At 71.9% G+C, this 230,686-nt stretch carries 184 protein-coding genes (1 of these 184 cut by a window edge); 114 read left to right on the top strand and 70 right to left on the bottom strand.

The annotated features are described in order from the left end of the window. The 3 genes from GCL72_RS07855 to GCL72_RS07845 all read left to right on the top strand — a co-directional run. Positions 1 to 442: the final stretch of a rhamnosyltransferase WsaF family glycosyltransferase gene (locus GCL72_RS07855; RefSeq protein ID WP_153144146.1), read on the top strand. It extends 2,594 nt beyond the left edge of the window; only the last 442 of its 3,036 coding nucleotides appear in the window; its start codon lies beyond the left edge, outside the window; the stop codon is at positions 440 to 442. Between the two features lie 63 nt (positions 443 to 505). Beyond that, complete coding sequence (locus tag GCL72_RS07850) at positions 506 to 1,726, top strand: polysaccharide pyruvyl transferase family protein (protein ID WP_153144145.1); 1,221 nt, start codon at positions 506 to 508, stop codon at positions 1,724 to 1,726. 26 nt (positions 1,727 to 1,752) lie between these two features. Next, a complete protein-coding gene (locus GCL72_RS07845; RefSeq protein ID WP_153144144.1) occupies positions 1,753 to 2,760 on the top strand; it encodes a hypothetical protein in 1,008 nt (335 codons plus the stop codon). On the opposite strand, the gene GCL72_RS07840 is transcribed toward GCL72_RS07845, so the two are convergent. Next, entirely contained in the window at positions 2,739 to 4,673 is a 1,935-nt protein-coding gene (locus GCL72_RS07840; protein WP_170289591.1) for a BNR-4 repeat-containing protein, read from the bottom strand. The genes GCL72_RS07845 and GCL72_RS07840 overlap by 22 nt on opposite strands. Positions 4,674 to 4,890: 217 nt before the next feature. Here GCL72_RS07840 and GCL72_RS07835 point away from each other — a divergent pair, with 217 nt between their 5' ends. From GCL72_RS07835 to cysN, 5 genes are all read left to right on the top strand, one after another. Then, a complete protein-coding gene (locus GCL72_RS07835; protein ID WP_246161091.1) occupies positions 4,891 to 6,024 on the top strand; it encodes a CDP-glycerol glycerophosphotransferase family protein in 1,134 nt (377 codons plus the stop codon). An 87-nt stretch (positions 6,025 to 6,111) separates the two neighbouring features. Further along, complete coding sequence (locus GCL72_RS07830; RefSeq protein WP_153144141.1) at positions 6,112 to 7,878, top strand: SLC13 family permease; 1,767 nt, start codon at positions 6,112 to 6,114, stop codon at positions 7,876 to 7,878. Positions 7,879 to 7,944: 66 nt separating this feature from the next. After that, positions 7,945 to 8,793 carry a 3'(2'),5'-bisphosphate nucleotidase CysQ gene (cysQ, locus tag GCL72_RS07825; protein WP_153144140.1) on the top strand — a complete coding sequence of 283 codons (849 nt, stop codon included), beginning with the start codon at positions 7,945 to 7,947 and terminating at the stop codon, positions 8,791 to 8,793. Between the two features lie 10 nt (positions 8,794 to 8,803). Beyond that, the gene (gene cysD / locus GCL72_RS07820; protein WP_153144139.1) at positions 8,804 to 9,739 is read left to right on the top strand and encodes a sulfate adenylyltransferase subunit CysD; all 936 of its coding nucleotides are present in this window, start codon (positions 8,804 to 8,806) and stop codon (positions 9,737 to 9,739) included. Beyond that, entirely contained in the window at positions 9,740 to 11,656 is a 1,917-nt protein-coding gene (gene cysN, locus GCL72_RS07815) for a sulfate adenylyltransferase subunit CysN (RefSeq protein WP_153144138.1), read from the top strand. It abuts the gene before it with no gap. 107 nt (positions 11,657 to 11,763) lie between these two features. Here cysN and GCL72_RS07810 read toward each other — a convergent pair whose 3' ends face one another. Together GCL72_RS07810 and GCL72_RS07805 are read right to left on the bottom strand one after the other, a co-directional pair. Then, positions 11,764 to 12,954, bottom strand: coding sequence for a glycerate kinase (locus GCL72_RS07810; protein WP_153144137.1), 1,191 nt, complete (start codon positions 12,952 to 12,954; stop codon positions 11,764 to 11,766). A gap of 82 nt (positions 12,955 to 13,036) precedes the next feature. Then, complete coding sequence (locus tag GCL72_RS07805) at positions 13,037 to 14,188, bottom strand: mandelate racemase/muconate lactonizing enzyme family protein (RefSeq protein ID WP_153144136.1); 1,152 nt, start codon at positions 14,186 to 14,188, stop codon at positions 13,037 to 13,039. 398 nt (positions 14,189 to 14,586) lie between these two features. On the opposite strand from GCL72_RS07805, the gene GCL72_RS07800 reads away from it, so the two are divergent. From GCL72_RS07800 to GCL72_RS07775, 6 genes are all read left to right on the top strand, one after another. After that, positions 14,587 to 15,516, top strand: coding sequence for a carbohydrate ABC transporter permease (locus GCL72_RS07800; protein WP_153144135.1), 930 nt, complete (start codon positions 14,587 to 14,589; stop codon positions 15,514 to 15,516). A 55-nt stretch (positions 15,517 to 15,571) separates the two neighbouring features. Further along, positions 15,572 to 16,480: a carbohydrate ABC transporter permease gene (locus GCL72_RS07795; RefSeq protein WP_153144134.1), complete on the top strand. Its 909-nt coding sequence runs from the start codon at positions 15,572 to 15,574 to the stop codon at positions 16,478 to 16,480. A 242-nt stretch (positions 16,481 to 16,722) separates the two neighbouring features. Continuing rightward, positions 16,723 to 18,081 (top strand): Gfo/Idh/MocA family protein, encoded by a 1,359-nt coding sequence (locus GCL72_RS07790; protein ID WP_153144133.1) that lies wholly within the window; start codon positions 16,723 to 16,725, stop codon positions 18,079 to 18,081. A 77-nt stretch (positions 18,082 to 18,158) separates the two neighbouring features. Beyond that, positions 18,159 to 19,052, top strand: coding sequence for an NAD-dependent epimerase/dehydratase family protein (locus GCL72_RS07785; RefSeq protein WP_153144132.1), 894 nt, complete (start codon positions 18,159 to 18,161; stop codon positions 19,050 to 19,052). Positions 19,053 to 19,289: 237 nt separating this feature from the next. Further along, positions 19,290 to 21,590, top strand: a complete 2,301-nt coding sequence (locus GCL72_RS07780) for a fibronectin type III domain-containing protein (protein WP_153144131.1) — start codon at positions 19,290 to 19,292, stop codon at positions 21,588 to 21,590. Between the two features lie 237 nt (positions 21,591 to 21,827). Beyond that, the gene (locus GCL72_RS07775) at positions 21,828 to 24,116 is read left to right on the top strand and encodes a rhamnogalacturonan lyase (RefSeq protein WP_153144130.1); all 2,289 of its coding nucleotides are present in this window, start codon (positions 21,828 to 21,830) and stop codon (positions 24,114 to 24,116) included. 110 nt (positions 24,117 to 24,226) lie between these two features. Here the strand turns inward: GCL72_RS07775 and GCL72_RS07770 are convergent, their stop codons facing one another. From GCL72_RS07770 to GCL72_RS07745, 6 genes are all read right to left on the bottom strand, one after another. Then, positions 24,227 to 24,655, bottom strand: a complete 429-nt coding sequence (locus GCL72_RS07770; protein WP_153144129.1) for a universal stress protein — start codon at positions 24,653 to 24,655, stop codon at positions 24,227 to 24,229. A 64-nt stretch (positions 24,656 to 24,719) separates the two neighbouring features. Next, the gene (locus tag GCL72_RS07765; protein WP_246161084.1) at positions 24,720 to 25,889 is read right to left on the bottom strand and encodes a M24 family metallopeptidase; all 1,170 of its coding nucleotides are present in this window, start codon (positions 25,887 to 25,889) and stop codon (positions 24,720 to 24,722) included. Continuing rightward, entirely contained in the window at positions 25,886 to 28,009 is a 2,124-nt protein-coding gene (locus GCL72_RS07760; RefSeq protein ID WP_153144128.1) for a DUF6807 family protein, read from the bottom strand. The genes GCL72_RS07765 and GCL72_RS07760 overlap by 4 nt, the downstream gene beginning before the upstream one ends. A 167-nt stretch (positions 28,010 to 28,176) precedes the next feature. After that, the gene (locus GCL72_RS07755; RefSeq protein ID WP_153144127.1) at positions 28,177 to 29,073 is read right to left on the bottom strand and encodes a sugar phosphate isomerase/epimerase family protein; all 897 of its coding nucleotides are present in this window, start codon (positions 29,071 to 29,073) and stop codon (positions 28,177 to 28,179) included. Next, positions 29,070 to 30,368 (bottom strand): dihydrodipicolinate synthase family protein, encoded by a 1,299-nt coding sequence (locus GCL72_RS07750; RefSeq protein ID WP_153144203.1) that lies wholly within the window; start codon positions 30,366 to 30,368, stop codon positions 29,070 to 29,072. The genes GCL72_RS07755 and GCL72_RS07750 overlap by 4 nt, the downstream gene beginning before the upstream one ends. A 41-nt stretch (positions 30,369 to 30,409) precedes the next feature. Next, positions 30,410 to 31,576 (bottom strand): Gfo/Idh/MocA family protein, encoded by a 1,167-nt coding sequence (locus GCL72_RS07745; protein WP_153144126.1) that lies wholly within the window; start codon positions 31,574 to 31,576, stop codon positions 30,410 to 30,412. 120 nt (positions 31,577 to 31,696) lie between these two features. Between GCL72_RS07745 and GCL72_RS07740 the strand changes: the two genes are divergently transcribed. Together GCL72_RS07740 and GCL72_RS07735 are read left to right on the top strand one after the other, a co-directional pair. After that, positions 31,697 to 32,713: a LacI family DNA-binding transcriptional regulator gene (locus GCL72_RS07740; RefSeq protein ID WP_153144125.1), complete on the top strand. Its 1,017-nt coding sequence runs from the start codon at positions 31,697 to 31,699 to the stop codon at positions 32,711 to 32,713. Positions 32,714 to 33,157: 444 nt separating this feature from the next. After that, positions 33,158 to 34,456 (top strand): ABC transporter substrate-binding protein, encoded by a 1,299-nt coding sequence (locus GCL72_RS07735; protein ID WP_153144124.1) that lies wholly within the window; start codon positions 33,158 to 33,160, stop codon positions 34,454 to 34,456. 53 nt (positions 34,457 to 34,509) lie between these two features. On the opposite strand, the gene GCL72_RS07730 is transcribed toward GCL72_RS07735, so the two are convergent. Beyond that, positions 34,510 to 34,809 (bottom strand): hypothetical protein, encoded by a 300-nt coding sequence (locus GCL72_RS07730; protein WP_153144123.1) that lies wholly within the window; start codon positions 34,807 to 34,809, stop codon positions 34,510 to 34,512. Positions 34,810 to 35,330: 521 nt separating this feature from the next. Between GCL72_RS07730 and GCL72_RS07725 the strand changes: the two genes are divergently transcribed. The 4 genes from GCL72_RS07725 (at position 35,331) to GCL72_RS07710 (ending at position 41,839) form a co-directional block, all read left to right on the top strand. Further along, positions 35,331 to 37,235 (top strand): DUF2264 domain-containing protein, encoded by a 1,905-nt coding sequence (locus GCL72_RS07725; RefSeq protein ID WP_153144122.1) that lies wholly within the window; start codon positions 35,331 to 35,333, stop codon positions 37,233 to 37,235. Further along, complete coding sequence (locus GCL72_RS07720) at positions 37,232 to 38,770, top strand: serine hydrolase domain-containing protein (protein ID WP_153144121.1); 1,539 nt, start codon at positions 37,232 to 37,234, stop codon at positions 38,768 to 38,770. The genes GCL72_RS07725 and GCL72_RS07720 overlap by 4 nt, the downstream gene beginning before the upstream one ends. Positions 38,771 to 39,024: 254 nt before the next feature. After that, positions 39,025 to 40,314 carry an ABC transporter substrate-binding protein gene (locus tag GCL72_RS07715; RefSeq protein WP_153144120.1) on the top strand — a complete coding sequence of 430 codons (1,290 nt, stop codon included), beginning with the start codon at positions 39,025 to 39,027 and terminating at the stop codon, positions 40,312 to 40,314. Between the two features lie 250 nt (positions 40,315 to 40,564). After that, a complete protein-coding gene (locus tag GCL72_RS07710; protein WP_153144119.1) occupies positions 40,565 to 41,839 on the top strand; it encodes an ABC transporter substrate-binding protein in 1,275 nt (424 codons plus the stop codon). Between the two features lie 19 nt (positions 41,840 to 41,858). Here the strand turns inward: GCL72_RS07710 and GCL72_RS07705 are convergent, their stop codons facing one another. Continuing rightward, the gene (locus tag GCL72_RS07705) at positions 41,859 to 42,950 is read right to left on the bottom strand and encodes a LacI family DNA-binding transcriptional regulator (protein ID WP_153144118.1); all 1,092 of its coding nucleotides are present in this window, start codon (positions 42,948 to 42,950) and stop codon (positions 41,859 to 41,861) included. Between the two features lie 289 nt (positions 42,951 to 43,239). Here GCL72_RS07705 and GCL72_RS07700 point away from each other — a divergent pair, with 289 nt between their 5' ends. The 16 genes from GCL72_RS07700 (at position 43,240) to GCL72_RS07625 (ending at position 63,104) form a co-directional block, all read left to right on the top strand. Further along, entirely contained in the window at positions 43,240 to 44,565 is a 1,326-nt protein-coding gene (locus tag GCL72_RS07700) for an ABC transporter substrate-binding protein (protein ID WP_153144117.1), read from the top strand. Next, on the top strand, positions 44,562 to 45,506 hold the full coding sequence (locus GCL72_RS07695) for a carbohydrate ABC transporter permease (protein WP_153144116.1): 945 nt from the start codon (positions 44,562 to 44,564) through the stop codon (positions 45,504 to 45,506). The genes GCL72_RS07700 and GCL72_RS07695 overlap by 4 nt, the downstream gene beginning before the upstream one ends. A gap of 1 nt (position 45,507) precedes the next feature. After that, positions 45,508 to 46,479 carry a carbohydrate ABC transporter permease gene (locus GCL72_RS07690; RefSeq protein WP_153144115.1) on the top strand — a complete coding sequence of 324 codons (972 nt, stop codon included), beginning with the start codon at positions 45,508 to 45,510 and terminating at the stop codon, positions 46,477 to 46,479. A gap of 5 nt (positions 46,480 to 46,484) precedes the next feature. After that, entirely contained in the window at positions 46,485 to 47,504 is a 1,020-nt protein-coding gene (locus GCL72_RS07685; protein ID WP_153144114.1) for a hydroxyacid dehydrogenase, read from the top strand. Then, positions 47,501 to 49,498 carry a DUF2264 domain-containing protein gene (locus GCL72_RS07680; protein WP_153144113.1) on the top strand — a complete coding sequence of 666 codons (1,998 nt, stop codon included), beginning with the start codon at positions 47,501 to 47,503 and terminating at the stop codon, positions 49,496 to 49,498. Before GCL72_RS07685 ends, GCL72_RS07680 begins: the two co-directional genes overlap by 4 nt. Before the next feature lie 13 nt (positions 49,499 to 49,511). Then, on the top strand, positions 49,512 to 50,333 hold the full coding sequence (locus GCL72_RS07675) for a sugar phosphate isomerase/epimerase family protein (protein WP_153144112.1): 822 nt from the start codon (positions 49,512 to 49,514) through the stop codon (positions 50,331 to 50,333). A gap of 83 nt (positions 50,334 to 50,416) precedes the next feature. Continuing rightward, positions 50,417 to 51,199: a DeoR/GlpR family DNA-binding transcription regulator gene (locus GCL72_RS07670; protein WP_153144111.1), complete on the top strand. Its 783-nt coding sequence runs from the start codon at positions 50,417 to 50,419 to the stop codon at positions 51,197 to 51,199. Positions 51,200 to 51,265: 66 nt separating this feature from the next. Further along, positions 51,266 to 52,414 carry a galactose-1-phosphate uridylyltransferase gene (gene galT, locus GCL72_RS07665; protein ID WP_246161083.1) on the top strand — a complete coding sequence of 383 codons (1,149 nt, stop codon included), beginning with the start codon at positions 51,266 to 51,268 and terminating at the stop codon, positions 52,412 to 52,414. Further along, positions 52,411 to 53,649 carry a galactokinase gene (galK, locus tag GCL72_RS07660; protein ID WP_211365000.1) on the top strand — a complete coding sequence of 413 codons (1,239 nt, stop codon included), beginning with the start codon at positions 52,411 to 52,413 and terminating at the stop codon, positions 53,647 to 53,649. Before galT ends, galK begins: the two co-directional genes overlap by 4 nt. A gap of 85 nt (positions 53,650 to 53,734) precedes the next feature. Then, positions 53,735 to 54,952 carry a Gfo/Idh/MocA family protein gene (locus GCL72_RS07655; RefSeq protein ID WP_153144201.1) on the top strand — a complete coding sequence of 406 codons (1,218 nt, stop codon included), beginning with the start codon at positions 53,735 to 53,737 and terminating at the stop codon, positions 54,950 to 54,952. Beyond that, complete coding sequence (locus tag GCL72_RS07650) at positions 54,949 to 55,641, top strand: ThuA domain-containing protein (RefSeq protein ID WP_153144110.1); 693 nt, start codon at positions 54,949 to 54,951, stop codon at positions 55,639 to 55,641. Before GCL72_RS07655 ends, GCL72_RS07650 begins: the two co-directional genes overlap by 4 nt. Continuing rightward, positions 55,626 to 56,735 carry a Gfo/Idh/MocA family protein gene (locus GCL72_RS07645; RefSeq protein ID WP_153144109.1) on the top strand — a complete coding sequence of 370 codons (1,110 nt, stop codon included), beginning with the start codon at positions 55,626 to 55,628 and terminating at the stop codon, positions 56,733 to 56,735. The genes GCL72_RS07650 and GCL72_RS07645 overlap by 16 nt, the downstream gene beginning before the upstream one ends. 284 nt (positions 56,736 to 57,019) lie before the next feature. Further along, the gene (locus GCL72_RS07640; protein ID WP_246161082.1) at positions 57,020 to 58,153 is read left to right on the top strand and encodes an ABC transporter substrate-binding protein; all 1,134 of its coding nucleotides are present in this window, start codon (positions 57,020 to 57,022) and stop codon (positions 58,151 to 58,153) included. A 93-nt stretch (positions 58,154 to 58,246) separates the two neighbouring features. Then, entirely contained in the window at positions 58,247 to 59,131 is an 885-nt protein-coding gene (locus GCL72_RS07635; RefSeq protein WP_153144107.1) for a glycoside hydrolase family 43 protein, read from the top strand. 385 nt (positions 59,132 to 59,516) lie between these two features. Further along, positions 59,517 to 60,815 (top strand): ABC transporter substrate-binding protein, encoded by a 1,299-nt coding sequence (locus GCL72_RS07630; RefSeq protein WP_153144106.1) that lies wholly within the window; start codon positions 59,517 to 59,519, stop codon positions 60,813 to 60,815. A 228-nt stretch (positions 60,816 to 61,043) separates the two neighbouring features. Next, positions 61,044 to 63,104: a beta-galactosidase gene (locus tag GCL72_RS07625; RefSeq protein WP_153144105.1), complete on the top strand. Its 2,061-nt coding sequence runs from the start codon at positions 61,044 to 61,046 to the stop codon at positions 63,102 to 63,104. A 101-nt stretch (positions 63,105 to 63,205) separates the two neighbouring features. Here GCL72_RS07625 and GCL72_RS07620 read toward each other — a convergent pair whose 3' ends face one another. Further along, the gene (locus GCL72_RS07620; protein WP_246161081.1) at positions 63,206 to 64,501 is read right to left on the bottom strand and encodes an LVIVD repeat-containing protein; all 1,296 of its coding nucleotides are present in this window, start codon (positions 64,499 to 64,501) and stop codon (positions 63,206 to 63,208) included. Between the two features lie 370 nt (positions 64,502 to 64,871). Here GCL72_RS07620 and GCL72_RS07615 point away from each other — a divergent pair, with 370 nt between their 5' ends. Then, positions 64,872 to 65,405: a DUF305 domain-containing protein gene (locus tag GCL72_RS07615; protein ID WP_170289589.1), complete on the top strand. Its 534-nt coding sequence runs from the start codon at positions 64,872 to 64,874 to the stop codon at positions 65,403 to 65,405. Between the two features lie 115 nt (positions 65,406 to 65,520). Here the strand turns inward: GCL72_RS07615 and GCL72_RS07610 are convergent, their stop codons facing one another. From GCL72_RS07610 to GCL72_RS07585, 6 genes are all read right to left on the bottom strand, one after another. Beyond that, complete coding sequence (locus GCL72_RS07610; RefSeq protein ID WP_153144102.1) at positions 65,521 to 67,131, bottom strand: aldehyde dehydrogenase (NADP(+)); 1,611 nt, start codon at positions 67,129 to 67,131, stop codon at positions 65,521 to 65,523. Between the two features lie 2 nt (positions 67,132 to 67,133). Then, a complete protein-coding gene (gene kdgD, locus GCL72_RS07605) occupies positions 67,134 to 68,096 on the bottom strand; it encodes a 5-dehydro-4-deoxyglucarate dehydratase (RefSeq protein ID WP_153144101.1) in 963 nt (320 codons plus the stop codon). Positions 68,097 to 68,233: 137 nt separating this feature from the next. Further along, the gene (locus GCL72_RS07600) at positions 68,234 to 69,187 is read right to left on the bottom strand and encodes a LysR substrate-binding domain-containing protein (RefSeq protein ID WP_246161080.1); all 954 of its coding nucleotides are present in this window, start codon (positions 69,185 to 69,187) and stop codon (positions 68,234 to 68,236) included. Between the two features lie 65 nt (positions 69,188 to 69,252). Beyond that, positions 69,253 to 70,059, bottom strand: a complete 807-nt coding sequence (locus tag GCL72_RS07595; RefSeq protein WP_153144100.1) for a FadR/GntR family transcriptional regulator — start codon at positions 70,057 to 70,059, stop codon at positions 69,253 to 69,255. After that, a complete protein-coding gene (locus tag GCL72_RS07590) occupies positions 70,056 to 71,186 on the bottom strand; it encodes an L-talarate/galactarate dehydratase (RefSeq protein ID WP_153144099.1) in 1,131 nt (376 codons plus the stop codon). The genes GCL72_RS07595 and GCL72_RS07590 overlap by 4 nt, the downstream gene beginning before the upstream one ends. 87 nt (positions 71,187 to 71,273) lie before the next feature. Beyond that, a complete protein-coding gene (locus GCL72_RS07585; RefSeq protein ID WP_153144098.1) occupies positions 71,274 to 72,278 on the bottom strand; it encodes a LacI family DNA-binding transcriptional regulator in 1,005 nt (334 codons plus the stop codon). Positions 72,279 to 72,456: 178 nt separating this feature from the next. Here GCL72_RS07585 and GCL72_RS07580 point away from each other — a divergent pair, with 178 nt between their 5' ends. Then, the gene (locus tag GCL72_RS07580) at positions 72,457 to 73,023 is read left to right on the top strand and encodes a type 1 glutamine amidotransferase domain-containing protein (protein ID WP_153144097.1); all 567 of its coding nucleotides are present in this window, start codon (positions 72,457 to 72,459) and stop codon (positions 73,021 to 73,023) included. Positions 73,024 to 73,186: 163 nt separating this feature from the next. Further along, positions 73,187 to 73,528: an L-rhamnose mutarotase gene (locus GCL72_RS07575; RefSeq protein WP_153144096.1), complete on the top strand. Its 342-nt coding sequence runs from the start codon at positions 73,187 to 73,189 to the stop codon at positions 73,526 to 73,528. Between the two features lie 3 nt (positions 73,529 to 73,531). Here the strand turns inward: GCL72_RS07575 and GCL72_RS07570 are convergent, their stop codons facing one another. Together GCL72_RS07570 and GCL72_RS07565 are read right to left on the bottom strand one after the other, a co-directional pair. Next, positions 73,532 to 75,679 (bottom strand): hypothetical protein, encoded by a 2,148-nt coding sequence (locus GCL72_RS07570; RefSeq protein WP_153144095.1) that lies wholly within the window; start codon positions 75,677 to 75,679, stop codon positions 73,532 to 73,534. Between the two features lie 65 nt (positions 75,680 to 75,744). Further along, complete coding sequence (locus GCL72_RS07565) at positions 75,745 to 77,088, bottom strand: ABC transporter substrate-binding protein (RefSeq protein WP_246161079.1); 1,344 nt, start codon at positions 77,086 to 77,088, stop codon at positions 75,745 to 75,747. 386 nt (positions 77,089 to 77,474) lie between these two features. On the opposite strand from GCL72_RS07565, the gene GCL72_RS07560 reads away from it, so the two are divergent. From GCL72_RS07560 to GCL72_RS07550, 3 genes are all read left to right on the top strand, one after another. Next, positions 77,475 to 78,866 carry an MFS transporter gene (locus GCL72_RS07560; RefSeq protein WP_246161078.1) on the top strand — a complete coding sequence of 464 codons (1,392 nt, stop codon included), beginning with the start codon at positions 77,475 to 77,477 and terminating at the stop codon, positions 78,864 to 78,866. A gap of 135 nt (positions 78,867 to 79,001) precedes the next feature. After that, a complete protein-coding gene (gene rhaI / locus GCL72_RS07555; RefSeq protein WP_153144094.1) occupies positions 79,002 to 80,168 on the top strand; it encodes an L-rhamnose isomerase in 1,167 nt (388 codons plus the stop codon). Further along, positions 80,168 to 81,130, top strand: a complete 963-nt coding sequence (locus tag GCL72_RS07550; protein ID WP_153144093.1) for an alpha/beta hydrolase — start codon at positions 80,168 to 80,170, stop codon at positions 81,128 to 81,130. The genes rhaI and GCL72_RS07550 overlap by 1 nt, the downstream gene beginning before the upstream one ends. A gap of 31 nt (positions 81,131 to 81,161) precedes the next feature. Here GCL72_RS07550 and GCL72_RS07545 read toward each other — a convergent pair whose 3' ends face one another. Beyond that, positions 81,162 to 84,188: an alpha-mannosidase gene (locus GCL72_RS07545; protein ID WP_153144092.1), complete on the bottom strand. Its 3,027-nt coding sequence runs from the start codon at positions 84,186 to 84,188 to the stop codon at positions 81,162 to 81,164. A 151-nt stretch (positions 84,189 to 84,339) separates the two neighbouring features. Here GCL72_RS07545 and GCL72_RS07540 point away from each other — a divergent pair, with 151 nt between their 5' ends. The 9 genes from GCL72_RS07540 (at position 84,340) to GCL72_RS07500 (ending at position 95,285) form a co-directional block, all read left to right on the top strand. After that, positions 84,340 to 85,344, top strand: coding sequence for a LacI family DNA-binding transcriptional regulator (locus GCL72_RS07540; RefSeq protein ID WP_153144091.1), 1,005 nt, complete (start codon positions 84,340 to 84,342; stop codon positions 85,342 to 85,344). Positions 85,345 to 85,619: 275 nt separating this feature from the next. Further along, the gene (locus GCL72_RS07535; RefSeq protein WP_153144090.1) at positions 85,620 to 86,981 is read left to right on the top strand and encodes an extracellular solute-binding protein; all 1,362 of its coding nucleotides are present in this window, start codon (positions 85,620 to 85,622) and stop codon (positions 86,979 to 86,981) included. Continuing rightward, positions 86,978 to 87,961 (top strand): carbohydrate ABC transporter permease, encoded by a 984-nt coding sequence (locus GCL72_RS07530; protein ID WP_153144089.1) that lies wholly within the window; start codon positions 86,978 to 86,980, stop codon positions 87,959 to 87,961. Before GCL72_RS07535 ends, GCL72_RS07530 begins: the two co-directional genes overlap by 4 nt. A gap of 170 nt (positions 87,962 to 88,131) precedes the next feature. Further along, a complete protein-coding gene (locus GCL72_RS07525) occupies positions 88,132 to 88,914 on the top strand; it encodes a carbohydrate ABC transporter permease (protein ID WP_246161087.1) in 783 nt (260 codons plus the stop codon). A 105-nt stretch (positions 88,915 to 89,019) separates the two neighbouring features. Further along, on the top strand, positions 89,020 to 89,424 hold the full coding sequence (locus tag GCL72_RS07520; RefSeq protein WP_153144087.1) for a VOC family protein: 405 nt from the start codon (positions 89,020 to 89,022) through the stop codon (positions 89,422 to 89,424). Between the two features lie 75 nt (positions 89,425 to 89,499). After that, positions 89,500 to 90,261 carry a DeoR/GlpR family DNA-binding transcription regulator gene (locus GCL72_RS07515; RefSeq protein WP_153144086.1) on the top strand — a complete coding sequence of 254 codons (762 nt, stop codon included), beginning with the start codon at positions 89,500 to 89,502 and terminating at the stop codon, positions 90,259 to 90,261. Between the two features lie 94 nt (positions 90,262 to 90,355). Next, complete coding sequence (locus GCL72_RS07510) at positions 90,356 to 92,401, top strand: bifunctional aldolase/short-chain dehydrogenase (RefSeq protein ID WP_153144085.1); 2,046 nt, start codon at positions 90,356 to 90,358, stop codon at positions 92,399 to 92,401. Positions 92,402 to 92,416: 15 nt separating this feature from the next. Beyond that, positions 92,417 to 93,922, top strand: a complete 1,506-nt coding sequence (locus GCL72_RS07505; RefSeq protein ID WP_153144084.1) for a rhamnulokinase — start codon at positions 92,417 to 92,419, stop codon at positions 93,920 to 93,922. 100 nt (positions 93,923 to 94,022) lie between these two features. After that, a complete protein-coding gene (locus tag GCL72_RS07500) occupies positions 94,023 to 95,285 on the top strand; it encodes an alpha-hydroxy acid oxidase (protein ID WP_153144083.1) in 1,263 nt (420 codons plus the stop codon). A gap of 155 nt (positions 95,286 to 95,440) precedes the next feature. On the opposite strand, the gene GCL72_RS07495 is transcribed toward GCL72_RS07500, so the two are convergent. Both GCL72_RS07495 and GCL72_RS07490 read right to left on the bottom strand, forming a co-directional pair. Then, the gene (locus GCL72_RS07495) at positions 95,441 to 96,382 is read right to left on the bottom strand and encodes an electron transfer flavoprotein subunit alpha/FixB family protein (RefSeq protein ID WP_153144082.1); all 942 of its coding nucleotides are present in this window, start codon (positions 96,380 to 96,382) and stop codon (positions 95,441 to 95,443) included. Continuing rightward, positions 96,379 to 97,197, bottom strand: a complete 819-nt coding sequence (locus tag GCL72_RS07490; RefSeq protein ID WP_211364999.1) for an electron transfer flavoprotein subunit beta/FixA family protein — start codon at positions 97,195 to 97,197, stop codon at positions 96,379 to 96,381. Before GCL72_RS07490 ends, GCL72_RS07495 begins: the two co-directional genes overlap by 4 nt. 474 nt (positions 97,198 to 97,671) lie before the next feature. Here GCL72_RS07490 and GCL72_RS07485 point away from each other — a divergent pair, with 474 nt between their 5' ends. From GCL72_RS07485 to GCL72_RS07475, 3 genes are all read left to right on the top strand, one after another. Then, on the top strand, positions 97,672 to 98,619 hold the full coding sequence (locus GCL72_RS07485) for an HpcH/HpaI aldolase/citrate lyase family protein (protein WP_153144081.1): 948 nt from the start codon (positions 97,672 to 97,674) through the stop codon (positions 98,617 to 98,619). A gap of 148 nt (positions 98,620 to 98,767) precedes the next feature. Next, positions 98,768 to 99,940, top strand: a complete 1,173-nt coding sequence (locus GCL72_RS07480) for an acyl-CoA dehydrogenase family protein (protein WP_153144080.1) — start codon at positions 98,768 to 98,770, stop codon at positions 99,938 to 99,940. Positions 99,941 to 100,093: 153 nt separating this feature from the next. Continuing rightward, entirely contained in the window at positions 100,094 to 101,953 is a 1,860-nt protein-coding gene (locus tag GCL72_RS07475; protein ID WP_153144079.1) for a hypothetical protein, read from the top strand. 118 nt (positions 101,954 to 102,071) lie between these two features. Here GCL72_RS07475 and GCL72_RS07470 read toward each other — a convergent pair whose 3' ends face one another. From GCL72_RS07470 to GCL72_RS07455, 4 genes are all read right to left on the bottom strand, one after another. Continuing rightward, entirely contained in the window at positions 102,072 to 103,121 is a 1,050-nt protein-coding gene (locus tag GCL72_RS07470; protein ID WP_153144078.1) for a baeRF2 domain-containing protein, read from the bottom strand. Positions 103,122 to 103,260: 139 nt separating this feature from the next. Further along, the gene (locus tag GCL72_RS07465; RefSeq protein ID WP_153144077.1) at positions 103,261 to 104,088 is read right to left on the bottom strand and encodes an aldo/keto reductase; all 828 of its coding nucleotides are present in this window, start codon (positions 104,086 to 104,088) and stop codon (positions 103,261 to 103,263) included. Positions 104,089 to 104,157: 69 nt separating this feature from the next. Next, the gene (locus tag GCL72_RS07460) at positions 104,158 to 105,846 is read right to left on the bottom strand and encodes an ABC-ATPase domain-containing protein (protein WP_153144076.1); all 1,689 of its coding nucleotides are present in this window, start codon (positions 105,844 to 105,846) and stop codon (positions 104,158 to 104,160) included. A 229-nt stretch (positions 105,847 to 106,075) separates the two neighbouring features. Next, positions 106,076 to 106,750 (bottom strand): GntR family transcriptional regulator, encoded by a 675-nt coding sequence (locus tag GCL72_RS07455; protein ID WP_153144075.1) that lies wholly within the window; start codon positions 106,748 to 106,750, stop codon positions 106,076 to 106,078. Between the two features lie 156 nt (positions 106,751 to 106,906). On the opposite strand from GCL72_RS07455, the gene GCL72_RS07450 reads away from it, so the two are divergent. The 3 genes from GCL72_RS07450 (at position 106,907) to madM (ending at position 111,143) form a co-directional block, all read left to right on the top strand. Continuing rightward, the gene (locus GCL72_RS07450) at positions 106,907 to 109,879 is read left to right on the top strand and encodes an AMP-binding protein (RefSeq protein WP_153144074.1); all 2,973 of its coding nucleotides are present in this window, start codon (positions 106,907 to 106,909) and stop codon (positions 109,877 to 109,879) included. Positions 109,880 to 109,951: 72 nt separating this feature from the next. After that, a complete protein-coding gene (madL, locus tag GCL72_RS07445; RefSeq protein ID WP_153144073.1) occupies positions 109,952 to 110,380 on the top strand; it encodes a malonate transporter subunit MadL in 429 nt (142 codons plus the stop codon). 1 nt (position 110,381) lies between these two features. Further along, positions 110,382 to 111,143: a malonate transporter subunit MadM gene (gene madM / locus GCL72_RS07440; RefSeq protein WP_153144072.1), complete on the top strand. Its 762-nt coding sequence runs from the start codon at positions 110,382 to 110,384 to the stop codon at positions 111,141 to 111,143. Positions 111,144 to 111,278: 135 nt separating this feature from the next. Here madM and GCL72_RS07435 read toward each other — a convergent pair whose 3' ends face one another. The 4 genes from GCL72_RS07435 to GCL72_RS07420 all read right to left on the bottom strand — a co-directional run bounded on the left by GCL72_RS07435 (position 111,279) and on the right by GCL72_RS07420 (position 118,847). Beyond that, positions 111,279 to 113,417: an MMPL family transporter gene (locus GCL72_RS07435; RefSeq protein WP_153144071.1), complete on the bottom strand. Its 2,139-nt coding sequence runs from the start codon at positions 113,415 to 113,417 to the stop codon at positions 111,279 to 111,281. Beyond that, a complete protein-coding gene (locus GCL72_RS07430) occupies positions 113,414 to 113,974 on the bottom strand; it encodes a MarR family winged helix-turn-helix transcriptional regulator (RefSeq protein ID WP_153144070.1) in 561 nt (186 codons plus the stop codon). Before GCL72_RS07430 ends, GCL72_RS07435 begins: the two co-directional genes overlap by 4 nt. Positions 113,975 to 114,162: 188 nt before the next feature. Continuing rightward, positions 114,163 to 117,369 (bottom strand): beta-phosphoglucomutase family hydrolase, encoded by a 3,207-nt coding sequence (locus GCL72_RS07425; protein ID WP_153144069.1) that lies wholly within the window; start codon positions 117,367 to 117,369, stop codon positions 114,163 to 114,165. A gap of 290 nt (positions 117,370 to 117,659) precedes the next feature. Further along, positions 117,660 to 118,847 (bottom strand): FAD-dependent oxidoreductase, encoded by a 1,188-nt coding sequence (locus GCL72_RS07420; protein ID WP_153144068.1) that lies wholly within the window; start codon positions 118,845 to 118,847, stop codon positions 117,660 to 117,662. A 216-nt stretch (positions 118,848 to 119,063) separates the two neighbouring features. Here GCL72_RS07420 and GCL72_RS07415 point away from each other — a divergent pair, with 216 nt between their 5' ends. The 5 genes from GCL72_RS07415 (at position 119,064) to GCL72_RS07395 (ending at position 123,807) form a co-directional block, all read left to right on the top strand. Next, complete coding sequence (locus GCL72_RS07415) at positions 119,064 to 120,011, top strand: acyl-CoA thioesterase (RefSeq protein ID WP_153144067.1); 948 nt, start codon at positions 119,064 to 119,066, stop codon at positions 120,009 to 120,011. A gap of 115 nt (positions 120,012 to 120,126) precedes the next feature. Next, on the top strand, positions 120,127 to 121,218 hold the full coding sequence (locus GCL72_RS07410; protein WP_153144066.1) for a CPBP family intramembrane glutamic endopeptidase: 1,092 nt from the start codon (positions 120,127 to 120,129) through the stop codon (positions 121,216 to 121,218). After that, complete coding sequence (locus GCL72_RS07405) at positions 121,215 to 122,642, top strand: MATE family efflux transporter (protein WP_246161077.1); 1,428 nt, start codon at positions 121,215 to 121,217, stop codon at positions 122,640 to 122,642. The genes GCL72_RS07410 and GCL72_RS07405 overlap by 4 nt, the downstream gene beginning before the upstream one ends. 44 nt (positions 122,643 to 122,686) lie before the next feature. Beyond that, positions 122,687 to 123,250: a hypothetical protein gene (locus tag GCL72_RS07400; protein WP_153144065.1), complete on the top strand. Its 564-nt coding sequence runs from the start codon at positions 122,687 to 122,689 to the stop codon at positions 123,248 to 123,250. A 122-nt stretch (positions 123,251 to 123,372) separates the two neighbouring features. Next, entirely contained in the window at positions 123,373 to 123,807 is a 435-nt protein-coding gene (locus tag GCL72_RS07395) for a hypothetical protein (protein ID WP_153144064.1), read from the top strand. 43 nt (positions 123,808 to 123,850) lie between these two features. Here GCL72_RS07395 and GCL72_RS07390 read toward each other — a convergent pair whose 3' ends face one another. Next, positions 123,851 to 125,227, bottom strand: a complete 1,377-nt coding sequence (locus tag GCL72_RS07390) for an NAD-dependent succinate-semialdehyde dehydrogenase (RefSeq protein ID WP_153144063.1) — start codon at positions 125,225 to 125,227, stop codon at positions 123,851 to 123,853. Positions 125,228 to 125,406: 179 nt separating this feature from the next. Between GCL72_RS07390 and GCL72_RS07385 the strand changes: the two genes are divergently transcribed. Together GCL72_RS07385 and GCL72_RS07380 are read left to right on the top strand one after the other, a co-directional pair. Then, complete coding sequence (locus GCL72_RS07385; RefSeq protein WP_153144062.1) at positions 125,407 to 125,652, top strand: hypothetical protein; 246 nt, start codon at positions 125,407 to 125,409, stop codon at positions 125,650 to 125,652. Beyond that, the gene (locus GCL72_RS07380; protein ID WP_153144061.1) at positions 125,652 to 125,888 is read left to right on the top strand and encodes a hypothetical protein; all 237 of its coding nucleotides are present in this window, start codon (positions 125,652 to 125,654) and stop codon (positions 125,886 to 125,888) included. Before GCL72_RS07385 ends, GCL72_RS07380 begins: the two co-directional genes overlap by 1 nt. Positions 125,889 to 126,036: 148 nt before the next feature. Here the strand turns inward: GCL72_RS07380 and GCL72_RS07375 are convergent, their stop codons facing one another. Both GCL72_RS07375 and GCL72_RS07370 read right to left on the bottom strand, forming a co-directional pair. Next, on the bottom strand, positions 126,037 to 126,828 hold the full coding sequence (locus GCL72_RS07375; RefSeq protein WP_170289588.1) for a CGNR zinc finger domain-containing protein: 792 nt from the start codon (positions 126,826 to 126,828) through the stop codon (positions 126,037 to 126,039). Between the two features lie 201 nt (positions 126,829 to 127,029). Beyond that, positions 127,030 to 127,500, bottom strand: a complete 471-nt coding sequence (locus GCL72_RS07370) for an SRPBCC family protein (RefSeq protein WP_153144059.1) — start codon at positions 127,498 to 127,500, stop codon at positions 127,030 to 127,032. Positions 127,501 to 127,660: 160 nt separating this feature from the next. Between GCL72_RS07370 and GCL72_RS07365 the strand changes: the two genes are divergently transcribed. From GCL72_RS07365 to GCL72_RS07355, 3 genes are all read left to right on the top strand, one after another. After that, positions 127,661 to 129,070 carry a hypothetical protein gene (locus GCL72_RS07365; RefSeq protein ID WP_153144058.1) on the top strand — a complete coding sequence of 470 codons (1,410 nt, stop codon included), beginning with the start codon at positions 127,661 to 127,663 and terminating at the stop codon, positions 129,068 to 129,070. Beyond that, positions 129,067 to 129,702: a class I SAM-dependent methyltransferase gene (locus GCL72_RS07360; protein WP_246161076.1), complete on the top strand. Its 636-nt coding sequence runs from the start codon at positions 129,067 to 129,069 to the stop codon at positions 129,700 to 129,702. The genes GCL72_RS07365 and GCL72_RS07360 overlap by 4 nt, the downstream gene beginning before the upstream one ends. A 62-nt stretch (positions 129,703 to 129,764) precedes the next feature. Continuing rightward, a complete protein-coding gene (locus tag GCL72_RS07355; RefSeq protein ID WP_153144057.1) occupies positions 129,765 to 131,357 on the top strand; it encodes a phytoene desaturase family protein in 1,593 nt (530 codons plus the stop codon). 29 nt (positions 131,358 to 131,386) lie between these two features. Here the strand turns inward: GCL72_RS07355 and GCL72_RS07350 are convergent, their stop codons facing one another. Beyond that, positions 131,387 to 132,178 carry a LysE/ArgO family amino acid transporter gene (locus GCL72_RS07350; protein ID WP_153144056.1) on the bottom strand — a complete coding sequence of 264 codons (792 nt, stop codon included), beginning with the start codon at positions 132,176 to 132,178 and terminating at the stop codon, positions 131,387 to 131,389. Positions 132,179 to 132,306: 128 nt separating this feature from the next. On the opposite strand from GCL72_RS07350, the gene GCL72_RS07345 reads away from it, so the two are divergent. Next, positions 132,307 to 133,188, top strand: a complete 882-nt coding sequence (locus tag GCL72_RS07345) for an ArgP/LysG family DNA-binding transcriptional regulator (protein ID WP_153144055.1) — start codon at positions 132,307 to 132,309, stop codon at positions 133,186 to 133,188. 179 nt (positions 133,189 to 133,367) lie between these two features. Here the strand turns inward: GCL72_RS07345 and GCL72_RS07340 are convergent, their stop codons facing one another. Next, on the bottom strand, positions 133,368 to 134,828 hold the full coding sequence (locus tag GCL72_RS07340; RefSeq protein WP_425486770.1) for a DEAD/DEAH box helicase: 1,461 nt from the start codon (positions 134,826 to 134,828) through the stop codon (positions 133,368 to 133,370). A 372-nt stretch (positions 134,829 to 135,200) separates the two neighbouring features. On the opposite strand from GCL72_RS07340, the gene GCL72_RS07335 reads away from it, so the two are divergent. Both GCL72_RS07335 and GCL72_RS07330 read left to right on the top strand, forming a co-directional pair. After that, complete coding sequence (locus GCL72_RS07335) at positions 135,201 to 136,274, top strand: Atu2307/SP_0267 family LLM class monooxygenase (RefSeq protein ID WP_153144053.1); 1,074 nt, start codon at positions 135,201 to 135,203, stop codon at positions 136,272 to 136,274. 317 nt (positions 136,275 to 136,591) lie between these two features. After that, entirely contained in the window at positions 136,592 to 137,725 is a 1,134-nt protein-coding gene (locus GCL72_RS07330) for a hypothetical protein (RefSeq protein ID WP_153144052.1), read from the top strand. 46 nt (positions 137,726 to 137,771) lie between these two features. On the opposite strand, the gene GCL72_RS07325 is transcribed toward GCL72_RS07330, so the two are convergent. After that, positions 137,772 to 138,320 carry a small multi-drug export protein gene (locus tag GCL72_RS07325; protein WP_153144051.1) on the bottom strand — a complete coding sequence of 183 codons (549 nt, stop codon included), beginning with the start codon at positions 138,318 to 138,320 and terminating at the stop codon, positions 137,772 to 137,774. Between the two features lie 61 nt (positions 138,321 to 138,381). Beyond that, positions 138,382 to 139,242: a nitrilase-related carbon-nitrogen hydrolase gene (locus GCL72_RS07320; protein WP_153144050.1), complete on the bottom strand. Its 861-nt coding sequence runs from the start codon at positions 139,240 to 139,242 to the stop codon at positions 138,382 to 138,384. A 232-nt stretch (positions 139,243 to 139,474) separates the two neighbouring features. On the opposite strand from GCL72_RS07320, the gene GCL72_RS07315 reads away from it, so the two are divergent. From GCL72_RS07315 to GCL72_RS07300, 4 genes are read left to right on the top strand one after another with little or no spacing between them, the layout of a single operon-like run. Then, positions 139,475 to 140,836 (top strand): extracellular solute-binding protein, encoded by a 1,362-nt coding sequence (locus GCL72_RS07315; protein WP_153144049.1) that lies wholly within the window; start codon positions 139,475 to 139,477, stop codon positions 140,834 to 140,836. Beyond that, positions 140,833 to 141,801, top strand: a complete 969-nt coding sequence (locus GCL72_RS07310; protein ID WP_153144048.1) for a carbohydrate ABC transporter permease — start codon at positions 140,833 to 140,835, stop codon at positions 141,799 to 141,801. Before GCL72_RS07315 ends, GCL72_RS07310 begins: the two co-directional genes overlap by 4 nt. Next, positions 141,801 to 142,754, top strand: coding sequence for a carbohydrate ABC transporter permease (locus GCL72_RS07305; RefSeq protein WP_153144047.1), 954 nt, complete (start codon positions 141,801 to 141,803; stop codon positions 142,752 to 142,754). Before GCL72_RS07310 ends, GCL72_RS07305 begins: the two co-directional genes overlap by 1 nt. Then, positions 142,751 to 145,876, top strand: coding sequence for a glycoside hydrolase family 2 TIM barrel-domain containing protein (locus GCL72_RS07300; protein ID WP_211364998.1), 3,126 nt, complete (start codon positions 142,751 to 142,753; stop codon positions 145,874 to 145,876). The genes GCL72_RS07305 and GCL72_RS07300 overlap by 4 nt, the downstream gene beginning before the upstream one ends. A gap of 69 nt (positions 145,877 to 145,945) precedes the next feature. Here GCL72_RS07300 and GCL72_RS07295 read toward each other — a convergent pair whose 3' ends face one another. The 4 genes from GCL72_RS07295 to GCL72_RS07280 all read right to left on the bottom strand — a co-directional run bounded on the left by GCL72_RS07295 (position 145,946) and on the right by GCL72_RS07280 (position 151,644). Next, positions 145,946 to 147,337 (bottom strand): alkaline phosphatase, encoded by a 1,392-nt coding sequence (locus GCL72_RS07295; protein WP_153144046.1) that lies wholly within the window; start codon positions 147,335 to 147,337, stop codon positions 145,946 to 145,948. Positions 147,338 to 147,488: 151 nt separating this feature from the next. After that, positions 147,489 to 148,580: a LacI family DNA-binding transcriptional regulator gene (locus GCL72_RS07290; RefSeq protein ID WP_153144045.1), complete on the bottom strand. Its 1,092-nt coding sequence runs from the start codon at positions 148,578 to 148,580 to the stop codon at positions 147,489 to 147,491. A 149-nt stretch (positions 148,581 to 148,729) separates the two neighbouring features. Beyond that, positions 148,730 to 149,908: a DUF418 domain-containing protein gene (locus GCL72_RS07285; protein WP_153144044.1), complete on the bottom strand. Its 1,179-nt coding sequence runs from the start codon at positions 149,906 to 149,908 to the stop codon at positions 148,730 to 148,732. A 5-nt stretch (positions 149,909 to 149,913) separates the two neighbouring features. After that, positions 149,914 to 151,644, bottom strand: coding sequence for a gamma-glutamyltransferase (locus GCL72_RS07280; RefSeq protein WP_170289587.1), 1,731 nt, complete (start codon positions 151,642 to 151,644; stop codon positions 149,914 to 149,916). Positions 151,645 to 151,955: 311 nt separating this feature from the next. Between GCL72_RS07280 and GCL72_RS07275 the strand changes: the two genes are divergently transcribed. Continuing rightward, on the top strand, positions 151,956 to 152,393 hold the full coding sequence (locus GCL72_RS07275) for an MmcQ/YjbR family DNA-binding protein (protein WP_153144042.1): 438 nt from the start codon (positions 151,956 to 151,958) through the stop codon (positions 152,391 to 152,393). A 40-nt stretch (positions 152,394 to 152,433) separates the two neighbouring features. Here GCL72_RS07275 and GCL72_RS07270 read toward each other — a convergent pair whose 3' ends face one another. Continuing rightward, positions 152,434 to 153,453 (bottom strand): NAD-dependent epimerase/dehydratase family protein, encoded by a 1,020-nt coding sequence (locus GCL72_RS07270; protein ID WP_246161075.1) that lies wholly within the window; start codon positions 153,451 to 153,453, stop codon positions 152,434 to 152,436. Positions 153,454 to 153,553: 100 nt separating this feature from the next. Here GCL72_RS07270 and clpB point away from each other — a divergent pair, with 100 nt between their 5' ends. Continuing rightward, the gene (gene clpB, locus GCL72_RS07265; RefSeq protein WP_153144041.1) at positions 153,554 to 156,190 is read left to right on the top strand and encodes an ATP-dependent chaperone ClpB; all 2,637 of its coding nucleotides are present in this window, start codon (positions 153,554 to 153,556) and stop codon (positions 156,188 to 156,190) included. A gap of 55 nt (positions 156,191 to 156,245) precedes the next feature. Here clpB and GCL72_RS07260 read toward each other — a convergent pair whose 3' ends face one another. Then, complete coding sequence (locus tag GCL72_RS07260; RefSeq protein WP_153144040.1) at positions 156,246 to 156,842, bottom strand: MGMT family protein; 597 nt, start codon at positions 156,840 to 156,842, stop codon at positions 156,246 to 156,248. Positions 156,843 to 157,265: 423 nt separating this feature from the next. Here GCL72_RS07260 and GCL72_RS07255 point away from each other — a divergent pair, with 423 nt between their 5' ends. After that, positions 157,266 to 157,460: a DUF3073 domain-containing protein gene (locus GCL72_RS07255; protein ID WP_153144039.1), complete on the top strand. Its 195-nt coding sequence runs from the start codon at positions 157,266 to 157,268 to the stop codon at positions 157,458 to 157,460. A 120-nt stretch (positions 157,461 to 157,580) separates the two neighbouring features. Then, on the top strand, positions 157,581 to 158,525 hold the full coding sequence (locus GCL72_RS07250) for a Sir2 family NAD-dependent protein deacetylase (protein WP_153144038.1): 945 nt from the start codon (positions 157,581 to 157,583) through the stop codon (positions 158,523 to 158,525). Between the two features lie 30 nt (positions 158,526 to 158,555). Here GCL72_RS07250 and GCL72_RS07245 read toward each other — a convergent pair whose 3' ends face one another. Beyond that, positions 158,556 to 159,125 (bottom strand): TetR/AcrR family transcriptional regulator, encoded by a 570-nt coding sequence (locus GCL72_RS07245; protein ID WP_211365004.1) that lies wholly within the window; start codon positions 159,123 to 159,125, stop codon positions 158,556 to 158,558. 133 nt (positions 159,126 to 159,258) lie between these two features. After that, a complete protein-coding gene (locus GCL72_RS07240; protein ID WP_170289586.1) occupies positions 159,259 to 160,794 on the bottom strand; it encodes an MFS transporter in 1,536 nt (511 codons plus the stop codon). 119 nt (positions 160,795 to 160,913) lie between these two features. Between GCL72_RS07240 and GCL72_RS07235 the strand changes: the two genes are divergently transcribed. Beyond that, positions 160,914 to 162,203 (top strand): carboxylate--amine ligase, encoded by a 1,290-nt coding sequence (locus tag GCL72_RS07235; RefSeq protein WP_153144036.1) that lies wholly within the window; start codon positions 160,914 to 160,916, stop codon positions 162,201 to 162,203. Positions 162,204 to 162,323: 120 nt separating this feature from the next. Here the strand turns inward: GCL72_RS07235 and GCL72_RS07230 are convergent, their stop codons facing one another. The 7 genes from GCL72_RS07230 to purD all read right to left on the bottom strand — a co-directional run bounded on the left by GCL72_RS07230 (position 162,324) and on the right by purD (position 172,115). After that, positions 162,324 to 163,466: a lipid II:glycine glycyltransferase FemX gene (locus GCL72_RS07230; protein ID WP_153144035.1), complete on the bottom strand. Its 1,143-nt coding sequence runs from the start codon at positions 163,464 to 163,466 to the stop codon at positions 162,324 to 162,326. Positions 163,467 to 163,575: 109 nt separating this feature from the next. After that, complete coding sequence (locus GCL72_RS07225; RefSeq protein WP_153144034.1) at positions 163,576 to 164,991, bottom strand: sugar porter family MFS transporter; 1,416 nt, start codon at positions 164,989 to 164,991, stop codon at positions 163,576 to 163,578. 176 nt (positions 164,992 to 165,167) lie between these two features. Beyond that, positions 165,168 to 166,364: an ROK family transcriptional regulator gene (locus GCL72_RS07220; protein WP_153144033.1), complete on the bottom strand. Its 1,197-nt coding sequence runs from the start codon at positions 166,362 to 166,364 to the stop codon at positions 165,168 to 165,170. A gap of 97 nt (positions 166,365 to 166,461) precedes the next feature. Continuing rightward, on the bottom strand, positions 166,462 to 167,643 hold the full coding sequence (gene purM / locus GCL72_RS07215; RefSeq protein WP_153144032.1) for a phosphoribosylformylglycinamidine cyclo-ligase: 1,182 nt from the start codon (positions 167,641 to 167,643) through the stop codon (positions 166,462 to 166,464). Continuing rightward, positions 167,640 to 169,223: an amidophosphoribosyltransferase gene (gene purF / locus GCL72_RS07210; RefSeq protein WP_153144031.1), complete on the bottom strand. Its 1,584-nt coding sequence runs from the start codon at positions 169,221 to 169,223 to the stop codon at positions 167,640 to 167,642. The genes purM and purF overlap by 4 nt, the downstream gene beginning before the upstream one ends. Then, positions 169,210 to 169,536, bottom strand: coding sequence for a hypothetical protein (locus GCL72_RS07205; protein ID WP_153144030.1), 327 nt, complete (start codon positions 169,534 to 169,536; stop codon positions 169,210 to 169,212). Before GCL72_RS07205 ends, purF begins: the two co-directional genes overlap by 14 nt. 323 nt (positions 169,537 to 169,859) lie before the next feature. Further along, entirely contained in the window at positions 169,860 to 172,115 is a 2,256-nt protein-coding gene (gene purD, locus GCL72_RS07200) for a phosphoribosylamine--glycine ligase (RefSeq protein ID WP_153144029.1), read from the bottom strand. An 87-nt stretch (positions 172,116 to 172,202) separates the two neighbouring features. Here purD and GCL72_RS07195 point away from each other — a divergent pair, with 87 nt between their 5' ends. Both GCL72_RS07195 and GCL72_RS07190 read left to right on the top strand, forming a co-directional pair. Continuing rightward, positions 172,203 to 173,252 (top strand): asparaginase, encoded by a 1,050-nt coding sequence (locus GCL72_RS07195; RefSeq protein WP_153144028.1) that lies wholly within the window; start codon positions 172,203 to 172,205, stop codon positions 173,250 to 173,252. Between the two features lie 31 nt (positions 173,253 to 173,283). Then, positions 173,284 to 173,652 (top strand): sterol carrier family protein, encoded by a 369-nt coding sequence (locus GCL72_RS07190; protein WP_211364997.1) that lies wholly within the window; start codon positions 173,284 to 173,286, stop codon positions 173,650 to 173,652. Between the two features lie 30 nt (positions 173,653 to 173,682). On the opposite strand, the gene GCL72_RS07185 is transcribed toward GCL72_RS07190, so the two are convergent. The 4 genes from GCL72_RS07185 to GCL72_RS07170 all read right to left on the bottom strand — a co-directional run bounded on the left by GCL72_RS07185 (position 173,683) and on the right by GCL72_RS07170 (position 181,133). Then, entirely contained in the window at positions 173,683 to 175,455 is a 1,773-nt protein-coding gene (locus GCL72_RS07185) for an ABC transporter ATP-binding protein (protein WP_153144193.1), read from the bottom strand. A gap of 223 nt (positions 175,456 to 175,678) precedes the next feature. Then, positions 175,679 to 177,643 carry an ABC transporter ATP-binding protein gene (locus tag GCL72_RS07180; RefSeq protein WP_153144026.1) on the bottom strand — a complete coding sequence of 655 codons (1,965 nt, stop codon included), beginning with the start codon at positions 177,641 to 177,643 and terminating at the stop codon, positions 175,679 to 175,681. A 141-nt stretch (positions 177,644 to 177,784) separates the two neighbouring features. After that, positions 177,785 to 178,717, bottom strand: a complete 933-nt coding sequence (locus GCL72_RS07175; protein WP_153144025.1) for a metallophosphoesterase — start codon at positions 178,715 to 178,717, stop codon at positions 177,785 to 177,787. 82 nt (positions 178,718 to 178,799) lie between these two features. Next, a complete protein-coding gene (locus GCL72_RS07170; RefSeq protein ID WP_246161073.1) occupies positions 178,800 to 181,133 on the bottom strand; it encodes a transglycosylase domain-containing protein in 2,334 nt (777 codons plus the stop codon). Positions 181,134 to 181,206: 73 nt separating this feature from the next. Here GCL72_RS07170 and sp36 point away from each other — a divergent pair, with 73 nt between their 5' ends. Further along, complete coding sequence (gene sp36 / locus GCL72_RS09695; RefSeq protein ID WP_170289585.1) at positions 181,207 to 181,377, top strand: Sp36 family protein; 171 nt, start codon at positions 181,207 to 181,209, stop codon at positions 181,375 to 181,377. A 95-nt stretch (positions 181,378 to 181,472) separates the two neighbouring features. Then, complete coding sequence (locus tag GCL72_RS07165) at positions 181,473 to 181,961, top strand: RidA family protein (RefSeq protein WP_153144023.1); 489 nt, start codon at positions 181,473 to 181,475, stop codon at positions 181,959 to 181,961. An 88-nt stretch (positions 181,962 to 182,049) separates the two neighbouring features. On the opposite strand, the gene GCL72_RS07160 is transcribed toward GCL72_RS07165, so the two are convergent. Beyond that, positions 182,050 to 182,727, bottom strand: coding sequence for a Crp/Fnr family transcriptional regulator (locus GCL72_RS07160; RefSeq protein WP_010524738.1), 678 nt, complete (start codon positions 182,725 to 182,727; stop codon positions 182,050 to 182,052). A 286-nt stretch (positions 182,728 to 183,013) separates the two neighbouring features. Here GCL72_RS07160 and GCL72_RS07155 point away from each other — a divergent pair, with 286 nt between their 5' ends. After that, complete coding sequence (locus tag GCL72_RS07155; protein WP_153144022.1) at positions 183,014 to 184,192, top strand: MarP family serine protease; 1,179 nt, start codon at positions 183,014 to 183,016, stop codon at positions 184,190 to 184,192. 67 nt (positions 184,193 to 184,259) lie between these two features. On the opposite strand, the gene aroQ is transcribed toward GCL72_RS07155, so the two are convergent. Then, the gene (gene aroQ / locus GCL72_RS07150; RefSeq protein ID WP_153144021.1) at positions 184,260 to 184,724 is read right to left on the bottom strand and encodes a type II 3-dehydroquinate dehydratase; all 465 of its coding nucleotides are present in this window, start codon (positions 184,722 to 184,724) and stop codon (positions 184,260 to 184,262) included. 313 nt (positions 184,725 to 185,037) lie between these two features. Between aroQ and GCL72_RS07145 the strand changes: the two genes are divergently transcribed. Beyond that, complete coding sequence (locus GCL72_RS07145) at positions 185,038 to 186,426, top strand: pectate lyase family protein (RefSeq protein ID WP_153144020.1); 1,389 nt, start codon at positions 185,038 to 185,040, stop codon at positions 186,424 to 186,426. Beyond that, the gene (locus tag GCL72_RS07140; protein ID WP_153144019.1) at positions 186,423 to 188,315 is read left to right on the top strand and encodes a pectinesterase family protein; all 1,893 of its coding nucleotides are present in this window, start codon (positions 186,423 to 186,425) and stop codon (positions 188,313 to 188,315) included. Before GCL72_RS07145 ends, GCL72_RS07140 begins: the two co-directional genes overlap by 4 nt. 121 nt (positions 188,316 to 188,436) lie before the next feature. Here GCL72_RS07140 and acs read toward each other — a convergent pair whose 3' ends face one another. Further along, positions 188,437 to 190,440, bottom strand: a complete 2,004-nt coding sequence (gene acs / locus GCL72_RS07135) for an acetate--CoA ligase (RefSeq protein ID WP_153144018.1) — start codon at positions 190,438 to 190,440, stop codon at positions 188,437 to 188,439. Positions 190,441 to 190,811: 371 nt separating this feature from the next. Here acs and nth point away from each other — a divergent pair, with 371 nt between their 5' ends. From nth to GCL72_RS07105, 6 genes are all read left to right on the top strand, one after another. Further along, the gene (gene nth / locus GCL72_RS07130; protein WP_153144017.1) at positions 190,812 to 191,597 is read left to right on the top strand and encodes an endonuclease III; all 786 of its coding nucleotides are present in this window, start codon (positions 190,812 to 190,814) and stop codon (positions 191,595 to 191,597) included. Continuing rightward, entirely contained in the window at positions 191,590 to 192,366 is a 777-nt protein-coding gene (locus GCL72_RS07125) for an NUDIX hydrolase (protein WP_211364996.1), read from the top strand. Before nth ends, GCL72_RS07125 begins: the two co-directional genes overlap by 8 nt. Before the next feature lie 217 nt (positions 192,367 to 192,583). Continuing rightward, positions 192,584 to 193,834 (top strand): CpaE-like family protein, encoded by a 1,251-nt coding sequence (locus GCL72_RS07120; RefSeq protein WP_153144016.1) that lies wholly within the window; start codon positions 192,584 to 192,586, stop codon positions 193,832 to 193,834. After that, a complete protein-coding gene (locus GCL72_RS07115; protein WP_153144015.1) occupies positions 193,827 to 195,092 on the top strand; it encodes a TadA family conjugal transfer-associated ATPase in 1,266 nt (421 codons plus the stop codon). The genes GCL72_RS07120 and GCL72_RS07115 overlap by 8 nt, the downstream gene beginning before the upstream one ends. Beyond that, positions 195,085 to 195,906, top strand: a complete 822-nt coding sequence (locus tag GCL72_RS07110; protein WP_153144014.1) for a type II secretion system F family protein — start codon at positions 195,085 to 195,087, stop codon at positions 195,904 to 195,906. The genes GCL72_RS07115 and GCL72_RS07110 overlap by 8 nt, the downstream gene beginning before the upstream one ends. Continuing rightward, the gene (locus tag GCL72_RS07105; RefSeq protein ID WP_153144013.1) at positions 195,899 to 196,708 is read left to right on the top strand and encodes a type II secretion system F family protein; all 810 of its coding nucleotides are present in this window, start codon (positions 195,899 to 195,901) and stop codon (positions 196,706 to 196,708) included. Before GCL72_RS07110 ends, GCL72_RS07105 begins: the two co-directional genes overlap by 8 nt. Before the next feature lie 30 nt (positions 196,709 to 196,738). On the opposite strand, the gene GCL72_RS07100 is transcribed toward GCL72_RS07105, so the two are convergent. Continuing rightward, complete coding sequence (locus GCL72_RS07100; RefSeq protein WP_170289584.1) at positions 196,739 to 197,440, bottom strand: 2'-5' RNA ligase family protein; 702 nt, start codon at positions 197,438 to 197,440, stop codon at positions 196,739 to 196,741. A 37-nt stretch (positions 197,441 to 197,477) separates the two neighbouring features. Continuing rightward, the gene (locus tag GCL72_RS07095; RefSeq protein WP_211364995.1) at positions 197,478 to 198,320 is read right to left on the bottom strand and encodes an NAD(P)H-dependent oxidoreductase; all 843 of its coding nucleotides are present in this window, start codon (positions 198,318 to 198,320) and stop codon (positions 197,478 to 197,480) included. Between the two features lie 98 nt (positions 198,321 to 198,418). On the opposite strand from GCL72_RS07095, the gene GCL72_RS07090 reads away from it, so the two are divergent. Next, positions 198,419 to 198,766, top strand: coding sequence for a winged helix-turn-helix transcriptional regulator (locus tag GCL72_RS07090; RefSeq protein ID WP_153144011.1), 348 nt, complete (start codon positions 198,419 to 198,421; stop codon positions 198,764 to 198,766). Positions 198,767 to 198,814: 48 nt separating this feature from the next. Here GCL72_RS07090 and GCL72_RS07085 read toward each other — a convergent pair whose 3' ends face one another. Then, positions 198,815 to 199,558, bottom strand: a complete 744-nt coding sequence (locus tag GCL72_RS07085; protein ID WP_153144010.1) for a PIG-L deacetylase family protein — start codon at positions 199,556 to 199,558, stop codon at positions 198,815 to 198,817. Positions 199,559 to 199,616: 58 nt separating this feature from the next. Then, a complete protein-coding gene (locus GCL72_RS07080) occupies positions 199,617 to 200,027 on the bottom strand; it encodes a hypothetical protein (RefSeq protein ID WP_153144009.1) in 411 nt (136 codons plus the stop codon). A gap of 126 nt (positions 200,028 to 200,153) precedes the next feature. On the opposite strand from GCL72_RS07080, the gene GCL72_RS07075 reads away from it, so the two are divergent. Then, a complete protein-coding gene (locus tag GCL72_RS07075; protein ID WP_153144008.1) occupies positions 200,154 to 200,732 on the top strand; it encodes a TetR/AcrR family transcriptional regulator in 579 nt (192 codons plus the stop codon). Positions 200,733 to 200,735: 3 nt separating this feature from the next. Here the strand turns inward: GCL72_RS07075 and GCL72_RS07070 are convergent, their stop codons facing one another. The 3 genes from GCL72_RS07070 to GCL72_RS09790 form a co-directional block, all read right to left on the bottom strand. Then, entirely contained in the window at positions 200,736 to 201,140 is a 405-nt protein-coding gene (locus GCL72_RS07070; RefSeq protein WP_153144007.1) for an Rv3654c family TadE-like protein, read from the bottom strand. Then, a complete protein-coding gene (locus GCL72_RS07065; protein ID WP_153144006.1) occupies positions 201,137 to 201,559 on the bottom strand; it encodes a TadE family type IV pilus minor pilin in 423 nt (140 codons plus the stop codon). Before GCL72_RS07065 ends, GCL72_RS07070 begins: the two co-directional genes overlap by 4 nt. Positions 201,560 to 201,696: 137 nt before the next feature. After that, positions 201,697 to 202,056, bottom strand: a complete 360-nt coding sequence (locus tag GCL72_RS09790; protein ID WP_211364994.1) for a DUF4244 domain-containing protein — start codon at positions 202,054 to 202,056, stop codon at positions 201,697 to 201,699. A gap of 368 nt (positions 202,057 to 202,424) precedes the next feature. On the opposite strand from GCL72_RS09790, the gene GCL72_RS07055 reads away from it, so the two are divergent. The 4 genes from GCL72_RS07055 to GCL72_RS07040 all read left to right on the top strand — a co-directional run bounded on the left by GCL72_RS07055 (position 202,425) and on the right by GCL72_RS07040 (position 206,863). Beyond that, positions 202,425 to 203,561: a zinc-binding dehydrogenase gene (locus tag GCL72_RS07055; protein WP_153144005.1), complete on the top strand. Its 1,137-nt coding sequence runs from the start codon at positions 202,425 to 202,427 to the stop codon at positions 203,559 to 203,561. Positions 203,562 to 204,198: 637 nt separating this feature from the next. Next, complete coding sequence (locus GCL72_RS07050; RefSeq protein WP_153144004.1) at positions 204,199 to 205,242, top strand: methionine ABC transporter ATP-binding protein; 1,044 nt, start codon at positions 204,199 to 204,201, stop codon at positions 205,240 to 205,242. Beyond that, positions 205,239 to 205,925 (top strand): methionine ABC transporter permease, encoded by a 687-nt coding sequence (locus tag GCL72_RS07045; RefSeq protein ID WP_153144003.1) that lies wholly within the window; start codon positions 205,239 to 205,241, stop codon positions 205,923 to 205,925. The genes GCL72_RS07050 and GCL72_RS07045 overlap by 4 nt, the downstream gene beginning before the upstream one ends. A gap of 77 nt (positions 205,926 to 206,002) precedes the next feature. Then, positions 206,003 to 206,863 (top strand): MetQ/NlpA family ABC transporter substrate-binding protein, encoded by an 861-nt coding sequence (locus GCL72_RS07040; protein WP_153144002.1) that lies wholly within the window; start codon positions 206,003 to 206,005, stop codon positions 206,861 to 206,863. A gap of 108 nt (positions 206,864 to 206,971) precedes the next feature. Here GCL72_RS07040 and GCL72_RS07035 read toward each other — a convergent pair whose 3' ends face one another. Both GCL72_RS07035 and GCL72_RS07030 read right to left on the bottom strand, forming a co-directional pair. Then, positions 206,972 to 209,464 (bottom strand): DEAD/DEAH box helicase, encoded by a 2,493-nt coding sequence (locus tag GCL72_RS07035; RefSeq protein ID WP_246161072.1) that lies wholly within the window; start codon positions 209,462 to 209,464, stop codon positions 206,972 to 206,974. A gap of 13 nt (positions 209,465 to 209,477) precedes the next feature. Continuing rightward, positions 209,478 to 210,179 (bottom strand): GNAT family N-acetyltransferase, encoded by a 702-nt coding sequence (locus GCL72_RS07030; RefSeq protein WP_153144001.1) that lies wholly within the window; start codon positions 210,177 to 210,179, stop codon positions 209,478 to 209,480. A gap of 199 nt (positions 210,180 to 210,378) precedes the next feature. On the opposite strand from GCL72_RS07030, the gene trhO reads away from it, so the two are divergent. From trhO to GCL72_RS06975, 11 genes are all read left to right on the top strand, one after another. After that, positions 210,379 to 211,329: an oxygen-dependent tRNA uridine(34) hydroxylase TrhO gene (gene trhO / locus GCL72_RS07025; RefSeq protein WP_153144000.1), complete on the top strand. Its 951-nt coding sequence runs from the start codon at positions 210,379 to 210,381 to the stop codon at positions 211,327 to 211,329. Next, positions 211,326 to 213,071, top strand: a complete 1,746-nt coding sequence (locus tag GCL72_RS07020) for a DUF7059 domain-containing protein (RefSeq protein WP_153143999.1) — start codon at positions 211,326 to 211,328, stop codon at positions 213,069 to 213,071. Before trhO ends, GCL72_RS07020 begins: the two co-directional genes overlap by 4 nt. Before the next feature lie 96 nt (positions 213,072 to 213,167). Continuing rightward, positions 213,168 to 213,881, top strand: coding sequence for a winged helix-turn-helix domain-containing protein (locus GCL72_RS07015; protein WP_170289583.1), 714 nt, complete (start codon positions 213,168 to 213,170; stop codon positions 213,879 to 213,881). A 152-nt stretch (positions 213,882 to 214,033) separates the two neighbouring features. Further along, positions 214,034 to 216,907, top strand: a complete 2,874-nt coding sequence (topA, locus tag GCL72_RS07010) for a type I DNA topoisomerase (protein ID WP_153143997.1) — start codon at positions 214,034 to 214,036, stop codon at positions 216,905 to 216,907. Positions 216,908 to 216,920: 13 nt separating this feature from the next. Then, positions 216,921 to 217,973, top strand: a complete 1,053-nt coding sequence (locus GCL72_RS07005; RefSeq protein WP_153143996.1) for a Ppx/GppA family phosphatase — start codon at positions 216,921 to 216,923, stop codon at positions 217,971 to 217,973. Further along, positions 217,960 to 218,817, top strand: coding sequence for a sugar phosphate isomerase/epimerase family protein (locus GCL72_RS07000; protein WP_246161071.1), 858 nt, complete (start codon positions 217,960 to 217,962; stop codon positions 218,815 to 218,817). The genes GCL72_RS07005 and GCL72_RS07000 overlap by 14 nt, the downstream gene beginning before the upstream one ends. Positions 218,818 to 218,868: 51 nt before the next feature. Continuing rightward, the gene (proC, locus tag GCL72_RS06995) at positions 218,869 to 219,714 is read left to right on the top strand and encodes a pyrroline-5-carboxylate reductase (protein WP_153143995.1); all 846 of its coding nucleotides are present in this window, start codon (positions 218,869 to 218,871) and stop codon (positions 219,712 to 219,714) included. Between the two features lie 79 nt (positions 219,715 to 219,793). Next, entirely contained in the window at positions 219,794 to 221,116 is a 1,323-nt protein-coding gene (locus GCL72_RS06990) for a TrkH family potassium uptake protein (RefSeq protein WP_153143994.1), read from the top strand. Next, on the top strand, positions 221,109 to 221,780 hold the full coding sequence (locus tag GCL72_RS06985; protein WP_425486766.1) for a potassium channel family protein: 672 nt from the start codon (positions 221,109 to 221,111) through the stop codon (positions 221,778 to 221,780). The genes GCL72_RS06990 and GCL72_RS06985 overlap by 8 nt, the downstream gene beginning before the upstream one ends. Positions 221,781 to 221,862: 82 nt before the next feature. Further along, a complete protein-coding gene (locus tag GCL72_RS06980; protein ID WP_153143993.1) occupies positions 221,863 to 223,065 on the top strand; it encodes an acetoin utilization protein AcuC in 1,203 nt (400 codons plus the stop codon). Positions 223,066 to 223,112: 47 nt separating this feature from the next. Beyond that, positions 223,113 to 223,382, top strand: a complete 270-nt coding sequence (locus tag GCL72_RS06975) for a glutaredoxin family protein (RefSeq protein WP_153143992.1) — start codon at positions 223,113 to 223,115, stop codon at positions 223,380 to 223,382. A 103-nt stretch (positions 223,383 to 223,485) separates the two neighbouring features. On the opposite strand, the gene GCL72_RS06970 is transcribed toward GCL72_RS06975, so the two are convergent. Next, entirely contained in the window at positions 223,486 to 224,043 is a 558-nt protein-coding gene (locus GCL72_RS06970) for a hypothetical protein (protein ID WP_153143991.1), read from the bottom strand. Between the two features lie 260 nt (positions 224,044 to 224,303). Here GCL72_RS06970 and GCL72_RS06965 point away from each other — a divergent pair, with 260 nt between their 5' ends. The 5 genes from GCL72_RS06965 to GCL72_RS06945 all read left to right on the top strand — a co-directional run bounded on the left by GCL72_RS06965 (position 224,304) and on the right by GCL72_RS06945 (position 230,390). Beyond that, the gene (locus GCL72_RS06965; RefSeq protein ID WP_153143990.1) at positions 224,304 to 224,825 is read left to right on the top strand and encodes a CarD family transcriptional regulator; all 522 of its coding nucleotides are present in this window, start codon (positions 224,304 to 224,306) and stop codon (positions 224,823 to 224,825) included. 98 nt (positions 224,826 to 224,923) lie between these two features. Further along, positions 224,924 to 226,261 (top strand): 2-C-methyl-D-erythritol 2,4-cyclodiphosphate synthase, encoded by a 1,338-nt coding sequence (gene ispF, locus GCL72_RS06960; protein WP_246161070.1) that lies wholly within the window; start codon positions 224,924 to 224,926, stop codon positions 226,259 to 226,261. Between the two features lie 41 nt (positions 226,262 to 226,302). Beyond that, on the top strand, positions 226,303 to 227,775 hold the full coding sequence (cysS, locus tag GCL72_RS06955) for a cysteine--tRNA ligase (protein ID WP_153143988.1): 1,473 nt from the start codon (positions 226,303 to 226,305) through the stop codon (positions 227,773 to 227,775). Then, positions 227,768 to 228,763 (top strand): 23S rRNA (guanosine(2251)-2'-O)-methyltransferase RlmB, encoded by a 996-nt coding sequence (gene rlmB, locus GCL72_RS06950; protein ID WP_153143987.1) that lies wholly within the window; start codon positions 227,768 to 227,770, stop codon positions 228,761 to 228,763. Before cysS ends, rlmB begins: the two co-directional genes overlap by 8 nt. A gap of 199 nt (positions 228,764 to 228,962) precedes the next feature. After that, the gene (locus tag GCL72_RS06945; protein WP_153143986.1) at positions 228,963 to 230,390 is read left to right on the top strand and encodes a maltokinase N-terminal cap-like domain-containing protein; all 1,428 of its coding nucleotides are present in this window, start codon (positions 228,963 to 228,965) and stop codon (positions 230,388 to 230,390) included. Positions 230,391 to 230,686: the final 296 nt, after the last annotated feature.

Genomic DNA, 230,686 nt, shown 5'->3' with positions numbered 1-230,686 from the left:
CTGCTTCAACAGCGACAACAACGCCGGATATCGCGGGGACCTGCTGCGCGAGCACGGCTTCCCGCCGGTGCCCTTCGCCGAGGACCAGGCGATCGCGCGGAAGTTGCTGACGATGGGCTACTCGCGTGCCTATGCGCCTTCGTCGCAGGTCATCCATTCGCATGACTACACGCAGGATCCGGAGCTGGCCTATAAGCGGGGCACGGAGGAGGCCGCGGCGCTCTACCAGAACTTCGGCCTCCTGCGGTTCCGGAATGCCAAGGAGGTCGTCCATGCGAAGCAGCACGAAGCCGAGCAGGCGACCCATGCGGCGGCCCGGAGCGGCCTGCGCGAGAGCGAGCTGGCGGCCTTCCTCGCCTCCAAGGAGCGGTACATCGACGGCGCCTGGGACGCGTCGAAGCGCTACATGGACGAGGCCTCGGGGCGGCCGAAGCTGGTCTAGGCGGGCCCGCCGATGATCGGCCAGTACAGTCAGACGACCGAGACCAGAGGCTAGGAAGTGACAATGCGTGTTGGATATTTCGTCTACGACGCGACGGGACTGCAGGACTACAACGGGGTGACCGACCGGGTCGGCCTCAGCTATGACGAGCTGATCCAGGTCACCAGCATCAATACCGGCAACCTCGCCTTCAAGTACGGGGCGCGGAAGCTCTTCGCCGACGAGGTCGTGTATCTCACCTATTCGTCGGATCCCGCGTGGGTGCGGGACAACGTCGACGTCATGGTGCTGCCCGAGGCGAATCTGGTGAATCCCCAGATCGACTACGGCCAGCAGGCCCATTTCGTCCGCAAGGTCGACAAGCCGGTCCTGCTCTGCGGAGTGGGCTCCCAGGCGAAGATGGACATGACGCCGTCCGACTTCCCCGAGATCCCCTCGGGCACGGTGACGTTCCTCCAGGAAGTGGCGGCGCGCACGCCCGCTATCCTCGTGCGGGGCGAGTTCACCAAGGAGGTCCTGTCCCGGTACGGGATCGACAACGTCGTGGCGCTCGGCTGCCCCTCGTACCTGATCAACGCCGATCCTGCGCTGTGGACCACCATCATCGAGAAGGGAAGCCGGAACTCGGTCCTGGACCGTCTCGCGATCACTGAGGGGATCTACGGCCAGTCGGCTCGGACGCCGATGCATGACAAGGTCGAGAAGCTCCTCTTCGAGTATGTGCGGTACCGGGGGGCCGACTACGTCGGGCAGATGCAGCCGGCGGTGCTGCAGTGGGGCCTCGGCTTCGACGAGCGGGTCAACCGACAGCAGCTCGCGCATCTGAACTCCTACATCGCCGGCATGGACGTCAAGAAGTTCGAGGAGCTGCTCCGTTCACGCGCGCAGGCCTTCTCCCGCGTCGACGAGTGGATCGCGTACATGGCCAAGTGCAGCGGCGTGGTCGGTTCCCGTATCCACGGGAACATGATGGGAATCCAGGCCTCCGTCCCCGCCATGCCTGTCGTCCACGACCTCCGCGTCAAGGAGCTGACCGAGACCATGGCCATCCCCTCGGCGTCCCTGCACCAGATGAACGAGGTGCGGCGCCTCGAGGATCTCAAGGATGTCTTCCAGACGGTCGTCTTCGACAGCGATCCGGCGGTCCTCGATGCGCGGAGGCGGAGCATCGCTGCGTCGTACCTCGATGTCGTGCGGGAGCTGGGGCTGAACCCGTCGGACCACCTGGCGGGGCTCGCAGCGACCGACGATGCCGAGTCCACCGTGTCCGTCGGCGAGGGATGAGCGCCCAGGTCGAACGAAGGAGAAGCGTGGTCAAACGACTGATCATCCACGGTGGGGCGGGAAAGTGCGGCAGCAGCGCCCTGCAGACCTGGCTGCCTCGTGCCGGGCTGATGCGTTCCGACCAGATCGGCGTCGGGCGTTATGCGGTCCTCCGCCGCAACGGTCTGGTGCTGGGCGAGTCACTGCGGAAACGGGCCGAGGACAGCCTCTCCGGGGCGAAGTCCTCCCCGATCTTCTCTAACCTCGGGACCTTCGGAGACTCGTTCCCCGAGCTGCTGCGGCGGCGTCTCGGGCAGTACTACGAGGACCACGATTTCCTCGTGATCTCGAACGAGTCGTACTTCCACACCAGCGAGGGCGCGCACCTGCTGCTGGGCTGCGTCCCGGACGACGTGCGCGTGGAGTTCGTCGCATGGGTGCGGTCCCCCGTCGATCTGGTCAACTCGGCCTGGTGGCAGTGGGGCGCCTGGTCCTCGTCGACGCTGTCGGACTACACCGGGAAGTTCCTGGACACCCAGATGCGGTGGGGAGAATTCGCCGAGAAGTACGCCGGCCTGGTCGACAGCGTCGACGTCGTCCCGCTGAGCGGAGACATCGTCGGCGACTTCTGCGACATCTACTCCATCCGGCAACGGGCCGAGCAGGTCGAGAGAGCGAACGCGAGCCTGCCCGGGGAGGTCCTGAGGCTGTACCAGCGGCATCCGGATCTGCGGCCGGAGCCCCATCGGCCGCGCTTCGACTTCATCCTCAGCAGGTCGTTGCCGGGCGGGAGGCCGCCCTGGGTGGTGCCCATGGATGAGGTCGAGCGGATCATCGACTTCATGGGCGAGCAGAGACCGCTCCTGGAGAAGCACGTGCGAGCGCCCTACATGGACCGCATCACGTCGGACCGGCGATGGACGGACCCGGAGGCCTTCCGTTCCAAGCCCGTCGAGGACTGGCGGCCGCAGGAGGCGGCGGACAGTGAGCTGGACGATCTCTGCTACCAGCTGGTGAAGGCTCTGGACGAGACCTATCGCGAGCGCGGCCTGTAGCGTCGACGACGGGAACGGGCCGGCCGACGACGTCGGACGGCCAGCGCGAGCAGGAGGAGGATGCCGCCGCCTGCCGCCGTCGGGACCCAGGTATTCCGAGCGCCGTCGACGTCGGCGGCGCCCGAGGCTTCGACTGCGGCCATCGTGCCCGGCACCGAGGCCACGACGGTGGCGCCGTCTCCCGCGCCGTTCCGATTCGTCGCCGTGACGCGCATGGTCAGGTCCTCCGGACCGTCCGCGCGCTCGGGATCGATCCGGGCGGCGGTGCTGTCGACGTGGTCGGCGCGTCGCCAGGTCATGCCGCCGTCCCGCGAGGTCTCGATGCGGTAGCCGGTGATGGGGGAGCCGCCGTCGTCCGTCGGGGCGCGCCAGGTGAGGCGGAGGCCCTGTGACGAGGGCTCCGCCTGCAGCTGCCGCGGCGGAGAGGCGGCGGTCTGCGGTTCCAGCGTGTAGACGCGCAGCGGCAGCGGAGACGGCGTCTGCTGGAACGGCCGGTCCCCGTTGCTGCCCCGGGACTGCCAGAACATGGCGCGCCTCTCGTCGTCGGCCGGCTCGACGACCTCCAGCACCCCATGATCGGCCGGGGGTGTGGTCTCCCGTCGCCGGGTGATCTCCGCGGGGTAGCCGTTCGACGGGATGGCCGTCTCCGCCACCGGCTTCAGCGAGCGGCCGTCCAGGATCAGGGAGCGGGCACGCTTCTCCGGGCCCGAGCACCGGAAGTCTGCCCGGATGCTCCCGTCGGACTGCGACTCGACGTCGCTCAGGTGCAATGGGGTCGAGAGGGTGCCCTCTCCCTCGAGGTCCATGCTGCCCGTCCAGCGCGTGAGCCTCTGCGTCTCCCATCCGTCGGCCGACGGACGGGCGCCGAACAGCTGATGGTCCCCGGCGTCGTCGAGCCGCGGATAGACGACCACCGGACGTCCGGAGGAGTCCTCGGCGACTCGCTCGGCCCCGTTGAGGAGACCGCCGTGCTCCGGAACGTCGTCCACCACCACGCCGGCGGCGTCCCGGCGGAGGGGGAGGTCCAGGGGCTTCCCCGAGGCGGTCTCCCAGTGCTCGAGGTCCGTGCTGCGCGCATAGGACAGGCGCGAGTTCGTCGCCGCGTCCGGGGTCCGGCGCCAGACCCAGGTCATCTCGTAGTAGCCGTCGCTGTTCGGCTCCTCGGTGATCCGGTGATAGGCGCTGTAGTCTTCACCGTCGCGCGATGATCCGCCGTCGAAGAGCGGACCGTCCACGAGGGAGGACCAGCTGCGCCGATCGGGATCGTAGACGCTGAAGAACTGGGTCCCGTCGCCGGCGCCGCCGTTCCGATGATCGAAGATCAGCGTGCCGTCGTCGGCGCGCCGGAAGGCCGGGTAGGTCACCTGATCCTCCCGGTCGGGCGAGACCATGGTCTCCACGCGCTCGAGCGAATCGAGGTCCCCCGGTGAGCTGGTGCGCCAGTAGCGCAGGTCGTCCAGGTGCATGTTCGCCGCGACGTGGAGATCTCCGGCGGAGTCGACCGCCAGGTCGATGCCGTTGTGACTGTCCCAGCCGACGACGGCGGCGGCGCCGGACAGTCGGCGGGTCTCCCACGGATGCCCCGGCGCCGGGCGGTAGCCGACGGTCAGGTGTCGGTCGGCGTCGTAATACCCCACATAGGTCGCCGGCCCGTCGACGACCATGTCCTGCGACACCTGATGGCCGGACCAGATGGAGGGATCCACGACTGAGCGGTCGGCCACCCTCCAGCGTTGTGACGAATCCGTGTCATAGGACGTGGCGTCCGACGAGGGGGTGCACACCAGCGGCTCCTCCCGGGCCTCCTCCGCCGGCGAGGGCGGGGCGGTCGCCCCGGTCTGCGGCAGGACGAGAGCGGGCGTGACCAGGACGGAGAGCAGCCACGGCATCGCCGAGGGGCGGGAGGGGCGCATAGAACCTCTCGGGGGCGGGAGGAGTGCGTGCCCAGTGTAGAGCCGTCCGGGCGGATGCTTCCGCATCGCCCGGACGAGTTCCCGGACTCCGCGCCGCTCACCGTGTCTGCAGGGTGCGTTAGGGTAGCCCCGGTATGTGCCAGCAGTGACGAGCCGACCGACTCATCATCCGACTGATGGGCGAGTGCTGCTCTGGGGGGATGGGACCGTGAACCGCATGATGCCGCACGCGCTGAGTGTGCTGGTATGGGGAGCGCGCGCCGTCTATTCCGGGCTGAAGCTGCTGCCCGTCCAGCGCAAGGTCGTGCTCATGACCCGGGACCTGAATCGGATGGAGGCGGACTTCGCCCTGCTCCGCGAGTCGCTCCGAGCCCGCCACCCGGACCATCGGATCGCCGTCCTGGAGCACAAGAAGTTCGCCTCCGGGTACGTCGTCGCGGCGCTGCGCGAGATGTATCACCTGGCCACCTGTCGGGCGATCCTCGTCGACGGCTACATCGTGCCGGTCAGCGTGCTCCGCCACCGGCGCGGCCTGCCGGTGGGGCAGCTCTGGCATGCGATGGGCGGTTTCAAGAACTTCGCGTACTTGACGGAGGGGACCGCCGACGGGCCGGATCCGAAGGTCGCCGAGGTGATGCGCATGCATGACAACTACACCTTCCTCTGCTCGTCCGGCCGTGTGCCGTCGGAAGTCTTCTCCCGGGCCTTCCGCGCGGCCCCTGAGACCATCCGTCCCTACGGGATGGCCCGTGTCGACTACCTGCTGGACGGCGAGCGGATGGACGCCGCCCGGGAGCGCGTCGTGCGGCGTCATCCGCGGCTGGCCGAGGGCCGCATCGTGCTCTATGCCCCCACATCTCGTCGGCTCGGCGGCATCCCCTATGGACAGCTGGCCGAGGCGTTCCGCGAGCAGGCCGACGGGCAGGACACGCTGGTGCTCCTGCGCCACCCGCATGACCGGTCCCGCGTCCCGGGAGGGGAGCAGACTGTCGACGGAGGGGGCATCGGCGTGCTCGACTGGCTCGCTGCGGCCGACGCGGTCATCACCGACTATTCCTCCATCGTCTACGAGGCCGCGCTGCGAGACATCCCGACGATCTTCTTCGCCTATGACCTCGAGGAGTTCCGCTCCGGCCGGGGCATTCCGCTGGACTATGAGGCCGAGGCGCCGGGGCCGATCGTGGTCACCGCCGAGGACGCCGTGCGGCACGCCGTGACGCCCCGCGAGCTGGACTACCGGTCGTGGCGCCGTCGTCATCTGGACAGCGTCGTCGCCGAGGACGGATCTCTGCCGGCCGAGCTCCCGGGGTGCGCGGACCGGATCGTCGGCGCCCTGCAGCTCGAACGGTGAGCGCCGCCGCGGGTCCGGCCCGGGAACGGCTGTGCCCGCTGGTAGCGTGATGCCGTTCTCACCGTGACCTGGAGGAATCGTCCCCCGATGTCGTTCGAAGCCGTTCTGGCCCTGTTGACGGTGGTCGGAGTCCTCGCCACGCTGGCCCTCACTCGGCTGGCCCCGGACGTGGTCCTCATGACCGCGGTGACGTTCCTCGTGGTCTCCGGCATCCTCTCGCCGCAGGACGCGCTGGCCGGTTTCAGCAACACCGGGGTGCTGACCATCGCGACGCTGTACATCGTCGCCGCCGGCCTCAAGGAGTCCGGCGCGATCCAATGGATGGCCCGTCGGATCCTCGGACATCCCACCGGCACGCGCGCCGCCCAGCTGCGGCTGCTCGGGCCGACGGCGGCGATGAGCGCCTTCATGAACAACACCGCCGTGGTCGCCATGTTCATCCCCGCCGTGCAGGAGTGGGCGGGCCGCCTCCGGATCGCTCCCTCGAAGCTGATGATCCCGCTGAGCTACGCGGGCATCGTCGGCGGCACCTGCACGCTCATCGGCACCAGCACCAACCTGGTGGTCGCCGGGATGCTGGACTCCCAGCAGGGCGTCCAGCTGGCCATGTTCGACATGACCTGGGTCGGCGTGCCGCTGGTCCTGGTGGGGGCGACCTACCTGTTCTTCTTCGCCAGCCGGCTGCTGCCGGACCGGCAGGGGGCGTTCGAGCAGCTGGAGGCCGCCCGCGAGTACGCCGTCGATGCCCTCGTCGAGCCGGGCGGCCCGCTGGTGGGCCGGACGATCACCGCCGCCGGGCTGCGTCACCTCAATCACGGCTATCTCGCCGAGGTCCACCGCGACGGCGAGGTGCTCACCGCGGTCTCGCCGGACACGACGCTGTACGAGGACGATGCTCTGGTCTTCATCGGAGCTCCTGACTGCGCGCATGAGCTCCGTCGGATCCAGGGCCTGGCCCCGGCGGAGGGGGACGTCCATAAACTCGACATCCGGCATTCGCGCCGGCGGATCGTCGAGGCCATCGTCGGCCCGGACTTCCCGGCACTGGGGCGCACGATCCGCGAGTCGCGCTTCCGTTCGCGCTATCAGGCCGTGGTGCTCTCGGTCTCCCGCGGCGGCGAGCGGCTCACCGGCAAGCTCGGCGACATCTCCTTCCAGGTCGGCGACACGCTGCTGATGGAGGCCGGCGACGACTTCGTCGGCCAGTACCGGCACCGCAAGGACTTCCTGCTGGTCAGCGCGTTGAACGATGCGGCCCCGCCGAACTTCCGGAAGGCGCCGCTGGCGCTGAGCATCCTCGCGGCGATGGTCGCCGCCAGCGCCACGGGCCTGGTCTCCATCCTCGAGGCCGCGCTGATGGCGGCCCTGCTGCTGCTGGCCACCCGCTGCGTGCCCATCGGCAAGGCCCGGCGCGCGATCGACCTGACCGTCCTCATCGTCATCGCCGCCGCCTTCGCCCTGGGGGCGGCCATGACGCAGACCGGCGCCGCGCAGCAGATCGCCGAATGGCTGCTGCTCGCGGATGCGGGATCGCCGTGGCTGGCGCTGCTCATCGTCTATGCCCTGACGGTCATCTTCACCGAGATGATCACCAACAACGCCGCGGCCGTGCTCATGTTCCCCATCGCCGTCGCCGTGGCCGAGCAGCTCGACGTCAGCTCCATGCCCTTCGTCATCGCCATCATGTTCGCCGCCTCGGCCAGCTTCATGACGCCGCTGGGATACCAGACGAACCTCATGGTGCTGGGACCCGGCGGGTACCGGTTCACCGACTATGTCCGGATCGGCGCCCCGATGAGCCTGCTCACAGGTATCGTGGTCGTCGGCCTGGTGCCGATGGTCTGGTCGTTCTGACCGCTCGCCACCATCCACGACGATGTCTGGCCGCCCCTGTCCGACCACATTGGAGGATCCGACTGCATGTCGTTCATCGACGACGCGACCCGCCGCCGCCTGATCGCAGGCGTGCACGAGGCCGGGCGTCGCGTCCTGGAGATCTATGAGAAGGACGTCGACGTCGAGTACAAGGACGACGCCTCTCCGCTCACCCAGGCCGACATGGCCGCCCACCGGGCGCTGACCGCGCTGGTGGAGGAGGTGACCCCGGACGTGCCGGTCCTCTCCGAGGAATCGGGCGACGTCCCGTGGGAGGAGCGCCGCGGCTGGTCGCGCTACTGGCTGATCGACCCGCTGGACGGGACCAAGGAGTTCATCAAGAAGAACGGCGAGTTCACGCTCAACGTCGCGCTCGTCGAGGACGGCGAGCCGATCTTCGGCATCGTCCACGCCCCGGTGCTCTCCCAGACCTGGATCGGCCAGGCCGGGACCGGCTCCGTGCGGCTCGACGGCGACGAGGACGCCGCGCCGACCTCCATCGCCGTGCGGCCGCTGCCCGGCCCCGGCGACGGCCCCTGGAAGATCGTGGGGTCGCGCTCGCACGGCTCGGAGGAGTTCGAAGCCTTCGTGGCTCAGCTGCCCGAGCACGAGCGCGTTTCGATGGGGTCCTCGCTGAAGCTCTGCCTGGTGGCCGAGGGCGAGGCGGACCTCTACCCGCGGCTGGCGCCGACCTCGGAGTGGGACACGGCCGCGGCGCAGGCGGTGGTCACCGCCGCCGGCGGCGAGGTGCTCCGCGCGGACACGCTGGAGCCGCTGCGCTGCAACCAGCAGGAGTCGGTGCTCAACCCGAGCTTCATCGTCGCCTCGGCGCGGGACCGGGTCTGGGAGGACGCGCTCGTCAGTACACTGAGCATCGCACCGGAGAACAGCTAAGGTAGGGAAAATGACAGCGACCACCGCAGAGACGCCGGTCACGCCCGAGCGCCGGACGCATCTGAAGCAGCTCGAAGCCGAATCCATCCACATCATCCGTGAGGTGGCGGCGGAGTTCGCCAACCCGGTGATGCTCTACAGCATCGGCAAGGACTCCTCGGTGATGCTGCATCTGGCGAGGAAGGCGTTCTACCCGGGGCCCCCGCCCTTCCCGCTGATGCACATCGACACCACCTGGAAGTTCCGGGAGATGATCGAGTTCCGCGACCGGATGGCCGCCGAAGTGGGGATGGAGCTCATCACCCACACCAACGAGGAGGGGCGCCAGGCCGGCATCAACCCCTTCGACCACGGCTCGGCCAAGTACACCGACATCATGAAGACTCAGGCGCTGAAGCAGGCGCTGTCGCTGCACGGCTTCGACGCCGCCTTCGGCGGCGCGCGTCGCGACGAGGAGGCCTCGCGGGCCAAGGAGCGGGTCTTCTCCTTCCGGGACAAGTACCACCGCTGGGATCCGAAGAGCCAGCGCCCCGAGCTGTGGAACATCTACAACTCCAAGCTCACCAAGGGCGAGTCGATCCGGGCGTTCCCGCTGAGCAACTGGACCGAGCTCGACATCTGGCAGTACATCTACCTCGAGGACATCCCGATCGTGCCGCTGTACTACTCGGCGCCGCGGCCGATCGTGGAGCGCGACGGCATCGACATCATGGTCGACGACGAGCGCATGCCGCTGGAGCCGGGCGAGGAGCCCGAGGAGAAGTGGGTGCGGTTCCGCACGCTGGGCTGCTATCCGCTGACCGGTGCGGTGGAGTCCCACGCGCAGACGCTGCCGGAGATCATCCAGGAGATGCTGCTGACCACCACCTCCGAGCGGTCGGGGCGCGCCATCGACCACGACCAGGCCGGTTCGATGGAGAAGAAGAAGCGAGAGGGTTATTTCTAAATGTCGCACCAGTCCCCACTGATCGCCGAGGACATCGAGGCCTACCTCGCCGAGCATGAGAACAAGGACCTCCTGCGGTTCATCACCTGTGGCAGCGTCGACGACGGCAAGTCCACGCTCATCGGTCGGCTGCTGCACGACTCGCAGATGATCTACGAGGACCAGCTCGCCGCCGTCACCGCCGCGTCGAAGAACTCGGGAACCCAGGGTGACCGGGTCGACCTGGCGTTGCTCGTCGACGGGTTGCAGTCGGAGCGCGAGCAGGGCATCACCATCGATGTCGCCTACCGCTACTTCTCCACCGACAAGCGCAAGTTCATCATCGCCGACACCCCCGGGCACGAGCAGTACACCCGGAACATGGCCACCGGCGCCTCGACCGCCTCGCTGGCGGTCATCCTGGTGGACGCCCGGCACGGCGTGGTCACCCAGACCCGCCGCCACAGCTACATCTGCGATCTGCTGGGCATCGACCACCTGGTCGTCGCGGTGAACAAGATGGACCTGATGGACTACTCCCAGGAGCGCTTCGACCAGATCGTCTCCGACTACCGGGAGTTCGCCACCAACCTGCACGCGCAGGACATCACCTTCGTGCCCATCTCGGCGCTGGAGGGCGACAACGTCGTCAACCCGAGCGAGAACACTCCGTGGTTCGAGGGCACCCCGCTGCTGAAGCACCTCGAGACTGTGGAGGTCGTCCACGACCAGAACCTTGAGGACCTGCGGCTGCCGGTGCAGTACGTCAACCGGCCGAACCTCGACTTCCGCGGCTACACCGGGACGCTGACCTCCGGCATCCTGAAGCCCGGCCAGCAGGTCAAGACCGCGCCGTCGGGCAAGATCTCTACAGTGGACCGGGTGGTCACCTGGGACGGCGACCTCGAGGCCGCATTCCCCGGCGACGCCGTCACGGTCACGCTGACCGACGAGATCGACATCTCCCGCGGCGACTGGCTGGTGGCGGCCGAGGACGACGTCGCGTCGTCGAACACCTTCGCCGCCGACATCGTGTGGATGCACGAGAACACGATGCAGCCGGGGAAGCTCTACGACTTCAAGCTGGCCACCCAGGAGATCTCCGGGACGGTGGAGTCCATCGAGTACCAGGTGGACGTCAACACGCTGGACCACCAGGACGCCGAGGCGATGGAGCTCAACGCCATCGCTCGGTGCCAGGTGGAGCTCACCGGCGAGGTCCCGATGGACATGTATCGCGGCAACCCGGGCACCGGCAGCTTCATCATCATCGACCGGCTGACCAACGTCACCGTCGGCGCCGGCATGATCCGCGAGGTCGTCTCTCAGGACTCGCCGTACGAGTACCGGCAGCACGAGTCCAAGGCCCAGGTGGTCTGGCATCGCACAGCCGTCACGCGGCAGATGCGCGAACAGACCAACGGTCACGGCGGCCGCTGCATCTGGTTCACCGGCCTCTCCGGATCCGGCAAGTCCACGCTGGCCAACGCGCTGGAGGTCGAGCTGCAGCGGCGCGGGTACCGCACGATGATCCTGGACGGCGACAATGTGCGCCAGGGGCTGTGCAAGGACCTGGGCATGGCCGAGGCCGACCGCGAGGAGAACATCCGCCGCGTGGCCGAGGTCGCCCGGCTGTTCGCCGAGGCCGGCGTCATCGTGATGACCGCCTTCGTCTCGCCGTACCGCCGGGACCGCGACGCCGCCCGCGAGCTCTTCGACGACGGCGACTTCGTCGAGGTCTTCGTCGACACCCCGCTGGAGGTCTGCGAACGGCGTGACCCGAAGGGTCTCTATAAGCAGGCCCGCGAGGGGAACCTGCAGAACTTCACCGGGATCAGCGCCCCCTACGAGGCGCCGCGGCGCGCGGACATCACCCTCGACACCAGCGAGCAGAGCCAGGATGCTCTGGTGGAGGAGCTGATCGCTCAGCTCACCTGAGCAGCTCGCTGACGAGGACGACAGGTCGGGCCCTTCCCCGACGGACAGTGCCCGGCTGTCCGCCGGGGAAGGGCCCGATGTGCGGGCGGCGGCGGTGAGCCGGCTGCTCAGTCGCGCGGCCGATGCCCCAGCAGCGCGCAGGCCTGGGCGGCCGTCTGCTCGATGAGCTCCGGAGCCCGCTCCTGCAGCTGCTCCAGGCTCGCCGCCGCCGGGGCGATCGACAGCGCCGCGGTCAGCCCCGCCGCGCGGCACTCGGCGGCGGTGAGCCCCACCGCCCCGGCCACCACGACGACGGCCGCCCCCTCCGGGGCGTGATCGCGCACGGCGGCGACCACCTTGCCTCCCAGCGACTGCGAGTCCAGCGACCCCTCGCCGGTGAGCACGACGTCGGCGCCGGCCAGCGTGCCGGAGAGGTCCAGCGCCTCGGCGACCATCTGCGAGCCCGGCACCACCTCGGCGTCGAGCAGCGCGGCCAGCGAGACCGGGACCCCGCCGGCGGCCCCGAGCCCGGGACGCTCGCGCAGTTCGGCGGCGTCGGCCCCTGCGGTCTCTGCGAGGACCTCGGCCAGCCGCTCCAACCCGGCGTCGAGCGCGACGACGTCGTCGGCGTCCGCGCCCTTCTGCGGGCCGAAGACCGCCGCCGCGCCGCGCTCGCCGACCAGCGGGTTGTCCACGTCGACGGCCAGTCGCCAGCGCACCTGCCGCGCCCGCGGATGAAGCCCAGCCGTCTCGATCCGGGCGATGTCGGCCAGGCCCTGCCCGCCGTCGGCGACTTCGGCGCCGTCGGCGTCGAGGAACTGCACCCCCAGCGCGCGCAGCAGGCCGGTGCCGCCGTCGGTGGTCGCCGAGCCGCCCAGGCAGACCAGGATCTCCTCGGCGCCGGAGTCGAGCAGGTGCTCGGCCAGCATCCCGACCCCGCGGGTGTCGGCGCGCCGCGGCTGCGCGGCGACGTCGGAGACCTGCGGCAGGCCGTTGCCCTGGGCGGCCTCCAGCACCGCGGTGCGACCGTCGGCCGAGCGCCCCGTCAGTCCGGTGGCCGCGCGGCCGAGCGCGTCGACGACGTCCACCTCCTCGGCCTGCTGACCCCAGGCGTCCAGCAGCGCCTCCAGCGTGCCCTCGCCGCCGTCGGCGAAGGGCAGGGTGACGACCTCGGCGCCGGCGAAGACCTGCTCGACTCCGCGGGCCAGGGCGGCGGCAGCCTCGGCGGCGGACGCCGAACCCTTGAAGCTGTCGGGGACGCAGGCGATGCGGAGCCCGCGGCCGTGCGGAGTGCGCGTGGAGTGCGTGACCTCAGTCATGGACAGCACTCTATGCGAGTCGGCGCCGTCGTCGCAGGTCGAGGGAGCGGTCAGCCCGCGCGCCGCCCCTCTGCCGCGATGCTCACGCGATGACGCTCGAGGCCAGCAGATGATCCTGCAGGACCTGCTCGTCGGGGACGAAGCCCAGCCCCGGGGTCTCGTCCAGGGTGATCGACGGGCCCGCGCCGTGCAGGGCGTGCAGCGTCTGCGGCCACTGCAGGAAGGGGACCTCCAGCTGCGCGTCCGGCAGCAGTCCGGCGAGGAGCTGGGCGGTGGCGTTCAGCGCCGGACCGCAGTAGAAGGCGTGGGGGACGACGTCGACGCCGAGCTCGGCGCCGGCGGCGATGACCTCGCGCATCGCCGAGATCCCGCCGATCTTGCCGACCGACGGCTGGGCGACCTCCACGGCTCCGGCGCGCATCTGCTCGATCATCCCGGCCGCTCCGGAGGCGTTCTCGCCGGCGGAGATGCGCCGATGGCGGGCATTGAGCCGGGCCATGGCCGCGGCGTCGTCGGGCGGGAAGATCGGCTCCTCGAGCCAGCGCAGATCGTACGGGGCCAGGGCGCGCAGCGCCGCGTCGGCTCCGGCCTCGTCCCAGCGGCAGTTCACGTCGGTCATCAGCACCGCCTCGGCCCCGGCCTGCTCGCGGGCGGCGCCGATGGCCTGCGGCGTGGACTCGTGCAGCTTGAAGGCCCGGTAGCCGGCCCGCTGGGCGCGGCCGACGTGGTGGGCGACTTCCGCGGGGTCCTCCCCGTAGTGGACCAGCGAGGCATAGCAGCCGACGGCGTCGCCGGCCTGCGGGTTCAGCAGCCGACGCAGCGGGACGCCGGCGCGCTGCGCGGCGAGGTCCCAGAGTGCGGTGTCGACCGCCGAGACCGCATAGTGCACCGGGCCGGTGCGGCCGAAGGCGTGGAACGCGTATTCCGAGTCCGCGCGGACCGCCTCCGGAGCGGCGGGGCGGCCGAGCAGGAACGGGGCGACCAGATGCTCCAGAGCCGCCCAGGAGACCGGGTTGACCCGATGGCCGAAGGCCTCGCCCCAGCCGATCGCCCCGGAGGCGTCGGTGATGCGGACCATCAGCGTCTCCATGCGGGTGAAGGACTGCGACGAGGCGTTGTACTCGTCGACGGTCTCCTCGCCCTGGACGCGGCGTCCGGCGCTGAAGGGCATCGCCGCGCGCAGCAGCTCGACCCGCGTCACGGCGGGGATGGCGTGGTCCGCGACGTGGTGCATCGGTGGGGCTCCTCGCAGTCGGGATCGATGGCCTCGACTCTAGTGCCGCCCTGTGATGCCGTCCACGCCATCTAGAGAATGGAATGATCCACCAACGGCATCGTGGAGTGGTGTTCAAAACGATTCAACGCGCGATCCCCGCGATCACGCGGATGCGCGGCCCTTGCCTCGCCCGCGGGGGTGCGGCAGGCCGCCCGGATCGCCGCGCGCGGGGCGATCCGGGCGTCGGGATGTGCTTGACCTCACACTGCGGTCCAGCTTACCGTCGACTCAGAGACGGTTGGAAAGCGATTGCCAACCGCGGGAATTCGACCCGAGACCACGGAGGAGGGGGCCATGCTGTCCCACCACGACCGCTCGCAGGCGCCTCGGCGCGTCGGGGCCGGGGAGGTGGCGCCATGAGCGTCGTCGCCGAACTCAATCAGCTCAAGAAGACGGGCAAGGGCGGCAAGCGTCGGCATAAGGAGAACAAGGCCGGCCATCTGTTCCTGCTGCCCTGGACGCTGGGCCTCTTCGGGATCACGCTGTTCCCGATGATGGCCTCGCTGTACCTGGCCTTCACCGACTACAACCTGCTCCAGCCGCCGGAGTGGGCCGGGTTGGAGAACATCACCCGGATGATCGGCGACGAGCGGCTGCACAAGTCGATCGAGGTGACCTTCACCTACGTCTTCGTCGGCGTGCCGCTGCAGCTGGCGGTCTCGCTGGCGGTGGCCATGCTGCTCGACCGCGGCATGCGCGGTCTGGCCTTCTACCGCTCGGTCTTCTACCTGCCGTCGATGCTCGGCTCCTCGGTCGCCATCGCGGTGCTGTGGCGCCAGATCTTCGGCCACGGCGGTCTGATCAACCAGATCCTGGGCAACTTCGGCATCGAGGGGCAGGGCTGGGTGTCCAGCCCGGACACCGCGCTGAGCACGCTGATCATCCTGCACGTCTGGACGTTCGGCGCGCCGATGGTCATCTTCCTGGCCGGGCTGCGGCAGATCCCGGAGATGTTCTACGAAGCCGCCAGCATCGACGGCGCCAGCCGATTCAAGCAGTTCTTCACCATCACGATCCCGCTGCTGACCCCGATCATCTTCTTCAACCTGGTCCTGCAGCTCATCGGCGCCTTCCAGAACTTCACGCAGGCCTACGTGGTCTCCAACGGCACCGGCGGCCCGGCGGACTCCACGCTGTTCTTCACGCTGTATCTGTACCAGCAGGGCTTCAAGGGCTTCGACATGGGCTACGCCTCCGCGATGGCCTGGGTCCTGGTGCTGATCATCGCCTCGCTCACCGCCATCAACTTCTGGCTGTCCAAGTATTGGGTGCACTACGATGACTGATTCTCTGCAGACCACTTCGGCCCCCTCCGGCGGCGCTCGGCGCCGCGAGGAGGACATGAGCGCCAACACCGCCGCGCTCGCCCAGTCCACCGGCGCCGGCGAGGACCGCTCGCCGATGAAGTCGACGACGGCCGCCGGCCGTGCGACCCGCTCGATCATCAAGCACGTGCTGCTGGTGGTCGCCTCGCTGGGGATGATCTATCCGCTGCTGTGGATGCTGGTCTCCTCGCTGCGTCCCGACGAGCTGATCTTCCGCGAGTCCGGCCTGCTGCTGACCTCGCTGGAGTTCGGCAACTACGTCGAGGGCTGGAACGCGCTGAGCCACCCGTTCAGCCACTTCCTGTGGAACTCGGCGGTGGTCGTCTTCGGTTCCATCCTGGCGAACCTGATCTCCTGCTCGATGGCGGCCTACGCCTTCGCCCGACTGGACTTCCGGTTCAAGAAGCCGATGTTCGCGCTGATGCTGCTGACCATCATGCTGCCGGTGCACGTGGTGATCATCCCGCAGTACATCCTGTTCTCGAACCTCGGCTGGGTGAACACCTTCCTGCCGCTGATCGTGCCGAAGATCCTGGCCACCGACGCGTTCTTCGTCTTCCTGATGGTGCAGTTCATCCGCGGCATCCCGAAGGACCTGGACGAGGCGGCCCGCATCGACGGTGCCGGCCACATCCGGATCTTCATCCAGGTCATCCTGCCGCTGATGGTCCCGGCGCTGGCGACGACGGCGATCTTCACGTTCATGTGGACGTGGAACGACTTCTTCAGCCAGCTGATCTTCCTGACCTCGCCGGACGTGTACACCGTGCCGCTGGCCCTGCAGTCCTTCCTGGACTCGACCGGCGAGTCCAACTGGGGCGCGATGTTCGCGATGTCGATCGTCTCGATCCTGCCGCTGTTCCTGATCTTCCTGTTCGGCCAGCGGTTCCTCATCAAGGGCATGGCCACCACCGGCATCAAGTGATCCGCATCCGGTGATCCGCGGCCAGCGCGCCCGCAGCACCGACGACGACGGCGTCCCGCACCCGCTCCGGCGGGCGGGGCGCCGTCGTCGCCGTGGAGCGGCGGAGATGCCCTCGGGTCACTGAACGATATGCGCAACGCATCAGAAGAGCTCTTCTCATTCCCCATAGTCACCAGCAGACTGCTGGAGGGGCCCTGCGTCCCGCCCCGTCCCATTCGCACTCCGAAGGAGCTGGCTCACCCGTGAGCACCCAGAACACCCGCACCCGGTACGTCATCGTCGGCATGGGCAGCCGCTGCGCGATGTACGTCGACGCCATCCTCGGCGCCCACGCCGACGTCGCCGAGCTGGTCGCCGTCGCCGACTCGAACCCCGGCCGCGCCGAGCACCACCGGGGACGGATCGCCGCCGAGCACGGCGCCGAGGTCGAGATCTTCGACCCGGGCGAGCTGACCGCCGTCGTGCAGTCGCAGGGCATCGACCGGGTGATCATCACCAGCCCCGACGTCACCCACGCCGACTACATCGTCGAGTCGCTGACTGCCGGGGCCGACGTCGTGGTGGAGAAGCCGCTGACCGTCGACGCAGAGTCCAGCGCCCGGATCGCCCGCACCGTCGAGGAGACCGGCCGGGACGTCACCGTGACCTTCAACTACCGCTACTCGCCGCGGAACACCGCGCTGAAGGCCGCGATCCAGGACGGGGCGATCGGCACGGTGACTTCGATCGACTTCACCTGGGTGCTGGACACCGTCCACGGGGCCGACTACTTCCGCCGCTGGCACCGGGCGAAGGAGAACTCCGGCGGGCTGCTGATCCACAAGGCCTCCCACCACTTCGACCTGGTCAACTGGTGGCTCGACGACTCCCCGCAGAAGGTCTACGCCTCCGGCGGGCTGAAGTTCTACGGTGCGGAGAACGCCGCCGCCCGCGGGATCAGCCCGGCCGAGCGCGGCACCCGCGAGGGCTCGGCATCCGACCCCTTCGCCCTGGACCTGCGCACCGACGAGACGCTGCGGGCGCTCTATCTGGAGAACGAGCACCACGACGGCTACCGCCGCGACCAGGACGTCTTCGGCGAGGGCATCACCATCGAGGACAACCTCGCGCTGCTCGTCGACTACGCGCACGGTCCGGTGCTGAACTACTCGCTCAACGCCCACAGCCCCTGGGAGGGGTACCGGGTGGCGGTCAACGGCACCGAGGGGCGGCTCGAGCTGGAGGTCGTCGAGCGGGCCGCGGTGCTGCCGGCCTCCGGCGGCTCGCCGGTGGACCCCTCGGCGTCCGAGGACGGCCGCTCCTCGGCGGCGCGCGCCAAGGGTGAGCGGCTGGTGCTGCAGCGCCACTGGAACGAGGCCGAGGAGATCGAGATCGTCCAGGGCGAGGGCGCCCACGGCGGCGGCGACCGGCTGCTGCTCGCCGACATCTTCACCGGACCCGGCGAGGATCCGCACCACCGCCCGGCCGGACTGGTCGACGGCATCGAGGCGATCGCCGTCGGCGTCTGCGGCAACGCCTCGCTGGCCGCCGGCGCGCCGGTGCAGGTCGCCGACGTCGAGCTGGGGCTGGGCGCGGCGGCGACGGCGGCCGCCGCGAGCTGACCGCCGCGCCGGCGTCGGCCCCTCGTCGGCTCTCGTCCGTCCATGATCCCCGACCCGCCCACTGCAGGAGGCATCTGTTGGCTGAACGCATCATCATCACCGGAGGCTCCGGACGGCTGGGGCGCAGCGTCGTCGCCGGCTTCGCCGCCACCGAGCACGAGATCATCAGCGTCGACCGCGACCTGCCCGAGCAGCCGGTCGACGGCGTGGACCACCGGGCCGCCGACCTGCTCGACGCCGAGGCGACCGCCGCGCTCTTCGCCGAGATCTCCCCGACGGCGGTGATCTCGCTGGCGGCGATCGCAGTGCCCTTCGCCGCGCCGGAGGACGTGATCCTGACGACCAACGCGGCGATCGCGCAGAACGTCACCGCCGCGGCGGTCGGCTCCGGCGCGACGACAGTGGTCATCGCCTCGAGCCCGTCGATCATGGGCTACGGCTCGCCGGCCGGCTGGGTCCCGCCGCGGCTGCCGCTGGACGAGGAGGTGCCCCCGCAGCCGTGGCACGCCTACGGGCTGAGCAAGCACGTCGCCGAGCAGGTCGCGGCGATGTTCGCCCAGCAGACCGACGCGGTGAAGTTCATGAGCTTCCGCCCGTGCTACGTGATCGCCCCCGAGGAATGGGAGGGGGCGCCCACGCAGCAGGGCCACACCGTCCGCGAGCGGCTGGACGACCCGGCGCTGTCGGCGGTGGCGCTGTTCAACTACGTCGACGCCCGCGACGTCACCGACTTCCTGCTCGCCGCCCTGGAGCACAGCGACGCGGTGGAGAACGGCTCGGTGTTCTTCGTCGGCGCCGCCGATGCGCTGGCTCGCCGGCCGCTGGCCGAGCTGATCCCGGAGCTTTTCCCGGAGCTGGCGCATCTGGCCGGAGGCCTCACCGGCGACGCGACGGCGTTCTCCATCGAGAAGGCCCGTCGCGTGCTCGGCTGGGAGCCGAAGCGCTCCTGGCGCACTGAGCTGTCGCACTGACCGAGGCGGTGCCCGGACGATGGCTCTCGGGCGATGGCTCCCCTCAGGATGGCTCCGTGGGACGCGTGGGAAAGCGTGAGCATTCCCACGCATCCCACGGAGTCATTCTCAGGTGGCGATGCTCAGACGGCATGATCGAGCTGTTGATCGCTACATGTGATCCACCTTACGTTCTCCATGGGTCGTCAGTCGGCGACCCATCCATGATCGTCCATGACATCAGGAGGGGATCAGTCGATGGTGAATCGTTTCAGAACGCCGCTGACCGCTGGGGCCTCGGTGCTCACGGCAGTCGGCCTCATCCTGGGCTCCGCCGGGGGAACGGCCGCCGGCCCGACGCATGCCGGCGACGCCGGAGCTGACGCCGAGACCGTCGCCCAGGCCGAGGGCGTCGTCGCCGCACCGGAGTCGGTGCGGGTCGCCCATGCCGAGCCCGGGAGTCTGGACATCCGGTGGGACGAGGTCTCCGGCGCGCAGGGCTATGTGCTGCTGCGCGCCGACAGCGCCGACGGCGACTATGTCGAGGTCGCGCGCACCGGAGCCCGCGAGGTCTTCGCGACCGACGACGACGTCGATACCACGGCGGTGCACTACTACAGGGTGCGAGCCGTCGGCGCCGAAGGGCTCTCGGAGCCCTCGGCGGCTGCCGTCGGCCGGCTGGCCGGCGACTCGGTGCCGGAGCCGACTTTCCCGGAGGACGGCAGTCTGACCCTGGACCTCGGGCCGGGTCGGGCGGCCGAGGGCGCGGTCGCGCTGCGTCCCGGATCGCCCTACACCGCCCAGAGCCGCGTCGGCTTCGTCGACCTCGAGGAGGTGACTCCTCTCCATCGAGGGCAGGATCCGCTGAGCGGGGATCTGGTCACCGTCGGAGAGACCGAGCTGGTCGCCGACCTCCCCGTCGGCGACTACACCGTCACCGTCGCGGCCGGTGACCCGGAGGCGCCCGCGGATCTGGCGATCACCGCCGAGCAGGTGCAGAAGGTCGAGCCGACCCGGCTCGCCGCCGGCGAGACGCGGGAGCTGGCCTTCGACGCCGCGCTGGTGGACGGCCAGCTGAACCTGGAGTTCTCCGGCGAGGCGGCGACGATCTCGGCGGTGACGATCACCGCCCACGACGAGCGCGAGGCCGCGGAGACGCCGACGGCCTACCTCACCGGCGACTCCACCGTGCAGACCTACGCCGAGGCGTACGCGCCCCAGGCCGGCTGGGGACAGATGTTCGGCCGATTCCTCGACGACGGCGTCGTCGTCGACAACCACGCCATCGGCGGGCGCTCGTCGAAGAACTTCATCAGCCAGGGGCGGCTGGACAGCGTGCTGCGCCAGATCCGCCCCGGGGACACGCTCTACGTGCAGTTCGGGCATAACGACAACACCTACGGCGTCGACGACCGGTACGCCGCTCCGGCCGACTATCGCAACTACCTGCGGACCTATGTGGAGGGCGCCCGGCAGCGCGGGGCCACGCCGATCCTGGTCACCCCCGTCTCGCGACGGGACTTCGATCCCGCCACCGGCGCGTTCAACGTCTCCTTCCCCGAATACGTCGAGCAGGCGACCGCGCTGGCCGAGGAGACCGGCACTCCGCTGGTGGACCTCGCGGCCTCCAGCCGCGCCTATCTGGACCAGATCGGCCCCGAGGGGGCGAAGTCCGTCTTCCTCTGGGTCCCGTCTGGGGTGTACCCGAACCGCCCCGACGGCACGCAGGACGACACCCACTTCCAGGAGTACGGCGCGATCCAGATGGCGCGGCTGGTCGCCGAGGACACGGCGGCCCTGGACGTCCCGCTGGCCGAGCACGTCGTCGACGTCGAGGCCCCGGCCGAGGTGCCCGCGGCCCCGAGCGATCTGCGGGCCGAGGGTGTCACGGCCTCCGGGTTGACGCTGCACTGGGCCTCCGGCGACGCCGCCGACGCCCACCGGGTGCAGGTGAAGCCCTCCTCGGCCGGCGAGGGTGCCTGGTCGCTGGCCACCACCTCCACGGAGCAGCGCGCGGAGGTCTCCGGTCTGGAGCAGGACGCCTCCTACGATCTGCGCGTGGTCGCGGTGAACGCCCGCGGCGCCTCGGAGACTTCGGAGCCGCTGACCGTCGCCACGCGCGCGCCGCGGCACTCCTTCGACTTCCAGCTCTCCGGCGGGTCGACGATGGATGGCTTCGCGCCGGTCGAAGAGACCACGGCCTACACGGTCGAGCGCGGCTACGGCTTCCTGGCCGGCGAACCCGACGGCCGGGACCGCGGCGCGGACTTCGCCCCGGCGCCGTCTGATCTGGCGCGGGACTTCCTGCTGCCGAGTGCGGAGACGCCATTCGCCGTCGACGTCCCCGACGGGACCTACGCGGTCCGGGTGATCTGGGGCGACATGCTCGGCACCGCCCGGCTCGACGTCGCGGTGGAGGGCGAGGACTTCGGCGCAGCCAACGCCGGCCGTGGCGCCACCAGCAGCCGCGTGCTGCGACCGGTCGAGGTCGACGACGGCCAGCTGACGATCGAGGCCGAGGGCTGGCTCAACGGGGTGGAGATCACTCGGCTGGACTGAGTCTCGAGGCCTCCCGGGTGGATGACCTCGGGGCTATGATTCCGGGGCGATGACGCCGTGGAAGGTGCGGGAAAGCGCGAACATTCCCACACGTGCCGCGGAGTCATCCTGAGGTGGCGATGCTCAGACGGCATGCTCAGGCTATTGATCGTTACATGTGATGTGCCTTACGTTCTCCAGGGGTCGTCAGTCGGCGACCCCTCGTATCTGTTCTCGATATTCGGAGAGGAACGATCAATGGTGAATCGTTTCAGATCACCGCTGTCGGCCGGCGTCTCGGCCGCGGCGGCCGGCAGTCTGCTCCTCGGCGCCGCCGGGGGAGCCGCCGCGGCGCCGGAGCCGTCCGGCGGGTCCGACGGCGCATCGTCGCAGGATTCCGCGCTCGCCCGCCAGGCGGAGCGCATCGACCGCGCCCCCGTCGCCGCCGCGACCGGCGACGGCGTGCATGTCGGCTGGCGGCTGCTCGGCGACGATCCGCAGGACCTGGCCTTCCACGTCTACCGCGACGGCGAGCGGATCACCGAGGAGCCGCTCACCGAGGCGACCAGCCTCCAGGACCCCGACGGCGCGGCCGGGGCGACCTACCGGGTGAGCACCGTCGTCGACGGCGTCGAGCGCTGGGCCACCGAGGAGTTCAGTACCTGGGGCGGCCAGACGCGCGACATCCCGCTGCAGAAGCCCGAGGGCGGCACGACGCCGGACGGCGTGGACTACAGCTACACCGCCAACGACACCTCCATCGGCGACGTCGACGGTGACGGCGAGTACGAGTTCATCGTCAAGTGGTATCCCACCAACGCCAAGGACAACGCGCACAGCGGATATACCGGCAGCGTCATGCTCGACGCCTATGAGATGGACGGCACGCAGCTCTGGCGCATCGACCTGGGGAAGAACATCCGTGCCGGAGCGCACTACACGCAGTTCCAGGTCTTCGACTATGACGGCGACGGGCGCTCCGAGGTCATGGCCAAGACGGCCGACGGCACGGTCGACGGCACCGGAGGGGCGATCGGCGACCCCGAGGCCGACCATCGCAACTCCGAGGGACGCGTCCTCGAGGGGCCTGAGTACCTGACCGTCTTCGACGGCGAGACCGGTGCGGCCGTCGACACGGTCGACTATGTGCCTCCGCGCGGCGATCTCGAGAACTGGGGCGATGACTACGGCAACCGCTCCGACCGGTTCCTCGCCGGCACCGCGTATCTGGACGGGCAGTCGCCGAGCGCCGTCTTCGCCCGCGGCTACTACACCCGCGCGGTGATCTGGGCGGTGGACTTCGACGGCGAGGAACTGAGCTCGCGCTGGGTCTTCGACAGTGACGAAGCCGGCGACGAGTATGAAGGCCAGGGCAACCACAGCCTCTCGGTCAACGACGTCGACGGCGACGGGAAGGACGAGATCGTCTACGGCTCGATGACCCTCGACGACGACGGCTCCGCGCTGTACAACACCGGCCTCGGCCACGGCGACGCCCAGCACGTCTCCGACTTCGACCCATCGCGCCCCGGCCAGGAGGTCTTCTCCGCCCACGAGGACATCGGCGCCTCCGGCGGGCGCGGTGCGACGCTGCGCGACGCCGCCACCGGAGAGATCCTCTGGGACATTCCCGGCGAGACCGACACCGGCCGGGCGGCCATGGGCGACATCGACCCGCGCCACCCCGGCGCCGAGGGCTGGGCCGTCGGCGGCGACGCCTCCTGGGACTCACGGACGGGTCAGCTGAAGTCCGCCTCCGGCGAGCTCATCTCCGAGACCATCCCCGCGGCGAACTTCCTCACCTGGTGGGACGGCGATCTGCTGCGCGAGATCACCGACCACGACTACGACGCCGAGTCCGGCACGGGCGTGCCGACCATCTCGACGTGGAACTACGAGGAGGAGACGGAGGAGGAGCTCTACCGGGCCGAAGGCACGCTGAGCAACAACGGCACCAAGGGCAATGTCGCAGTACAGGCCGACCTGCTGGGCGACTGGCGCGAGGAGATCGTCACTCGCACCGAGGACTCGACGGCGCTGCGCATCGCCACCACGGTGATCCCCACTGAGCACCGGCTGCGCACGCCGATGTCCGACTCGCAGTACCGGCTGTCGATCGCCTGGCAGAACACCGCCTACAACCAGCCGCCGCACACTTCCTACTTCCTCGGCGAAGGCATGGAACAGCCGCCGGCGCCGCGGCTGGACTACACCGCCGAGGCGCCGGAGTTCGAGGATGTCCCCGACGCCGCCGACGGCGCGCCGGGGCCGGTGACGGTCGACGTCGAGGACGCCGAAGTCGGCAAGCTGCGGGTGGAGGCGACCATCGCCGAGGGCGAGGTCAACGGCACACGGTTCGCGCTCATCGTCGACGGCGAGGAACGGGCGACGGCGCAGGTCGAGGACCGCACGCCGAGGGATCAGGATGTGAAGCTGGAGGCCGACGACGTCGGCCCCGGTCAGCACGAGGTCCAGGTGGTCGCGAGCAACGACGCCGGCGAGACGGCCTCCGAGGCGGTCACGGTGACAGTGCCCGCCGACGACTGAGCTCCGGCTCCCCGGGCGTTGACTCCGTGGGACAGGTGGGAATGAGTGCGCATTCCCACCTGTCCCACGGAGTCATCCCCGGCGGAAGCACCCCAGCGGGAAGGGGCGCCTCAGGCCGTGTAGGTGTTGGCGATGTGCACGTCGCAGTCGGCGTTGTGCGCCACCGAGGTGGCGATGCTGCCCAGCACGCGGCCCATGCCGCGGATGCGCTGGTTGCCGACGACGATCATCTGCGCGTCGTTCTTCTCCGCGGCGGCCAGCAGCGCCTCGGCGGGCCGGCCGAACTCTGCGCCCGGGGTGACCGTCACGCCGTCGGTGTCCAGCGAGGCGACGACCTTCTCTGCGGTGTGCAGCGCGTTGTCGGCGTCGGAGACGACCCACTTGTCGGAGCCGCTCTGGATGGTCTCGCTGCGGTCCTGGCTGTAGGCCGAGATCACCTTGAGCTCGGCGTCCAGCGCGCGGGCGAGCTCGAGCGCCTGCTCGGCCGCCTTGCGGGCGGTCTCGCTGCCGTCCACGCCGACGATGATCGGTGCTGACATGGGGACTCTCCTTGGTCGAGTGGGACTTGTCACGTTCAGCCTAATCGAGATTCGACGCCGGCGCTCAGCGCCGCAGCGTCGCCGGCCGGTCGCGTCCGGCGACCTCGATGCTCGGCCAGCGCGGGTCGAGGCTGAGGACCTCGACCTCTCCATCCTGACGCATCAGCACGGTGTCCTCGACCTTCGCGCCGAGGCCCCGCCGCGCGTCGAAGGCGGTCGGATTGAAGGCGAAGGCCTGGTCGGGGTGCAGCACATCGCGCACCCCGGGGGAGACCCGCGGGTCGCGGCCCTGATAGCCGGCCGCTCCGCCCTGGTGGTGCTGGGTCCACTCCTCCGCGTCGAAGCCGCGGGCCGGATAGGCCTGCTGGATCGTCTCCAGCACGTCGGCCAGCGCGACGCCGGGGCGCAGGGCGGCGAAGATGTCGGCCTCGACGTCGAGGATCGCCGCATCCAGCGCGTCCTCGCCATCGACCGGTTCGCCGAAGCCAACCCACCGGGTGACGTTGGCGATCAGCCCGCCGCGGCGGGCGCAGACCACCGCCATGGCCCGGCGGCCCAGCGGCCCCGACGTCGGCAGCGGGTGCCGGTGGACGGCCCGCGCGGCGCCCTGGGCCAGCAGCACCACCGGTTCCGCCCCGCGGGCGGTCAGCGCGCCGCCCAGCTCGGCGGCGAGCTGGAACTCGGAGGTCTGCGGCGTCGTCGCCGAGAGCACGTCGGTGAGCACCTCGGCGGACTCGCGGCACAGCGCCCGGTAGCGCTCGACCTCCGGGGCCAGCAGGCTGGCGCGGGCGGCGCGCAGCGGCAGCGCGGCCGAGGCCTCCTCGGCCAGCCGCCAGCCCGCCGCGGCCGGGAACCAGGAGGCGACGGCGTCGACGTCGGCGTGCCAGGCGATCGGATGCAGGGTGATGGTGCCGTCGTCGAGCGCGCCGGCCAGATGCGCCAGCTCCTCCTCGCGGATGCGGGCGGCCTCGTTGGAGAACACCCCGATCTCCACGCCCTCGCGGGTCACCAGCGCCCGCAGGATCGGCGCGCCGGCCAGGCTGATGTGCACCCGGGCGCCGACCAGCAGCCAGGAGAGCGCGCCCTCGGAGGAGAGCACCAGTCCGTCGGCGCCGACGTCGTCGAGCACGCCGACCAGCCGGCGGTGTTTGGCGGCCAGCTCCTCGACCGGACGCATCTGCTGGGTCTGCTGGGCTTGCTGAGACTGCTGCGTCCCAGGGGTCTGCTGCGTCATGCTCGCTCCTCCGCCGGCGCCGCGGCCGGCTCGCTGATCAGCCGCTCGCCGAGGGCGGCGGCCCGGTCACGGTCCAGTCGGCCGTCGACGACGGCGACGCGCACTCGGCGCGCCACCTCGCGGCCGGGTTCGGCGGCCACCGGTGCGTCCCAGGCCAGCGACATCCCGACGCCGGGGTAGCCCGAGCAGCGCACGAACCACGGGTCGGCATCGGTCGAGGCCAGCACCAGCGTGGCCTCGCCGCCGCCGTGCTCCGAGCCGAAGCGGCCGGAGTACATCAGCCAGTCGGTGACGCTGCCGTGCACCGCCTCCTCGCCCTCGGCCTCGGCGGTGCAGATGGTGGCGTCCTCGACGGCGGGCAGCCGCCAGAAGAAGCCGCCGTAGCCGCCGCCGACGCGCCCGTTGGACCCCGGGCTGCCCAGCATCACGGTCCGCTCGACCGCGGAGGTCAGCGCGAAGGAGAGATCCAGCGCCCAGGCGTCGTCGGCCCCGGCGCTGTCGGCGTCGAGGCCGGCGACGGCGACCGCCCGCTCCTCGGCCAGCAGCGCCGTGCCGCGGTGGTCGAGCCACTCCAGCCGCTGATCCAGCCGGGAGCCGCCGCCGAGCGCGGCGACGTCGTGCTCCAGTCGCTGCTCGGCGGCCCGGATGCGCCCGTGGTCCTCGCGCCAGATGTAGCGGCCGGCGTCGCGGGTGTAGGTCCGTCCGCCCCAGAAGTTCGTGCCGTCGACATCCTGCAGCGCCGCCGAGACGCCCAGATGCCAGGTGTGGTCCAGCGGCTGCTGGTCGGTGACGACGACGCCGCCGCGGGTGCGCACCCGGTCGAGGAACGGTCGCGGGGAGTCGGTCGGCGAGACGTCCTCGCCGGTGCGCAGCGTCGCGAGGGTCTGCTCGCCCAGCCGCAGCTCGCCGTCGGTCGCCGGCGAGGCGGCCCAGGGGGCGCCGAGCGAGGAGAACGTCGACGGCGCCTTCGTCGCCCGGGCCAGGTAGTCGGCGACGTGCGGGATGACCGGGTGCCGCTCCGGGCCGGAGTCGACCTGGACCAGGTGCTCCTCGGCGATCGTCGCGGGCTCGTCGGCGGTGCGCACCGCCTCGAGGACCTGCATGAACGCGTCGGCGTCGGCCAGCGGGGAGAGCAGCGCCGCGGCGGCACCCTCGCGGACGTCGAGCAGGTTCTCCAGCAGGTCCGTCCGGCCGTGGACGACAGTGCGCGGCTCCCCGGCGTCGTCGGCATTCTGCGGGGCCTCGCGGTTCGGGGCGATGACCAGCTCGTCCCGGGTGTAGTACAGCACCGCCTGGCCTTCGGTGCCGTGCACGGTCACCCACGGGTCCTGCTCCTGATCCTCCGGCGCGCAGAGCGTCAGCGCGGCGGTGACCGGCAGTCCGGAGGCGGTGCGCAGCCGCACGATGGAGGTGTCGTCGGCCTCGATGCGATGGGCGTGGTGCAGCTCGACGGCGACGTCGTCGACGTCGGCGGCCCGCCGCGCGCCGGCGACGTGCAGTGCAGTGCGCACTGCATGGGCCAGCGGATTGGTGACCACGCCGTCGACGACTTCGACGCCGTCGAGCACCCGTCGGCCGGCCCACGGGGCGCGGTCGTAGTAGGCCTGCCGGCGCAGCCACAGCCCGGTGGCCGAGACCGCGCGCAGCTCCCCGATCCCGCCCGGGGCCTGCGGCGCGGCGAGCAGCTGCTCGATCGCCGCCAGCGCGTGGGAGCCGATGGACTGGAAGCCCACCTGCACCCGGCGGCCGGCGGCCTCGGCATGGGCCAGCAGCTCGCGGTGCTGGGCGAGCGTCGCCGTCGGCGGCTTCTCCAGCAGCACGTCGGCGCCCATGTCCATCGCCTCGCGGGCGAGGTCGAAATGCGTGTTGATCGGGGTGGAGATGATGACGACGTCGGGACGGTGCCCGGCCTTGCGCGCCTCGCCCAGCGTGGCGTGGACCGGGATGTTCCCGCGGACCTCCGGTCCTGGATCGGTCAGGCTGGCCCCGGCGATGAGCTCGGCGCGGCCGCACGCGGCCAGCCGCTCGAGGTTCGCCAGGTGCTGGCGGCCGAAGCCGTCCAGTCCCACCAGCAGCACGGAAGTCGGGCTGCGGGGTGCGTCGTCGACGTCGTCGGTCATCTCTCTCCTCGGAATGCGGATGGGTCGGAATGCGGCTGGATCGAGCGGCCGCTCCTGACGAGATCTGCGGCCCTGCGGCGGGCGTGGGGCGGCAGAACGTCGTCAGGAGCGGCCGCTCGATGCCCGCCGGCGGGCTCTCGACGGTCTCGCGGGGGTCGGCGGACGGCTCAGGGCGCCGGCGCCGGGGCGGCGGCCTGCAGCGCCGGCAGCACCAGCTCGCCGTAGCGGGCCGTCATCGTCTCCAGCGTGGTGGCCGCGTCCTGGGAGTTGATCTCCTCGTTGAAGATCTCCACCTCCACCGGGCCGGTGTAGCCGGCCTCGGCCACCCAGCGGCTGATCGTGGCGAAGTCGACGTGCCCGTCGCCCATCATTCCGCGGGACTTCAGCGCATCGGAGGCGATGGGCAGGTTGAAGTCGCAGACCTGGTAGCTGGCGATGCGCCCCTCGCGGCCGGCGCGGGCGATCTGTTCGCCCAACTGCGGGTCCCACCACACGTGGAAGGTGTCGACGACGACGCCGACGGTCTCGGCCGGGTGCTCGCCGGCGACGTCCAGCGCCTCGCCCAGGGTGGAGAGCACTGCGCGGTCGGCGGCGTACATCGGGTGCAGCGGCTCGAGCACCAGGCGGATGCCGTGCTCGGCGGCGTAGGGGACGAGCTCGGCGATCCCCTCGGACATCCGGGCTCTGGCGTCGACGATGGACGTGTCCGAGCGGTCGCCGGAGCCGCCGAGCAGATGCGCCGCCGAGGGCAGCCCGCCGACGACCATGATCAGCTCGTCCGCGCCGATCGTCGCCGCCTCGCGGATCGCGGCCCGGTTCGACTCCAGCGCCTCGGCCCGCTGGGCGGGCTCGGACGGGGTGAGGAATCCGCCGCGGCAGAGCGTGGTCGCGCTCAGTCCGGCCTCGGCGATGATCCTCGCGGCGGCCTCGGCCCCGCCGGCGTCGGCCAGCAGATGCCGCCACGGGCCTATGTGCTCCAGTCCGGCGGCGGCGACGGCCTCGACGGCCTCGCGCAGCGAGAGCTGCGGGGTGGTGCCGGTGTTCAGCGAGAGCTCGAAGCTCATCGGGCGCCTCCTTCTGTACCGCTGGTGCTGCCGGTGCCCGCGGCGCCGTCGGGGTCGACGCCGCCGACGATCAGCGCCGCGCGCATCCGCTCGGCGGCCAGCTGCGGGTCGGGGAGCAGCCCGGCGGCGTCGGCGAGGACGAAGATCCGGGCCAGATGCGGCAGCGAGCGGCCGGCGTGCAGCCCGCCGACCAGCTGGAAGCCGTTCTGGTGACCGTTGAGCCAGGACAGGAACGCCACCCCGGTCTTGTAGTAGATCGTCGGGTGGGCGAAGATGTGCCGACCCAGCTCCCGGGTGGAGTCCAGGATCGCCCGGCCGCGCTCGGCGTCGCCGGCGTCGTAGGCCTGGATCGCCGTGGAGGCCGCCGGGTAGATCGCCGCGAAGATGCCCAGCAGCGCGTCGGACTGCTGCCAGCCGTCGGCACCCTGCTCCTCGCCGTCGATCAGCTCCGGATAGTTGAAGTCGTCGCCGGTGTAGAGCCGCACACCCTCCGGCAGCCGGGCGCGCAGCCGCTTCTCGTGCTCGGCGTCGAGCAGCGAGACCTTCACGCCGTCGACCTTCGTCGGATGTGAACCGATCAGCTCGAGGAACGTCTCGGTGGCCGCGGCGACGTCGTCGGAGCCCCAGTAGCCGGCCAGTGCCGGGTCGAACATCGGACCCAGCCAGTGCAGGATGACCGGCTGCTCGGCCTCGGCCAGCAGCTCGCCGTAGACGGCGAGGTAGTCCTGCGGACCGGCGGCGACCTTCGCCAGGGCGCGGGAGGCCATCAGGATCGTCTTGGCCCCGGAGCCCTGGACGACCTGCAGCTGCTCGCGGTACGCGGCCCGGACGGCGTCCAGACCGGCGCCGCCGGGCTCGACGTCGGCGGGGTCCAGCTGGTCGGTGCCGGCGCCGCAGGCGATGAGGTCGCGCACCGACTTTCCGGCCAGCGCCGGGTAGGTGCCGGACTCGACGACGCGGGCGGCCTCGGCGGCCGAGCGGCGGATCAGCTCCTGCGTCGCCGCCCAGTCCAGACCCATGCCGCGCTGGGCGGTGTCCATCGCGTCGGCGACGCCCAGGCCGTAGGACCACAGCTCGTGGCGATAGGCCAGCGTGGCCTCCCAGTCCGGCGCCGCCGGAGCGCCGGGGACGTTCTCGGCGTCCATGCGCGGGACCACGTGGGCGGCGGCGTAGACCACCCGCGAGCTCAGCGGCTCGCTCGGGCGGGTGAACTCGCCGACGCGCGGATCGGTCTGGCCGGTCATCGTGTGCTCGACCGTGCCGCCCTCGGGCGTCGGCAGGGTCAGCGTGGGCAGCTGGATGCTGGTGCTGGTGCTGTTCTCGGTGCTCGTGGTGCTCACAGGGTGATCTCCGGGATGTCGACGGTGCGGCGTTCGGCGGCGGACTGCAGGCCCAGCTCGGCCAGCTGCACGCCGCGGGCGGCGGAGAGCAGGCCGAAGCGGTGCTCGCGGCCGGCGACGACGTCGGCCAGGAACTCCTCCCACTGGGCCTTGAAGCCGTTGTCGAAGGTGGCGTTGTCCGGGACCTCCATCCACTGGTCGCGGAAGGACTCGGTCACCGGCAGGTCGGGGTTCCAGACCGGCTTGGGGGTGTGGGCGCGCTGCTGGGCGACGCACTTCTGCAGGCCGGCGACCGCCGAGCCGTGCGTGCCGTCGACCTGGAATTCGACGAGCTCGTCGCGGTGGACGCGCACCGCCCAGGAGGAATTGATCTGACCGACGACGTCGTCGCCGTCCGGGGTCTCCAGGTCGAAGATGCCGTAGGCGGCGTCGTCGGCGTCGGCGTCGTAGCGCTCGCCCTTCTCGTCCCAGCGCTGCGGGATGTGGGTGGCGGTGCGCGAGGTGACCGACTTGACCGTCCCGACGATGCCCTCGAGCACGTAGTTCCAGTGGCAGTACATGTCCGTGGTCATCGAGCCGCCGTCGGCCAGCCGGTAGTTCCACGACGGCCGCTGGGCCTCCTGGTGCTCGCCCTCGAAGACCCAGTAGCCGAACTCGCCGCGCAGCGAGAGGATCCGGCCGAAGAAGCCCTCGTCGACCAGTCGGCGCAGCTTGATCAGGCCCGGCAGGTAGAGCTTGTCGTGGACGACGCCGGCGGTGACTCCCGCGGCCGAGGCCTTCTGTGCGAGGTCGACGGCGCCGTCGAGGGTCTCGGCGGTGGGCTTCTCGGTGAAGAGGTGCTTGCCCGCGGCGATCGCCGCCGACAGCGTCTGGTGGCGCAGCGAGGTCATCGAGGCGTCGAAGACGATGTCCACGCTGGGGTCCTGGATGATGCCGTCGAGGTCGGTGGTGTAGTGCTCGACGTCGTGCTTCGCGGCGAGCTCGCGGATCTTGTCCTCGCGGCGGCCGACCAGGATCGGCTCGACGGTGACCTTGGAGCCGTCCGGCAGTTCGATGCCTCCCTGGTCGCGGATGGGGAGGATCGAGCGCAGCAGGTGCTGGCGATAGCCCATCCGGCCGGTGATGCCGTTCATGGCGATGCGAAGGACGCGGGGTTCAGACATGTGACAGGACTCCTGACAGGTGGATCTCGATGCGGTCGTCGCGGCGATAATGCCGGAATGCGCTTTCCAGGGTAGACTCGCCGGGAAGAGTGTGTCAACAGTCACAGTAGGAGCTGTTCCATGGCAGTCCGCCTGGCCGACGTCGCCAAGGCCGCCGGCGTCTCGCAGTCCACGGCGTCCCGTGTCCTCAACGGATCCTCGCGCCGGCCGAATCCGGCGGTCGCGGAGCGGGTGCGCGCCGCCGCCGACGAGCTCGGCTACTTCCCGAACGCGCAGGCGCAAGCGCTTGCACGCTCCAGCGCGGGGCTCACCGGGCTGATCGTCCATGACATCGCCGATCCGTACTTCTCCTCGATCGCCCGCGGGGCCCAGCGTGGTCTGGCCGGGTCCGGGGTTCAGCTGATGCTGGCCTCCACCGAGCGCGAGGCCGAGGCCGAGGTCGAGGCGGTGCGCACCTTCATGTCCTATCGCACCGACGCGATCATGCTGGCCGGCTCCCGCGGGCTGGCCGACGACGCGGCGCTGCAGAAGGTGCTGGAGACCTATCAGGACAACGGCGGCAAAGTGGCCATGATCGGTCAGCCGCTGAGCAATGCCGGGGGTGTGCGCATCGACAACGACGGGTCCGCGGCGGCGCTGGCCGGCGAGCTGCTCAAGCTTGGACATCGGCGGTTCGTGATCTTCGCCGGCGAGGAACAGCTGACCACCGCCGCCCAGCGCACGGCGGGGTTCATCTCCAAGCTGCGTGCCGCCGGGGTGCAGCCGGAGGCGGTCCACCACGGGGCGTTCAGCCGGGACGGCGGCTACTTCCTGATGAGCGAGCTGATCCGCTCCGGCGCGGTCGGCGGGCCGGACGCGGGGCCGCTGTGCCTGTTCTGCGTCTCTGACGTCATGGCGCTGGGTGCGCTGGCGGCTGTGCGCGAGGCCGGGATGCGTGTGCCCGAGGACATCGCCCTGGCCGGCTTCGACGACATCCCCACGCTGGCCGACCAGAGTCCGACGATCACCACGGTGCGCCTGCCGCTGGAGGAGATCGGGCGGATGACCGCGGTGATGACGCTGCACAACGGCGACGCCGACCGCTGGACCGTCGTCGAGGGCACGCCGGTGCTGCGCGAGAGCACCCGGCGGGACTGAACTGCGGCGGGGGCCGGTGTTCGCCGTCCAGTTGGGCGGGGGGGGGGGGCGATCCGCCCCGTGGTGTTGCGTCTTCCCCCTCCTGTTGGGTGAGGCGCCGGAAGCTGCACGGGGAGCGCGGGGTCGAGCTTTCGGGGAGGGGGTGGCGCCCTCCCGCGCGGGGCATCGAGGGGTCCTGCGATCAGGCCGATGAATGACGGGAGAGGGGGTCATGCGACAGGCGACGGCTATCTCGTCTGGTTCGTCCCTGCGGCGGTGGTCGTGTTGCTGGCGTCGCTGTGGTGGAGCTATGCGCGCGTCGTCCGACGATCCTCGACTGCCGGTGCGGACGGGGTGTGACGCCCTGGGTGCGGCGAGCGGTTTCCGTCCGGCGGTCCGACCCCGTTGACGTGTGATGCGCCTCACATCATGATGAGAGCACGCATCATGACGAGGGGAGCACCTATGGAACCCGTCCGCACGGCCCGCCGGGGCCGCACCAGGATCCTCACCGCCTCCGGACTGGCGACGGCCCTGCTGCTGACCGCCTGCGGCGGGGGCGGCGACGGAGGTGGGGGCGACGGCGAGGGTGTCACCCTCGAGTTCGGCTGGTGGGGCTCGGACACGCGTCACCAGAACACCCAGGACATCATCGACGCCTTCGAGGAGGAGCACCCGGACATCACCGTCGAGGGGCGCTACGGACCCTGGGACGGCTACTGGGACCAGCTCGCCACGCAGACCGCCGGCGGCGACGCCCCGGACATCATGCAGATGGACGAGCTGTACCTGCGCGAGTACGCCGACCGCGGCGCCCTGCTGGATCTGGCCGACGTCGACGTCTCGCAGATGGACGAGTCGGTGGTGCAGAACGGCCAGGCCGACGGTTCCCAGTACGGCATCACCATCGGCATCAATGCCTTCGTGATGCTGGCGAACCCGGACCACTTCACCGAGGCCGGCGTCGAGATGCCCGACGACACCAGCTGGACCTGGCAGGAGTACCAGGATGTCGCCGTCGAGCTGTCGGAGAATCTCGACAGCTCCTGGGGTGCGGGCGGCTTCGACGAGACCGGCGGGTTCCAGACCTGGCTGCGCCAGCACGGCAAGCATCTGAGCACCGAGGAGGGTGAGCTCGGGTACGAGCCCGCCGACGCCGAGGAGTACTTCGCCTACATTCAGGAGCTCCTCGACGCCGGGGCGACGCCGTCGGCGTCGGCGCTGGCCGAGGACCACGGCGTCGGGCCGGACGACTCGCTGACCACCAGCGGCGACGTCGCCATGCGCGCCTGGTGGTCCAATCAGACCGTGGCGCTGAGCGAGGCGGTCGGCACCGAGCTGCGGCTGCTGCGCTTCCCGAGCCCGGAGGGCGGCGAGCACGGGGCCGCGCCCTGGTACAAGTCCTCGATGTTCCTCTCGGCCAGTGCGGACACCGAGCACCCTGAGGAGGCGCAGGAGTTCATCGACTTCTTCGTGAACTCGCAGGAGGCCGCCGAGATCGAGATGACCGAGCGCGGGATCCCGCCGAATACAGAGATCCGCGAGCAGATCACCGAGCAGCTCGAGGGGCCGCAGCAGGCGGTGGCCGAGTACATCGCCGACATCGAGGACGAGCTCGGCCCGCCCGAGCCGGTGCCGGCGAAGGGCGGCTCGACGTTCCAGGAGATCCTCTACCGCTACCAGGACGAGGTGCTCTTCGGGCGGCAGTCTCCGGCCGAGGCGGCCGAGGCGATGTATGCCGAGATGGAGGCCGAGCTGCAGTAGCCAGGTACGACGCGGTGGGCGGTGGCGGCGGAGAGGCCGACGTCGTGCCGGTGTCATCGCCTGGTGCGGCTCCGAGCCTTCCTCCAGCCGTCGAGGATGCTCCAGCCGGAGATCACGACCGTTCCCAGCGCCGCGCCGACGACGACCGTCGTGCGTGCCGAGCTCTCGTCCTCGGCGAGGAGTTCGAAGGCTTCCGTGTTCAGCAGGGAGTCGTCGGCGAGTAGCGCCAGGACGGTGCCGGCGAGGAAGGCGGACAGCAAGGTGTTCGTCGCCGCCAGGGGGCGGGTCCAGCCTCTCGACCGGTGCAGGGCGACGGCGAGGGCCGCCGCGGCGAGGACGGCCGGAGGGAGCAAGAACCACACGGGTCACGGTTCCGGGGAGAGCAGCGGCACCGGAGTCCCGTCGATCTGGACGAAGCCGACGAAGCGATCCCAGGCGACGGCGCCGACTGCGGTCGCCAGGAAGATCAGCGAGGCGATGAGCTCCGAACGCCCGCCGCCGTCGTCGCCGCTGTCGTGCGGTTCTGGCAGGGATCGGGTGGGTATCGGGCGGGCTCGGCCGGTGTTCCCCGTCCAGTTGGGCGGGACCGATCGGTGCTCCTGCTCCGCGCGTCGGGCCGTGACCGTCTGGCCCCGTCGTGTTTCTCCGGCCCCGTCCAGTTGGACGAGGCCGCCTGAACACGACGGGGCGGATCGGCGACCCCGTCCAGCTGGGCGGGGAGAACCGGCGGGCAGCTCCGCCCGGACTCGGAACGATCCCACCGAGGGTCTTCCCTCATCGGCGCCGGTGCGGAAGGCTGACGGAAGGCCCGTCGTCGGTCGCGTCCGCGCGGCGGAGGGGCAGATGCGCATGACATGAAAGGGAGCAGGGGGAGATGACCGCACGAGACGCCGCACATCTGATCGAGCTGCCCGCCGAGGACTTCGCGGCGAGCCCGTACACCGGCTTCACCCGGGACCACTGGGTCGCAGTGGCCGATCATCTGGTCGGATCCGCCTGGCACTGGGCGAGTCCGGGCCGCGCGCATCTGAACCTGCCCGGGCGGGCCTCGCGCAGCGGCCCGCAGTCGGACGGGCTGGAGGGCTTCGCCCGCTCCATGCTGGCGGCGGCCTTCCGCGTGGCCGGCGCCGACGGCGAGGACCCGCACGGCTGGCTGGAGCGCTACGCCGACGGGCTGCGCGCCGGCGGGTCCCGCCCCGACGAGCCCGGAGCCGAACCTTGGCTGCCCATCCGCGACGTGGACGCCGGCGGCCAGCCGATGGTCGAGTCGGCGTGCCTGGCGCTGTCGCTGCGGCTGACCCGCCCCTGGCTCTGGGACCAGCTGGACGAGCAGGTGCAGGACGGCGTCGCCCGCTGGCTCTCCGGCGCCCTGCACGCGCTGCCGGCGGCGAACAACTGGTACCTCTTCCCCTATACCGTGGCCGGCTTCCTGGAGTCGGTCGGCCGCGGCGACGAGCAGACCACCCGCGTCCGCCGGCGGGCGCTGGACCTGCTGGAATCCTGGAACTGCGGGGACGGCTGGTACACCGACGGCGATGGTCGCTCCTTCGACCACTACAACGGGTGGGCGCTGCACTTCTACCCGGTCCTGGACGACCACCTGCGCGGAGCCTCCGGCGTGCACGGCTCGCGGCTCGAGGAGCACCTGCAGGAGGTCCGGCACCTCTTCGGCGCCGACGGCGCCCCGCTGCATCTCGGCCGCTCGCTGACCTACCGCTTCGCCGCCTCCACCGCCGTCGGGCTCGGCGCGCTGACCGGTGACACGCCGATGGATCCGGGAGAGTCGAAGCGGGTGCTGAACTCCTCGCTGCGCTACTTCCTGGACCGCGGCAGCATCGGCGAGGACGGCCTGCTCAGCCTCGGCTGGCACGGTCCGCACGCCGCGACGGTGCAGTCATACTCCGGACCGGCTTCGCCGCTGTGGGCGTCGAAGGCCTTCGTCGCGCTGCTGCTCGGTGAAGACTCGGAGCTGTGGCGCGCGACCGAGACCGAGCGCCCGATCGAGCGCGAGGACCTCGCCTTCGGCATGGAGCCGACCGGCTGGGCGGTGCAGACCACGCGCGACGACGGCGTCGTGCGGGTGCACAACCATGGCAGCGACCATGTGCGGCCGCACCAGGGTGAGGAGCCCGGCGACGAGGACCCGCTCTACGCGCGGCTGGCCTACTCGACCAGCACCGGGCCGACGGCGAGGGGCGAGGTCGCCGACAACCATGTCTCGGTGCAGTTCCGCGGTCAGCGCAGCGTCCGACGGCGCATCCACCCGCTGGGCGCCGGCGGCGGGGGCGGCTGGGCCTGGGCGGGATCCTGGCACCGGCCGATCTTCTCCGCCGGCATGGCGGCCCTGCCGGGGCTGCGGGTGGAGTCGGTCGTCGTCGTCCGCGGCGCCGAGGAGGTCCGCATCGACCGGGTGGTCGACGCGGCGCATCCGGTCAAGGTCCGGCACGCCGGCTGGGCGGTGGACCCGGCCGGCGAGCTGCGCTCCGAGCTGCGCGGACTGCACGGCTGGGAGGACGAGGAGCGGCTGACCTCGCCGGCGGGCACGGCCTTCGCGCCGTGGGTCGCGATCCCGGCAGTGCGCGCCGACGTCGAGGGTTCGGCGGTGCTCGTCTCGCTCGCCCGACTCGCCGGCACCGAGGAGATCGCTTCGCTGACCGGCGTGCGGGAGCTGGTCGTCGACGACGAGCAGGTCTCCTTCCGCTGGGCCGACGAGCAGGCGACGATCACGGTGCGCTTCGATCCCTTCGAGGTGGTCCGCACGGACTCGCCGTCGGCATGAGCTCGCAGATGGGTCAGCACCCCGCGCCGTCGTCGGAGTGGTGGGCCTCCCGGGTCGGCGACCGGCTGCTGCCGCGGCTGGCCGACCGCGGGCTGATCGTCCATTCCCTGCTCGTGGTCCACAGCGGGCGGCTGGTCGAGGAGGCGTACCGGCATCCCTACGGGCCGCAGCGCCGACATCGCCTCTATTCGGCCGGCAAATCGCTGGTCTCGCTGGCGGTCGGGATGCTCGTCGACGACGGCGCAGTCCGCCTCGAGGATCAGGCTCTCGACCACCTCGGCGACGTCGCGCCGGCAGCGGAGATCTCCGCGCATGCGGCGGCGACGACGATCGAGGACCTGCTGACCATGCGCACACCGCATGCGCAGAGTCCGCACACGCTCGTCGCCGACGTCGACTGGGTGCGATCGTTCTTCACGGTGCCGCCCACACGGCCGCCCGGCGCGCTGTTCGCCTACGACACCACCGCCGCAGTGGTGCTGACAGCGATCGTCGAGCGGATCTCCGGGGTTCCGATCGAGACGTTCCTCGCCGAGCGGGTCGGCCGGCCGCTGGGCTTCGTGGGCGAGGTCGCCGCGCTGCGCTCGCCGCTGGGACTGAGCGAGGAGCAGAGGGCCGGATCGCCGCCGTGGCGCGAAGTCGCCGAGAATCCGGCCGGCGTCGGCCACGGCGGCTCAGGGCTGTCCTGCACGCCGCGGGATCTGGCGCGCGTGGCGCTGCTGTGCCTGCGCGACGGCGTCGCGGACGGTGAGCAGGTGGTCTCCGCCGACTACCTGCGCCGGGCCGTCGCCGCCCAGGTGCCGACCGTCGGCGGGAGCTTCGCTCACCCCGAGGCTCAGCACGGCTACGGATACCAGTTCTGGCGGTGTCGCCGCGGCGCCTATGCGGCCTGGGGGATGGGCGGACAGCTGATGCTCTGCGTGCCCGACCTCGACGTCGCCGTCGTCGTCACCGGCGACAGCCAGCACGTCGAGTCGGACGTCCAACTGCTCCACGACGCCTTCTGGGAAGAGCTGCTGGATCCGCTGGCCGCCGAGCTCGCAGACCTCGGGGCGGGAGGGGCCGGCGCCGCGGCACCCGTGGACCGGCTTGTGATCCCGGACCGTCCGCCGCGGCGGCTGGAGCTGGAGCCGGTCCGCGGGGCGGCGCCGTCCGCCGTCGGATGGGACGCGGCGATCCTCGAGCAGGCGGTGGAGGGAAGCGGACTCGACGTCGTCGGGCTGTCGCTGCGCTGCGGCCCGGACTCCGGCGAGCTGACGCTGACCGCCGCCGACGGCGCGGCGCGGCACGTCCCCTTCGGGATCGGGCACCACCTCGAGCATCCGCTGCCCGGGTACGGGTACGAGACGCACAGCTCCGCCGCGTGGCTCGACGGCGAGACGCTGCTGGTGCGCTCGCAGGTCACCGACGAGTGGCTGGCCCAGCTCAGCATCCTGCTCCATCTCGACGGATCACGTGTGGTCTGCCGGATGCGCCGGGCCGCGGAGTTCTTCGCCGACGAGTTCGAGGGCGTGCTGGTCGGTCACCGCCGGTGACGTGGACTTTCGTCGACAGCGCCGGTCTCGTCGATGCCGTGATGCTCACCTGAGCGGATCGATCCATACGCGGGGTGGATCACTGCATGTCAAAGCGGCACCACTGAAGGACTCTCTATGCGTTGACCGGCGTTCCGGCCCGGCCATACAGTCAGTGGAAACCGATTGCTGAGTGACCTGAATCACAGAATTGCACCACTGGAGCGCAGGTTCGGCATCGGCACCGCACCGATCACTCGATGAAGAGGAATCCCATGACGACCTTCTCGCGACTTTCCAAGATCGTGGCCCTGACCTCCGTCTCGGCCGTCGCGCTGACCGCCTGCGGCGGCGATGCCGACGGTGGCGACGGCGGAGGCGACGGCGACGTCAGCCTGCGCTTCACCTGGTGGGGCTCGGACTCTCGTCACGAGACCACCCAGGAGATCATCGACAACTTCAACGAGGAGCACCCGAACATCACCGTCGAGGGTGAGTACGGTGACTGGGCCGGGTACTGGGACCAGCTGGCCACCCAGACCGCGGCGGACGACTCTCCTGACATCATCCAGATGGACATGAAGTATCTGCGCGAGTACGCCGACCGCGGCGCGCTGCTCGACCTCTCCGGCGTCGACACTTCGACCTTCGACGAGTCGATCGTGGAGAACGGCTCCACCGAGGATGGGCTCTTCGGCGTCACCACCGGCATCAACTCGCTGGCGATCGTGGCGAATCCGGAACTCTTCGAGCAGGCCGGCGTCGAGATGCCCGACGACACCACCTGGACCTGGGAGGACTATGCCGAGATCAGCGCAGAGCTCTCCGAGAAGCTGCCCGAGGGCTCGTACGGTTCCTCGCAGCCCAACGAGCCGGGGTCCTTCCAGGTGTGGCTGCGACAGCAGGGCAAGCACCTGACCACCCAGGAAGGCGAGCTCGGATTCGAGGCGGCCGACGCCGCAGAGTACCTGTCCTACTGGCAGGACCGCGTCGACGAGGGCGGCCTGCCGTCGGCCTCGGTGATCTCGGAGAACCAGAGCACCGGCCCAGACCAGGCGCTGATGGGACAGGGCAACTCGGCTCTGGCGCCCTGGTGGACGAACCAGATCAGCGCGCTGACCGGCGCCTCGGGTGTCGACCTGGAGCTGCTGCGCTTCCCGAGCGAGACCGGCAGCGCCGAGGACAACGGCATGTGGTACAAGTCCTCCATGCTGATGTCGGTCGCGTCCGCCACCGACCATCCGGAGGAGGCTCAGGAGTTCGTCGACTACTTCGTGAACTCCGAGGAGGCCGCTCAGCTCAACCTGGTGGACCGCGGTCTGCCGGCGAACGAGGACGTCCGCGAGACTGTGGTTCCCGAGCTCGACGGTGCCGACCAGCGGTCGGCGGAGTTCGTCGAGTCGATCGGCCCTGAGCTCGGCGGATCCGAACCGGTTCCCGCCCCGGGCTTCTCCGCGCTGCAGGACATCATGTTCCGCTACGAGACCGAGGTGTTCTTCGGTCGCCAGGCGCCGGAGGAGGCCGCCGAGCAGATGATCGCGGAGATGGAGTCCGAGATGTCGTGAGACATCTCGGACGGAATCTCCCAAGAGAGCGAGCAGGGGCCCCGGGCGGCGCGGATGCGCCGTCCGGGGCGGCGAGCGAACGGAGTCCGAGATGTCGTGAGGCAGCTCGGACGGAGCCTCCGACGGGAACGCTGTGCCGGGCCGGATCCGGGTTCTTCCCGGATTCGGCCCGCAGTAGGGTGAGTGAACGATCATTCAGCGACGGGGCAAGGCTGATCCCGGCCGGAAGCCACTAACAGGAACAGGATCTATGCCCAGGACAGCACGTACGACCCGCCTCGCGGCGCTGAGCACTGTGGCCGCCCTCGGTCTGACCGCCTGCGGAGCAGGCGCCTCCGATGAGGGCGAGGATGTCACTCTGCGCTTCAGCTGGTGGGGCTCCGACACGCGCCACGAGCTCACCCAGGACGTCATCGAAGCCTTCAACGAAGAGCATCCGAACATCACGGTCGAGGGCGAGTTCGGCAGCTGGGACGGGTACTGGGACCAGCTCGCGACGCAGACGGCGGCGAACGACGCTCCGGACATCATCCAGATGGACGAGCAGTACATCCGCGAGTACGCCGACCGCGGAGCGCTGTTGGACCTCGACGGCGTCGACGTCTCTCAGGTGGACGACAGTGTGGCGGAGAACGGCCGGATCGGCGGAGAGATGTACGGCACGACCATCGGGATCAACTCCTTCGTCATAGTCGCCAACCCGGAGCTCTTCGAGGAGGCCGGGGTCGAGATGCCGGACGACACCACCTGGACCTGGGGCGAGTACGCCGATCTCGCTGTGGAGCTCTCCGAGAACCTCGACGGCGCCTGGGGCGCCGGGGCTCCCCGCGAGCCCTCGGGCTTCACGATGTGGCTGCGCCAGCACGGCGCGCATCTCAGCGGCGAGGACGGCGGGTTGGGCTTCGAGCCTGCCGACGCCGAGGGCTACTTCCAGTTCTACCTGGATCTGATGGAGGCCGGAGGAACTCCGCCGGCCGAGGCGATCAGTGAGGATCAGAACATCGGCAAGGAGCAGTCGCTGAGCGGCAGCGGCGAGCTGGCGCTGGGCACCTGGTGGTCGAACGAGGCCGTCGCGCTGGCGGGCGCCGCCGGCGTGGAGATGGAGCTGCTGCGCTTCCCGAGCCCCACCGGCGAGGCCGAGGACGCGACACCCTGGTACAAGTCCTCGCAGTTCCTCTCCGCCTCCGCCGGCACCGACCATCCCGAGGAGGCTCAGGAGTTCATCGACTTCTTCGCCAACTCTGCCGAGGCCGGTGAGATCCTGAAGGCCGAGCGCGGCATCCCGCCGAACAGCGAGGTGCGCTCGATGGTCTCGGAGGATATGGAGGGCATGCAGCGGGCGACCGCCGATTACATCGACGAGATCGCGTCCGAGATCGGAGAGCCGGAGCCGGTCACGGCCGCGGGCGGATCGGAGTTCGGCTCGATCCTGTATCGCTACCAGGATGAGGTGTTCTTCGGGCGCCAGGCCCCGGCCGAGGCCGCCGAGGCGATGCACACCGAGATGGAGGCCCAGCTGGAGTGACCGGCTCTGTCGCCGGCGGTCAGGTCGACGATCGGACCGCCAGCGACGGCAGCATCTCGACGTGGCGAGTGGTCCACGGCTGATCGTCTTGGTGCGCACGCATCCTGCGGACTAGGACCTCGGCCGCCTCCCGTCCGACGTCGTGCTTCGGCGGGGCCACTGCAGTCAGGGGGATGCTCCCCAGTCCGGCCACGACGTCGTCGTAGGCTACGATCGCGCAGTCCTCGGGGATCTGCAGTCCGGAGAGCGACAGCCGCTGGGTGATCACGAGGGCGTTCTCGTCGCTGTGGACGAGGATGGCTGTGAATCCGTCGTCCCTCAGCAGCGCGCGGAGGTGATTAGGCTCGGAAAGGTCCAGTGCGGCGTCCGGCTCCCCGGGGGGCGCCGCATCGGGTGAACTCAGCACGGTGCGATGGTGGTCGACCGCGGGGTGCTCGGCGCAGATCACGGAGAAGGTCGCACGGATGGTGCGGGCCGTCGGGCTGTCGTCCCGAGCGGCCAGCAGGATGCGACGATGCCCGAGTCCCGTCAGATGCTCCACAGCCAGTCGCACCCCGTGGCCATGGTCGCTGGTCACCGAGTCCACCGAGGGCACGGTGCGTGACGCCGGCACCCGACGCTCGAGGAGGACGGTCGGCAGGTCGAGCGACGCCAGGAACGGAAGGTCGTCCTGCTCATCGTCTCGGTGATGCCATCGCGGCGCCAGCAGCAGGCCGTCGAGGCTGCCTGGGGGCAGGCGCTCGACGAGCTGACGTTCGGCGCCCGGGACGTGCGGAGCGACGTGGAGGACCACCCGGAATCCTGCGAGCTCGAGATGGCGGCGGCACCCCTGGGTGACCTCGTCGAGGTAGGGATGTCTCGCCGGAGCGACGACTGCCACCGTCCCCAGCCCCGAATCTCCGATCCGGGAATCGGCGGCGCCCTCCTGCGGCGGGCCGACGACCCCGTGACGGCGGCTGATCCTGCCGGTCCTGGCCAGAGCCTCCACGTCGCGACGAACTGTGACCATCGAGACGGCGAGCAGCGAAGCGAGGTCGGCGACTCGGACGACTCCGCGACGATGCACGACCTCGACGATGCGTCCTCGCCTGTCGTGGACGGACTCACGCACGTTCGTACCTCCTGGATGAACTATTGATCGTTCTGCAGGAGTATAACGATCGATCGAAGTTTGGGGTGTCCTGGCGAGTGCTGCGGCCCTGGCAACTCGTGTGGGGCCGAGGCGCGAAAGCGTGGAATGCGTCTGGCTGATCATGCCTGGTCAGAGTGAGCGACCTATCTTGAGTGATTGAATGATCGAAAAAATATGTTGCTGATCTATTGACCGAAGCTCGATCACTTCAGCACACTGGCGCATGAGAATGTAATCCAGATCACCAGATCAGGTGTAGGAGGTGCGCATGTCCGGGAGGATCAGCCGACGCGGTGCCCTGGGGCTTGGGCTGTCACTGCCGGTGCTCGGCGGACTGAGCGGCTGCGGCCCGGTGGGGACCTCCGGCGTCGCCCGTAGCGGAAAGACCCAGGTCACCTTCTGGTCCTCCATCCGGGGCAGTCACGAAGTCGTCAAGGCGTTCAACGAGACCCACGACGACGTCGAGGTGGTCTTCAACCAGATCCCCACGGGGGGAGAAGGCGGATACGCCATCCTGCGGAATGCCGCCCGTGCCGGCAACGCTCCAGATGTCGTCACGCTCGAGTACCCTCAGGTGCCGGGTTTCGTCATCGACGGGATCGCCGCCGACATCAGCGATCTGATGGGACAGGACCTTCAGGAGAAAATCCAGCCGGAGGCGCTCGCGCGCACGACCTACGACGGTCGGATCTACTCGGTGCCGAACGACCTCGAGCCGATGCTCCTGCACTATCGCAGTGACGTCTTCGCCGACCGTGGATACGAGGTGCCGACCACGTGGGACGAGTTCGCCGAGCTCGGACGCCGCATCCGTGACGAGGGCGAGGGGGAGAGGATCGCGATCTTCCCCACCAACGGAGGGACATACTTCGCCGGGTGGTGTCAGCAGGCCGGCGGCCAGTGGTTCGAGGCCCGGGACGGTGCCTGGCATGTGGGTCTGGCTGACGAGCCGACTCGGCGGGTCGCAGAGTTCTGGCAACGTCTCATCGACGACGACGTCGTCGCGCTCATGCCCGACGGGCAGGAGTTCGACGCGATGCTCAGCCGCGGCCAGATCCTGACGCGCCTGTCCGGGGCCTGGGACGCCGGGGCCCAGATGTCTGCCCGTCCCGGCCAGTCGGGTCAGTGGGGGATCGCGCCGCTGCCGCAGTGGGAAGCGGGCGCGGGAAGTCTCGGCGATCACGGCGGTTCGACCTTCGCCCTCACCTCAGACAGTCGGGAGCCGGAGGCCGCCATGGAGTTCCTCTCCTGGCAGGTCTCGCATCCCGATTCCATGCGCGCCCGGCTCTCGGCGGGCACGTCCAGCATGTTCCCCGTGGTCGAGGAACTGGTCGGGGTTGCTCGCGAGACGTTCGATGAGTCCTACTACGGCGGCCAGGACATCTACAGCCTGTTCGCCCAGGAAGCGGCGAAGGTGCGCGACGACTGGAACTGGGGGCCGCGGATGACCTCGACGCTGAATGTCATGCAGGACAACTTCGCCCGGGTTCCGGCCACTGACGAGACGTTGGTCGACGCCGTGCGAGCAGCGGAGGCGGGCACGATCCCGGATCTCCGCGCTCTCGGGCTGACGGTCGAGGAGCAGAAGGGATGAGTGCGACGACGATGACCCGAGACGCCGCCTCCGATACGGTGACGGCGGGTCGCCGCCCCCGTGCGCGGGCCTGCGCGCTGCTGATGACGCCGTTCTTCGTGCTGATGGCCGTCGTCTTCATCGCTCCGCTGGTCACTGCCGTCTGGTTGAGCTTCTTCACACAGGACAACGCCGGCCTCGGCTTCGGCGAGCCCGAGCAGGCCTTCGTCGGTCTCCGCAGCTATGCGGCGGTCTTCACCGACCCCACGTTCATGAACTCGCTGGCCCTGATCCTCGTATTCTGCCTGGTCTACATCCCGGTGGTGACAGTGGGGGCGCTGCTCCTGGCGCTTCTCCTCGACACCGGTGTGGCCCGGTTGCGGCCATTCCTCCAGTTGGGCCTGTTCTTGCCCCACGCGGTGCCGGGGATCATCGCCGCGATCATCTGGCTCTACCTCTACACGCCCGGCATCAGTCCGATCACCCGAGCGCTGGCCGGGCTGGATCTGGAGGTGAACTTCCTCGGAGTGTCCATGGTCATCCCGGCGATCGTGAACATCGCCGTCTGGACGTCGTTGGGCTATTACTCGGTGATCTTCTATGCGGCTCTGCAGGCGGTGCCCCGCGAGGTCCTTGAAGCAGCCCGCGTCGACGGTGCCGGGGCGGTGCTGACCTCCGTCCTCGTCAAGATTCCGATGATCCGCTCGTCCGTGGTCATGGTCCTGCTGTTCAGCATGATCTGGACCTTGCAGCTGTTCACCGAACCGATGCTGCTGAGTCAGGCGACGCCGGCGATCAATTCACGGTTCTCGCCGTCGATGTACATCTACGACGCCGCGTTCACTCGCAACAACTACGGACTGGCCGCCGCGGCCTCCGTGGTGCTCATGGTCGCCACCATGCTCCTCTCCTACGGCATGACGCGACTGACCGGCCGGCTGCAGCGACAGGAGGCTTCCTGAGATGACCACCACCGCCAAACCGACGACGGCGAGGCCGGACGCGGGCGCCAAGGACGGCCCCGAGGGTCCCGAGAGCCCTCCCAAGCCCTCCTCCGGGGCCGGTCGCGGCCGACGGTCGGGACCGGCGCATCTCGAGCGCTCTCCGCTGCTCGGACGGGCCATCGTGAATCTGGTACTGGGCGTCTTCGTGATCTACACCCTCGCGCCCGTCCTCTGGCTCTTCTTCGCCGCCACCTCCGACGCTGACGCGCTCTCCTCGGCCCGGGTCTTCTCCCTGGAGGATCCGGTGCTCTGGCAGAACCTGCGAGAACTCTTCGCCACGGACGGTGGGATCTACGGGCGCTGGTATCTCAATACGATCCTCTATGCGGTGGTCGGCGGCATCCTCTCGGCGCTGATCAGCACCGCCTGTGGGTACGCCTTCGAGAAGTACCGCTTCCGGCATCGGGAGAAGCTCTTCGGGCTCGTGCTCGTGGCCGTCATGGTGCCGCAGACCGTTCTGGCGCTCCCGTTGTACCTGATCGCCTCGCAGACCGGGGCGGTCAACACGTTCTGGTCCGTCTTCATCCCGCTGCTCTTCAACCCGTTCGGCGTCTATCTCGCCCGGATCTTCGCCGAAGGCTATGTGCCCGACGAAGTCCTGGATGCCGCACGCGTCGACGGCGCCGGGGAACTGAAGATGTTCTTCTCCGTCGCCCTGAAGATGCTCGCTCCGGGAGTGATGACCGTCTTCCTCTTCCAGCTGACGGCCATCTGGAACAACTTCTTCCTGCCGATGGTCATGCTCTCGGATCAGAAGCTCTACCCGGTGGCGCTGGGGCTCTACAACTGGAACAGCATGGCCACCGTCTCGCCCGAGTATCAGCTGGTGGTGATCGCTGGGTCGTTGCTCGGGCTTCTTCCTCTGATCCTCGCCTTCATGCTGCTCCAGCGCTTCTGGAAGGCCGGGCTGACGGCCGGATCGGTGAAATGAGGAGCATGGCCCGCGAATCCTCCCGCCCTACGGCCCTCCTGGCCATGTCCGAGGACGCCGCCGCTTCGGTGATCGGCGCCACCGGTCGGGCCGAGCTCGACGCCGTGGCCGACCTGCTGAGCGACGAGCCGCTGACGACATTCCGTTCCCCCGGTGCCCGGCGCCTCCTCGCCGAAGCCGAGGTCCTGATCACCGGCTGGGGCTGTCCGCCGATCGACGAGCAGGTCCTGGACGCCGCCCCGCGGCTGGCGGGCGTCTTCCACGCCGCCGGCTCGGTCCGGGGGCATGTGGGGCCGAACTGCTTCGAACGCGGCCTCATCGTCTCCTCTGCGGCGGCGGCCAACGCCCGGCCGGTGGTCGAGTACACCCTGGCGATGATCCTGTTGGAGGGCAAGCGCGTGCTGCCGCGGGCCGCCGAGTATCGGAGGCAGCGCCGGATGCCCTCCCTGGCCGAGACTCACCCCTCAGTCGGGAACAACGGGCTCACCGTGGGCATCCTCTCCGCCTCGATCATCGGTCGCGGCGTGATGCGGCAGCTGCGTCACCACGACGTCGAGGTGCTCCTGGCCGACCCCTTCGTCGACGCCGACACCGCCGCCCGGCACGGGGCGCAGCTGGTGGAGGCCGAGGAGTTGTTCCGGCGCAGCGACGTCGTCAGCCTCCACACGCCGCTGCTGCCCACCACGCGAGGGCTCGTCGGACGGGAGCTCATCTCCTCGATGCAGGACGGGGCGGTGCTGATCAACACCGCGCGCGGAGCCGTCGTCGACCAGGAGGCGCTGACCGAGGCGCTGTTGGCCGGCAGGATCCGCGCTGTGCTGGACGTGACCGATCCGGAGGAGCTGCCCGCCGAGCATCCGCTCTGGGACTCCGAGCACGTGCTCATCACGCCTCATCTGGCCGGGTCTCAGGGCAACGAGCTCGCCCGCCTGCGGGACATGGCCGTCGCCGAGCTGCGCCGCTGGGTCGCGGGGGAGCCGCTCCACCACGCCATCCGTCACGACACGCTGGAGTTGATCGCATGACATTTGCCGTACTCGACACGATCCCCGGATCCCACTTCAACCTGCCGCCGGTCAATCATGAGATCAGTCCCATCACGGGGTTCACGCGTGACCATTGGGAGGCGTGCGCCGATGGGATGCTCTCCGCGGCCTGGCGTTGGAGCTCGCCCCGCGGGGGGCGGTTGGATCTGCCCGGGCGGGCTTCTCGCAATGGGCCCCGCTCCGACGGGCTCGAAGGCTGGGCGCGCACCTTCCTGGCCGCCGCCTTTCGCGTGGCCGGTGCCGACGGTGCAGATCCGCACGGCTGGATGGACCGCTACGCCGCTGGGCTGGTCGCCGGCACAGCGGCTCCCGGCATGGACGATGCCGACTCCTGGCCGGTCATACAAGGTCACGACGTCTTCGGGCAGCCCCTGGTCGAATCGGCCTCCGTGGCCCTCGGGCTGCGGGCCACCCGCCCCTGGCTCTGGGATCGGCTCGACCCCGCGGCCCAGGATCGGGTGGAGTCTTGGCTGCGTGACGCCCTGATCGCCGTGCCGGCACCGAACAACTGGTATCTCTTTCCCCATGCGGTGGCGGGGTTCCTCGAGTCGGTCGGGCGCGGCGACGAGGCCACCGCTCGGGTGCGGCGTCGGGCGCTCGACCTGTTGGACACGTGGCATCTGGGCGAGGGGTGGTACACCGACGGTGACGGCGGGGCCGTCGACCACTACAACGGCTGGGCCTTGCACCTCTATCCGGTCCTCGACGACCTGCTCGCCGCCCGAGAGGCCGGCGAGGATCCGCGACAGCGGCGCAGCGCCTCCGGCGATAGGCTCGCCGAGCACCTGGAGGGTTTCTCCCGGCTCTTCGGCGCCGACGGCGCACCGGTGTACATGGGGCGGTCGATGACCTACCGGTTCGCCGCAGCGGCCTCGGTCGGCCTCGGAGCGGCCACCGGCAACACGCCGCGGAGCGCGGGAGTCTCCCGGCGGATCATCAGCGGCTGTCTGCGCCATTTCCTCGACCACGGCGCCCTCGACGAGCACGGCCTGCTCAGCATGGGCTGGCACGGACCGCACGCGGCGACGCTGCAGCCCTATTCGGGGCCGGCGTCGCCGTACTGGGCGTCGAAGGCGTTCGTCAGTCTCCTGGCTCCCGTCGACGATCCGCTGTGGACGGCGATTGAGGAGCCGGCCCCGGTCGAGCAGGGCGATCGCGTCGTCGCCGTCGAGCCGGCCGGGCTGCTGATCCAGTCCACGCACGACGACGGCGTGGTCCGACTGCACAACCACGGCACCGATCATCTGCGGGTCGAGGCCGGCGAGGGGAGCGTGATGTCGGATCCGCTCTACTCCCGCCAGGCATACTCGACCGGCAGCGGACCGACCGCGGCGGACAACCCGCCGGACAACGACGTCGCGGTGCTCTGGCGGGGCCGCCGCGGCGAGCGAGTGCGCGTCAATCCCCTGGGGGCCGGAGCCGACGGGCGTCAGGGCTGGGCCGCCTCCTGGCACCGGCCGATCTTCGGCGGGCACTCGCCGGCTGTTCCGGGCCTGGCGGTGATCAGCGTGGTGCTGGCCCGCGGATCCCACGAACTGCGCGTGCAGCGGGTGATCGGATGCCCGGACGGCGCAGTGATCGAGGCGGCCGGCTGGGCCCGGCCGGCGCCACCGAGGTCCCCCGGTCCCGTCGGGTCGCAGCCCGACGATCGACCGGCGACGCCGCGGGCCTCGCTCGTCCCGCTCCATGGGTGGGAGACTGCCGACGAAGTCGTCGCACCCGCCGGCACGGCCTTCACCCGCCGGGCGCAGGTGACGCGGCTGCGCGCCGAGCTGTCCGGATCCGGGACATTCGTGGCGCTAGCGGAGCTGGACGGCGTCGGGGCGTCGCCCGCGGAAGTCGTCGACGTCGTGGCCGATCTCCAGGTCTGCCGGGACGAGGTTCTGGTTCGATGGGCGGGGGAGGATGGTCCGATCCGGATCGGCCTGGACCCCGTGACGGTTCGGCTGCCCGCCCATGACCGTCGTCCCTGAGGAGGAGCACCGCATGAGCTGGAAGTTCGCCGTGAGCACGCTCGGCATCCCGGCCGCGCCGATCGACGAGGCGATCGCCGTCGCCGTCGACGGCGGCTGCGAAGGGCTGGAGCTGCGGGTGCACGCCGACGAGGCGCTGCACCTGGGCATCCGCGACGACGACGCCGTCGACGTCGGCCGCCGGGTCCGGGCCGCCGGACTCGCGGTCGCCACGCTGGCCGGCTACGTGCGGATCTGCTCGCCGGAGGACGACGCCGAGGTCCTCGCCGAGCTGCGCGGACTCATCCGGCTGGCCGAGCGCGTCGGCGCGGAGAACATCCGCGTCTTCCCCGGCGGCGGCACCGATCCGTCGGCCCCGCGCGGCGCGGCCGAGGCCGACGAGCTGCGCGTCGCCCAGCGGGACCGGGCGCGACGGCGGATCTCCGCGGTGCTGGACGACCTGCGCGCCGCCGGGGTGCGCCTGCTCGTCGAGACCCACGATTCCCATCCGACCGGCGCGACGACGGTGGAGCTGGTCGAAGGGCTGGCCGATCCGTCGCTCGTCGGCGTCCTGTGGGACGGGCTGCACCCCTGGCGCAGCGGCGAGGACCCGGCGACCACGCGCGCGGTGCTCGGCGACCGCTGCGTCGGCTTCCAGATCAAGGATGCGGTGGCCCGCGACGGGCGCTGGGTGCCGGTCGCGCCCGGGGGCGGCGAGCTGCCCGTCGAGGAGCTGGCCGAGGTGCTGCAGGACTGGTCGGGGTGGGTGTCCTTCGAATGGGAGCGCGCCTGGCATCCGCAGATCGAACCGCTGGTCGAGGTCCTGCCCGCCGCGGCCGAGTGGGTGCGCCGCTGACGCTGATGTCGTTTTGTGTTGGTTTTTGAGGGGATCTGTGTTTGAATAGGTGTGACACAGGTCCCATCGCCAGGAAGGACGACATGCTCGCGGCCCAACGACAGGAGCAGATCGCGCAGCTGGTCGAGCGCGACGGGGCGGTGAGCGTCACCGACCTGGTCGACCATTACGGCGTCTCGGACATGACCATCCGGCGCGACCTGGACGCGCTCGCCGGCGCCGGGCGCGTCACCAAGGTCCACGGCGGCGCCGTCCCGGTGCCGAGTCGGCGCACCGAGGAGCCCGGGTTCGAGGCCAAGATCTCCCGCAGGGAGGCGGAGAAGCAGGCCGTCGCCGACCAGGCGGCGAGCCTCGTCCGTCCGGGCATGGCGGTGGCGCTCTCGGCCGGCACCACCACCTGCGAGCTCGCCCGCCGTCTCCGCGGCGTCGCCGACCTGACGGTGATCACCAACTCCACGCGCGTCTCCGAGGTGCTGCACGCCGCGCCGCGCTCCGACCGCACCGTGCTGCTCACCGGCGGCGAGCGGACGCCGTCGGATGCGCTGGTCGGGCCGCTGGCGGTGGACGCGCTGCGCCGGCTGCACGCCGACGTCGTCTTCCTCGGCACCCACGGGATGTCCGTCGAGGCCGGCTTCACCACGCCCAACGTGATGGAGGCCGAGACGAACCAGGCGCTGCTGGACTGCGCCCACCAGGCGGCGGTCGTCGCCGACAGCGGAAAATGGGGCGTGGTCGGCATCGCCACCTTCGCCGAGCTCGAACGCATCGATCGACTCATCGTCGACGACGGCCTGGGCGAGGATGCGGCGGCGGCGCTGCGCGAGCACATCGACGAGGTCACGCTCGCCGAGGCCGGTTCGAGGTGACCCCGATGGCTCGCGGCGCCGTGCAGCAGACCCCGCATCCTCATCAGACCAGTCAGGAGTGACCCGGTGCATCGAACCCAGGCAGAGCTCGCCGACGGGCGCGAGATCTTCTTCTACGACGACGTCGCCCGTGATCGCGTCGTCGACGACACTCGTGACATCTCGCGCGCCGCCGGCGGCACCGAGCTGCGCCGCGACCCGCTGCTCGGCGAGTGGGTCGCCGTCGCCGCGGCCCGGCAGCACCGCACGCATAAGCCCTCCACGGCGGACTGCCCGCTCTGCCCGACCACCGACGAGCGCGCCACCGAGATCCCGCAGGCCGACTACGACGTCGTCGTCTTCGAGAACCGCTTCCCGTCCTTCGCCGGAGGGGAGCCCCTCGAAGAACACCAGCACGACGCCGCCACGGCCCTGACCGAGGTGCGGGCGCCCGGATCCGGACGCTGCGAGGTCGTCTGCTTCACCCCCGAGCACACCACGTCGATGGCCGAGCTGCCGGTCTCCCGAGTGCGGACCGTCGTCGACGCCTGGGCCGACCGCACCGCCGACCTGCTCGCCCGCGAACAGATCGACCAGGTCTTTTGCTTCGAGAACCGCGGCGAGGAGATCGGGGTGACGCTGCACCACCCCCACGGGCAGATCTACGGCTACCCCTTCACCACCCCGCGCACCCGGCGCATGCTCGAGCAGGCGCGCGCCCATCGGGCCGCCACCGGCGGCGACCTCTTCGCCGACGTGCTCGCCGCCGAGCAGGCCGACGGCGCGCGGATCGTCGCCGCCGGCGAGCACTTCACCGCCTTCGTGCCGGCCTGGGCGCGCTGGCCGGTGGAGGTGCAGATCTTCCCGCACCGCGCGGTGCGCACGCTCGACGAGCTGACCGACGCCGAGCGCGACGACGTCGCCGCCCTCTATCTGGACGTGCTGCGCCGCGGCGACCGGCTCTTCGGACGCCCGCTGCCCTACATCTCCGGCTGGCACCAGGCGCCGAGCTCGGCGGCCGCCGACGACTTCCGCCTGCATCTGCAGATCTTCTCCATCCGTCGGGCGGAGGAGAAGCTGAAGTACCTCGCCGGCTCGGAGTCCGGGATGGGCGTGTTCATCAACGACATCCCGCCCGAGCAGATGGCCGAGCGGCTGCGCGCGGCGGGCGAGGGCGTCGCGGGCGACGCCGCAGACGACAACGCCGACGATGCCGAGGAAGGTGGTCAGCAGTGAGCCGCATCGACGATGCATCCGGCGACGAGGTTTCCCGCGGCGACGCCGAGCGTGCCGCGTCGCTGGACGGGGCGTTCCGCCGGGTCTTCGCGGCGGAGCCCGCGGGTGTCTGGGCCGCGCCCGGCCGGGTGAACCTGATCGGCGAGCACACCGACTACAACGACGGCTTCGTCATGCCCTTCGCCCTGCCGCAGTCGACCTATGTCGCGGCCCGACGGCGCGCGGACGGCCAGGTGCGGGTGCACTCGCTCTTCGCCGAGGAGACCGTCGAGTTCGCCGTCGATGCGCTGCGCCCCGGCGCCGTCGACGGGTGGGCGGGCTACGTCGCCGGCATGATCTGGTCGCTGCGCACTGCCGCCGACGTCGGACTGCCCCTGGAGGGCCCCGGCGGGGCCCCTGTGCTCGGCGGCGTCGACCTGCTCATCGACTCGACCGTGCCGCACGGCGCCGGGCTCTCCTCCTCGGCGGCGCTGGAGTGCTCCGTCGGCCTCGCCGTCGCCGAGCTGCACGGCGTCTCGGCGGAGCCGCTGACGCTGGCGCGGCTGGCCCAGCGCGCGGAGAACGACTTCGTCGGCATGCCGTGCGGACTGATGGACCAGATGATCTCGATGCTCGGCGAGCCGGCGCGCGCCGTGCTCTTCGACACCCGCTCGCTGACGCCGCGGCCGGTCTCGGTCGGCGACCCGGCCGAGGTCGAGGTCCTGGTGGTCGACACCCGCGCCCCGCACCGCCTGGTCGACGGCGAGTACGCCGCCCGGCGCAGCCAGTGCGAGCAGGCCGCCGCTCAGCTCGGCGTCGCCTCGCTGCGGGCGCTCTCCGACCTGGATGAGCCGGCGGAGGAGCTGCTGGCGAGCCTCGACGACGAGCTGCTCCGGCGGCGGGCGCGGCATGTGATCACCGAGAACCGCCGGGTGCTCGAGACCGTGGACCTGCTGGCCGCCGGCGACGTCGCCGCGGCCGGCGAGCGGATGACCGCCTCGCACCGCTCGCTGCGCGAGGACTACGAGGTCACCGTGCCGGAGACCGACGTCGCCGTCGACGCGCTGCTCGACTCCGGAGTGCACGGCGCGCGGATCACCGGCGGCGGTTTCGGCGGCTGCGTGGTGGCCCTGGCGCCGGCCGGGATGCTCGCCCGGGCCCGCTCCGCAGTCCGCGACCGCTATGCCGCCGCCGGCTTCGGCGAGCCGGAGGTCTTCGCGGCCTCGCCGTCGGCCGGGGCCCGCCGCGTGGCGTGAATCCCGCGGCGTGGGAGCCGGTGCGGGCTCGGTGAATCGTTATGATGATCTGGATCACTCCTGCCCCCTCTCCGCTGCGAGGAGAATTCCCGTGTCGAGACCTGTACGCATCGCCGTCGTGGGCCACGCCTTCATGGGCGCGGCCCATATCCACGCCTGGCGCACCGCCCCGCGCTTCTTCGACCTCCCGCGGCATCCCGAGGTGGCCGTCCTGGTCGGCCGGGACGAGGCGCGCACCCGCGCGGCCGCCGACCGGTTGGGCATCGCGGAGATCGAGACCGACTGGCGCGCCGCCGTCGCCCGCGAGGACGTCGACGTCGTCGACATCTGCACGCCCGGCAACACCCACGCGGCCATCGCCGAGGCCGCGCTCGCGGCCGGCAAGCACGTGCTCTGCGAGAAGCCGCTGGCCAACTCCGTCGCCGAGGCCGAGACCATGGCCGCGGCGGCGGAGGAGGCCGCCGGGCGGGGTGTGCGCACCTTCTGCGGCTTCAGCTACCGCCGCACTCCGGCGCTGACCCTGGCCCGGAGGCTGGTGGAGGACGGGCGGCTCGGCGAGATCCGTCACGTGCGGGCGCAGTACCTGCAGGACTGGCTCTCCGACGCCGACGCCCCGCTGAACTGGCGGCTGGACCGGGAGACCGCCGGCAGCGGCGCGCTCGGCGACATCGGTGCCCATTCGGTCGACGCCGCCCAGTGGGTCCTCGGCGACTCGATCGCCGGCGTCTCGGCGCTGCTGCACACCTTCGTCCCCACCCGGCCGGTCTCCGGCGACGCCCAGGGGCTGGGCGGCTCCGGCGACGCCTCCGGCGAGCGGGGGCCGGTCACCGTCGACGACGCCGCGGCGTTCACCGCGCGCTTCGCCGGCGGCGCCGTCGGGGTCTTCGAAGCCACCCGCTATGCACTGGGCCGGCGGAACGCGAACCGGCTGGAGATCAACGGCAGCCGCGGCTCGCTGGCCTTCGACTTCGAGCGGATGAACGAGCTGGAGTTCTTCGACGGCGACGACCCGACGGCCGAGCAGGGCTTCCGCACCATCCACGTCACCGACGCCGACCACCCTTACGCCGGCAACTGGTGGCCGGTCGGCCACGGGCTGGGCTACGGCGACCTCTTCGTCCACCAGGTCGCCGACGTCGTCGCCGCGCTGGACGGCGGCGAGCCGGTCCGCCCCGACTTCCGGGAGGCGCTGGGCGTGCAGCGCGTCCTGCACGCGGTGGAGACCAGCGCCGCCGACGCCAGCCGCTTCACTCCGGTGGCCGGCGTCGGGCCGGACTCTTCGGTCGAGGAGGCCGAAGAATGACCGGGACCGCCCTCATCGTCCGCGGCGGCTGGGAGGGGCATCAGCCCGTCGAGGCCACCGAGTTCTTCCTGCCGTTCCTGCGCGAACACGGCTACGACATCCTCATCCGCGAGTCGCCGGCCGTCTACGCCGACGAGGCCGTGATGGCCGACGTCGACCTGATCGTGCAGTGCGTGTCGATGGGGACCATCACGAGCGAGGAGGTCGCCGGGCTGCGCGCCGCCGTCGCCGCCGGAACCGGGCTGGTCGGCTGGCACGGGGGCATCGCCGACTCCTTCCGCGCCAGCGACGCCTACCTGCAGCTCATCGGCGGGCAGTTCGCCCATCATCCGCCGGTGCCGCCTCAGGAGCGCACCGGTGGGCAGGCGGACTTCTACCTGCGGCACCGTATCGACATCCGCGCCGAGGCCGCCGACCATCCGATCACCCGCGGGCTGGAGAGCTTCGAGCTGACCACGGAGCAGTACTGGGTGCTGCACGATGACCTCGTCGAGGTGCTGGCGACGACCACGCTGCCGCGCCGGGAGTTCGACGAGTGGGAGCGGCCGCATGTGAGCCCGGCGGTCTGGACGCGACGGTGGGGGTCGGGACGGATCGTCGTCTGCACGCCGGGGCACCGGGTCGAGGTGCTGCAGCATCCCAGCGTGCGCACGATCATCGAGCGCGGGATGCTGTGGGCGAGCCGGTGAGCCGCGCCCGACCGCTGCGGATCGGCATGGTCGGCGCCGGGACGATCAGTGGCCAGTACCTGGAGACCATCGCGCGTCTCGAGGATCTGACGCTGACCGCCGTCGCCGATCTCGACGCCGCCCGCGCAGAGTCCGTGGCCGTCGCGCACGGGGCCGCCGCGGAGGATCTGGAAGGGCTGGTGGCCCGGGACGACGTCGACGTCGTGCTGAACCTGACCGTCCCGCAGGCCCATGCCGCAGTCTCCTCGGCGGCCATCGCCGCGGGCAAGGGGGTCTACGCGGAGAAGCCCTTCGCTGCCGACGTCGCCGCCGGCCGGCAGGTGCTGGACGCCGCGCGCGCGGCCGGCGCAGTGGTCGGCGGCGCGCCGGACACTGTGCTGGGCACCGGTGTCCAGACCGCTCGGGCGGCGCTTGACGCCGGCGTGATCGGCACGCCGACGAGCGCGACGGCGACGCTGGTCCTGCCCGGGCACGAGTCCTGGCACCCGAACCCGGACTTCTACTACCAGCCCGGCGGCGGCCCGCTGATGGACATGGGGCCCTACTACCTCACCGCGCTGGTCACCCTGCTGGGGCCGGTGCGCGAGGTGATCGGCGCGGCCTCGGCGCTGCGCGACGAGCGCGTCATCGGTTCCGGGCCGCGGGCCGGCGAACGGATCCCGGTGACCACGCCGAGCCACGTCACCGGCGCGCTGGTGCACGCCTCCGGGGCGATCTCGACAGTGGTGATGAGCTTCGACGGCGCGGCCACCCACACGGCGCCGATCGAGGTGCAGGGCACCGAGGGAGCGCTGTCGGTGCCGGATCCGAATCACTTCTCCGGCCGCGTGACGCTCTCCCGCGACGGCGGCGGCTGGCACGAGATCCCGGTCTCGGCCGGCTACCGGCACGCCGCCCGCGGCTACGGGATCGCCGATCTGCACTGGGCCGGAGCCTTCGACGGCGACCCGCACCGCGGCCGCGCCCAGGGCGAGCTGGGGCTGCATGTGCTCGAGGTGATGGAGGGACTGCTGGTCTCGGCGGAGTCCCGCCGCGCCGTCTCGATGGAGACGACGGTCGAGCGTCCGGCGCCGGTGCCGCTCGACCATCGCTGAGCGACGGTCGTCCGCCGGCATGAGGTGATGCTTCAACAGCATGAAGTCCACCATTGAGTCGTGACTCATGTCACGCCTAGGGTGATGAAACGTTTCACGCCATGGGAGGGTTCTTCATGTCTGTTCATCGTTCAGTGTCGACCGGGCGGTCGCGTCCGCCGCTCGGCACGACCGCGCTCGTCGTCGGTGCGCTCGCCCTGACGTCATGCTCCTCGGGCTCGGAGGCGTCCGGGGGTGGCGAAGATGTGGAACTGAGGTTCGCGTGGTGGGGGAGCGGCCTGCGTGTGCAGCAGACAGAGGAGATCATCGAGGCCTTCGAGAAGGAGAATCCGAGTATCTCGGTGGTGGGGTCCTACGCGGACTTCGGCGGCCACTGGGACCAGCTGGCCACCCAGACGGCCGGGGGAGACGCCCCGGACATCATCCAGATGGACGACAAGTATCTGCGCGAGTATGCGGATCGCGGAGCCCTGCTGGACCTCGCTGACGTCGACACCTCCGCCTTCGACCAGGAGGTGCTGGACAACGGTCGCACCGCGGACGGGCTCTTCGGCATCACCACCGGCATCAATGCGCTGACGCTGGGTGCGAATCCCGAGCTCTTCGACGAGGCCGGCGTCGAGATGCCCGACGACACCACCTGGACATGGGAGGACTTCGCTGAGATCACCGAGGAGCTCAGCACCGGCCTCGACGATGAGTACGGCACCAACGAAACCAACGAGCCCGGCGGATTCCAGGTGTGGCTGCGTCAACAGGGCAAGCACCTGACCACCGAGGAAGGTGAGCTCGGATACGAGGTCGAGGACCTCGCCGCGTACTATGACTACTGGCTGGAGATGATGCATTCGGGGGCCATGCCGTCGGCCGGGCTCATGGCAGAGAACCGTGGGGCGAGCCCCGAGCAGCAGCTCATCCATACCGGCCGGGTTGCCCTGGCGCCCATGTGGTCGAGCTCCTTGGCCGGCATCTCGGAGTCGGCGGGCGTCGAGATGGAGCTGCTGCGCTTTCCGAGCCGGACGGGGCAGGCTCAGGACAACGGTCTCTGGTACAAATCCTCGATGTTCCTCTCCGTCTCCTCAGGGACCGAGCATCCTGAAGAGGCGCAGCAGTTCGTCGACTTCATGGTCAACGACGTCGACGCTGGTCTGCTCGGGCTCACCGACCGGGGGCTCCCGGCGAACACGGAGGTGCGCGAGGCCGTCCTGGACGCCATCGAGGGGCAGGATCTCAAGTCCGCGGAGTTCATCGAGGATATCGAGGATGAGCTGGCCGGACCTGAGCCGGTGCCTGCGCTGGGCTTCTCCACGCTGCAGGACATCATGATGCGCTATGAGGATGAGCTCTATTTCGAGCGTCTGAGCCCGCAGGAGGCCGCCGAGAGCGTGTATCAGGAGATGCAGGAGGCGCTCGAGTGACTCGGCTGGGGTGACCGGTCGTGGGGCACTGTCCTGCCCATCGGCTTGAGTCCTCCGGTCTCGAGGAACGTCGCCCCGGAAGGAGCACCGTGTATGCCGCGCCTCGACGAGATCCAGATCCGCGATCCCTTCGTGCTGCCGGATCCGGCGACGGGGCGGCACCTGCTGGTCGGGTCCACCGATCCGAACATCTGGGGCGGGCCGGCCACGGGCTTCGACGTCTACTCCTCGCCCGACCTGCAGGTCTGGGGCGGCCCGCATCCGGCCTTCCGTCCGCCGTCGGACTTCTGGTCGACGACCCAGTACTGGGCTCCGGAGGTCCACGAGCACCGCGGGCGCTGGTTCCTCTTCGCTACCTTCGGCCACGACGACCCGGCGGTCCGCCGCGGCACCCAGATCCTGGTCGCCGACGAGCCGACCGGACCCTACGCCCCGCACAGCGACGGGCCCGTCACTCCGGCCGACTGGGAGTGCCTGGACGGCACGCTCCACGTGGACGCGCGAGGGCGTCCGTGGATGGTCTTCTGCCATGAATGGGTCCAGATCCGCGACGGCGCGGTCTGCGCGGTTCGGCTCGCCGAGGACCTGACCGCCGCCGTCGGCGAGCCGATCGAGCTGTTCACCGCCTCGCAGGCGCCCTGGGCCGAGGAGATCCGCCCGTCCGGCCACGAGCCGGGCTTCGTCACCGACGGCCCGTTTCTGCACCGCACCGCCGACGGCACGCTGGTCATGCTCTGGGCCAGCTTCCGCGGCGGCCGCTACGCACAGGGGGTCGCGGTCTCGACCACCGGGAGCGTGGAGGGTCCCTGGCGGCACGAGCCGGAGCCGCTCTACACCGCCGACGGCGGCCACGGGATGATCTTCCGGGCGCTCGACGGGCGTCTGCTGCTGGCGCTGCACTCCCCGAACCGCACTCCGGAGGAGCGGGCGATGTTCATCGAGCTGGAGGAGATCCCCGGCGGGCTGCGCCTGCGCTGAGGGCCCGGACCGTCCCGGGGTCCCGGACCTCGGGCAGTCGCATCGGGGTGCTGGGGCGGATGGCGTCGGACGCCTGGGTCCCCGAGAATTCGCAGAATCATCGTGCTCTATCACGGTGACGTGGCGAGAACTCGGGGATCGGCGGTGTCGCCGATCGGCCTCGCCGTCGTGGGCCGATGCCGGCCTGTCGCAGGGGCGGGCCCCGCCGTCGCACGCTCCACACTGGACGGCGCTTTCCGAGGCGTGTTGACAGGTGAGCGCAGTCACACTAGCGTAGGGGAAAATCGATTCAATTCGAGGTGGGGCGGACCATGTCCGTCTCCTCGCCACGACCATTGCGGACCCCGACCCCGGGGTTCCGCCGGATCAGCAGACGGAGAATCCCATGTCCCAGAACACCCGGTCCCGGCTCCTGCGCGGCCGTCGTCCCGCGGCGCTCGCCGCCTCGGTCCTCGTCGGCACCTTCGCCCTGACCTCCTGCGGCTCCGGCGGGGGCGGCGAGGACGGGGAGGTCAGCCTGCGCTTCTCCTGGTGGGGGTCGGACTCCCGCCATCAGGCGACGGAGAAGATCGTCGACGCCTTCGAGGAGGAGCACCCGGACATCTCCATCGAGACCGAGTACGGCGACTGGGCCGGATACTGGGACCAGCTGGCCACGCAGACCGCGGCGAACGACGCCCCGGATATCATCCAGATGGACGCTCAGTACCTGAGCGAGTACGCCTCGCGCGGCGCGCTGCTGGAGCTCGACCAGGTCGACACCTCGGCGATGGAGGAGTCCTCGGTCGCCAACGGCACCACTGAGGACGGGCTGATGGCGGTCACCACCGGCATCAACGCCATGGTCATGATGGCCAACCCGGAGATCTTCGAAGAGGCCGGCGTCGAGATGCCCGACGACTCCACCTGGACCTGGGAGGACTACGAGGAGATCGCCTCGACCATCACTGAGGAGGTCGACGGCGTCTACGGGGCCACCGGCCCGGGGCAGCCCGCCGACCTGCAGATCTGGCTCCGCCAGCAGGGCAAGCACCTGACCACCGAGGACGGCGAGCTCGGCTTCGAGGCCGCCGACGCCGCCCAGTACTTCGAGGAGCGTCTGCAGCTGATGGAGGGCGAGGCCTACCCGCCGGCCTCGGTCATCGCCGAGGACCAGACGCCGGGGCCGGACGAGTCGATGACCGGCAAGGGCGAGGTCGCCATGGGCATGTGGTGGACCAACCAGCTCGGCGCCATCTCCGGCGCCGCCGGCGTCGACATGGTCCCGCTGCGGATGCCGTCGGAGACCGGCGCCGCCGAGGACAACGGCATGTGGTACAAGTCCACGATGATGATGTCGGCCTCGGCCGGCACCGACCACCCGGAGGAGGCCCAGGAGTTCATCGACTTCATGGTCAACTCCGAGGAGGCCGGCAAGCTCAACCTCACCGACCGCGGCCTGCCCAGCAACCTCGACGTCCGCGAGGCGGTCATGCCGGAGCTGGAAGGCTCCGATCAGACGTCGGCGGAGTTCATCGAGGAGATCGAGCCGGAGCTGGGCGAGCCCGAGCCGGTCCCCGCGCCGGGCTTCAGCGAGATGCAGTCGATCCTGCAGCGCTACGAGCTCGAGGTCTACTTCGAGCGGCAGTCCCCGCAGGAGGCAGCCGAGGGCATGGTCGACGAGATGGAGCAGGCCATGCAGTGATCAGCTTCTGATCACCCCGATCTCCTCACCCGGTCCGGGCATCCTGGGTTTCTTCGGTGCGCGACGGCAAGCAGTCGTCGACGTCGAGCTCCGGTCCGGGCGAGGAGCCCGCGGGCCCCGATGGCTCGGCGGAAAGTGTGGGAATGAGCTCGCTTTCCCATACTTTCCGCCGAGTCATCGCACGATTTTCCATTGCGCATGAGGCGGGCCACCTATAGCCTCAGAAGAATGCGCTTTCCATCGTGGCATCGCCCGTCATCCGCCCACCGTGCCGCCGACCGCCCGACCTGGCCGGCAGTGCCCGGGCTGGCCTTCGGCGGAGACTACAACCCCGAGCAGTGGCCGCAGGAGGTCCGGCTCGAGGACGTCGAGCTCATGGGCGAGGCCGGGGTGAACCTGGTCAGCGTCGGGATCTTCTCCTGGGCGATGCTCGAGCCGTGCGAGGGCGAATACGACTGGGGCTGGCTCGACGAGACGATGGATCGGCTGCACGCCGCCGGCGTCGGCGTCGCCCTGGCCACGGCGACGGCCTCCCCGCCGCCCTGGCTGACCCACCGACACCCGGAGATCCTGCCGGAGACCGCCGACGGCACCGTGCTGCATCCCGGCGCGCGGCAGGCCTACTCGGTCTCCAGCCCGCTCTACCGCGAGTACGCGCTGCGGATGACGCGTGCGATCGCGACCCGCTACGCCGAGCACCCGGCGCTGCGGCTCTGGCACATCGACAACGAGCTCGGCTGCCATGTGCCGCATGACTATTCCGACGACGCCGCGGCCGCCTTCCGCCGCTGGCTCGAGCAGACCTACGGCGAGGTCGAGGAGCTCAACCGCGCCTGGGGCACGGCGTTCTGGTCGCAGCGCTACAGCGACTTCGCCGAGATCCTGCCGCCGCGGACTGCACCGATGTTCGTCAATCCCGCCCAGCAGCTCGACTTCGCGCGCTTCTCCTCCGACGAGCTGCTGGCGCACTGCCGCGCGATGGCCGAGGTGCTGCGCGAGATCACCCCGGGCGTGCCGCTGACGACGAACCTGATGGCCACCTCCAGCACCAAGTGGATGGACTACTTCCGCTGGACCGAACAGGGGGCGGACATCCTCGACGTCATCGCCACCGACCACTACACGATCGCCGCCGACGACGAGCGGCACGTCGAGCTGTCCTTCAGCGCGGACCTGACCCGCGGCGTCGCCGGCGGCAAGCCCTGGATGCTCATGGAGCACTCCACCTCGGCGGTGAACTGGCAGCTGCACAACCGCGCGAAGTCCCCGCAGGAGATGCTGCGCAACTCGCTGGCCCACGTCGCCCGCGGCGCCGATGCGGTGATGTTCTTCCAATGGCGGCAGTCGGCCCGCGGGGCGGAGAAGCACCACTCGGCGATGGTCCCGCATGCCGGCACCGACACCGACGTGTGGCGGTCCACTGTGCGCCTCGGCGAGATCCTGCGTCGGCTGGCGCCGGTGCGCGGCGCGCAGGTGGCCGCCGACGTCGCCCTGGTGGTCGACTACGAGGCCTGGTGGGCCGCCGAGCTCGACTCCCATCCGCGCAACGACGTCTCCTACATGGAGGAGGTGCTGCACTGGTATCGCGCGCTGTGGCGGGCCGGCGTCGCCGTCGACGTCGTCCACCCCTCGGCGGACCTGAGCACCTACCGTGCGGCGGTGGTGCCGACGCTGCATCTGGTCCGCGACGAGCACGCCGCACGGATCGCCGCGGCGGCGGAGGCCGGCACGCAGGTGCTGATCACCTGGTTCAGCGGCATCGTCGACGCCGAGGACGCCGTGCGGCTGGGCGGCCACCCCGGGGCCTTCCGCGAGCTGCTGGGCGTGCGCACCGAGGAGTTCCACCCGATGCAGGGCGAGGAGGTCCGCGCGCTCGACGACGGCACCTCGGCGAGCGTCTGGGCGGAGAAGACCCGCCTGGAAGGCGCGGAGGCGGTGCGCCGCTGGGCCGAGGGGCCGCTGGCCGGGCTGCCGGCGGTCACCCGGCGCGACGTCGGCGAGGGAGCGGCCTGGTACGTCGGCACGCGGCCCGGCGCCGCAGGGCTCGCGAGCCTCGTCGACCGGCTGCTGTCCGACGCCGGCGTCGCCCCGGTGGTCGACGGCGCCCCGGCCGAGCTGGAGGCGGTGCGCCGGCACGGCGTCGACGGCGCGAGCTTCCTGTTCCTGCTGAACCATTCCGACGCCGAGGTCCGGGTGCCGGCCCGCGGCGAGGAGCTGATCTCCGGGCGTCGGATCCGCCGGAGCCTGCGGGTGCCGGCCGGCGACGTCGCCGTCGTCGCCGAACGCTGAACGGCCCCACAGACGGAAGAGCCCGCGGCACGAGGGGGAACGACGTCGTATTCCCGCCCGTGCCGCGGGCTCATCGCGGGGAAGAGGTGCTCAGGCGCGGATCAGAACTTCTGCTGACCCTGCGGGTTGAGCTCCTTGAGGTTGGTCTTCGCCTTGCCGTCGATCGAATCGTCGAGGCGGAAGACGTCGAGCCCCAGGTCGAGATCGTTGGAGTACACGTAGCCGTTGTAGTAGTACGAGGACCACGTGCCGCCGTCGCTCAGCCCCTCGCCGCGGTCGAACCAGGCGACCTCCTCCGGGTTCTCCGGGTCGGTGAAGTCGAACACCGAGGTGCCGCCCTGGTACCAGGACTGGACCATCAGATCGCGGCCCTTCACCGGGATCAGCGAGCCGTTGTGGGCCACGCAGTTCTCCTCCTCGGTGTTGGTCCGCGGGATCTTGTAGTAGGAGGCGAACTCCATCTCGCCGTCCTCGATCTCATAGATGGCGTTCGCGCCGAGTTCGGAGCCGAACTCGTCGGTGCAGGTGGCCCAGCCGCCTCCGCCGAGCTCGTCGGTGAAGACGACCTTGCTGGCGTCGTTGCTGAACGTCGCCGAGTGCCAGAACGCGAAGTTCTCGGTGTCGCGGACGGTGTCGATGACTTCGGGGTTCTCCCGGTCGGAGATGTCCATCAGGATGCCGTCGCCCATGCAGGCGCCGGCGGCGAGGTCGTGCTTCACGAACGTGGTGATGTCGTGGCATCCCGAGGTCGCGCTGGCCGCGCCCTCGCCGCCCTCGTATCCGCCGTCCGGGAAGAGGGTCGGCTCGCTGACGACGGCGGCCGAGGCCGGGTCGTCGGTGGGGATCTTGACCACCGAGATCTGGTCATGGGGCGGCTGGCAGTTCGCCAGCTGGTCGCTCGGCGAGTACGAGGAGACGTAGACGTAGAGGTCCTTGTCGTTCTTCGTCGGTGCCAGGGAGTTGGTGTGCGAGCCGCACTTGGTCTCCACCGACTGCACGTACTGCGGGTTCGCCGGGTCGCTGATGTCGAAGATCCGCAGACCCTCCCAGTAGTCCTCGGTGTTCGAGGTGTAGTCGGCGCCGCAGCTGTCGTCCTCCATCCGCGAGTCGGTGGAGGTGATCAGGATGTCGCCGTGCACCGAGACGTCGTTCTGCGCGCCCGGGCAGTAGACCTGGGTGATCGGGTCCGGCTGCTCGGGGTCGGAGAGGTCGTAGACGGTGAAGCCGTCGTAGTTGCCGGCGTAGGCGTACTCGCCCTGGAAGGCCAGGTCCGAGCCGGTGCCGGTCAGCGCGCCGCTCTGCGGCACGTTGGTGACGTGCTCCATGTTGTGGGACTCCACCTCGCCGGGGGCGACGTCGGGCTCGGCGGTCGCGGTCGCCGCGGCGGGTGCTCCCATGGCCATGACGCTCCCTGCCAGGGCCAGGGATGCGGCGGCTCCGGCGAGGGAGCGCGCTCGCGATCGAGTGATGTCTGCAAGACGCACGGGCGTCTTCACCTCCTTGGTCGGATGTGAGTAGTATTCCGATTCATACCCCATCCGTCCAGTGTTTCGCGACGGTTGAAGTTTCGGGTGAGTACTGACATGAGAGGATGCAGGTATGATCCAGAAGACAGATGGAGGAGCAGGTCAGGAGGGTTTCACGGCAAAGAAACATGATTCTCGGCGCCGTGGGGCCGTACTGGCCGCGTGCGGAATCCTGGCAGTCACGGCTCTTACGTCCGCTCAGGCGGCCTCGGCGTCGACCGTCGACGACGGCGGTCCGACGGTGGTCATCCCGGGCGCCCCGGGCGAGGAGAACGACACCTCCGACTCCGGCGACTGGCAGGACGACCAGGACTCCGGCGACCGGTGGAATGAGGCCGACGCGGCCTTCATGCGGATGATGATCCCGCACCACGCCCAGGCGGTGGAGATGACCGCACTGGTGGACGAGCGGGCACACTCGAAGCAGCTCATCCGGTTCGCCGAGCGGATGCACCTGGCCCAGGAGGCGGAGATCGACGCCATGGGCGACTGGCTCGCCGAGCGCGGGCTGGAGATCCCCGACGGCGAGACCGACGAGCTGATGCCGGGGATGCTCACGCCCGAGCAGATGGAGGCGCTGCGTGCGGCCGAGGGCAAGGAGTTCGACCGGCTCTTCCTGGAAGGCATGATCGCCCACCACGAGGGAGCCCTGGACATGTGCGACACCGCTCAGGCTGAGGGCATCGATCTGGATGCCCAGCAGATGGTCACCCACATCGCCTCGAGCCAGGCCGGCGAGATCGCCCGCATGGAGGACCTGCTGAGGAAGTACTGAGCGAGTGCCGATGAGCGGCCCGAGACACGGATGAGTCCGCGGCACGTGGGGGAAAGATGTCGTCTTCCCACACGTGCCGCGGACTCATCGGAGGTGAGCGGGCGGCGCGGCTCGGTCAGTCGGTGGGGACGATCGTCCCGTCGACGCGGCGGGTCAGCCCCCACGGGTTGGCCTCCTGCACCGGCTCGGGCAGCAGGTCCTCCGGGAGGTTCTGGTAGGCCACCGGGCGCAGGAAGCGCTCGATCGCCAGCGTGCCCACGCTGGTGGTCCGGCCGTCTGAGGTCGCCGGGAACGGTCCGCCGTGGACCATCGCGTCGCCGACCTCGACGCCGGTGGGCCAGCCGTTGGCCAGCAGCCGGCCGGCCTTCTGCTCGAGCACCGGCACTAGAGACCGGGCGACGTCGTGGTCGCTCTCGGCCAGCTGCAGCGTGGCGGTGAGCTGGCCTTCCAGCTTCTGCGCGACGGCGACCAGGTCCTCGGCGTCGCGGTAGCGCACCACCAGGGAGGCCGCGCCGAAGATCTCCTCGTGCAGCGCGGGATTTGTCAGGAACTGCTCCGATCCGGCGGTGAAGACCACCGGGGCCGGGGCGTTGTGCGTCTCGCCGTCGGCGCCGCGGCCGACGACCTCGACGCCGGCCTGCTCGCCCAGCTGCGCCGCTCCGGACTGCCAGGACTCGGCGATGGAGGAGGTCAGCATCGTCTGGCCGGCCGCGGAGGAGGCGGCCTCGCCGACGGCGGCGACGAAGGCGTCGCCGGCCTCGCCCTCCGGCACGAAGGCCAGGCCCGGCACCGTGCAGAGCTGGCCGGACGAGCCCTTCACTGAGGTCAGGTAGCCCTCGGCCAGCGTGCGGCGGGCGTCCTCGTCAGCGATGGCGCCGTCGAGGACGAACACCGGGTTGATCGAGCTCATCTCCGCGTAGACCGGGATCGGGACCTCGCGGGAGGCCGCGGCGGCCATCAGCGAGGTGCCGGCGGCCCGCGAACCGGTGAAGCCGACGGCGCTGATCGCCGGGTCCTTGGCCAGCGCCTGGCCGATGCTGCGGCCGGGGCCGTAGATCAGGCTGAAGGTGCCGGCGGGCAGGCCGCAGGAGGCGACGGCGTCGGCGACGGCCCGGCCGACCAGTTCGCTGGTGCCCGGGTGGGCGTTGTGCGCCTTGAAGACCACCGGGCAGCCGGCGGCCAGCGCGCTGGCGGTGTCGCCGCCGGCGGTGGAGAAGGCCAGCGGGAAGTTCGAGGCCCCGAAGACCGCCACCGGCCCCAGCGGGATGCGCCGCTGGCGGATGTCGGCCCGCGGCATCGGCTGCCGATCGGGCTTCGCCGGGTCGACGCGGACGCCGCGGTGGTCGCCCTGGCGGACGACGGCGGCGAAGAGTCGCAGCTGGTTCACCGTGCGGCCGCGCTCGCCGACCAGTCGCGCCTGGGGCAGGCCGGTCTCGGCCATCGCCCGGGCGGTGATCTCGTCGCCGACGGCGTCGATGTTCGCCGCGATCGTCTCCAGGAACGTCGCGTGGGTCTCCGGGTCCAGCCGGGAGACGGTCTCGTAGGCCTCGGCGGCGGCCGCGGTGGCCTCGGCGAGCTGCTGCTCGTCGATCAGCGAGTAGGCCGGCTCCAGCGTCTCCTCGGTGGCCGGGTCGACGCCGGAGACGGTGCGGCCGGCGCCGGCGACCGAGCGTCCGGCGATGATCGACTGGCCGGTCAGGGCGGTTTCAGTGGTCTGTGCAGTCATGCTCAGCTCCTCGAAGCGACGGGTGCGGGGGTCGCGGGGGTCTCCGGGCGGATGTCCGCCCGGTCGATCAGCGCGGTGAGGTCGGCCAGGTCGGTCTCGGTCAGGTCCTGCAGCGGCGGGCGCACGCCGCCGGCGTCGCGGCCGACGGCCGTCAGCCCGGCCTTGACGATGGAGACGCCGTAGCCCTTCGCACGGTCGCGGATCTCCAGGTACGGCAGCACGAAGCGGGTGAGCTTCTCGGTGATCGCCGTGCGATCCTGGCGGCGCACGTCGGCGTAGAACTCCAGGGCGAACTCCGGGACGAAGTTGTACATCGCCGAGGAGTAGGTGCTGAACCCCAGCTGCAGCATCGGCAGTGCGAAGGTCTCGGCAGTGGGCAGTCCGCCCAGGTAGAACAGCCGGTCCCCGTTGGCCGCGACGACTTTGGTCACCGCCTCGATGTCGCCGGTGGCGTCCTTGAAGCCGATGAAGTTCTCGTGCCGGGCGGCCAGCCGGGCCACCGTCTCGGCGGAGTAGACGGCGTTGGCGCGGTTGTAGACGATCACCGCCGCCGAGGTCGCCGAGCAGACGGCGTCGACGTGGGCCTCGAGGCCCTGCTGGTCGCAGTCGGTGAGGTAGGGCGGCAGCAGCAGCACGCCCTCGGCCCCAGCCTCCTCGGCGGCGACGGCGTTGGCGATCGCCTGCCGGGTGGAGCCGCCGGCGGAGCCGAGCACCGGGATGATCCCGGCGGCCTCCTCGACGGCCATGCGCACCACGTGAGCGTTCTCCTCGGGGGTGAGGCTGAAGCCCTCGCCGGTGCCTCCGGCGGCGAAGAGTCCGGCGGCGCCGGCGCGGGACTGCCAGTCCAGGTGGGCGCGGTAGGCGTCGTCGTCGACCGCTCCCTCGGCGCTGAAGGGGGTGACAGGAAAGGAGAGCAGGCCGTCCTGGAGGCGATCGGCGAGCTCTCGCGGGGTGTGTGTCGGCACGGGGACCTTCCTGGAGTCGGGGCCAGGGGGAAGCGGGCGCGCGCTCGACGGCGCTGGCCCTTCGGTCCTCCTCACTCTAGGAGCGGGTCACAGGGGCGTCTAAGCCCGGTTCTGTATCGGCTCATAGCCTGACTGCATCACTCTGGGCTCAGTGATGCTTCTCGCGCCCCCATCGTGGGTGAGGAGGAGGTCGTCGCGCCTGCGCCATCAGCGCGCTCCTCCTCCAGCGCGGCGAGCAGCCGCTGCAGCGCCGGACTGCGCCGGCCGCGGCGCCAGACGGCGTGCAGCTCGACGACGTCGCCGGGCTGATCGGTCAGCGGGAGGTGGACCACGCCGTCGACGCCGAGCCGCTCGGCGGATTCGGGCACGATCGCCACGCCGTGGCCGGCGCCGACCAGCGAGACCATCGTCAGGATCTGGCTGACGGTGTGGACGACGTTGCCGTGCTGGATCGGCACCGAACGGATGGCGAGGTCGTAGAAGTAGCGCGCCCGCACCGGCGAGTACATGATCAGCGGGGCGGAGGCGAGGTCGGCGGCGGTGGCCGCACGGTCCAGGGCGGCGAGCTCGTGGTCGGCCGGCACCGCCAGGCGCAGTCCCTCGGAGAGCAGCAGCTGGGAGTCGAAGAGCTCGTGGTCGATGGGCGGCCGTGCCAGCCCCAGGTCGATCTCGCCGTCGGTCAGTGCGGCCATCTGCTCGCGGGTGACCTGCTCGTGCAGGTCGACGTCGACGTCGGGCAGCTGCTCGGCCAGCGTGGTCAGCACGCTGCCCAGCACGCTGAAGCCCGAGGCGGCGGTGAAGCCGATGCGCAGCACGCCGGCCTGGCCGCGGGCGATGCGCCGGGCGGTGACCGGGGCCTGGTCGGCGGCGACGAGCAGCCGGCGGGCCTCGGTGAGGAAGGCCGCGCCGGCGGTGGTCAGCGAGACGGTGCGGTTGTCGCGGGCGATGAGCTGGACGCCGACGGTCTTCTCCAGCTTCTGGATCTGCCGGCTGAGCGGAGGCTGGGTCATGTTCAGGCGCTCGGCGGCGTGGCCGAAATGCAGCTCCTCGGCGACGGCGACGAAGCTGCGGATCTGGTCCAGGGTGAACATCAATACTCTCCGTGCATCATCATGCGCATTGTATGGTTTATTTGCGCATCATCATGTCACGCAGGTCACAGCGCGGCAATATCGGCCTCGTCGTCCTGCTCGCCCAGCAGGCGACGGCGCGAGGCGGCCAGATGGGCCCGCATCGCCGCCGCGGCGGCCTGCGGATCCTGCTCGGCGACGGCGTCGAGCACGGCCCGGTGTTCGGCGACCACCTGGCGGTGCCGCACGGCGGCGTCGTCTGCGGCCGCATCTCCGGCCGTTTCCGCGGCAGTGTTCCTGGCCGCGTCCGCTGCCGCATCCCCGGCCGTCCGGGCGCCCGAACCCCCGCGCGCCAGCCGGGGCGCCGGCATGGCGATCATCGCCGGGCCGAGCGCCTCGACCGCCCGGAGCAGATGCGGATTCGCCGCGGCGGCGGCCAGCTCGCGGTGGAAGGTGAAATCGTGCTCGACGGCGTCGGCCGGATGGTCGCCGGCGGCGGCGAGGCCGGCCAGCGCCGCGGAGAGCAGGCGCAGCCGACCGGCGTCACGCCGTCGCGCGGCCAGCGCGGCGGCCTCGGTCTCCACGGCGATCCGATACTCGAGCAGCGCCTGCCGTTCCGCAGGCGTGCGGGCGAGTGCGGCGTCGTCGGCCTCCTCGGGCGCCGTCGTCGCCCGCGTCGGCGGAGTCAGCGCATAGCTGCCCGAGCCGCGGCGGGTGCGGATCAGCCCGTCGGCCTGCAGGCGGCTCAGCGCCTCGCGGACCACAGTGCGGCTGACCCCGTGCTCGGCGATGAGCGCGGCCTCGCTGGGCAGCTTCTCGCCGACGCCGATGCCGCCCGAGACGATCTGCCCGCGCAGCGCCTCGGCCAGCGCGGCGGTGCGGCCGGCGCTCATCTCCGCCCGAACTCCGCCGAGGCGGTGGTCCACGCGCGGGCCTGCTCGCTGAGCGTGATGCCCAGGCCCGGCCGGTCGGGGATGAGCATGCGGCCCTCGGCGATCTCCAGCCGCTCCTCGAAGAGCGGGTCCAGCCAGTCGAAGTGCTCGACCCAGGTCTCGGTCGGGTACGCCGCGGCCAGATGCAGGTGGATCTCCATGGCGAAGTGCGGCGCCAGGGCGAGTCCGGCGTCGTCTGCCAGCGTCGCCAGCCGCAGGAACTCGGTGATCCCGCCGACGCGCGGAGCGTCGGGCTGGATGATGTCGCAGGCCCGGGCCTCGATCAGTCGGCGGTGCTCCCCGACCGAGGAGAGCATCTCGCCGGTGGCGATCGGAGTGTCCAGCGCGGTGGTCAGCCGCGCGTGGCCCTCGGCGTCGTGGGCGTCGACGGGCTCCTCGATCCAGGTCAGGTCGAACTCTTCGAGGCGCCGGCCCATGCGCAGCGCCGTCGCCCGGTCCCACTGCTGATTGGCGTCGACCATCAGGTCCACCTCCGGCCCCAGATGCTCGCGGACTGCGGCCACGCGGCGCAGGTCCTCGCGGGCGTCGGGCAGGCCGACTTTGATCTTGATCCCGCCGATGCCGGCGGCCAGCGACTCGTCGGCGCGGGCGGTGATCTCCTCGACCGAGGCGTGCAGGAAGCCGCCGGAGGTGTCGTAGGTGCGCACCGCGTCGCGGTGGGCGCCGAGCAGCTTGGCCAGCGGCAGCTGCGCGCGCTTGGCCTTCAGGTCCCAGAGGGCGACGTCGATCGCGGCCAGCGCCTGCGACGCCGCGCCCGAGCGGCCCACTGAGGCGCCGGCCCAGAGCAGCGTCTCGCGGATCCGGCCGATGTCGTTGGGATCGGCGCCGAGCGCGGCCTCGGCGACCTCGGCCGCGTGGGCGTACTGCGCCGGGCCGCCGGCGCGCTTGGAGTAGGAGAAGCCCAAGCCTTCGAGACCCTGCTCGGTGGTGATCTCGGCGACGAGGAAGACGACTTCGGTCATCGGCTTCTGCCGGCCGGTGAAGACTTTGGCGTCGGAGATCGCGGTGGACAGCGGCAGGGTGATCGAGGAGAGGCGGATGTGTCGGATGGCGTCGGCGGAGCTCATGGAAGTGATCGTACAAATCCTGAACCTGTCCGATAAGTCCTCCGGCGGTGCCGATCCGGCATCGAGCGATGACCGGGCGGCGGGCGCTCAGCCGCCGAGCGTCGACTCGCGCGGCACCAGCGTGGGGGTGAACCGCGGGTGCTCCGGCGGAGCGTCGGGATCCTCGACGGCGGCGACCAGCAGGGCGGCGGCGCGCTCGCCCATCTCCACGGCGGGCTGGCGCACCGAGCTGATCGGCACCGTCGCCGAGGCGGCGAACTCGATGTCGTCGTAGCCGATCAGTGCCACGTCCTCCGGGACGCGGACGCCGGCGCGGACCAGCTCCTGCAGCGCGCCCAGGGCGACGAGGTCGTTGGCGGCGAAGATCGCATCGGGCCGCTCGGCGTCCTCGGCCAGCAGCCGCCGCGTCCCGTCCCGGCCGGACTCGACGTCCATCGCCTCGGTGCCGACCATCGTCAGGCTCGCGTCCTCGACGGCGTCGACGGCGGCCTGGGCCCCGGCGCGGCGGTGGGCGACCTGGCGGATGCTCGTGGGCCCGCCGATCATCGCCAGGCGCCGGCGGCCCTGCTCGAGCAGATGCTCGGCGGCCATGCGTCCGCCCAGCTCGTCGTCGACGGCCACCGAGGGGAACTCGTCGTCGCCGTGGTGCCGGTCGACCAGCACCACCGGGGTGCCGCGGCGGCTGATCTCGCGCAGCCGGTCCAGCACGTCGCCGACCGGCGAGATGAGCAGGCCCGAGACCCGCTGCTCCTCGAAGAGCCGCAGATGGGCGAGCTCGCGCTCGGCGTCCTGGCCGGAATTGCCCACCAGAACCGGGCGGCGGTGCACGCCCAGGCTGTCCTCGGCGCCGCGGACGACGGCGGCGAAGAACGGATTGGCGACGTCGAGGACGATCATCCCCACCGCGGTGTTGTGCCGCTGGCGCAGCTGGCGGGCGGCGTCGTTGCGGACGTAGCCGAGCTCCTCGATCGCCGCCTGCACGCGGCGGCGGGTGGTCTCCGAGACCTTCTCCGGGTGGTTGAGGGCGTTGGAGACCGTCGCCGGCGACACGCCGGCATGGGTCGCCACGTCGCGGACCTGCGCCAATGCCATGGGGTCAGGATACACATCGGTGACGCTCCGCTCGCCCGCGGAAGGGCCGCCGTCTCGGCATGCGGCGTGGGAGGCCGCGCGGAATGGTCCGGCGCGACGGGGAACAGGGGTCCGCAGTGCGACGTTGGTGATCGGTGGGCCCCGACCGGGGTCGGACACGTCTGGGAAGGAGAGGACCATGAGCGACACCACCGCTGAGGCTCCGTCGATCGAGGGCCGCACCGTCGCGCTGCTGGTCACCGACGGCGTCGAGCTGCCGGAGCTGACCGAGCCGCTGGCCGCGATCCGCGACGCGGGCGGGACGGCGAAGATCGTCTCGCCGAAGAAGGAGTCGCTGCAGGCGATGTCGGGCGACTGGGAGCACGCCGACCACTTCGGCGTCGACCACCAGCTGGGCACTGTCGGCGCCGAGGACTTCGACGCGCTGGTGCTGCCCGGCGGCACGCTGAACGCCGACGCGCTGCGCGTCGACGAGCAGGCCCGCGAGTTCGTCGCCGGGTTCTTCGAGGACTCCAAGCCGGTCGCGGCGATCTGCCACGGCCCCTGGATCCTCACCGAGGTCGGCCAGGTGTCCGGGCGCCGGATGACCAGCGTGGGCGCGCTGCGCACCGACCTGGTCAACGCCGGCGCCGACTGGGTGGACGAGGAGGTCGTCGTCGACCGTGGGCTGGTCACCTCGCGGACCCCGGCCGACCTGGAGGCCTTCGACGCCGCTCTGCTGAAGCTGGTCGCCGAGCGCGGCTGAGGCCGGTTCCGACGGCGCCGAGCTCTCGGTCCGCCTCGGCCGTCGGTTCTGATCCGCCGTCCCTCCTCCGCGCCCCGTGCGGGGGAGGGGCTGGCGCTTCTCCGCGCGAGATGAAACGATTCACCACGTGATGCCCGACACATCTCTTCCGAGGAGGACCAGCATGCGCCGCGTCTGCTTCCAGCTGCAGGTCAAGCCCGACCGGATCGACGAGTACCGCCGCCGCCACGCCGCAGTCTGGCCGGAGATGCTTCGCGCCCTGAAGCGTTCCGGCTGGCACGACTACTCGCTCTTCCTGCGTCCCGACGGCCTGCTGATCGGCTACTTCCTCTGCGAGTCGCTGGAGGCCGCGCAGGCGGCGATGGAGGATGAGGAGGTCAACGCCCGCTGGCAGGCCGAGATGGGCGAGTTCTTCGTCGCCCTCGACGGCGCCCGGCCGGACACCGGCTTCGTCGAGCTCGAGGAGGTCTTCCACCTGGAGGATCAGCTCGACGCGCTGGAGTGAGGCTCACTCTGGCAGCGGCGCGATGCCCTCGTGGCGCACGACGAAGCCGTCGGGGAAGCCCGGGGCGTCGGCGGAGCCGTCCCAGCCGGCGGCCATCAGCGCCACGGCGATGAGCAGCCCGCCGTTGGCCGGCAGATAGGTCGGCAGTCCCTCCGCCTGCCAGGCGTGGCCGGTGCTGAGCATGGTGTTCTTCTCCGCGTCCCGCAGCAGCGTCTCGACGGCGAGGTCCGGCCGTCCCACGCGGGTCGCGGTCATCGCCATCATCGGGTAGTCCCAGCCCCAGGTGGTCTCCCACTGCCAGTCGGCGAGGACGTCGTCGAGGGTGCGGGCCATCGTGCTCGGATCGACCAGCGGGGTCGACGGCGTCACTCCGAGCGCGCCGAGCACCGAGGGGTGGTCTTCGCGCCGGTCGAGCACCGGGTGCCGCACCGCCGCGTAGACGCCGTCGCGCTCCGCAGGGGCCGGCAGGCGCTCGCGGGCTCGGCGCAGCTCCTCGCTCGGGGCCGCCCCGCGCCGCTCGCGCCATTCCTCGGCGAGGCGCAGCGTCCACCACCAGGAGGCCAGCTCGAAGGTCGGGTCGGTGAGCTCGGTCTTCACATCGCCGTAGCACTCCTGCGCCGGGATCAGCGGCGGAGAGAGCGCATGGCCGGCGCCGTCGGGCGCCAGATGATCGACCATGAACTCCGCAGTGGCCTCGACGACCTCGCCCAGCTCCTCGACGACGCCGGGGTGGCCGGAGCGGCGGAGCAGCTCGGCCAGATGGATCGGATGCGGCTGCTGCCAGATGAGGAAGGGGCCGATGTCCGAAGGGCTCTCGCGCCCCTCCGGGCCGACCTGCTTGGGCCAGCGCGCTCCGCGGGCGTGCTGGGCCTCCGCCGTCGCCCGGGCCCGGGGCAGGATCTCGCGGTACCAGTCCATGCTGCGGGCCAGCAGCTCCGGCCGGCCCCAGACGGGGAAGTGGGCGGCGTGCCACCAGTGCATCTCCAGGTGGAATTTGCCGCGCCAGGAGTTGACCATCAGTCCGGTCTCCTGCGGCGGCGTCGAGCCGGCGCAGTTGATCGCCGTCAGCTGCTGGGAGAGCACGATGCGTCGCTCGAGCTCGGCGGCGCGCGGATCGGTGCTCTCCGAGAGGTCGACGACGCCGCCGGTCGACCAGAACTCCTCCCAGCCGCGGGCCGATGCGGCGAAGACCTCGGCAGGGGCAGGGGCCGTCGACGCCGCGCCCGGCCGGGCGGAGCCGGAGCCGTCGCCGTCGTCGCCGTCGTCGAACGTCAGGGCGAGCCGCCAGGTGCCCCCGGGGCCGTGGTCGGCGGGGTGCAGCAGCACGCAGTGGGCCTCCGGCTGCTCGGCGACCAGCACGCCGTCGGACCGCGGGGTGACCGTGTACTGGGTCGTGTCCAGGACCCGTCGGATGCGCGGGTCGGCATCCCGTCCCTGCAACCGAGTGATGTGACCGTCCTCGACCCAGCGGGCGGCATTGCCCCAGGCCTCGCTGCCGTGTGGGAAGCGCAGCGCGAGCGCCGGGGGCTCGGCGCCGGCGGAGGTGATCTCCACTGCGACGGCGTCCCGGTGCGGGTGCACCGCCGTGCGGATGCTCAGCCGCACTCCGGCCAGGGTGACCTCGGAGGAGATGATCCCGGTCCACAGGTCGTGGACCTGCTCGTGGACCTGCAGATCCTCCGGCCCCCACGCCGTGCGTCCGGCGGTGCGCGGGGCGAGCCCGATCCAGCCGAGCATGAGCCGATGGGGATTGCCGCGCAGCCAGAGCTCCTCGGCGGTGCCGTCATCGGGGCCGGTGGTGCTGGTGCGGCCGCTGAGGTCCACGTACGGCAGCTCCCCGCGCGGTGTGGTGTAGGTCCGCACGGCCTCCTCGATGCCGGGCTCGGGGTCGCGCGGGGTGCTGTGCCAGCCCCACTGCGACTGCGTGCCCAGCAGGCTGCCCGGAGCGGAGGGGTCCCGCCCGGCAGCCGGGTGGGACTCCGGGAAGGTCTGCAGTCCGGTGGCGTCGACGGTCAGCGCGAACTCCCCGTTGCCGACCTGCAGCGGGGCGCGGGGGTCGACGGCGTCGCGACGGATGCGATGACGGTCCACCAGGGCGCGGCGGTCGATCGGCTGCTCGCCGGGTCGGACGCTCGGTCGGGAGCTCGGCATGGGGCCTCCTGTCGGGTCGGTCGCGGCGGGCGGGGCGGTGTGCTCTCCGGAGGCGGTCGGGCCCGTCACTGCTCGACGGCCGCCCGTGCCTCCTCCAGCCATGTCGCCGCGGCCTCGCTCGGATCGATCCGCCCGTGCAGCAGCTCGGCGGTCACGCGCGAGGTGACAGAGTCGACATCGGTGGATCCGGTCGGGCCGATGGGGCGCGGGGCGGTGTCCCGCGAGGCGACCTGGTCGATGTACTCGACCTCCTCCTGGCTGTCCGCGTCGAGCTGGCCCTCCAGGCCCGCGCGGCGCTCGGGGTTGTCCGGCACGCCGCGGTCCAGGCCGAGGATGTCGACGGCCTCCTGGGAGTTCACCAGGAAGTCCAGCAGCTCGGCGGCCTGCTCGGGCTGCTCAGTGTCAGCGGAGATGGAGAAGAACTGCGAGGACTGCTGCCAGACGCCGGCGGTCTCGGACTCGCCGGGCAGCGGCCACAGCTCCAGGTCCGAGCCGGAGGTGGTCGACAGGGTGGACAGACTGTTGCTCCAGGTGAGCATCGTCGCCGCGCGCCCGGTGCCCATCAGCGTCTGTTCGGCCGAGGCGTCCTCGAGCTCGGTGATCATCGCCGCGCCGGGGGCGGCTCCGATCTCGGTGAGCTCCTGGGCCCGGCCGAAGAACGCGGCGAGAGACTCCTCGGAGACGCCGATCTCGCCGTCCTCGGTGTAGAGCTGCTCACCCTGCTGGCGGGCGAAGGCCTCGATGGAGTCATGCGTGAGCGTGGTGGCGGTGCCGTAGGTGTCGTCGTCGGTGTGCGCCGAGATCTCCTCGGTGAAGGCGGCGAAGTCGTCCCAGGTCCAGGTCTGCGGGTCGGGCCGCTCGACGCCGGCCTCGTCGACGAGATCAGGGTTGACGATCATGGCCAGCGCGTTGGAGCCGGTGGACAGCCCGTACTGGGCGCCGTCGACCTGCCCGTTCTCCAGGGCGGTCGCATCCAGGGCGTCGAGGTCGAGGTGCTCGTCGACGGTGGTGAGGTCCAGCAGGGCCCCGCGCTGGGCATACTCCGCCGGATAGGCGCCGCCCAGAGTGAACACGTCCGGGGCGTCGCCGCCGGCGAACTGGGTGGCCAGCCGGTCGAAGTAGCCGCCGAAGTCCACCGACTGGCCCTCGACGTCGGCGCCGGACTCCTCCTCGAACGCCGAGATGGCCTCCTGAGTGAGCTCCGTGCGCTCCGGCGAGCCCCACCACACGGCTGTCAGCGGCTCGTCCGATCCGCCGTCTCCGCCGCCGTCGCCGGAGCAGCCGGCGACGGCGAGCAGCGTGGCGGTCAGCGCCGTCGCGGCGGCACCGCGACGGAGGCGACGGGCGCGTGGCAGCGTGCACGGTCGGGTGCTGGGATCGGTCGGGGAGAGGCGGGCGGCGCGAGTCATCGGGGCTCCTCAGGGTCGGACGTCGTCGTCCACGGGCCGGGACGGGTCAGGCAGGGCCGGGGCTCGTCGACGGTCTCCGGGCGGGGACGGCGCCCGGACGTGTGCTGTGCATCACAATATGTTGCGTGGTAGGTCACATTAGAGCGGCGCCAGTGATGCGGGCAAGATCTTCTGAGCCCTGTGGCGAGTCTCGTTCGGCATGGCGCGATGTCCGGGTGTGGAGGAACCCCTCCTCGGCGGCATCGCCGGCCCGGCAGGGCGCATGGAGCGCCTGGAGCGCCTGGAGCGTGATCCACACCATTGGTATGGTGTGATGCAGCGAATATTGAAACGATTCACCTCGGGCGTCGGAGACGCCGGGGCTGCAGACTTCGGGAGAGTCCGTCATGACAGAGAGGTCAGCGACGACGGCGCGCCGGCAACGCCGTCCCATGGGCCGCTGGAAGGCCACCATCGCCGTGGCGATGTCCAATTACATCGAGGCCGGCTCGATCATCGCGATCGCGACCAGCATGAGTCTCTGGGAGGAGGCCTTCGGCCTCGACAGCCTCGCCGTGGGCCTGCTCAGCGCGCTGAGCGCCAACGCCTTCGGCGCGGCGATCGGTGCGGCGGTCGGCGGTCCGCTCTGCGACCGCTACGGCCGGAAGTTCATCTACACCTACGATCTGATCCTGTACATGATCGGCACGCTCTTCGCGGTCTTCGCCGCGAACTTCACCATGCTGCTGATCGGCTTCGTGGCCACCGGCATCGCCGTCGGCGCCGGCGTCACCGCGGCCTGGACCTATATCGCCGAGGAAGCGCCGAACGAGCGTCGCGCCGGGCACGTCGGCGTCGCGCAGCTGGCGTGGTCGATCGGTCCGGCCGTCGGCTTCCTGCTGGCGATCATCGTCTCCCCGCTGGGGCTGCTCGGCGCGCGGCTGGTCTTCGCGCACCTCTTCGTCGTCGCCGCGATCACCTGGTGGGTGCGTCGCGGGCTCGGCGAGTCGCGGCGCTGGAAGGACCGGCAGGCGAATCCGAACCGAGTAGGCACCTACCGCGGCTTCATCCAGCTGTTCACCGACCGGCGCAACGTGGTCGCGCTGCTCTTCCTGATCGGCGTCTACGGCCTGTGGAACACCGTCGCGGGCCAAGCCGGCATCTTCCAGCCGCGTGTCTACGAGGCCGCCGGGCTGGACAGCGCCAATGCGCAGAACGCCCTGCAGGTGCTGGTCTGGACGTTGACCTCGCTGGCCACGTACTTCGGGTTCATGAAGTACGGCGACGCCGTCTCGCGCCGGCTGCTCTACTTCATCGGCGCCGCCCTCGGCGTCGTCGCCTGGTCGGTGCTCATCTGGGGTCCGCCCGGCTGGACCTCGCTGCTGATCTTCGCCGTCGGCTGGGGCCTCTCCGCCGGTGTCGGGGCGCAGGCCTTCTACGGCCTGTGGGCTGCGGAGCTCTTCGCCACCCGCTACCGCGCCTCCGCGCAGGGCGTGATGTTCATGCTGGTGCGTGTGATGGTCGGCGTGCTGAGCTTGTGGTTCCCGCTGATGCTCCAGGAGGTCGGCCTGCACGGCGTCGGAGCGCTGATCATTGGGCTGCTTGTCGCCGCGCTGGTCATCGGCACCATCTGGGCGCCGCGGACGCAGGGCAAGAGCCTCGAGGAGATCGAGGTCGAGCGCTATGGGCGACTCCTCGACGGCGATGCGTCGGGCAGTGCGGCCTCCGGCACCGGCAGCACGGCCGATGCCGCCGACGGGGGCGAGGGCGCCGATGCCGTCGCGCCGTCCCGGCGATGAGCGGCGCGCGGCGCCGGGCGCGGAGGTTGACGCTCGTGTGATCGAGGTCATACAGTCGACGCTAGATATTGAAACGATTTATACCAGCCGACGGCCGGTCATCACGGTGACCGCCGTCGGCGGAACTGAGGAATGATGACGACTTTCGCAGAGATCGCTCCGCAGCTGGAGCACCAGGCCATCGAGGTGCCCTCGTGGGCCTACGGCAACTCCGGCACGCGCTTCAAGGTCTTCGGCACCCCGGGCACGCCGCGCTCGGTGGAGGAGAAGATCGCCGACGCCGCGGCTGTGCACCGCTTCACCGGCCTGGCGCCGCGGGTGGCGCTGCACATTCCGTGGGACCTCGTCGACGACTTCGGCGCGCTGCGCTCGCACGCCGAGGGGCTCGGCGTCGAACTGGGCACGATCAACTCGAACACCTTCCAGGATGACGACTACAAGTTCGGCGGTCTGACTCACCACGACCGTCGGATCCGGCAGAAGGCCATCGACCACCATCTGCAGTGCATCGAGATCATGGGCCAGACCGGCTCCCGTGACCTGAAGATCTGGCTCGCCGACGGATCCAACTACCCTGGGCAGGCTGACATCCTGGGGCGTCAGGAGCGGCTGGCCGACTCGCTGGCGGCTATCCACGCCCAGCTCAGCGACGAGCAGCGGCTGATCCTGGAGTACAAGTTCTTCGAGCCGGCCTTCTACCACACCGACGTCCCGGACTGGGGCACGGCCCTGACCCACGTGCAGGCCCTCGGCGAGAACGCCAAGGTCTGCCTGGACACCGGCCACCACGCTCCGGGGACCAACATCGAGTTCATCGTCGCCCAGCTGCTGCGCGCCGGGAAGCTCGGCTCCTTCGACTTCAACTCGCGCTTCTACGCCGACGACGACCTCATCGTCGGCGCGGCCGACCCCTTCCAGCTCTTCCGGATCCTCTTCGAGGTGATCCGCGGCGGCGGCTACGCCCCGGAGTCGGAGGTCGCGTTCATGCTCGACCAGTGCCACAACGTGGAGAAGAAGATCCCGGGCCAGATCCGCAGCGTGCTCAACGTCCAGGAGATGACCGCCCGGGCGCTGCTGGTCGACCGCGCCGCGCTCGCCGAGGCCCAGGAGGCCGGCGACGTGCTCACCGCCCACGAGATCTTCATGGACGCCTTCTACACCGACGTGCGTCCCGACCTGGCGGCCTGGCGCGAGTCCCGCGGGCTGCCGGCGGATCCGATGCGCGCCTACGCGGCGTCCGGCCATCAGGAGCAGATCGAGGCCGAGCGCATCGGCGGGGCGCAGGTGGGCTGGGGCGCCTGATGAGCACCCCCGATCCCCGCACGCCGACGGCGGTGCTCGAGTCCGTCGAGGCGGTCGACCGCATCCTCGACGGGCCGCATGGGCCGCTGCCGGTGCGCACCTACCGGGCGGCCGCCCCGGCCGGTCCGGGGGAGCACGCGGCGGAGCCGACGTCGGGGTCGCCGGAGCAGGCGGCGACGCCGCCGCGCCCGCTGCTGGTCTGGGCCCACGGCGGCGGCTTCGCCTACGGGAGCCTGGACATGGCCGAGGGCGACTGGGTCGCCCGGGCGCTGGCCGTCCGCGGCGTCGCGGTGGTCTCGGTGGACTACCGGCTCGCCCCGCCGTTCCGCGAGCTTGACGCCGGGGACCTGCGCCAGGTGGAGCGAGGGGCCGGCGTGCATCACCCGGTGCCCGGCGAGGAGCTTGCCTTCGCTCTCGACTGGGCCCGCGAGCAGGCTCCGGGGCTCGGCGCCGATCCGGCCGCGGTGAGCCTGGGCGGGGCGAGCGCCGGCGGGAACCTCGCCGCCGGCGGCGCCGTCTCCCGGCTGCTCTCCGGCGGCGAGCCGCCGCATCATCTGGTGCTGGCCTACCCCACGCTGCACGCCGTCCAGCCGCCGACGCCGGAGGGCCTGCGGGCGCTGCTCGACGCCGACCCCGAGGCCGACCGCTTCGGCCCCGACCCGGTGCGTCGGATGTACGAGAACCACCTGGGCGGTCCGATCGAGGAGGCCCCGCTGGCGGCGGTGCCCGGAACGGCGACGCCCGAGCAACTGGTCCGGCATCCGCCGACGACGATCGTCACCAGCGAGGTCGACGAGCTGCGCGTCTCGGCCGAGGCCCATGCGGAGACGCTGTGCGCCGCCGGCGTCGACGTCGAGCTCGCCATGGAGCCCGGGGTGCGGCACGGCCACCTCAACCGTCCGCAGGAGGGCGAGGCGGCGGTGCGCACGATCGAGCGCTTCGCCGCGCGGCTGCTGGGCTGAGCGCCTGCGCGCGGCGACCCGGCGCGGCGCCTCAGACCGGAGTGAACCGCAGCGTGCGCACCTCGAAGGGCTTCAGCCGCACCGCGACGGCCGAGTCCTCCACCTCCAGGACGGACTCGGCCAGCTCGTCCTCGGTCAGAGTCACCTCTCGCGCCGCAGACACCGGGGCGTGGACGCTCACCGTGCCGCGCGTCCGCCGGCCGAGCGCCTCGTGGACGCGCACGACCAGATCGCCCGAGCGGTCGTCGGCGAGCTTCGCCGCGGTGACCACCAGACCGTCGTCCGAGGTGCTGACCAGTGGCTCGACGCCGGACGCCCCGCGGATCGTGCGCTCCGGGGTGTTCATCGCCCGCCCCTCGACGCCGGCGAACGTCGCATCGGCGCCGACGACCATCCCGAAGGAGTGCGTCTGCACGCCCTGGTCGGTCTCCGGGTCCGGGAAGCGGGGAGCGCGCAGCAGCGAGAGCCGCAACGTGGTGGTGACCTCGGCGTCGTCGTCGACCTCGCGGGAGGTGTCGAAGCCGTAGACCGAGTCGTTCACCAGCGCGACGCCGAAGCCCGGCTCCTCGGCGAGCACGAACCGATGCATCGAGGTCTCGAAACGGGCCGCCTCCCAGCTGGTGTTGGTGTGCGTGGGTCGCAGGACGTGGCCGAACTGCGTCTCCGCGGCGGTGTGCTCGGCGCGGACGTCCAGCGGGAAGGCGACCTTGAGGAACTTCTCGGTCTCGTGCCAGTCGGTGGTCTGGTCCCAGCGCAGCGTCCGCGAGGCCGGCGCCAGGGTGATCACCTGCTCGACCCGCGAGGCGGAGAAGGACCGCCGGACGGTCACCGACGCCGAGCCGTCCTCGCCCGCGGCGACCTCCAGGGCGTCGAGGTCCGCGAGGTCGGCGACGGTGTTGCGGTAGAAGCGATCGACGTCCCAGGCGTCCCACTTGTTCGGGAAGTCCTGATGCAGCTGCAGCACGCCGGCCTCGCGCCCCGGTGCCACGGCCTCGCGACCGGAGGCGAGGTCCACCGCCGAGACCACATGGCCTCGCGGCGAGACCCGCACCGCGATCACCTCGTTGCGCAGCTCGACGCCGCCGTCGTCGTCCCGGCGGACCTGCACCGCCTCCGGGGCCGGCGTCGACTCCGCCGGCGCGACCCCCAGGGCGGGCACGCCGCGGCGGGCATGCGGGGCGGGGTTCGCGCGCAGGGCAACGTCGCCGTCGCCGGCCAGCGTGCGCAGTGAGCGGTCGATGATCGCCTCGGCGCCGGCATGGATCTCGGCGTAGGCCTGTTGGGCCTCGCGGTGGACCCAGGCGATCGAGGTGCCGGGCAGGATGTCGTGGAACTGGTGCAGCAGCAGTCGCTGCCAGAGCGCGTCGAGCTCGTCGTGCGGATACTGCGCACCGCTGCGCAGCGCCGCCGTCGTCGCCCAGAGCTCGGCCTCGAGCAGCAGATGCTCGCCGCGGCGGTTGCCCTGCTTGGTCCGGTGCTGGCTGGTCAGCGTCGCCCGGTGCAGCTCCAGGTAGAGCTCGCCGACCCAGACCGGCGGGTCGGTCAGCTCCTCACGGGTGCGGGCGAAGAAGGTGTCCGGGTGCTCCCAGCGGACCGTCGGGCTGCCCTCGAGGTCTGCGGTGCGCGCGGCGCGGCCGACCATCTCGCGGGTGGTCCCGCCGCCGCCGTCGCCGTGGCCGACCGGGGCGAGGGAACCGCCCGCCCGCCGCGACTCGCCGAATCGGCGCGAGGCCCGGGCGAGCTCCTCGCCGGTGATCTCGGCGTTGTAGGTGTCCATCGGCGGGAAGTGGCTGAAGATCCGCGAGCCGTCGATGCCCTCCCAGAGGAAGGTGTGGTGCGGGAACTCGTTGATCTGGTTCCAGGAGATCTTCTGCGTGAAGAACCAGTCGAAGCCGGCCCGCCGGATCAGCTGGGGCAGCGCCGGCGAGTAGCCGAAGGAGTCGGGCAGCCAGACGCCGTGGCTGCGCAGGCCGAACTCGCGCTCGAAGAACCGCTGGCCCTGGGAGAACTGCCGGACGATCGCCTCGCCGTGGGGCATGACGACGTCGGACTCGACCCACATGCCGCCCAGCGGCAGGAAGCGGCCCGCGGCCACCGCCTGCCGGATGCGCTCCCAGACCTTCGGCCGGTGCTCCTTGATCCAGGCGTACTGCTGGGCCGAGGACATCCCGTAGACGAAGTCGTCGGTGGAATCGACGAGCTCGGTCATCGACGTCGTCGTCCGGGCGACCTTGCGGATCGTCTCGCGCACGGGCCAGAGCCAGGCGGAGTCGATGTGCGCGTGGCCGACGGCTGAGATCGTGTGGGCGCTGGCGCCGGCGGGGGAGGAGAGGACCTTGGCCAGCGGTGCGCGGGCGGCCGTCGCCGAGGAGGCCACGTCCTGCAGGTCCAGGGCGTCCATCGCGTCGTCGAGGGCCTGCAGGATCCGCCCGCGCCGCGGGCCCTCGACGAGCTGCTCGACCAGCTGCAGCAGCACCTCGACGTCCAGGGCCAGCTCGTGGACCTCCGGCTCGAAGACCGCCAGGTCCATCCGCCGGGTGACGTAGAGCGGCTCGCGCGAGGCGGTGCGGACGTCTCCGCGGTCGGTGGGCAGGAAGCCGGCGTCGCCGAGGATCAGCGGATTGGAGGCCGCCTCCAGATGCAGCTCGACCTCCTCGCCGCCGGCGGCCTCGGCGGCCACCGGCACGTGGCGGTTCTGCGGGTTCACCGCCTTCACCGGGGTCCCGTCGGGCCGATGCGCCAGCGCCTCGGCCTGGAATCCCACGCGGTCGGGGTCGAAGCCCAGATCGATCACCGCCTCCACCTGCCGGCCGGCCCAGGCCTCGGGAATCTGCGCGGTCAGCCGGAACCACGTGGTGCCCCAGGCCGGGCCCCAGGCCGAGCCGATCCGGTGCGCAGCATGGTCGAGGGCCACGCCCTCCTCCGGGGAGATCGGCTCGCCCGGCAGCTCGTGGGCGCCGACGTCGAAGGGGATCGCCTCGGCGTGGACGGCCGGCCGGATGCGCTCGCGGAGGGCGCGAGCGGCGCGGGCGGTGGTCAGGGCGGCGGAATCATGCATGGAGGACCTCGACCGGTCGACGGATGGGCGGACCAGCGCTGTATGACAGCGCTGTCTGCCAGATAGAATCAAGCAGCTCACGTTGTTGTCAATATCACGCGATCGGGGAGGAGTCCGCCCGATCGACCATGTGGAAAGGGGTGCTGATCCCGTGGCCGTCCGACAAGTGACGCTGCAGGACGTGGCCGAGGCCGCGGGGGTGAGCGCCAAGACGGTCTCCCGCGTGGTCAACGGCGAGCGGTACGTCGCTCCCGCCACTGCCGAGCGTGTCGAGCGCGCTGTCCGGGACCTCGGTTTCCGTCCGGACCACGCCGCCCGCACGCTCGCCCGTGGCCGGCACTTCCGCATGGCCGGGCTGCTGCTGACCACGTTGGAGAATCCCCATGTGGTCGCGCTGGCGCGCGGTGTCGAGCAGGTCCTGCGCGAGGAGGGGACCTCGCTGCTGATCGCCTCCACCGACGAGGACGCCGAGGTCGAGCGGCGGATGGTCGAGGAGTTCCACGAACGCGGTGTCGACAGCCTCGTCGTCGTGCCCTCCGGCGACGTCCACCAGCATCTGGCCGAGGCGGCCGAGCGGATGTCGATGGTGCTCGCCCATCGGGCGATCGACGGGATCGACGCCGATTCCGTGGCCCCCGACGACGTCGGCAGCACCCGCGCCGCGGTCGCCGAGCTGCTGGCCGTCGGGCACCGGAGGATCGCCTTCCTCGGGGACCTGGAGTACATCTACAACATCCGACGGCGCCATGACGGGTATCGACAGGCCTACCGCGAGGCCGGGGCGCCGATCGACGAGCGGCTGATCCGCTTCGGGATGCGCACCGCCGAAGACGCCGCGATGGCTGTGCGTGCGCTGCTGGACGCCGTCGAGCCACCGACGGCGATCTTCGCGACCAACAATCTGCTCTGCCTGGGTGCGCTCACCGCGCTGCGGGCTGCGGGCCGCGCCGGTGAGGATGTCTCGTCAGTGCACGTGGTCGGCTTCGACGACCTGCCCGAGGCGCAGTTCGTCACCCAGCCGGTCACGCTGCTCTCCTACGACAAGGCTGAGGTCGGCCGCATCGCGGCGCGGCTTCTGGTCTCCCGCGCCGCCGGCCGGCATCGCGATCCCGAGGAGGTCACCGTACCGGTGGAGGTCCGTCGGATCCGCGACTGAGCCCTAGGCCGGAGCCGCCGCGGTCGATCCCGCGGCCCGCCCTCCGGATGCACGGCGCCGATCGCCCGCGAGGCGGCCGGCCGGGCGGAGCGGCTGTTCGACGGGTAGGGATCGCCGCCGAGGATCCCATTGACATGACAGCGCTGTCCTGTGATTCTTGACACACTTCGGAGGCTTCTCGATGACGGAGGTCGTCAGTGCGCAGGGCAGATCACGGGGCGCCGGCCGCCCCGCATCATGCGGCTTCGGACGGTGCGTCGTCTGCGGCGGGACGATTGGACCGCCGCAGCTTCCTGCGCGTGGTCGGCGGAGCGGCGGCAGTGCTACCGCTGACGGCGTTGACGGCCTGCGACGGCTCCGGGCGCACTCCCGGCGTCGTGCGGATCGCCTTCCAGCAGTTCGGCTCGGGCACCCGCATCCGGGACTGGATCGCCGAGGCCGCCGAACAGCACACCGCCGAGCACCCGGACCAGACGGTCGAGCTGGTGCCGATCGTGGCCTCGGAGAACGACTACTTCACCAAGAACGAGTTGCTGATGGCTTCGCCGCGGACCTCTCCGGACGACGTCTACGAGGACACCTTCATCCTGCTCTCCGACGTCGAAGCCGGTTACCTGCAGCCGATCGATGAGTTCGTCGCGGACTGGGAGCACTGGCCGCGGATTGCCCGAGCGTCGCGTGAGGCGGTGAAGGGCGACGACGGGCGCACCTACGCGGTGCCCACCCACACCGACACCCGGGCGCTGTGGTTCAACAAGGAGGTTCTCTCCGCTGCGGGACTCGCCGAGGACTGGGCGCCGCGGACCTGGGACGAGCTGCTGGACGCCGCCCGCACCATCAAGCAGGAGGTCCCCGAGGTCGCTCCGCTGTTCATCTTCTCCGGCAAGGCGCAGGGGGAGAAGGCCTCCATGCAGGGCTTCGAGATGCTCTTCTACGGCACCGGCGACACCCTCCACGACAGCGAAACCGGTCGGTGGATCATCGGGTCCCGCGGCTTCGTCGACGCGCTGAACTTCGTGCAGACGGTCTTCGAGGAGGAACTCACGCTGAGCCTCGCGGACAACCTCGACCCCAACATCGGCGAGACAATCTACACCGAGCTGCTGCCCGAGCAGAAGCTCGGGATCCTGCTGGACGGCTCCTGGGTCTCGGCCAACTGGGGCGAGGGCGGCACCCGTCCCTGGCCCGAGTGGTCGGAGAAGCTCGGACTGGCGAAGATGCCCACCCAGCGCGGGCAGGGGGACGGTTCGGTGACGCTGGCCGGCGGCTGGTGTTTGGCGATCCCGCGGCACGCCACCGATCCCAAGGCGGCGTTCTCCTTCATTGAGACGCTCTGCCAGCACGACCGGATGGTCGACTTCACCGTCGACAACGGCTACATCACCGTCCGCTCCGACATCGCCGAGGACCCGCGCTACGCCGAGCATTCGCCGACGGCGGCCTTCTTCACCGATCTGCTCGACAGCGCGGTCTACCGGCCGGCGCTGGCCCCGTACCCCGAGATCTCCTCGGCCATCCAGGGCGCGATGGAGCAGGTGATGACCGGATCGGCGACCCCCGAGCAGGCGGCCGCCGGCTACGACGCCGCGGTCATCGAGATCGTCGGTCCGGAGAACGTCCAGGAGGCATCGGCATGAGCACCCCCGCGGCCCCCGCCACGCGCCGGTCCGAGCCCGCCGCGACTGCGCCGTCGCCGTCTTCCCCGCAGTCCCGCGGTCGTCGACGGCGCGCCGGCACCGTGCTGGGCGACCGACTGACCCTCGCTCGCGCGGTGCCGATGATCCCGGCGGCGGTCCTGCTGTTGCTCTTCATGGCCGGGCCGATCCTCTACTCGCTGTACCTGGCCTTCACGGACTCCGCGATTCGCGGCGAGGGCGCGGCCGACACGTCGGTCGTCGGCGTCGAGAACTTCACCGACGCGCTCACCGATCCCGCCTTCTGGAACTCGGCGGGACTGACGATCGTCTTCACCGTCGTCTCGGCGGTGATCGGGCAGAACCTCATGGGTCTGCTGCTGGCGATCCTCATGGAGCGCGCCCATCGGGGCGTGACCTTCGTTGTGACCGCAGTCGTCGTGGCCGCCTGGATCCTGCCGGAGGTGGTCGCCGGCTATCTGCTCTACACCTTCTTCGCCGGCGACGGCAGCCTCAACGCGATCCTCTCCACGCTGGGCCTGCCCACGCAGGATCTGCTCTACACCGTGCCGATCATCGCCGTGGCCTTCGCCAACGTCTGGCGCGGCTCGGCGTTCTCCATGCTGGTCTACTCCGCGGCGCTGAGCGGAATCGATTCCGACATCCATGAATCCGCCGCCGTCGACGGCGCGGGGCCGCTGCGCCGCATCTGGTCGGTGACCGTGCCGTTGCTGCGTCCGGCGATCGCGACGAATCTGATGCTGATCACGCTGCAGACGCTGTCGGTCTTCGGGTTGATCTTCATCATGACTGGCGGCGGCCCGGCCCGGCAGAGCCAGACGCTGCCGCTCTACATGTATGAGCAGGCGTTCTCCTACGGCCAGCTCGGCTACGGCACCGCCGTGGCCCTGCTGCTCCTGCTGATCGGGGCGGTCGCCTCGCTCGCCTACCTGCGCCTGCTCCCCGAGGAGGAGAAGCGATGACGTCCGCCGCCGAGACCCGCTCCGCCACGACCGCCGCCGAGGAGGGCGGCGCCGGCGCCTCCGGGGGCGCCGGCCGGAGAGTCCGCGACGTCGGAGCCTCCGGCGCGGGGCGCCTCGCCGGCGGCCGGGGGCCGCGCCGTCGCCTGGCCGACGCGGCGGCCTCGGCGACGATGGTGCTCATCGGCGCGATCTTCTTGGTCCCGCTGCTCTGGGTGGTGCTGGCCTCGTTCAACACCGAGGCCACGCTCTCGGTGGCCTGGCCCGACGACTGGAGCCTGGGCAACTTCCGGGCGATCTGGAACGCGGAGACGACCTTCCGGCCACTGGCGAACTCGCTGCTGCTCTGCGGCGGGGCGACGCTGGTGACCATGACTGCGGCGGTGCTCTGCGCCTACCCGATGTCGCGGTACCGGTTCACCGGCAAGCGTCCGCTGCTGCTGACCGTCATCTTCTCCACAGGGCTGCCGATCACCGCGGTGATGATCCCGGTGTACTCGCTGTTCGTGCAGGTCAACCTGGTCGACTCGATGCTCGGGGCGATCCTCTTCCTCGGCGCCTCCTCGCTGCCGTACGCGATCTTCCTGACCAAGGGATTCATGGATGCGGTGCCGATGGAGATCGAGCAGTGCGCCTGGACCGAGGGCGCCGGCATCTACCGGGCTCTGTGGTCGGTCGTCATGCCGCTGATGCGATCGGGGCTGTCCGTGGCGACGATCTTCACCTTTGTGATGATGTGGGGCAATTTCTTCGTCCCGTTCATGCTGCTCCTCAGTCCGGAGAAGCTGCCGGCGGCCGTCACGCTCTACACCTTCTCCTCGCAGTACGGGCAGGTGGCCTACGGGCAGCTGGCGGCGTTCTCGATCTTCTACTCGCTGCCGGTGGTGGTGCTCTACCTGTTCATGGGGCGGAGCCTGGGCACCGGCTTCGCCGCCGCCGGCGGCGTGAAGGGGTGACGGCGTGACGGCGCCGCGCCCTCTGCCGCTAGGCTCGGGGTCGAGGGCCGCCCGGCCGGGGCGGGCCATGACGATCATGCCGCCGTCGGCAGGGGAGGAGCACGCATGAGGATCACCATCGCCAGCGTGTACGTCGACGACCAGGAGAAGGCCCATGCCTTCTACACCGAGACGCTCGGCTTCCGCACCAAGGTGGACGTCCCCGCCGGCGAGTTCCGCTGGCTGACCGTCGTCTCGCCCGAGGACCCTGAGGGCACCGAGCTGCTGCTCGAACCCGACGCCCACCCGGCGGCGAAGCCCTTCAAGGAGGCCCTGTACGCCGACGGCGTCCCGCTGACCCAGTTCAGCGTCGACGACGTCGCCGCCGAGCATGAGCGGCTGGCCGGCCTCGGTGTGCGCTTCACTCAGGAGCCGGTGGACATCGGGCCCGCCGTGCTGGCGGTCTTCGACGACACCTGCGGCAACCTCATCCAGATCATCCGGATGAAGGACGACGCCGACCAGGGCTGATATCCGGAGCGGTCCGGGCGGTCAGGCCGGGCACGACCTGAGCGTGCGGGCGCCGGTCCGGTAGCATCCCCACCCATGGCCACCTCCTCCTCCCTCGACGGCGAGTCTCGCCGCGCCCGCCTGCTGGAGATCCTCGAGTCCGAAGGGCGGATCACCAGCAGCGAGGTCGTCGAGGCTCTCGACGTCTCGGCGATGACGCTGCGCCGGGACCTCGCGGACCTGGAGGCCGCCGGTCGGCTGCGCCGGGTGCGCGGGGGAGCGGTCGCGCCGTCGCAGCCGCGCAGCTTCGCCGAGCGCAGCGGCCGGCGGGCGGCGGCCAAGCGGACGATCGCGGCCAAGGCCCGGCAGCTGGTGCCCCAGCGCGGGACCTGCTCCTTCGACGCCTCCTCCACCGCCGGGGTGCTGCTGGCCGGGCTCACCGGCGCCGGCGAGCTGACGGTGGTGACCAACTCCGGTGAGAACTTCGAGGCCGCCGTCGGACGCCCCGGCATCGAGCCGGTGCTGCTGGGCGGCAGTCGGCAGGAGACCACGCGCAGCTTCGTCGGTCCGCTGGCCGAGCTGATGGCCTCCTCGCTGCAGTGCGCACGTTTCTTCACCTCCGCCGCGGCCCTCGACGCCGCCTGGGGCAGCTCCGAGGCCACGCCGGAGGAGGCGGCGCTGAAGCGGGTGCTGGCCGACCATGCCGACACCACGGTGATGCTGGCCGACTCCTCGAAGCTCGGCGCCCGCGCCGTCGCCCGCGGCGTCGGGCTGGACGCCGTCGACATGCTGATCACCGAACTGGAGCCCGACGACGCGCGCCTGGACTCCTTCCGCGAGCTGGTCGAGGTCCGCTGAGCCGGATGCGGCGCCCGGGCGGGATGTGTTGATCCAGACCACACTCGGTGATACTTTGTGTTCGATCGCTCAGGAACGCACACCAGGAGTCGTCATGTCCGAGTCGCAGAACCCCGCCGTCGAGGCGCTGATCGCCCGCTCCCACCGTCTGGGCGCGGACCCGAAGAACACCAACTACGCCGGCGGCAACACCTCCGCCAAGGGCACCGCCGTCGACCCGGTCACCGGCGAGGACGTCGACCTGCTCTGGGTCAAGGGCTCCGGCGGCGACCTCGGCACGCTGACGCCGGAGGGCCTGGCCACGCTGCGCCTGGACCGCATGCGGAAGATGGTCGACACCTACCCGGGCGTCGAACGCGAGGACGAGATGGTCGCGGCCTTCGACTACTGCCTGCACGGCAAGGGCGGCGCGGCGCCGTCGATCGACACCGCCATGCACGGTCTGGTCGATGCCGCGCACGTCGACCACCTGCACCCCGACTCGGGCATCGCCATCGCCACCGCCGCGGACGGCGAGCAGCTCACCGCCACGATCTTCGGCGACCAGGTGGTCTGGGTCCCGTGGCGCCGCCCCGGCTTCCAGCTCGGTCTGGACATCGCCGCAATCAAGGAGAAGAACCCGCAGGCGGTCGGCTGCATCCTCGGCGGCCACGGGATCACCGCCTGGGGCGAGACCTCCGAGGAGGCTGAGGCCAACTCGCTGTGGATCATCGACACGGCCGCCGCTCACATCGCCGAGCACTCGAGGCCCGAGCCCTTCGGCTCCGCGCTCGCCGAGAACGCCCCGCTGCCGGAGGCCGAGCGCCGCGCCAAGGCCGCCGCGCTGATGCCGACGATCCGGTCGATCGCCAGCGAGGACAAGCCGCAGGTCGGCCACTTCAGCGACGACGACGCGGTGCTGGAGTTCCTCGCCCACGCTGAGCACCCGCGGCTGGCCGAGCTGGGCACCAGCTGCCCCGACCACTTCCTGCGCACCAAGGTGAAGCCGCTGGTGCTCGACCTGCCCGCCGACGCCTCCGTCGAGGACGCGAAGGCGCGGCTGCGCGAGCTGCACGCCGCCTACCGCGAGGACTACCAGGCCTACTACGACCGCCACGCCGACGCTGACAGCCCCGCCATCCGCGGCGCCGACCCGGCGATCGTGCTGGTCCCGGGCGTGGGCATGTTCTCCTTCGGCAAGGACAAGCAGACCGCCCGGGTCGCCGGCGAGTTCTACCTCAACGCCATCCACGTCATGCGCGGCGCCGAGGGGCTGTCGACCTACGCCCCGATCGACGAGTCGGAGAAGTTCCGCATCGAGTACTGGGCGCTGGAGGAGGCCAAGCTGCAGCGCATGCCCAAGCCCAAGCCGCTGGCCACGCGCATCGCGCTGGTCACCGGCGCGGCCTCGGGCATCGGCAAGGCCATCGCGCAGCGGCTGGCCGCCGAGGGCGCCGTCGTCGCCATCGCGGATCTGGACCTGGAGAAGGCCCGGGCCGCCGCGGCGGAGATCGGCGGGACCGACCGGGCCGTCGGCGTCGCCGTCGACGTCTCCGACGAGGACGCGGTCCAGCAGGCCGTGGACGAGACGCTGCTGGCCTTCGGCGGGCTGGACATCGTGGTGAACAACGCCGGGCTGAGCCTGTCGAAGTCGCTGCTGGAGACCACGGCGAAGGACTGGGACCTGCAGCACGACGTGATGGCCAAGGGCTCCTTCCTGGTCTCCAAGACGGCGGCCGGCGCGCTGATCGAGCAGGGCCTCGGCGGCGACGTCGTCTACATCTCCTCGAAGAACTCGGTCTTCGCCGGCCCGAACAACATCGCCTACTCGGCCACCAAGGCCGACCAGGCCCACCAGGTGCGACTGCTGGCGGCCGAGCTGGGCGAGCACCAGGTCCGCGTCAACGGGGTGAACCCCGACGGCGTCGTCCAGGGCTCGGGCATCTTCGCCTCCGGCTGGGGCGCGAACCGGGCGAAGACCTACGGCATCGAGGAGAAGGACCTGGGCAAGTTCTACGCCCAGCGCACCATCCTCAAGCGCGAGGTGCTGCCCTCGACGGTGGCCAATGCGGTCTTCGCGCTGGTCGGCGGCGAGCTCACCCACACCACCGGCCTGCACGTCCCGGTCGACGCCGGCGTCGCCGCGGCCTTCCTGCGCTGACCGGAGGAGATGAGCATGGCGACGGCATCGACGACGGGTTCGACGGCAGGACCGACGACGACGCATGCGGCCGTGGACCTCGGCGCCTCCAGCGGGCGCGTGGTCCTGGGCCGGATCGGGCCCGACACGCTGGAGCTGACCGAGGCCGCACGCTTCTCCAACGGCCCGGTGCACCTGCCCGACGGGCTGCACTGGAACCTCGTCGGCCTCTATGAGCAGGCGCTGGCCGGACTCGGCGAGGCCGTGCGGGCCACGGCCGACGACGGCGGCATCGCCTCGGTCGGCATCGACTCCTGGGCGGTGGACTACGGGCTGCTGACCGGCGGGAGCCCCGGCGCCGGAGGCCCCGCGGGGGCGCCGTCGCTGCTGGGCACGCCGTTCCACTACCGCGACGAGCGCACCGCCGCCGGTGTGGAGGCGGTGCACGCCCAGGTGCCCTTCGCCTCGCTGCATGCCCGCAACGGGCTGCAGTTCCTCCCGTTCAACACGCTCTACCAGCTGGCCGCCGAGCCGCTGCTGACCGGGCCCGCGGCCGCCGCCGTCGAGCAGCTGCTTCTGGTGCCGGATCTGCTCGGCCACTGGCTGACCGGCCGTTCGGCGGCCGAGGCGACCAACGCCTCCACCACCGGGCTGGTCCATGTGGCCACCGGCGACTGGGACGACGAGCTCCTCGAGCAGCTCGGCCTGCCGCGGGCGATCTTCCCTGAGATCGCCGCCCCGGGAACGGCTCTGGGCGAGACCCGCGAGGAGCTCGCGCCCTTCCTGTCCGGGCAGCGGCTGCCGGTGACGCTGGTCGGCTCGCACGACACCGCCTCTGCCGTCGTCGGCACGCCGCTCTCGTCGGAGAAGGCGGCCTACATCTCCTGCGGCACCTGGGGACTGGTCGGCCTGGAGCTCGACGAGGCGGTGGTCAGCGCGGAGAGCCGCGCGGCGAACTTCACCAACGAGGGCGGCGTCGACGGCACCTTCCGATTCCTCACCAACGTCATGGGCACCTGGCTCCTCTCCGAGACGCTGCGCACCTGGGAGCGCGAGACGGCGGAAGCGCAGGACCTGCCGCAGCTGCTGGCCGCCGCGGCGGAGGTCGACGCCGGCGAGGTCGTCGTCTTCGACGTCCAGGACGAGCGGTTCGTCGCCCCCGGGGACATGCCCGCGCGGATCGGCGCCTGGTGCACTGAACACGACCGCCCGGTCCCGGCCTCGAAGCCGGCGCTGGTGCGCAGCATCGTCGAGTCGATCGCCGCGCGCTTCGCCGCCGCCCTCGACGACGCGGCCCGGCTGGCGAACCGCGAGGTCGAGGTGGTGCACATGGTCGGCGGCGGCTCGCTGAACGCGCTGCTCTGCCAGGCCACCGCCGACCGCTCCGGCCGCGACGTCGTCGCCGGTCCGGTGGAGGCCACCGCCATCGGCAACCTGCTCATCCAGGCGCGCACCGCCGGCACGCTCTCGGGTTCGCTGGCCGAGCTGCGCGAGCTCGTCCGTCGGACCCATCAGCCCACGCGGTATCGTCCTCGCAGCTGAGTCGTCCGATGCGATCCCCGGCCGGCGCGCGCTCCCGCGCGTCGGCTCCCAGCCCTCGCCGACCGGAACGGCCCGGTCGGCGCCGTCGAAGGAGAACACCATGGTGGAACGTCGACTGCCGGATCCCCGCGAGCTCGCGGAGCTGATGCAGTTCAAGAAGCCGGACCTCAACGCGAAGCGGCGCCGGCTGAACTCCGCGCTGACCATCGAGGATCTGCGCACCATCGCCAAGCGCCGCACCCCGCGGGCGGCCTTCGACTACACCGACGGCGCCGCCGAGGGCGAGCTCTCCATCCACCGGGCGCGGCAGGGCTTCCAGGACGTGGAGTTCCACCCCGCGATCCTGCGCGACGTCTCCGAGGTCGACACCTCGGTGGAGATCTTCGGCGGGCCCTCCGCCCAGCCCTTCGGCATCGCGCCGACCGGATTCACCCGGCTGATGCAGACCGAGGGCGAGACCGCCGGCGCCTCGGCGGCCGGGGACGCGGGGATCCCCTTCGCGCTCTCCACGCTGGGCACCACCTCCATCGAGGACGTGCAGCAGGCCAACCCGCACGGGCGGAACTGGTTCCAGCTCTACGTGATGCGCCAGCGCGAGATCTCCTACCAGCTGGTGGAGCGGGCGGCGGCGGCCGGCTTCGACACGCTGTTCTTCACCGTGGACACCCCGGTGGCCGGCGCCCGGCTGCGCGACACCCGCAACGGCTTCTCCATCCCGCCGCAGCTGAGCCTGCGCACTGTGGTCGACGCGATCCCGCGGCCCTGGTGGTGGTTCGACTTCCTGACCACTCCGCCGCTGGAGTTCGCCTCGCTGACGTCGACCGGCGGCACCGTCGGCGAGCTGCTGAACTCGGCGATGGACCCCTCGATCTCCTTCGACGACCTGACGATCATCCGCGAGCTGTTCCCCGGGACGATCGTGGTCAAGGGCGTGCAGACCGTGGAGGACGCGAAGACGCTGGCCGATCTCGGCGTCGACGGCGTGGTGCTCTCCAACCACGGCGGCCGCCAGCTGGACCGCGCGCCGGTGCCGTTCCACCTGCTGCCCGAGGTCGTCCGCGAAGTCGGCGACGACCTCGAAGTCACCATGGACACCGGCATCATGCACGGCGCCGACGTCGTCGCCGCGCTGGCGATGGGCGCGAAGTTCACCTTCATCGGCCGGGCCTACCTCTACGGGCTGATGGCCGGCGGCCGGGCCGGCGTCGACCGCACCATCGAGATCCTCTCCACCCAGGTGGAGCGGACGATGAAGCTGCTCGAGGTGACATCCGTCGACGAGCTGGGCCCGGAGCATGTCACCCAGCTGCAGCGTACCGCTCCGCGCGAACTGCGCGGCGCGGCGTCGCTCGACCCGCGCTGAGCGGGCGCGCCGTCATCGGCGGCCATCCCCGTCGTCGCCCGGCGGGCGCAGGGCTCCGAAGTTCCCCGAGCCTTCGCAGAATCACCGCGCTGTAGCGCGGTGATCCTGCGAGAACTCGGGGATCTCGGCGGGGCAGGGGCTGAGAGCGCCGGAGGTCAGCTGCGCCGCTTGCGCAGCTCCTCGACCATCTGCGGCACGACCTCGAAGAGATCCCCGACGACGCCGAAGTCCGCGATCTCGAAGACCGGGGCGTCCTCGTCCTTGTTGATCGCCACGATGGTCTGCGCGGTCTGCATGCCGGCGCGCTGCTGGATCGCCCCGGAGATGCCGACAGAGAGGTAGAGCTGCGGGGAGACGGTCACCCCGGTCTGGCCGATCTGCGCGGCGTGGTCGATCCAGCCGGCGTCGGTGGCCGCGCGGGAGGCGCCGAGCGCCGCGCCGAGCTCGTCGGCGAGCTCCTCCAGCGGGCCGAAATCGCCGTCCAGGCCGCGGCCGCCGGCGACCACGCACCGCGCCTCGGTGAGCGAGGGACGGTCGGAGGCCTCCAGCGGAGTGCGCTCCAGGACCCGCAGATCCTCGGCCGCGGCCGGGGTGACCGGCAGCGTGACGATCTCCGGCGCCCCGCCGGGAACGAGGTAGGGCTCCGTCGAGTTCGGCTTCAGCGTCGCGATCAGCGGCCGGCCCTCGGCCACGCGGGCGGTGGTCGTGTAGGAGCCGGCCAGCACGGACTTGGTGATGCGCAGGTCGTGGGAGAGTCCGACGCCGTCGGTGATCAGCCCGGTGTCCAGCCGTACTGCCAGCCGCGCCAGCGCGTCCGTGGTGTCGGCGGTGTTACGCGCCAGCACCGCATGGGCTCGGGTCTCCTGCACGGCGGTCTCCAGCAGGTCGATCACCGCCGGATCCGGGGCGTGGATCTCGCCCTCACCGGTGTAGAGGGTGTGCACGCCCTCCAGCGCCAGCGCATGCACCGCGTCGGAGGTGGTGGAGCCGGTGACGACCTGCACCTCGCCGACGGCGTCGGCCAGGGTGATCAGCTCCTGCTGGGCGGTGGTCAGCTCGGCGCCGACCGATTCGAAGTAGACCAGGACAGCACTCACAGCACACGCTCCTTCTGCAGGAAGTCGACGATCTGCACGCCGGCGTCGCCTTCATCGGTGATCACCGTGCCGCCGTGCCGCGGCGGGCGCGGCTCGGCGGTGAGCACCTGGGCGCGCGGCTTCACCGACGTCGGGCCGATGCCGACGCTCGTCAGGCTCAGCTCCGTCATCGGCTTCTTCTTCGCGGCCATGATCGCCTTGAAGTTGGGATAGCGGGGGTCGTTGGCCTGGTCGGTCACCGAGACCACTGCCGGCAGCGCCGCGGAGACCGTCTGCTGCTCGACGGTGGCGGTGCGGGTGACGACCAGCCGGCCCTCGGCGAGCTCCACCGAGGTCGCCTGGGAGAGCAGGTGCACACCCAGACGCTCGGCCAGCTGGGCCGGCACTGCCCCGGACTCGCCGTCCTCGGAGGCCATGCCGGTGACCACCAGCAGCTCGCCGTCGAGCTCGGACACCTCCTGGACGCGCTCGATCGCGGCGCGCAGCGCGGTCGAGGTCGCGGAGATGTCGGCACCGGCCAGCGCGTCGTCGGACAGCACGAAGGCGTCGTCGGCGCCGATCTGCAGCGCCTTCTTCGCCGCGGCGGCGGCACCGGCGGGGCCCATGGTCAGGGCGGTCACCCGGACCTCACGGTCCTCGGCGGCCTCCTTGATCCGCAGCGCCGCCTCCAGCGGATGCTCGTCCAGTTCTCCGAGGATCCCCTCGGAGCGGTCGATATGCCGCTCCTCGGTGAACCGGCGCTCGAGCTGAGCATCCGGCACCCACTTCACCAGGGTGATGATGTGCAGGGGGGTTCCAGCTGCCGCGTCTGGCATGGGGCTGACCTCGCCTCGCTCTCGACTGTCCACGGGTCTTCGTCGCCGCGGTGCGGAACCGACGGCGGTCATCCCCGCCATCCTGCCACGGATCCGTGGTCGGAGTCACCGCAGGTGTCGTTCTTGACGCGCGGCATGACGGGGAAGCGGCGGGACGTGGGACGCGAGCGGGGCGTCCGGTGCCGGCGCGCCCGCGGCGGCTCAGTCCTCCGGGGCCGGTCCCGGCAGGCACGGCGAGCACGCCCTGCAGCAGCAGCGCGATGATCGTCAGCTGCGCCGCCGCGCGCGCCAGGGCGAGGAACGGCAGCAGGCCGAGCCGCACGCCGGCGCGGCGCAGCAGCACCACCATGAGCATCGCCAGCACGGCGAGCCCGGCGGCGTGCTGGACTCAGTCCAGCGGCGTCCCGGCGTAGCCTGGGCCATGCACCTCGGCCCGGACCGCCTCCCGGGCTCCGTCCGACCGGAGGGAAACTGATGTCGACGCCGCCCGCCGCACCCTGTGCCTTCACCCTCGGCCCCTCGCTGCTGTTCTGCCCGGGGTCGATGCCGGAGCGCTTCGGCAAGGCCGCCGCCCGGGCCGACGCGGTGATCATCGACCTCGAGGACGCCGTGGCCGCCGTCGACAAGCCGGCCGCGCGGATCGACGTCGCCCGGGCGCTCGACGTCGGCGCCGCGGCCGGGGCGGCGGAGCACGACTCCGAGCCGGCGCTGGATCCGGCGACGACGCTGGTGCGGCTCAACGCCGGCGACCCCGAGGAGCTCGAAGCGGATCTGCAGGCCCTCGACGACGCCGGGGTGCGTCACGTCGTCGTCCCCAAGGCCGCCGACGTCGCCGTCCTCGACCGACTGCATGCGGCGATGCCGCAGGCCGGGCTGATCCCGCAGATCGAACGGCCCGACGGCGTGCTGGCCGCTTCCGCGCTGGCCGCCCATCCCGCCGTCGAGGCGCTCTTCTGGGGCACGGAGGACATGACGGCGGCCCTGGGCGGGACGACCTCGCGGGCCCCCGACGGCGCGCTGCGCGGGGCGCTGCAGCATATCCGCCACATCGTGCTGATCACTGCGGCGGCGCACGGCATCGCCGCCGTCGACGCGACCTCCACCGAGCTGCGCTCGCGGCCGCGGCTGGCCGCCGACGCCGAGGAGGCCTGGGCCAGCGGATTCGCCGCGAAGGCCTGCATCCACCCCGACCAGGTCGAGCCGATCCGGCGGGCGTACATGCCCGCGCCGGCCGACGTCGAGCGGGCGAAGGCGCTGCTCGCCGCGGTGCCGTCCGAGCCGGCGGCGTTCCGCTTCCGCGGCGAGATGGTCGACGCCCCGGTGGTCGCCCAGGCGCGGCGCGTGCTGGCCCGCTACGACGCCGGCCGTGAGCACCACGAGGGCCGCGGGCGCCGCCGGCGCGACTCCGACGAGGCGGAGTGATCGGGAGTGAGAGAATCGACGACGGCGTCGTCGCGCCGTCGCCTCCCGCCCGCCGGCGGGGGAGTGCGGCGGTCGGCGCCGTGCCTGCCCGGTCGACCGGGTGCATGCCCAGATCCGCCTGAGCCCGACGTCTGTGAAAGGACCTGAGATGTTCCCCGGCTTCTACGAGGAGATCCACGAGGAGTTCCGCGAGGTGGTGCGCGAGTTCGTCGCCCGCGAGGTGACCCCGCACTACAAGCAGTGGGACGCCGCCCACCTGATGGACCGCGCGGTCTGGGAGGCCGCCGCGGAGAACGGCCTGCTGGGGCTGGCCGTCGAGGAGGACCACGGCGGCATGGGGCTGACCGACTACCGGTTCCGGATGATCCTCGACGAGGAGCTCGCCCGCGCCGACGCGCTGGGGCTGGCCCTCGCGCTGCATCTGCACGACGACTGGGTGCTGCCGGCGCTGCGTCGCTTCGGCACCGCTGAGCAGCAGCAGACCTGGCTGCCGCGGTTCCTGGACTCGAGCTTCATCGCCTCGGTGGCATTCACCGAGCCCGGCGCCGGCTCCGACCTGCGCGGGGTGCGCACCAAGGCGGTCCGCCAGGACGACGGCTCCTGGCTGCTGACCGGGCAGAAGACGTTCATCGGCAACGCCGTCTCCGGCGACGGCGCGCTGGTGCTGGCCCGCACCGACGGCTCGGACGTGAAGCGGCGCGGGGGCGCCGAGTCCTTCAGCCTCTTCCTGGTAGAGAAGGAGGAGAACCCCGGGTACCAGGTCGGCTCGCAGCTGGAGAAGATGGGGCTGAAGGCCTCCGACACCGCCGAACTGTTCTTCTCCGAGGCCCGGGTGCCGGCCGAGAACCTCATCGGCGGCGAGGGTCGCGGGCTGGAGATCGCCAAGGAGATCCTGCCGCAGGGTCGGCTGGCCGTCGCCGCCGGGGCCGCCGCCGTCGCCGAGGCCGCACTGGGGCAGACAGTGGACTACGTGCGTCAGCGCACCGCCTTCGACCAGCCGGTCGCCGAGTTCCAGAACACCCGCTTCCAGCTGGCCGAGCTGCAGGTCGAGCTCGAGGCCGTCCAGCGGTGTCTGGCCGCGACGGTGGAGGCCTTCGACGCCGGGGAGCTGGACGTCGTCGGCGCCTCGAAGGCGAAGCTGTTCATCGGCGAGCGGGCGAAGTCGATGCTCGACACCTGCCTGCAGCTGCACGGCGGCTACGGCTACATCCTGGAGTACCCGGTCGCCCAGGCCTACCTGGCGGTGCGGCTGATGACGATCTTCGGCGGCACCAGCGAGATCCTGCGCGAGACGATCGGCGCGGACCTGCTGCGCGACTGAGCGGGCCCTGCATCCGGTCGCCCGGGCAGGGCGGCTCGCCCCGTCGTCGAGATGCGGCAGGTGCGTGTGTCAGGCGGCCCCCTCTTGTGAGAGTGATCCATCACACATAGAGTGTCCGGACATCAGGGCATACGGACACATTCAGGAGGGGCCATGCCGCTGAGCCGGCGTTCATTTCTCGGGGTCGGCAGCGCCGCGGCGCTCGGAGCCGCGGCCGTCACCGGGCAGGGGCCGGCCTGGGCTCGCCCGCAGGCGTACGAGCCGCTGCCGGAGACGGACCTGGGCGACGAGACGATCGACGCCGAATTCCTGGAGGATCTGGCCGGACGGAACGACGCTGCTCTGCTCGCCGGCGCGGGCGCGGTGCAGGACTACCTCTCCGGCGGTCCCGCTGCCCGCTGGTGCGTGGTCGAGGCCAAGAAGCTCGTCGCTGCCTACTCCGGGCGCCATTCCGCGCATCATCGTGACGCCGAGATCGCCGCTCGGGCTGACGAGCTCCTCGCCCACGTGCAGGATCTTCAGACCGAGGTGGGGCTCTTCGACGCCGGGAATAACCTGGAGTCGCCGCCGGACTCCTGCTTCTCGCTCACCGATCTGGTCATCATCCGGATGCTGATCGACGCCGAGGAGGGTGACGGCCTGGACGCCGTCACGACTCGCCTGGACGAGCTGGTGCCCTCCGTGGCGCGCGCCGTCGTCGAGGTCCATGGCGGAGGGGTGCACACCGCGAACCATCGCTGGGAGGTCGCCGGCGCGTTGCTGGCGGTGAACGCCCACTGGCCCGACGAGGCGCTGGTGACCCGCGCCGAGGAATGGCTGGCCGAGGGCATCGATGTCTTCGACGACGGTCAGTACTCCGAACGGTCGGCCCAGTACGCCTCTGAAGTGGTGAACCCCTCGCTGCTCCGCATCGCCGAGCACACCCAGGACGGAGGCCTGCTCGAGCTCGTGCGGGGGAACCTCCGCGTCACCCAGGACATCACCGACGACGACGGTACGGTCCAGACCGTCCAGTCGCGGCGCCAGGACCAGTGGCGGCGGCGGAACGACTCGCGATACGTGCTGCAGCTGCGCGAATTCGCGATCCGCGACGACGACGCCGCCTTCGCTCGCCGGGCCGAGGAGATCCTCGACGAGAAGCACGAATGGATCGGCGAGATCTACGCCGACGTCCTGGCGCGACCGGCGTTGGCGCGGCGGCTCCCCGAGGGATCCCCGCATGAGGTGCCGGATCGGGTCGATCTGCTCGAGTCTTCGGGACTGCTGCGCCTTCAAACCGGCGGCGGCACGCTGACGTGCTTCGCGGGCAGCGACCACCCGGAGTTCGGGCGTACTGCCTCCGGTCTGTCGACCAATCCGACCTTCCTGCAGTATCGGCGCGGCGCGATCGAGCTGAGTTCGGTACGGATCGCCCCACGGTTCTTCTCCATGGGACCGCTGCGTCCGCACGAGCTCACCGAGCACCGAGGCACAGTGCAGATGCAGGCCGCGCACTCGACCGGCTACCACCGGCCGTTGCGAGGGCGGTCCAGAATCCGGCAGGACGGGGTGTACGACCTCGAGGATGACGGGCGGTTCTACTCGGCGATGAGTTTCAGCGATCGGAAACTCGCCGAGGTCCGCTTTGACGCCTCGCTGGCGGTCACGCCAGAGGGACCGGGATGGAGCCTGCAGGTGGAGGCGGAGTCCCCGTCTGCGGTGACCGTGCTGCAGCTGGTCTTCGCCGGCGACGGCGAGCTGACCTTCGACGGAGACCATTCCGACGCCCAGAACCCGCCACCTGAGGCGACGGCGGCACAGGTGCTGCGGTCGGGAGGGGCCCGATGGAGCGCGGGCGGAGAGTCCCTCGCGCTGAGTTTCGAGGGCGTCGACGCCGAGGCTCGCGACGTCGCCCTGGACAGCGGGGAGGAGTACTCCTACCTGGGCGGCCAGATGCCGACGTCGGAGGGCACCGTGCTGCTGGTGCCGTTCCGGGCGCCGGGCACATTCACGATGCGGGTCGCCGTGGGCTGACCTTCTCCCGGCAACTGCAAAGATCGAGCTGCGGCTCCGCGCGGCACCTGCCCGCCGACACGCCGTGTCGCGGGGCGAGATGCGGCGCGGAGCCGCCGCTCGATGTCCGGGGAAGGGCTCAGGCGCGGGCGACCTCGTCCGGGGCCTCGAAGCGCAGGATCGCGGCGATGCCGCCGGGTAGCTCCTTCTCGGCGACGGCGGCGTCGGCGTCGATCCGGGCGCAGGCGGCGAGCACCGCGCCCTCGCCGTCGACCACGCCGTCGCGGGTCAGCAGCAGCGTGTCCACCGCGCCCATCTCCGCGGCCAGGCGCACGGCGTCCACGCCCTCGGCGACGTGGTTGCGGGCCTTCGCCTCCTCGAACTTCCCGGTCCAGTCCTGAGCGTCCTCGGCGCTGAGCCCCGCGACGATCTCGCGGAGGTCCTGCTCCAGGGCCTCCTCGGCGCCGGCGTCGTCGGTGCCGCCGTGCTCGGCGATGTGGGTGATCTCCGCCAGCGCGGTCGGCAGCTCGTCGTTCAGCGCCGTGCGTCCCTGGATCCCGCCGGCCAGCACCACGGCGTCGGGCTTCCACCGGCGCGCCAGGCGGTCCACCCGCTCGGCGATGCCGCGGGCGTTCTGCTTGACCACCTCGTCGGCCCGGCGCTGGATCTCCAGGTGGGAGTAGGCGCCTTCGCGCGGCTTGTGCACCGAGCCGCGGCCCGGGCCCTCGACGTCGACCTCGGCCTCGGCGTCGGCGTGGAGGCCCTCGGAGACCAGGGTGCGGCGCACGGTGGCCTGCTCCTGGTCCACGACGACGACCAGCAGCCGTGCCGAGGTGGCGCGCTCGCGGACATAGGCGCCGAGCTCGGGGACGGGGGAGACATGGGCGGCGTCGCCGGCGCCCAGCGCGGCGTCCCAGGCCTCGTCGAGGAGCACCGTCTCGGCGTCGGCGACCAGCACGCGGCCGTCGGTCTGGACCTCGGTGAGGTCCTCGCCGTCGCCCAGCAGGGCCTGCTGCATGGCGTCCAGGGCGGCCTCGGGGGCGCCCTGGTCCGCCAGCCGGCGGCGCAGGTCGTCCCAGCGGAGCCGGACCTGGTGGTCGGCGTCCTCGGCCGGCGAGCGGGCCTCGAGATAGATCGTGGAGTACGGTGCGGTCTTCTCGGACAGCGACTTCAGCGGAGCCAGATGCATCGACGGAACCTCCTCGGTTCGATGATCGTCATGACGGTCCCGGCGGGCCCTCCTCGGGCGGGCCCGCCCCGTCGTTCTCCGAGACAATCACGGGTGCCAGCACGGCGTCCAGCGGTCGGGTTCGGGACGTCGGACGCCCTCAGAACTCCTCGTAGACCGCCGGGTCCTGGTCGTTCGTCCGCCCGTCGGGGCGGGCCAGCCCGCTGATCTCGGCGATCTCCGCGTCGCTCAGCGCCACCTGCGGCGCCTCGAGGTTCTTCCGCCGCCGCTCGGCCGAGGAGGCCTTCGGCAGCGGCAGCGCGCCCAGCGCCACGTGCCAGGAGAGGATGACCTCGCCGACGCCGACGTCGTGGGCCTCGGCGATGCGCACCAGCACCGGGTCGGTGAGCATCTCATTGGCCCGGCCCAGCGGGCTCCACGCCTCGGTGATGATGCCGTGCTCGGCGTCGTAGGCGCGCTGCGCGGCCTGCGGGAAATAGGGGTGCATCTCGATCTGGTTCACCGCCGGGGTCACACCCGTCTCGGCGATGAGCCGGTCGATGTGCTCGGGCAGGAAGTTGGAGACGCCGATGTGCCGGACCAGGCCGCGCTCCCGGGCCTCGACGAGCGCCTGCCAGGCCTCGACGTAGAGGTCCTGGGAGGGGTTCGGCCAGTGGATGAGGATCAGGTCCAGGTGGTCCAGCCCGGTGCGCAGCACCGACTCCTCGATCGCCGGCACCGCCTTGGCGTGCGCGTGGTGGCGGCCGGGCAGCTTGGAGGTCACGGTGACCTCCTCGCGGGCGACGTCCGAGCGCCGCACGGCCTCGCCGACTGCGCCCTCGTTCTCGTAGTTGAACGCCGAGTCCAGCAGGCGGTACCCGCCGTCGAGCGCCTCGGCCATGGTCTGCGCGCCGGCGAGACCGTTGAGCTTATAGGTGCCGAAGCCGACGTCGGGCAGGGTGAGGCCGTCGTGCGAGGTGAAGCTCATCTCTCCTCCTGGAGTCTGGAATCTGGGATCTCGGGGAATCGTGGGGCGGGGTCGACGCGCGGGGGCGGGTCAGGTCAGCCGCAGGCCGCGGTGCCGGTTCAGCGCCGCGTGGACCTCCTGGCGCCGCGGCCGCGCCATCGCGCCGGGGTGCCCGCGGTGCGGAGACAGCGTGTCCAGTCCTTCGGCGTCGATCCGCGCGCACAGCGTCTCGATCAGCTCGACGACGTCGCGGCGGCCGTCGGCCATCTCGTCCAGCCGGTCCAGCGCATGGGCCAGCGCGGCGGTCTGCGCCGGGTCCACCAGCTGCGAGACCGCGGCGAGGTCGACTGTCGTGCGGTCCTGCTGGATCGCGGTGCGCCCACGGGCCTTGGCCGGTTTGCCGCGGCCCGAGCGCAGCGAGGACGGCTGCGGCACGCGGCGACGCCCGCCGGCGAACACCGGGCCGGCCGTCGTCGGGCCCTCGGGGTGTTCGGCCAGCGCGCGGGCCTCGGCGGTCGCGTCCCGGGCGAGGTAGGAGTCCAGGGCGATGACCTGGTCGGCGACGTCGAAGAAGGCGCCGGAGCCGCCGGCGACCAGCACAGTGGAGACGCCGCGCTCGGCGTGCAGCGGGCGGATGCGGTCCACGAACGGAGTGATCGGCTCGCGGTCGGCGGGGATCAGCGCGCGCATGCGCTCGTCGCGGATCATGAAGTTCGTCGCCGAGGTGTCCTCGTCGATGAGCAGCGTCTTCGCGCCGGCCTCCACCGCCTCGGCCAGCCCGGCCGCCTGCGAGGTCGAGCCGCTGGCGTTGGTCGTGGAGAAGTCGCGGGTGTCGGAGCCCGAGGGCAGATCGCCGATGAACGGCGAGATGTCCACTCCGGTCGCCGCGCGGCCGTCCTCGGCGCGGATCGCGGTCGCATCGTCCCGGGTGAGCACCCATTCGCGGCCGTCGCCGGCGATATGCGGATGGATGCCCCGCTCGACGGCGCGCAGCAGCGTGGACTTGCCGTGGTAGCCGCCGCCGACGATCACCGTCACGCCCTCCGGGATGCCCATGCCGGTCACCGTGCTCCCGCTGGGCAGCTCGAAGGTCACGCGCAGCGACTCCGGGGAGCTGAAGGGCACGGCGTCGGCGGCGTCCATGGGCAGGTCCGAGTCGCCGGAGCGGCGCGGCAGGATCGCCCCGTCGCCGACGACGGCGACCAGGCCGGCCTCGGCGAGCCGCCCGCGCAGATGCAGCTGGTCGCGGTGCAGGGTCACGTGGGCACGCAGCGTCGCGGCGTCGAGGGCGTCGTGGTGCAGCGCCTCCTCGGCGAGGCGCGGCAGCACCTCGGTGAGCAGCGTCGCGGCGTCGCGGCCGCGGATGCGGCGTCCGGCGGCCGGCAGCGCCACATGCAGCCGGGCCTCGACGTGGGTCTCGCCGATGACCACGCTGGTGCGTTCGAGCACCTCCTGGCCGGGCCGATTGATGCTCACCTCGCCGGCGTCGCGACCGTCGGGGCCGTGCCGGCGGGCGGCCTCGGCGGCCCGGCGGGTCAGGAAGTCGGCGACGGCGGTGCGCCCGGCGGCGGTGTCGACCAGGTCGGCGGGCAGGTCGGCGGTCTCGCGCGGGACCAGCAGCCGCATCAGCGACGGCGGCGCGTAGGGGTCGACCTGGACGTGGTCGACGGCCAGCGTCGCCGGGCCCAGGTCATGCCGGCCGCGCAGCTGCTTGTAGGAGGCATAGCCGCGGCCGTCGAGGGATTCCAGCGTGCGCCGCAGCGAGCGGGGGTCCGCCATGCGTGGTCACCTTCCGGGTCGGTGCCGGGTCGCTCCCGACTCTATCCGGCCGGGCGCTCGCGGGACATGCTCGATGGTCCTGCGGGGCGTGTCAGGTCCGCGGGCGTCGAGTGGTCACGTGTGACGGGATCTCCGCCTGGATTCCGCCGTATCGCGGGACAGATGTCGTCACACGTGACCGCTCGATGCGGCCGGGGTCGCGCCGAGCCGGCGGTGCGGTCGCGGCCGGTCACTCCGCCGAGGCCGGCGAGCTCACGGCGCGCCAGGTGGTCACCAGCTGACTGAACTCGGTGACCTGGACCAGCACGTGCTCGCGGGCGGCGTCCTCGGCGGTGCCGGCGTCGCCGGCGCGCACGGCGGCGGCGATGGTGCGGTGCTCGGCCAGCGAACGGCGCATCCGGTCCGGCACGCGCAGCTGCAGCCGCCGGTAGGGCTGCAACGTGCGCTTGAGCTGGTGGACCTGCTGGCGGAGGTGCTCGTTGCCGCAGGAGTCGTAGATCGTGGCGTGGAAGCGGGCGTTGGCGTAGTAGTAGCCGTCGGCGTCGCCGGCCTCGGCGTGCCGGGCGCATTCGGCCACCGCCTCGTCGAGGGCGGCGAGCTCCGCGATCCCGATGCGGCGGGCGGCCAGGCGGGCGGCCATGCCCTCGAGCTCGGCCATGACCTCGAAGCGCTCGGCGAGCTCGGAGAGGCCCAGCTCGGTGACGTAGGTGCCCTGCTTGGGCCGGATCCGGACGAGTCCCGAACGCTCCAGGGCCTGCAGCGCCTCGCGCACCGGGGTGCGCGAGCAGCCGAACTCCTCCTCGAGCCGGGTCGGGTCCAGGCGCTCGCCGGGGCGGTGCCGCCCGTCGACGATCGCGTTCTCCAGCGCGTCGCGGACGCGCTGCGACTCCGGGATCCGTGCCATGTCCACCTCCGCGGCTCAGCGTAGTCGACCGCTCCGTCCGCTCCGGGGTGTGGTGCGCATCACCTGCGGTGCGGTACAGTGCGTTGTTATATACATCACGATAGCTGATGTACATGACATGACGGATCCGACCGTCGCGACGCATGAGGAGGGACGATGGCACGACAGGACGGCTGGCTGCTGGCCGACCTCTTCCGCATCCTGCGGCGGCGCCGCGGCGGCGCGGCGGATCCCCGCCCGGAGGACCCGGAGCCGCTGGAGGAGCTGCTCGCCGCCTGCGAGGCGCTGATGGGTGAGGTCGGGGAGGCCTCCCGGCGCGCCGTCGCCGCCCGGGCGCTGGCGGCGTACCGCCGGCTGGACGACGCGGCGAAGCGCACGTTCCTCCACCACCTCCTGGAGGACTACGACGTCGATCCGACGGCGGTGCGCACCGCATACCAGCAGTGGGAGGCCGCCGACGGCGAGGAGCGGCGCCACGCGCTGCCGGAGCTCTTCGACGCCGTCGAACCTCCCCGCCAGCAGCTGCTGCGCCGGTTGAACCACGCCCCGCACGCCACGACGGCGCTGGTGGAGATGCGCGCGGATCTGCTGCGGCTGATGCGCGAGCATCCGGCGCTGCGGCCGCTGGATCACGACTTCCACCACCTGCTGGTCTCCTGGTTCAACCGCGGCTTCCTGCGCATGGAGGAGATCACCTGGGATTCGCCCCGCGAGCTCCACCAGCATCTGCTGCGCAGCGAGAAGGTCCACCCGATGGCCGACCGGACGGAGCTGCGGCGTCGGCTGCAGCCCAAGGACCGGCGCTGCTTCGCCTTCTTCCACCCCGCCACCGGCGAGGTGCCGCTGATCTTCGTCGAGGTCGCCCTGGTCCGCGGCATCCCGCGGGAGGTCGGGCCGCTGCTCGAGCCGGGGCCGGCGCTGAGCCCGTCGAAGGCCGACACGGCGGCGCTGTATTCGATCAACACCGCGATGGCCGGCCTGGCCGGGATCTCCTTCGGCAGCCTGCTGATCAAGCAGGTCATCGAGGAGGTCGGTCAGCAGCTCCCCCATCTGGAGCACTTCGTCACGCTCTCGCCGATCCCCGGATTCCGCCGCTGGCTGGAGCGCCGGGAGGATCCCGAGCTGCTGCGGCTGGCCATCGACCTGGGCGGATCCGTCGCGACGTCGGGCCCGTCCGGTGCGCATGACGGCGCTGACCAGGGAGGCGAGTCTGTAGGACCGGAGGGGCCCGAGCAGTCCGCGGAGACTGCGGCGCTGCGCGACCGGCTGCTGCCGGTGCTGGCCCGCTACATCACCGAGGAGCGTCGCGACGACGGCCGCCCGGTCGACCCGGTCGCCCGCTTCCATCTGGGCAACGGCGCGGCCGCCTGGCAGCTGCACTGGCCGGCCGACCACTCGGCGTCGGGGCTCGAGCAGTCCTACGGCGCGATGATCACCTACCGCTACGACCCGGCGGCCCTCGAGCGCCGCCATGAAGACTTCGCCCGGCGTCGGACCGTCGCCGTCGAGGGCCCGCTGCTCGAGCAGGCCGGCCGCCCCGACCCCGACGACGCCGGCACCCCTGACCACGACACGAGAGGACCCGCCGCCATGGCCGCGACCGTCACCCCGATCCACCGCTCCTTCGATGCCCAGGTCGCCCGCCGCCCGGAGCATACGCTGTTCCACCTGCCCGACGGGGCCGCGATCAGCTACGGCGCCTTCGAGCACACCGTCCGCCGGGTCGCCGCGACGCTGCTGGCCGACGGCGTCGAGCGTGGCGACCGGGTGGCCGCCCAGGTGCCGAAGTCTCCCGAGGCGCTGGCGCTGTATCTGGCGACGCTGCGCGTCGGCGGGGTCTATCTGCCGCTGAACACCGCCTACACCGGTGCAGAGATGGACTACTTCCTCGACGACGCCGCGCCGCGGGTGCTGGTCTGCGCCCCGGACCGCGCCGCGGAGCACGCCGAGCGCACCGCGGGAGGGGCGGGGGAGCCGGGCCTCGTCGTCGAGACTCTCGACGCCTCCGGCGGCGGCAGCCTGCTGGCCGGCGAGGAGACCAGCGAGGTCTCGGCCGAGGTCGCCGAGGACGAGCCCGCCGCGATCCTCTACACCTCCGGGACCACCGGCCGGTCCAAGGGGGCGGTGCTCACCCACGGCAACCTCGCCTCCAACTGTGCCGCGCTGCTGGAGGCCTGGCAGTTCACCGCCGAGGACCGGCTGATCCACGCGCTGCCGATCTTCCACATCCACGGGCTCTTCGTCGCGGCGAACATGACGCTGGTCGCCGGGGCCGCCATGGACTGGCTGCCCGGCTTCGACGCCGACGCGATCCTCGAACGGCTTCCCGCGGCCACAGTGCTGATGGGGGTGCCGACCTTCTACACCCGGCTGCTCGCCGACGAGCGGTTCACCGCCGAGGCCTGCGCCTCGATGCGGCTGTTCGTCTCCGGCTCGGCGCCGCTGCTCGCCGCCGACCACGAAGCCTTCTCCGAGCGCACCGGCCACGCCATCCTGGAGCGCTACGGGATGACCGAGACCGGGATGAACACCACCAACCCCTACGACGGGGCCCGCCGTCCCGGCACTGTCGGGGTGCCCTTCCCCGGGGTCGAGATCCGCGTGACGGACCGGGAGAGCGGCGAGCCCCTGCCGGACGGCGAGGTCGGGCTCGTCGAGGTCCGCGGCCCCAACGTCTTCGCCGGCTACTGGCGGATGCCGGAGAAGACCGCCGCGGAGTTCCGCGAGGACGGCTTCTTCATCACCGGCGACCTGGGGCGCATCGACGAGCAGGGCTCGCTGACCATCGTCGGCCGGGACAAGGACATGGTCATCTCCGGCGGCTACAACGTGTATCCGAAGGAGATCGAGGAGCTGGTCGACGCCCAGCCGGACGTCGCCGAGTCGGCGGTGATCGGGGTGCCGCATCCGGACTTCGGCGAGACCGTCGTCGCCGTCGTCGTGCCCGCCGCGGACGGGAGCCCGAGCGAGGCGAGCGTGGTCGGCGCCCTGGAGGGACGGCTGGCGCGGTTCAAACAGCCGCGGGCGGTCCGCGTGGTCGAGGCGCTGCCGCGCAACGTGATGGGGAAGGTGCAGAAGGCCGAGCTGCGGACCCGCTACGCCGAGCTGTTCACCGGCGCCGGCGTCTGAGGCGTGCCCCGCCGGAGCAACGACTGCACGACGGGGCCGCAGGCCCCGCGACGACGAATCAGGAGATGACCCATGGTGGTGTACGGAGTGGCGGCGTTGGCGCTGTGCCTGCTGATCGGCGAGCTGATCGGCGAAGCACTGGGCATCGCCGTCGGAGTCGACGCCAACGTCGGCGGCGTGGGCTTCGCGATGATCCTGCTGGTGCTGGTCACCGACCGGCTGAGACGCCGAGGCCTGTTCCCCGAGTCCTCGGAGCGCGGGGTGATGTTCTGGAGCTCGATGTACATCCCGATCGTCGTCGCGATGGCCTCGACGCAGAACGTCGCCGAGGCGCTGACCGGCGGGCCGATGGCGATCGTCGCCGGACTCGCCGCCCTGGTCGCGGCCGCGGCGCTGGTCCCGGTGCTCGCGCGGATCGGTCCTCCGGACGACCCGCTGCCGCCGCGCGAGGCGGGCGACGACGCCCGCCTGGCCGGATCCGCCCGGACGAAGGAGGCCTGAGATGGACACCATCGTTTCAGTGCTGGAGGACAACGATCTGCTGGTCGCCTTCGCCGCCGTCGGCGTGCTGATGCTCGTCTCCGGCTGGATGTCGCGGAGCCTGACCCGCGGCCGGCTGCACGGCTCGGCCATCGCGATCATCCTCGGCCTGGCGCTCGCCGGCTGGGGCGGCGCGACCACCGGCGGCGAGGACGGGCTGGCCGATCTGGCGATCTTCGGCGGGCTCGGCATCCTGGGCGGGTCGATGCTGCGCGACTTCGCCATCGTCTCCACCGCCTACGGCGTGGACCTCAGCGTCATCCGCCGCAGCGGGGCGACCGGAGTACTGTCGATCCTGCTGGGCGTGGTGGTCTCGTTCATCGTCGGGGCCGTCGTCGCCGCGGCCTTCGGCTACACCGACGCCGAGTCGATGGCGACCATCGGCGCCGGCGCGGCGACCTACATCGTCGGGCCGGTCACCGGCACCGCCGTGGGCGCCGGATCGGACGTCATCGCGCTGTCGGTGGCCGCCGGGCTGGTGAAGTCCGTGGTGGTGATGGTCGCGACCCCGATGATCGCCCCGCTGATCCGGCTGAACAACCCGAAGGCGGCGATGGCCTTCGGCGGGCTGATGGGCACCACCTCCGGCGTCGCCGGCGGCCTCGCCGCCACCGACGAGCGGCTGGTGCCCTACGGCGCGATGACCGCGACCTTCTTCACCGGGGTGGGCTGCCTGCTGGGGCCTTCCGTGCTCTACGTGACGCTGCGCGCCCTCGTGGGGTGAGAGGCGGGCACGCGGTTTCGAACGCCGCATCGAGTGGCCTCTGGTGACGAGATCTCGGCGTCGACGCCGGCGTCTCCCGGCTCAGACGTCGTCATCAGCGGCCGCTCGATGCCGGCAGGCCTCACGCAGGCTCCCTCACACGCGCTCTGCGCCCGTCGTCCGGCCGATCCGCGAGGGCCACCACAGGCGCCCGCCGAGATCGACGCCGAGCGCGGGCACCAGCAGCGTGCGGACGACGAAGGTGTCCAGCAGCACCCCGAGGGGCACCAGGAACGCCAACTGCACCATGAACATCAGCGGCAGCACCCCGAGCGCGGCGAAGGTCGCCGCGAGCACGACGCCGGCCGAGGTGATCACCCCGCCGGTGACCACCAGCGCGTGGAGCAGGCCTTCACGGGGCCCTCGATGCGGGGCCTCCTCGCGGGCGCGGGTCATCAGGAACACTGTGTAGTCCACGCCCAGCGCCACCAGGAACATGAAGCCGTACAGCGGGACGGTGGGGTCGGCGCCGGGGAAGTCGAAGACGTGGTTGAACACCAGCGCGGAGACGCCCAGCGCGGTCAGGAAGGACAGCGTGGTCGCGGCCACCAGCAGCAGCGGGGCCACCAGCGAGCGCAGCAGCAGCACCAGGATCGCCCCGACGGAGACCAGCACCGCCGGGATGATCACCATCAGGTCGCGCTGGGCGGTGGCATTGGTGTCCAGCTGCGTGGCGGTCGTCCCGCCCACCAGCGCCTCCTGGTCGACGGCGTCGAGCTCGTCGCGCAGCTGCTGGACGGTGGACTCGGCGGCGGGGGAGTCCGTCGCATCCTCCAGCGTGGCCGAGATCTGCACCTGGTCGTCGACCACGCGGGCCTGCGCGGCCTCCTGCGCCGGCGCCCCGCCTTCGGCGACGAGCTGCGCCGCGGCGACGCCGTCGACGCCGCGGACGGTCTGCAGTGCGGACTCGGCCTCGTCGGCGGGTGCGAAGACGCTCGTCGGCGCCCCGGTCCCGGCGTCGAAATGGTCGGCCAGCATGGCCTGCCCGGCCTTCGTGTCGGTCTCGGTCAGCACCACCTCGGACTGTTCCACGCCGTCGGCGCGCAGCTGCGTCACGCCGGCCGCGCCGACGATCAGGACCAGCAGCACCACGGCCCAGATCGGACGCGGGCGGGCGCGCACCCATCCGGCCGTCCGGGCCCACAGGCCCGTCCGGGCGTGCGCGTCCGCGCGGTCCGCCGCGGCGTCGCAGGCGCGGGGGATGCGCGGCCAGAAGATGCCTCGGCCCGTCAGGGACAGCAGCGCCGGCAGGAAGGTCAGGGCCGAGGCCATGGCGAAGACGATGCCGGCGGCGGCCACCGGACCGAGGGCCCGGTTGGAGTTCAGATCGGAGAAGAGCAGGCACAGCAGCGCCAGCGCGACGGTGCCGCCGGAGGCGAGGATCGGCGGCGTCGAGCGTCGCAGGGCGGTGCGCAGCGCCGCATGGCGATCGGCGGTGTGCCGCAGCTCCTCCCGGTGACGGGCGACCAGCAGCAGCGCATAGTCGGTGGCGGCGCCGATGACGAGGATCGACAGGATCCCCTGCACCTGGCCGTTCAGCTCGATCCAGCCCTGCAGGGCCATCTGGTGCACCACTGTCACCGCCGCGCACAGCGCGCCGATCGCGGAGAGCAGCACCAGCAGCGGCAGCAGCGGCGAGCGGTACACCAGGATGAGGATGACGAACACTGCGACGACGGCGACCAGCAGCAGCATGCCGTCGATCCCGGCGAACGCCGAGGAGAGGTCGGCCGAGAGCGCCGCCGGGCCGGTCACATGCGCGGTCCATGCGGAGGCGTCGAAGTGCTCGGCGGCGACGGCGCGCACCTCCTGGACGGCGCCCTCGTCGGCGGCCTGCTCCGTCAGCAGCACGGTGAGCTGCACGGCCGCGCCGTCCTCGGAGGGGACGGGGCCGGCCACCTCGGTGACCCCCGGCGTCGCGCGCAGCGCCTCGGCGGCGTCGTCGGCGTCGGCGCGGGCCGAGGCCTCCAGACCGTCGGAGGCCCCGGAGTCCCGCTCGGCGACCACTGTCGTCGGCACTGCGTCGGAGTCGGCGAACTGCTGCTGCAGCTCCGCCGCCCGGGTGGACTCTGCCTCGGCCGGCAGGAAGGTCACCTGGTCGTTGCTGGTGACCTCGGAGAGCGCGCCGAACGTCGTGCCGCCGGCTCCGGTCCAGGCCAGCCAGGCGAGCACCACCAGCAGCGGCAGCAGCCGTCGGGCCCATCGGGTGCGCGCGTCGTGCGTCGGGGTGCTCATGCGTCCTCCTCCGGCCATGTCGCCTGCGTCGGCCGCGCGGCCCGCGTGGGCTGTGTCTGGTCCTGAGGATCCGCCAGGGCCGCGGCGAGGTCGGTGAGGAAGGCCGTGACGACGTCGAGGTCCGCGTCGTCGCGGGCCTCGATGACCTCGCGCATCGCCTGCAGCTCGCCGCCGAAGTGCCGGAGGAAGGTGCTCCGCGCCTGATCGGTGAGCTCCACGATCCGCGACCGGCGGTCGGCGGGATGCGGAGTCCGCCGCACGTGGCCGGCCGCGGCGAGGCGGTCCAGCAGCGTCGTCACCGTCGCCGTGCTCAGCCGCAGATGCTCGGCGATGTCCTGAGGCGTGGTCCGCGTGCCCTGCCGCTCGCGGATCACCAGCATCCGGAGCGTGCTGACGTCGGAGGCGTTCATCTCCACCGCGGACTTCAGCCGATGGTGCGTCCGGTCCAGGGAGTCGTCGAGCAGCCGGACGGCTTCCAGAGCGGCGAGGGTCGCCGGGCGGCCGGCCCGGCTCGTGTCGGGCGGCTCCGGAGCGTGAGGGCGCGGGACGTCATGCATAGGTCCATTCCACTCGATTCTCGAGTGGATCGGAAATCGAGACGATCCGCGCCCTCGTGGCGCGGGATGCGGCACCCTGGATTCGCGCGCCGCATCGAGTGGCCTCTCGTGACGAGATCTCGGCGTCGACTCCGTCGCATCCCGGGTCAGGCGTCGTCATGAGCGGCCGCTCGATGCTGCTCGCCGACTCAGTCGGCCAGCGCGCGGGCGGAGTGCTCCAGCTCCACGACCCAGATCTCGCCGGGGTGCAGCAGCTTGTGCTTGCCCTCGACGTTGACGTCGATCGGCTCGGCGGAGCCGCCGGAGAGGTTCAGCGTGACCTCCCGGTGGTCGACGTGGACGACGATCGGCTGGTTGCGGTACCGCATCCGGAAGGTGACCTCGGGCAGCTCGTCGGGCAGCAGCGGATGGAGCCAGAGCGCGTCGGCGCGGGTCTCCACTCCGGCGTAGCAGCGCAGCACCATGTCCACGGTGCCGGCCATCGCGCCCAGGTGGATGCCCTCCCGGGTGGTGCCGCCCTGGGTGTCGGAGAGGTCGGCCTCCAGCGCCTCCTTGAACAGGTTCCAGGAGCTGGAGCGGTCGAACTTCGCCGCCACCCAGCCGTGCACCAGCCGGGACAGCGTCGAGCCGTGCGAGGAGCGGGCCAGGTAGTAGCGCACCGTCGCCCGGACGTCCTCCACCGAGACCGAGTAGCCCATGTGGTCGAAGGCCTCGATCAGCTCGTCCGTGGAGAACAGGTAGCAGAGCATCAGCACGTCGGCCTGCTTGGAGAGCTTGTACCGGTTGGTCGCGTCGCCCTCGGCCTGCAGGATCAGGTCGAGCCGGCCGATGTTGCCGTACCGGGCCTTATAGCCCTCCCAGTCGAACTCCAGCAGGTCCTCGTAGCCGGCGAACTGGCTGATCACCCCGTCGGCGTGGAACGGCACGCGCAGCCGGCGGCTGATGTGCTCCCAGCTGTCGAGCTCGTCCTCGAAGATGTCCAGCCACTCCGAGAGCGGGTCGTCGCGGCCGTCGAGCTCGCGGACCAGACGGGCGGTGTGGCGCAGCATCCAGGAGGTCAGCACGTTGGTGTAGGCGTTGTCCCGCACCCCCGAGCCCGGCGTCTCCGGATAGCCGTCGTGGTACTCGTCCGGCCCCATCACGCCGTCGATGTCGTACCGGTCGGCCTCGTCGTCGTAGCTGGTCAGCGACACGAAGAAGCGGCTGATCTCGACCAGCATCTCCGCGCCGTAGTCGGCCAGGAAAGTGTAGTCCTGCGTGGTCTCGAAGTACTGCAGCACCGAGTAGGCGATCGCGAGCGAGACGTGGCGCTGCCGGTGCGAGTTGTCCGGCATCCACATCTGGCTGCGCGGGTTCCACAGCTCGGTGGGCGTCTCCTCGCGGCCGTCGGAGCCGGCCTGCCAGGGGTACATCGCCCCGGCGTGGCCCTCCGACGCGGCCATGGCGCGGGCCTCGGCGAGCCGCCGGTAGCGGTACATCAGCAGCCCGCGGGTGATCTCCGGGCGCCGCAGGGTCAGCATCGGATAGATGAACATCTCGTCCCAGAAGAGATGCCCGCGGTAGCCCTCGCCGTGGAGTCCGCGGGCGCCGACGCCGGCGTCGAGCTCGCGGCGGGCGCCGAAGGCGGTCTGCAGCACGTGGAAGGTGTGCATGTTCAACGCCATCTGCTGCCGCGAGGGCTCCGAGCCGATGGAGGCGGCGAAGCGGCGCCAGAGCACGCCCCACATCTCCTCGTGGAAGGTCAGCATGGTGCGGAAGGCGTCCGCGCGCTGGACCCGCTTGACCGCGGCGTGCCAGACGGTGGAGATCGCGTGGTCGTGGGAATTGGCCACGGAGGCGATCTTCTCCAGCGTCACCGGGGCGCCGGCGTCGAGCTGCAGCGAGATGTCATGGCCGGCGACCAGGTCGCCCTCGGAGACCGGCCGGCGCATCGGCGGGACGGCGACGTCGGAGGTCACCGAGGTGCGGGTGGCCAGGGCGACGCGCACCTGCGACTGGTTGGTCATCGTCTCCAGCAGCACCGTCTCGCCGTCGACCTCGCGGGAGTCGACCGGCTCCAGGTGGTTGCCGGCCAGCTCGCGGTCCGCGGCGACGTTGCGGTTGGCGACGCGGCCGTCGGTCATCGAGCGCACGTTGATGTTGCCCGACCAGTTCTCCGCCTCGATCGTCATCTCCATGGCGGCCAGCTGGGTCCCGGCCATCGACTGGAACTGACGGGTGACCACCCGGGTCCGGCGGCCGTGCAGATCCTGGTAGCGGGCGGTGCGGGTGAGCAGTCCGCGGCGCATGTCCAGCTCCTGGCGGTAGTCGACGAGCTCGGGCGAGCCCGGCAGCAGCGCCGAGCCGGCCTCCGGGGTGACCTCCAGATGGGTCCAGTCCGGGATGTTGACCATGTGCTCGGTCTCGACCGTCTTGCCCATCAGGTCGGTGTGCAGCCGGTTGAAGACCCCGGCGATGTAGGTGCCGGGGTAGTGGGTGGCGTCGGCCGAAGTGCCCGGGTAGTTGCCGCGCGTGCCCCAGTAGCCGTTGGCCAGCGCGCAGAGCGCCTCCCGGGTGGGCTCGTCCTTGGGGTCGAAATGGTGGTAGGTCAGCACCCAGTCCGGGTCGTGGGGGCGGGTGGTGCGGGTGGCCAGGTTCATCACCGACAGATCGGCGACGACGACGTCGGCGCCGGCGTCCTTGAGCCGCCGCGGGTCGTCGCCGCGGTTCAGCCCGACCACCATGCCGTAGGAGCCGCGGTGGCCGGCCTGCACGCCCGAGGCGGCGTCCTCGACGACGATGGAGTCCTCGGGCTCGACGCCGAGCAGCGTGGAGGCGTGCCGGAACATCGCCGGGTCGGGCTTGCCGGGCAGGCCCAGCTCGAGGGCGTCGCTGCCGTCGACGATCGCGGTGAACGCGTCGAGCAGGCCGGCGGCGCGCAGCACGGTGCGGCCGTTGCGCGAGGAAGTCACCAGGGCGGTGGGGATGCCGTCCTCGCCGAGCTGGCGGACGAGGTCGACGGTGGTGTCGAAGACCCCGACGCCGTCGCGGTCCATGACGCTCTCGAAGTAGCTCTGCTTGCGGGCCGCCAGCCCGCGGATCGTCAGCTGGTCGGGGCCGTCGTCCTCGGTGCCCTCGGCGACGTCGAGGCCGCGGGCTGCCAACAGCGCGCGCACGCCCTCCTCGCGCGGCCGTCCGTCGACGTGGTCCAGGTAGTCCTGCTGGGTGAACTCCGGCTGCGGGGCGCCGGCGACCTCCTCCAGCGCGGCGTCGAAGAGCTCCTTCCAGGCGTCGGCGTGCACGCTCGCAGTGTCGGTGACCACCCCGTCCATGTCGAAGATGACGGCGCGGAAGTGGCGCAGAGCGTGCCGACGAGCCTCGGCGCTGTGGCGGAACGGATTCTCGAAAGGATGCATCGATACCTCGTGGAGTGCGGGATGGGATGCGTCGTCGCGACGACGGGCGTCGGCGGGTCGCCGGCGCGCGGCGGTCAGAGCGGTCGGAGCGGTCGGAGCCCTCCGGGTTCGGCCTCCGTCCGGCGCGGTGCCGCCGGACGGTCCTGCTGCGGCGGTGCTGCGGCCTCCCGGCGCAGGTCAGCGGCCGCGACGGGCCGTGCCGACGGGGAGCCGGCTCCGCGTCCTCCCCATCCTAAGCAGGTTGATGCCCGGTCACCAGGCGTCGGCGGGGGCGATTCCCGGTGACCGGCTCAGCCGATCCGCCGGTCGGCGCGGAAGGCCGCGGGCACCGGACGGTGCCGAGCGACGTCGCCGGCGGCCAGTCCGGCCCCCAGCTCGCCGATCAGCGGGGCGAACTTCGCCCCGTGGCCGGAGCACGGCGAGATCACCGTCAGCCCGTCCCAGGAGTCCATCAGGAAGGCCGCATCCGGAGTGGTGGTGAACAGGCAGGTCGTCTCGGCGTACGGCGCCGGCTCGGCGCCGGGCAGACGGCGTCGGACGAAGTCGACGACGCGCCGACGGTTCTCCGGATCCACGCGGCCGTCCTGCGCCGCCGCCGAGTCGATCACCGGGCCGCCGTCGTACTCGGCGACCTTCTGGCCGGCGAATCCGGCGTCGCGGCCGCCGGGCAGCCCGTAGGTGGTCATCTCCGCGGACTGGTGGATGAACGTCGGCCAGCGGGTCTGCGTCCCGGGCTGTCCCCCGGGCGCCCCCTCGGCAGAGTCCGGCTCCCGGTGCTCGGGCCGGTGCGGGAAGTGGAATGCCTGCTCCTGGCGGACGGTGATCCCGTGCAGCGCCGGCAGGAACCCCGCGGGCACCGGCAGGCGGCGCAGCAGCGCCGGCAGCCAGCCGCCGGCGCAGACGACCACCCGCTCGGCCTCGAGCGTCTCGCCGTCGGTCGAGGTCAGTCGGAACCCGGTGCCGGCGCGCTCGACCAGCTCGACCTCCCAGCCGGTGAGCAGCTGCGCGCCGTCGTCGACGGCGAGGTCGAGCATCGCCTCCACGGTGGATTCTGCGTCCAGCACGGCGGCGTCGGGGTGCCAGAGCACCTCGGTGTCAAAGGAGAGCATCGGCCAGCGGGCGGCCGCCTGCCGGGCGGAGAGCAGCTCGTGGTCGACGCCGACGGCCTCGAGCACTCCGGCCAGCTGCCGCGGGTCGCGGACCGCGCCGTGGTCCAGCGCGCCGGTCGGGGTGAGCAGGCGTCGCCCGCTGCGCGCCTCGAGCTCCTCCCACCCGGGACGGGCGGCGGCCATCAGCTCGACGGAGAGCCGATCGGGGTAGGCGTAGCGCAGGATCCGGGCCGAGCCGTGGGAGCTGCCCAGCGGATCGGCCGGGCGTCCGCGCTCGATCAGCGTGACCTCCTCGCCGTCGGCGGCCAGGCGGCGGGCGGTGGACGCGCCGGCCAGGCCGGCGCCGACGACGGCGTATCGGGTCTGCATCGCGGGGTCACGTCCTCGGGGAGTCTGCTGGAGGGAGCACGGGGCGCGGTCGCCACATCGGCGACGGCTCCACCCATCATGCCTGCCCGCGCCGGGACGGGAGGTCTCCGCGTCGCTCTGTGATGACTCTGTGGCGCGTGTGGGAATGCGGCCCCATTCCCACACGTGCCACGGAGTCGTCCCTCCGGCGCGGGCATCGGTGCTAGCGTCTAGGACATGGCGCGGCGCAGCACGATCGAACTCACCTTCCGCGAGGTCAAGGGCACCTCCAAGGAGTCCACTGTGGCCGGCGGCACCGTCGTCGACTGGATCGACAAGACCGCCTACGCCTGTGCGGCCTCCTGGGCGCGGGCGGACTGCGTGACCTCCTACGTCGGGAACATGCACTTCACCACGCCGGTCCCGCGCGACATGCCGGCCACCGTCCAGGCCCGCGTGGTGCACACCGGCCGCACCTCGGTGCACATCCAGACGCGGGTGCTCATCCAGCATCCCGAGCGCGGCTGGCAGGTCTGCACCGAATGCTTCATGATTTACGTGGCCGTCGGCGACGACGGCGAGCCGCGGCGGATCACGCCCTTCGAGGCGGAGACCGAGCTGCAGCGCCGCCGTTCGGTCGACGCCGCCCAGCGGATGATCTACCGCCGCCAGGTCGAGGACACCATCAGCTCGATGCCCGAGGACATGGGCACCTCCGAAGGCCTGACCATGCGGTTCCTGGCCGAGACCGACGAGCGCTACCCGGACGGCAAGATCCGCGGCGGCGCAGTGATGAAGTGGATCGACCTGGCCGCCGAGATCTGCGCGGAGCGGTACTCGGGCTTCGACGTCGCCGCGGTGCTCACCGGCGGCGTGCGCTTCTATCGGCCCATCCACGTCGGCGATCTGGTCGAGGCCGACGCCCGGCTGGTGCTGACCGGTTCGAAGTCGATGCACGTGCTGGTCCGGGTCCGCGCCGGCGCACGCTGGGAGAAGGACCCGGAGGTGGTCGCCTACGGCCTGCCGGTGATGGTCGCCCCCGACGGCGCCGGCTCGGCGCGGCACATCACCCCCTGGCAGCCGATCACCGACGCCGACCACGCCGTGGCGCAGAAGGCCCGCTCGCTGCGCGAGCTGCGCAATGCCACGCTGCTCGCGCCGAGCCCGGTGGCGCAGTCGGTCTGATCCCTCCGGACCAGGCCGGCCCGGTCCGGCTCCCTGTGCGGGCCGAGCCCGGCGACCTCGACTCCGCCTCAGGGGTGATGCGCGCCGAGGGCGGCTTCATTAGGCTGAGCGCCATATGAGCACCCCGAACGATGACCAGCAGGGGCGGGATCCGCGGGAGACCTACCGCAGCGGTCCGCCCGTTCCGCCGCCCGGACCGCACCCCTACGGCGCTCCCGAGCAGCCGGACCCGCAGGGACCGCCGCAGGGCCCGCCGCCCGGCGCGCCGCAGGGTCAGCCCGGCGGCCAGCCCGGCTGGTGGACGCCGCCGCAGCCGCCCCGCCCGGCGCCGTCGCGCCATCGCCAGCGCGACGCCGAGCCGGGCCGATTCAGCTGGTGGGACCTGGGCGCCGTCGTGCTCTACCTGGCGACCTTCATGGTCGGCGGCGCCGGCCTCGTCGCGACTCTCCTGCCGCCGGTCCGCCGGATGATGACCAGCGGCGACGCCGACCAGATGGCCCTCTCGCAGTTCCTCGTCAACGCCGGCGCCTACGTGCTCATGGCCCTGGTGGTGCTGCTGCTGGCCGGCCCGGCGATGATGCGCGCCGTGCGCACCTTCGCGCCGCTGTGGTGGCTGAAGCTGCTGCTGGTGCCGGTCAGCTGGCTGGCGATCATCCTCGTCAACGCCACGCTGGTCTCGCTGATCAGCGACCAGCCGCAGGTCTCGGCGAACCAGCAGGCCATCGAGCAGATGCTCGGCGCCGTGCCGTATCTGGGCGCACTAGTGGTCCTCGGCCTGCTGGGGCCGCTGGTGGAGGAGTTCTTCTTCCGTCACCTGCTCATCGGCAAGCTCTCCCGGCATCTGAACATCTGGATCTGCGCAGGCATCTCCGTGGCGGTCTTCCCGATGATCCACTTCATCCCCGCCCTGATCGGACCGACCGACGACCTCTCGATCGCGACGCTGGTGCCCTACGTGACCATGGGCCTGGTCTTCACCCTGGGCTACATCCTCTCGGGCCGCTCGCTGCTGTACTCGTGGCTGCTGCATGCCTTCAACAACTCGATGGCGGTCAGCCTGCAGTACCTGCTGCAGGGGCCGATGAAGGAGTTCACCGAGCAGCTGCCTGACACGATGCCCGACGGCGGCGTCGCAGTGCTGGGCCTGCTCGGCGCGACGGTCGCGCCGGTGCTGTCGCCGGTGCTGGGACCGGTGCTGGCGGGATGAGCCCGCGGCACGACGACGAGCGCGCCGGACCGCAGGAGCAGAGCGGGCAGACCGAGCAGACCGAGCAGAGCGGGCCGGCCGAGCACGTCCCCGCGGCGACCGACAGGCGCTCGCTGCCGCGCCGGATCCTCGCGCTGGCGGTCCCGGCGCTGGGCGCCCTGGTGGCCGAGCCGCTGTTCCTGCTGGCCGACACCGCGATCATCGGCCGGCTCGGCGTCGAGGAGCTCGCCGGGGCCGCACTCGGCCTGACCGTGATGCAGACGGTCACCGGGCTGATGATCTTCCTGGCCTATTCGACGACGCCGCAGGTCGCCCGCTCCGTCGGCGCCGGGCGGATGTCCCGGGCGCTGGCCGCCGGCCGCGACGGTGTCTGGCTCTCGGTGATCATCGGCGTCGTGCTGGTCGCCGCCGGGCTGGCCGCCGGCGAGGCGCTGCTGCAGCTGATGGGCGCCGACGGCGCGATGCTCGACCAGGCCTGGGCCTATCTGCTCTGGTCGCTGCCCGGGATCCCGGCGATCCTGCTGGTCTTCGCCGCCACCGGGGTGTTGCGCGGGCTGCAGGACACCACCACCCCGCTGGTCGTCGCCGGCTGCGGCTTCGGGGCCAACATCCTGCTGAACCTGATCCTGGTCCACCCGGCCGGCCTCGGCGTGGCCGGTGCGGCGCTGGGCACCTCCATCGCCCAGTGGGGGATGGCGCTGGTCTACCTGACGCTGCTGGTCCCGCGGCTGCGCGAGCACGCGGTGCCGCTGACCGCCGATCCGATGGGACTGCGGAAGGCCTTCTCCGTGGGGTCCTGGATGCTGCTGCGCACGCTGAGCCTGCGCGCGGCGATGGTCGCGACCGTGCTGGTGGCCACCGACCTGGGCCCGGACACGCTGGCCGCCCACCAGGTGACCTTCACCGTCTTCTCCACGCTGGCCTTCATCCTCGATGCGCTGGCCATCGCCGCCCAGGCGCTGATCGGCAAGGAGCTCGGCGCCCACCGGCTGGAGACTGCGGCGCGGCTGACCCGGACCATGGTGCTCTGGGGCGTCGGCTTCGGCGTGGTCACCGGCGCGGTGATCGCCGTCGTCGGCCCGCTGAGCGCCCCGCTGTTCACCCCCGACGCGGCCGTCGCCTCGGCCATCGGCGCCGCGCTGCTGGTCGTCGCCGCCGCGCAGCCGATCGCCGGGCTGGTCTTCGTGCTCGACGGTGTGCTCATGGGCGCCGGCGACGTGCGCTACCTGGCGCTGGCCGGGCTGGTGAACCTGGCCCTCTACGCCCCGGCGCTGTATTGGATCAGCTCTGCCGGGCTGACCGGCACCGCCTCCGTGGTGTGGCTGTGGGTCGGCTACGGCGTGGTCTTCATCGGCGCCCGGGCGCTGACACTGGGCGTGCGCGCTCGCGGCGAGGCCTGGATGGTCGGCGGCGACGCCGCGTGAGTCCTCGGTGAGCGCCGCGGGCGAGGAAGCGTAGAATCGCCGGCGTGCCTGTGCAGAGAATCCCCGCCGCGACCGCCGAGCAGCTGGCCCGCCCCGTCTGGCTGCGCGCCGCCGTCACCGCGCTGCTCGCGCTGGTGACCATCTTCTGGCAGGGCGAGACCCTGCTGCTGCTCAAGATCTCGCTGGCCGCCTACTTCGTGCTGGCGGGCACCGCCATCTGGGACTACGCCAAGGACACCGTCGTGGTCCCCGACGCCGTCCGCGGGCCGCTGGCCTCCGGCGCGGCGCTGTGGGTGCTGGTTGGCGTCGGCGTGATCTTCGTGCCCTCGGCGACGGCGGGAGCGATCGTCGCCGCCGCCGGCTTCCTCGGCATGGGGCTGGCCGAGCTGATCGCCGGCCTGCGCGGCCGGCCGGACTTCGTCCCCGCCCGGGATCTGCTGGTCCAGGGCGGCGTCGGGATGGCCACCGGCGTCGGGCTGCTGGCGGGCATGCGGCTGGACGTGCACGGCATCCTCGGGATCGCCGGCATGGGGCTGGTGATCCTGGCGGTGCTGCTGATGATCAGCGGGGCCTCGATGACCCATGAAGCCCGCCGCGCGGCCGACTGAGCCCGGCTCGCCGCCGCTCTACTACGCGGCGTAGAATGGACGACGGCCCGGCGGGTGCACCCCGCCTGCAGGCTCTGCGGATGATGCCGGGCCCACCGATCCGACCAGGAACGAGGAGACCCGTGGCTGACCACTCCAAGGAGCGTCGCTCGCTGATCGAGACGGTCAAGGCGCCGCTGATCTTCTCCGCGGCCCTGGGCGTCGTCGCCGCCCTCGTCACCCTGGTCACCGCCTCCGGCGGCACCGAGGCCGAGCCGCGCGTGGACCTGGCGCTGATCGCCTTCGGCGTGGCCTTCATCGTCGCGCTGCTGCTCGTCTCGATGCTGCAGCTCGCCGCGCGCGAGAACCCCGACGAACTCGCCGAGGGATCGGGCGTGAACCGCGACTCCGAGGAGCTCTACCGCCAGCAGGTCGCCGAACGTCGGCGCGAGGCCGCCCGGCAGAAGGCCCGGGAGGCCCGCGAGGCCGAGGGCGAGCCGGAGTTCGGGCGCGCCGACGACGCCGCGGCGGACGGCGACGCCGCATCCGACGACGCCGAGGGCGACCGCCGGGACTGACCGGCTCGGGACTGACCAGCTCGGGGCGCGGCCGGCTCCGGGATCACAGCGCCGACGTGCGGCGCAGCCGGACGTTGACGAACTCGCCCATGCCCCAGCGGGCGAGCTCCCGGCCGAAGCCGGACCGCTTCACGCCGCCGAAGGGCAGTCCGGGGAGCGTGGTGCCGTGCTCGTTCACATAGGCCATGCCGACCTCCAGCCGGTCGGCGACCTGCTGGGCGCGGTCGAGATCCCGGCCCCACACGGAGCCGCTGAGCCCGAAGTCGACGTCGTCGGCCAGCTTCACGGCCTCGTCGACGGAGCTGACGCTGTGGATCACCGCGACGGGCCCGAAGATCTCCTCCCAGTAGGCATCCATCTCCCGCGTGACCCCGGTCAGCACGGCAGGGCGCATGAAGGCGCCCTCCCCGGAGAGCGCCTCGCCGCCGGTGTGCAGCGTCGCGCCCTGCTCCACGGCGCGGGCGACCTGCTCGACGACGCCGTCGCGCGCCTCCACAGAGGAGAGGGGGCCCACGTCGACGGCCTCGTCCAGGGGATCGCCGACCGTCGCCTGCTCGAAGATCGCGAGCACAGTCTCCAGGAAGGCCTCGGTCATCTCCCGGGGCACGAACATCCTCTTCGGCGAGTTGCAGGCCTGGCCGGCGTTCGAGAGCCGCGCCTTCGCCACGACGCCGGCGACGTGCTCGACGTCGACGTCGTCCAGGACGATCAGCGGATCCGAGCCGCCGAGCTCCAGCACCGCCTTCTTCAGGTGCTCCCCGGCGGTGCCGGCGACGGCCGATCCGGCCCGTTCGCTGCCGGTGAGCGAGACGCCGCGCACCCGCGGGTCGGCGATCATGGAGGCGATCTGCTCGTGGCCGGCGAAGACGTTGATGTAGGCGTCCTCGGGCACTCCGGCGTCGTGCAGCATCCGGGCCATGACTTCGGAGGAGGCCGCACAGATCTCGGCATGCTTGAGCACGATCGTGTTGCCGGCCATGAGGTTGGGCGCGACGAAGCGGGCCACCTGGTAGTAGGGGTAGTTCCACGGCATGACGCCGACGAGCGGCCCGATCGGCTCGGTCTGCACGAGGGACTCCCGGGCGCCCTGGGGGTCGAGCTGCTCGGACTCCAGGAGGTCCGGTCCGTGCGTGGCGTACCAGCGGTAGATCGAGCCGGCCAGCTGCGCTTCGCCGATCCCCTGGTCGAGCGGCTTGCCCATCTCCGTGGCGATGAGTCGTCCCAGCTCCTCGGCGCGGGCCTCGTAGGCATCGGCGACCCGGGTCAGGGCCGCGGCACGCTGCTGCGCGGGCGTCGTCCGCCAGGTGCGGTACGCCGCGTCCGAGCGGCTGAGGATGTGCTCGACCTGACCGTCGTCGAGCGTGGGGAACTCGGTCTCGGTGCGTCCTGTGGTCGGGTTGGTCGTCCGATATGTCGCCATGCCTCCACTCTGGGGTCGACCGTCGAGCGACGTGAAGGGGGCCTCGACCGGCCCGCCGCCCCTTGGCCTCGCGGTGAGTGGGCGTTAGCGTCCTGAGTGACGCCTCGGGCGTCATGGACCGATGTGACACCACCCCACGGATCGACGGCGCATCCTGCGCGTCGAGGAAGGAGGCGGCCATGACTGATGCAGTCGACGGCGGCCAGGTCACCGGGACGAAGGACAAGAACTACAATCTCGTCTGGTTCGCCGAGCAGTGCCTCTCCAACGTGCTCCGGCTCGAGACCTACCGGGCAGACGCCGAGCGCGACGGCGACGCCGAGCTCGCCGAACTCTTCGAGAAGGCCCAGCGCGAGAGCACCAAGGGGGCGGAGCAGGCCAAGAGCCTGCTGGCGCAGCGCCTCGGCACGGAGGTGAATCGCTGATGGCGGCCTGCGACATCTGCGGCAATGAGTACGACAAGCCGTTCACCATCACCCAGGGAGAGGCGCGCGGGGTCTTCGACAGCTTCGAATGCGCCGCCCAGGCCATGGCTCCCCGCTGCGGCCGCTGCGAGTGTCGGATCCTCGGCCACGGCGTCGAGTCCGTCTCGGGCGCGATGTACTGCTGCGCGCACTGCGCGCGCGAGGCCGGCGCCACACAGGCCACCGACCGGGTCTGACACCGTCGGAGGTCGCTGACCGGCCGGGATCCTGCCGGAGACGCAGTCGGGCGGGCCCTGTGGAAGGGCCCGCCCGCATGCTGCGCGGCCGATGACGCGGCGGCGATCACCGGGCGCCGATCACCGGGCGCCGATCACCGGGCGCCGATCACTTCTTGTTCTTCTTCTTTTTCTTCTTCTTGCCGCCCTTCGTGTCGCGCTGATCCATCAGCTCGTCGCGCATGGCGCTGCGGAACTGCTTCGCCGCGACCCCGGACTCCGAGGTCGGCTCGTCGAGCTCGGCGGCCTTCTCCGCGGCGGAGGGCTTGGCCAGCTTGTCCCCGGTCTCCGACTCCTTCAGCGCCTGCTTGCCGGCCTCGCGCAGCGCGGCCTGCCGGGCGCGGTAGGCGCGCACGTGGGCCCGGTTGGCGCAGTTGCCGAAGTCGCAGAACAGCTTCGAGCGGTTGCGGGTCAGATCGATGATGGCGGCGTCGCAGTCGTCTCCGCGGCAGGTGCGCATCCGGCTGGTCTCATCGTTGACCAGCAGGAACTTCAGCGCATCGCCGACGGCGGCGGTGACGACGTCGACCAGCTGGCTGCTCACCGGGATCGGGGCGGCCCGATACTCCGGCGTCGTGGAGGTCTCGTCGGTGCGCACCAGCTTGGTGCTCACCCCGTCGAGCAGCTCGTTGATCTGCTCGACCGGCCGGCCGCCGGTGATCGGGGCGGCGGACCAGATCTCGCGCAGGGTGTCCCGCAGCTCGATGATGCCGTCCACCTGGGAGCGGTCGAGGCCGGAGGACGGCCACTTCAGCTCGGCGTCCTGGGCGGCGACGAACTTCCGCAGGCTCTCGATGCTGGTGATCTCATCGGGGCTGGGCTTCGCGCTGTGCAGGCCTTCGGCGGTGTTCATCAGATTGACGGCTGCGGTCAGGGTCCGGTTGATCTCTGCGTGGAACATGCAGTCTCTCCTGACGGGTCGTGTCGACGCCCCCGCGGGGGAACGGTCTGCGGAGACGTCTGGTGCAACAGGTGTCTTCAGTGTAACGAGACACGGCCCTGACGGCATGAGTGAGATGGATCGTCATCGCGACGGTGGTGACTATGACGCCCGCCGATCGCGCGATCCGCGGGCGTCGGACTGCGCATGCCCGTCTCCGCCTCAGGAGTCGAAGCGATCATGTACCTTCTGCAACGACCGGCGGATTCCCTGGTCGTTGGCGGCATGCGACCCGGTCATGCCGAGCAGGCGGCGCAGCGGCGCGGGCTGGCCGCGGAAGTCGTAGCTCTCTGTGATGCGTGTTACGCCCTGCGACACGGGCTCCAGCTCCCAGCGCCACCGATGTCCGCCGGGGTGGCGCCACTCCACCAGGCGGTCCGTGACGGCGGCGGTGGTGACCATCGTCAGCGCATAGGGGATGCCCTTCATCCGCATGTCCACGCGGAATCGGTCGCCGTCGATCAGCTGGCGGGGGCCGATCGCGGTGGAGCGCACCGTGCCCGAGCCGTCCAGCTCGTGGTGGCGGTGCGGGCAGGCGATGATCGCGTACAGCTCCGAGGCCGAGGCGTCGACGTCGATGGACCAGGAGAAGATGTGCTCTCCGCGGTCGAGGCGATGCGGGGTCCGACTCATGGACGTCAGTCTAAGCGCGGAGGCCGGCGCGTGTCGGGCCGGTCCGGGGCGTTCGTCCTCGGCGGAGCCGGCGTCGGCGTCTCGGCGGCGCCGTCGTCGTGCTGACAGAATCGCTTGGCAGAATAGGTGCTTCGAGCGCGCGGCGAGGAAGGGAGGCGCGATGGCCCAGGACGACGCCCGACGCGGAGTCCGCGGACGGATGCGGCGGGTCGGCCTGCTGCCCGGCGGCGTCGACGGCGACGTCGCCCACGATCCGCTGCCGGATCCCTCCGACCGGCTGCCCAGCCACGGGTCGGCCCGCCGGCTGGCCGCCGTCGCCGCGGCCGAGGAGGCGGCCCATCCGACGACCACCACGGCCCGCCAGCAGGAGTCCCAGGCGCGGCTTCAGGTGCTCATCGAGTCCCGCGCGGTGCTCAGCGCGATCCTGGGCGGGGTGCTGGGCGTGCTCGCCGGCCTCGTGGTCTTCCCCGGACGGCATCCCGAGCTCGCCGGCGAGCAGTCCATCCAGTTCTACGCCTCGATCGTCGGCGGCGTGGCCGCCGGGGCGGCCTTCCTGCTGGGCTACTCGCTCAACGCGCGCATGGCGAATCTCTGGCTGGGGCAGCGCCCGAAAGTCCGTCAGCTCATCGATGCCGTCGCGCTGCTCGTGGTGCACTCCTCCATCGCCGTGATGGGTGCGTTGGGGATCTTCCGGGTGTTCCAGGAGGCCTTCGTCGGCCTGCGCGTGGACTATCTGGCCGGCTCGGCGCTGCTGGGCGTGGTCGGCGTCGTCGCCGCCTACTTCAGCTTCAACTCCGGCGCGCGGCTCACCGCATTCTCCGTCTCCTCGCTGCTGGGCATCTTCATGGCCTCGGGAGTGCTGGTCTCGATGCTGTATGCGGAGAATCCCTACTGGTGGCAGGTGATGTTCTCCGAGCTGGGCACCGGACAGGCCGGGATGACCTCGTTCTGGACCTTCAACACCACGCTGGTGGTCTCCGGGATCATCATCACCACGCTGACTGCCTTCATCACCCGCGACCTGCGCATCTGGGCCGAGCGGACCCGCTCGCGGCACCAGGAGCGGCTGCGTCGCCGCGAGGAGGTCGATCGGGCGCTGCGCGGCCGCATCGGCGCCGGCGAACGGCTGCGGATCACCGTCAGCCGCCATGTCCACACCCCGCGGATCGGGGTGGTGCGCATCGCGATGATCGGCATGGGCATCTCGCTGGCCGGGGTCGGGCTGGTGCCGATCAACTTCCACGACCAGCTGCACTCGACCTTCACCAGCGGCTTCGGCGTCTTCTTCATCGGGCTGCTGGTCGGGCTGCCGTACTGGCTGCCCGGCTTCCCGCGGGCGACCTACCTGATGAGCTGGCTGGCCGCCGGCGGACTGATCTTCGCGATCACCCTCTGGAAGCCGATCGGCTACTACAACCTCACCTCGCTGGAGCTCATCGCCGCCGGGGTGCTGTTCTTCTGGCTGATCGTGTTCATCCGCACCGTCGCCGCGGTCGCCGAGATCCCCGGCGCTCCGGCGGTGCCGGTGCTCTTCGGCGGCTCGGCGGCCTCGCCGGCGGGGCGGGGGTGAGCGCGGACGACGGCGCGGCCGGCTCGGCGGCGGGGCCGATCACCGCGACATCGGCGGCCTACGACGCCCGCGCCGCCGAGTACATCGCCCGTCTCGGCGCGCTGGAGCAGATGGCGGGCGAGGACCGCACACTGATCACCCGCTGGCGGGACGCGATCCGCGGGCCGATGCTCGACGTCGGCTGCGGGCCCGGCCACTGGACGGCGCTGCTGGCCGAGGGCGGCCGCGAGGTGCTCGGCGTCGACGTCTCGGCCGAGATGATCGCGTCGGCGCGGGCGCGATGGCAGGTGCCGGAGTTCCGCCAGGCCGACGCCGAAGGGCTGCCGGTGCCGACCGCGAGTCGCGGTGCGGTGCTGGCCTGGTACTCGCTGATCCACCTGCCGCCCGAGCGGCTGCCGACGGGTCTGGCCGAGATCTCCCGGGTGCTGGCCCCGGGCGGGAGCCTGCTGCTGGGCTTCTTCCGCGGCGAGGCCGGGGAGCGTTTCGAGCATGCCGTGACTCCGGCCTGGTACTGGTCGCCGGAGATGCTCGAGGAGCTGCTGGCCGAGGCCGGGTTCGCCGTGGAGGAGCGTCATGCGCGCCATGATCCCGGCTCGCGGCCGCACGGTGCCATGGTGGCTCGACGGCGGTGACGGCGTCGGCGGCCTGACCCCGCCCCGTCGTCCTGGGCGCCGCCGCCGACTAGAGTCGGGGCATGACCCAGCGCAGCGCCGCCGTCGTCGGCTCCGGACCCAACGGGTTGACCGCCGCCTGCGTGCTCGCGCGCGCCGGCTGGGAGGTCACCGTCCATGAGGCCGCCTCGGTGCCGGGCGGGGCGATGCGCTCGCAGCGGCTGCTGGGCGACGACGTCGTCAGTGACCTCGGCGCCAGCGTCCACCCGATCGGCGCGGCCTCGCCGGCCTTCGCCGCCCTGGACCTGACCTCCCACGGCCTCGAGTGGGCCCATGCCCCGATCCCCGCCGCGCATGCGCTCGACGACGAGCCCCCGGCGCTGCTGCACGACTCGCTGGAGCAGACCGCCGCTGCCCTCGGCGAGGACGCCGGAGCCTGGCGGCTGCTGATGGACGGACCCGCGCGGCGCTGGGAGGCGATCGCGGACTCGGCCTTCGGTCCGCCGTTCGCCACGCTGGAGGAGATCTGCACCCAGCTGCGCGACGACGACCCGCACGGCACCGCCCGGCTGGCGGCGATGGCCTCGTTGGGCGCCCGCGGCGCCTGGCCGGCGTCGGCGGTGCTGCGGCTCTTCCGCACGGCACGGGCGAAGGCACTCTTCGCCGGGCTCGCCGCTCACTCGACGGCGCCGTTCCACCAGCCGCTGACCGGGGCCTTCGGCGTGCTCTTCGGCGCGGCGGCGCACAGCACCGGCTGGCCGGTCGCCCGCGGCGGTTCGCAGGCGATCGTCGACGCGCTCCTGGCCGAGCTGGCCGGGCACGGCGGGCGCGTGGAGACCGATATGCGCGTCACCGGCGTCAGCGAGGTCAGCGCCGGCTCGCTGCCCGGCGCCTCAGCAGTGCCGACGACGGCGACGACGATCGGAGGCGGCGGGCCCCGGCCGCGCCGCGTCGAGGGCGTCGACTCGGCCGGGCGCGCGCGCAGCGGTCAGCCGGTCGACGTCGTGCTGCTGGACCTCGACACCCGGCAACTGCTGGATCTGGAGGGCCTGACGCTGCCTGCCGCACGTCGTCGGGCGCTGCGTCGCTTCAGGCACGGCCCCGGCATCGTGAAGATCGACCTGCTGCTCGACGGAGGGATCCCCTGGCGGCATCCGGAGATGGGGAGGGCCTCGACGGTGCATCTGGGCGGTTCGGGCGCGCAGATCGCCGGCTCCGAGGCGGCCGCCTCCCAGGGCGTGCTGGCCTCGCGCCCCTACGTGCTGCTCGCCCAGCCGAGTGCGGCCGATGCGACGCGCGCCCCGGAGGGGCAGTCGGCGGCCTGGGCGTATGCCCATGTGCCGCACGGGCTCTCCGGCCGCGGCGTCGAGCGGGCGGCCGCGGCGATCCGCGCGGAGATCGAGTCCCAGGCGCCGGGCTTCGGCGCGCGCGTGCTGGCCGAGCAGGTGTGGTCCCCGCAGGACCTGGAGTCGATGGACGCGAACCTGGTCGGCGGCTCGATCAGCGGCGGCGTGCCTACGCCGGCGCAGTTCCTGGCGCGTCCGACGGCCGGCGCGCCGTACTCCACCGGCGTCGACGGGGTGTATCTCTGCTCGGCCTCGACCCCGCCCGGCGGCGGGGCCCACGGGATGAACGGCTGGCACGCCGCGCATGCGGCGCTGCAGCGGCACGGTTGAGGGCCGTGCGTCCGGGGCAGGCCCCCGGATCAGCCGCCGAAGGCCAGCAGCCCGGCGACCACCAGCATCGTGACGCCGACGCCGACGTCGATGATCTGCCAGGTGCGGGGCCGGTCGAGAACCCCGGCCAGCGCGCGGCCGCCGTAGGCCAGCAGCAGGAACCAGGAGAGCGAGCCCAGCACTGCGCCGGCGGAGAAGATCCATTTCTCGGCGCCGAAGCTGGTGGCCATCGACCCGATGACGACCATGGTGTCCACCCAGGCGTGCGGGTTCAGCAGACTGACCATCAGCCCGGCGGCGATCACCGAGAGGATCGGGGAGACCGCCCGTGCTCGGGTCTTCCCGGCGTCGTCGGATGACGTCGAGGTCAGCCGCACCGTCCGGGTCTGCGTCGTGACCGGACCCGGCGTCGCGTCCGGACCGTCCTCGCCGACGACGACGGTGCCGTCATCGCCGCGGCCGCGCGCGCCGTCGCTCGCCGGCTGGTCGCGTGCGCCGTCGTCGTCGGGGGCCTCCGGCTCCTCGACCGAGAGCCCCCGGTCGGCGGTGCGCGCCGAGGCGAAGGAGCGCACGGCGAACCACACCAGGTAAGTCACCCCGAGCCAGCGGACGATCTCCATCAGCCACGGCGTGTGGTCCAGGACGGTGCCCACGCCGAGGGTGCCCAGCCCGATGAGGATCAGATCGCCGACCAGGCAGACGAGCACCGCCGTGCCCACGCGGTCGCGGCGCAGGCCCTGGCGCAGCAGCCAGGCGCTCTGCGCGCCGATCGCCATGATCAGGGCCAGGCAGGTGAAGAATCCGGTCAGCAGGGTCGTCATGGACTCCATCCTCCTCAGCTTCGAGAATCCGCACCAGCGCAGGATTCTTCACTGTCCGAAGCATCGCTTCAGATACGATGAAGCCGGGAAGGGGCCGGACCGGGACCGTGCGAGGGAGGGGAGCGAGCATGAACACCGACCACCTGCGGGCCTTCGTCACCGCCGTGGACGAGGGCACCTTCGAGGCCGCCTCCGCCCTGCTGGGGATCTCCGGCTCGGCCTTCTCCCAGCGGGTCAAGGCGCTGGAGAAGGAGGTCGGCCAGGTGCTGCTCACCCGCACTGTGCCGGTGCGCCCCACCGAGGCCGGGGCCGCGCTGCTGCGCACCGCCCGGCAGATGACGCTGCTGGAGGACGAGGCCCGCCGCAGCCTGGGTTTCCGCGGCGCCGGCGACGAGATCGTCACGTTGTCGGTCGCGGTCAACGCCGACTCGCTCTACACCTGGTTCCAGCGGGTCCTGCAGGAGGCGGCGACCTGGGACGACGTCGAGCTGCACCTGCATGCCGAGGATCAGGAGCACACCCACGAGCTGCTGCGCGGCGGCACGGTCTCCGCGGCGGTCACCGAGACGCCGACGCCGGTCTCCGGATGCCGGGCGACCGCGCTGGGGACCATGCGCTACTGGCCGGTGGCCAGTGCGGAGCTGCTGGACCGGCATCGCGGCGACGACGGCGCCGTCGACTGGGCGCGCGTGCCGCAGGTCGACTACAGCATCCGCGACTCGCTGCAGCGCAGCGGGCTGCGGCGGCTCGGCGTCTCCCCGCGGGTGACGCATCTGATCCCCTCGGTGGAGGCCTACAACGCCGCCGTCGCCCACGGGCTGGGCTGGGGGATGATCCCTGAGGGGATGATGCCGGACGGCGTGATGGAGGGCGAGCATCCGGATCTGGTGCTCGTGGAGGAGATCGGCCCCACGGCGGCGCATCTGCACTGGCAGCGCTGGACCACCGGCACCCCGGCGCTGGACCGATTCACCGACGCAGTGCGTCGTGCGGCGGCACGCATGGCCTGAGGTGCGGCGGCACGCATGGCCTGAGGTGCGGCCGGCTCGACGGCCGCGCGCCGATCACGAACCTCGTGGTGTCCCCGAGTTCCCGCAGGATCACCGCGCTCTCTCACGATGATCCTGCGAATCCTCAGGGACGATGGATCGACGGCGGGGCGCCGGATCGGCGCCGCGTCATGGTGCGCTCAGCCGCGGGTCGGGGAGCCCGCCGGGGCCGAGGCGCGACGACCGCTCTGGCCGCCCTGGCCGCGTCCGCCGCGACGTCCGCGCGAGGAGCCCTGGCCGGCGTTCTGTCCGGCGGGCTGCCCGGCCGGATTCCCGGCGTTCTGGCCGCCGCGGGACTGCCCGGAGCTCTGCCCCTGGCCGGATCCGCGTCCGCGGCCCTTGCCGGAGGAGCCGCGCGAGCCGTTCCGCGAGCCGCCGCCGGAGCCGCCGCGCGAGCCGTTCTGCCCGCCCTTCGGCGAGCCGCCGGAGCCGCCGCGGGGCGCGGGCTCCACATGCGGAGCCTGCTCGCCCACCAGCTCGGCCACAGCGGTCGAGTTCGGGGTGACGGTCACCGGCGTCGTGTCGATCGCGGCCTTGCGCAGCAGCTGCTCGGTGTCGCGGCGCTGCTCGGGCAGCATCACGGTGACCACGTCGCCGGCGCTGCCGGCGCGGGCGGTGCGGCCCGAGCGGTGCAGATACGCCTTGTGCTCGGCCGGCGGGTCCACGTGGACCACAAGTTCGATCGCGTCGACGTGCACGCCGCGGGCGGCGACGTCGGTGGCCACCAGCACCTGCACATCGCCCTGGCCGAAGGCGGCCAGGCTGCGGTCGCGCTGGTTCTGCGAGAGGTTGCCGTGCAGGTCCACCGCCGGGATCCCCTGGGTGGTCAGCTGCTTCGCCAGGCGCTTGGCCTGGTGCTTGGTGCGGGTGAACAGCAGCCGCTTGCCGCGGCCGGAGGCCAGCGTCTGGACCAGCGGCTTCTTGTCGTCGGCGGAGACCTCGAAGACGTGGTGGGTCATCGCCGAGACGTGCGAGGTCGGGTCGTCGACCGAGTGCAGCACCTCGTCGTGCAGGAAGCGGCGGACGAGCTTGTCGACCTCCTTGTCCAGCGTCGCCGAGAAGAACAGGCGCTGGCCGGTGTCCGGAGTCTGCGCGAGGATCCGCGTGACGCCGGGCAGGAAGCCCAGGTCGGCCATGTGGTCGGCCTCGTCGAGCACGGTGACCTCGACCTCGCCCAGGCTCAGCTCGCCCTGGCCCAGCAGGTCCTCCAAGCGGCCGGGGCAGGCGACGACGACGTCGACGCCGCGGGCCAGCGCATCGGTCTGCCGTTTCTGGTTCACCCCGCCGTAGATGGTGGTGGTGCGCATGCCGTAGGCCTCGGCCAGCGGGGTCAGGGCCTCGGCGATCTGCGTGGCCAGCTCCCGGGTGGGCGCGAGCACCAGGCCGCGCGGGCGGCGCGGCTTCGCCGGACCGGCGCCCGAGGCGGCCAGTCGGGCGGCCAGCGGGATGGAGAAGGCCAGCGTCTTGCCCGAGCCGGTCTTGCCGCGGCCGAGGACGTCCCGGCCGGCCAGCGTGTCGGGCAGGGTGTCCTGCTGGATGGGGAATGCGGAGGTCTTGCCGGCCGCGTCCAGGACCTGCACCAGCGGTGCGGGCACGCCCAGAGCGGCGAAGGTGGTCTGCGAAGTCGTGATGGGGGACCTTTCGAAGGGCCGGCGCGCGGCTCGCCGTCTCAGGGCGGCGCGCGGATCCGGCACGGTGGCGGGAGCACAATCTGGTGCTCTCTTCTCGCCGAGTGAGAAGCATCCGAGCCCGGGCCGGCGGAATGCCGGCGGCGTCGGGCGGGGCGTCCAGTCGACGCAGGGGACCCGGGGCGGGTCCGCAGGTTCGGCCAGTCTACCTGCTCGCGGCGCATCCGCCGGCATCAGTCGCCGCCGACGGAGCCGCGGAGCGACGTCGAGCATCGGTCCGCGGGTGCCGTCGTAGCATTTCAAATTTCAAGGAATGGAGGGTGAGATGCGGCTGTTGGGACGGTCATGAGCATCAGCACAGAGCGCCACCACGACCACTTCGAACTGGGCCTGCACACCTTCGGCGACGTCACCGCCTCCGCCGACGGCTCGCGGACCCTGACCCAGCCCGAGGTCCTGCGCAACGTCCTCGCCGAGGCGCGCATGGCCGACGAGACCGGCGTCGACGTCCTCGGCGTCGGCGAGCATCATCGCCCGGACTACGCGATCTCCGCGCCCGACGTCGTGCTCTCCGCCGTCGGCGCGGCCACCGAGCGCATCAAGCTCATCTCCGCGGTCACCGTGCTCTCCTCCGACGACCCGGTCCGGGTCTACCAGCGCTTCGCGACCCTCGACGGGCTCACCGGCGGCCGCGCCGAGGTCTCGCTCGGACGCGGGTCGTTCATCGAGTCCTACGGGCTCTTCGGCTACGAGCTCTCCGACTACGAGCAGCTCTTCGAGGAGAAGCTCGACCTCTTCGCCCGGCTGCGCTCCGAGGGTCCGGTGTCCTGGGAGGGGACGATGCGCCCGGCGCTGAGGGATCAGCAGATCCACCCGACGACCGTCCATGAGCAGGGGCTGCCCGCCTGGGTCGCCGTCGGCGGCACGCCGGCCTCGGTGGTCCGCGCGGCCCGGCACGGACTCGGCCTGGAGCTGGCGGTCATCGGCGGCGCCCCGCAGCGCTTTCGGCCGCTGGTCGAGCTCTATCACCGCGCGCTGGGCGAGTTCGGCTTCGCGGATGCCCGTCGGGTGGCGATGCACTCCCACGGATTCGTCGCCGACACCGACGACGAGGCCCGGGAGATCTTCTACCCGTCCTGGGCCGACACGATGGCCCAGCTCGGCCGGGAGCGCGGCTGGGGCGGCGGCCGGCCGGGCCGCGACCAGTTCGCCGAGGAGGTCGAGCACGGGTCGCTCTACGTCGGCTCGCCGGAGACGGTGGCGCGCAAGATCGTGCGCTCGCAGAAGCTGCTGGGCATCTCGCGCTTCGGCCTGAAGTACGGCAACGGCTCGCTGGCCCATGAGCACATGCTGCGCGCCGTCGAGCTCTACGGCTCGCGGGTCAAGCCGCTGGTTCTGGACATGCTCTCCGAGTCCTGAGCGGCCGACGGCACCGGGCGCCGCCCGACGGCGTGCGGCCCGAACACCTCGCCGGCGGGGTCGGCGCCGGCTGTGTCCCGTCGGCGGTCCCCGAGTTTTCGCAGGATCACCGTGCTGTTTCACGGTGATCCTGCGAAAACTCGGGGGTCGCCGGTTCGGCGGCGGGTGCGGGAGCTCCGGTGCGCGCTGCTCCACCGCCGACGGCGGGGCGACGCCGAGCCCTCGGATGTGCTCCCGGCAGGGGCTAGGATGGTGCCGTCGTCAGCACCGTCACCCGGCGGGGTCCTCGCGGTCGGCGGAGAGGGAGGAGCGTGTCCGTGGAGCAGGAGCAGTCGGAGATGAACGGCTCGTCGTCCCGGGAGGACGCCGGGCGGTCCGTGGAGCAGCGCGCGGAGGAGGCGGTGGAGGAGAGCTCGCCCCGCGGCGGGCGGGTCACCATCATCTCCGATCCGGGGCGCACGTCCTATCTGGTCCGACGCCTGCTGCGGCGCGGCCCGCGGCAGTGGGGCGAGCAGCATGAGATCACCCACCGGCAGACGCGGCTGCCGCTGCGCTCCGACGGGACCCTCGACGTCGACGTGGCCCAGGAGTGGGCGCGCGAGGAGAGCGCGTCGATGACAGTGGTCATCACCGAGCTGCCGCGGATCGGCGCCAGCGGGCCGAAGTCCGCCGAGCTGCACTTCTCCGAGCGGCTGGCGATCATCTCCCTGCCGGTGCAGGGTCCGGCGGGCGTGATGCACGGCCTGCGGCGCGAGCTCGACCGCGCGCTGGTCACGCTGCGCCGGCACTCTCTGGAACCCGTGGAGCACCTGCGCGTCGGCTGGCGCCTGGAGCAGGGCGACGAGCGGGACTCCGCCTACATCACCCCGCGGTACACCTGGCCCGCCCGAGTGTGGATGACGCTGGGCATCGCGGTGAGCAACGAGCCGATGCTCTCGCTGCCCAAGCTCTCCGGCGTCTTCGCCGCCGCCAGCGCCACCGGGGCCTTCGGCGTCTTCTACGGGTCGATCTGGGGGATCGCCGAAGCCCTGCCCAGCTGGCGGCTGGCGGTCATCACCGGGCTGGCGATCCTCGGGCTCGTGCTGTGGCTGATGCTGCGCAACCGCCTCTGGGACGGCCCCGGATCGGCCGGCGGCCGCCGGCTGGCGGTGATGTACACCGTGGCGACAGTGCTTAGCCTGCTGGTGAGCGTGGCCATGCTCTACCTGCTGCTCTTCGCCGGGATCCTGGTGATCTCGCTGCTGCTGATCGATCCGACGTACATGGCCCAGACCCAGGAAGGGCTGGACGGGACGCTGTTGAACTACGTCGACATCGCCTGGCTGGCGGCCTCGATGGGCACCGTCGCCGGGGCGATCGGGTCGAACTTCGACCCGGAGGCCGATCTGGAGGGGCTCACCCAGGGCAGCCGCGAGCTGCGGCGCTATCCGCGCGACGCCGAGCAGCGCTGACGGCGCTCGCGCGGACGGGGCGGCGCCGGCGGGCGGCGCTGGGCGATCAGGCGATCAGGCGCAGCAGGCCGACGCCGAGCAGGGCGAATCCGGTGCCCCACAGGACCACCGAGACCAGCATCCAGATCATCACGGCATGCCGATTCGCGCCGAAGGAGACCATCAGCGGGGCGGTGATCTGGCTGGGCAGCGCCAGCGGCCCCAGGATGCTCACCCCGGGGATGCCGAAACGGTCGAAGATCTTCTGCACCCGTTCGCGCTTCGACGAATCGTTCGCGGTGCGGTCGGGGTCGCGGCGGTGCAGGATCGCCGTGCGCACCCAGTGGGCCAGATACACCACGACGACCAGCGAGAGCATGTTGCCCACTGTCGCCGTCGCCACTGCGACCGCCGGATGCAGGCCGACGATCACCCCGATGGGGGCGCCGAAGTAGGACTCCACGAAGGGGATCGCGGAGATGAGGATGATGCCCAGCCACTGCACGGCCCCGGGCAGCGAGTCGGTCCAGCGCTGCAGCTGACCGATCCAGTGGTCCTCGGGCAGGCCCGAGGACTGGGCGGCGAGCAGGGTGTCGGCGGAGAGCAGCTCGATCATGGTCTCCATCCTGGCCGAGCACCGCGCCGGCGCCATCAGTCCGAAGGCTGATTCCGCACGGTCAGTCCTCCTCCGCCCAGCGGCGGTAGAGCGCGGGGCGGCGGTCGTGCAGGTACCAGGGGCCGTCCGGGTCCTGGTGCGGGGTCAGGTGTCCGCGGGCGGGACCGACCTCGGCGACGAGCAGCTCCGGATCGCCGCCGGCGCGGGCCGGGGCGACCTCTGCCGACGACGACGCGGGTTCGGGGCCGGCCTCGAGGCGCGGCGCCGGGGCGCCGTCGGGGCCGGCGACGACGCTCTCGCCGTCGAAGACCAGCCCGTCCTCGAGGCCGCAGTGATTGGCGTAGGCGACGGTGATCCCGTTCTCGACGGCCCGCGCCGGCACCAGGGTGCGCGCCACCGTCGGGCAGCCCGCCAGAGCCGTCGGGACCAGCACGACGTCGGCGCCGCGGACGGCCAGATCGCGCACCGTCTCGGGGAACTCGACTTCGTAGCAGATCAGCAGTCCCAGGGTCAGGCCGCCGAGCTCGACCAGCGGCGGCCGCGCCTCGCCGGGGCGGAAGGCCTCCTGCTCGGCCGGGCCGAAGAGGTGCGTCTTGGTGTGCACGCCGCGGACCGTCCCCGCGGCGTCGACCAGCGTCGCGGTGATGCCGCGGTGCGGGTCGGCGGGCGAGGGGAGGCTGTGCACCAGGGCGATGCCGTGGCGCCGGGCGATCGCCGCCAGGCGGACGGCGGCGTCCTCGATCGTCGTGTCGGTCAGCTCGGCGCGGATCCGCGCTGGGGCATAGCCGACGGGGAAGAGCTCCGGGGTGAGCAGCAGCTCGGCGCCGCGGGCGGCGGCGTCGGCCGCGGCCGCGTCGATCACGGCCAGGTCGTGGTCGACGTCGAGCGGGACGGCGGCGGCCTGCAGCAGAGCGATGCGCATCCTGTCAGTCTGGCGCGCCGGCGGCCGGAGGGCAACGCTGGGGCGGCCATGCGTCGGGGCCACGTCAGATCGCGCCGAACACGGGTGTGACTCTTGACACGATGAGGACTCTCGTTGATAGTTGATCGCACCTGTTCGTTTTTGTGGGAGTAGCCGGGTGATGAGGCCCTGGCCAGGCGGGAGGAGCGTCGATGACCAGTGCAGCGATCGGCTCGCCGCGAGGAGCGCATCCATGACGGCCCGCCCTCGACCGCCGGTGACTCGCCGCAGCCTGCTCCGCGGCGGCCTGGGCCTTGGACTCGGCGCCGGAGCGGCCGCGCTCGCCGGCTGCACGGTGCCGGGCACCTCGTCGGTGAACACCGAACCGACGGTTCCGCCGGCCGGTCCCGACGAGACGGTGACGCTGACCTACTGGGCCTGGTTGAAGGAGCTGCAGGCCGTCGCCGACGTGTGGAATGCCGAGAACCCCCGCATCCAGGTCGAGATCTCCTGGATCCCCGGCGGCAACGACGGCGGCTACCAGAAGCTCTACAGCGCGCTCGCCGCCGGCTCCGGTCCGGACCTTGCGCAGGTCGAGATGCGGAGCATCCCCGAATTCATGCTGGTCGACGGGGTGGTCGACCTCGGCCGATACGGCATCGACGACTACGCCGACCGCTTCGATCCCACGCTCTGGGGGCAGGTCAGCTTCGCCGGAGGAGTCTACGGCGTCCCGCAGGACTCCGGGCCCACGGCGCTCTATCACCGTCCCGACCTCCTCGAGGAGGTCGGCGCCGCTCCGCCGGAGACCTGGCGGCAGTGGGCCGAGATCGGCGCGGAGGTCCGCGACGCCGGACGATTCATGGGCACCTTCCCGCTGGCCGACACCTCGGTCTTCGCCGCGCACGCCATGCAGGCCGGCGCGGTCTGGCTGAGCGCGGAGGACGAGGGCTGGGTCATCGACATGGCCGGCGAGTCCACGCTGGAGGTGGCCCGGTTCTTCGACGCGGCCATCGACGACGGCATCGTCTCCACCCAGCTGCAGCCCTTCTCGCCCGGCTGGTTCGCCGCGGCGGCCGAGGGCCGGATCGCCACGCTGATGAGCGCCTCCTGGGGCGACGCCCTGCTGGAGGGCGTCAGCGACGCCGAGGGGAAGTGGCGGGTGGCTCCGCTGCCGCAGTGGCCCTCCGGCTACGGCTCGGCCCAGCTGGGCGGATCCACCACGGCCGTGCTGGCGAACAGTGCCCACCCGCGTGAGGCCATGGAGTTCGCCGTGTGGCTGAACTCCAGCGCGGCGGGCATCGACGGGCTGATCGAGCACAGCGGCATCGGCTGGTCGGCGAATCCCGGGCACATCGGGGCGCCGCGGCAGGGGGGCAGCGAATTCTTCGGAGGCCAGGCCTACAACACCGAGATCTTCGCCCCGGCCGCCGAACAGCAGAACCCGGACTGGCAGTGGTGGCCGACCACCCAGCAGACCTTCAATGTGCTGGCCGACGCCTTCCGCGGAAAGGCCGGCGGCACCTCCCTGGTCGACGCCGTCGTCCAGGCGGAGGCGGACACCATGGAGGTCTTCCGCGAGAAAGGGCTGACGATCCGGAGGGCCGCGCGATGAGCACGACGACGAGTTCCACCACGACGAGCGGCACGCCGCGTCCTGCGGGGAGCCCGGCGCGAGGTCCCGGACGGCGTCGTCGGCCGGCGGCCACCGCCGTCGCCCCCTGGCTGCTGGTGACCCCGTTCCTGCTGGTGTTCCTGATCTCCTTCGTGCTGCCGATCCTGATGGCGGTCGGGCAGAGCTTCACCCGCGTCGAGCGGCGAGGGCTCTTCGGCGAGGAGGGAGTGACCAGCACGTTCGCCTGGTTCGAGAATTACCGACTGGCGCTGGAGGACGGCAGCTTCCTCGCCTCCATCGGACGCATGCTCCTCTTCGGGGTCGTCCAGGTGCCGGTGATGATCGCCCTGGCCACGGTCCTGGCGCTGCTGCTCGAATCCGCCGCGGCCCGCTGGCCGGGCTTCTTCCGCGCGGCGTACTTCATGCCCTACGGCATCCCCGGGGTGCTGGCGACGATCCTCTGGTCCTTCCTCTACGTGCCGGGGCTGAGTCCGATCGTCGACGTCGTCCATTCGGTGACCGGCGTCGAGGTCGACTTCCTCGGCTCGGGGACGGTGCTGTGGTCCATCGCGAACATCGTCACCTGGACCTACACGGGCTACAACATGCTGATCATCATCGCGCAGCTGAAGGCCATCCCGGCCGAGCTCTACGAGGCCGCCCGGGTCGACGGGGCCGGGCCGGCGCGCATCGCGACGGCGATCCAACTGCCGCTGATCCGTCCGGCGCTGATGCTGACCACGGTCTTCTCGATCATCGGCACGCTGCAGCTCTTCGCCGAGCCGCAGCTGCTCGCCCAGGTGGCCCCGGCCATCGATTCGCAGTACACCCCGAACCTCTCGGCCTACACGACGGCCTTCGCCTACAACGACTACACCGTCGCCGCCGCCCAGGCGGTGCTGATCGCGCTGGTCGCCTTCGTGCTGTCGTTCAGCTTCCTGCGCCTGACGAACAGGAGGTCATGATGAGCACCGCCGCCGATGCAGTACAGGACGACCGGCGCGACTCCGCTCCCGACGTCGATCCCGCCGCCGGCCGGCCCGACGGACCCGCCTCGCCCGGAGCCGGCGCGGCCGCGCTGCGCCGCCGGGGTCGGACCATCCTGGTCACCGGGGTGCTCGTCGTCGTCGCGCTCTACTTCCTGGCCCCGGTCTACTGGATCGTGGTCGCGGCCTCGAAGACCACCGACGACCTCTTCGGCACCCACGGGTTCCTCTTCGCCGGGAACTTCGCGCTGTTCGACAACATCGCCCAGGTGCTCGCCCACGACTCCGGGATCTTCCTGCGCTGGCTGGCCAATTCGGTGCTCTACGCCGGCGTCGGCTCGCTGATCGCGACCTATCTGGCCGCGGCGGCCGGCTACGCGCTCTCCACCTATGTCTTCCGCGGACGGAACCTGATCTTCGGGCTGGTGCTCGGCGGCGTGCTGGTGCCCGGCACGGCCACGGCGCTGCCGCTGTTCCTGCTGTTCAGCCAGCTCGGGCTGGTCAACACCTACTGGAGCGTGCTGATCCCCTCGCTCGTCTCGCCCTTCGGACTGTTCCTCTGCCGGATCTACGCCGACGCGACAGTGGACCGCTCGCTGGTGGAGGCCGCCCGGCTCGACGGCGTCGGCGAGATCCGGATCTTCCACGTGCTCGGTCTGCGGCTCATGGTCCCGGCGCTGGTCACCGTGTTCCTCTTCCAGCTGGTCAGCATCTGGAACAACTACTTCCTGCCGCTGGTGATGCTCACCGACGACCAGCTCTTCCCCATCACCCTGGGGCTGAACACCTGGCGCAGCCAGACCGACCGGCTGCCCGAGTTCTACGAACTGACCACCGGCGGGGTGCTGCTCTCGGTCATCCCGCTGGCCCTCGCGATGATCGTGCTGCAGCGCTTCTGGCGCGGCGGCCTGACGGAAGGTGCTGTGAAGTGACTCTGAGCCATACCTCCTTCGACCCGGCCGACGGTGCGCTGGTCGCCCCGCGCTCCTGGCTGGTCGAGCAGACCGACGCCGCGCGCCGGGACCTCTCCGGCACCTGGCGCTTCCGGTTCTCGCCGGCGGTCCCCGGCACGCCCGGCGATCCCGGAGTGCTCGGTGAGGAGGAGCCGGAGGCCTTCGTGGCCGCCGACTACGACGACGTCGACTGGGACGAGCTGCCGGTGCCCAGCCACTGGGTGCTGCACGGCCCCGACGGGCTCTCCGGACCGGCCGGCGCCGCCGACCCGAGCTGGGGGAGGCCGATCTACACGAACGTGCAGTACCCCTTCCCGCTCGATCCGCCGCACGTGCCCGACGAGAACCCGACCGGCGACCACCGGCGCCGCATGGAGGTCCCCGCGGACTGGCTGGCGTCCGGGCGGGTGCTGCTGCGCTTCGACGGCGTCGAGTCCTTCCTGACCGTCTGGGTCAACGGCCGCCGGGTCGGGGCGGCGAGCGGCTCGCGGCTGGCCCACGAGTTCGACGTCACCGACGCCGTCGTCGCCGGGCAGAACACGCTGGCGGTGCGCGTGGTGCAGTACTCGGCGGCCAGCTATCTGGAGGATCAGGACCAGTGGTGGCTGCCCGGGATCTTCCGCGAGGTCGCGCTGCTGCACCGGCCGGCCGGCGGTCTCGACGACGTCTGGCTGCATGCCGACTACGACCCGCAGACCGGCGTCGGGATCCTGCATCCGGAGGTCGACGCGGCGGACGAGGCCTTCCCGGTGCGGCTGCGGATCCCCGCCCTCGGCGTCGACCGGACCTGGGAGTCGGCCGATCAGCTCCGCGACGACGCGACGGCCGGCCTCGACGTCGGCGCGGTGACACCCTGGTCGGCCGAGCAGCCGGTGCTCCATGAGGCGACGGTGAGCTCCGCGGCCGAGACGCTGACCCTGCGGATCGGATTCCGCCGCGTGACGATCGACGGCGACCGGCTGCTGGTCAACGGCCGGCAGATCACCTTCTCCGGGATGAACCGGCACGAGACCCACCCCGACCGCGGGCGCGTCTTCGACGAGTCCCACGCCCGCGAGGACCTGGCCCGGATGAAGCGGCACAATGTCAACGCGATCCGCACCAGCCACTATCCGCCGCATCCGCGGCTGCTGGACCTCGCCGACGAGCTCGGCCTCTGGGTCATGCTCGAGGGCGACCTGGAGACCCACGGGTTCCACACCGCCGACTGGACCGGCAATCCCAGCGACGACGCCCGCTGGCGCGCGGCGTATCTGGACCGGATCCGCCGCGCCGTCGAACGGGACAAGAACCACCCCTCGATCGTGCTCTGGTCGCTGGGCAACGAGGCCGGGACCGGGCAGAACCTCGCGGCCTCGGCGGAGTGGGTCCGCCGCCGCGACCCGAGTCGACCCGTGCACTACGAGGGGGACTACACCGGCGACTACACCGACGTGTACTCCCGGATGTACCCGCACCTGAGGGAGCTGGAGGCGATCGCCGACCCGCAGGATCTCACCCCGCTGCTGGGCTGCGACCTCGCCGCCGGGACGCGGCAGCGGGCCAAGCCGTTCCTGATGTGCGAGTACGCCCACGCGATGGGCAACGGGCCCGGCGCGCTGGACCAGTACCGACAACTGGCCGACGCGCACCGGAGCCTGCACGGCGGCTTCATCTGGGAGTGGCGCGACCACGGGCTGCGCACGCTCTCCGCCGACGGCGTCGAGTACTTCGGCTATGGCGGCGACTTCGGCGAGGTCGTCCACGACGGGAACTTCGTCATGGACGGCATGGTGCTCTCCGACGACACCCCCACCCCCGGGCTGGCCGAGTTCGCCGCCGTCGAGCAGCCGCTGCTGCTGGAGCCGGGCCGGCATTCCGGAGAAGCCGAGATCACGAGCCGACGATTCGTCGCCGACACGGCGGACCTGCTGATCCGGGCGGTGGTGGAGGTCGACGGGGATGTCCGAATGAGCGTGGCCTCGGACCTCGCCGATGATCGAGACGGACAGCCGATCCCTGCTGGCGGCACGGGGCGCCACGAGCTGTTCGAGCCCGGCGAGTTGGCCGGGCTGCCGGCCGAGGGCGGCGAGCAGCGCCTGACGCTGGAGGCGGTGCTGCGCGACGGCGCCGCCTGGGCGCCGGCCGGTCACGTCGTCGCCCGGGGGCAGTGGGAGCTGCCGGCGTCCTCGACGACGGCTCGGCGCACGACGCGCGCGACGACGGCGCCGCGCGCCGCCGCGCTGGCCGAGGCGCCGGCGGCCTTCGCCGGACCGGCGCTGACCGCACTGGCCGGCGTCGCCGTCGCCGGTCCGCAGGCGGAGCTCTGGCGTGCTCCGACGGACAACGACGAGGGCGACGCCACGCCCAACGACGGCTGGGGAGACCCGCGCGACGTCGTCGCCGCGCAGCAGCCGGCCGAGTCCTCGGCCGACCGCTGGCGGGCGGCCGGACTCGACCGGCTGACGCGCCGGGTGGTCTCCGTCGAGGCCGACGCGATGCGGCGCACCGTCCGGCGGCGGGTCTCGGCGGCGCAGGCCCGCACCGGACTCGACGTCGCCGAGACCTGGACCGCCGAGCGGGCGGCCGACGGCGTCGTCGAGGCCGTCTGCGAGGTGACTCTGGTGCCGGAGGCCGGCTGGGACGACGTCTGGCCGCGGCTGGGGGTGCACCTGCAGCTGCCCGGCGACGTCGACGGCGCCGAGTGGTTCGGCCTCGGCCCGCACGACGCCTATCCGGACACGATGCGCTCAGTGCGCCTCGGGCGGTTCTCCGCCGGGATCGAGGAGCTGACCGTCGACTACGCCCGCCCGCAGGAGTCCGGGCACCGTCCCGGGCTGCGCGAGCTGGTGCTGCGCCGCGGCGGGGCGCAGTGGCTGCAGATCGTCGCCGAGCCCGACGCCGCCGGGCGGCGGCCCGGTTTCACCCTGGCACGGCACACCGCCGACGAGATCGCCGCCGCCGACCACCCGCACGAGCTGCCGGCGTCGTCGGCGACGCATCTCGTCCTGGATGCGGCCCAGCACGGGCTGGGCTCGCGGGCCTGCGGGCCGGACGTGTGGCCGACGGCGATGCTGCGGCCCCAGGCGCGGACGCTGCGGCTGCGATTCCGCGCCCTCTGAGACGACGCGGCGCCTGACCCCGTGCACACGGGGGCAGGCGCCGCATCCCGAGTCAGGCCGGCGGGCGGATCAGTCCTCCGTGGCCCAGAGGTCGTCCATCAGCACGTCGGCGACGACGGTGTTGTCCAGATAGTCGCCGCGCACCGGATCGGTGCCGACGACCTCGTCGCCGAAGGTCTCGGCCCCGGCGCCGCGGACGAAGAAGGGCACCACCTGGTTGGTGTGGTCCTCGGAGTACCAGGCGGAGTCCGGCATCTCGTCGGCCTCGCCGGTCATCGGGCTGAAGCCGGGGTCGTCCTCCGAGCCGGCCAGGTAGCCGGTCTCGTGGTCGGCGGTGACGACGACCATCGTCTCCTCCCAGGAGGATTCGGCCTCGACCCAGTCGACGACGGCGTCCACGGCGTTGTTGAAGCTCTGCGTCTCCTCGATGTCGCGGGCGGACTCGTTGGCGTGGCCGGCCCAGTCGATGGCGCCGCCCTCGACCATCAGGTGGAAGCCCTCCTCGTTCTGTCCGAGGACGTTCAGCGCGGCCTCGGACATCGTCGTCAGGTCGACGACGTCGTTCGCCTCAGCCGCATAGGGCTGATCGCCCTCGGCGGAGCGGGCCTGCTGCAGCGTCGACGCCGCCTGGGCCAGGCCGAAGGCGCGCTCGGGAACGTCCTCGCCGTCGGCGTAGGCGCTGAAGTCGGCGTCCTCGTCGGTGAAGGTGAAGTCAGTCTCGCCCTCGCTGAGCCGCTGGTAGTCCTCCTCGGAGATGTAGGAGTAGTCGGCGTCGTCGACCTGCTGGCTGTCGTCGTCGTAGTGCGGGTGGCCGGCGCCGAAGATGACGTCCAGGTCGGAGTCGATCATCTCCGAGGCGATGGCGTGGTAGTTCTCCCGCGACTCGTCGTGGGCCGCCCAGGCGGCCGGGGTGGCGTGGCTGAAGGGCACGGAGCTGACCACGCCGGCCGAGCGGCCGGTGGCGACGGCGCGCTCGGAGAGGTTCTCCGCGCTCTCGCCGTCCGCGTCCAGGCCCAGCACGCCGTTCTCGGTCTTCTCCCCGGTGGCCATCGCCGTGCCGGCGGCGGCGGAGTCTGTGGCGCCCGACTGCACCCAGTCGTGGCTGGACCAGGCGGCCTCGGGGTCGTACTCGCCGCCGGCGGGGAAGGTGCTCAGCGCGTAGTGGTCCCACTCCTCATAGGTCTGGACCGCGTCGCCGGGCTGCTCCTCGAGCGTCTCCGGGTCGGCCTCGCCGTCGAGCTGGTAGCGGGTCTGGCCGCTCTCGTAGAGGTTCGTCGCCGAGAGGTGGTTGTATCCCATCCCGTCGCCGATCATGTAGATCACGTTCTTCGGTGCTGAGGCCTCGCCCGTGTCGTCGGTGGAGCCGTCGGACGGCGCGCAGGCGGTCAGCCCGGCGAGACCGACGGTGACGACGGCGGCCAGGCCGGCGCCGCGCCGGAGGCGGGAGTGCGAGTGCGACATGTTTCTCCTCATCGATAGGGGTGTTGCTGCCGTCCGAGCACTCTAGGGATCTGGTGTTGACAGGTGACGACCAGCCGATGAACTGGAAGCTGAGAGGCGATGTCCAGGAAGAGGCCCGGGTGCGCCGGCGCCGCGCCCGGGTCTCCGGAGCTCATCGTGCGGGCGGAGTCTGCGGCGCCGGTCCTGTGGACTCGCGCCAGATGACCTCGGCCAGCCGCCAGTCGTCCTCCAGCGGCGACGGTGCCGGATCCGAGGCGTCGTCGGCGCCGCGGCGCCGCGAGGCGACGACGTCGAGCAGGTGGCGCATCAGCCGCCGGCCGAGCTCCGCGTGGTGGACCGCGACCGTGGTCATCGACGGGGTGGTCACCGCCGCGACGCGAGTGTCGTCCCAGCCGGTGATGCTCAGCTCCTCCGGGACGTTCCAGCCGCGACGGACCGCCCCGCTGACCGCCGCGGTGGCGAGGATGTCGTTGGCGGCGATGATCGCGGTGATCCCGCTGTCGGCGGGGAGGTCGGCCACGGCCCGGCGCGCCGCGTCGCCGTCCCAGCCGCAGTCGACCACGCCGGCGGACTCCAGGCCGAGCTCCTCGATGGTCTGCAGGTACATGTCGCGGCGTCGCATCGCACCGGCGTGGGCATAGTTCCCCGCCAGGTGCAGGAAGCGGCGGTGGCCCAACTCGGCCAGCCGGGAGATGATCTCGTGCTCGGGGCCGGCCGAGGCCAGCGCCCCGATGCCGCGCATCGCCTCGTCGTAGAGGGGCATGGTCACCAGCGGAACCCGCCCGTCGTCGGGCTGGGGCAGGTCGCTCAGCGAGGTCAGCGCCAGCACGCCCTCGAAGAGCCGCGAGTCGCGCAGCTCCAGGGCGCGCCGGTCGCGCATCTCGGCCGAGCCGCTGACGGTGACGACCTCCAGGACGTACTCGCCGGCGTCGGCGATCTCCTTGGCTCCGGAGAGGATCTCCAGCGAGCTGATCGCGCTGCCCGGTGGCAGCAGCACCGCCAGGCGGCCGGTGCGGTGGTTGCGCATCGCCCGCGCGACGAGGTTCGGCCGGTAGTCCAGGGCCTCGATCGCGTCCTGGATCGTCGCGGCGAGCTGCTCGTTCACCGTCGTGTCCCCCTTCAGATGGCGGGAGACGGTCTGGTGGGAGACGCCGGCGCGCCGGGCGACCTCGCGGATCGTCGGGCGACGGCGAGGCGTCGCGGGGCTCGACGGGCCGGCGGGCGGGGACGACTCGGATGCCATGGCGGAGACCTCTGGGAGGGACGTCGGCGGGGGTGACCGGTCACCAGACTACGGGACGGGCTGCGGCGGGGATGACTCGGCGGAACGTGTGGGAACGCCGACGCATTCCCACACGTTCCGCCGAGTCATCCCCCGGGGTGCGGGGCTGTTCAGCTCGCCGCTCGACGGGCGCCCCGGCGGGGCAGGCGCAGCAGTCGTTCCAGCGGCCCGGCGGAGAAGCGCCTGGTCCAGAGCCAGGCGAAGACCACCGAGGCCAGGCAGATCACGACGGTGGTCAGGATGCCGCCGGCCAGCGAATCGGGCCCCGGACGGACGACCAGCGCCAGGGCGACCAGATGGCCGACGTAGAGGGTCAGCGAGAGGCGTCCGGCCGCGGCGAGCGCCGAGAGGCGCCGGGCGGCGAGCGACTCGCCCATCAGGCACAGGCCCAGCACGAAGAGCGCGGCCCCGGTGCTGGAGATCAGCCAGAGCGGCATCTGGGAGTGCGCCGTCGCCGAGATCAGCCGGTGCAGTCCCACGCTGCGGTCCGGCTCCCCGAGGAGCAGGACCAGGAGCCGGGAGAGGGAGTACGCGGCCACCGCCGTCACCGCGCCCCACAGGACCAGCTGTCGCTGGAGGGTCGGGCTGCGCAGGTCCAGGCGTCCGAGCAGCAGGCCCGCGACGAAGGGCGCAGCCCACACCACCAGGGGATAGGACCCCGTGACGAGGATCCCTCGCAGGATCTCGTCCGGAGGATCCAGCAGCGTCGGCTCCGCGACGGCGAACGCGTCGGTGCCGCTCCGCAGCGCCAGCCAGAGGACCGGCCCCAGAGCGAGCAGGGCGGCGGCCAGAGTGCCGAGCAGCCAGGCGGGGGCGCGCAGCAGCGGCAGGCTGGCGAGGAACAGGATGCCGTAGACCGGCAGGATGACGCTGGCCTCGTGGGCGGCCAGCTGCAGGGCCAGTCCGCCGACGAGCAGCAGCGCGGCCCGCCACAGGATCGTCGCCCACGGCAGCGGGGCGCGGCGTGGTCGCCGCACGGTCCGGGTCATCAGCGACATGCCGATGCCGGCGAGGAGCATGAACAGCAGCGAGGCGCGCCCCAGCGGGAGGTCGTGGAGGGTGCCGAGGAGGCCCTCGGCTCCGCGCGGTCCCACGTTGACGGCGACCATCCCGATGATCGCCAGTGAGCGCGCGACGTCGAGGCCGTGCAGTCGTCCGCCGGCGCGCGGGCGGGATGCGGGCCGGGCGGAGCGGGCCGGGCTGCCGGTGCGGTCCGAGCGGCGGCGGGAGCGTCGGCCGCCGTCGTCGGCGGGCTCGGCAGGGCCGGCGGGATGGCGAGCGACGGCCATGGCCCTCATCCTGTCCCCGTCGCGGAGCCGACGTCGGCGACGGCGAAGCCGCCTTCCCGCCGAGAGTCCTCCGCCCCGGAGATCCGGCCGGTCTCGTGGTCGATCTCCAGCGCCTGCACGGAGCCGAATATCGCCTCCTCCCGTTCGGTGACCCGCAGGTCCCAGTTCCGCTCGGAGATCAGCGCCTCCAACGCGTCGGAAGGCTCCTCCTCGACGGCCAGCACGCCCTCCTCGAGGTGGTGTCGGGGCGCGTCCACCGCCTCCTGGAGCGACGTTCCCCGCAGCCCCCAGGACGCCAGCACGCTGGTCAGGATGTTGGGGATCTGATGCCCGCCCGGGCTGCCGAGGCCGAGCACCGGACGTCCGTCGTCGTCGAGGACCATGCTGGGCGCCGACCAGCTCACCGACTGGCGGCCGGCCGCGGGCTGGTTGGCCTCGGAGTCCTGCGTGGCGAATCGGGAGAGCTGATTGTTCAGGAAGTAGCCGTCCACGTACTCCGACTCGCCGCCGCCCCAGAAGCTCGTCAGCGTGTTGGTCATCGAGACGGCGGCACCGTCCTCGTCCACGACGGTCAGATGGGTGGTGTTCCCCGCCATGATGGTCGAGGAGGGGTCCTTCTGCGTGGTCGAGGACGTCATGCCGGCCGGATCCATCTCTTCGGCGAGCGCGGCGTTCCGCTCGGGATCGGTGAGTCGGTCCGTCGGGACGTCGACGACGTCGGGGTCGCCGAACAGCTGATCCACCGACTCGTCGGCGGTGGTCCACGCCCGGGTGAGCCGGTCCACGTGGCCGGCGCTGTCCGGCGCGTGATCGGCGATGCCCAGCGATTCGGCGATCTGCATCTGCTGGATCAGGGCCGCGCCGGGCAGCGGGGGAGCGGCCGAGAGCAGAGTGTGCTCGCCGACGGGGCCGCCGACCGGATCCGTCCGCGTCGGGGCATAGGCGGTCAGCGTCTCGGCGTCCAGTCCGTCCACCGAGGTCAGCTCCTCGGCCAAGTCGCCGGAGTAGAACGACCCCGGGCCGTCCTGGGCCAGCGTCCTCATCGTCTCGGCGAGGTCCTCCTGCACGAGGCGATCTCCGGCGGCCAGCGGGTCGCCCGAGGAGTCGTGGAAATGGTCGAGTCCCTCGATCGAGGCGGGCCCGGCGTCGGAGCGGAGGCGCAGCGCCAGGAAGTCCGAGACCGGGAAGCCCTCGTCGGCCAGTTCCACGGCCGGGTCGAGGACGTCCTGCCAGGCCATATCGCCGTGCTCGTCATGGATGCGGGCCAGGCCGGCGACAAAGCCGGGGACGCCGGTGCCGGACTCCGGGATCTCTCCGTCCTCGGCCACCACTTCGCGGTAGTCATAGCTGACGGGGTCGTCTCCGTGGCCGGCCAGGATCGTCGAGCCGCCGCCGCCGATCCCGGAAGCATAGGGCTCCACGACTGCCACCGCGAAGGCCGCGGCCACGGCGGCGTCGACGGCGCTGCCGCCGTCCTGCAGGATCTCCATGCCGGCGTCGACGGCCTCGGGATGCGCCGCCGCCACCGCCATCTCATCGAGCTGCGGGGAGCCCGGCGTCGTCGTGGGGGTCTCCGTCGTCTCCGACGCCGAGGCGCTGCTCTCCGACGACGGGCTGCCCGAGGGAGCGGCGGTGCCGGCTCCGGAGGTCTCGGACGGGGAGGCCGTGCCGCTCTGCGCGGGAGCCTCGGAGGAGCGCGGGTCGGGCGCGGAGCACGAGGTCAGCATCAGTGCCATGGCCGTCAGGCCGACGGTCGTGCTGCGGGAGGGGAGGTGCATGGGGCCTCTCGAGCGTGCCTGAAGACGGGTCGTGGGGTGACAGTCCTGATCGGAGAGGGGCTCCGATCACCGACAGGCTGGGCGGGGCAGTCCTGGTGAGTCGCACTATGTCACATCAGCCCTGCGGGAGCTCTGAGCGACGCCCCGGTGTCCCGGAGTGCAGAGCGGGCGCCCCGGGTTCCCCGGACTCCTCCGGAGATGCCGAGCATCCGCGGCGGACGGGCCGCCGGGGGCTGTCCGTGCGGACGCCCGGCGCCTACTCTGGAGAGATGGCCGAGATCCTCGACGGACTGCGCATCCAGGACGTGGCCGGTGCGGCCGCGCGGCAGCTGCCCTGGAGCAGCTGCACTCATCCGTTCGGGCCGGAGCACGACGTCCACAAGGTCCGCGACAAGATCTTCCTGATGACCACCGAGGCGACCGGCGAGCCGCTGATCACGCTGAAAGTCACGCCGGACGAGTCCGAGGCGCTGCGCGAGGAGTTCGCCTCGATCCGGCCCGGATACCACATGAACAAGCGGCACTGGATCTCCGTCGGGGCCGGCGAGGGCATCACCGAGGAACTGATCGAGGAGCTGGTGGTCACCTCCTACGACCGGGTGGTCTCGACGATGCTGCTGTCCCAGCAGCCGGTGCGCTTCGGCCTCGGACCCGGCGACGGCGGCCTCGGCCGGGATGCCGCGCCCGACGCGCTCGATCCCGGCTGACCGTCGCCGATGGTCGAGGGATGCGGCGGCGAGCGCCGGGTCAGCGCGTCGGGCCGTGCCGACCGATCAGCTCCGCGTACCCCTCGCGGAACGTGGGGAAGCGCAGGCGGGACCCCTGCAGGAAAGTCTGGAGGCGGCGACCGTCGATGGTCTTTCCGCTCGCGCGGCCGTCTCCGGAGTCCGCCGGCAGGTCCACGCCCAGGCGTTCGGCGATGAAGGACGCGACGGCGCCCAGCGTCGCCGGCTCGGCGTCCACGGCATGCAGCAGGGGCGGAGGGGCTGAGCGCTCCAGCAGTGCCGCGAGGATCGTCACCAGGTCATCCCGGTGGATGCGGTTGGTCATGCGTCGATGGTCCATCGGCGTTCCCCGGGCCACGCGATCGATGGTGCGCGAGCGGCCGGGGCCGTAGATGCCGGCCGGGCGCACCACCACGACCTCGCTGTCGAAGAGCTCGCGCGCGTCCTGTTCCGCAGACAGCAGGGCGGCCGCGCTGCCCCGGTCAGGTGCGGGCTGCGTCGCCTCGTCCACGCGGTCGCCGTCGTGAGCGCCCAGCACCCCGGTCGAGGAGATGAAGACGACTCGGCGGGGCGGGGTCGGGAGGCGGCGGGCAAGTCCGGCGAGGCCTCCGCGGAAGGTGTGTTCATAGGCGGCCGCGTCGTGACCGTCCGGCGACAGGGCCACGACCACCTGATCGGCCTGGGGAAGAGTCGCGGCGGTGTCCTCGGTCAGGTCGGCGGCCCGGATCGGGAACGGGAACCCCGGTCTGTCGCCCCCGCGTCGGAGGCCGACGACGTCGGTTCCGGCCGCGGCGAGCCGTGCGCCCAGGGTCGCTCCGACGTCCCCGCAGCCGGCCAGCAGGACGCGCCTCGCGGCGGAAGAGGGGGATGCGGCGGTGTGCTCCAGGGGTCCTCCTCGAGTCGAGCGGCGGGACCGGCGGTCTCGCCGTGCGCCGGACGGCCCGGTGCTGTGGCCCCGGGCGGTCGGCCGCTCCCATGATATGCCCTGAGCCCGTCGATCGCGGGGCGGGCGACGTGTGGGGAATATGCCGTGAGCCGACAAAGTTGAGTATCATTGACTCAAGTTTCCGCGACGCAGCTCAGAGGATCGTCGAACCTCCTCGAGGAGCGGCCGTCGACATCGACTGGAAGGGGCTTCCTCCATGGACGTCAAGCTCACCACCAAATCGCAGGAGGCCGTCTCGGCCGCCGCGATGAACGCCAACACTGCGGGCAACCCCCAGGTCGAGCCCGCGCACATCCTCAAGGCGCTGATGGACCAGCGCGAGTCGGTCGCCGTCGCCCTGCTCAAGGCCGCCGGCGTCGACCCCGACGCGATCTCCACCCGCGCCTCGGCGGCCATCCAGCAGCTGCCCTCGACCTCCGGCGACGCCGTCTCCTCGCCGCAGTTCTCCCAGGCCGGGCTCTCGGTGGTGAAGGCGGCCCAGGCCGAGGCCCAGCAGATGGGCGACGACTATGTCTCCACCGAGCACCTGCTCATCGGCGTCGCCGCCGACGCCGGCCCGGCCGGTCGCGCGCTGGCCGAGGCGGGGGCGACGTCCGAGGCGCTGAAGGCCGAGCTGCCGAGGCTGCGCGGCGACCGCAAGGTCACCAGCCCGGACCCCGAGGGCACCTTCCAGTCGCTGGAGAAGTACGGCACCGACCTCACCGAGATCGCCCGCTCGGGGCAGCTCGACCCGGTCATCGGCCGCGACGCCGAGATCCGCCGCGTCGTCCAGGTGCTCTCCCGTCGGACCAAGAACAACCCGGTGCTCATCGGCGAGCCCGGCGTCGGCAAGACCGCCGTCGTCGAAGGGCTGGCCCAGCGCATCGTGGCCGGCGACGTCCCCGAGTCGCTGCGCGACAAGACGCTGATCGCGCTGGACCTCAGCGCGATGATCGCCGGGGCGAAGTACCGCGGCGAGTTCGAGGAGCGCATGCAGGCGGTGCTGGAGGAGATCAAGAACGCCGACGGCGAGATCATCACCTTCATCGACGAGCTGCACACGGTCGTCGGCGCCGGAGCCTCCGAGGGCTCGATGGACGCGGGCAACATGCTCAAACCCATGCTGGCCCGCGGCGAACTGCGGCTGATCGGCGCGACCACGCTGGACGAGTACCGCGAGAACATCGAATCCGACGCCGCGCTCGAGCGCCGCTTCCAGCAGGTGCTGGTCGGCGAGCCGTCGGTGCCCGACACCATCGGCATCCTGCGCGGTCTCAAGGAGCGCTACGAGGCCCACCACAAGGTCGCCGTGGCCGATTCCGCGCTGGTCGCCGCCGCCACGCTCTCCGACCGCTACATCTCCGGCCGCCAGCTGCCGGACAAGGCCATCGACCTGGTCGACGAGGCCGCCTCGCGGCTGCGCATGGAGATCGACTCCGCCCCGGTGGAGATCGACGAGCTGCGCCGCACCGTCGACCGGATGACCATGGAGGAGATGGCCCTGGCCGCCGAGACCGACGCCGGCTCCGCCGAGCGGCTGGAGACGCTGCGCGGCGAGCTGGCCGACAAGAAGGAGGAGCTGGCCGAGCTCACCGCCCGCTGGGAGGCCGAGAAGGGGGAGCTCAACCGGGCCGGCGAGCTGCGCGTCCAGCTCGACGAGCTGCGCAGCCACGCCGAGCGGGCCCAGCGCGAGGGCGACCTCGCCGAGGCCTCGCGGCTGCTCTACGGCGAGATCCCGCAGCTCGAGGAGCAGCTCGCCGCCGCCGAGGCGGAGGAGTCCACCACCCCGGAGCACGGCGAGAAGATGGTCGCCGACGAGGTCGACGCCGACGGCATCGCCGAGGTCATCGCCGCCTGGACCGGCATCCCGGCCGGGAGGATGCTGCAGGGCGAGACGGAGAAGCTGCTCGAGATGGAGCAGCTCATCGGGTCGCGGCTGATCGGCCAGGAGGCGGCTGTCACCACAGTCGCCGACGCCGTCCGTCGGGCGCGCACCGGCGTCGCCGATCCGGACCGGCCCACCGGCTCCTTCCTGTTCCTCGGCCCCACCGGCGTGGGCAAGACGGAGCTGGCCAAGGCGCTGGCGGAGTTCCTCTTCGACGACGAGCGCTCGATGATCCGGCTGGACATGTCCGAGTATTCGGAGAAGCATTCGGTCGCCCGGCTGGTGGGTGCGCCTCCCGGCTACGTCGGCTTCGACGAGGGCGGCCAGCTCACCGAGGCGGTCCGGCGTCGTCCCTATTCGGTGATCCTGCTCGACGAGGTGGAGAAGGCCCACTCCGAGGTCTTCGACATCCTGCTGCAGGTCCTCGACGACGGCCGGCTGACCGACGGCCAGGGCCGCACGGTGGACTTCCGCAACACGGTGCTGATCCTGACCTCCAATCTGGGCAGCCAGTTCCTGGTGGACCAGCAGCTCGAGGAGGAGCAGCGGCGCAGCCAGGTCATGGATGTGGTCAACCGCTCCTTCAAGCCGGAGTTCCTCAACCGGCTGGACGACATCGTCATGTTCGACGTGCTGTCCATGGAGCAGCTGGGCAGCATCGTCGACCTGCAGGTCGAGTCGCTGGCGCAGCGGCTCTCCTCGCGTCGACTCACCCTGGAGGTCAGCGACGACGCCCGCGAGTGGCTCGCCGTCGCCGGCTACGACCCGGCCTACGGTGCCCGGCCGATGCGCCGGCTGGTCCAGCGCGAGATCGGCGACCAGCTGGCCCGGCTGCTGCTCTCCGGCGACGTCCAGGACGGCGACACGGTGCTCGTCGACCGCGACGAGCTCTCGGCGGACTCCGCGGCGATGCACGGGCTGACTGTGCGGAAGCAGGAGGAGCCACTGGAGGCCTCGGCCGGAGCCTGACGCCTGCCCGGGCTCCGCGCGGGCCCGCCGCTCGATGCATGGGGAAGGGCGGTCGCTACAGGTGCACGCCCTCCCGGGCGAGCAGCGCGCGCTTGATCCCCACGCCGCCGAAGCCGTAGCCGCCGATGGACCCGTCGGCGAGGATCACCCGGTGGCAGGGCACCGCGAAGCCCACCTGGTTGTGCGCGCAGGCGCTCGCCGCCGCCCGGTGCGCCTGCGGGCGCCCGGCCATGACGGCGAGCTCCCCGTAGGAGACGGTCTCGCCGGCCGGCACCTCGCGCAGCGCCGCCCAGACCCGCTGGCGGAACTTCGGCCCCGGCTGGGCGACGGCGAGGGCGTCGAAGGCGGCCAGGTCGCCGGCGGCGTAGGCGGCCACCGCCTCCGCGACGGCGCCGCGATCCGTGGGCAGCGGATTCATCTCGCGGTCGGCGGTGGCCGGGTCCAGGCGCTCGAACGTGTCCATCTGCTGCTCGAGCAGCCGCCCGATGGCCGCGACGTCGGGCTCGGCACCCTGCGGGCGGGCCAGCCCGGCGGCGCGGATCGCCTCGTCGTCGGGGGAGTGGACCACCACGAGGGTCCCCAGATCCTCCAGCGGCGCGGAGGACCAGCGCAGCTCGGGCAGCTCGGGTGCGGCGTCGGCAGATGTGCTCATCGGGTCCTCCAAGGGGCGCAGGGGTGGGCCATCGTCCATCGTCCCACCTGTCCGTGGCCTGTCTGCGGCGCCGCCGTGTCCTGCCCGTCGATCGCGGCCGACGCGACCGGCCCACGGGGCGGTCCGGTCCCGCGGGCCGCGCGGTCGCCGTCGTCGGTGGGACGAGCGGAGTGACATCGCTCGCATCGGGGCCGCCCCGCGTGGCCGGCGGTCGCAGTCCCTCGACTGCGACGGCGGGGGTCAGTGCTGTGCGGTTCCGCATGCCACGGGCGCGCGCGGCCGCGCCGTCGCGTCCCGCTCGGCGACGGACGTTCCGCAGACATGTTAACCTGGGAAGCACGAATCAGGAGATCGTAGAGTTACTCCCGCGGTGATTCCTGCCCGACATCGCGAGGACCAGAGACGACAGAGGGGGTCTCGCTCATGGGGCGCGGCCGTCAGAAGGCGAAAGCAACCAAGCAGGCGCGGGAGATCAAGTACTACACCCCGAACACTGATCTGTCCGCTCTCGAGAGGGAGCTGGCGCAGAAGCGGGGCGATCTTCCTGTCGAGGACACCACCTCCTCCGAGGACGATCCGTACGACGTCGACGAGCTCTCCGAACGCTACGGCCGCTGAGCGGAGCGCTCACCGCGAGCCGCCGTCGGCGCCGCCGCCGAGGGTGCGACGCGCATCCTGTCCGTTCGACCCGACGATGACCGTCGGGTCGTTCTCTGTCGTGCCGGGAGGTCATGCCGCGTGGAGGAGCTGACGTCGGAGTCGTTCCCGGCCCCCGTGGCCGATGCCCACCGGGCCGCGCTGCGCTCCATCGCCCGCGTCGTCGACGAGACCGCCGAGCCGCAGGACCCGGCCGTCGCGCGGGACGGGATCCTCGAGCTGCTGCGCGGCGGCGAGGTGCTGTGCGTGACCGGCGCCGGGGTCTCCACCGACTCCGGCATCCCCGACTATCGCGGCCCGAACGGCTCGCTGCGTCGGCACCGGCCGATGACGTACCAGGAGTTCCGGCACGACGACGCCGCGCGCCGTCGCTACTGGGCCCGCAGCTTCGTCGGCTGGCGGCATATGAGCGCCGCGGCCCCGAACGCCGCGCACCGTCTGCTGGCCGAATGGCAGCGACGCGGGCACCTCGGCGGGCTGATCACCCAGAACGTCGACGGGCTGCATGCCGCCGCCGGCGCGGACCCGGTCGTCCCGCTGCACGGGGACCTGGACACGGTGCTGTGCCTGACCTGCGACAACCGCGAGCACCGGGCGGGCCTGGACCGCCGGCTGGAGGAGGCCAACCCCGGCTTCGCCGAGGCCGCGGCCGTCGCCGCGGAGAACGTCAACCCTGACGGCGACGTCGAGCTGGACGAATCCTGGGTCGCCCGCTTCCACATGGTCGGCTGCCTGGTCTGCGGCTCGACGCATCTGAAGCCCGACGTCGTCTACTTCGGCGAGAGTGTGCCCGCCGAGCGCAAGGTCGCCGTCGACGCGATGGTCGCTGACGCCCGCGCGCTGCTGGTGGTCGGCTCCTCGATGGCGGTGATGAGCGGCTTCCGCGTCGCGCTGCAGATGCATCGCTCCGGCCGGCCCATCGGCGTCATCAACGGCGGCCCTTCGCGCGCCGACGCCAAGGCGCCGTTCCGCTGGCGCACGCGCATCACTCCGGCGTTGGAGGAGCTCGACGCCGCGCTGTGCTGAGCGGGCGCGCCGGCAGTCACGCCGAGCGGATCAGGGCGTCTCGTCCGCGGCGCCCAGCTGCACGATGGCCTCGACGATCCGCGCCCGCTGCCCGGCGTCGAACGTGCCCGGGGTCAGCGCCTCGTAGAACCACAGCCCGTCGGCGGCCAGCCGCGCGAGGAAGGGCAGCAGCTCGGGAGCGACGGCCACGCCGGTGCGCTGCGTCCCGGAGTCCGCCTCCCCGGAGTCCGCCGCCTCGCCGCTGGGGGCCGGCGGCGACCACCGCTCGTGGACCTGGTCCCAGGCGGCCTGCGCGTCCGAGTCCTGCGCGGACTCCAGCATGAGCAGCAGCTCGGCACGGTCCGGGTTCTGCGAGGCGCGGATGTAGGCCTCCAGCCGCCGGGCGGCGGGGAGCTGGTCGTGCGGCGCCCCCGCCTCGCGCTCCATGCAGGCCTCCCACTGTCCGGCCACATGCTCGTGCAGCGCCAGCAGCAGATCCTCGCGGCTGGGGAAGTGGTAGAGCAGCCCGCCCTTGGTCAGCCCGGACTCGACGGCCGCGGACTCGAAGGTCAGGGCGGTCACGCCGTCGCGCTGGACGATGCGGGTGGCCGCCTCGAGGATCTCGGTGCGCTTGGACTGTCGGATGGTCGGTCACCTCAGGGGTCTCGGGCGGGTGCGGTGCCCGCGGTGCAGGCTGCATTCCAGGGTATGTCGCGCGGCGCCCGGTCGCCGAACACGTCCTCGCCTCCCGGGCTCAGTGGTCGCCGGGATGCGCCTGCGAGGCGGTGCCCGGCAGATGGCGGCGGAGCAGCCAGCCCGTGGCCGCCGCGCCGAGGACCATGGCGACGGCGACGGCGACGACCACTGCGAGGAAGGCGGAGTCCATCGCCTCGGCGGCGGCCGCGGCGAGCGCCGGATCGGAGGAGCTCAGCGCCGCCGCGGGGCTCGGCGCGGCGACCCCGTCGGCGCCGTCGGGCCCTTCCAGGGCATGCAGGTAGACGGCGTTCAACAGACTGCCCAGCACGGCGACGGCGACCAGTCCGCCGAACTCGTAGGAGACCTCCTCGAGGGAGGCCGCCATCCCGGCTCGATGCCGCGGCACGTTGCCGATGATCGCCGTCGAGGCCACTGAGATCGCCGCGCCGAGGCCGAGGCCGAGGACCAGCAGCCCGGCGAGCAGCAGGTCCAGCCGGTCGGCGACGGCGGCGACGACGAGGCTCCCGGCGCCGAGCGCGGCCACACTCAGGCCGCCGCCGATGAGCACCAGCAGGCCGAGCCGGTGCAGCACCGCCCCGCCGGCGAGCGCGACCGGAAGCGCCCCCAGCGAGAGCACGGCGACCACGAGCCCGGCCTGCAGCGGGGTGAAGCCCTCCACCAGCTGGTAGCGCTGGGTGACGGCGAACTGCAGCCCCATGATCGCGAAGATGCTGGCCCCTGCGGAGACCACTCCGGCGCTGAAGGCGCGGTTGGCGAAGATGGAGAAGTCGATCAGCGGGTCGGCCAGCCGGCGCTGCCGCCGGACGAAGGCGGTCAGCGCGACGGCGGCGACGACGACGGCGGCCGCGCCGGCGGTGGTCCAGTGCGGCGGCGTCGTCGCCAGGGATTTGATGGCCAGCACCGCTCCGCCCAGGCCGAGCAGCGCCTGCGCCGAGGAGACCCCGTCCCAGCGGCGCGAGGGATCGGTGACGTTGGCCGGGCCGAGCGCGACGATCGCCGCGGAGGCGGCGACGGCGACGGGCACGTTGACCAGGAAGACCGAGCCCCACCAGAAGTGCTCGAGCAGCAGGCCGCCGACCACGGGGCCGGCGGCCAGGCCGGCGACTGAGACCCCGGCCCAGATCGAGACGGCCAGCGTGCGCTCGCGCTCGTCGGAGAAGGTCACGCGGATCAGCGCCAGCGTGGCCGGCAGCATCGCCGCCGCGCCGACGGCCAACAGTCCCCGGGCGCCGATGAGCAACTCCGGGGTCGGGGAGAACGCGGCGGTCAGCGAGGCCAGTGCGAAGAGACCGAGGCCGTACTGGAAGAGCCGCTTATGCCCGATCCGGTCGCCCAGACCCCCGGCGCCGGGCAGCAGACCGGCGATCACCAGCGGGTAGGCGTTGATGATCCACAGCGACTGGCCCGACGTCGCGCCGAGCTGCTCGGTGAGCACCGGCAGCGCGGTGTAGAGGATGGAGTTGTCCAGCGTGATGAGCGCCAGGGCGGCGGAGACGATCCCCAGCACGCTCCAGCGGCGCCACCGGGGCATGGCGGTCCGGCGCGCCAGCGGGAGGGGGGAGGTCATCGTCATGCCACAAACTATACCGGACGTATGGTTAAGTTTGCTAGAGGGGTGGGCGAGGTCACACTCGGGGCGACGACGGTGCCGCTGCCGGAGCGCACGGGCCGGGTGTTGATAGTCTTCCTGGCATGCAGATCCCCGCCGAGCAGCCCTTCGTCCCCGTGATCACCGGCGGAGACGTCGGGGCATACTCCTGGGCCCGCGAATTCCACGAGGCCTTCGGCGTGGTCTCGGCGGTGGTCCCCACCCGGCTGAACCGGAACCTGAAGCATTCGCGCATCCTCGACGCCTTCCCGGCCGGCGTGATGACCGACGAGCAGACCACGATCACCGCGCTGATCGACGTCGCCGAGCGGCTGACCGACTCCGGGGCGAACCCGCGGCCGCTGGTGCTGCTGGCGACCTACGACCACGTCGTCCAGGCGGTGCTGCGTCACCGCGAGGAGCTCGAACGCTGGTACGTCATCCCCTTCCCGGACCGTGCGACGGTCGAGCAGGTCGCCGACAAGGAGTCCTTCGCCGCGATCTGTCGCCGGCTGGGCATCCCGCACCCGCGCGAGACGCGACTGTCGATGGTCGAGCACGACCCGGCGCGCACTGAACAGATCGTCGCCGCGACGCTCGAGGAGCTGGGCGCCGACTTCCCGCTGATCCTCAAGGCCGCCGACAGCTGGGCCTGGGCGCAGACCACCTTCGCCGGTCGGCGGAAGGTGCACCGCGTCGAGGACGCCGCCGAGCTCGGCCGGCTGCTCGACGCCGCGGCCGGCGCCGGCTTCGACGACGTCTTCCTGCTGCAGGAGCTCATCCCCGGTCCCGACTCGCAGATGCGGGTGGGCTCCTACTTTCGCGACGGCGCCGGGGGGATCCGGCTGCGCGCCGTCGGCGAGGTGCTGCTGGAGGACCATGCGCCGGGGCTGGAGGGCAACTCCCGAGCCATCCTCACGTCGGCCGATCCGCGCATCGACGAACATGCCGAGACGTTCCTGCATGAGGTCGACTGGCACGGCTTCGCGATGTTCGACGTGAAGATCGACCCGCGCGACGGCAGTCCGCAGTTCTTCGAGATGAATCCGCGGCTGGGGCGCAATCACTTCTACCTCACCGCCGGCGGGGTGAACCCGGCCGAGCTGGTCGTCCAGCAGCACCTGGCCGAGGCGCTGACCGGCGCCGGCGTCGAGCTGCCGCGCGAGCTGCCGGAGACCACGCGCCCCGACGCGCTGCACACCACAGTGCCGCTGTCGCTGGCGCGCCGCTTCGCCGACGCCGGCCAGCGCGCCCGCGTGGACGCCGCCGCCCGGGCCGGTGCAGTGCACAGCCCGTTCCGCTACCGGCCGGACCCCGATCTGCGGAAGCGGGCGTACCACGCGGCCGTGCTGCTGAAGAGCCTGCGCGAGGTGCGTCAGCACCCTCCGGCGTGAGCACACCTCTCGCGCTCGGCAAGCCCGACCACTGGTCGGGATCCGTCGAGACCTGAGGGGTCGCGAGGAGGGGCGAGGGTGACGACCTCCGGCCGCTGAGCCTCGGAGTCGCCCGCCCGCTCAGCGGCGGGCCATGTAGAGCCGGAAGGCCTTGGCCAGCAGCGGGCTGATCTCGAAGTCCCACTCGCCCTGGGTCTGCACGACGTCGGCGCCCATCGTGGTCTTGAACCGGGTCAGGCCCGCCAGCTCGTGCTCCGGATCCAATGAAGGGCTCAGCCCGCCCAGGTCGTACCAGCGGCACCCGGCGGCCAGCGCGTCCTCGATCTGGCGCAGCTGCAGCGCCCGCGGGGCGTAGCGCTTGCGCTCCTGCGCCGCCGAGGCGCCGTAGACGTACCAGGCGAAGCGACCCTGCCGGACGAAGATCGCCGCGGCCAGCAGGGTCTCGTCCAGATGGGCGAAGTACAGCGTGCACTCGGTGTCGTCCGCGGCGTTGAGCGCGCGGTGCATGCGCTGGAAATAGCTCAGCGGCCGGCCGGTGAAGCCGTCGCGCGCGGCGGTCTCCTCGTAGAGCTCCTGCCAGCTGGGCAGATCCTCCTCGCCGCCGACGCTGATGGTCAGCTCCGAGCGGGTGGACTTGCGAGTCTGCCGGCGCGAGGTCTGGTCCATCCGCGCCAGCACCGCCTCGACGTCGAGGCCGGCGCCGTTGTCGTCGACCAGCGGGATGCGGGCCTGGAACTGCGGCTGGCCGGCCTCGAACTCCTCCGACTCTCCGGGCGCGCGCCAGCCCAGCGCGGCGAGCTCGTCGCGGAGGGCTTCGGCGTCGTCGTCGACGGCGAGCGGCTCGAGCTCGGTCAGCATCCGATGATCGCCGGCGGCCAGCGCCCTGCGGACGTCGCCGGCGGACCAGCGGCGGCGCACCCCGGGCAGGCCCATGCGGACCAGGAAGGCGCCGTCGCGGCGCAGCCGCTCGGTGAGCGCGGTGAGCATCGAGGACAGGTCGACGTCGGCCGGGTCGAACACCGGCCCCTCGGCCAGGTAGGCCAGCGTCCGGCCGCCGACCAGCGGCACGGCCGAGGGCACCGGCAGCGGCCGGTGCAGCACCAGGGTGGCGGCGACGAGGCGGTCGTCGGCGAAGACCCCGAGGGACTCGCCGCGCCAGCCGCTCTTCACCTCCGGCCAGCGGGGATTCTGCAGGAAGGAGGCCGTCGGGTGGGCGGCGAGGAACTCGGCGTGGGCGTCGTCGGAGAGCGGCGCGACCGTCACGGGCGGAGCGTCCGCTGGCGGAGTCTGAGGCGTCACGAGAAGAGAGCCTAGTCGTCGATGCTCTCTGTGACCTGAACGTGACCTCCACGGGCGCGGCTCCGCCGGCGGGTCAGTCCATCTGCTCGAGCTGCTTGCCCTTGGTCTCGGGCACCCAGCGGATCACGAAGAGCAGCGACAGGGCTGCGCAGATCGTGTAGAAGCCGTAGGCCACGCCGAGGCTGAGATCCGCCAGGGCCGGGAAGGAGGTGGAGATGGCGAAGTTCGCCAGCCACTGGACCGCCGCGGCGACGCCCAGCGCCGTGGCGCGGATGCGGTTGTTGAACATCTCTCCGAGAAGCACCCAGACCGCCGGGCCCCACGACATGCCGAAGAAGACCACGAAGAGATTCGCGGCGAGCAGCGCCACGACGCCGCCGGCGTCGGTGAGCTCGGGGGTGATGGTGCCGTCGGCGGCCTCGACCAGCGGCGCATTGGCGAAGATCCAGGCCAGCACCGCCAGCGAGACCGTCATGCCGGAGGATCCGATCATCAGCAGCCGCCGCCGGCCGATCTTGTCCACCAGCGCGATGGCGATGATGGTGACCACGATGTTCGTCAGGCCGGTGATGACCGTCTGGGTCAGCGCGTCGGACTCGGTGAAGCCCACGGCCTGCCACAGCGCCGAGGAGTAGTAGAAGATCACGTTGATGCCGACGAACTGCTGGAACGTGGACAGCAGGATGCCGACCCAGACGATGGGCAGCAGGCCCAGCGCCGGGCCGCGGAGGTCCTTCAGCCGGGTGCGGGCCTCGCTGCCCAGGGTGCGGCGGATCTCGGCGATGCGCTCGTCGACGCCGGTCTCCAGGATGCGGCCGAGGACCTCCCTGGCCTTCGACGTCGCGCCCTTCTTGACCAGGAAACGCGGCGACTCGGGGATGGTCAGCGCCAGCATGCCGTAGGCCAGGGCGGGGACGACCTCGGTGAAGAACATCCAGCGCCAGGTTTCCAGACCCAGCCACAGCGCGTCGCCCGCACCGCCGGAGACCGAGGCGAGCCAGGCGTTGGAGAGCAGGGCGACGAAGATTCCGGTGACGATGGCCAGCTGCTGCATCGAGCCCAGTCGGCCGCGGATCTGCGCCGGCGAGATCTCGGCGATGTAGGCCGGCGCGATCACCGAGGCGGTCCCCACGCCGAGCCCTCCGATCACGCGCCACGCGATGAGATCCCAGGGGCCGACGGCCAGTGTGCAGCCCACAGCGCTGATGAGGAACAGAGCGGCGGCGATGAGCATGACCCGCACGCGGCCGATGCGATCGGCGAGCTTGCCGGCGAGGAAGGCGCCGACCATGCAGCCCAGCAGGGCGGAGGAGACGACGAAGCCGATGAGTCCGGCGCTGAGCCCGAAGCCGTCGCGCACGGCGGTGACGGTGCCGTTGATGACGGCGGTGTCGAATCCGAAGAGGAAGCCGCCGAGTGCGGCCACCGAGGCGAGCAGCAGCGCCTGCCCGGTGTGGAAGGATTCCGGTCTCTGGTCGGTGTCCGTCATGGCCTCGCCTCTCCGTCGCGGGGGAGCTCGCCCCGACTTTGTCGCCGAGGCGACGGCGAGGTCGGGGTGCCCTGCAATGTACGTGATGCGAGTCACCCTAGGGGAGGGGGTGTGTGACGTCTACAGAGTGAACGAATGTATCGATAGACGTGGTCTATTCATTCATAGGTTGAACGTCAGGAATGCGCTGCAGAGTCGGTCGCCTCCGCTGCGATGCGCTCGAGCGCGAGGGCCACGGCCCCCAGCGCCGCCGACCGATCGCCCAGGGCCGCCGGGCGGATGTCCAGGGCGTGCGTGGCGCTCGGCACGGCGTGGCGACGGACGGCCTCGCGCATCGGGGCCAGCAGGAGCTCGCCGGCCTGGGCCAGCTCGCCGCCGACGATGATCCGCTGCGGGTTGACGATGTTGCACAGATCGGCGAGCGCACGACCGGCGTGGTGCCCGGTGTCGGTCAGCACGCGCAGGCAGGAGTGCTCGCCCTCCGCGGCGGCGGCGACGATGTCGGCGATGGTCGTCTCGGGCCCCAGGCGCGGTTCGAGGAGCTCGACCAGTGCCCGTGCGGAGGCCAGCGTCTCCAGGCACCCGCGGTTGCCGCAGCGGCAGACGCGGCCGTTCTCCTCGACGGTGGTGTGCCCCAGCTCGCCGGCGGTGCCGCCCCGGCCCCGGAAGGGTCGGCCATCGATGAGCAGTCCGCCGCCGACGCCCTCGGAGAGCTTGATGTAGGCCAGGTCTTCGACGTCCTGGCCGGCGCCCCACCGGTGCTCGGCCAGGGCCGCGAGGTTGGCGTCGTTGTCCACGACCACCGGGACGTCGAGCTGCCGGCGGGCCTGGTCGACGACGTCGACGTCGGCCCATCCGGGGAGGATCGCCTGGGAATCCATGCGCCCACTGGGCTGGCTCACCGGTGCGGGGAGGCCCAGGCCGACGGCGCGCAGGGAGCCGTGGTCGCGCCGGGACTCGCCGAGCAGGCCCTCGAGCAGGTCGCCGGCGAGGGCCAGCGAGCGCTCGGCCGTGGTCGCCGCGGCCAGCGCGGTGCGGCGCGCGGCGAGCACTGTCCCGGACGGATCGGCCAGGGCCGCCGAGAGGTGGCGGTGCCCGAAGTCGAGTCCGGCGACGGCGGCGTCCGAGGGCGCCAGGCGGATGAGAGGCCGGCGCCCGTGCTCCGCCGGCGCCCGCTCGACGATCTCCTCGGCGCGCAGGGCGCGGACGATGTTGGAGACTGTGGCCGGTGCCAGCCCTGTGGACCGGGCGACGTCGGCCTGCGAGATGCTGCCCTGCCGCCGCAGGACGTCCTCGACGCGGCGGCGGTTCGCCGCGGCCAGCGCACGCTGGGACCCCGGAGAGCCGGGAGCCGGTTCCTGGGGTCTGTCCATGGGGCCACTGTATCCGTCGTCCGCGGCCCGGGCGTCTCGGTCGTCGACGCCAGGAAAGCCCCCCTCGGGGGGGGGGGGCGACCTGTCGGGCCGACGTTCAGGACGGGTAGGAGCCGGTGAGCAGCACGCCACCGCCGTCGACGCCCTTCGCCCCCTGGACGAAATCCTCGCCCGCCTCGGCCACCCGCGCGTCCTGCGGGTCGTGCGCGGAGACCTCGCCCATCACCCAGGCGGCCTCGCCGGCGGCCGCGAGCGTGTCCAGCGCGGACTCGGCGTGCTCGGCGTCGACGACGGCGACCATCCCGACGCCGAGGTTCAGCGTGCGCTCCAGATCCGCCTGCGGGACGGCGCCCAGCTCGGCGATCACCCGGAAGATCGCCGGCCAGGACCAGGTGGAGCGGTCGACGGTGGCCATCAGGCCCTCGGGCAGCACGCGGGCCAGGTTCGCGGCGAGCCCGCCGCCGGTGACATGGCTGAAGCCGCGCACCGGGGCGTCGTCGGCGGTCGGGGACTCGGCCGGGTCGCCGTTGAGCGCGCGCACCAGGTCCAGGCAGGAGCGGGTGTAGAGCCGCGTCGGCTCTAGCAGCTCCTCGCCGATGCTGCGGCCGAACTCCGTGACATGGCGCTCGTAGCCCCAGCCGGCCGACTCCAGCACGCGGCGCACCAGCGAGTAGCCGTTGGAATGCACGCCGGAGGAGGCCATGCCGATCACCACGTCGCCGGAGCGGACCCGCTGCGGGCCCAGCACTGCGGAGGCGTCGACGACGCCGGTGGCCGCCCCGGCGACGTCGTACTCGTCGGCGGCCAGCAGCCCCGGGTGCTCGGCGGTCTCCCCGCCGATCAGCGAGGTGCCGGTCAGCGAGCAGGCTTCGGCGATGCCGCGCACGATCGCGGCGATCCGGTCGGGATCCACCGAGCCGCAGGCGATGTAGTCGGTCATGAACAGCGGCTCGGCGCCCATCACCACGATGTCGTCGACGACCATGCCGACGAGGTCGTGGCCGATGGTGTCGTGGCGGTCCATCGCCTGGGCGATGGCGACCTTGGTGCCCACTCCGTCGGTGGAGGTGGCCATCAGCGGCTTCGGCAGCCGGGTCAGCGCCGAGGCGTCGTAGAGTCCGGCGAAGCCGCCCACCCCGCCCATGACGGCCGAGGAGTGGGTGGCCTGCACCGCCGACTTCATCAGCTCGACGGCGCGGTCTCCGGCCTCGACGTCGACGCCGGCCGACGCATAGGTGATCGGCTCGGGCCGTCCGGCCTGCTCGGGCTGTCCGGTCATCGGGGGGCCTCCGTGGGGATCTCGTCGGCGACGTCGAACTCGGCGTCCGGGCCTGGCTCGCAGCCCGATCCCGAGGATCCGGCGGCCTCGGACGTCGCGGAGCCGCCGACGGCCGGATCCTCCAGCAGCAGCTTGCCGCGCCGGGACTCGGGCGGCAGCGGGATCGGATACTGGCCCGAGAAGCAGGCGGTGCACAGCGTCGAGGGCGGCTGCTCGGTCGCGGCGATCATCCCCTCCTCCGAGATGTAGGCCAGCGAGTCGGCGGAGACCGCCTGGCGGATCTCGTCCATCGTCGCGCCGGTGGCGATCAGCTCCGCCCGGGTGGCGAAGTCGATGCCGTAGAAGCAGGGCCACTTGATCGGCGGCGAGGAGATCTTCACGTGCACCTCGGCGGCGCCGGCCTCCCTGAGCATCCGCACGATGGCCCGCTGGGTGTTGCCGCGGACGATGGAGTCGTCGACGACGACCACCCGTTTGTCGCGGACCACGTGGTCCTGGACGTTGAGCTTCAGCCGGATGCCCAGCTGGCGCAGCGTCTGCGAGGGCTGGATGAAGGTCCGGCCGACGTAGGAGTTCTTGATGAAGCCCTGGGCGAAGGGCAGCCCGGACTCCTCGGAGTAGCCCACCGCCGCCGGCGTGCCGGACTCAGGCACCGGGATGACGATGTCGGCGTCGTGGCTGTCCTCGCGGGCCAGCTGACGGCCCATCTCCACGCGCGACTCGTAGACCGAGCGGCCGTTGATCAGCGCGTCGGGCCGTGCCAGGTAGACGTACTCGAAGACGCAGCGCGCCGGGTCCGAGGCGGCGAAGTGCTGGCTGCGCACGCCGTCGGCGTCGATGGCGATGAACTCGCCCGGCTCGATCTCGCGGATCACCGAGGCGCCGACCGTCGCCAGCGCCGACTGCTCGGAGGCGACCACCCAGCCGCGGTCCAGCCGGCCGAGCACCAGCGGGCGCACGCCCTGGGCGTCGCGGGCGGCGTAGAGGGTGTTCTCGGTCATGAACACGAAGCAGAAGGCGCCCTGCAGCGTCGGCAGCAGCTGCATCGCCTGGGCCTCGAGGTCCTCGCCGGGCTGGTCCTTCAGCAGCGCGGTGACCAGGGCGGTGTCAGTGGTGTTGCCCTGGGCCAGCTCGCCGAAGGCCGGAGCCTCGCCGCCGTTGCGCTCGACCAGCCGGTCGTAGAGATCCCCGGAATTGGTCAGATTGCCGTTGTGGCCCAGCGCGACGGTGCCGTGCGGGGTGTCGCCGAGGGTCGGCTGGGCGTTCGACCACTGATTGGAGCCGGTGGTGGAGTAGCGGCAGTGCCCGACGGCGATGTGCCCGCGCAGCGCGGTCAGCGTCGACTCGTCGAAGACCTGCGAGACCAGCCCGATGTCCTTGTAGACCCGGATCGACTCGCCGTCGGAGGCGGCGATGCCGGCGGACTCCTGGCCGCGGTGCTGCAGCGCGTAGAGCCCGTAGTAGGCGAGCTTGGCGACCTCCTCGCCGGGGGCCCAGACGCCGAAGACGCCGCATTCGTCCTGGGGAGCGGCGTCCTCGTCCAGCAGATTGAAGTTCAGGCGGCCGTCAGCGCTGGCCATGGGCGGAGTTCCTCTCAGTGGGGGCGGCGCCGGATCCGGACTCCCGCGGCACCGCGTCGTAGGTGCGGCCGCGCCCGCGGGTGCGGCGCTCGGCGATCAGCCAGGCGACGGCGCCGAGGGCCAGCCCCGGCAGGCCGAGGACGACGGCGAGGAAGCCGGCCGAGCTCAGCGTGGAGTAGCCCTCGGTCGGGCCGTTGACGATCGCCAGCACGACGGCGGCGACCACGCCGACGGCTGCGCCGACGACCAGGAAGGGGACCAGGCGCGGGGCATGGCGCACCGTCACCTGCCGATGCTGCTCGCGGGAGGACATGGCTTCAGTCTACTGGGCTCGGGGAGGGCGCGATGAATCGGGGAGGCAGCCGTCCGTCAGGCGGACGGCGCGGCGGCGCATCGCCGCGCCGCGACGGAACCTGGCGGCGTCGTGAGGACCTTTCGCAGGGCTGTGAGAGGTCGTGGGGCAATGGACCGGCGACATCTCGCGACCCTGCGAAATGATCGACAGAGGCGGTCCGGGAGTCACGCGGCCTCGGCCGGATGCTCCGCTCGAATCATGCTCAAGGTGCATTATGAACTCTGCCGGAGGTGCAGTATGAGCCCTGCTGACGGTCGGAGATCGTGCTGACCAGGAGTGTTTCAGTCGTCCAGTTCGCAGCCGGTCAGCCGGCGATACGCGTCGAGGTAGCGCTCGCGGGTCGCGACGACGACGTCGGCCGGCAGCGGCGGCGGGGCGACGGCGGAGCCGCGCTCCCAGCCCGAGGCCGGCGAGGTCAGCCAGTCGCGGACGTACTGTTTGTCGAAGGAAGGTTGGGCGCGGCCCGGCTCCCACTCCTCGGCCGGCCAGAACCGCGAGGAGTCCGGGGTGAGGACCTCGTCGCCGAGGACCAGCTCGCCGGTGCGCGGGTCGTGGCCGAACTCCAGCTTGGTGTCGGCGAGGATGATCCCGGCCGCCCGGCAGGTCTCGGCGGCCAGCGTGTAGACCCGCAGCGTCGCCTCGCGCAGCTGCTGGGCCTGCTCGGCGCCGACCTGCTCGACCAGCGTGGCGAAGCTGATGTTCTCGTCGTGGCCGCCCTGCTCGGCCTTCGACGACGGGGTGAAGATCGGCTCGGGCAGCTGCGAGCCGTCGACGAGCCCGTCGGGCAGCGCGATGGACGTGACCGTGCCGGACTGCCGGTACTCGGCGAGCCCGGAGCCGGTCAGGTGTCCGCGGACGATGCACTCGGCCTCGACCATGTCCAGTGCGCGGCAGATCATCGCCCGGCCGGCGACCTCGGTGGGCACCTCGGTGGAGACCACATGCGAGGGGACGCCGGCGGCCTCGAGCTGGGCGAACCACCACAGGCTCAGCTGGGTGAGCACCCGGCCCTTGTCCGGGATCGGAGTGGAGAGCACGTGGTCGTAGGCGCTGATCCGGTCGGAGGCGACCACCAGCAGCACGTCCTCGCCGTCCCAGGCCGAGCCCGCCGCCGGCCGGTGCAGCTCGCGGACCTTGCCGGAGGAGACGTGGACCCAGCCGGGGATCGACGACGGCGCGCCGTCGTCGGCGCGGCCCGAGGCGGCGGCGTCATCGCCGTCTCCGGCGGCGCCGGGCACCTGCACCCGTCCGGCCAGCGCCTCGGCGGCGATGTCGCTCCGGTGCTGCGCGCCGGTCCAGGAGATCTCGCCGACGCCGGCGTAGGCCCGGTCGACGGCCTGCTGCAGCGTCTCGCCGGTGCCGACCACGGCCAGCACCCGCCCGCCGGCAGTGACGACTGCGCCGTCGTCGTCGGTCGCGGTGCCGGCATGCAGCACGGACGTGCCCTCGCGGGCGGCCGCGGCGTCGAGCCCGGTGATGACGTCGCCCTTCCGCGGGCTGTCGGGGTAGTTCTCGGCCGCCAGGACGACGTCGACGGCGTAGCCCTCGCGCCAGCTCAGCTCGCGGTCGGCGCCCAGCGAGCCGGTGGCGCAGTCCAGCAGCAGCTGACCCAGCGGGGTCTCGAGGCGTTCGAGCACCGCCTGGGTCTCCGGATCGCCGAAGCGGGCGTTGAACTCGACCACGCGCACGCCGCGGGAGGTGACCGCCAGCCCGCAGTAGAGAACCCCGACGAAGGGCGTGCCGCGGGCGGCCATCTCGGCCAGCGTCGGCTTCGCCACGCGCTCGACCACCGTCTCGGTGACGTCGCGGGAGACGCCGTCGGGGCCGACCTCGGTGCGGTCGGTCAGCCAGTCCAGCGGGGTGTAGGCGCCCATTCCGCCGGTGTTCGGGCCCTCGCCGCCGTCGCGGATGCGCTTGAAGTCCTGCGCGGGGGAGAGCGGGACGAGGTCCTCGCCGTCGCAGAGCACGAAGAGCGAGACCTCGGGACCGTCGAGGAACTCTTCGATGACCACGCTGCCGCCGGCGGCGAAGCAGGTCTCGGCGTGGGCCAGCGCGACGGCGCGGTCCTCGGTGACCACCACGCCCTTGCCGGAGGCCAGCCCGTCGTCCTTGACCACATGCGGGGCGCCGAAACGGTCCAAGGCCGCGGCGGCGGTCTCCACGTCATAGGCGTGCACCGAGCCGGCGGTGGGCACCCCGGCGGCATGCATGACGTCCTTGGCGAAGGCCTTGGACGCCTCCAGCTGCGCGGCGGCGCCGGAGGGGCCGAAGACCGGCACCCCGGCGGCGCGGACGACGTCGGCGACTCCGGCGGCCAGCGGAGCCTCCGGGCCGACGACGACCAGGTCGAAGCCGCCGTCGACCGCCAGGCCGGCGACGGCGTCGCCGTCGGAGGCGTCGAGGGCGTGGCAGACGACGTCGGCCGCGATCCCGGCGTTGCCGGGCGCGGCTTCGACGGCGGCGACGGACTCATCGCGCAGCAGCGCGCGGACGATGGCGTGTTCACGGCCTCCGGGGCCGACGACGAGGATCTTCACAGTGATCCAGCGTACGCGAATCCCTCCGCGCGCGGCCCGCCCATGAACCCCCGGACAGCGAGCGTGCAGGTGCATAGACTAGGAGGCATGAGCGCGACGAACTCCGCGAAGCAGTCCTCGTCCTCGACCGCGGCGCACACCGCCGCCGTCGAGGAGTCCGCCGAGCTGGCCTGGGCGACCCGCGCCGGCACGGTGGAGTCCCGGCACATCGGCTCGGCGGTGATGGTCGATCCCGACGGCTCCGTCGTCGAGTCCCTCGGCGCGCCGTCGCGGCCGATCTTCCCGCGCTCGACGCTCAAGCCCTTCCAGGCGATCGCCGCGCTGCGCAGCGGCGCGCTGATCTCCGGCGAGGCCGTCGCCGTCGCCTGCGGCTCGCATCACGGCTCCAAGCGCCACCAGGAGCTGGTGGCCTCGATGCTGCGCGCCGAGTCGCTGGACGAGTCGGACATGAAGTGCCCGACCGCCTGGCCCGCCCGCGAGCAGGACTTCATCGACCACCTCGAGAACGGCCGGCCGAAGACGCGGCTGGCGTTCAACTGCTCGGGCAAGCACGCCGCCTTCCTGGCCGCCGCCCGCACCCAGGGCTGGCGGCTGGCCACCTACACCCGCCCCGAGCACCCGATGCAGCAGGCGGTCATGGAGGTCATCGCCGAGTACTGCCGGGAGACCCCCGGCGTGGTCGGCGTCGACGGCTGCGGCGCGCCGGCGCCGACGGTGTCGCTGACCGGGCTGGCCCGCGGCTTCTCCGCGATCGCCTCGGCCACCTCCCGCCGTGACGCCGAGGTCCACGCCTTCACCGTCAACCAGGCGATGCTCGACTTCCCCTGGGCGGTGCACGGCCGCGGCGAGGCCAACACCGTGGTCATGGAGGAGCTGGGACTGCTGGCCAAGCTGGGCGCCGAGGGCGTGCTGCTCGTCGGCGCGCCCGACGGCACCGCCGTTGCGGTCAAGACCCTCGACGGCAGCCAGCGAGCGAACAACCTCGTGGCGCTGAGCCTGCTGGCCGCCCGCGGGGTCATCGACCTCGACGATCTGGCCCGGGTGCTGACGAAGATCAACAAGCCCATCGTCGGCGGCGTCGACGGCGAGCAGGTCGGCAGCATCCGGCTGGCGTCTCCGGTGCTGGAGCGGCTGTGACGGCCGGGATCGAGGCGGGGAGGCGCTGAGCATGGCCCGACGCCGCATCACCGCCGCCCGCGGCCGCGCGGCCGTGCGCGCCTGGCGCGAGGCCGAGGACCCGGCAGCGCTGGACCGTCGCACGCTGGCCGATGCGGTGCGCTATCTGCTCGAGGAGCTCGCCGAAGTCGCGCCCGGGAACTCCGTGGAGGTTCGGGTGCCGCCGCTGGGCGTGACCCAGTGCGTCGAGGGCCCGACTCACACCCGGGGCACGCCGCCGAACGTGGTCGAGCTCAGCCCGCAGGTCTGGCTGCAGCTGGCCGCCGGCGGTCGCGCCTGGGAGGAGGCGCTCGAGGCCGGCGACGTCGCCGCCTCCGGAGTGCGCGCCGACCTCTCGGCGGTGCTGCCGCTGATGCGCTGAGTCGCCGGGGCGGGCGGCGGCTGGACGCGATCAGCTGGTCATCGAGGTCTCCCAGGCGGCATGCAGCCGGGAGAAGTAGCCGCCGGCGGCGATGAGCTCGTCGGGGGAGCCGTCCTCGACGATCTGCCCGTGGTCGACGACGAGCACCCGGTCGGCGATCGTCACCGTCGACAGCCGGTGGGCGATGATCAGCGCGGTGCGGTGTCCGAGGAGCTTCTGCAGCCCCTGCTGGACCAGCTGCTCGCTGGGCAGGTCCAGCGAGGAGGTCGCCTCGTCGAGGATCAGCACCGCCGGATCGGCCAGGAAGGCCCGGGCGAAGGAGATCAGCTGCCGCTGGCCGGCGGACAGCCGCCCGCCGCGGCTGGAGACGTCGGTGTCATAGCCCTCGGGCAGCGAGGCGATGAATTCGTGGGCGCCCACCGTCCAGGCGGCGTCGACGATCTCCTCCTCGTCGGCGTCGGGCCGGCCCAGGGCGATGTTGTCGCGGATGCTGCCCGAGAACAGGAAGGCCTCCTGGGTCACCATCGCCACATGCCGGTGGTGGTCGTCCAGCGCGAGCTCGCGCAGGTCGACGTCGTCGAGCGTGAGCGATCCGGAGGAGACGTCGTAGAAGCGCGCCAGCAGCTTCACCAGCGTCGACTTGCCCGCGCCGGTGGTGCCGACGACGGCGACGGTCTGGCCGGCCGGGATGTGCAGGTCCAGCGGGCCGAGCACTGTGGGGCCGTCCTCGGTGTAGCGGAAGGCCGCGTCGGCGAAGCGCACCTCGCCGGCGCAGGAGTCCAGATGCTCCGGCTCCTCGGTCTCCTCGATCGTCGGCTGCTCCTCGAGCAGTCCGGAGACCTTCTCCAGCGCCGCCGTCGCCGACTGCAGCGAGTTGTAGAACATCGCGATCATGTCCAGCGGCTGGAAGACGCGCTTGGTGGCCAGCAGCAGCGCCACCAGGATGCCCACATCGAGGTCTCCGGAGAGCACGCGGAACCCGCCCCAGACCAGCACGGCGGTCACCGTCAGGTTGCCCAGCGCCATCAGCGTGGGCTGCAGGATGCCGAAGAGCCCCAGCGAGTGGACCATGTCGTCGCGGTAGGCGCCGGCCAGCCGGCGGTACTGCCGGGAGCGGGCGGTCTCGCGGCGGAAGGCCTGCACGGCACGGATGCCGGTCATCGTCTCCACGAAGTGCACGATCATCCGTGCCGAGGAGATGCGGGTCTGGCGGTAGGCGACCTCCGAGCGCAGCTGGTACCAGCGGCCCAGGAAACCGATCGGCACGGCGACGGCGAGCAGCAGCAGGCCCGAGCGCCAGTCCATGATCCAGATGGAGATCGCGGTGAAGGTCATGAACATGACGCCCTGCACCAGCGAGTTGATGCCGCCGTCGAGCAGCTCGCGCAGCGACTCCAGATCCGAGGTCTGCCGGGAGATCACCTTGCCGGAGGTGTACTCCTCGTGGAAGTCCAGGCTCAGCTGCTGGGTCTGGCGGAAGACCTCGCCGCGCAGCGTGAACAGCATCTGCTGGGAGACCGACGCGGTCATCCGGGTGTAGGCCATGATGAGCAGCCCTGCGGTGAGCGCGGCGACGACATAGGCCGAGCCGGGCAGCCACATGCCGATCATCTCGCCCTCGGTCATCCGCGGCAGGCCCCAGTCGATGGCCCAGGCGATGATCATCGGCGTCGAGGCCTGGGCGGCCTGGGCGATGAGCACGCAGGCCACCGTCAGCAGCAGCTTCGCCCGCACACCCTTCGACAGGTGCGCGAGCAGCTTCAGCGAGCGGCGGCGGATGAACCTCCGCTCGTCGGCGTCCATCTGCACCTGCTCCTCGCCGGCGGTGCCGCGCAGGTGGTCGTAGGCGGGGTCCGAGGGGGAGAACCGGCCGGCGCGCAGCTCGTCGGAGATCGGTGTGCCGATGGTCGCGGCGACCGGGTCGGCGTCGAAGTCCGGGACCTCGAGGGCGCGGCCGTCCCGCGGGGCCGCGGGCCGGTCATCGGGCCGGTCCGTGCCTGGGTCGGCGTGCCGGGCGTCGGTCTGCTCAGCCATGCTGGGGCACCTCCTGCCGCGATCCGGGCTCCGGGCAGTCGCAGGCGTCCTCGGCCTCGCGGGTCGTGCCACCGTCGCCGTCGTCCTTCAGCCCCTCCGGCTCCTCCGGCTCCGGCGTCGTGCTCATCACGCGGCGGTAGCCGGGGCTGGACGCCAGCAGCTCGGAGTGGGTGCCGACTGCGGTGATGCGTCCCTCGCGCAGCAGCGCGACCCGGTCGGCCAGCGCGACGGTCGAGGGGCGGTGGGCGACGATCAGCGTGGTCGTGCCGTCGAGCACCTCGCGCAGCCGCGCGGTCACCCGCTCCTCGGTGCGCACGTCCAGCGCGGAGAGCGGGTCGTCGAGCAGCAGGATCGACGGCGAGGCGGCGATCGCCCGGGCCAGGGCCAGGCGCTGGCGCTGGCCGCCGGAGAGGCTGAGCCCCTCCTCGCCGATGGGGGTGTCGACCCCATGGGGCAGGTCGTCGACGAAGTCGGCGTCGGCGGTGGTCAGCGCCCGCCGCATGAGCTCCTCCAGCTCGTCGGCGGTCGGCGTCTCCGCCCGCGCGGGATGCTGGGGGTCGTCGGCGTCGCGCGCATGCGCGGTGCCCAGCAGCACGTTGGCGCGCACCGTCGCCGAGAACAGCGTGGGGTCCTCGAAGGCGACGGCGAGCCGGGAGCGCAGATCGGCCAGCTCGTAGTCGCGGACGTCGACGCCGTCGACGCGCACTGCGCCGGAGGTGACGTCGTGCAGCCGCGGGACCAGGCTCATCAGCGTCGAGGTCCCGCCGCCGGTCTGCGAGACCAGGGCCATCGTCTCGCCCGGCTCCAGCCGCAGCGAGACCCCGTCGAGCAGATCGCGCTCGGCCGGGTCCGCGTCGGGGTGGCGGAAGTGCACGGCGTCGAACTCGAGCAGCCCCTGCTCCTCGGCGGTGTCCGGCGCATCGGGCGAGGCGATGGTGTTCTCGGTGTCCATCACGTCGGCGTGCCGGTCGATGGCAGTCTTGGCGGTGAAGGTCATGCCCAGCAGCATCCCGACGCCCTCCACCGGGCCCTTGAGCACTGCGGCGGTGGCGAAGAAGGCCGCCAGCGCACCGACGCTGACGCCGGTGGTCTCCTCGTTCGCGACCTGCCAGAGGCCGATGAACAGGCAGAGTCCCAGCACCGTCTCAGGCAGCACGACCATGACCATGTTGAACTCGGCCTGGGTCCGGGCCTTGCGGACCTCGGTGCCGCGCAGCTTCTCCGCCTCGGTCGCGAAGCTCTTCAGCGCGTGGTGCCCGCGGCCGAAGGCCTTGAGCACGCGGATGCCGTGGACCGACTCCTCGACCTGCGTGGCGACGTCGCCGGCCTGGTCCTGGGCGCGCCGGGAGTAGCCGACGAAGCGGCGCCGGAAGTGCGGGCCGTAGATGGTGATCGGCACGGCGGCGACCAGGAAGATCACGGCGAGCAGCGGCGAGAGCGACATCATCAGGATCAGTCCGATCACCATGCTGACCAGCGAGGAGATGAACATGATCGAGCCGAAGGCGAACCAGCGGCGCAGCAGGTTCAGATCGGCGATGGCCCGGGACTGCAGCTGGCCGGCGCCCCAGGCCGTGTGGAAGCTGGCGGGCAGATGCTGCAGCCTGTCGAAGAGCGTGGTGCGCATCGAGGTCTCGGCGTCCGAGGACGGCGGGATGACGAAGATGCGCCGCAGGAAGAACAGCGCGGCCTCGAGCAGGCCCAACCCCAGGATCAGCCCCGCCGCGCCCCAGACGGCGCCGGAGTCCGCCCCCTCGGCGAGCACCGAGTTGACCAGCTCCTGGATCACCTGGGGGATGATCAGCGCCACGATGCCGGCTCCCACGGCGGACAGCAGGCCCAGGGTCCAGCGGAGACGGATGCCGTGGAGATACGGGTCGAGTCGCCGCAGAGCCTGGACGAGGGTGCGGCGGCGGGTGGAGGACTCGGCGTCCGAGAGCTGCGAATCTCGTGGCATGAGAGCACACAGCCTAGTTGACCGATCACTCGGAGGGAAGGGCTGGGCACATGTCCGAGCGTCTCCTCAGAGATGTCCGTGAGGCATCGTGCGCCGTCGCGGCAGGGGTGGTGTCCGTGCTGAACGACCGGAGCGCCGGGGTCAGGCGCGCGGCAGCAGGTCCAGGACCGTCGCCTCCGGAGGGCAGTTGAACCGCAGCGGGGCGGTCCGCGAGGTGCCGATGCCGGCGGAGACGTGCAGCGCGACCTCGCGGCCGGTCGAGGAGCGCACGGCGGACAGCCCGCCGGCCTGCGACCGGGGGAGATCGCAGTTGGTCACCAGGGCGCGGCGGCCGGGCAGACAGACCTGTCCGCCGTGGGTGTGGCCGGCCAGGATCAGGTCCGCGCCGGTGTCGGCGAAGGCGGTCAGCGTCGAGCCCACCGGAGCGTGGGCGATGCCCAGGCGCAGCACGTCGTCCCGCGCGGTGCCCCGCGGCCAGCCGGCGAAGCGGTCCAGGCCGATGTGCGGATCGTCGACGCCCGAGAGGTGCACCGCCCGGCCGGCGACGACGGCCTCCTGGGCCCGATTGCGCAGATCGATCCAGCCGGAGCCGGTGAAGCCGGCGATCAGCTGGTCGGCGGGCAGGTGCTCCGGCTCGGCAGGCGGCGCCGAGGGGCCGACGAGATAGCCCAGCGGGTTCTTCAGCCGCGGTCCGTGGTAGTCGTTGGACCCGGTGACGAAGACGCCCGGGACGCGGAGCAGCGGGCCCAGCGCCTCCAGCAGCTCGGGCACGGCCTCGCGGTGCGAGAGGTTGTCCCCGGTGTTGACCACCAGATCCGGCTGCAGCTCTGCGAGCGACTGCAGCCAGGTGAACTTCCTTCGCTGGCCGGGGACGTAGTGGATGTCCGAGATGTGCAGGATCCGCAGCGGCCGCGCCCGGGGCGGCAGCACGGCGGGCTGCTCGTGCCGGACGGTGAAGCGGGTCAGACCGATCGTGCCGGCGTAGGCCAGCGTCCCCAGCCCGGCGGCGGCCGTTCCGGCGGCGGCCAGGGCCAGGGGGCGGGGGATCCGCGGGAGAGTGCTGCAGTCGGGCACGGCGAGGCTCCGTGATCTCGGTCGGGCGCGTCGGCCGCCGACGGCGGCCGACGCGCGAGGGGCCGGTCGGGACCGGCGGGGATCAGTCGTCCGAGTCGTCCGAGTCGTCGGAGTCTCCGCCGTTCCCCGAGTCCCCCGAGTCGTCGCCCGACCCGCCCGAATCGCCCGAGCTGTCCGAGTCGTCGCTGGAGTCGTCGCTGGAGTCGTCGTCGGAGGAGCCGCCGGGCTCAGTGCCGTCGCCGTCGGCGGTCACGCCCTGGTAGCGCGCGGTCGACCCCGGGTCCTCCCACGGCGAGTCCTTCGGCTCGGGGAACTTCTCGGTCTCGTACTCGTCGGCGACGGCGCCCATGTACTGCTGCCACTGCGGAGCTGCGATCGTCGAGCCGTAGACGTGCTCGTGGGTCTCGCCGTTGATCTCGATGCCCCCGCGATCTTCCTGCGCGAGCTCGCTGCCCATCGAGTACTGGCCCTCCGGCGTGCCGACCCAGCTCGCCGTGGTCAGCCCCGAGGTGGACCCGATGAACCAGGTCGAGGACTCGTTGTTGTTCGTGCCCGTCTTGCCGATGGCCGGGAAGTCGAGCTCGCCGTCGTTCTCCTTGTCCTCGGCGATGTGTCCGAGGGTCACGTTGACCTCGTTGACGACTTTCTCGTCGATCACCTGCTCGCAGTTCGCCTCCGGCACCTCGTATTCGTTGCCCTCGGCATCGGTGACCTCGGTGATCGCCCGCGGCCGGCAGTACTCGCCGCCGTTGGCGAAGGTCGCATAGGCCGCCGCCTGGGTGAGCGGAGCGATCTCCGCACCGCCGAGGATGAAGGCAGGCTCCTTCGGGTTCATCTGTTCGCTGCCGCGCGCAGTGTGGATGTTCAGGCGATTCGTCACATCCGTGATGGCGCACATGTCCATCTCCTTGGCCGCGGCGACGGTGGCGGTGTTCAGCGACCAGTACAGCCCGAAGTCGAAGGTCATCTCGCGATAGGCGTCGATGGCATTGGCGATGGACCAGCCGTTCGTGTCATCGAGCTTGAAGGAGCCCCCGGGCAGGCAGCTGGCCTCCCAGGTGCTGCCGCGCTCATAGTGGTCCTTGCTCGCGTCCACCCGGTCCATCATCGAGTTGCCCTGTTCGACCCAGGCCGCGGCGACGTAGGGCTTCAGCGAGGAGCCGCCCTGGAAGCCGCCGCTGCCGCCGTACGCGAAGTCGGTGTTCCAGTTGATCACGTTGCTCGCCGGGTCGTCCTCGGCGCTGTACTCGGAGTTCTGGGCCATGGCTTTGATATTGCCGGTGCCGGGTTCCACGGTCACCAGGCTCGCGCCGACCTGCTGGGTGATGTCGTCCTCGGCGTAGTCCTCGGTCGGGACGCTGTCATCGAAGGTCGAATCCGCCTCCTTCTGCAGATCCGGGTCCAGCGTGGTGGTGATGCGCAGGCCGCCGCGATTCAGCAGCCGCTCGCGCGCATCGCGGTCCGGGCCGAAGGTGTCGTCGGCCAGGACGACGCGCCGGACGTAGTCGCAGAAATAGCCCGCTCCATCGGCGGCGACGCAGCCGTCGGGGCGGTTGTTGTGTGTGGCGTCCAGGTCCTGCTGGACCGCCTGGCGGTGGAGCTTGTCGCTGATCACGCCGTCGTCGTGCATCACGCCCAGCACGACGTCGCGCCGCTCCTTGGCGGCGTCGGGGTTGTCCGCGGGGTCGTAGCCGTTGGGGGACTGCACCATGCCGGCCAGCGTGGCCGCCTGGGACAGCGAGAGTTCGCTGGCCGAGACGCCCCAGTAGTGCTGGGCGGCGGCCTCGACGCCGTAGACGCGTCCGCCGAAGGGCACGATGTTCAGGTATCCCTGGAGGATCTCCTCCTTCGTCATCTCCTCCTCGGCGGCGACGGCCAGCTTCATCTCGCGGAGCTTGTCCGCGTAGGTCTTGGTGCCCGAGATCGTGGTGCGCTCGCCGCGCAGGTTCTGGGCGTTGATGAGCACGTTGTTCACGTACTGCTGGGTCAGCGTCGAGGCGCCCTGCTGGGTTTCGGTGGTCAGGTTGTTGACCACCGCGCGGGCCAGGCCGCGGGGGTCCACGCCGTCGTGCTCGTAGAACCTCTCGTCCTCGATGGCGACGATGGCGTCCTTCATGTGCTGGGAGATCTCGTCGAACTCCACGGGGTCGCGGTCCTCGGCGTAGAAGGTCGCCAGCTTCGTCTCGCCGTCGGCGGCATAGATGTGCGAGGGCACGGAGAGCGGCTCCTCGTCCATCTGCGCCGGCAGTGTGTCCAGGAGGTCCTTGCCCGCTGCGGCGGCAGCGCCGCCGGTGGCCGCGAGGGGGAAGATGAGTCCGGCGGCCAGCACGCCGCACAGCCCGCTCACACCCAGGAAGGACATGATCTTGCCGAGCGTGGTGGCCGTGTCGAACAACGGGGACTTGGAGGAAGCCATGACGACCATGGTAACCGTCGCAGGCGCGCGCTTCACTGGACGTCTGCTGGGTGTGCGCGGCTAGGCTGAGGGCATGACTGCATCTCAGACACGGTGGGAGTACTCCACCATTCCGCTCATCATCCACAACACCAAGGGGATCCTCGACCAGTGGGGCGACGAGGGTTGGGAGCTCGTGACCGTGCTGCCCGGGCCTGACGGCAACGCCCCTGTCGCCTATCTGAAGCGTCCGAAGGCTGACTGACAACGGCGGGGCCGGCGCAGGAACCGACCAGGACCTGCGGAGAACCCGCTGAGAACCCGCTGGGCCAGCTGGACCAGCCGAGCATGAGGAGTGCGATGAGCGAAGACACCACGATCGGCGGCACCTCCCGGGTGGAGGCGCGGCTCGCCGAGATCGGCCTGACCGTCCCCGAGGTCGTGCCGCCGGTGGCGGCCTATCAGCCGGCGGTCGTCGCCGACGGCGTCGTCTACACCGCCGGCCAGCTGCCGCTGGTCGACGGCGAACTGCCGCACCGCGGCAAGGTCGGCGCCGAGGTGACCGCCGAGCAGGCGACCGAGCTGGCGCGGCAGTGCGCGCTGAACTGCCTGGCGGCGCTGAAGCATGCCGTCGGCGATCTGGACCGGATCACCCGGATCGCGAAGGTCGGCGGCTTCGTCGCCTCCGCCCCGAGCTTCACCGGCCAGCCCGCGGTGCTCAACGGGGCCTCCGAGCTCTTCGGGCAGGCGTTCGACGACGTCGGTCGGCACGCGCGGAGCGCCGTCGGCGTGGCCGTGCTGCCCATGGACACGCCTGTCGAGGTCGACGTCATCGCGCACGTCGCCTGACGACCCGGGCGCGCACGACGAAGGCCCCGCCGCGACCGATCGAGGTGCGGCGGGGCCTTCGTCGTCCGCCGAGGCGTCGGCGGGGCGCTCAGCGGGAGCGCTGGCGGATGCGCTGGATGTCGAGGATCACCACGGCGCGGGCCTCGAGGCGCAGCCAGCCGCGCTGGACGAACTCGGCCAGCGCCTTGTTGACGGTCTCGCGGGAGGCGCCGACCAGCTGGGCCAGCTCCTCCTGGGTGAGCTCGTGGGCTACCAGCACGCCGTCCGGCGCCGGACGGCCGAAGCGGTCGGCCAGGTCCAGCAGGGCCTTGGCCACGCGGCCGGGGACGTCGGAGAAGACCAGGTCCGCCAGGGACTCGTTGGTCCGGGTCAGGCGCTTCGCCAGTGCCTGCAGCAGCTGCACCGAGACCTCCGGGGTGGAGGTGATGACCTCGCGCAGGCTCTCATGCCTCAGGCCGGCCAGTCGGGTCTCCGAGACCGCTGTGGCGGTGGCGGTGCGCGGCGCCGGGTTGAACAGCGCCATCTCGCCGAAGACCTCTCCCGGGCCGAGCACGGCGAGCAGGTTCTCCCGCCCGTCCGGCGTGGTGCGGCCGAGCTTGATCTTGCCGGAGACGATGAAATAGAGCTGGTCTCCCTGGTCCCCCTCGTGGAAGACGGAGCTGCCGCGGGAGAGATCGACCTCGGAGAGCTCGGCGGTCAGAGCGGCGAAGACGTCGTCGTCGACGGTCGCGAAGAGTGGTGCGCGACGCAGTACTTCAAGATCCATGGGGCTTCCGTTCTTCCTCTCCGAGATGCATGCGGTCTCGCTGGTATTGAAGTTACCAGGTCAGCCCACCCCCGGGAAACGACCCGCGCGGAGCAGACGGGTGTGAGAACCTGGACTTCGATCGTCCGACCGGCCGAACACCTTCGCATGTTGCCGCCCTCCGCGTCGAATCGTCTCGGAATTCGAGGCCTCGTCCTGGGGTCATGCGCCCGCGCGACGCGGAGCCCGTCGTCCGCCCCACCGTCGTCCGCCCGCCGCCCCGCGGGCCGAGGAGAGCTTTGACCCCATGGGACCCCTGCTGCTCGACCTGATCCTGGCCCTCGTGCTGCTCTCGGTATTCGTCTCCGGGCTGCGCAAGGGGATCTGGATCACCATCGGAGGGCTGGCCGGCTTCCTGGTGGGCGCGACGGCGGCGTTCTTCGCCATCCCCATCGTCTCCGGGTGGGTCTCCGACCCCATCTGGCGGGTGGTCGCCGTGCTCGGCGCCGCCCTCGTGCTCGTCGTCGCCGGCCATGCCCTGGGCACCACGGCCGGGGCCGAGCTGCAGCGTCTGACCCGCTCGCCGACGGTGCGCACCCTCGGCGCGCTCATCGGCGGGGTGCTGAACCTCGTCGTGGCCGGACTGGTGATCGCCGCCCTGTCCTTCTCCGTCGGGGCGATGGGCTTCCCGCAGGTCAACCAGCACATGCGGCAGTCGCACGTGCTGCAGGCGATCGACGGCGCGGTGCCGGACGCCGCAGAGATGTGGTTCGCCCAGGTGCGCACGCTGGTGCTCGAGTCCGAGATCCCGCAGATCGCCCAGCCGCTGGTGCCGCAGCGCGACGAGGCCCCCGACGCCGTCGAGCTCAGCGACGGCGCGGAGGAGGCCGCCGGCTCGGTGGCTCGGGTCGTCGGCGTCGCCGAGCAGTGCGGGCAGAGCCAGAGCGGATCCGGATTCGTCGTCTCTCCGACGCGGGTGGTGACCAACGCTCACGTCGTCGCCGGCGTCGGCTCGCCGAGCGTCGAGCTGCCCGACGGGCAGGTGGTCACCGGTCGGGTGGTGCACTTCGACCCGCGGCAGGACCTGGCGGTGCTGGCCGTCGACGAGCTGCAGGCCGAGCCGCTGGAGTTCGACGATCCGATGGAGGTCGGCGAATCCGGCTACATCATGGGCTACCCCGCCGGCGGTCCGTTCCAGTCCGGCTCGGCAGTCGTCCAGGCCCGGGACGTCTCGGCCATCGAGGGGATCTACGGCGGCCCGTCGAGCTCGCTGGAGGTCTATCAGCTCAACGCCGAGGTGCGGCAGGGCAACTCCGGCGGGCCGCTGCTGGACGCCGACGGCGACGTCGTCGGCGTGGTCTTCGCCCGCGCGCTGGAGGGCGACGCCGTCGGCTTCGCACTGACCGCCGGGCAGGCCGGCGAGGTGCTCACCGAGCCCGGCCAGTACACCGAGACGGTCTCCACCGGGCAGTGCGTGGAGGACTGACGGCGGGCCTCGGCTCGTGTCCCCGGCTCGCGGGCCGGGGCGACGGGTCAGTCAGTCCTGCAGGCGATCAGCCCTGCAGTCGCTCGGCGAGCAGGTCGACGGCGAGTCGGTACCCGGTGAGCCCCGCGCCGGCGATCACCGCGTCCACCACCGGGGAGATGTACGAGTGGCGGCGGAACTCCTCGCGGGCGTGCACGTTGGAGATGTGCACCTCCACGGTGGGCCGGGCGACGGCGCCGAGCGCGTCCCGCAGCGCCACTGAGGTGTGGGTGTAGGCGGCCGGGTTGATCACGATCCCGTCGGCGCCGGGGCGCTCGGCGGAGCCGCGGACGCTCTGGATTGCGTCGACCAGCTCGCCCTCGTGGTTCGACTGGACCACCTCGACGGCGAGGCCGTGCGCGGTCGCGGCGGTGCGGCAGATCTCCTCGACGTCGGCGAGCGTCGCGGTGCCGTAGACCTCCGGCTCCCGGGTGCCCAGCAGATTCAGGTTCGGGCCGTTGATGATCAGCAGGCGGCCGGTCTCGGCGGGCATCGGGGCTCCTCGCAGGTGTCGGGCGGCGTCCTCGGCCGGTCGGGCGCCGGCCGTCTCCCACTCTAGCCGCCGGCCGGAAGTCGGTCGGGAGTCGGTCGGGAGTCGGCCAGGAGCCGGCCCGAGGTCGGTCGGAGACGAAGTCCCCGAGGCTCTCGCGCTGTGCCGATGCGGCATCACCCTTGTCCCGGGCCCCTGACCTGCGATGAGCTTCCTTCCAGCGGCCCGGTGTGAGCTGGAGCACAGATCCGGCCTCCGAGGGGCGACGACGCCCGCCGGAGCCCGGGCCGTCCGCACCGAGGCAGGAAGGACGATCATGCATCGCAGCATCCTCACCACGTCGGCGGCCACCGCGGCCGCTGCCGCACTCCTGATCAGCGGAGGGTCGGCCGCCGTCGCCGGTCCGCCGACGCACGCCGGACCGGCGGCGCCGCAGGCCCAGACGGCCCGGACGCCGCTGGAGCGCCAGGTCCTCGCCGAGGGCGACGGCTGGGCCTCGGCGGGGGACGGGACGACCGGCGGATCCGCGGCGAGCCAGGAGCACGTCCATGACGTCTCCTCCCGCGCCGAGCTGGTGGATGCCCTGGAGAGCTCCGACGACGAGCCTTCGATCATCCGGGTCCACGGGGTCGTCGACGCGGCCACCGACGACGGCGGTCAGCTCACCTGCTCCGACTATGCCGCCGGCACCGGCTACTCGCTGGAGGAGTATCTGGAGGCCTACGACCCGGAGACGTGGGGCTGGGAGGAGGAGCCCTCCGGCGCGCTGGAGGAGGCCCGGGAGGTCGCCGAGCAGAACCAGGCGGAGCACATCCGCTGGGACATCCCGTCGAACACCACGATCGTCGGCGCGAGTCCGGAGGCCGAGATCACCGGCGCGGCGCTGCGCATCGACGGCGAGGAGAACGTGATCCTGCGCAATCTCACCATCAGCGACTCGAAGGACTGCTTCCCCTCCTGGGATCCGACCGACGGCGACGCGGGGAACTGGAACAGCGAGTACGACATGCTGCAGATCATCAACGGCGCCGAGCACGTCTGGCTCGACCACAACACCTTCACCGACGCGCCGACCTTCGACGACGAGCTGCCCGAGCACTTCGGCCGCACCTACCAGGTGCACGACGGCGCAGTGGACGTCACCAACGGTTCGAACCTGGTGACGATGTCCTACAACCGCTTCGAGGACCACGACAAGCTGATGCTCATCGGATCCACCGACTCGGCGGACCGCGGCGACCCGGGCAAGCTGAAGGTCACCATCCATCACAACCGCTTCACCGACGTCGGCCAGCGCGCCCCGCGAGTGCGCTGGGGACAGGTGGACGTCTACAACAACCACTTCGTCACCTCCGATGACAGCCCGGTGGACTACAGCTACCTCTTCGGCGTCGGCAACGAGTCGCATCTGCACGCTGAGGCCAACGCCATCGAGTTCCGCGGCGCGGACGGCGGCGCCGACGAGGTGATCAAGAACTGGCGCGGCGAAGTCTACTCCGGCGCGGACAACCTGGTCGACGGCGAGCCGGTCGACCTGCTGGACGCCCACAACACCGCCGTCGCCGAGGACCAGCAGCTGGACGAGGACACCTCCTGGACCCCGCAGCTGCGCGGCCGTGTCGATGCCCCGCAGGCGGTGCCGGCGCTGCTGTCCGGCAGCGTCGGCCCGATCTACACCGCCGACGGCGACGGGGAGGGTCGATGAGCGCGGATCAGCTCAGCCGCCGCACGCTGCTGCGCACTGTCGGGCTCTCCGCGGCCTCGGCGACCGTCGTCGCCGCCGCCTCTCCGGCCGCCGCCGCGGTCGGGGAGGCGGGCCCCGACGGGCGGCGCGCCCCGGTGATCGCCGTCGTCGGCGACTCCACCGCCTCGGTCTACGAGCATGAGCTGCGTCCCCGCACCGGATGGGGCCAGGCGCTGCCGCTGCTGACCGGATCCGGGGCGAGCGTCTTCGACTACGCCTGGTCGGGCGCCTCGTCGAAGAGCTTCTACGACGCCGGCAAGCTCGACACTGTGCTGCAACTGGTGGGCGAGGGGGACGTGCTGCTGATCTCCTTCGGGCACAATGACGAGAAGATCGAGGACCCCGACCGCGGCACCGACCCCGACACCACCTTCCCGGAGTATCTGCGCCGGTACATCGACGGCGCCCGGTCCGTCGGGGCGAGGCCGGTGCTGGTCACCCCTGTCGAGCGCCGCCGCTTCGACGCCTTCGGGCAGGCGGGCGACTCGCACGGCGAGTATCCGCGGGCGATGCGCGAGCTCGCCGCGGACGCCGACGTTCCGCTGGTCGACCTCACGGCCTCCTCGCGGGCGCTGTGGCAGCAGGAGGGGCCGGAGGGCACGCGGGATCTCTTCCTGCACGTGGCACCGGGCGTTCATCCGCAGTACCCCGACGGCCGGGAGGACGACACGCACTTCCAGGCCGCCGGGGCGCTCGCCGTCGCCCGACTGGTCGCCGACGCGCTGGTCGAACAGGGCATCGCGCCCGGCGGGCAGTTCGCCGCGCGGAACCGCTCGATCGACCCGCTGGCCGCGACCAGCTGGCCGGCCGAGCGGCCGGTCGAGGAGGTCCGGGTGCTCACCGTCGGCGCCGACGGCGACCACCCGACAGTGCAGGACGCCGTCGACGCCGTGCCGGCCGGCGGGCTGATGCGCACGCTGATCGGCATCCGGGACGGCGAGCATCGACAGGTGGTGCGCGTGCCGGCGGAGAAGGCGCGGATCAGCTTCATCGGGCTCGGGGAGCGCCCCGAGGACACGGTGCTGGTCTACGACAACGCCAACGGCACGCCGCTGCCCGACGGTGAGGGCACGTACGGCACCACCGGAAGCACTTCGACCCGGGTCGACGCGCCGTGGTTCGAGGCGGAGAACCTCACCTTCGCCAACGACTTCGACGAGGAGGCCCACCCGGAGATCTCCGGGCGTCAGGCGGTCGCGCTGCGGCTGGCCGGGGATTTCACGGTGCTGCGGAACGTGCGCTGCCTGGGCGACCAGGACACGCTGTATGTGAACTCCCCGGGCGTCGGCGTCGTCGCCCGGCAGTACTTCGCCGAGGCCCGGGTGGAGGGCGACGTCGACTTCATCTTCGGCCGTGGCACCGCCGTCTTCGACGGCTGCGAGATCGTCTCGCGGAACCGCGGAGAGGCGAACAACGGGTATGTGACCGCCAGCAGCGTGGATCGGTCCATCGCCCACGGGCTGCTCTTCGACGGGTGTCGATTCACCTCCGAGGCCGCACGGCGGACAGTGCATCTGGGGCGGCCGTGGCACCCCGGAGGGGATCCGGACGCGATCGCCCAGGTGCTGGTCCGCGACTCCCAGCTCGGCGCGCACATCACGGCGTCGCCGTGGACGGACATGAGCGGCTTCCCGTGGGAGGAGGCGCGCTTCGCCGAGCATCACAACCACGGTCCCGGCGGTTTCGTCTCCGCGGATCGGCCGCAGCTGAGTCCGGAGGAGGCCGCGGAGCACACTGTCGCCGCGCATCTGCACGGCGGCGACGGATGGGCCCCGCAGCTGCTCGGCACCTCCGTCGATGCGACGGCGCTGCTGAGCCCGCGCCGTCGGCTGGAGCTGGCCGGCGTGTGAGGCCGGGCGGTGACTGTGCGTCCCGGGCCCCGAACGACGACGGGCCCCGGACCCCTCCTGGAGTGGAGGGGTCCGGGGCCCGTCGACGTGCGGGTCGGGGACGTCGGGACCGACCCCGGCGTCAGCTCTGCGCGGCCCGCATGTCGTCGGAGATCTTCTCCATCACTGAGGGGTCGGCCAGCGTCGAGGTGTCGCCGGCGTCCTTGCCCTCGGCCACGTTCTTCAGCAGTCGGCGCATGATCTTGCCCGAGCGGGTCTTGGGCAGCTCGGGGACCACCAGCACGTTGCGCGGCTTGGCGATCGGCCCGATCTGCTCGCCGACGTGGGCGCGGAGCAGCTGCTCGGTCTTCGCCGCGTCGTCGCCCTCGTGGTCGCTGTTCAGGATGACGAAGCTGACCACGGCCTGGCCGGTGGTCGCGTCCTCGGCGCCGACGACGGCGGCCTCGGCCACCGCCTCGTGGGAGACCAGCGCGGACTCGATCTCCGTGGTGGAGAGCCGGTGGCCGGAGACGTTCATGACGTCGTCGACGCGGCCCATCAGCCAGATGTCGCCGTCCTCGTCGGTGCGGGCGCCGTCGCCGGCGAAGTACACGTCGCCGAACCGGGACCAGTAGGTGTCCTTGTAGCGCTCCGGGTCCTTCCAGATGCCGCGCAGCATCGCCGGCCAAGGCTCGCGGACGACCAGCAGTCCGGCCTCGCCGCGGCCGAGCGGCTCGCCCATCTCGTCGACGACGCCGATGTCGATGCCGGGCACTGCGGCCTGCGCCGAGCCCGGCTTGGTCGCAGTCACGCCCGGCAGCGGGGCGATCATGTGCGCGCCGGTCTCGGTCTGCCACCAGGTGTCGGCGATCGGCGCCGGGTGCTCCTTCGGCGGGTTGCCGGGGCCGTTGTTGGCGCCGATGACCTCGCGGTACCACATCCAGGCCTCGGGGTTGATGGCCTCGCCGACGGTGCCCAGCACGCGCAGGCTGGAGAGATCGTACTGGTCCGGGATCTCCCGACCCCACTTCATGCAGGTCCGGATCAGTGTCGGGGCGGTGTAGAGCTGCGTGACCCCGTACTTCTGGACGATCTCCCAGAGCCGACCCTTGTGCGGGGTGTCCGGGGTGCCCTCGTAGACCACCTGCGTCGCGCCGTTCACCAGCGGGCCGTAGACGATGTAGGAATGGCCGGTGACCCAGCCGACGTCGGCCGAGCACCAGTAGACGTCCTGCTCCGGCTTCAGGTCGAAGGTGTCCCGGTGGGTGACCGCGGTCTGGGTCAGGTAGCCGCCGGTGGTGTGCAGGATGCCCTTGGGCTTCCCCGTGGTGCCGGAGGTGTAGAGGATGAAGAGCGGGTGCTCGGCGTCGTGGGCGACGTACTCGTGGGTCGCCGACTGCTGCGGCACCAGGTCGTGCCACCACGTGTCGATCTCGCCGACGGGCACGTCCTCGCCGTTGCGGCGCACGACCACGACGTTCTCCACAGTGTGGCCGGGAGCGGCGAGAGCCTCGTCGACCTGCGGCTTCAGCGGCGACGGCTTGCCGCGCCGGTAGGAGCCGTCGGCGGTGACGACCAGCTTGGCCTCAGCGTCGTCGATGCGCGAGCGCAGCGCGTCGGAGGAGAAGCCGCCGAAGACCACCGAGTGGATGGCGCCGATGCGCGCGCAGGCCAGCATCGTCACGATCGTCTCGGGGATCATCGGCATGTAGACGGCCACGCGGTCGCCCGAGGTCACGCCCAGCGATTCGAAGGCGTTGGCGGCCCGTGCGACCTCCTCGGCGAGCTCACGATAGGTGATCGCGCGCTCGTCGCCGGGCTCGCCCTCGAAGTGGATGGCGACCCGGTCGCCGTTCCCGGCCTCGACGTGCCGGTCGGCGGCGTTGTAGGCGGCGTTGAGCTCGCCGCCGACGAACCACTTCGCGAACGGCGCCTCGGACCAGTCCAGCGTCTGGGTGAAGTCGGCGTCCCAGCTCAGCACGTCGCGCGCCTGGGAGGCCCAGTAGGCCAGCCGGTCGGCCGAGGCGGCCTCGTATCGCTCGGTGGTGGCCACTGCGTCCGCGGCGAACTCGGAGCTCGGCGGGAAGACACGAGTCTCGTGCTGGAGCGTGTCGAGCTGATTGTCGGCCGGGGGCGTCGGGGTCATGCGCTGTCCTCCTCGGATCGTCACACGGGCACTGCGGGTCTCGACCGCCGACGAAGCGCGGACGTGGGTCCGCGTCGGCGGTCGCGCAGTGCGCGAGATCGTCCGGGTCCGCCTCGTCGGCGGGACCCGGCGGCACCTTCTGTGTCGCCGCTCACAATACTCCTCCGAGGCGCGAGGAGGCGAGGTGGGCGGCGCGTGAGGGGTGTCACATTGGGGCGCTGACCTGAGGTTTCGTCGAACGGCTCCGGTGAACGGACTCTCCGCGGCCGCCGGCGGTCTGCCCGACGGCGTCGGCGTCCGCCCCGACGGCGGCCCGCCGATCCCCGGCGGCATCGGCGGGCGCGTCCTCGGCGCGTCGTAGACTGGCGGCGATGATGCGCGAGGAGACGCCCCTGGCCACCACGCGCCGGGCACGGAAGATCAACCGGACCCTGGCCGAGGTCTATCCCTATGCGGTGGCCGAGCTGGACTTCGAGAATCCCTTCGAGCTGCTCGTGGCCACAGTGCTGTCCGCCCAGACCACCGATGTCCGGGTCAACGCGGTGACTCCGGAGCTCTTCCGCCGGTACCCCGACGCGCACGCGCTGGCCGTCGCCGACGAGCGTGAGCTGGCCGAGCTCATCCGGCCCACCGGCTTCTACCAGTCCAAGACCCGCTCGCTGCTGGGTCTGGCCGGGGCGCTGGTCGAGACGCACGACGGCGAGGTCCCGGGCGACCTCGACGCCCTGGTGGAGCTGCCCGGCGTCGGACGCAAGACTGCCTTCGTGGTGCTGGGCAACGCCTTCGGCCGCCCCGGGCTGACAGTGGACACCCACTTCGGGCGGCTGGCCCGGCGGCTGGGCTTCACCGAGGAACAGGACCCGGTGAAGGTCGAGCGCGACGTCGGCGCTCTCTTCGAACCGAAGGACTGGACGATGCTCTCGCACCGGCTGATCTTCCACGGGCGACGGGTCTGCCACGCCAAGCGCCCGGCCTGCGGCGCCTGCCCGATCGCCCGCTGGTGCCCGTCCTTCGGCGCCGGCGAGGAGGAGCCGGAGGCCGCGCGGGGGCTGCTGAAGTACGAGCTCGCCCCCGGCCGGGAGGATCTGCTGGAGAAGATGCGCGCCGGCTGGACGCGTCGGCAGCTGCGCGAGGCGGGGTATCCGCTCAGTGCCTGATGCGACGCCCACCTCGGGATCGGACGCCGCGCCTGTGGGACGGGGCGCGACGCCGAGACGCGACGACGCCGTCGCGGCGCTGCGCGCAGTGGTCGCCGACGCCGCCGACTACCGGTGCCGGCACCCCCGGGCGGCCGAAGTCGGCGGATGGTGGCAGCAGGAGCCCGCCGTCGAGGTCCCGGCGCGGCCGGCGATGCGTCCCGGCGAGGGACGCGACGCGGCGGTGCTCATGCTGTTCTGCCTGCCGGAGGTCCCGGACGAGGAGCCGTATCTGCTGGTCACCCAGCGGGCCGCCGGGCTCTCGGCGCACCCCGGCCAGGTGGCGCTTCCCGGCGGGGCGCTGGAGCCCGAGGACTCCGGCCCCGTCGCCGCGGCGCTGCGCGAGGCCGGCGAGGAGGTCGGACTGGATCCCGCCGGGATCGAGGTGCTGGGCCCTCTGCCGCCGGCACCGGTGCCGGTCAGCGGCTTCATGGTCATCCCGGTGCTGGCGACGACCGCGGACCCGGGGCCGATGACGCCGGAGGCGGGTGAAGTCGATCGGGTGATCCGCGTGCCGCTCTCGGCCCTGGTGGATCCCGCGAACCGTAGCACTTCGCTGCTGCACCGCCGGGGCACGACGTTCCGCGGACCGGCGTTCGTCGTCGACGGCACGCTCATCTGGGGGTTCACCGCGATCCTGGTCGACCGGATGCTGGCGCGGCTCGGCTGGGAACGTCCCTGGGACACCCGGAGGACGGTGGACCCGCAGGACTTCCAGATCATCGGCTGAGCCTTTCGGCCGATCGCCGTCGGTGCTCGACTGTGCCGTCAGCGTCTCGAGAGCGGGCTGCGGGCGCTGTCCGGGTGGGAGTCCTGCACAGGCTCCAGCCCCTGCACAGCCTTCTGTTCCTGCACAGGTGGCCGCAGGGCGACGGCGACGCGCCGAGTCCTCCACACCGGGCGGCGACGCGCTTCCCCGCTCGGCTCGGCGCGGCCACGGTGGAGCCATGGGACCACGCATCGAGGACATAGCGCAGCGGAGGAGCCGCCCGAGGGCCGGCGCCGCGCAGGACGCCGCGGGGGCCGCGCTGCTTCGTCGCCGCGGGCCGCGCGCAGACCCCGAGGAATCCGCCGAGCCCGCCGAACCGGCGATCCTGCTGGTCACCTCTGACGAGGCGCTGCGCGACGAGATCACGCTGACCGCCGCCGTCGTGGGCGCGCGCACGGATGCGCGGGAGACCTGGCCCGAGGGCTGGCAGCGCGCCGTCGGTCCCGGGGGACGCTGGGCTGCGGCCCTGTGCTCGCCGGAGTCGGCCGCCACCGCCGGAGCCGCGGCCGACGGGCTGCTGCTGGTCGGTCGCGGAGATGCGGCGCATTGGCAGGCCGCCGCCGGGAGGCCCGCGGCGGTTCCGGTGCCGCTGCCCGCGGCCGAGAGCTGGCTCGGCGAGCATCTGGCCGCCCGGGCGACGGACCGGCTTCCGGGCCGGACGGTGCTGGTGGCCGGTTCCCACGGCGGCGTGGGCGCCAGCACTGTCGCATTCCTGGCCTCCGCCGAGGCGGCGGCTCGCGACGAGCGGGCTCTGCTCGTCGACGCGGATCCGACGCCCGGCTCCGGACTGCGCGACCTGCTCTCCGCAGAGGCCGACGCCGAGGCCCTGCTGGACTGGACGGGGATCGCGGCCACAGAAGGTGCGCTCGCCCCGGGGCATCTCGCCTCGGCGCTGCCCGAAGTGGAGGGGGTCCATGTGCTCACCGGCGCGCCGACGCAGGAGCCGTCGTCCGGTCTGATCGACCGTGTGCTCGCCGCCGGGCGCCGGGGGTTCGACCTGGTCGTCGTCGACGCCGGCCGCGGATGCGCCCTCGGGACTCCCGGCGATCCGGGGCGCGCCGCCGAGGCCTCGCGCGGCGACGCCGCCTGGGACGCCGGCCTGTTGGTCAGCTCGGCCTCGGCGCGCGGAATGCGCGGGGCCGCCGAGATGCTCGCCGCCCGGCCGCAGATCCCCTGGGCGGTGGTGTCCTCCGGGGCCGCCCGCCCGGGCTGGTGCCGGGAGGATCTGGCGGCTCTCGGGCCGCCTGTCGCCGCCGACCTGCCCGAGCAGAAGTGGCTGCGGCGGGCCGACGATCTCGCGGAGGCCTATGAGCTGCTCCGGACGCGCCGCGGCGAGGCCTTCGCCGCGGCGCTGCTGGAGTCTGTCGGCGCGGCAGAGCCGGGCGACCTCGGAACCGGACTGCGGGCCGCGGCGGTGGGCGATGAGTGAACGCGCCGTCGGACCGGAGGACCGCGCCGCGCAGCGGCTCCTCACGGAGGATCTGCCCGACGCCGAGACTCTGCGCGAGCTGCGTGAGGCGCTGGCGGCGGGGGACGAGCCGATCACCGCCGCGCGCATCGCCGAGCAGGTGCGCCGTGCAGGGCTGGCGCTGGGTGCGGCCACCACTCGACGGCTCGTCGGTCGACTCCGCGACGAGCTGGTCGGTCTGGGGCCGCTGCAGCGGTACGTCGACGAGCCCGGCGTCACCGACGTGCTGGTAGACGGCAGGGCGCGCATCTGGACCGACGGAGCCGATGGGCTCCGGCGTCGGGCGGCCGCGCTGGAGGGCGAGGAGCAGGCGCGCTCGCTGGCCCGGCGGCTCATCGCCCTCTCGGGAGGGCGACTGGACGAAGGACGCCCCTGCGCCGACGGGCGCCTCGGCGACTGCCGCATCCATGCCGTCATCCCACCGGTGGCCGTGGAAGGCACGATGCTCTCGGTGCGCGTGGCCCGCGGCGCCGTCGCCCGGATGGAGGACCTCGCGGCGGACTGGTCCCACCGCGAGGACTGGCTGCGACTGATCCGCGCGGTGGTCCGCAGACGGTTGAACTGCCTGATCTCCGGCGGCACCGGGGCGGGGAAGACCGCGCTGCTGGCGGCGATGCTGGCCGAATGCCCGGCGGATGAGCGTCTGGTGATCGTCGAGGACTCCGCCGAGCTGCACCCCGAGCACCCGCATGTCGTGCATCTGCAGACCCGGCGGGGAAACGCCGAAGGAGCCGGAGCGGTGGAGATGGGCCAGCTGGTCCGTCAGACGCTGCGCATGCGCCCGGACCGGCTGATCGTCGGCGAGTGCCGCGGCGCCGAGCTGCGCGACTTCCTGGCGGCGATGAACACCGGCCATCGCGGCGCCGGCGGCACGGTCCACGCGAATTCGCCGGAGGCGGTGCCGGCGCGGTTGGAGGCCATGGGGGCGCTGGCGGAGATGCCGCCGCAGACGGTGGCGATGCAGGCCGCGGCTGCTCTGGATCTGGTCATCCACGTGGAGCGGCGCGGTCCGCACCGACGGCCCGCGGCGGCCTCGCAGGTCGTCTGGGCCGACGGGAAGCTGGGCATGACCCCGGTGCTGCGTCAGGACGGGGAGGTTCTGCGTCGCGGACCGGGGTGGCAGAAGCTGGTCGGCGACGAGCCCGACGAATCTGACACGCGCGATGGGCAGGACGCCGTCCGGTGGTGCGGAGAGCGGAAGGCGGAGACGGATGGATGAGCTCCCCGGCGTCGGCCGCGGCGCGATGCTGTTGCTCGGCGGAGGCTGCGCGCTCGTCGCCGTGGTGATGCTGATTCCGACGCCGCCGGCGGCCCGTCACCGTGCCTCGGCGGGGATCTCGGGTGCGTCGAGCCGTGCCCGGTCGGGGATCGCGCGGCGCGTGCGCTCGCGGCTCGGACGGCGGCAGGGCCGGCGGTCCTCCGGCGAGACCCTGCGCCGCGACGTCGCCGAGCTGCTGCGTCAGCTGGCCGCGCTGCTGCAGTCCGGGCGCTCGCCCGGCCAGGCCTGGGGCGACCTCCGCGACCACTGGGGACGGCTCGGGGAGTCGCATCCGCTGGCGGCGGTCTGTGCCGACGTCGCTCGCGCCGAGGCCGCAGGCGACGGGGCCGCGGTCGGGCTGCGCCGCGCCGGTCGCAGAACACGGGACCAGGCCGCGGCCCTCGGGCTGTCCCCGGACGGGGCACGGGCGTTGGGCGAGGTCCTGGACCGGCTGCGCGGGGCGGTCGCCCTGTCCGAAGAGACCGGAGCTCCGCTGGCCGAGCTCGCCCGTCGGCTGGCCGCCGCGGCCGAGGAGGACGCCGAGCTGCATGCCTCGATCCGCACAGCGGTCGCCGGGCCGCAGACCACCCAGCTGATCCTGGTGCTGCTGCCGCTCGCCGGCGTCGGACTGGGGCAGGTCATGGGCGCCGACGCCTTCTCACTGCTGTTCGATGGCGGCGTCGGATCTGGCTGTCTGGTGCTCGGCACGGCGCTGCTGGCCGCCGGATGGTGGTGGGGCCGGGGAATGATGCGGGCGGCGATGCCGCATGGGTGACGTGCTCTTCGAGTCGCCGGCGATGCTCGCCGCCCTCCGCCCTGCTGCATCGGCTGCGATGCTCGGCGGACTGCTGGTCGGGCTGGCGGCCGGGCTGCTGGTCCTTCCGGCGCGTCCTGCCGGAGGCCATGCCGTCGAGCGGGTCGCGCGACGACGCGGCGCAGACCGGGGCCTCGCCGGGCGCAGGCGACGGCTCCGCCCGGCCTCGGCGCGGGATGCCTCCTCCTCGATGTCGGGCGTCACCGCCGACGTCGCCTCCGGTCACGCCCCTGGCGCCGTCCCCGGGGAGGCGCCTGATGCGGCGCTGCTGGTGGATCTGGTCTCCGCGCTGCTCGCGGCCGGTTCCGGGATCGAGGCGTCGCTGGACCGCCTCGCCCGGACGGTGCCCGGCGCGGAGCCGCTGAGCGCCGTGCACCGAGCGCTGGCCGCCGGTGCCGGCTGGGACGAGGCCTGGGCCGAACTGCGCCGAGGGCACGTCGGCGGCGGGCTCGGCGCATTGCTGTCCCGTCTCCCCGGCCGTCGCGAGGAGACGGACTCACGCCTCCGGCCGCTGTGCGACCTCGGCGAGCAGCTGGCCTTCGCCCACGGCACCGGGGCTCCCAGCACCGAACTGCTGCAGATCGGCGCGGTCCGGCTGCGGTCCGCGCGCCGGCACGCGGCAGAACGGCAGGTGGCCCGACTGGGCGTGCGCATGGTGCTGCCGCTGGGGATCTGCTTCCTGCCGGCCTTCATCCTCCTCGGCGTGATGCCCGTCGTCCTCGGCCTGCTGCCGCAGGTGGTCGACGGCGCGCTGGGCGGGTGATCCCGCCGCGACGGCGGCACGGATGGCGGGTCAGCCGGCCAGCGGCAGCTCGGCGACCACCGTGTGGTGCGCCGTGCCGCGAGGGCCGGCGCCGAGCTGGGAGCGCATCAGCAGCAGCGCGCCGGCCCGCCACTCGGGGCCGGTATAGTCGGCGAGCTCCGCTGCGCGGCGTCGGAGCTGCTCGACGCCGACTCCGCCCCGCGACGAGCGGGCCAGAGTCAGATGCGGCACAGGGTCCTCGGCCGGCGAGTCCGAGTCCCAGGCGTCCTCCGTCGGCACGGACGAGGTCGATGCCGGCGAGGCGGCCGCGTCCGCCGCCCCCGGAGCACCGACCCCCGGGCGCCGCCGTCGGCCGTCCTCGGAGACGGCGTCGCGGCAGGCGATCATCAGCTCCACCAGCGGGTCGCGGGTCGTCTCGGCCGGTCCGGAAGACGACGCGCCCCCGGGACCTCGAGCCTGCACACCGGCCCAGAGCACCCGGTCGGAGAACATCCCGGCGCCGGCGAGCCGCAGAATCGGCGGAGGCGTCAGGGAGGCGAGCGTCGCCAGCTCGGTGCGGATCCGCTCGGTCTCCTGGTCCGGGACGTCTCCGTGGAAGGCCAGCGTGATGTGGCGCTGGTGCGCGGGCACCCAGCGCAGGGCCGGCGTCTCCTCCTCGGTCGGAGGCAGCGCGGCCAGGGCCGTCTCCAGGTCGTCGAGCGCCGGACGGGGCGGCACGAGGCTGGCGAACATCCGCATGACTCCAGCATGCCGGACCGCCGGCGGCGCGTCAGCGGTGCAGATGCACTGACAGTCCGGTCTGGCCGGGGCGGATCTCCTCGCGCAGCGCCCACTCCTCGGTGTAGTCCCCGGTGAACTGTTCGCGGTAGGGGAGCGGCTCCTCGGCGAAGAGCCCTTCCAGCCGCCGGGCGAGGGATCCGGCGGCCTCCGGCCAGCTGTCCTCGTCGGTGAAGTCGGCGCTGGGCAGCGCCCACGGTCTCAGCGCGTCCATCCCGGTGTAGGCGAACGTGCCGTGGAGCAGGCCGAAGAGCAGCTCCTCCAGCTCGCCGCTCTTGCCCCGAGGTCCGATCGATGCGGCTCGGTCGCCGAGCGTGATCGCCGCCAGCGCGCGGGTGCCGCGGAAGGGGCCCTGCTCGAAGCGCAGCCGGCGACCGGTGTCCGGGTCCGTGCCGAAGGCGAAGCCGGAGACGAAGACCCGGTCGAACCAGCCCTTCAGGATCGCCGGCATCCCGTACCACCAGAGCGGGAACTGCACGACGAGCGCGTCGGCGCCACGCAGCTTCTGCTGCTCGGCGGCCACGTCCGGCGGCTGGGTGCCGGCCAGCTGAGCAGACCGTCCCTGCCGAGTGATCTGCACTGGCCGGGGCGCCGGACGGGTGTCCAGCGTCTCGGCTCGGACCACCGGGTCCCAGGCCATCGCGTGGAGGTCGGATTCCAGGACGGTGTGGCCGCGGCGGCGCAGCACCTCCATGCCGTGCCGGCGCAGACTTCCGGTCAGCGAGTCGGGCTCGGGATGCGCGCTCACCCAGAGCACAGTCCGCGGAGCCTCTGCCGGATCGGCCGCCGGCTCGGCGCGCCCCGCCGGCGATGCCGTGATGTGGTCGGTGTCCATGCCACCAGTGTCAGCAGACAGGGAGTCAGTGTACAGTACGGACAATAATGTCCCTGCGGGTTACGGGGTCCCGCCGGCGAGCGGAGAAGGAGGCGAGGATGCGACTTCCCGTGCAGCGGGCGCGTCAGGTGTGCCCGGTGGAGGTGGCGGTGTCGGTGCTCGGCGGCGCGTGGAAGCTCACCGTGGTCAAGCATCTCTTCGACGGGCCGCGTCGGTTCGGCGAGCTCGGTCGGCTGGTGCCGCGGGCCAATCGCAAGACCCTCACACGCCAGCTGCGCGAGCTGGAGGAGGACGGCGTCGTCGCCCGGACCGTCTACGAGCAGGTGCCGCCGAAGGTGGAGTACTCGCTGACCGAGCTGGGCCGCAGTCTGCACCCGGTCGTGACGGCCATGGACGCCTGGGGCGAGCACTTCGAGGCGCGGACGGCGTCTCAGCGGCCTGCCTGAGTCGGGGCGCATGGTCGCTGGCGGCGGTCTCGCGGCCCCGGCCGGGATTCACGCCATTCGGTGGACCGTCGCGCCGAGCGCATGGGTCGGGCCGGCGACGTCGGACGCTGCGGCTGCCTCGGCCATCGCGGACTCGAGCATGCCCCGCACGTCCCCGGCGTCGCCGAGTTCGGCGAGGTACTCCTCATGCGCCTCGAGGGAGGCGATGCCCTGCTCCAGCGGCGCGCCGCCGACGTCTATGAGATGCGTGGCGGGATCGGCGCCGATGACCATCAGCTCCGACACCGCCCACGGCTCCAGGTGCTCCTGCTCCATCAAGTCGCGGAAGACCCAGGGGTTGTCCGCATCGCGGACGGCGTCGACGGTCGCGATCCCGGCGGCCCGGTGGTCGGCGTGGTTCAGGCCCCAGGGGACGTGCAGGTCCCAGGGCTGGGTGACCACCAGTTCGGGACGGACTTCGCGGATGCGACGGGCGATGCGTCGACGGGTCTCCACATCGGCCTGCAGCGTGCCGTCGGGCAGGTCCAGGATGAGCAGGTCGTCGACGCCGACCAGCGCGCAGGCGCGCCGCTGCTCGGCGGCGCGCAGCGGGCCGACCTCCTCCGGGTCCCGGCTGCGCATGCCCGCCTCGCCGGAGGTGAGCAGCAGGTAGGAGACGTGGAGCCCGCGGGCCGTCCAGCGGGCGACCGCCGCCGAGGTGCCGTACTCGAGGTCGTCGGGGTGGGCGGCGACGCAGAGCACGCGGCTCAGCCGCGAGTCGTCGTAGAGCGGGATCGTGGTGTCGAGGCTCATGGAGTCGAGACTAGACGGTGGGCTCCGCGACGGTCAGCAGTGCGTGCGCCGGGGCTGCTCAGCTGATCAGCAGCCCGACGCCGAGCGCGGCCAGGCCGGCGGCGAGGAACACCGCCCCGGTCCAGAGCAGCACGACCCACCGGCTCGGGGCGGTGCGGCCGGTGCCCATCGCCGAGAAGAAGAAGCCGGCGGGCATGACGATCGCGGCGACGAGCACGCCGGTGCGTGCCAGCCACTGCCACCCGCCGGTGAGCCCAGTGGCTTCGGTGAGCAGCAGGCAGACCAGCCCGAGGGTGATCAGCACGCCCGCGTGGGCGTGGCCGGCGCGGAAGAAGGCGGTCTGGAAGTCGGTGGTCGGCACCCGGCCGGTGACGACGCGGGTCAGGAAATGTCCGCCCGTGGTCACAGTGATCGCCGCGAGGACGGCGATCCCGGCGGTGACGCGGGCGGGTTCGGAGAGGTCGAGCATCCTGTCCCCCTGGGTGCTCCTCGGGCGGCGGAGCGCGGGTCTCCGACCGGAGCCGAGGGCGCTATGAATCATGACACTGTTATAGAACAGTGTGTGGAAACTGCTGTCAAGGATTAGACTGCCGCCATGGCTCGACCGCGCATCCATGACGAGACCGTCCGGCGGCGGCTGCTGGAGGAGACCTCCCGGATGATCGCCGACCAGGGGGCGCCTGCGGTGTCGCTGCGCACCGTCGCCGCGGCGGCGGAGACGTCCACTGCGGCGATCTATTCGCTCTTCGGCGGCCGCGAGGAGCTGGTCTCCGCCGTCGTCGCCGAGGGCTTCGAGCGGTTCGGCGAGCACCTCTCGGCCGTCCCGACGTCGGGCTCGCCGTGGCAGGACCTGCGCGGCCTCGGCGTCGCCTATCGCGCGTTCGCCCTCGACAGCCCGCGCTTCTACCAGGTGATGTTCGGCGCGACGGCCCCCGATGAAGGGCGCGGCCGGCCCGTGGACGCTCCGACCTTCGCGATGCTGCGCGAGGCGGTGGCGCGGTGTCTCGTCACGTCCGATGCGGACGAGGTCGAGACGCAGGCGCTGAGCATCTGGGGGCTGGTCCATGGTCTGGTGAGCCTCGAGCTCAACGGCCTGATCCCGGGCACGCGCACGGCACGCGATCGGATCTACGCGCGCGCCCTCGAGGGTGTGCCCGGGATGGTCGGCGGCTGAGCATCACCGCGGCGGTCCGGCGCGCGAGGTGCCCGTCGCCTCGAGCGTCTCGCCGGCGGCGCCGCCCACGGCGCGGCGGACGACGACGAGGACTTCCGTGCCGTCCGCGCCGATGACACGGCATGCGGTGAGCTCGGCACCATTGCGCCGAGCGACCTGTTCAGCGACGGTGCAGGGGTCTCCCGGCGCCAGCCCGCGGGCGACGTCGGCGCCGGCCAGCGCCGCCAGATCGGCCGCCCGGGCGGCCCGCGCTCCGCCGGTCGCGGCGGCGCCGAGCAGGACCACCGTCGCCAGCAGCATCAGCAGCACGAGGGCGCCGGCCAGCACCAGCACTGTTCCGGATCCCCGGTCGCCGCCTGCGACGGTCGTCCTCGCGGCGCCGGTCCTCCGCCCGGCCGTCCGCGTCACGACCCGTCTCCGCTCGTCGCCGGCTCCGGACCCGCCGGCACCTCCGCAGGCGGCAGATGCTCCACCGGCAGCTCGGCCTCGGCGGTCTGCTCCAGCGCGACCTCCACCAGTCCGAGGATCCGCACGGGCCGGACGGCCCTGACGCGGGCATAGTCGCCGTCGCGGGTGATCGAGACCTCGAGCTCCTCGTCGGCGACCCGCCGGGCGGTCTCGATCGCCGTCGCCTCGTCCGCGCCCCGGGCGGTCTCGCGGGCCGCCGCTCGAACGCCGTCCTCGAGCGAGACCTGCGCGGCGCCGTGCATCGCGAGGCTGATCAGCAGCATCAGCACCAGCACGGCCGCGGGCAGCGCGGCGGCGAACTCGCCGGTGACCGCGCCGCGCTCGCCGGCCGTCCGAGGGCGCCGTCGACGGCCGGGCACTTTGGCTGCGTCGGGTGCGTCGAGCGCCCGCCGAGCGGGGTCGCCGGCCCGCGAACTGGCCGACGATCCCGCCCGAGGCGCGGCCCCAGGGCCTGTCGCGACTCCCATCGTGGCGCGCTGACCTGAGTCCACAGTGTTCAGCGGCTCAGCGCCTGCTCGACGATGCCGTGCAGCATCTCCTGGACCTCGCCGGAGGACAGCACGGCCACGAGCAGACCGGCGAAGCCCACGGCGGCGAGCATCACGATGCCGTACTCGGCGGTGGCGAGGCCGTCCTCCTCGGCCCAGAGCTCGGCCCGACGACGGGCCTCGTCGGTGCGGCGCATCCGGCGGTCGGCCTCAGCGGGGCCGGCGGATCCGGGGGCGGGTGCACCGCTGGCGGCCGACGGCGACGCGCGGCCGGGGGCCGGGGCGGCGGCGCCTGCGGCGGCCGAGGCGCTGTCCTGGACAGATGCTCGGGCCTCCTCGGGTCGGGCGGCGGTGATGGCGGTGGTCATGGTCCTGCTCCTTTCCCGCCGGGCGGCCGGGCTCCGTGTCGCTCCGGAGGGGCCGAGGCCGGGCGGCGGCGAGTGGTGGTGATCGGTCCGCGCCGGCGGCGGATCCCCGCGGCGCTGGGTGTGATCCTTCTCCTCGCCCGGCGCCGCGAGAAGCCGGAGGGTCTCCGATGGGGAGGAACCGGCGTGTCCTCGGCGGCGCACTGCCGCCTGTGCAGGAATCGGAGGCTGTGCAGGAGTGCCGGGTCCGGTCCAGGCTCGGAGCTCCGTCCTTCCCCGGAGCGGTCGGCAGTGATATGCAGTGATGGACAGCACCTCGCGGGGCGGCGATGCCCCGCATGGTCGGAGTCCACGCGCGGCAGGAGCAGCCCATGACGGAGATCGAGGAACCCCGCACCACCGAGGCTCATGTCTACGCCGGGCCGGGCCGGGAGCTGCGGCGCGAGCAGCTGCACCTGCAGGAGCCGCAGGCCGAGGAGGTGCTCCTCGACATCGTCGCCTGCGGGGTGTGCCACACCGATCTGCACCTGCTCAAGGAGGAGATCGCGTTCCCGCATCCGGCGGTGCTCGGCCACGAGGTCTCCGGCGTCGTCCGCGCCGTCGGCCCCGGCGTCGACCATGTCGAACCCGGGGACCGGGTGGTCTGCAGCTTCATCATGCCCTGCGGCCGCTGCCGGCACTGCGAGCGCGGCCGCGACGACCTCTGCGAGGTCTTCTTCACCATGAATCGACTGTCCGGCACGCTCTATGACGGCACGTCGCGGCTCAGCCGTCCCGGCGGCGAGCCGGTGGCGATGTACTCGATGGGCGGCCACGCGCGGCAGGCGGTGGTGCCCAAGCGCGCGGTCTTCGAGGTCCCCGAGGGGGTGCCGCTGACCGACGCCGCCGTGCTGGGCTGCAGCCTCTTCACCGCCTGCGGGGCGATCAGCACTGTCGCGAAGGTCCGGCGCGGCGAGTCCGTGGCGGTCATCGCCGCCGGCGGCGTGGGACTGAGCATGATCCACCTGGCGCGGGCGGCCGGCGCCGAGCGGGTCGTCGCGATCGACGTCGACGACGACAAGCTCGCCCTCGCCGAGGAGCTCGGCGCGACCGAGACGATCAACTCCACCCGTGCCGATCCGGTCGAGAGCCTCCACGGCCTGCTGGGCCACGGCGCCGACGTCGTCATCGAGGCGCTGGGCTCGGCGGCCACCGCGAAGCTGGCCGTGGACCTGGCCGACGACGGCGGCCGGGCGGTGCTCGCCGGCGTCGCCCCGATCGGCCAGACCCTCGACGTCGACATCACCAAGGTGGTGCGCCGCAAGATCCAGATCCTGGGCACTTTCGGCGGCCAGGCCCACGAGACCATGCCGGAGGTGCTGCGGATGGTCGAGCAGGGCGGGATCGACCTGGAGCGGCTGATCACCGACCGGTTCAGCTTCGACGAGGTCGGCGAGGCCTACCGCGCGCTGGAGGAGCGGCGGATCCGCGGACGCGGGCTGATCGAGATCGCCCCTGAGCTCGCCTGAGCTCGCCTGAGCTCGCCTGAGCTCGCCTGAGCCCGGCGGAGGCTCGGCGTGCGGACCCGGCGTGCGACTGACGCCGATGGCCTCGGCGTATGACGCCCGGCGACGGCGTGACGAGGGTGACGTGGCGGTGAACGTGCCCCTCGGCTAGGATGAACGATGCTTCACGAGCAGTGACCAGGAGGCCGCGCGCCTCCACCGATCCTCCGATGGTCACTCGCCAACCCCATGTTCACGGGTGGTCCAGGATCACGAAGTGGCTCGTCCTCGCCGAGCTCCTCGCCCTGCTCTCGGGCGATCTCGGTGCTGGATGGGACGGGCAAGAGCAGCGACGAAAGGATCGATGAGTCGGACGCGGACCCCCGCGTCGCCCTTCCTCATTCCCCTCCGACGGGCGGCCGCACCCGTTCGGACGACGGCGCCCCGGCGGGCGGCCGCCCACCCCTCGCGATCGCCCCGCCGTCCCGGCACCTCGTCCGCGGCCGTCGACGTCGCTCCTGCGCCCAGCGCTTCATGCCCAGCAATGCCCAGCCGCGGCTCGGCGTCGGCGGTGCACCGACCTGCACCTGCCCTCGACGCTGCGTCGCCAGGGCGCGGCGCCCCACCGGGCGAGCGCGTCCGCCACGACTCTGGAGTCCGAATGATCGAACTGACACAGGTGCGCAAGGTGTTCCCCGGCGGGGTCACCGCGCTCGACGGAGTCGACCTGACCATCCCCGACGGCGAGATCCATGGGATCGTCGGCCGCTCCGGGGCCGGGAAGTCGACCCTCATCCGCTGCCTGACCGGGCTGGACTCAGCCACGTCCGGCAGCATCACCATCGACGGCGTCGACCTCGGCCGCGTCCGCGGTGCGGAGCTGATGACCGCCCGGCGCAGCATCGGGATGGTCTTCCAGCACGTGAACCTGCTGGACTCGCGGACTGCGGCGAAGAACATCGCCCACCCGCTGGAGATCGCCGGCGTGCCGGCGGCCGCGCGGAAGCGTCGGGTCGACGAGCTGCTCGAGCTGGTCGGCCTCGCCGATCGCGCCGAGAGCTACCCCGCCCAGCTCTCCGGCGGACAGAAGCAGCGGGTGGGGATCGCCCGTGCGCTGGCCGCCGAGCCGCGCGTGCTGCTCTGCGACGAGCCGACCTCGGCGCTGGACGCGGCGACGACCCGGCAGATCCTCGAGCTGATCCGCGAGCTGCGCGACCGCCTCGGCATCACCGTGGTGATCATCACCCATGAGATGGGGGTGGTCCGCGAGGCCTGTGACGCCGTCTCGCTGCTGACCGAGGGGAGCATCGAGCGCACCGGCCGGCTGCTGGACGTCATCAGCGACACCTCCACGCCGCTGTCCAAGGAACTCATCGCGCTGCCGCCGATCTCGGCGATGGAGCCCGGAGAGACTCTCGTCGAGGTGCTGGTCACCGCCGGAAGCCGGCTGGCCGACGTCGGCCGGCTGTTCTCGCTGCTGGCCGAGCACGGCGTCGAGGCTCCGGTCGAGGCCGGCACAGTGGAGACCATCCAGGGTGCGCAGATCGGTCGGCTGCACCTGCGGCCCGACGACGCGGCCACCGCCGAGGGGATCCGTCGGGTGCTCGTCGAGCAGGGCGTGCATGCCGAGGTCACCACCGCCGCGCAGGTCCGCGCCTTCGCCGACGAGCACCAGGCCGCCGACGCCGAGGAGGAGAACCAGTGATCATCGCCGCCCAGGACGGCCTCTTCCTCGAGAACGAGGTCTTCGCCAACCAGCTGCCCGCCGCGATCCTGGAGACGATCTTCATGACCGCGGCCACCGGCCTCATCGTCGCGCTGCTCGGCCTGCCGCTGGGCATCGCGCTGCACAACCTCGGCCCCAGAGGGCTGGCTCCGCGATCGGCGACGTACCGGGTGGTCAGCATCCTGGTCGACATCGGCCGCTCCATCCCGTTCATCGTGCTGATGATCTCGCTGATCCCGTTCACCCGGTTCATGGTCGGCACGGCGCTGGGCTGGCAGGCCGCCGTCGTCCCGCTGTCGGTCGGCGCCATCCCGTTCTTCGCCCGACTGGTGGAGAACGCGCTGCGCGAGGTCGACGCCGGCAAGGTCGAGGCGGTGAAGATGATGGGCGCCTCCAGCCGCCACATCATGCGCCAGGTGCAGGTCCGCGAGGCGCTGCCCGGCATCGTCGGCGGCTTCACCGTCACGCTCGTCGCGCTGATCAGCTACACCGCCATGGCTGGAGCCGTCGGCGGCGGAGGCCTCGGCGCGCTGGCCTACAACTACGGCTACCAGCGATACCAGGGCGACACCATGCTCGCCTGTGTCGTGCTGCTGGTGATCATCGTCGCGATCCTGCAGTGGACCGGCGATCGAGTCTCCCGCACCATCGACCACCGCTGACCGCCGCGCCTGACGCCGCCGTCGGCGGCGTCAGGACCGCTCGCCCGATGAGAACCCTGACCACGAAAGGCAGAACTATGCACATCTGCACTGCACGTCGCTCGCTGAGCCTCTCGGCCGTCGTCGCGGCCTCCGCCCTCGCGCTGACCGGCTGCGGCCTGATGCCGGAGGAGGAGCAGTCCATCGGCACCGAGAACGACGACGGCACCGTCACCCTGACTGTGGCCGCCAACCCGGTGCCGCAGGGCCAGATCCTGCAGTTCGTCGACGAGGAGCTCGCCGCCGACGCCGGCCTGGACATCGAAGTCAAGGAGTTCTCCGGCTACGCCGAGCAGAACCAGGCGCTGGAGGCCGGCGACGTCGACGCCAACTACTTCCAGCACGAGCCCTACTACGAGGCCGAGATCGAGGCCAACGACTACGACTTCGAGCACTTCTCCGGTGTCCACATCGAGCCCTTCGCGCTGTACTCGAACTCGGTGGACAGCGTCGAGGACCTGCCCGAAGGCGCGCAGATCGGCATCAACAACGACCCCTCCAACCAGGGCCGCGGTCTGGCGCTGCTGCAGGAAGCCGGTGCCATCACCCTCGACGAGGACGTGGACCCGGCCGACGCGGGCGTCAACGACGTCGCCGAGAACCCGAAGAACTTCGAATTCGTCGAGGCCGAGGCCGCCTCGCTGGCCCGCACCCTCGACGACGTCGACGCCTCGGTCATCAACGGCAACTACGCCATGGAGTCTGGTCTGACTCCGGCCGAGGACGGGCTGATCGTCGAGGACGGCCAGGACAGCCCCTATGCGAACTTTCTGACCGTCCGCGCCGGCGACGAGGAGGACGAGAACGTCCAGAAGCTCGACGAGCTGCTCCACTCCGACGAGGTGCGCAGCTACATCGAGGAGACCTGGGTGGACGGCGAGGTGCAGGCCGCCTTCTGAGGCCGAGGCCTCGCCCGTCCCTCATCTCCCTCATCGAGCGGGGGATTCTCTGCAGCTATGGCGCGATTCAGGCCGGATAGCGGTAGCGGATCCCCCGCTCGACGCGTATCAGCCGCTCGCGGCCAGCAGGGCCTCCAGCAGATGCAGCGCCGCTGTCTTCTCCAGCGGCGAGTTCTTGTTGCCGCATTTCGGCGACTGCACGCAGGAGGGGCAGCCGGCCTCGCAGCCGCAGCCGCGGATCGTCGCCGCCGTCGCCCGGATCCACTCCACGGCGGCGGCGTGGCCGCGCTCGGCGAAGCCCGCCCCGCCCGGGTGGCCGTCGTAGACGAAGATCGTCGGCTGCTCGGTGTCGGCGTGCAGCGCGGTGGAGACGCCGCCGATGTCCCAGCGATCGCAGGAGGCGATCAGCGGCAGCAGCCCGATCATCGCGTGCTCGGCGGCATGCAGCGCCCCGGGGATGTGCTCGGGGGTCACTCCGGCCGCGGCCAGGGCGGTCTCCGGGGCGGTGATCCACACCGCCTGGGTGCGCAGCGTCGAGGGCGGCAGCTCCAGCGGCTCGTCGGAGAGCACCTCCGAACTGCCCAGCGCCTTGCGCTGGAATCCCACGACGGCGGAGGTGACCTCCACGGCGCCGGAATGCAGCGCGAACCGCCCCCAGTCGACCGAGGTGTCGGTGCCCAGCACCTCGATGGAGGTCGTCTCGCGGGCCTGGGTGTAGAACGGCGGCGACGCCGGAGTCACCAGCACCAGCGCGGCGTCCTGGTCGAGATCCTCGACCACGTAGGTCCGTCCCTGGTGCACGTAGACCGCGCCGGGATGAGCCTGCGGCTGGACCTGACCGGCGCCGATGTCGCCGATGATCGTGCCGTCCTCGGCGTCGATGATCGTGTACGGCCCGCCGCCGTCGGAACGCAGCTTCACCCAGCCGGCCGCCGAGGCCTCGTGGGCGAAGAACCAGCCGCGCGGGCGACGGCGCAGATGCCCCTGCTCGGTCAGCGCGTCCACCAGCCAGCGCAGCCCGGCGAAGGGGGCCGGGTCGGCAGGTCGGTCGGGCGCTCCGTGCGCGGCGCCGGCCTCGGCTCCCGCCTCGCCGGTCTCTACGGCGTCGGCCGGGACCAGCGGCAGCTCCTGGGCGGCGGCCAGCAGATGCGGTGCGGCCACGTGCGGATTCTCCGGGTCGATGACCGAGTCCTCGACGGCGGCGTCGAAGATGGCCTCCGGGTGGTCGAGCAGGTAGGCGTCCAGCGGGTCGTCGCCGGCGATGAAGAACGCCGCCCCGCGCTGGCCGTCGCGTCCGGCGCGGCCGAGCTGCTGGAAGAACGACGCCCGGGTGCCGGGCCAGCCGGCGATGATCACCACGTCGAGCCCGGAGATGTCGATGCCCAGCTCCAGCGCCGGGGTGGAGGCGACGCCGAGCAGCCGTCCGGTGCGCAGCGCCTCCTCGAGCGCGCGCCGCTCCTCGGTGAGGTAGCCCGAGCGGTAGGCCGAGACGCGCTCGGTCAGCGCGCGGTCGACGTCGGCGAGGTTCTCGCCGGTGATCCGCGCGATCGTCTCCGCGCCGCGCCGGGACGCGATGAAGGCCAGCGTGCGCCGCCCGGTGACGACCATGTCGGTCAGCATGTCGGCGGCCTCCACCGTCAGGCTCCGCCGGGCCGGCGCGCCGGCGACGCCGGCGCCGCCGGTCTGCTCGGCCACGCTCGACTCCCAGAGGTAGGCGTCCACCGGCCCGTGCGGCGAGCCGTCCTCGGTCACCGCGACGACGCCGGACTCGCCGGCCGCTTCGGTCCCATCGGCGGCGCCGTCGGCGCCCTCCGCGCCGGCGGCGTCGCCCGCCGCCGCGGGGCGGCCGATCAGCCGGGCGAAGGAGGCCGCCGGATCGCCGCTGGTCGCCGAGGCGCCGGCGAAGACCGGATGCGCCCCGTAGTGGGCGGCCACGCGCCGCAGCCGGCGCAGCAGCAGCGCGACGTGCGAGCCGAAGATCCCGCGGCAGCTGTGCGCCTCGTCGATGATCACGCAGCGCAGCCGGGCGAAGAACCGCGCCCACCCGCGGTGGTTCGGCAGGATGCCGACGTTGAGCATGTCCGGATTCGTCAGCACGACATTGGCGTGCTGACGGATCCAGGCGCGCTCCTCCACGGCGGTGTCGCCGTCGTAGGCCGCCGGGCGGATCCCGCCGTCGTCGCCGGTGGGGCCGGTGGCCTCGGCGAGCTCGCTCAGCGCCTCCAGCTGATCGCCGGCCAGCGCCTTGGTGGGGGAGAGGTAGAGCATCGTGGCTCCGCCGCGGCAGATCGCCGAGAGCCCGGCCAGCTGGGTGCCCAGCGACTTCCCGGAGGCGGTGCCGGTGGCCAGGATGACGTCGTCTCCGGCGTGCAGCGCCTCGGCGGCGCGGACCTGATGCGTGTACAGCGCGGAGACGCCCACCTGCCGGTAGCCGGCGCGCAGGTCCTCGGGCACCCACTCCGGCCACGCGGCGGTGCGCGCCGTGCGCGCCGGCAGGGTGCGGACATGCCGCAGCGGGCCGGACTCGTCCACCCGGGTGGAGAGTCCGGCCCGCCGCAGCAGGTCGAGGGGGTCGTCTCCGGCGTCCGCGGCGCCGGTCATCGCAGTCCCGGGATCACTCGCTGAGGTTGTCGAACTGCGAGTGTGAGGGACGGGTGCGCCCGGTGCCGGTGGCGGTGTAGACGTGCACGTCGCCGACCAGCGTCCATCCGAGGTACTCGTAGAGCTCCTGGCCGTCCACATTGGCGACCAGCAGGCCGTCGTCGACGTCGTCCTCCAGCGCGATCGCGATCAGCGCCCGGGTGACGAAGGTCCCCAGGCCCCGCCGGCGGTAGTCGGGATTGGTGTAGATGCGGTCGAGCACTGCGACGCTCTCCACCAGCGCGACCCGGCCGCGGGCGGCGACGGTCTCGCCGTCCTGCACGGTGAACAGCGTCCAGCCGTCCTTGTCCTCGCGCTGGGTGGTGTAGCCCTCCGGAGTGATCGGGTCCTCGACGTCCTGGGTGGACATGTCGACGACCATCAGCTTCTCCTCGTCGGAGATCTGCTCCAGGCCGTCCATCGCCTGCGAGCTCAGGGCTTCGGCGCCCGGCTCGGCGATGACGGTCAGCAGGCGCCCGGGCGTGTCGACCACGGCGTCGACGGCGGCCTGCACATCGGCCTCCTCGGCGGCGTGGACGACGTACTCCCACTCGTCCGAGTCGCCGGAGCGCAGGGCCGAATGGACATTGCCGTCATGGTCGACGTCGTAGTCATGGGTCCGCGCCCATCCGGTCACCCAGATGCGGACGAGGGCGTCGTTCAGCTCAGCAGTCATGACTCGACTATATGAAGAAAACCGCCTCCTGTGGGAGGGGCCACGTCGTCCGGTTTCCTCGTGCGAGCACCTGATCGGCGTCGTTCCGGGGATCAGCCGATGTCGGGAAAGTTCCTCCACAGCCCGTCGGAGTCGCCGTGAGACCTCGCGAGCCGCGACGAGTCCGCAGCCGCCGCCGTCGGCGGTATCCTCGTCGGTCGTGAGCATCTCGCGCATCGTCCTGTACTACACCTTCACCCCGCTCGCCGATCCGGAGGCGGTGAAGCTCTGGCAGCACGCCCTCTGCCGCGAGCTGGGGCTGCGCGGACGCATCATCGTCTCGCCGCACGGGATCAACGGCACCGTCGGCGGCGACGTCGACGCGGTGAAGCAGTACGCCAAGCGGACCCGGGCCTACGGGCCCTTCGCGGACCTGGAGTTCAAGTGGTCCGACGGCGGGGCCGAGGACTTCCCGCGACTGTCGGTGAAGGTCCGCGACGAGCTGGTGGCCTTCGGCGCGGCCGAGGAGCTCGAGGTCGACGAGCACGGCGTCGTCGGCGGCGGCGAGCACCTGACTCCGGAGCAGGTCCATGAGCTGGTCGAGACCCGGCGCGCCGAGGGGACCGAGGTGACCTTCTTCGACGGCCGCAACGCCATGGAGGCGCAGATCGGTCGGTTCAAGGATGCGGTCGTCCCCGACACCGAGACCACCCGCGACTTCCTCGCGGAGCTGGACTCCGGACGGTACGACCACCTGAAGGATCAGCCGGTGGTCACCTACTGCACCGGCGGGATCCGCTGCGAGGTGCTCTCGGCGCTGATGCGCCGGCGCGGGTTCTCCGAGGTCTATCAGATCGCCGGCGGCATCGTCCGCTACGGCGAGACCTACGGCGACGCCGGCTACTGGCAGGGCGAGCTGCACGTCTTCGACGGACGGATGAGCATGCGCTTCTCCGAGGATGCCGTCACGCTGGGCGCGTGCTGCCTCTGCGCGGCCCCGACCAGCCGCTACCTGAACTGCCTGGACCGCGGCTGCTCGACGCTGCGGCTCTACTGCGACGACCACGTCGAGGTGCCGGCGACGACGCGCTGTCCGGCCTGCGCCGAACGCGTGGCCGCGGACCCCGACGACCCGAACACCGGAGTGCTGGAGAAGGAGCGCCGCCGATGAGCCGACTGACCCGGGAGCAGGCCGCCGCCGTGACGGCCCCGACGAGCGACGACGTCGCGCTGGTGGAGGCGCTCCGCGCCGACCTGGCCGCCGCCGAGTTCACCAACGACGCACTGGCGGCGCTGCTCGGCGAGGAGTCCGTCGCCGCGCTGGACCGCGATCAGATCGTGCCCGGCCAGCTGCGCGTGCAGCAGCTGCTGCACGACGAGCACCCGCCGGCATCGGCCGTGATGGCCGCCCTCTGGCTGCTCGACCTCGACGTCTCCGTCGGCCAGTTGGCCGCGGCCTTCCCGCGGATCGGCCCGGACGGTCTGCGGCGGCTCGGCCTGGTGCTGCTCGGCGGCGCCGCCGGGGACGACGACGGGCCCGTCCTGCCCGCCGTCGACCTGCGCCCCTATCAGGTGGCCGCCGCCCGGCAGGGCGGATCGGCGGCGGATCTCTGGGTGACCAGCGACCTCGGCGCCCACCAGGTCGAGGGCGCCCTGCCGCCCGAGCACGTGCTGGGCATCGGGCAGGCGAGCCTGACGCTGGCCGGGAGCACGCATCGGCGCGGCGTGGAGTCGGCGCTGGATCTGGGCACCGGCTGCGGCATCCAGCTGTTCCACCTGCTCGACCATGCCGAGCACGTCGTCGGCACCGACCTCAGCGAGCGGGCGCTGGCCTTCGCCCGTTTCAACCTGATCCTCAACGCCGAGGCGCTCGGCCTGGACGCCCGGCGGCTGGAGGACCGGGTGGAGCTGCTCGCCGGCAGCCTGCTCGAGCCGGTCGCCGGGCGTCGCTTCGACCTGATCGTCTCCAACCCGCCCTTCGTGATCACCCCGCGGACGGCGGAGGAGGCCGCCGCGGCGGAGGTCGGAGAGGCCGGGGAGACCGGCGACGGCGGCGCCGAGCGCTACACCTACCGCGACGGCGGCCGCGTGGGCGACGAGCTGATGGCCGAGCTGGTCGCCGCGCTGCCCGAGGCCCTGGCCGAGGGCGGCACCGCCCAGCTGCTGGGCAACTGGGAGATCCCCGCCGCCGGCTCCGCGGAGGACGACGACGCCGAGCCTGCCGCCGGCTGGTCGACCCGGCCCCGGCAGTGGCTCGCCGCGCTCGACGCCGCCGGCGGGGAGCCCGCCCCGGTGGACGCCTGGTTCCTCCAGCGCGACCGCCAGGACGGCCCCCGCTATGCCGAGACGTGGCTGCGCGACGCCGCCGAGGAGCGCGACGTCGTCGACTACCGGCGCCGCTACGCCGCCTATCTCCGCGACTTCCGGCTCCGCGGCGTCGCCGAGGTCGGCTTCGGGATGATCTGGCTGCGCCGCCGCCCGGTCGAGGAACACGGCGAGCCCTGGCGCCGCGTCGAGGAGCTCGTCCATCCCGTCGAGCAGCCGCTGGGCCCGACGATCGGGGCCACGGCCGAACGCGCCGACAGGGTCCGCCGCGACCCCGAGGCCGTGCTGGGCGAGCGCCTGGTCGCCGCCACCGATGTCACCGACGAGCGCCACCAGCGCTTCGGCGCGAGCGATCCGGAGGTCATCCTCGCCCGCCAGGGCGCAGGGCTGCGGCGAGTGCGCCCGGTCTCCTCCGGCGCGGCCGGAGTGCTGGGCGCGGCCGACGGCGAGTTCTCCGCCGACCAGCTGATCACCGCCGTCGGCGCGCTGCTCGACGACGGCGTCGTCGACGTCGAGGAGCTGACGACCGCGCTGCGCGAGGAGGTCCTCGAGCTCGTCGTCGACGGGTTCCTGGTGCCGGCGGAGTGACGCAGCGTCCGGGCCGGAGGGGGCGGACGGACCGCAGACTGAGACGCGGGCGCGAGTGTGATGTGGGCGTCATCCGGCTCGTCTAGACTGCCGGGCATGTCACCTCGAGCCGCTGCAGATGAGGCGCCGGAGACCCCGGCCGGCCCCGCCGAGGCGCGCCCGGCCGTCGACGAGCCGGCGGGCCGGCCCATCGGCGAGCTGCCCCGGGAAGTCGTCATCGACGACGTCCAGGCGATCCGGGCGCTCGCCCACGAGGCGCGGCTGGCCGCGCTCGACGAGCTCTTCGGCACCCATCGGATCTACAACGCGACGGAGCTGGCCGCCGTCTGCCGCGTCTCGCCGTCGTCGATGAGCTATCACCTCCGCGCGCTGGAGAAGTACGGATTCATCCGACGGGCGGAGCACGACGGCGACGGCCGCAGCCGATACTGGCAGGCGGCGGCGATGATGCTGCGGCTCTCCGGCTTCGGCTCCTCGGCCCATGCCAAGCACGCCTACGCCAACGTGCAGATCCAGTCGCTGCAGAAGCGCATCTCCGAGGAGATCAACCGCCGCGAGCAGCACGTCGAGCGCCCGGCGACGCTCTACCCGATCTTCTCCTCCGGAGTGCTCTCCCTGGCTCCGGAGAAGGCCGAGGAGTTCATGCGCCGGCTGCACGAGCTGATGGAGGAGTATGAGACGACCTCCGAGCGGGGCGGCGCCGGCGACGACGGGGACCGCCGCCTGCACTACTTCGTCTCCGCGCTGGAGGACCACGGCCTGAGCGAGGAGTCCGGAGGGTCCTCCTCCGCGGACGGCCGGGCGGCCTGAGGCGGGGAGACCGCGGTCCGCGCGTCGTCGCCGCGGCCGGCTGATATATTGAGCACCCGGCTCCGGCAACGGGCCTGTCGCGGGGGACGTCGCACCGACCCTCCGCCCTGTTCCGGCCCCGGGACCGACCGCACCCGACGTCGAGGAGAGCAGTGCCCGCCAAGGCTTCCGCAGGCAAGAAACTCGTGATCGTCGAGTCGCCGGCGAAGAGCAGATCGATCGCGAAGTACCTGGGCGACGACTTCATGGTCGACGCCTCGGCCGGGCACATCCGTGACCTCCCGCAGCCCTCCGATCTGCCCGCCGAGATGAAGAAGGGCCCCTTCGGCAAGTTCGCGGTCAACCCGGAGGAGGGCTTCGAGCCCTACTACGTGGTCTCGGACTCCAAGAAGAAGAAGGTCACCGAGCTCAAGCGGGCGCTCAAAGAGGCCCGCGAGCTCTATCTCGCCACGGACGCCGACCGCGAGGGCGAGGCCATCGCCTGGCATCTGCTGGAGGTGCTCGAGCCGAAGGTGCCGGTCTACCGGATGACCTTCACCGAGATCACCCGCGAGGGCATCACCCGCGCGCTGGACAACGTCCGGCAGATCGACCAGGACCTGGTCGACGCGCAGGAGACCCGCCGCATCCTCGACCGGCTCTACGGCTACGAGATCTCGCCGGTGCTCTGGCGCAAGATCGGCCGGGGCCTCTCGGCCGGCCGCGTGCAGTCGGTGGCCACCCGCCTGGTCGTCGAGCGCGAGCGGGAGCGCATGGCCTTCGTGCCGGCCTCCTACTGGGACCTGTCGGGGACCTTCACCACCGACGCCGCCGAGTCCTTCACCGCCAAGCTCACCGCCGTCGACGGTGCGCGGATCGCCTCCGGCTCCGACTTCGACGACCGCGGACAGCTGAAGTCCACCCGGAAGGCCTCCGAGGTCACCGTCCTGGACCGCGAGTCCGCCGAGTCGCTCGCCTCCGGGCTGACGCAGGCGCGCTTCGCCGTCGACTCGCTGGAGGAGAAGCCCTACAGCCGCCGCCCGTCGCCGGCGTTCACCACCTCGACGCTGCAGCAGGAGGCCTCGCGCCGGCTGCGCTTCTCCTCGCGGGTGACCATGCAGGTCGCCCAGCGGCTCTACGAGAACGGCTACATCACCTATATGCGCACTGACTCGGTGACGCTGTCCACTGAGGCGATCACCGCCGCCCGCGGGCAGGCGACCGAGCTCTACGGCCCGGAGTCGATCCCGGAGAGCCCGCGCTTCTACGCGACGAAGAACGAGTCGGCCCAGGAGGCCCACGAGGCCATCCGCCCGGCCGGCGACCACTTCCGCACCCCGGGCCAGGTCGCCGGGGAGCTCTCCCAGGAGGAGTTCCGCCTCTACGAACTGATCTGGAAGCGGACGATCGCCTCGCAGATGGCCGACGCGAAGGGCTTCACCGCCTCGGTGCGGCTGACCGGCGAGGCGAGCGACGGACGCCGGGCGACCTTCGGCGCCTCCGGCACGGTGATCACCTTCCCGGGCTTCCTCTCCGCCTACGAGGAGGTCGCCGAGACCTCCGGCGAGGGCGACGAGAGCGCGAAGAAGGGGCGCGAGGACTCCAAGCGGCTGCCGAAGCTCGAGCAGGGCGACGCGCTCACCGGCGAGGACGTCGAGGCCAAGGGCCACGAGACCACGCCGCCGGCGCGCTACACCGAGGCCTCGATCGTCGCCGAGCTGGAGAAGCGCGAGATCGGCCGTCCCTCGACCTATGCGCCCACGATCTCGACGATCGTCGACCGCGGGTACGTGACCAAGCGCGGCTCGGCGCTGGTGCCCTCCTGGACGGCGTTCTCGGTGATCCGGCTGCTGGAGGAGCACTTCGGCCGCTACGTCGACTACGACTTCACCGCCCGGATGGAGGAGGACCTCGACCGGATCGCCCGCGGCGAGGTCGAGCGCGAGGCCTGGCTGCAGGCCTTCTACTTCGGCGCCGACGACGGCGCCCAGGGGCTGCGCGACGTCGTCGACACCCTCGGCGAGATCGACGCGCGGGCGATCAACTCGATGGAGATCGTCGAGGGCGTGACGCTGCGCGTGGGCCGCTACGGCCCCTACCTGGAGCGTCCGAACCCCGAGGGCGGGGAGGGCTCGGATCCGCTGCGCGCGAATCTGCCCGAGGACCTCGCCCCGGACGAGCTGACCTCCGAGAAGGCCGAGGAGCTCTTCGCCCAGGCGCAGCTCTCCGGCCGCGTGCTGGGCACCGACCCGGAGACCGGCCGGGAGATCGTGGCCAAGGACGGTCGCTTCGGGCCCTATGTCACCGAGGTGATCGAGGAGATGACCGAGGAGGAGGTCCAGGCCCACCTCGACGCCCAGCCGACCGAGTACTACAAGAACGGCAACCCGAAGCCGAAGAAGAAGCCGAAGCAGCCGAAGCCGCGGACCGGCTCGCTGCTGCAGTCGATGAGCCTGGAGACGGTCACCGTCGACGAGGCGCTGAAGCTGCTCTCGCTGCCGCGGGTGGTCGGCACCGGCGTCGACGGCGAGGAGATCACCGCGCAGAACGGACGCTACGGGCCCTATCTGAAGATGGGCACCGATTCGCGGTCGCTGGAGTCGGAGGAGCAGCTCTTCACCATCACCGAGGAGGAGGCCCGGGCGATCTACGCCCAGCCGAAGCAGCGCGGACGCCGGGCGGCGGCCGCGCCGCTGGCCGAGTTCGGCGCCGATCCCACCAGCGAGAAGCCGGTGGTGGTCAAGGACGGTCGCTTCGGCCCCTACGTCACCGACGGCGACATCAACGTCACCGTGCCGCGCGGCACCTCGGTGGAGTCGCTGACCAAGGAGCGCGCCTTCGAGCTGCTGGCCGAGAAGCGCGCGAAGGCCCCAGCTCCGAAGAAGACCTCGGCGCCGAAGAAGGCTCCGGCCCCGAAGGGCGGAGGGAAGTCCTCCGGGTCGACGGCCTCGGGCTCGAAGTCCTCGACCGCGGCGAAGAAGTCCCCGGCGAAGAAATCGACGACGAAGTCCTCGGGGTCCCGCACCACGACCTCGAGCGGAGCATAGGAGCCATCATCGGATGAGACTGGGCGTGCTGGACGTGGGGTCGAACACTGTGCACCTGCTGCTCGTGGACGCCCACATCGGGGCGAAGCCCGAGCCGTTCGCCTCGCACAAGCGGCCGTTGTCGCTGGTCCGCCATCTCGACGACGACGGCGCGATCACCCGTGAGGGGCAGGACGAGCTGCTCGGATTCATCGACGAGGCCGCACGCTTCGCCGCCCGGCACCGGGCCCAGGACCTGCTCTCCTTCTGCACCTCGGCACTCCGCGAGGCCGCCAACGGCGAGGAGGTCCTCGCCCGGGTGGCCGAGAAGACCGAAGTCGAGCTCATGGAGCTCAGCGGCGCCCAGGAGTCGGCGACGACCTTCTTCGCCGCCCGCCGCTGGCGGGGCTGGAGCGCCGGACACATCCTGAACCTGGACATCGGCGGCGGCTCCTTCGAGATGGCCTACGGCCAGGACGAGCTGCCGTCCACGGCGCTGTCGGTGCCGCTGGGCGCCGGGCGGCTGACCCGCGACCTGCTGCCCGACGATCCGCCCAGCAAGGCGCAGATCAAAGAGCTGAAGGCCTACGTCCGCGAGGAGATCGGCGCCGCCCGCCGCGAGTTCCCGACGCTGGACGCGAACACCGAGGTGCTGGCCACCTCGAAGACCTTCCGCTCGCTGGCGCGGATGACCGGCGCCGCGCCCTCGGCGTCCGGTCCGTACGTGCGCCGCACGCTGTCCCACAAGGACCTCAAGGCTCTGGTGAAGAAGCTCGGACCGATGACCGCCGCGCAGCGGGAGCAGCTGCCGGGCGTCTCGGAGATGCGCTCGCGGCAGGTCTTCGCCGGTGCAGTGGCCGCCGAGGCGGCGATGCGCGCCTTCGAGATCGAGGAGCTGCAGATCTGTCCCTGGGCGCTGCGCGAGGGGCTGATCCTGCGCCGTCTGGACTCGCTGATCCTGGACCATGCGGTGGAGATCCCGCATGCGCCCGGCGTCGGGCACGTGGACCTGCGGCGCGATCTGATCACTCCGCGGGGGTCCGGCCTCGCCTCGGCACGAGCGGCGGTCGAGCATGCCCGCGGCTGAGCACCCCTCCGCCATGACGTCGGGAGGCCCCCGCCGGCCGATCCCGGTGGCGCTGTCGACGTCGTCGGTCTATCCGCTGGGCGTCGCCGAAGGCTTCGCGATCGCCGCGGACCTCGGCTACGACGGCATGGAGGTCATGGTCACCCACCGGGCGGAGACGCAGTCGCCGCAGGTGCTGAACGAGCTGGTCCGCCGCTTCGAGCTGCCGCTGACGGCAGTCCATGCGCCCACGCTGCTGCTCACCCAGCAGGTCTGGGGCTCGGCCTGGGAGAAGCTGCGCCGCAGCGCCCGGCTGGCCGTCGACGTCGGCTGCGACACCGTCGTCGCCCATCCGCCGTTCCGCTGGCAGACCGGCTATGCCGAGCGCTTCGCCGAGGGCATCGCCGAGCTGGAGGCCTCCACCGGAGTGCGCTTCGCGGTGGAGAACATGTACCCCTGGCGCGCCGGGACCCGCGAGGCGACGATGTACCTGCCGCACTGGGACCCTGTCGCCCAGCCGTATCCGCACGTGACCTGGGACTTCTCCCATGCGGCCACCGCCGAGTCGGATTCGGCGGCCGCCTGCCGGGCGCTGGGCTCGCGGCTGCGGCACGTGCATCTCACCGACGGCTGGTCCAACGGCTTCAAGGACGATCACCTGGTGCCGGGCCGCGGCGAGCAGCCCGTGGCCGAGACGCTGGAGCTCATCGCCGCCGAGGACTTCGGCGACGGCGGCTTCGACGGCGTCGTCGCCGTGGAGGTGGCCACCCGCACCGCCCGCGGAGTGGGCGAGCGGGAGCGGATGCTGGCAGAATCGCTGGAGTTCGCCCGCAGACACCTGGGGCGGCGGGCGACGACCGGCTGAGCCCATCCGTCGGCGCCGCCCCGACACCGCCCGATGAGGAGAGGACCTCTGATGCGCATCGCCATGCTCGGACTCGGCTCGATGAACGCGGCCATCCTGTCCGGCCTGCTGGCCGGCCCGGTGTCCCGCGAGGACGTCGTGGCCACCACCCGCTCGTCCGCCTCGGCCGCCGCACGCGCCGAGGAGCTGGGCGTCGAGGTGCTCGCCGAGGAGTCGGACGCGGAGGCGAACCGCCGCGCCGTCGACGGCGCCGACGTCGTGCTGCTGGGCGTCAAGCCCCACGGCATCGTCACGCTGGCCGAGGAGATCGCCGAGTCGCTGGCGCCGCAGACTGTGGTGGTCTCGGTGGCCGCCGCCGTCGACGTCGCCATGCTCGAGTCCGCGCTGCGCGACGGACAGCCGGTGATCCGGTCGATGCCGAACACGCCGCTGTCGGTCGGGCAGGGCGTCGTCGGGCTGGCCGCCGGCACCCACGCCACCGCCGAGCAGGTGGAGTCCGTGCAGTCCCTGCTGTCGGCCTGCGGAGCGGTCCACGTCGTCGACGAGGCGCAGATCGACGCGCTGACCGGCGTCTCGGGGTCGGGGCCGGCCTATGCCTTCCTGCTGGCCGAGCACATGGCCGCCGGCGGCGTGGAGCTGGGGCTGGATCCCGAGCTGGCCGCCGATCTGGCCGCCGCCACGGTTCGGGGCGCCGGGACCATGCTGGTGGAGCACCGCGCGGCCGGCACCGCCGACGCCGCGGCGCTGCGGAAGGCCGTGTGCTCGCCGAACGGCACCACGGAGCGGGCCGTCGACGCCCTCGAGGCGCACGAGGTCCCGGCCGCAGTGCGCGCGGCGGTGGCCGCCAGCGCGTCGCGTGCGCGGGAGATGACCACCCAGCTGCGCGACGAGGTCTAAGCTGAGCGCCATGACGACAGATCCCGGGGTCGCGACTGTTCGAGGGTCGTGGTCGCAGTTCAGGCGCTGGATCGCCCGCATGGCCGGCAGCTCGCCGGCGCGTGCGGCGCTGGTGATCTTCGCCGTCGTCACCGCCCTGTTCAGCTCGCTGCTGATGATGCCGTGGGCCACCGAGTCGGGCCGGCCGGCGGAGCTGCACGAGGCGCTGTTCGTGGCCACCTCGGCGGTGTCGGTGACCGGGCTGACGCCGGTGAACACCGCCGACCACTGGTCGCTGGCCGGCGAGATCGTGATCATCGTGGCCATCCAGGTCGGCGGCCTGGGCATCCTGACCGTCGCCTCGCTGCTGGCCGCCAGCGTGACCCGCAGCCTGGGGCTGAAGACCAAGAAGATCGCCCAGGAGGGCTGGAAGACCGACCAGCTCGGCGAGGTCACCAGCCTGATCAAGATCGTCGTCGCCATCTCGCTGATCATCGAGGCGGTGCTGGCCCTGGTGCTGGTGCCGCGGCTGATCCACCTGGAGGGCGACGTCCTCAGCGGGATCTGGCACGGGCTCTTCTATGCGATCTCGGCCTTCAACAACGCCGGCTTCGTGATCCACTCCGAGGGGCTGGCCGGCCTGGACCATGACCCGCTGAGCATCTGGGCGATCATGATCGGGGTCTTCCTCGGCAGTCTGGGCTTCCCGGTGCTCTTCGCGCTGTGGCGCACCCGGCTGCGCTACAGCCGCTGGAACCTGCACACTCGGCTGACCCTGGAGGTCACCGTGCTGCTGATGGTCGCCGGCGCGGGGCTCTACGCGGTCATGGAGTGGAACAACGCCCAGACCATCGGAGAGATGGGCTTCCTGGAGAAGCTGCAGAACGCGCTCTTCGCCTCGGTGAACATGCGCTCGGGCGGCTTCTCCGTGGTGGAGTCGAATCTGGAGAATCCGCAGACCAAGCTGATCTCCGACGCGCTGATGTTCGCCGGCGGCGGCTCGGCCTCGACCGCCGGCGGGATCAAGGTCACCACCATCGCGGTGATCTGGCTGGCCTTCCTGGCCGAGGCCCGCGGCGACACCGAGTCCACCGCCCACGAGCGCACCATCCCCGCCTCGGCGGTCCGTGTGGCGGTCTCGGTCGTGGCCATGGGCGCGACGCTGGTGCTGGTCTCCACGTTGACGCTGATGACGATCACCGGCCAGGACATGGAGCGTCCGCTCTACGAGTCGATCTCGGCCTTCGCGACCGTGGGACTCACCAGCGGGCTCACCGCCGAGCTGCCGCCGGCGGGGCTGTACATCCTGTCCGGCTTGATGTTCGCCGGCCGTGTGGGCATCATTACCTTCGCCGCGGCGCTGACCGTGCGTCAGCGCAGCACGCGATACCGCTATCCAGAGGGGAGGCCGATCCTTGGGTGATCGCCGCCAGCAGCGCAACCGTCCCATCCTCATCGTCGGACTGGGGCGCTTCGGCGTGGCCCTGGGCTACCAGCTCGTCGCGCAGGGCCGCGAGGTGCTCGCGGTCGAGCGCAACCGCGGCCTGGTGCAGAAGCACGCCGACGCGCTCACCCACGTGATCGAGGCCGACGCCACCGACATCGAGGCGCTGCGCCAGATCGGCGCCGAGGAGTTCGACGCCGCCGTGGTCGGAGTGGGCACCTCCATCGAGTCCTCGGTGCTCATCGCGGTCAACCTCGTCGATCTCGGCGTGGACCACGTCTGGGCGAAGGCCATCAACCCCGCCCACGGCAAGATCCTCAAGCGGATCGGCTGCCACCACGTCATCTACCCCGAGCACGACGCCGGCGTGCGCGCCGCCCATCTGGTCTCCGGGCAGATGATGGACTTCATCAAGTTCGACGACGACTTCGCGATCGTGAAGATGCATCCGCCGCGGGACCTGCAGGGCAAGACGATCGACCAGTGCCAACCGCGCAGCCGCCACGGCGTCAACGTCGTCGGCGTGAAGTCCCCGGGCCGCGAATTCGTCTACGCCCAGCCGGAGACGCTGGTCTCGCCCGGCGACACGATCATCGTCTCCGGCGACGTGCGGAAGCTGGAGCAGTTCGCCGACCACATGTGAGCGCGGCGCGTCGGCGGCACCGACCGCAGCGTCCGGCGTGCTCGGCTCGTGCTCGGCGTCGCCGGTGTCGTAGGCTCGCGATGTGACCTGCCGCTCCTTCCGCGCCGCCGAGTCCACGGCGGTGGTCTGGCACCCGGACCTGCTCGAGTATCGGCACGCCCCCTGGCATCCGATGGACCCGGTGCGCCTCGAGCTCACCGTGGACCTCTGCCGGGAGATGGGCATCCTCGACGATCCGCGGATCAGCGTGCTGGCTCCGGGGGTCGCCGCCGACGAGGACCTGCTGACCGTCCACTCGGCCGACTACATCGAGGCCGTCCGAGCCGCCGGCGCCCAGGGCACGCCCTCCGCGGCGCACGGTCTGGGCACGGAGGACAATCCGGTCTTCGACGCCATCCACACCGCCTCGGCACGGATCGTCCAGGGCAGTCTGGACTGCGCCGACGCGGTGCTCTCCGGGGTCGTGTCCCGCGCGGTGAACGTCGCCGGCGGGATGCACCACGCCGCCCGCTCGCGGGCTGCGGGGTTCTGCGTCTACAACGACGCCGCCGCGGCGGTGCGCCGGCTCCTCGACCGCGGCGTGCCGCGGGTGCTCTATCTGGACCTCGACGCCCACCACGGCGACGGCACCGAGTCGATCTTCGTCGACGAGCCGCGGGTGATGACCATCTCGCTGCACGAGTCCGGGCTCAGCCTCTTCCCCGGCACCGGCTTCCCGCAGGACAGCGGGACCGGCGACGCCGCGGGCACGACGGTGAACGTCGCGCTGCCGGCGGGCACCGGCGACGCCGGGTGGCTGCGCGCCTTCCACGGCGTGGTCCCGCAGCTGGTCGAGGCCTTCGAACCGGCGGTGATCGTCTCCCAGCACGGCTGCGACTCGCATGCCGCGGACCCGCTGACCGACCTGCGGCTGAGCGTCGACGCCCAGCGGCAGGCGGCCATGGACGTCGCGCATCTGGTCGAGCAGCACTGCGGCGGGCGATGGATCGCCACCGGAGGCGGCGGGTACGCCGTCGCCGCGGTCGTGCCGCGCAGCTGGACGCAGCTGACCGCCGTCGTCGCCGGATGTCCGATCCCGCTGGGCGCGCCGACGCCGGAGGCCTGGCGCGAGCAGGTGCGCGCCCGCTGCGGCGTGGAGGCTCCGGAGCGGATGGACGACGGAGTCCACCTCGGCTGGCGCTCCTGGACGCACGGCCACGATCCGGGCGACGCCGTCGACCGCGCGGTGATGCTCACCCGGCGGGAGATCTTCCCGCGCCACGGGCTCGACCCCTGGTTCGACTGACCGGCGCCGCACCCCGATCCCTCATCCCGACCCCGGAGGACGACACCATGCCCGATCCCGACGCCGGCCCGCTGGTCGAGGTGCTGACTCGGCCCGGCTGCCATCTCTGCGAGGAGGCGCTCGCCGTCGCCGGCGAGGTCTGCGCCGAGTTCGCCCTGACCGTCCGTGAGGTCGACATCAGCGCCGACGAGGAGCTCGCGGCCCGGCATGCCGAGGAGGTTCCGGTGCTGCGCATCGACGGCGCGGTGCGCGACTTCTGGCGCATCGACCCGCGGCGGATGCGCCGGCTGCTGGCCGAGGCGACCGGACGCGGCTGAGCGCGGTCGTCCAGGCCCCGACCGTCGGCGGAGACACGCAGGGCCCGGACCATGGCGGTCCGGGCCCTGCGTGTCTCGGCGGGCGTATCTCGATGGACGAGGGTCAGTGGCCGCCGCCCTCGCCGTGGTGGGCGGCGCCGGCGCCGTAGGTGTCCTCGCCGTGCTCCAGGTGCTCGGTGGTGGACTCGTCCCAGCCGCCGGGGACCAGGTCGCGGTACTGCTCGTAGAGGCCGTCGAAGATCGTCGCCTCGGATTCGGCGGACTCGCCGTCGGCGGTGAGCGTGGCCTCGACGACGGCGCCCGGGGCGGCCGGAGCCTCGTCGACGATGAACTCCTCGTCCTCCTCCAGCGTGACCGCGCCGCCGGCCGGCACCTCGACGCTGAAGGTCTGTCCGGCGACCTCGATGCCGGCGTCGAGCGGCTCGCCGCCGGAGTTGGAGACGGTGCCGATCAGCCGCGCCGGCTCACCCTCGCCGGAGGTGATCAGCATGATGTGGCGGAAGTCGGCCGCCCCGACGTTCTCGACGATGCCGTTGGAGGCCGAGTACTGGTGCGTGGTGGCCTGGTAGTTGATCGCGCTGCAGCCGGTGGCGCCGAGCAGGGCGGCGGCGGCCAGAGTCGCCGCGGCCGTGCGGCGAGCCGGAGAGGGGGCGTGCTTCACGTCGGGGTCTCCTCACGGGATGGGATGCGACACGGACGGTGCGGCGCAGGTCGTGGCGCCGACGCACCTGGAGCGCACCTGGACAGGTCCAGGATACGACATCGTCGCCGGTCGGCGTCGTGCGGCGTCTCGAATTCTACATGGCGTCGAAGGTGGGGCGGCGGCGAACCCTATGCGCTGGAACCCGTGGTGCGAGCTCCGACACGCTGGTGCGGCTGTGATCCGTGATAAACTCGTCTGCGGGAAAGGGGAACATATACATGGTTTTTGAGGTCGGCGAGACAGTCGTGTACCCGCACCACGGGGCGGCGACCATCGAAGAAGTGAAGATGCGCACCATCCGCGGCGAGGAGAAGATGTACCTCAAGCTGCGGGTGTCGCAGGGTGATCTGACCATCGAGGTGCCGGCGGAGAACGTGGACCTCGTCGGCGTCCGCGACGTGGTCGGCACCGAGGGCCTGGAGCACGTCTACGACGTCCTCCGGGCGGAGTTCACCGAGGAGCCGGCCAACTGGTCGCGCCGGTACAAGGCGAACCTGGAGAAGCTGGCCTCCGGCGACGTCAACAAGGTCGCCGAGGTCGTGCGCGACCTGTGGCGCCGGGAGAACGACCGCGGCCTGTCCGCGGGCGAGAAGCGGATGCTCGCCAAGGCTCGCCAGATCCTGGTCTCCGAGCTGGCGCTGGCCAAGGACCTCGACGAGGCGCGGGCGGAGAAGCTGCTCGACGAGATCCTCGACGAGGCTCCGGTCCGCGGCGAGTCGGCCACGACCGCCGGCGAGTGACCGCCGGCTCGACGATGCCGACGGAACGGACCGGCTCCGGCGAGGAGCCCCGCACGACGACGCGCCCGGACGCTGCACAGCGCCGGGCGCTCGTCTGTGTGGCCGCCGGCAGCGGCACCCGGCTCGGCCGCGGCATGCCCAAGGCGCTGGTTCCGGTGGCCGGGCGGACCATGCTGGCCCGGGCGCTGGACGGCGTCTCCCCGGAGATCGGCTATGAGCTGGTCGTGCTGGTGCTGCCCGAGGAGCCGGAGGCTCGCCGCCGGCTCGGCGCCTGCGGCACGGAGCTGGCCGCCGCGCTCGGCGTCGACGTCGTGCAGGTCCCCGGCGCCGGCAGCCGGCCGGCCTCGGTGCGCCGCGGAGTCGACGCGGTCGCCGAGCATGCCGCGGCCCACGGCTGGGCCGAGGAGGACACCGCGATCCTGGTCCACGACGCCGCGCGTCCGCTGACTCCGGCGGCGGTCCACATCCGCGTGCTCGACGCGCTGACCGCCGGCTGGCAGGCCGTCGTGCCCGCAGTGGCGGTGGCCGACACCATCAAGACTGTCGCCGCGCCGGACGCGGGATCCGCCCCCTCCGTGGAGCGGGTCTCCGACACCCCGCCGCGCGGCGGGCTGCGCGCGGTGCAGACTCCGCAGGGCTTCACCCTGCCGCTGCTCCGGCGCGCGTTCTCCCACATCGGCGAGCTGCCCGACGAGCAGGCGGAGCGGCTCACCGACGAGGCGATGATCGCCGAGGACCTGGGCGTCGACGTCGGGCTGGTGCCCGGCGACGCGCGTTCGCTGAAGATCACCGCTCCGACCGACCTGCTGACGGCCGAGGCGCTGCTCGGCGGCGCAGAGGACGGCGGCGGCGCGGAGGACCCGGAGCCGGCCGCCCCCGAGCTGTCGCCCGCCCCGTCGCCCGCGCCCTCGGTGATCGTGCCCCGCGTCGGCGTCGGCCACGACGTCCACGCCTTCGCCGGCCCCGACGAGGGCCGCGAGCTGATGCTGGCCGGTCTGCACTGGCCGGGGGAGCGGGGACTGTCGGGCCATTCCGACGGCGACGTCGTCGCCCACGCCGCCTGCGACGCGATCTTCTCCGCGGCCGGGATCGGCGACATGGGTGTGCACTTCGGCGCCGACACCATCGGCACGTCCCGGCCGGAGCTCGCGGGCGCCTCCGGCGTCGCGCTGCTGGCCGAGGCGGTGCGGCTGGCCGGGGAGGCCGGCTTCCGCATCGGCAGCGTCTCCGTGCAGCTGGTCGGCGCCCGTCCGAAGTTCGGCCCGCGCCGGGCCGAGGCGCAGCACGCGCTGACCGAGGCCGCCGGCGCGCCGGTGTCCGTCAGCGCGACGACCTCGGACGGGCTCGGCTTCACCGGCCGGGTCGAGGGCGTGCTGGCCACGGCGACGGCCGTGCTCGTCGCGGACGGCGCGGCCAGCGCGGACGGAGCGGCCTGACCCGCGCCGTCGCCCGGAACCGGTCCGATAGGCTGGGCCCCGTGGCACTGCGACTCTACGACACCAAGACGGCGACCGTCCGCGACTTCGTCCCGCTGGAGCCCGGACGGGTCTCGCTCTACTACTGCGGCGCGACCGTCCAGGGGCGTCCGCACGTGGGGCACGTCCGCTCGGCGGTGGCCTTCGACCTCCTGGTCCGCTGGCTCGAGCACATCGGCTTCGCAGTGACCTCGGTGCGGAACGTGACCGACATCGACGACAAGATCCTGGAGAAGGCGGCGGCCTCCTTCGCCGCGGACTTCGCCGGCGGCGACGACGGCGCCGATCCGGCCGGCGAGCCGTGGTTCGCCCTGGCCCACCGCTTCGAGCAGGCCTTCCACGCCGCCTACGACGCCCTGGGCGTGCGGCGGCCGACCTACGAGCCGCGCGCGACCGGGCATATGACCGAGATGTTCGCGCTCATCGAGCGGCTCATCGAAGCCGGACACGCCTACCCGGCCGAGGACGGCTCCGGCGACGTCTACTTCGACGTCCGCTCCTGGCCGGCCTACGGCGAGCTGACCCGGCAGGCGCTCGAGGACATGCAGGACGCCCCCGACGCCGATCCGCGCGGCAAGCGGGACTCGCGGGACTTCGCGCTGTGGAAGGGGCACAAGGAGGGCGAGCCGGAGACCGCCGCCTGGGACTCGCCCTGGGGCCGCGGCCGGCCCGGCTGGCACCTGGAGTGCTCGGCGATGTCCACCAAGTATCTGGGCTCGACCTTCGACATCCACGGCGGCGGCCTGGATCTGCGCTTCCCGCACCATGAGAACGAGCTGGCCCAGTCCTCGGCCGCCGGCGACGGCTTCGCCCGGCACTGGCTGCACAACGGCATGGTCACCTACGAGGGCGAGAAGATGTCGAAGTCGGTGGGCAACACGATCTCGCCGGACGAGATGCTCGCCGCCGCGCGTCCGACGGCGGTGCGCTACTTCCTGGGCCAGGCCCAGTACCGCTCGCCGCTGGACTACCGGCCCGGAGCGCTGCAGGAGGCCGAGGCCGCCGTCGAGCGCATCGAGACCTTCGCCGCCCGCGCCGTAGAGACGCTCGGCGAGGACGCCGTCGCCGCGGCCGCGCAGCAGGTGCCCGCGGAGTTCGCGGCCGCGATGGACGACGACCTCAACGTCCCGGCCGCGCTGGCGGCGCTGCACGAGACCGTCCGGGCGGGCAACACCGCCCTGGACGAGGGGGCTGCCGACGTCGCCGCCGCCCGAGCCGCGGCCGTGCGCACCATGGTCTCCGTGCTGGGGCTGGACGACGTGCCGGAGGCCGGCTCCGGCGCCGTCTCGGCCGAGCACGCCGCGCTGGCCGCGCTGGTCGACGGGCTGCTCGCCGAGCGGGCCGAGGCCAAGGCCGAGAAGGACTTCGCCCGCGCCGACGCGATCCGAGACCGGCTCGCCGCGGCGGGCGTGATGATCGAAGACTCTCGCGAGGGCAGCCGCTGGTCGCTGCCGAAGGAGGCCCGACGTGGCTAAAGATTCCCGTCCGAAGTCCGCCGCCGTGCGGAAGAAGGAGAAGAAGGGCCCCGTCGTGGGCAGCGGCGGCCAGGGCCGGCGCAAGCTCGAGGGCAAGGGTCCGACCCCGAAGGCCGAGGACCGCGTCTATCACAAGGCGCATCGGCAGAAGCAGCTCGCCGAGCGCTCGCGGGCCAAGCAGCAGGCGCGGCAGCCGCGGACCCGCGGATCCGGTCAGGGGACCGACGACGTCGTCGCCGGCCGCAACGCCGTCCTCGAGGCGCTGACCGAGGCGGTGCCGGCCAAGGAGCTGCATGTCGCCACCGACATCGAGTCCGACGGCCGCGTCCGCGAGGCGCTGCAGCTGGCCGCCGAACAGTCGGTGCACATCCGCGAGGTCGGTCGCCGTCAGCTGGACCGCGCCTCCGGGGACGCCGTCCACCAGGGTGTGGCCCTGGTGCTCGAGCCTTATGACTACGCCGAGGCGGGCGAGCTGATCGACGAGCAGCTCGAGCGCGTCCGGAAGGGCCACCTCGCCCACCAGCCGCTGCTGGTCGCCTGCGACTCCATCACCGACCCACGAAACCTCGGCGCGATCCTGCGCGCGGCGGCGGCCTTCGACGCCGACGGCGTCATCGTCCCGGAGCGACGGTCGGCCGGGATCACCGCCACCACCTGGAAGACCTCGGCCGGTGCTGCCGCCCGGATCCCCGTCGCCCGGGCGAAGAACCTCACCCATGCGCTGCGTGCCGCCCAGCAGGAGGGCTACTTCGTCGTCGGGCTGGACGGCGACGGAGACGCCGAGCTGACCGGCCTGCCGCTCGCCGACGAACCGCTGATCGTCGTCGTCGGCTCCGAAGGGCGCGGACTGTCGCGGCTGGTGCACGAGACCTGCGATCAGATCGTCTCGATCCCGATCGCCTCGTCCACCGAGTCGCTGAACGCGTCGATGGCGGTGGGCATCAGCCTCTACGAGGTCGCCCGGCTGCGCGCCGGCGGCCAGAGCTGACCCGAGCGGGATCGAGCCGGCCGGACCTGCCAGGCCGACCGGTGCGGACACTGCCCGCGGATCGCCGACAGTTCCGTGCGCTCCTGGGGTAGCGTCGGAGCAGATGGCCCGGAGCGGCCGGCTCATGCAGTCGGCCCGCGGTCGGCACGGGACGGCGGGGGGAGCAGGACGCCCCGCCGACGGCGAAGGAGGGTTCCCGGTGAAGGAGACGACGATGGCGCCGGTGCGCGGTGAGCAGTTCCCCGGCTTCCTCGACGTGGTCGAGACCTGGCTGGCCGGCCGGGAGTGGTTCCCGGCGCGCACTGGTCGACGGAGCCTGCGCCGCGTCGGCGGGCAGCGGCTCCCGACTCCCGAGGGCGAGCCGGACGCGGGACTGGTGCTGGAGGTCCACCTCCTCGAGGTCGAGCACGACGGCGTCCGGGACCTGGTCTCGGTGCCGGTCGCGCTGCGCACCCGGCCGTCGGCGCTCGCCGGCAAGGACGCCTTCATCGGCACGCTGCGCACCGACGACGGAGAGCGCTGGCTCTACGACGGCGCCCGCGACCAGGCCTTCCTCGCCGCCTGGCTGGAGATGGCCCGACGTCGCCGCGGCACCCGCGATGGTCGGGCGCACGGCCGGGCCTTCGCGGACTTCGCCGAGCACACCCCCTTCACCGGACGTCTGCGTCGCAGTCCGATGGCCGGCGAGCGCGAGGACGTCGCTCGCACTGTGGTCACCGCCGATGCCGGGCACGGCGTCGACGACGAGGACGCCGTCGTCGTCGATGTGCTGCGGCGCCCCGATGAGGCGCGGAGCACGGCGCTCGAGACCGCGCTGACGCTGACCCAGGCCCGCTCGCGGTCCGTCGCACCGGTGCTGGGACTCGTCGGCGGCGCCTGGCGCACCTCGGACGATCGGTGGGCCGGCGGCGACCTCGCCGTGCTCCGCGGACGGGGATGTCTCGGAGAACAGGCGCGCGACGCGGCACGGACTGCGCTGCGCGAGGAGACGCCCCTCGTCGAGACCGCCCGAGCCCTCGGCCGCGGACTGGGCACGTTCCATGCCGACCTCGCCGGTGCGCTCGGGGCGCATCCGCAGACTGCTCGGCAGCTGTCGACCATGACCCAGGACGCCCGGCGGACGCTGGCCGAGCAGTGGCGCGACGTCTCCGAGCGCTTCGACGAGGAGGAACAGGCCGAGATCGGCGAGGTCGTGGACACCCTGGAGATGGAGCTGCGCGAGGCCGACGAGCCCCAGATGCTGCAGCACATCCACGGCGACCTGGACATGACCAGGCTGCGCGGGGTGGAGGAGGCCGGGGGCACTCGGTGGATCGTCTCCGAGCAGGGCGGCATGGTCGAGCATGCGTTGCCGCTGCGCGACGTGGTGTCGGTGCTGATCTCCCTCGCCGATGCCGTGATGGAGCGGGTCGAGGAGGCCCCCGACGCCTCGGTGAACTACGCCCGCTGGTACGACGACGCCTCGCGAGCCGTGCTCGCCGGCTATCGGAGCAGCGATGCGGACGCCGCGGGAGTGGACTCGGTCTTCTTCCGCGCGGGGATGCTCTCCGAGGCCTTCGACCTGTTCGCCCGGTGGGGCGGACGGTGGGTCTTCCGCCCGTCCATGCTCATCCAGACCGAGTCCTGATCCTCGACCGCCGCGTCCTCCCCGCAGGGGAGAGGACGTGCCAGCGGGAGGGACGTCCCGCGGGACGAGCGGCGGAGCCCGGGCCCCGCGGAATGTGACCACGGATACATCGCAGCGTCTGCGGCGGATGCACGGTCCGGAAGCAGCGGATCCCCGGCATGGCGGGGATCGAGGCGCTGTTCATGCGAAGTTTACATTCGTTCTGAGGCGGTGCTAGAGTTTCATCCCGTGCTCAGGGCACAGGGCAGACGCCGGAAGGGTCGCTCTGGGGTGCTGGGCCGGGCATGGCGACTGGA

The organism is Nesterenkonia halophila (genome assembly GCF_009467795.1).
Classification (GTDB): Bacteria; Actinomycetota; Actinomycetes; order Actinomycetales; family Micrococcaceae; genus Nesterenkonia; species Nesterenkonia halobia.
This window is presented reverse-complemented; position numbering and strand designations above follow the sequence as displayed.

What these genes read in the sequence shown, in the direction of transcription:
- GCL72_RS07850 (WP_153144145.1), top strand. Translation starts at nt 506, where the DNA reads ATGCGTGTTGGATATTTCGTCTACGACGCGACGGGACTGCAGGACTAC.
- GCL72_RS07840 (WP_170289591.1), bottom strand. Translation starts at nt 4,673, where the DNA reads ATGCGCCCCTCCCGCCCCTCGGCGATGCCGTGGCTGCTCTCCGTCCTG.
- GCL72_RS07835 (WP_246161091.1), top strand. Translation starts at nt 4,891, where the DNA reads ATGATGCCGCACGCGCTGAGTGTGCTGGTATGGGGAGCGCGCGCCGTC.
- GCL72_RS07830 (WP_153144141.1), top strand. Translation starts at nt 6,112, where the DNA reads ATGTCGTTCGAAGCCGTTCTGGCCCTGTTGACGGTGGTCGGAGTCCTC.
- cysQ (WP_153144140.1), top strand. Translation starts at nt 7,945, where the DNA reads ATGTCGTTCATCGACGACGCGACCCGCCGCCGCCTGATCGCAGGCGTG.
- cysD (WP_153144139.1), top strand. Translation starts at nt 8,804, where the DNA reads ATGACAGCGACCACCGCAGAGACGCCGGTCACGCCCGAGCGCCGGACG.
- cysN (WP_153144138.1), top strand. Translation starts at nt 9,740, where the DNA reads ATGTCGCACCAGTCCCCACTGATCGCCGAGGACATCGAGGCCTACCTC.
- GCL72_RS07810 (WP_153144137.1), bottom strand. Translation starts at nt 12,954, where the DNA reads ATGACTGAGGTCACGCACTCCACGCGCACTCCGCACGGCCGCGGGCTC.
- GCL72_RS07805 (WP_153144136.1), bottom strand. Translation starts at nt 14,188, where the DNA reads ATGCACCACGTCGCGGACCACGCCATCCCCGCCGTGACGCGGGTCGAG.
- GCL72_RS07800 (WP_153144135.1), top strand. Translation starts at nt 14,587, where the DNA reads ATGAGCGTCGTCGCCGAACTCAATCAGCTCAAGAAGACGGGCAAGGGC.
- GCL72_RS07795 (WP_153144134.1), top strand. Translation starts at nt 15,572, where the DNA reads ATGAGCGCCAACACCGCCGCGCTCGCCCAGTCCACCGGCGCCGGCGAG.
- GCL72_RS07780 (WP_153144131.1), top strand. Translation starts at nt 19,290, where the DNA reads ATGGTGAATCGTTTCAGAACGCCGCTGACCGCTGGGGCCTCGGTGCTC.
- GCL72_RS07775 (WP_153144130.1), top strand. Translation starts at nt 21,828, where the DNA reads ATGGTGAATCGTTTCAGATCACCGCTGTCGGCCGGCGTCTCGGCCGCG.
- GCL72_RS07770 (WP_153144129.1), bottom strand. Translation starts at nt 24,655, where the DNA reads ATGTCAGCACCGATCATCGTCGGCGTGGACGGCAGCGAGACCGCCCGC.
- GCL72_RS07765 (WP_246161084.1), bottom strand. Translation starts at nt 25,889, where the DNA reads ATGACGCAGCAGACCCCTGGGACGCAGCAGTCTCAGCAAGCCCAGCAG.
- GCL72_RS07760 (WP_153144128.1), bottom strand. Translation starts at nt 28,009, where the DNA reads ATGACCGACGACGTCGACGACGCACCCCGCAGCCCGACTTCCGTGCTG.
- GCL72_RS07755 (WP_153144127.1), bottom strand. Translation starts at nt 29,073, where the DNA reads ATGAGCTTCGAGCTCTCGCTGAACACCGGCACCACCCCGCAGCTCTCG.
- GCL72_RS07745 (WP_153144126.1), bottom strand. Translation starts at nt 31,576, where the DNA reads ATGTCTGAACCCCGCGTCCTTCGCATCGCCATGAACGGCATCACCGGC.
- GCL72_RS07740 (WP_153144125.1), top strand. Translation starts at nt 31,697, where the DNA reads ATGGCAGTCCGCCTGGCCGACGTCGCCAAGGCCGCCGGCGTCTCGCAG.
- GCL72_RS07735 (WP_153144124.1), top strand. Translation starts at nt 33,158, where the DNA reads ATGGAACCCGTCCGCACGGCCCGCCGGGGCCGCACCAGGATCCTCACC.
- GCL72_RS07725 (WP_153144122.1), top strand. Translation starts at nt 35,331, where the DNA reads ATGACCGCACGAGACGCCGCACATCTGATCGAGCTGCCCGCCGAGGAC.
- GCL72_RS07720 (WP_153144121.1), top strand. Translation starts at nt 37,232, where the DNA reads ATGAGCTCGCAGATGGGTCAGCACCCCGCGCCGTCGTCGGAGTGGTGG.
- GCL72_RS07715 (WP_153144120.1), top strand. Translation starts at nt 39,025, where the DNA reads ATGACGACCTTCTCGCGACTTTCCAAGATCGTGGCCCTGACCTCCGTC.
- GCL72_RS07710 (WP_153144119.1), top strand. Translation starts at nt 40,565, where the DNA reads ATGCCCAGGACAGCACGTACGACCCGCCTCGCGGCGCTGAGCACTGTG.
- GCL72_RS07700 (WP_153144117.1), top strand. Translation starts at nt 43,240, where the DNA reads ATGTCCGGGAGGATCAGCCGACGCGGTGCCCTGGGGCTTGGGCTGTCA.
- GCL72_RS07695 (WP_153144116.1), top strand. Translation starts at nt 44,562, where the DNA reads ATGAGTGCGACGACGATGACCCGAGACGCCGCCTCCGATACGGTGACG.
- GCL72_RS07690 (WP_153144115.1), top strand. Translation starts at nt 45,508, where the DNA reads ATGACCACCACCGCCAAACCGACGACGGCGAGGCCGGACGCGGGCGCC.
- GCL72_RS07685 (WP_153144114.1), top strand. Translation starts at nt 46,485, where the DNA reads ATGGCCCGCGAATCCTCCCGCCCTACGGCCCTCCTGGCCATGTCCGAG.
- GCL72_RS07680 (WP_153144113.1), top strand. Translation starts at nt 47,501, where the DNA reads ATGACATTTGCCGTACTCGACACGATCCCCGGATCCCACTTCAACCTG.
- GCL72_RS07675 (WP_153144112.1), top strand. Translation starts at nt 49,512, where the DNA reads ATGAGCTGGAAGTTCGCCGTGAGCACGCTCGGCATCCCGGCCGCGCCG.
- GCL72_RS07670 (WP_153144111.1), top strand. Translation starts at nt 50,417, where the DNA reads ATGCTCGCGGCCCAACGACAGGAGCAGATCGCGCAGCTGGTCGAGCGC.
- GCL72_RS07650 (WP_153144110.1), top strand. Translation starts at nt 54,949, where the DNA reads ATGACCGGGACCGCCCTCATCGTCCGCGGCGGCTGGGAGGGGCATCAG.
- GCL72_RS07635 (WP_153144107.1), top strand. Translation starts at nt 58,247, where the DNA reads ATGCCGCGCCTCGACGAGATCCAGATCCGCGATCCCTTCGTGCTGCCG.
- GCL72_RS07630 (WP_153144106.1), top strand. Translation starts at nt 59,517, where the DNA reads ATGTCCCAGAACACCCGGTCCCGGCTCCTGCGCGGCCGTCGTCCCGCG.
- GCL72_RS07625 (WP_153144105.1), top strand. Translation starts at nt 61,044, where the DNA reads ATGCGCTTTCCATCGTGGCATCGCCCGTCATCCGCCCACCGTGCCGCC.
- GCL72_RS07620 (WP_246161081.1), bottom strand. Translation starts at nt 64,501, where the DNA reads ATGGGAGCACCCGCCGCGGCGACCGCGACCGCCGAGCCCGACGTCGCC.
- GCL72_RS07610 (WP_153144102.1), bottom strand. Translation starts at nt 67,131, where the DNA reads ATGACTGCACAGACCACTGAAACCGCCCTGACCGGCCAGTCGATCATC.
- GCL72_RS07600 (WP_246161080.1), bottom strand. Translation starts at nt 69,187, where the DNA reads ATGTTCACCCTGGACCAGATCCGCAGCTTCGTCGCCGTCGCCGAGGAG.
- GCL72_RS07595 (WP_153144100.1), bottom strand. Translation starts at nt 70,059, where the DNA reads ATGAGCGCCGGCCGCACCGCCGCGCTGGCCGAGGCGCTGCGCGGGCAG.
- GCL72_RS07590 (WP_153144099.1), bottom strand. Translation starts at nt 71,186, where the DNA reads ATGAGCTCCGCCGACGCCATCCGACACATCCGCCTCTCCTCGATCACC.
- GCL72_RS07585 (WP_153144098.1), bottom strand. Translation starts at nt 72,278, where the DNA reads ATGGCATTGGCGCAGGTCCGCGACGTGGCGACCCATGCCGGCGTGTCG.
- GCL72_RS07580 (WP_153144097.1), top strand. Translation starts at nt 72,457, where the DNA reads ATGAGCGACACCACCGCTGAGGCTCCGTCGATCGAGGGCCGCACCGTC.
- GCL72_RS07575 (WP_153144096.1), top strand. Translation starts at nt 73,187, where the DNA reads ATGCGCCGCGTCTGCTTCCAGCTGCAGGTCAAGCCCGACCGGATCGAC.
- GCL72_RS07570 (WP_153144095.1), bottom strand. Translation starts at nt 75,679, where the DNA reads ATGCCGAGCTCCCGACCGAGCGTCCGACCCGGCGAGCAGCCGATCGAC.
- GCL72_RS07565 (WP_246161079.1), bottom strand. Translation starts at nt 77,088, where the DNA reads ATGACTCGCGCCGCCCGCCTCTCCCCGACCGATCCCAGCACCCGACCG.
- GCL72_RS07560 (WP_246161078.1), top strand. Translation starts at nt 77,475, where the DNA reads ATGACAGAGAGGTCAGCGACGACGGCGCGCCGGCAACGCCGTCCCATG.
- rhaI (WP_153144094.1), top strand. Translation starts at nt 79,002, where the DNA reads ATGACGACTTTCGCAGAGATCGCTCCGCAGCTGGAGCACCAGGCCATC.
- GCL72_RS07550 (WP_153144093.1), top strand. Translation starts at nt 80,168, where the DNA reads ATGAGCACCCCCGATCCCCGCACGCCGACGGCGGTGCTCGAGTCCGTC.
- GCL72_RS07545 (WP_153144092.1), bottom strand. Translation starts at nt 84,188, where the DNA reads ATGCATGATTCCGCCGCCCTGACCACCGCCCGCGCCGCTCGCGCCCTC.
- GCL72_RS07530 (WP_153144089.1), top strand. Translation starts at nt 86,978, where the DNA reads ATGAGCACCCCCGCGGCCCCCGCCACGCGCCGGTCCGAGCCCGCCGCG.
- GCL72_RS07525 (WP_246161087.1), top strand. Translation starts at nt 88,132, where the DNA reads ATGGTGCTCATCGGCGCGATCTTCTTGGTCCCGCTGCTCTGGGTGGTG.
- GCL72_RS07520 (WP_153144087.1), top strand. Translation starts at nt 89,020, where the DNA reads ATGAGGATCACCATCGCCAGCGTGTACGTCGACGACCAGGAGAAGGCC.
- GCL72_RS07515 (WP_153144086.1), top strand. Translation starts at nt 89,500, where the DNA reads ATGGCCACCTCCTCCTCCCTCGACGGCGAGTCTCGCCGCGCCCGCCTG.
- GCL72_RS07510 (WP_153144085.1), top strand. Translation starts at nt 90,356, where the DNA reads ATGTCCGAGTCGCAGAACCCCGCCGTCGAGGCGCTGATCGCCCGCTCC.
- GCL72_RS07505 (WP_153144084.1), top strand. Translation starts at nt 92,417, where the DNA reads ATGGCGACGGCATCGACGACGGGTTCGACGGCAGGACCGACGACGACG.
- GCL72_RS07500 (WP_153144083.1), top strand. Translation starts at nt 94,023, where the DNA reads ATGGTGGAACGTCGACTGCCGGATCCCCGCGAGCTCGCGGAGCTGATG.
- GCL72_RS07490 (WP_211364999.1), bottom strand. Translation starts at nt 97,197, where the DNA reads ATGCCAGACGCGGCAGCTGGAACCCCCCTGCACATCATCACCCTGGTG.
- GCL72_RS07485 (WP_153144081.1), top strand. Translation starts at nt 97,672, where the DNA reads ATGTCGACGCCGCCCGCCGCACCCTGTGCCTTCACCCTCGGCCCCTCG.
- GCL72_RS07480 (WP_153144080.1), top strand. Translation starts at nt 98,768, where the DNA reads ATGTTCCCCGGCTTCTACGAGGAGATCCACGAGGAGTTCCGCGAGGTG.
- GCL72_RS07475 (WP_153144079.1), top strand. Translation starts at nt 100,094, where the DNA reads ATGCCGCTGAGCCGGCGTTCATTTCTCGGGGTCGGCAGCGCCGCGGCG.
- GCL72_RS07470 (WP_153144078.1), bottom strand. Translation starts at nt 103,121, where the DNA reads ATGCATCTGGCTCCGCTGAAGTCGCTGTCCGAGAAGACCGCACCGTAC.
- GCL72_RS07465 (WP_153144077.1), bottom strand. Translation starts at nt 104,088, where the DNA reads ATGAGCTTCACCTCGCACGACGGCCTCACCCTGCCCGACGTCGGCTTC.
- GCL72_RS07460 (WP_153144076.1), bottom strand. Translation starts at nt 105,846, where the DNA reads ATGGCGGACCCCCGCTCGCTGCGGCGCACGCTGGAATCCCTCGACGGC.
- GCL72_RS07455 (WP_153144075.1), bottom strand. Translation starts at nt 106,750, where the DNA reads ATGGCACGGATCCCGGAGTCGCAGCGCGTCCGCGACGCGCTGGAGAAC.
- GCL72_RS07450 (WP_153144074.1), top strand. Translation starts at nt 106,907, where the DNA reads ATGGCACGACAGGACGGCTGGCTGCTGGCCGACCTCTTCCGCATCCTG.
- madL (WP_153144073.1), top strand. Translation starts at nt 109,952, where the DNA reads ATGGTGGTGTACGGAGTGGCGGCGTTGGCGCTGTGCCTGCTGATCGGC.
- madM (WP_153144072.1), top strand. Translation starts at nt 110,382, where the DNA reads ATGGACACCATCGTTTCAGTGCTGGAGGACAACGATCTGCTGGTCGCC.
- GCL72_RS07435 (WP_153144071.1), bottom strand. Translation starts at nt 113,417, where the DNA reads ATGAGCACCCCGACGCACGACGCGCGCACCCGATGGGCCCGACGGCTG.
- GCL72_RS07430 (WP_153144070.1), bottom strand. Translation starts at nt 113,974, where the DNA reads ATGCATGACGTCCCGCGCCCTCACGCTCCGGAGCCGCCCGACACGAGC.
- GCL72_RS07425 (WP_153144069.1), bottom strand. Translation starts at nt 117,369, where the DNA reads ATGCATCCTTTCGAGAATCCGTTCCGCCACAGCGCCGAGGCTCGTCGG.
- GCL72_RS07420 (WP_153144068.1), bottom strand. Translation starts at nt 118,847, where the DNA reads ATGCAGACCCGATACGCCGTCGTCGGCGCCGGCCTGGCCGGCGCGTCC.
- GCL72_RS07415 (WP_153144067.1), top strand. Translation starts at nt 119,064, where the DNA reads ATGGCGCGGCGCAGCACGATCGAACTCACCTTCCGCGAGGTCAAGGGC.
- GCL72_RS07410 (WP_153144066.1), top strand. Translation starts at nt 120,127, where the DNA reads ATGAGCACCCCGAACGATGACCAGCAGGGGCGGGATCCGCGGGAGACC.
- GCL72_RS07405 (WP_246161077.1), top strand. Translation starts at nt 121,215, where the DNA reads ATGAGCCCGCGGCACGACGACGAGCGCGCCGGACCGCAGGAGCAGAGC.
- GCL72_RS07390 (WP_153144063.1), bottom strand. Translation starts at nt 125,227, where the DNA reads ATGGCGACATATCGGACGACCAACCCGACCACAGGACGCACCGAGACC.
- GCL72_RS07385 (WP_153144062.1), top strand. Translation starts at nt 125,407, where the DNA reads ATGACTGATGCAGTCGACGGCGGCCAGGTCACCGGGACGAAGGACAAG.
- GCL72_RS07380 (WP_153144061.1), top strand. Translation starts at nt 125,652, where the DNA reads ATGGCGGCCTGCGACATCTGCGGCAATGAGTACGACAAGCCGTTCACC.
- GCL72_RS07375 (WP_170289588.1), bottom strand. Translation starts at nt 126,828, where the DNA reads ATGTTCCACGCAGAGATCAACCGGACCCTGACCGCAGCCGTCAATCTG.
- GCL72_RS07370 (WP_153144059.1), bottom strand. Translation starts at nt 127,500, where the DNA reads ATGAGTCGGACCCCGCATCGCCTCGACCGCGGAGAGCACATCTTCTCC.
- GCL72_RS07365 (WP_153144058.1), top strand. Translation starts at nt 127,661, where the DNA reads ATGGCCCAGGACGACGCCCGACGCGGAGTCCGCGGACGGATGCGGCGG.
- GCL72_RS07355 (WP_153144057.1), top strand. Translation starts at nt 129,765, where the DNA reads ATGACCCAGCGCAGCGCCGCCGTCGTCGGCTCCGGACCCAACGGGTTG.
- GCL72_RS07350 (WP_153144056.1), bottom strand. Translation starts at nt 132,178, where the DNA reads ATGACGACCCTGCTGACCGGATTCTTCACCTGCCTGGCCCTGATCATG.
- GCL72_RS07345 (WP_153144055.1), top strand. Translation starts at nt 132,307, where the DNA reads ATGAACACCGACCACCTGCGGGCCTTCGTCACCGCCGTGGACGAGGGC.
- GCL72_RS07335 (WP_153144053.1), top strand. Translation starts at nt 135,201, where the DNA reads ATGAGCATCAGCACAGAGCGCCACCACGACCACTTCGAACTGGGCCTG.
- GCL72_RS07325 (WP_153144051.1), bottom strand. Translation starts at nt 138,320, where the DNA reads ATGATCGAGCTGCTCTCCGCCGACACCCTGCTCGCCGCCCAGTCCTCG.
- GCL72_RS07320 (WP_153144050.1), bottom strand. Translation starts at nt 139,242, where the DNA reads ATGCGCATCGCTCTGCTGCAGGCCGCCGCCGTCCCGCTCGACGTCGAC.
- GCL72_RS07315 (WP_153144049.1), top strand. Translation starts at nt 139,475, where the DNA reads ATGACGGCCCGCCCTCGACCGCCGGTGACTCGCCGCAGCCTGCTCCGC.
- GCL72_RS07310 (WP_153144048.1), top strand. Translation starts at nt 140,833, where the DNA reads ATGAGCACGACGACGAGTTCCACCACGACGAGCGGCACGCCGCGTCCT.
- GCL72_RS07305 (WP_153144047.1), top strand. Translation starts at nt 141,801, where the DNA reads ATGAGCACCGCCGCCGATGCAGTACAGGACGACCGGCGCGACTCCGCT.
- GCL72_RS07295 (WP_153144046.1), bottom strand. Translation starts at nt 147,337, where the DNA reads ATGTCGCACTCGCACTCCCGCCTCCGGCGCGGCGCCGGCCTGGCCGCC.
- GCL72_RS07290 (WP_153144045.1), bottom strand. Translation starts at nt 148,580, where the DNA reads ATGGCATCCGAGTCGTCCCCGCCCGCCGGCCCGTCGAGCCCCGCGACG.
- GCL72_RS07285 (WP_153144044.1), bottom strand. Translation starts at nt 149,908, where the DNA reads ATGGCCGTCGCTCGCCATCCCGCCGGCCCTGCCGAGCCCGCCGACGAC.
- GCL72_RS07280 (WP_170289587.1), bottom strand. Translation starts at nt 151,644, where the DNA reads ATGGCACTGATGCTGACCTCGTGCTCCGCGCCCGACCCGCGCTCCTCC.
- GCL72_RS07275 (WP_153144042.1), top strand. Translation starts at nt 151,956, where the DNA reads ATGGCCGAGATCCTCGACGGACTGCGCATCCAGGACGTGGCCGGTGCG.
- clpB (WP_153144041.1), top strand. Translation starts at nt 153,554, where the DNA reads ATGGACGTCAAGCTCACCACCAAATCGCAGGAGGCCGTCTCGGCCGCC.
- GCL72_RS07260 (WP_153144040.1), bottom strand. Translation starts at nt 156,842, where the DNA reads ATGAGCACATCTGCCGACGCCGCACCCGAGCTGCCCGAGCTGCGCTGG.
- GCL72_RS07255 (WP_153144039.1), top strand. Translation starts at nt 157,266, where the DNA reads ATGGGGCGCGGCCGTCAGAAGGCGAAAGCAACCAAGCAGGCGCGGGAG.
- GCL72_RS07240 (WP_170289586.1), bottom strand. Translation starts at nt 160,794, where the DNA reads ATGACGATGACCTCCCCCCTCCCGCTGGCGCGCCGGACCGCCATGCCC.
- GCL72_RS07235 (WP_153144036.1), top strand. Translation starts at nt 160,914, where the DNA reads ATGCAGATCCCCGCCGAGCAGCCCTTCGTCCCCGTGATCACCGGCGGA.
- GCL72_RS07225 (WP_153144034.1), bottom strand. Translation starts at nt 164,991, where the DNA reads ATGACGGACACCGACCAGAGACCGGAATCCTTCCACACCGGGCAGGCG.
- GCL72_RS07220 (WP_153144033.1), bottom strand. Translation starts at nt 166,364, where the DNA reads ATGGACAGACCCCAGGAACCGGCTCCCGGCTCTCCGGGGTCCCAGCGT.
- purM (WP_153144032.1), bottom strand. Translation starts at nt 167,643, where the DNA reads ATGACCGGACAGCCCGAGCAGGCCGGACGGCCCGAGCCGATCACCTAT.
- purF (WP_153144031.1), bottom strand. Translation starts at nt 169,223, where the DNA reads ATGGCCAGCGCTGACGGCCGCCTGAACTTCAATCTGCTGGACGAGGAC.
- GCL72_RS07205 (WP_153144030.1), bottom strand. Translation starts at nt 169,536, where the DNA reads ATGTCCTCCCGCGAGCAGCATCGGCAGGTGACGGTGCGCCATGCCCCG.
- GCL72_RS07195 (WP_153144028.1), top strand. Translation starts at nt 172,203, where the DNA reads ATGAGCGCGACGAACTCCGCGAAGCAGTCCTCGTCCTCGACCGCGGCG.
- GCL72_RS07190 (WP_211364997.1), top strand. Translation starts at nt 173,284, where the DNA reads ATGGCCCGACGCCGCATCACCGCCGCCCGCGGCCGCGCGGCCGTGCGC.
- GCL72_RS07185 (WP_153144193.1), bottom strand. Translation starts at nt 175,455, where the DNA reads ATGGACGCCGACGAGCGGAGGTTCATCCGCCGCCGCTCGCTGAAGCTG.
- GCL72_RS07180 (WP_153144026.1), bottom strand. Translation starts at nt 177,643, where the DNA reads ATGCCACGAGATTCGCAGCTCTCGGACGCCGAGTCCTCCACCCGCCGC.
- GCL72_RS07170 (WP_246161073.1), bottom strand. Translation starts at nt 181,133, where the DNA reads ATGGCTTCCTCCAAGTCCCCGTTGTTCGACACGGCCACCACGCTCGGC.
- sp36 (WP_170289585.1), top strand. Translation starts at nt 181,207, where the DNA reads ATGACTGCATCTCAGACACGGTGGGAGTACTCCACCATTCCGCTCATC.
- GCL72_RS07165 (WP_153144023.1), top strand. Translation starts at nt 181,473, where the DNA reads ATGAGCGAAGACACCACGATCGGCGGCACCTCCCGGGTGGAGGCGCGG.
- GCL72_RS07160 (WP_010524738.1), bottom strand. Translation starts at nt 182,727, where the DNA reads ATGGATCTTGAAGTACTGCGTCGCGCACCACTCTTCGCGACCGTCGAC.
- GCL72_RS07155 (WP_153144022.1), top strand. Translation starts at nt 183,014, where the DNA reads ATGGGACCCCTGCTGCTCGACCTGATCCTGGCCCTCGTGCTGCTCTCG.
- aroQ (WP_153144021.1), bottom strand. Translation starts at nt 184,724, where the DNA reads ATGCCCGCCGAGACCGGCCGCCTGCTGATCATCAACGGCCCGAACCTG.
- GCL72_RS07145 (WP_153144020.1), top strand. Translation starts at nt 185,038, where the DNA reads ATGCATCGCAGCATCCTCACCACGTCGGCGGCCACCGCGGCCGCTGCC.
- GCL72_RS07140 (WP_153144019.1), top strand. Translation starts at nt 186,423, where the DNA reads ATGAGCGCGGATCAGCTCAGCCGCCGCACGCTGCTGCGCACTGTCGGG.
- acs (WP_153144018.1), bottom strand. Translation starts at nt 190,440, where the DNA reads ATGACCCCGACGCCCCCGGCCGACAATCAGCTCGACACGCTCCAGCAC.
- nth (WP_153144017.1), top strand. Translation starts at nt 190,812, where the DNA reads ATGATGCGCGAGGAGACGCCCCTGGCCACCACGCGCCGGGCACGGAAG.
- GCL72_RS07120 (WP_153144016.1), top strand. Translation starts at nt 192,584, where the DNA reads ATGGGACCACGCATCGAGGACATAGCGCAGCGGAGGAGCCGCCCGAGG.
- GCL72_RS07115 (WP_153144015.1), top strand. Translation starts at nt 193,827, where the DNA reads ATGAGTGAACGCGCCGTCGGACCGGAGGACCGCGCCGCGCAGCGGCTC.
- GCL72_RS07110 (WP_153144014.1), top strand. Translation starts at nt 195,085, where the DNA reads ATGGATGAGCTCCCCGGCGTCGGCCGCGGCGCGATGCTGTTGCTCGGC.
- GCL72_RS07105 (WP_153144013.1), top strand. Translation starts at nt 195,899, where the DNA reads ATGGGTGACGTGCTCTTCGAGTCGCCGGCGATGCTCGCCGCCCTCCGC.
- GCL72_RS07100 (WP_170289584.1), bottom strand. Translation starts at nt 197,440, where the DNA reads ATGTTCGCCAGCCTCGTGCCGCCCCGTCCGGCGCTCGACGACCTGGAG.
- GCL72_RS07095 (WP_211364995.1), bottom strand. Translation starts at nt 198,320, where the DNA reads ATGGACACCGACCACATCACGGCATCGCCGGCGGGGCGCGCCGAGCCG.
- GCL72_RS07090 (WP_153144011.1), top strand. Translation starts at nt 198,419, where the DNA reads ATGCGACTTCCCGTGCAGCGGGCGCGTCAGGTGTGCCCGGTGGAGGTG.
- GCL72_RS07085 (WP_153144010.1), bottom strand. Translation starts at nt 199,558, where the DNA reads ATGAGCCTCGACACCACGATCCCGCTCTACGACGACTCGCGGCTGAGC.
- GCL72_RS07080 (WP_153144009.1), bottom strand. Translation starts at nt 200,027, where the DNA reads ATGCTCGACCTCTCCGAACCCGCCCGCGTCACCGCCGGGATCGCCGTC.
- GCL72_RS07075 (WP_153144008.1), top strand. Translation starts at nt 200,154, where the DNA reads ATGGCTCGACCGCGCATCCATGACGAGACCGTCCGGCGGCGGCTGCTG.
- GCL72_RS09790 (WP_211364994.1), bottom strand. Translation starts at nt 202,056, where the DNA reads ATGACCACCGCCATCACCGCCGCCCGACCCGAGGAGGCCCGAGCATCT.
- GCL72_RS07055 (WP_153144005.1), top strand. Translation starts at nt 202,425, where the DNA reads ATGACGGAGATCGAGGAACCCCGCACCACCGAGGCTCATGTCTACGCC.
- GCL72_RS07050 (WP_153144004.1), top strand. Translation starts at nt 204,199, where the DNA reads ATGATCGAACTGACACAGGTGCGCAAGGTGTTCCCCGGCGGGGTCACC.
- GCL72_RS07040 (WP_153144002.1), top strand. Translation starts at nt 206,003, where the DNA reads ATGCACATCTGCACTGCACGTCGCTCGCTGAGCCTCTCGGCCGTCGTC.
- GCL72_RS07035 (WP_246161072.1), bottom strand. Translation starts at nt 209,464, where the DNA reads ATGACCGGCGCCGCGGACGCCGGAGACGACCCCCTCGACCTGCTGCGG.
- GCL72_RS07030 (WP_153144001.1), bottom strand. Translation starts at nt 210,179, where the DNA reads ATGACTGCTGAGCTGAACGACGCCCTCGTCCGCATCTGGGTGACCGGA.
- GCL72_RS07020 (WP_153143999.1), top strand. Translation starts at nt 211,326, where the DNA reads ATGAGCCGACTGACCCGGGAGCAGGCCGCCGCCGTGACGGCCCCGACG.
- GCL72_RS07015 (WP_170289583.1), top strand. Translation starts at nt 213,168, where the DNA reads ATGTCACCTCGAGCCGCTGCAGATGAGGCGCCGGAGACCCCGGCCGGC.
- GCL72_RS07005 (WP_153143996.1), top strand. Translation starts at nt 216,921, where the DNA reads ATGAGACTGGGCGTGCTGGACGTGGGGTCGAACACTGTGCACCTGCTG.
- GCL72_RS07000 (WP_246161071.1), top strand. Translation starts at nt 217,960, where the DNA reads ATGCCCGCGGCTGAGCACCCCTCCGCCATGACGTCGGGAGGCCCCCGC.
- proC (WP_153143995.1), top strand. Translation starts at nt 218,869, where the DNA reads ATGCGCATCGCCATGCTCGGACTCGGCTCGATGAACGCGGCCATCCTG.
- GCL72_RS06990 (WP_153143994.1), top strand. Translation starts at nt 219,794, where the DNA reads ATGGCCGGCAGCTCGCCGGCGCGTGCGGCGCTGGTGATCTTCGCCGTC.
- GCL72_RS06975 (WP_153143992.1), top strand. Translation starts at nt 223,113, where the DNA reads ATGCCCGATCCCGACGCCGGCCCGCTGGTCGAGGTGCTGACTCGGCCC.
- GCL72_RS06965 (WP_153143990.1), top strand. Translation starts at nt 224,304, where the DNA reads ATGGTTTTTGAGGTCGGCGAGACAGTCGTGTACCCGCACCACGGGGCG.